The organism is Flavobacterium azooxidireducens, assembly GCF_023195775.1.
Taxonomy (GTDB): domain Bacteria; phylum Bacteroidota; class Bacteroidia; order Flavobacteriales; family Flavobacteriaceae; genus Flavobacterium; species Flavobacterium azooxidireducens.
In genome coordinates this window covers 3,475,685-3,706,370 of sequence record NZ_CP096205.1, presented here as the reverse complement: position 1 = coordinate 3,706,370, position 230,686 = coordinate 3,475,685, and the positions used below count along the sequence as shown (strand labels likewise).

At 33.4% G+C, this 230,686-nt stretch carries 222 protein-coding genes, 1 pseudogene and 1 riboswitch (2 of these 224 cut by a window edge); of the genes and pseudogenes, 113 read left to right on the top strand and 110 right to left on the bottom strand.

All coding sequences use genetic code 11. From position 1 onward, the window contains the following. From pfkA to M0M57_RS16095, 4 genes are all read left to right on the top strand, one after another. Positions 1-973: the 3' portion of a 6-phosphofructokinase gene (pfkA, locus tag M0M57_RS16110; RefSeq protein ID WP_248434127.1), read on the top strand. The gene continues 14 nt to the left of window position 1, outside the view; only the last 973 of its 987 coding nucleotides appear in the window; the start codon falls outside the window, past its left edge; it ends in the stop codon at positions 971-973. Positions 974-1,041: 68 nt separating this feature from the next. Further along, positions 1,042-2,049, top strand: coding sequence for a type I glyceraldehyde-3-phosphate dehydrogenase (gene gap, locus M0M57_RS16105; RefSeq protein ID WP_248434126.1), 1,008 nt, complete (start codon positions 1,042-1,044; stop codon positions 2,047-2,049). Positions 2,050-2,118: 69 nt separating this feature from the next. Continuing rightward, a complete protein-coding gene (locus M0M57_RS16100) occupies positions 2,119-2,970 on the top strand; it encodes a BadF/BadG/BcrA/BcrD ATPase family protein (protein ID WP_248434125.1) in 852 nt (283 codons plus the stop codon). A 113-nt stretch (positions 2,971-3,083) separates the two neighbouring features. Continuing rightward, the gene (locus M0M57_RS16095) at positions 3,084-3,455 is read left to right on the top strand and encodes a methylglyoxal synthase (protein ID WP_248434124.1); all 372 of its coding nucleotides are present in this window, start codon (positions 3,084-3,086) and stop codon (positions 3,453-3,455) included. Between the two features lie 72 nt (positions 3,456-3,527). On the opposite strand, the gene M0M57_RS16090 is transcribed toward M0M57_RS16095, so the two are convergent. Then, positions 3,528-3,908, bottom strand: coding sequence for a RidA family protein (locus tag M0M57_RS16090; protein ID WP_248434123.1), 381 nt, complete (start codon positions 3,906-3,908; stop codon positions 3,528-3,530). A 24-nt stretch (positions 3,909-3,932) separates the two neighbouring features. Further along, the gene (locus M0M57_RS16085) at positions 3,933-6,653 is read right to left on the bottom strand and encodes a putative LPS assembly protein LptD (protein ID WP_248434122.1); all 2,721 of its coding nucleotides are present in this window, start codon (positions 6,651-6,653) and stop codon (positions 3,933-3,935) included. An 83-nt stretch (positions 6,654-6,736) separates the two neighbouring features. Between M0M57_RS16085 and M0M57_RS16080 the strand changes: the two genes are divergently transcribed. The 7 genes from M0M57_RS16080 (at position 6,737) to M0M57_RS16050 (ending at position 15,348) form a co-directional block, all read left to right on the top strand. Next, positions 6,737-7,885, top strand: coding sequence for an N-acetylmuramoyl-L-alanine amidase family protein (locus tag M0M57_RS16080; protein ID WP_248434121.1), 1,149 nt, complete (start codon positions 6,737-6,739; stop codon positions 7,883-7,885). Between the two features lie 41 nt (positions 7,886-7,926). Then, on the top strand, positions 7,927-8,892 hold the full coding sequence (locus tag M0M57_RS16075) for an MlaD family protein (RefSeq protein ID WP_248434120.1): 966 nt from the start codon (positions 7,927-7,929) through the stop codon (positions 8,890-8,892). A gap of 4 nt (positions 8,893-8,896) precedes the next feature. Beyond that, complete coding sequence (locus tag M0M57_RS16070; RefSeq protein WP_248434119.1) at positions 8,897-10,222, top strand: (Fe-S)-binding protein; 1,326 nt, start codon at positions 8,897-8,899, stop codon at positions 10,220-10,222. Positions 10,223-10,309: 87 nt separating this feature from the next. Continuing rightward, entirely contained in the window at positions 10,310-10,756 is a 447-nt protein-coding gene (locus tag M0M57_RS16065; RefSeq protein WP_248434118.1) for an LNS2 domain-containing protein, read from the top strand. Positions 10,757-10,857: 101 nt separating this feature from the next. Continuing rightward, positions 10,858-11,649 carry a (Fe-S)-binding protein gene (locus M0M57_RS16060; protein ID WP_248434117.1) on the top strand — a complete coding sequence of 264 codons (792 nt, stop codon included), beginning with the start codon at positions 10,858-10,860 and terminating at the stop codon, positions 11,647-11,649. Positions 11,650-11,736: 87 nt separating this feature from the next. Then, on the top strand, positions 11,737-12,219 hold the full coding sequence (locus M0M57_RS16055; RefSeq protein WP_248434116.1) for an ABC transporter ATPase: 483 nt from the start codon (positions 11,737-11,739) through the stop codon (positions 12,217-12,219). 123 nt (positions 12,220-12,342) lie between these two features. Continuing rightward, positions 12,343-15,348: a glycoside hydrolase family 3 N-terminal domain-containing protein gene (locus M0M57_RS16050; RefSeq protein ID WP_248434115.1), complete on the top strand. Its 3,006-nt coding sequence runs from the start codon at positions 12,343-12,345 to the stop codon at positions 15,346-15,348. On the opposite strand, the gene M0M57_RS16045 is transcribed toward M0M57_RS16050, so the two are convergent. From M0M57_RS16045 to pyrE, 3 genes are all read right to left on the bottom strand, one after another. Then, positions 15,345-16,700 (bottom strand): M28 family peptidase, encoded by a 1,356-nt coding sequence (locus tag M0M57_RS16045; RefSeq protein ID WP_248434114.1) that lies wholly within the window; start codon positions 16,698-16,700, stop codon positions 15,345-15,347. The two genes, M0M57_RS16050 and M0M57_RS16045, sit on opposite strands and share 4 nt — an antisense overlap. A gap of 72 nt (positions 16,701-16,772) precedes the next feature. Continuing rightward, entirely contained in the window at positions 16,773-17,165 is a 393-nt protein-coding gene (locus M0M57_RS16040) for an SRPBCC family protein (protein WP_248434113.1), read from the bottom strand. A 93-nt stretch (positions 17,166-17,258) separates the two neighbouring features. Beyond that, on the bottom strand, positions 17,259-17,906 hold the full coding sequence (pyrE, locus tag M0M57_RS16035) for an orotate phosphoribosyltransferase (protein WP_248434112.1): 648 nt from the start codon (positions 17,904-17,906) through the stop codon (positions 17,259-17,261). Positions 17,907-17,913: 7 nt separating this feature from the next. Between pyrE and M0M57_RS16030 the strand changes: the two genes are divergently transcribed. Beyond that, entirely contained in the window at positions 17,914-18,510 is a 597-nt protein-coding gene (locus tag M0M57_RS16030) for an NUDIX hydrolase (RefSeq protein ID WP_248434111.1), read from the top strand. A gap of 2 nt (positions 18,511-18,512) precedes the next feature. On the opposite strand, the gene M0M57_RS16025 is transcribed toward M0M57_RS16030, so the two are convergent. Continuing rightward, the gene (locus M0M57_RS16025) at positions 18,513-20,243 is read right to left on the bottom strand and encodes a M14 family metallopeptidase (protein ID WP_248434110.1); all 1,731 of its coding nucleotides are present in this window, start codon (positions 20,241-20,243) and stop codon (positions 18,513-18,515) included. 92 nt (positions 20,244-20,335) lie between these two features. Here M0M57_RS16025 and M0M57_RS16020 point away from each other — a divergent pair, with 92 nt between their 5' ends. After that, the gene (locus M0M57_RS16020; RefSeq protein ID WP_248434109.1) at positions 20,336-21,193 is read left to right on the top strand and encodes a T9SS type A sorting domain-containing protein; all 858 of its coding nucleotides are present in this window, start codon (positions 20,336-20,338) and stop codon (positions 21,191-21,193) included. A 49-nt stretch (positions 21,194-21,242) separates the two neighbouring features. Here M0M57_RS16020 and coaD read toward each other — a convergent pair whose 3' ends face one another. Both coaD and M0M57_RS16010 read right to left on the bottom strand, forming a co-directional pair. Continuing rightward, positions 21,243-21,698 (bottom strand): pantetheine-phosphate adenylyltransferase, encoded by a 456-nt coding sequence (gene coaD, locus M0M57_RS16015; RefSeq protein ID WP_248434108.1) that lies wholly within the window; start codon positions 21,696-21,698, stop codon positions 21,243-21,245. A gap of 9 nt (positions 21,699-21,707) precedes the next feature. Continuing rightward, positions 21,708-22,682, bottom strand: coding sequence for a D-alanine--D-alanine ligase (locus M0M57_RS16010; protein ID WP_248434107.1), 975 nt, complete (start codon positions 22,680-22,682; stop codon positions 21,708-21,710). 105 nt (positions 22,683-22,787) lie between these two features. On the opposite strand from M0M57_RS16010, the gene M0M57_RS16005 reads away from it, so the two are divergent. Then, positions 22,788-23,402 (top strand): PASTA domain-containing protein, encoded by a 615-nt coding sequence (locus tag M0M57_RS16005; RefSeq protein WP_248434106.1) that lies wholly within the window; start codon positions 22,788-22,790, stop codon positions 23,400-23,402. Then, on the top strand, positions 23,395-24,435 hold the full coding sequence (locus tag M0M57_RS16000) for an RluA family pseudouridine synthase (protein ID WP_248434105.1): 1,041 nt from the start codon (positions 23,395-23,397) through the stop codon (positions 24,433-24,435). The genes M0M57_RS16005 and M0M57_RS16000 overlap by 8 nt, the downstream gene beginning before the upstream one ends. Before the next feature lie 70 nt (positions 24,436-24,505). Here M0M57_RS16000 and M0M57_RS15995 read toward each other — a convergent pair whose 3' ends face one another. Continuing rightward, positions 24,506-25,822, bottom strand: a complete 1,317-nt coding sequence (locus M0M57_RS15995) for a hypothetical protein (protein WP_248434104.1) — start codon at positions 25,820-25,822, stop codon at positions 24,506-24,508. Between the two features lie 163 nt (positions 25,823-25,985). Between M0M57_RS15995 and M0M57_RS15990 the strand changes: the two genes are divergently transcribed. Then, positions 25,986-27,050, top strand: a complete 1,065-nt coding sequence (locus M0M57_RS15990; protein ID WP_248434103.1) for a beta propeller repeat protein — start codon at positions 25,986-25,988, stop codon at positions 27,048-27,050. Here M0M57_RS15990 and M0M57_RS15985 read toward each other — a convergent pair. The 4 genes from M0M57_RS15985 to M0M57_RS15970 all read right to left on the bottom strand — a co-directional run bounded on the left by M0M57_RS15985 (position 27,047) and on the right by M0M57_RS15970 (position 29,636). Then, positions 27,047-27,499, bottom strand: coding sequence for a sensor of ECF-type sigma factor (locus tag M0M57_RS15985; RefSeq protein WP_248434102.1), 453 nt, complete (start codon positions 27,497-27,499; stop codon positions 27,047-27,049). The two genes, M0M57_RS15990 and M0M57_RS15985, sit on opposite strands and share 4 nt — an antisense overlap. Positions 27,500-27,512: 13 nt before the next feature. Continuing rightward, positions 27,513-27,926 carry a hypothetical protein gene (locus M0M57_RS15980; protein WP_248434101.1) on the bottom strand — a complete coding sequence of 138 codons (414 nt, stop codon included), beginning with the start codon at positions 27,924-27,926 and terminating at the stop codon, positions 27,513-27,515. Between the two features lie 30 nt (positions 27,927-27,956). After that, positions 27,957-28,499 (bottom strand): RNA polymerase sigma factor, encoded by a 543-nt coding sequence (locus tag M0M57_RS15975; RefSeq protein WP_248434100.1) that lies wholly within the window; start codon positions 28,497-28,499, stop codon positions 27,957-27,959. A 75-nt stretch (positions 28,500-28,574) separates the two neighbouring features. Further along, positions 28,575-29,636, bottom strand: a complete 1,062-nt coding sequence (locus tag M0M57_RS15970; protein WP_248434099.1) for a GyrI-like domain-containing protein — start codon at positions 29,634-29,636, stop codon at positions 28,575-28,577. Positions 29,637-29,920: 284 nt separating this feature from the next. On the opposite strand from M0M57_RS15970, the gene M0M57_RS15965 reads away from it, so the two are divergent. Continuing rightward, positions 29,921-30,121, top strand: coding sequence for a hypothetical protein (locus M0M57_RS15965; RefSeq protein WP_248434098.1), 201 nt, complete (start codon positions 29,921-29,923; stop codon positions 30,119-30,121). A 121-nt stretch (positions 30,122-30,242) separates the two neighbouring features. Beyond that, positions 30,243-30,425 carry a hypothetical protein gene (locus tag M0M57_RS15960; protein WP_248434097.1) on the top strand — a complete coding sequence of 61 codons (183 nt, stop codon included), beginning with the start codon at positions 30,243-30,245 and terminating at the stop codon, positions 30,423-30,425. 68 nt (positions 30,426-30,493) lie between these two features. Here the strand turns inward: M0M57_RS15960 and M0M57_RS15955 are convergent, their stop codons facing one another. The 3 genes from M0M57_RS15955 to M0M57_RS15945 form a co-directional block, all read right to left on the bottom strand. Beyond that, positions 30,494-31,330, bottom strand: a complete 837-nt coding sequence (locus tag M0M57_RS15955) for an OmpA/MotB family protein (RefSeq protein WP_248434096.1) — start codon at positions 31,328-31,330, stop codon at positions 30,494-30,496. Positions 31,331-31,404: 74 nt separating this feature from the next. Continuing rightward, positions 31,405-32,400, bottom strand: coding sequence for a glycosyltransferase family 2 protein (locus tag M0M57_RS15950; RefSeq protein ID WP_248434095.1), 996 nt, complete (start codon positions 32,398-32,400; stop codon positions 31,405-31,407). A 2-nt stretch (positions 32,401-32,402) separates the two neighbouring features. Then, positions 32,403-32,858, bottom strand: a complete 456-nt coding sequence (locus M0M57_RS15945; RefSeq protein ID WP_248434094.1) for a type I restriction enzyme HsdR N-terminal domain-containing protein — start codon at positions 32,856-32,858, stop codon at positions 32,403-32,405. A 45-nt stretch (positions 32,859-32,903) separates the two neighbouring features. Here M0M57_RS15945 and holA point away from each other — a divergent pair, with 45 nt between their 5' ends. The 4 genes from holA (at position 32,904) to M0M57_RS15925 (ending at position 38,132) form a co-directional block, all read left to right on the top strand. Then, positions 32,904-33,908, top strand: coding sequence for a DNA polymerase III subunit delta (gene holA / locus M0M57_RS15940; protein WP_248434093.1), 1,005 nt, complete (start codon positions 32,904-32,906; stop codon positions 33,906-33,908). A 59-nt stretch (positions 33,909-33,967) separates the two neighbouring features. Next, entirely contained in the window at positions 33,968-34,150 is a 183-nt protein-coding gene (locus M0M57_RS15935; protein WP_112085772.1) for a CAL67264 family membrane protein, read from the top strand. Positions 34,151-34,170: 20 nt separating this feature from the next. After that, positions 34,171-35,865 carry an energy-dependent translational throttle protein EttA gene (ettA, locus tag M0M57_RS15930; RefSeq protein ID WP_248434092.1) on the top strand — a complete coding sequence of 565 codons (1,695 nt, stop codon included), beginning with the start codon at positions 34,171-34,173 and terminating at the stop codon, positions 35,863-35,865. A 260-nt stretch (positions 35,866-36,125) separates the two neighbouring features. Further along, complete coding sequence (locus tag M0M57_RS15925) at positions 36,126-38,132, top strand: tetratricopeptide repeat-containing hybrid sensor histidine kinase/response regulator (RefSeq protein WP_248434091.1); 2,007 nt, start codon at positions 36,126-36,128, stop codon at positions 38,130-38,132. On the opposite strand, the gene M0M57_RS15920 is transcribed toward M0M57_RS15925, so the two are convergent. The 3 genes from M0M57_RS15920 to M0M57_RS15910 all read right to left on the bottom strand — a co-directional run bounded on the left by M0M57_RS15920 (position 38,129) and on the right by M0M57_RS15910 (position 41,124). Next, complete coding sequence (locus M0M57_RS15920) at positions 38,129-39,376, bottom strand: DEAD/DEAH box helicase (RefSeq protein WP_248434090.1); 1,248 nt, start codon at positions 39,374-39,376, stop codon at positions 38,129-38,131. The genes M0M57_RS15925 and M0M57_RS15920 overlap by 4 nt on opposite strands. 83 nt (positions 39,377-39,459) lie before the next feature. Continuing rightward, positions 39,460-40,071 carry a hypothetical protein gene (locus M0M57_RS15915; RefSeq protein WP_248434089.1) on the bottom strand — a complete coding sequence of 204 codons (612 nt, stop codon included), beginning with the start codon at positions 40,069-40,071 and terminating at the stop codon, positions 39,460-39,462. 12 nt (positions 40,072-40,083) lie between these two features. Then, complete coding sequence (locus M0M57_RS15910) at positions 40,084-41,124, bottom strand: formimidoylglutamase (RefSeq protein WP_248434088.1); 1,041 nt, start codon at positions 41,122-41,124, stop codon at positions 40,084-40,086. Between the two features lie 106 nt (positions 41,125-41,230). On the opposite strand from M0M57_RS15910, the gene M0M57_RS15905 reads away from it, so the two are divergent. Further along, a complete protein-coding gene (locus M0M57_RS15905; RefSeq protein ID WP_248434087.1) occupies positions 41,231-42,118 on the top strand; it encodes a hypothetical protein in 888 nt (295 codons plus the stop codon). A gap of 65 nt (positions 42,119-42,183) precedes the next feature. Here M0M57_RS15905 and M0M57_RS15900 read toward each other — a convergent pair whose 3' ends face one another. Together M0M57_RS15900 and hutI are read right to left on the bottom strand one after the other, a co-directional pair. Then, positions 42,184-42,495: a hypothetical protein gene (locus tag M0M57_RS15900; RefSeq protein WP_248434086.1), complete on the bottom strand. Its 312-nt coding sequence runs from the start codon at positions 42,493-42,495 to the stop codon at positions 42,184-42,186. 38 nt (positions 42,496-42,533) lie between these two features. Continuing rightward, positions 42,534-43,769, bottom strand: a complete 1,236-nt coding sequence (gene hutI, locus M0M57_RS15895; protein WP_248434085.1) for an imidazolonepropionase — start codon at positions 43,767-43,769, stop codon at positions 42,534-42,536. A 71-nt stretch (positions 43,770-43,840) separates the two neighbouring features. Here hutI and corA point away from each other — a divergent pair, with 71 nt between their 5' ends. Beyond that, positions 43,841-44,917 carry a magnesium/cobalt transporter CorA gene (gene corA / locus M0M57_RS15890; protein WP_248434084.1) on the top strand — a complete coding sequence of 359 codons (1,077 nt, stop codon included), beginning with the start codon at positions 43,841-43,843 and terminating at the stop codon, positions 44,915-44,917. On the opposite strand, the gene M0M57_RS15885 is transcribed toward corA, so the two are convergent. The 9 genes from M0M57_RS15885 to M0M57_RS15845 all read right to left on the bottom strand — a co-directional run bounded on the left by M0M57_RS15885 (position 44,914) and on the right by M0M57_RS15845 (position 51,516). Continuing rightward, complete coding sequence (locus M0M57_RS15885; RefSeq protein ID WP_248434083.1) at positions 44,914-45,489, bottom strand: hypothetical protein; 576 nt, start codon at positions 45,487-45,489, stop codon at positions 44,914-44,916. The two genes, corA and M0M57_RS15885, sit on opposite strands and share 4 nt — an antisense overlap. 11 nt (positions 45,490-45,500) lie before the next feature. Further along, the gene (locus tag M0M57_RS15880) at positions 45,501-46,070 is read right to left on the bottom strand and encodes a DUF3575 domain-containing protein (RefSeq protein WP_248434082.1); all 570 of its coding nucleotides are present in this window, start codon (positions 46,068-46,070) and stop codon (positions 45,501-45,503) included. A 78-nt stretch (positions 46,071-46,148) separates the two neighbouring features. After that, positions 46,149-47,081 carry a transglutaminase domain-containing protein gene (locus M0M57_RS15875; protein WP_248434081.1) on the bottom strand — a complete coding sequence of 311 codons (933 nt, stop codon included), beginning with the start codon at positions 47,079-47,081 and terminating at the stop codon, positions 46,149-46,151. A gap of 21 nt (positions 47,082-47,102) precedes the next feature. Next, a complete protein-coding gene (locus M0M57_RS15870; protein ID WP_248434080.1) occupies positions 47,103-47,954 on the bottom strand; it encodes a substrate-binding domain-containing protein in 852 nt (283 codons plus the stop codon). A 20-nt stretch (positions 47,955-47,974) separates the two neighbouring features. After that, positions 47,975-48,538 carry a GNAT family N-acetyltransferase gene (locus M0M57_RS15865; protein WP_248434079.1) on the bottom strand — a complete coding sequence of 188 codons (564 nt, stop codon included), beginning with the start codon at positions 48,536-48,538 and terminating at the stop codon, positions 47,975-47,977. A gap of 87 nt (positions 48,539-48,625) precedes the next feature. Then, the gene (locus M0M57_RS15860) at positions 48,626-49,495 is read right to left on the bottom strand and encodes a nucleoside phosphorylase (protein ID WP_248434078.1); all 870 of its coding nucleotides are present in this window, start codon (positions 49,493-49,495) and stop codon (positions 48,626-48,628) included. Positions 49,496-49,579: 84 nt separating this feature from the next. Then, positions 49,580-49,915 (bottom strand): translation initiation factor, encoded by a 336-nt coding sequence (locus M0M57_RS15855; RefSeq protein WP_248434077.1) that lies wholly within the window; start codon positions 49,913-49,915, stop codon positions 49,580-49,582. 96 nt (positions 49,916-50,011) lie between these two features. Continuing rightward, positions 50,012-50,410, bottom strand: coding sequence for a GxxExxY protein (locus M0M57_RS15850; RefSeq protein ID WP_248434076.1), 399 nt, complete (start codon positions 50,408-50,410; stop codon positions 50,012-50,014). A 155-nt stretch (positions 50,411-50,565) separates the two neighbouring features. Then, entirely contained in the window at positions 50,566-51,516 is a 951-nt protein-coding gene (locus M0M57_RS15845) for an isopenicillin N synthase family dioxygenase (RefSeq protein ID WP_248434075.1), read from the bottom strand. A 189-nt stretch (positions 51,517-51,705) separates the two neighbouring features. Here M0M57_RS15845 and M0M57_RS15840 point away from each other — a divergent pair, with 189 nt between their 5' ends. After that, positions 51,706-53,682 carry an alpha-ketoacid dehydrogenase subunit alpha/beta gene (locus tag M0M57_RS15840; protein WP_248434074.1) on the top strand — a complete coding sequence of 659 codons (1,977 nt, stop codon included), beginning with the start codon at positions 51,706-51,708 and terminating at the stop codon, positions 53,680-53,682. 52 nt (positions 53,683-53,734) lie between these two features. Here the strand turns inward: M0M57_RS15840 and M0M57_RS15835 are convergent, their stop codons facing one another. After that, positions 53,735-53,908: a hypothetical protein gene (locus tag M0M57_RS15835; protein ID WP_248434073.1), complete on the bottom strand. Its 174-nt coding sequence runs from the start codon at positions 53,906-53,908 to the stop codon at positions 53,735-53,737. 95 nt (positions 53,909-54,003) lie between these two features. On the opposite strand from M0M57_RS15835, the pseudogene M0M57_RS15830 reads away from it, so the two are divergent. Then, positions 54,004-54,515 (top strand): annotated as a pseudogene (locus tag M0M57_RS15830) (adenine phosphoribosyltransferase). On the opposite strand, the gene M0M57_RS15825 reads toward M0M57_RS15830, so the two are convergent. The 4 genes from M0M57_RS15825 to M0M57_RS15810 all read right to left on the bottom strand — a co-directional run bounded on the left by M0M57_RS15825 (position 54,512) and on the right by M0M57_RS15810 (position 58,717). Further along, positions 54,512-54,661: an SsrA-binding protein gene (locus M0M57_RS15825; RefSeq protein WP_248434072.1), complete on the bottom strand. Its 150-nt coding sequence runs from the start codon at positions 54,659-54,661 to the stop codon at positions 54,512-54,514. The pseudogene M0M57_RS15830 and the gene M0M57_RS15825 sit on opposite strands and share 4 nt — an antisense overlap. A gap of 67 nt (positions 54,662-54,728) precedes the next feature. Then, positions 54,729-56,918, bottom strand: a complete 2,190-nt coding sequence (locus M0M57_RS15820) for a M56 family metallopeptidase (protein WP_248434071.1) — start codon at positions 56,916-56,918, stop codon at positions 54,729-54,731. Position 56,919: 1 nt separating this feature from the next. After that, complete coding sequence (locus M0M57_RS15815) at positions 56,920-57,279, bottom strand: BlaI/MecI/CopY family transcriptional regulator (protein ID WP_248434070.1); 360 nt, start codon at positions 57,277-57,279, stop codon at positions 56,920-56,922. 229 nt (positions 57,280-57,508) lie between these two features. Further along, positions 57,509-58,717 (bottom strand): MDR family MFS transporter, encoded by a 1,209-nt coding sequence (locus M0M57_RS15810; RefSeq protein WP_248434069.1) that lies wholly within the window; start codon positions 58,715-58,717, stop codon positions 57,509-57,511. Between the two features lie 325 nt (positions 58,718-59,042). Here M0M57_RS15810 and M0M57_RS15805 point away from each other — a divergent pair, with 325 nt between their 5' ends. From M0M57_RS15805 to M0M57_RS15785, 5 genes are all read left to right on the top strand, one after another. Continuing rightward, positions 59,043-59,639, top strand: a complete 597-nt coding sequence (locus tag M0M57_RS15805) for a DUF1684 domain-containing protein (RefSeq protein WP_248434068.1) — start codon at positions 59,043-59,045, stop codon at positions 59,637-59,639. Positions 59,640-59,654: 15 nt separating this feature from the next. Next, the gene (locus tag M0M57_RS15800) at positions 59,655-61,838 is read left to right on the top strand and encodes an erythromycin esterase family protein (RefSeq protein ID WP_248434067.1); all 2,184 of its coding nucleotides are present in this window, start codon (positions 59,655-59,657) and stop codon (positions 61,836-61,838) included. 52 nt (positions 61,839-61,890) lie between these two features. Further along, the gene (locus tag M0M57_RS15795; RefSeq protein WP_248434066.1) at positions 61,891-62,547 is read left to right on the top strand and encodes a TatD family hydrolase; all 657 of its coding nucleotides are present in this window, start codon (positions 61,891-61,893) and stop codon (positions 62,545-62,547) included. A 28-nt stretch (positions 62,548-62,575) separates the two neighbouring features. Continuing rightward, the gene (locus M0M57_RS15790) at positions 62,576-63,295 is read left to right on the top strand and encodes a tRNA threonylcarbamoyladenosine dehydratase (RefSeq protein WP_248434065.1); all 720 of its coding nucleotides are present in this window, start codon (positions 62,576-62,578) and stop codon (positions 63,293-63,295) included. A gap of 199 nt (positions 63,296-63,494) precedes the next feature. Next, positions 63,495-64,151, top strand: a complete 657-nt coding sequence (locus M0M57_RS15785; protein WP_248434064.1) for an HAD family hydrolase — start codon at positions 63,495-63,497, stop codon at positions 64,149-64,151. 40 nt (positions 64,152-64,191) lie between these two features. Here M0M57_RS15785 and M0M57_RS15780 read toward each other — a convergent pair whose 3' ends face one another. The 4 genes from M0M57_RS15780 to M0M57_RS15765 form a co-directional block, all read right to left on the bottom strand. Further along, positions 64,192-64,455, bottom strand: coding sequence for a hypothetical protein (locus M0M57_RS15780; protein WP_248434063.1), 264 nt, complete (start codon positions 64,453-64,455; stop codon positions 64,192-64,194). An 84-nt stretch (positions 64,456-64,539) separates the two neighbouring features. Then, the gene (locus M0M57_RS15775; protein WP_248434062.1) at positions 64,540-65,826 is read right to left on the bottom strand and encodes a cryptochrome/photolyase family protein; all 1,287 of its coding nucleotides are present in this window, start codon (positions 65,824-65,826) and stop codon (positions 64,540-64,542) included. 63 nt (positions 65,827-65,889) lie between these two features. Then, positions 65,890-66,582, bottom strand: a complete 693-nt coding sequence (locus tag M0M57_RS15770; RefSeq protein ID WP_248434061.1) for an SDR family NAD(P)-dependent oxidoreductase — start codon at positions 66,580-66,582, stop codon at positions 65,890-65,892. A 4-nt stretch (positions 66,583-66,586) separates the two neighbouring features. Next, positions 66,587-67,054 (bottom strand): SRPBCC family protein, encoded by a 468-nt coding sequence (locus M0M57_RS15765; protein ID WP_248434060.1) that lies wholly within the window; start codon positions 67,052-67,054, stop codon positions 66,587-66,589. A gap of 138 nt (positions 67,055-67,192) precedes the next feature. On the opposite strand from M0M57_RS15765, the gene M0M57_RS15760 reads away from it, so the two are divergent. After that, complete coding sequence (locus M0M57_RS15760) at positions 67,193-68,044, top strand: DUF2911 domain-containing protein (RefSeq protein ID WP_248434059.1); 852 nt, start codon at positions 67,193-67,195, stop codon at positions 68,042-68,044. A 67-nt stretch (positions 68,045-68,111) separates the two neighbouring features. On the opposite strand, the gene M0M57_RS15755 is transcribed toward M0M57_RS15760, so the two are convergent. From M0M57_RS15755 to M0M57_RS15705, 11 genes are all read right to left on the bottom strand, one after another. Continuing rightward, complete coding sequence (locus M0M57_RS15755; RefSeq protein WP_248434058.1) at positions 68,112-70,523, bottom strand: TonB-dependent receptor; 2,412 nt, start codon at positions 70,521-70,523, stop codon at positions 68,112-68,114. A 7-nt stretch (positions 70,524-70,530) separates the two neighbouring features. Next, positions 70,531-72,237, bottom strand: a complete 1,707-nt coding sequence (locus M0M57_RS15750; RefSeq protein WP_248434057.1) for a sodium:solute symporter — start codon at positions 72,235-72,237, stop codon at positions 70,531-70,533. 114 nt (positions 72,238-72,351) lie between these two features. After that, positions 72,352-74,856 carry a PIG-L family deacetylase gene (locus M0M57_RS15745; RefSeq protein ID WP_248434056.1) on the bottom strand — a complete coding sequence of 835 codons (2,505 nt, stop codon included), beginning with the start codon at positions 74,854-74,856 and terminating at the stop codon, positions 72,352-72,354. Between the two features lie 137 nt (positions 74,857-74,993). Continuing rightward, the gene (locus tag M0M57_RS15740; RefSeq protein WP_248434055.1) at positions 74,994-75,407 is read right to left on the bottom strand and encodes a hypothetical protein; all 414 of its coding nucleotides are present in this window, start codon (positions 75,405-75,407) and stop codon (positions 74,994-74,996) included. 150 nt (positions 75,408-75,557) lie between these two features. Beyond that, on the bottom strand, positions 75,558-77,387 hold the full coding sequence (locus M0M57_RS15735; RefSeq protein WP_248434054.1) for a BamA/TamA family outer membrane protein: 1,830 nt from the start codon (positions 77,385-77,387) through the stop codon (positions 75,558-75,560). 52 nt (positions 77,388-77,439) lie between these two features. Continuing rightward, complete coding sequence (locus M0M57_RS15730; RefSeq protein WP_248434053.1) at positions 77,440-77,970, bottom strand: mechanosensitive ion channel domain-containing protein; 531 nt, start codon at positions 77,968-77,970, stop codon at positions 77,440-77,442. A gap of 9 nt (positions 77,971-77,979) precedes the next feature. Then, positions 77,980-78,567, bottom strand: coding sequence for a Maf-like protein (locus M0M57_RS15725; protein ID WP_248434052.1), 588 nt, complete (start codon positions 78,565-78,567; stop codon positions 77,980-77,982). Beyond that, positions 78,560-79,441: a geranylgeranylglycerol-phosphate geranylgeranyltransferase gene (locus M0M57_RS15720; RefSeq protein ID WP_248434051.1), complete on the bottom strand. Its 882-nt coding sequence runs from the start codon at positions 79,439-79,441 to the stop codon at positions 78,560-78,562. The genes M0M57_RS15725 and M0M57_RS15720 overlap by 8 nt, the downstream gene beginning before the upstream one ends. A 278-nt stretch (positions 79,442-79,719) precedes the next feature. Beyond that, the gene (locus M0M57_RS15715; RefSeq protein ID WP_248434050.1) at positions 79,720-79,860 is read right to left on the bottom strand and encodes a hypothetical protein; all 141 of its coding nucleotides are present in this window, start codon (positions 79,858-79,860) and stop codon (positions 79,720-79,722) included. Positions 79,861-79,868: 8 nt separating this feature from the next. Next, entirely contained in the window at positions 79,869-80,396 is a 528-nt protein-coding gene (locus M0M57_RS15710) for a KdsC family phosphatase (RefSeq protein ID WP_248434049.1), read from the bottom strand. Beyond that, positions 80,380-81,141, bottom strand: a complete 762-nt coding sequence (locus M0M57_RS15705; RefSeq protein ID WP_248434048.1) for a Rossmann-like and DUF2520 domain-containing protein — start codon at positions 81,139-81,141, stop codon at positions 80,380-80,382. Before M0M57_RS15705 ends, M0M57_RS15710 begins: the two co-directional genes overlap by 17 nt. 150 nt (positions 81,142-81,291) lie before the next feature. Between M0M57_RS15705 and ccsA the strand changes: the two genes are divergently transcribed. Both ccsA and M0M57_RS15695 read left to right on the top strand, forming a co-directional pair. Next, a complete protein-coding gene (gene ccsA / locus M0M57_RS15700; RefSeq protein ID WP_248434047.1) occupies positions 81,292-84,435 on the top strand; it encodes a cytochrome c biogenesis protein in 3,144 nt (1,047 codons plus the stop codon). A 74-nt stretch (positions 84,436-84,509) separates the two neighbouring features. Continuing rightward, entirely contained in the window at positions 84,510-85,091 is a 582-nt protein-coding gene (locus M0M57_RS15695; protein WP_248434046.1) for a glutathione peroxidase, read from the top strand. 86 nt (positions 85,092-85,177) lie between these two features. On the opposite strand, the gene M0M57_RS15690 is transcribed toward M0M57_RS15695, so the two are convergent. Further along, on the bottom strand, positions 85,178-86,557 hold the full coding sequence (locus tag M0M57_RS15690) for a TlpA family protein disulfide reductase (RefSeq protein ID WP_248434045.1): 1,380 nt from the start codon (positions 86,555-86,557) through the stop codon (positions 85,178-85,180). Positions 86,558-86,680: 123 nt separating this feature from the next. Between M0M57_RS15690 and hutH the strand changes: the two genes are divergently transcribed. Further along, a complete protein-coding gene (hutH, locus tag M0M57_RS15685; RefSeq protein ID WP_248434044.1) occupies positions 86,681-88,183 on the top strand; it encodes a histidine ammonia-lyase in 1,503 nt (500 codons plus the stop codon). Between the two features lie 18 nt (positions 88,184-88,201). Here hutH and M0M57_RS15680 read toward each other — a convergent pair whose 3' ends face one another. The 5 genes from M0M57_RS15680 to M0M57_RS15660 all read right to left on the bottom strand — a co-directional run bounded on the left by M0M57_RS15680 (position 88,202) and on the right by M0M57_RS15660 (position 93,464). Further along, on the bottom strand, positions 88,202-88,453 hold the full coding sequence (locus tag M0M57_RS15680; RefSeq protein ID WP_248434043.1) for a hypothetical protein: 252 nt from the start codon (positions 88,451-88,453) through the stop codon (positions 88,202-88,204). 462 nt (positions 88,454-88,915) lie between these two features. Next, positions 88,916-89,122 carry a DUF2283 domain-containing protein gene (locus tag M0M57_RS15675; protein WP_248434042.1) on the bottom strand — a complete coding sequence of 69 codons (207 nt, stop codon included), beginning with the start codon at positions 89,120-89,122 and terminating at the stop codon, positions 88,916-88,918. Between the two features lie 4 nt (positions 89,123-89,126). Further along, a complete protein-coding gene (locus tag M0M57_RS15670; RefSeq protein WP_248434041.1) occupies positions 89,127-89,360 on the bottom strand; it encodes a hypothetical protein in 234 nt (77 codons plus the stop codon). A 97-nt stretch (positions 89,361-89,457) separates the two neighbouring features. Then, the gene (gene rimK, locus M0M57_RS15665; protein WP_248434040.1) at positions 89,458-90,828 is read right to left on the bottom strand and encodes a 30S ribosomal protein S6--L-glutamate ligase; all 1,371 of its coding nucleotides are present in this window, start codon (positions 90,826-90,828) and stop codon (positions 89,458-89,460) included. 86 nt (positions 90,829-90,914) lie between these two features. Next, positions 90,915-93,464, bottom strand: coding sequence for an ATP-dependent Clp protease ATP-binding subunit (locus M0M57_RS15660; protein WP_248434039.1), 2,550 nt, complete (start codon positions 93,462-93,464; stop codon positions 90,915-90,917). A gap of 259 nt (positions 93,465-93,723) precedes the next feature. Between M0M57_RS15660 and gyrA the strand changes: the two genes are divergently transcribed. Together gyrA and M0M57_RS15650 are read left to right on the top strand one after the other, a co-directional pair. Further along, the gene (gene gyrA / locus M0M57_RS15655) at positions 93,724-96,291 is read left to right on the top strand and encodes a DNA gyrase subunit A (protein WP_248434038.1); all 2,568 of its coding nucleotides are present in this window, start codon (positions 93,724-93,726) and stop codon (positions 96,289-96,291) included. A 24-nt stretch (positions 96,292-96,315) separates the two neighbouring features. Continuing rightward, complete coding sequence (locus tag M0M57_RS15650; protein WP_248434037.1) at positions 96,316-97,587, top strand: tetratricopeptide repeat protein; 1,272 nt, start codon at positions 96,316-96,318, stop codon at positions 97,585-97,587. 368 nt (positions 97,588-97,955) lie between these two features. Here the strand turns inward: M0M57_RS15650 and trpA are convergent, their stop codons facing one another. From trpA to M0M57_RS15600, 10 genes are all read right to left on the bottom strand, one after another. Beyond that, positions 97,956-98,717 (bottom strand): tryptophan synthase subunit alpha, encoded by a 762-nt coding sequence (gene trpA / locus M0M57_RS15645; protein WP_248434036.1) that lies wholly within the window; start codon positions 98,715-98,717, stop codon positions 97,956-97,958. Between the two features lie 2 nt (positions 98,718-98,719). Further along, positions 98,720-99,904 (bottom strand): tryptophan synthase subunit beta, encoded by a 1,185-nt coding sequence (gene trpB / locus M0M57_RS15640; RefSeq protein WP_248434035.1) that lies wholly within the window; start codon positions 99,902-99,904, stop codon positions 98,720-98,722. Beyond that, on the bottom strand, positions 99,901-100,527 hold the full coding sequence (locus M0M57_RS15635; RefSeq protein WP_248434034.1) for a phosphoribosylanthranilate isomerase: 627 nt from the start codon (positions 100,525-100,527) through the stop codon (positions 99,901-99,903). The genes trpB and M0M57_RS15635 overlap by 4 nt, the downstream gene beginning before the upstream one ends. Further along, a complete protein-coding gene (gene trpC, locus M0M57_RS15630; protein WP_248434033.1) occupies positions 100,524-101,309 on the bottom strand; it encodes an indole-3-glycerol phosphate synthase TrpC in 786 nt (261 codons plus the stop codon). Before trpC ends, M0M57_RS15635 begins: the two co-directional genes overlap by 4 nt. Beyond that, on the bottom strand, positions 101,309-102,301 hold the full coding sequence (trpD, locus tag M0M57_RS15625; protein WP_248434032.1) for an anthranilate phosphoribosyltransferase: 993 nt from the start codon (positions 102,299-102,301) through the stop codon (positions 101,309-101,311). Before trpD ends, trpC begins: the two co-directional genes overlap by 1 nt. A gap of 81 nt (positions 102,302-102,382) precedes the next feature. After that, positions 102,383-102,949: an anthranilate synthase component II gene (locus M0M57_RS15620; protein ID WP_248434031.1), complete on the bottom strand. Its 567-nt coding sequence runs from the start codon at positions 102,947-102,949 to the stop codon at positions 102,383-102,385. A 5-nt stretch (positions 102,950-102,954) separates the two neighbouring features. Then, on the bottom strand, positions 102,955-104,355 hold the full coding sequence (locus M0M57_RS15615) for an anthranilate synthase component I family protein (protein ID WP_248434030.1): 1,401 nt from the start codon (positions 104,353-104,355) through the stop codon (positions 102,955-102,957). A gap of 292 nt (positions 104,356-104,647) precedes the next feature. After that, complete coding sequence (locus M0M57_RS15610) at positions 104,648-105,217, bottom strand: YceI family protein (protein ID WP_248434029.1); 570 nt, start codon at positions 105,215-105,217, stop codon at positions 104,648-104,650. Between the two features lie 25 nt (positions 105,218-105,242). Beyond that, entirely contained in the window at positions 105,243-105,875 is a 633-nt protein-coding gene (locus tag M0M57_RS15605; protein ID WP_248434028.1) for an NAD(P)H-dependent oxidoreductase, read from the bottom strand. A 14-nt stretch (positions 105,876-105,889) separates the two neighbouring features. Beyond that, positions 105,890-106,345: a MarR family winged helix-turn-helix transcriptional regulator gene (locus M0M57_RS15600; RefSeq protein ID WP_248434027.1), complete on the bottom strand. Its 456-nt coding sequence runs from the start codon at positions 106,343-106,345 to the stop codon at positions 105,890-105,892. 132 nt (positions 106,346-106,477) lie between these two features. On the opposite strand from M0M57_RS15600, the gene M0M57_RS15595 reads away from it, so the two are divergent. The 8 genes from M0M57_RS15595 (at position 106,478) to priA (ending at position 113,766) form a co-directional block, all read left to right on the top strand. After that, positions 106,478-107,344, top strand: a complete 867-nt coding sequence (locus M0M57_RS15595) for a carboxypeptidase-like regulatory domain-containing protein (protein WP_248434026.1) — start codon at positions 106,478-106,480, stop codon at positions 107,342-107,344. A 5-nt stretch (positions 107,345-107,349) separates the two neighbouring features. Then, positions 107,350-107,877 (top strand): TlpA disulfide reductase family protein, encoded by a 528-nt coding sequence (locus tag M0M57_RS15590; RefSeq protein ID WP_248434025.1) that lies wholly within the window; start codon positions 107,350-107,352, stop codon positions 107,875-107,877. An 11-nt stretch (positions 107,878-107,888) separates the two neighbouring features. Beyond that, positions 107,889-108,497, top strand: coding sequence for a thioredoxin family protein (locus M0M57_RS15585; protein ID WP_248434024.1), 609 nt, complete (start codon positions 107,889-107,891; stop codon positions 108,495-108,497). 142 nt (positions 108,498-108,639) lie between these two features. Continuing rightward, entirely contained in the window at positions 108,640-108,954 is a 315-nt protein-coding gene (locus M0M57_RS15580) for a rhodanese-like domain-containing protein (RefSeq protein ID WP_248434023.1), read from the top strand. 71 nt (positions 108,955-109,025) lie between these two features. Then, positions 109,026-109,241: a YgaP family membrane protein gene (locus M0M57_RS15575; protein WP_248434022.1), complete on the top strand. Its 216-nt coding sequence runs from the start codon at positions 109,026-109,028 to the stop codon at positions 109,239-109,241. Between the two features lie 112 nt (positions 109,242-109,353). Then, a complete protein-coding gene (gene nadC, locus M0M57_RS15570) occupies positions 109,354-110,211 on the top strand; it encodes a carboxylating nicotinate-nucleotide diphosphorylase (protein ID WP_248434021.1) in 858 nt (285 codons plus the stop codon). 146 nt (positions 110,212-110,357) lie between these two features. Further along, positions 110,358-111,284, top strand: coding sequence for a YihY/virulence factor BrkB family protein (locus M0M57_RS15565; RefSeq protein ID WP_248434020.1), 927 nt, complete (start codon positions 110,358-110,360; stop codon positions 111,282-111,284). 31 nt (positions 111,285-111,315) lie between these two features. Beyond that, positions 111,316-113,766: a replication restart helicase PriA gene (gene priA / locus M0M57_RS15560; RefSeq protein WP_248434019.1), complete on the top strand. Its 2,451-nt coding sequence runs from the start codon at positions 111,316-111,318 to the stop codon at positions 113,764-113,766. Here priA and M0M57_RS15555 read toward each other — a convergent pair. After that, positions 113,763-114,458: a LytR/AlgR family response regulator transcription factor gene (locus M0M57_RS15555; protein ID WP_248434018.1), complete on the bottom strand. Its 696-nt coding sequence runs from the start codon at positions 114,456-114,458 to the stop codon at positions 113,763-113,765. The genes priA and M0M57_RS15555 overlap by 4 nt on opposite strands. 169 nt (positions 114,459-114,627) lie before the next feature. On the opposite strand from M0M57_RS15555, the gene rpsF reads away from it, so the two are divergent. From rpsF to M0M57_RS15530, 5 genes are all read left to right on the top strand, one after another. Beyond that, complete coding sequence (gene rpsF / locus M0M57_RS15550; RefSeq protein WP_248434017.1) at positions 114,628-114,966, top strand: 30S ribosomal protein S6; 339 nt, start codon at positions 114,628-114,630, stop codon at positions 114,964-114,966. Between the two features lie 5 nt (positions 114,967-114,971). Next, positions 114,972-115,268 (top strand): 30S ribosomal protein S18, encoded by a 297-nt coding sequence (rpsR, locus tag M0M57_RS15545; RefSeq protein WP_112087383.1) that lies wholly within the window; start codon positions 114,972-114,974, stop codon positions 115,266-115,268. Positions 115,269-115,330: 62 nt separating this feature from the next. Beyond that, entirely contained in the window at positions 115,331-115,771 is a 441-nt protein-coding gene (rplI, locus tag M0M57_RS15540; protein WP_248434016.1) for a 50S ribosomal protein L9, read from the top strand. A gap of 118 nt (positions 115,772-115,889) precedes the next feature. After that, positions 115,890-116,510, top strand: a complete 621-nt coding sequence (locus M0M57_RS15535; RefSeq protein ID WP_248434015.1) for an L-threonylcarbamoyladenylate synthase — start codon at positions 115,890-115,892, stop codon at positions 116,508-116,510. A gap of 17 nt (positions 116,511-116,527) precedes the next feature. Continuing rightward, on the top strand, positions 116,528-117,361 hold the full coding sequence (locus tag M0M57_RS15530; protein ID WP_248434014.1) for a hypothetical protein: 834 nt from the start codon (positions 116,528-116,530) through the stop codon (positions 117,359-117,361). A gap of 172 nt (positions 117,362-117,533) precedes the next feature. Here the strand turns inward: M0M57_RS15530 and M0M57_RS15525 are convergent, their stop codons facing one another. The 12 genes from M0M57_RS15525 to porX form a co-directional block, all read right to left on the bottom strand. Next, positions 117,534-118,106 (bottom strand): hypothetical protein, encoded by a 573-nt coding sequence (locus M0M57_RS15525; protein WP_248434013.1) that lies wholly within the window; start codon positions 118,104-118,106, stop codon positions 117,534-117,536. A 256-nt stretch (positions 118,107-118,362) separates the two neighbouring features. Then, positions 118,363-120,159 (bottom strand): SLC13 family permease, encoded by a 1,797-nt coding sequence (locus M0M57_RS15520; RefSeq protein WP_248434012.1) that lies wholly within the window; start codon positions 120,157-120,159, stop codon positions 118,363-118,365. Positions 120,160-120,258: 99 nt separating this feature from the next. Beyond that, positions 120,259-120,822: a hypothetical protein gene (locus M0M57_RS15515; protein ID WP_248434011.1), complete on the bottom strand. Its 564-nt coding sequence runs from the start codon at positions 120,820-120,822 to the stop codon at positions 120,259-120,261. A 96-nt stretch (positions 120,823-120,918) separates the two neighbouring features. Beyond that, positions 120,919-121,269 carry a DUF2200 domain-containing protein gene (locus tag M0M57_RS15510; RefSeq protein ID WP_248434010.1) on the bottom strand — a complete coding sequence of 117 codons (351 nt, stop codon included), beginning with the start codon at positions 121,267-121,269 and terminating at the stop codon, positions 120,919-120,921. Positions 121,270-121,402: 133 nt separating this feature from the next. Beyond that, positions 121,403-124,096: a T9SS type A sorting domain-containing protein gene (locus tag M0M57_RS15505; protein WP_248434009.1), complete on the bottom strand. Its 2,694-nt coding sequence runs from the start codon at positions 124,094-124,096 to the stop codon at positions 121,403-121,405. Between the two features lie 373 nt (positions 124,097-124,469). Then, entirely contained in the window at positions 124,470-126,029 is a 1,560-nt protein-coding gene (locus M0M57_RS15500; protein WP_248434008.1) for a T9SS type A sorting domain-containing protein, read from the bottom strand. Positions 126,030-126,437: 408 nt separating this feature from the next. After that, on the bottom strand, positions 126,438-126,857 hold the full coding sequence (locus tag M0M57_RS15495) for a hypothetical protein (RefSeq protein WP_248434007.1): 420 nt from the start codon (positions 126,855-126,857) through the stop codon (positions 126,438-126,440). A 385-nt stretch (positions 126,858-127,242) separates the two neighbouring features. Continuing rightward, positions 127,243-127,680, bottom strand: coding sequence for a GNAT family N-acetyltransferase (locus M0M57_RS15490; RefSeq protein WP_248434006.1), 438 nt, complete (start codon positions 127,678-127,680; stop codon positions 127,243-127,245). Positions 127,681-127,684: 4 nt separating this feature from the next. Then, positions 127,685-128,068: a DUF4258 domain-containing protein gene (locus M0M57_RS15485; RefSeq protein ID WP_248434005.1), complete on the bottom strand. Its 384-nt coding sequence runs from the start codon at positions 128,066-128,068 to the stop codon at positions 127,685-127,687. A gap of 38 nt (positions 128,069-128,106) precedes the next feature. Then, positions 128,107-129,300 carry an alanine dehydrogenase gene (locus M0M57_RS15480; RefSeq protein WP_248434004.1) on the bottom strand — a complete coding sequence of 398 codons (1,194 nt, stop codon included), beginning with the start codon at positions 129,298-129,300 and terminating at the stop codon, positions 128,107-128,109. Positions 129,301-129,586: 286 nt separating this feature from the next. Continuing rightward, complete coding sequence (gene tsaE, locus M0M57_RS15475; protein WP_248434003.1) at positions 129,587-129,991, bottom strand: tRNA (adenosine(37)-N6)-threonylcarbamoyltransferase complex ATPase subunit type 1 TsaE; 405 nt, start codon at positions 129,989-129,991, stop codon at positions 129,587-129,589. A 204-nt stretch (positions 129,992-130,195) separates the two neighbouring features. Further along, positions 130,196-131,749 (bottom strand): T9SS response regulator signal transducer PorX, encoded by a 1,554-nt coding sequence (gene porX / locus M0M57_RS15470; RefSeq protein ID WP_248434002.1) that lies wholly within the window; start codon positions 131,747-131,749, stop codon positions 130,196-130,198. A 125-nt stretch (positions 131,750-131,874) separates the two neighbouring features. On the opposite strand from porX, the gene M0M57_RS15465 reads away from it, so the two are divergent. The 9 genes from M0M57_RS15465 to M0M57_RS15425 all read left to right on the top strand — a co-directional run bounded on the left by M0M57_RS15465 (position 131,875) and on the right by M0M57_RS15425 (position 139,824). After that, positions 131,875-133,119, top strand: a complete 1,245-nt coding sequence (locus tag M0M57_RS15465; RefSeq protein WP_248436767.1) for an HD domain-containing protein — start codon at positions 131,875-131,877, stop codon at positions 133,117-133,119. A 24-nt stretch (positions 133,120-133,143) separates the two neighbouring features. Continuing rightward, on the top strand, positions 133,144-134,169 hold the full coding sequence (gene lpxD / locus M0M57_RS15460) for a UDP-3-O-(3-hydroxymyristoyl)glucosamine N-acyltransferase (protein WP_248434001.1): 1,026 nt from the start codon (positions 133,144-133,146) through the stop codon (positions 134,167-134,169). Then, a complete protein-coding gene (locus tag M0M57_RS15455; protein WP_248434000.1) occupies positions 134,169-135,566 on the top strand; it encodes a bifunctional UDP-3-O-[3-hydroxymyristoyl] N-acetylglucosamine deacetylase/3-hydroxyacyl-ACP dehydratase in 1,398 nt (465 codons plus the stop codon). Before lpxD (M0M57_RS15460) ends, M0M57_RS15455 begins: the two co-directional genes overlap by 1 nt. A gap of 10 nt (positions 135,567-135,576) precedes the next feature. Beyond that, complete coding sequence (lpxA, locus tag M0M57_RS15450; RefSeq protein WP_248433999.1) at positions 135,577-136,362, top strand: acyl-ACP--UDP-N-acetylglucosamine O-acyltransferase; 786 nt, start codon at positions 135,577-135,579, stop codon at positions 136,360-136,362. Positions 136,363-136,418: 56 nt separating this feature from the next. Beyond that, positions 136,419-136,985 carry an elongation factor P gene (gene efp, locus M0M57_RS15445; protein WP_248433998.1) on the top strand — a complete coding sequence of 189 codons (567 nt, stop codon included), beginning with the start codon at positions 136,419-136,421 and terminating at the stop codon, positions 136,983-136,985. A gap of 55 nt (positions 136,986-137,040) precedes the next feature. After that, positions 137,041-137,970 carry a UDP-3-O-(3-hydroxymyristoyl)glucosamine N-acyltransferase gene (locus tag M0M57_RS15440; RefSeq protein ID WP_248433997.1) on the top strand — a complete coding sequence of 310 codons (930 nt, stop codon included), beginning with the start codon at positions 137,041-137,043 and terminating at the stop codon, positions 137,968-137,970. A gap of 1 nt (position 137,971) precedes the next feature. Continuing rightward, the gene (locus M0M57_RS15435) at positions 137,972-138,334 is read left to right on the top strand and encodes a nuclear transport factor 2 family protein (RefSeq protein ID WP_248433996.1); all 363 of its coding nucleotides are present in this window, start codon (positions 137,972-137,974) and stop codon (positions 138,332-138,334) included. Positions 138,335-138,444: 110 nt separating this feature from the next. Further along, positions 138,445-139,317, top strand: coding sequence for a succinate--CoA ligase subunit alpha (gene sucD, locus M0M57_RS15430; RefSeq protein WP_248433995.1), 873 nt, complete (start codon positions 138,445-138,447; stop codon positions 139,315-139,317). A 78-nt stretch (positions 139,318-139,395) separates the two neighbouring features. Further along, positions 139,396-139,824 carry a hypothetical protein gene (locus tag M0M57_RS15425; protein ID WP_248433994.1) on the top strand — a complete coding sequence of 143 codons (429 nt, stop codon included), beginning with the start codon at positions 139,396-139,398 and terminating at the stop codon, positions 139,822-139,824. Between the two features lie 55 nt (positions 139,825-139,879). Here M0M57_RS15425 and M0M57_RS15420 read toward each other — a convergent pair whose 3' ends face one another. Further along, positions 139,880-140,161, bottom strand: a complete 282-nt coding sequence (locus tag M0M57_RS15420) for a Txe/YoeB family addiction module toxin (protein WP_248433993.1) — start codon at positions 140,159-140,161, stop codon at positions 139,880-139,882. After that, the gene (locus M0M57_RS15415; RefSeq protein ID WP_248433992.1) at positions 140,146-140,361 is read right to left on the bottom strand and encodes a DUF2683 family protein; all 216 of its coding nucleotides are present in this window, start codon (positions 140,359-140,361) and stop codon (positions 140,146-140,148) included. The genes M0M57_RS15420 and M0M57_RS15415 overlap by 16 nt, the downstream gene beginning before the upstream one ends. Positions 140,362-140,595: 234 nt before the next feature. Here M0M57_RS15415 and M0M57_RS15410 point away from each other — a divergent pair, with 234 nt between their 5' ends. From M0M57_RS15410 to M0M57_RS15270, 29 genes are all read left to right on the top strand, one after another. Next, positions 140,596-141,129: a DUF1697 domain-containing protein gene (locus M0M57_RS15410; protein WP_248433991.1), complete on the top strand. Its 534-nt coding sequence runs from the start codon at positions 140,596-140,598 to the stop codon at positions 141,127-141,129. A 151-nt stretch (positions 141,130-141,280) separates the two neighbouring features. Beyond that, complete coding sequence (locus tag M0M57_RS15405) at positions 141,281-143,674, top strand: DUF7619 domain-containing protein (protein ID WP_248433990.1); 2,394 nt, start codon at positions 141,281-141,283, stop codon at positions 143,672-143,674. A gap of 88 nt (positions 143,675-143,762) precedes the next feature. Then, positions 143,763-144,641: a pirin family protein gene (locus tag M0M57_RS15400; protein ID WP_248433989.1), complete on the top strand. Its 879-nt coding sequence runs from the start codon at positions 143,763-143,765 to the stop codon at positions 144,639-144,641. Between the two features lie 14 nt (positions 144,642-144,655). Continuing rightward, entirely contained in the window at positions 144,656-145,807 is a 1,152-nt protein-coding gene (locus M0M57_RS15395; RefSeq protein WP_248433988.1) for a hypothetical protein, read from the top strand. Between the two features lie 54 nt (positions 145,808-145,861). After that, positions 145,862-145,958: riboswitch (SAM-I-IV-variant riboswitch) on the top strand. Between the two features lie 63 nt (positions 145,959-146,021). Then, positions 146,022-147,332 (top strand): Na+/H+ antiporter NhaC family protein, encoded by a 1,311-nt coding sequence (locus M0M57_RS15390; RefSeq protein ID WP_248433987.1) that lies wholly within the window; start codon positions 146,022-146,024, stop codon positions 147,330-147,332. A 153-nt stretch (positions 147,333-147,485) separates the two neighbouring features. Continuing rightward, on the top strand, positions 147,486-148,232 hold the full coding sequence (gene fabG / locus M0M57_RS15385; RefSeq protein WP_248433986.1) for a 3-oxoacyl-[acyl-carrier-protein] reductase: 747 nt from the start codon (positions 147,486-147,488) through the stop codon (positions 148,230-148,232). Positions 148,233-148,584: 352 nt separating this feature from the next. Beyond that, on the top strand, positions 148,585-149,040 hold the full coding sequence (locus tag M0M57_RS15380; RefSeq protein WP_248433985.1) for a hypothetical protein: 456 nt from the start codon (positions 148,585-148,587) through the stop codon (positions 149,038-149,040). Between the two features lie 28 nt (positions 149,041-149,068). Beyond that, positions 149,069-151,096, top strand: coding sequence for a hypothetical protein (locus M0M57_RS15375; protein ID WP_248433984.1), 2,028 nt, complete (start codon positions 149,069-149,071; stop codon positions 151,094-151,096). Positions 151,097-151,174: 78 nt separating this feature from the next. Then, a complete protein-coding gene (locus M0M57_RS15370; RefSeq protein ID WP_248433983.1) occupies positions 151,175-151,609 on the top strand; it encodes a thioredoxin family protein in 435 nt (144 codons plus the stop codon). Continuing rightward, positions 151,610-152,599 carry an FAD:protein FMN transferase gene (locus M0M57_RS15365; protein ID WP_248433982.1) on the top strand — a complete coding sequence of 330 codons (990 nt, stop codon included), beginning with the start codon at positions 151,610-151,612 and terminating at the stop codon, positions 152,597-152,599. It abuts the gene before it with no gap. 64 nt (positions 152,600-152,663) lie between these two features. Then, on the top strand, positions 152,664-152,873 hold the full coding sequence (locus tag M0M57_RS15360) for a DUF4266 domain-containing protein (protein ID WP_248433981.1): 210 nt from the start codon (positions 152,664-152,666) through the stop codon (positions 152,871-152,873). Between the two features lie 15 nt (positions 152,874-152,888). Further along, entirely contained in the window at positions 152,889-154,202 is a 1,314-nt protein-coding gene (locus tag M0M57_RS15355) for a DUF3570 domain-containing protein (RefSeq protein WP_248433980.1), read from the top strand. Then, the gene (locus tag M0M57_RS15350) at positions 154,199-154,861 is read left to right on the top strand and encodes a response regulator transcription factor (RefSeq protein WP_248433979.1); all 663 of its coding nucleotides are present in this window, start codon (positions 154,199-154,201) and stop codon (positions 154,859-154,861) included. Before M0M57_RS15355 ends, M0M57_RS15350 begins: the two co-directional genes overlap by 4 nt. A 14-nt stretch (positions 154,862-154,875) precedes the next feature. Next, complete coding sequence (locus M0M57_RS15345) at positions 154,876-156,255, top strand: sensor histidine kinase (protein ID WP_248433978.1); 1,380 nt, start codon at positions 154,876-154,878, stop codon at positions 156,253-156,255. Positions 156,256-156,328: 73 nt separating this feature from the next. Beyond that, entirely contained in the window at positions 156,329-160,666 is a 4,338-nt protein-coding gene (locus tag M0M57_RS15340) for a CusA/CzcA family heavy metal efflux RND transporter (RefSeq protein WP_248433977.1), read from the top strand. Positions 160,667-160,673: 7 nt separating this feature from the next. Next, positions 160,674-161,786 (top strand): efflux RND transporter periplasmic adaptor subunit, encoded by a 1,113-nt coding sequence (locus M0M57_RS15335; RefSeq protein WP_248433976.1) that lies wholly within the window; start codon positions 160,674-160,676, stop codon positions 161,784-161,786. Between the two features lie 14 nt (positions 161,787-161,800). Continuing rightward, on the top strand, positions 161,801-162,298 hold the full coding sequence (locus M0M57_RS15330) for a hypothetical protein (protein ID WP_248433975.1): 498 nt from the start codon (positions 161,801-161,803) through the stop codon (positions 162,296-162,298). A gap of 56 nt (positions 162,299-162,354) precedes the next feature. After that, a complete protein-coding gene (locus M0M57_RS15325; RefSeq protein ID WP_248433974.1) occupies positions 162,355-163,173 on the top strand; it encodes a prohibitin family protein in 819 nt (272 codons plus the stop codon). A gap of 240 nt (positions 163,174-163,413) precedes the next feature. Next, a complete protein-coding gene (gene hisG, locus M0M57_RS15320; RefSeq protein WP_248433973.1) occupies positions 163,414-164,271 on the top strand; it encodes an ATP phosphoribosyltransferase in 858 nt (285 codons plus the stop codon). Between the two features lie 90 nt (positions 164,272-164,361). After that, positions 164,362-165,651, top strand: a complete 1,290-nt coding sequence (hisD, locus tag M0M57_RS15315) for a histidinol dehydrogenase (RefSeq protein ID WP_248433972.1) — start codon at positions 164,362-164,364, stop codon at positions 165,649-165,651. Further along, on the top strand, positions 165,644-166,705 hold the full coding sequence (hisC, locus tag M0M57_RS15310) for a histidinol-phosphate transaminase (RefSeq protein ID WP_248433971.1): 1,062 nt from the start codon (positions 165,644-165,646) through the stop codon (positions 166,703-166,705). The genes hisD and hisC overlap by 8 nt, the downstream gene beginning before the upstream one ends. A gap of 1 nt (position 166,706) precedes the next feature. Continuing rightward, entirely contained in the window at positions 166,707-167,843 is a 1,137-nt protein-coding gene (gene hisB, locus M0M57_RS15305; RefSeq protein ID WP_248433970.1) for a bifunctional histidinol-phosphatase/imidazoleglycerol-phosphate dehydratase HisB, read from the top strand. An 82-nt stretch (positions 167,844-167,925) separates the two neighbouring features. After that, positions 167,926-168,549, top strand: a complete 624-nt coding sequence (gene hisH, locus M0M57_RS15300) for an imidazole glycerol phosphate synthase subunit HisH (RefSeq protein ID WP_248433969.1) — start codon at positions 167,926-167,928, stop codon at positions 168,547-168,549. Then, a complete protein-coding gene (hisA, locus tag M0M57_RS15295; RefSeq protein ID WP_248433968.1) occupies positions 168,546-169,277 on the top strand; it encodes a 1-(5-phosphoribosyl)-5-[(5-phosphoribosylamino)methylideneamino]imidazole-4-carboxamide isomerase in 732 nt (243 codons plus the stop codon). The genes hisH and hisA overlap by 4 nt, the downstream gene beginning before the upstream one ends. 28 nt (positions 169,278-169,305) lie before the next feature. Beyond that, positions 169,306-170,061 carry an imidazole glycerol phosphate synthase subunit HisF gene (hisF, locus tag M0M57_RS15290; protein WP_248433967.1) on the top strand — a complete coding sequence of 252 codons (756 nt, stop codon included), beginning with the start codon at positions 169,306-169,308 and terminating at the stop codon, positions 170,059-170,061. Between the two features lie 5 nt (positions 170,062-170,066). Continuing rightward, positions 170,067-170,663 (top strand): bifunctional phosphoribosyl-AMP cyclohydrolase/phosphoribosyl-ATP diphosphatase HisIE, encoded by a 597-nt coding sequence (gene hisIE, locus M0M57_RS15285; protein ID WP_248433966.1) that lies wholly within the window; start codon positions 170,067-170,069, stop codon positions 170,661-170,663. A 63-nt stretch (positions 170,664-170,726) separates the two neighbouring features. Beyond that, a complete protein-coding gene (locus M0M57_RS15280) occupies positions 170,727-172,610 on the top strand; it encodes an alpha-amylase family protein (RefSeq protein WP_248433965.1) in 1,884 nt (627 codons plus the stop codon). A gap of 35 nt (positions 172,611-172,645) precedes the next feature. After that, entirely contained in the window at positions 172,646-173,374 is a 729-nt protein-coding gene (locus tag M0M57_RS15275) for a hypothetical protein (RefSeq protein WP_248433964.1), read from the top strand. Positions 173,375-173,553: 179 nt separating this feature from the next. Then, a complete protein-coding gene (locus M0M57_RS15270) occupies positions 173,554-175,116 on the top strand; it encodes an AsmA family protein (RefSeq protein WP_248433963.1) in 1,563 nt (520 codons plus the stop codon). A gap of 1 nt (position 175,117) precedes the next feature. On the opposite strand, the gene M0M57_RS15265 is transcribed toward M0M57_RS15270, so the two are convergent. Next, on the bottom strand, positions 175,118-176,005 hold the full coding sequence (locus M0M57_RS15265) for a L,D-transpeptidase (protein ID WP_248433962.1): 888 nt from the start codon (positions 176,003-176,005) through the stop codon (positions 175,118-175,120). Between the two features lie 346 nt (positions 176,006-176,351). On the opposite strand from M0M57_RS15265, the gene rpsA reads away from it, so the two are divergent. Together rpsA and M0M57_RS15255 are read left to right on the top strand one after the other, a co-directional pair. Then, the gene (rpsA, locus tag M0M57_RS15260) at positions 176,352-178,127 is read left to right on the top strand and encodes a 30S ribosomal protein S1 (RefSeq protein ID WP_248433961.1); all 1,776 of its coding nucleotides are present in this window, start codon (positions 176,352-176,354) and stop codon (positions 178,125-178,127) included. 166 nt (positions 178,128-178,293) lie between these two features. Beyond that, a complete protein-coding gene (locus M0M57_RS15255) occupies positions 178,294-178,863 on the top strand; it encodes a fasciclin domain-containing protein (RefSeq protein ID WP_248433960.1) in 570 nt (189 codons plus the stop codon). A gap of 69 nt (positions 178,864-178,932) precedes the next feature. Here the strand turns inward: M0M57_RS15255 and pheT are convergent, their stop codons facing one another. The 4 genes from pheT to recG all read right to left on the bottom strand — a co-directional run bounded on the left by pheT (position 178,933) and on the right by recG (position 185,268). Next, entirely contained in the window at positions 178,933-181,353 is a 2,421-nt protein-coding gene (pheT, locus tag M0M57_RS15250) for a phenylalanine--tRNA ligase subunit beta (RefSeq protein WP_248433959.1), read from the bottom strand. A 117-nt stretch (positions 181,354-181,470) separates the two neighbouring features. Further along, on the bottom strand, positions 181,471-181,998 hold the full coding sequence (locus M0M57_RS15245) for a hypothetical protein (RefSeq protein WP_248433958.1): 528 nt from the start codon (positions 181,996-181,998) through the stop codon (positions 181,471-181,473). A 167-nt stretch (positions 181,999-182,165) separates the two neighbouring features. Then, entirely contained in the window at positions 182,166-183,029 is an 864-nt protein-coding gene (locus M0M57_RS15240; RefSeq protein ID WP_248433957.1) for a bestrophin family protein, read from the bottom strand. 133 nt (positions 183,030-183,162) lie between these two features. Further along, a complete protein-coding gene (gene recG / locus M0M57_RS15235) occupies positions 183,163-185,268 on the bottom strand; it encodes an ATP-dependent DNA helicase RecG (RefSeq protein WP_248433956.1) in 2,106 nt (701 codons plus the stop codon). A 189-nt stretch (positions 185,269-185,457) separates the two neighbouring features. Here recG and M0M57_RS15230 point away from each other — a divergent pair, with 189 nt between their 5' ends. Continuing rightward, positions 185,458-185,790: a YegP family protein gene (locus M0M57_RS15230; protein WP_248433955.1), complete on the top strand. Its 333-nt coding sequence runs from the start codon at positions 185,458-185,460 to the stop codon at positions 185,788-185,790. A 49-nt stretch (positions 185,791-185,839) separates the two neighbouring features. Here M0M57_RS15230 and M0M57_RS15225 read toward each other — a convergent pair whose 3' ends face one another. The 3 genes from M0M57_RS15225 to M0M57_RS15215 all read right to left on the bottom strand — a co-directional run bounded on the left by M0M57_RS15225 (position 185,840) and on the right by M0M57_RS15215 (position 188,469). After that, positions 185,840-186,571 (bottom strand): sulfite exporter TauE/SafE family protein, encoded by a 732-nt coding sequence (locus M0M57_RS15225; RefSeq protein WP_248433954.1) that lies wholly within the window; start codon positions 186,569-186,571, stop codon positions 185,840-185,842. A gap of 76 nt (positions 186,572-186,647) precedes the next feature. Then, positions 186,648-187,670: a M28 family metallopeptidase gene (locus tag M0M57_RS15220; RefSeq protein WP_248433953.1), complete on the bottom strand. Its 1,023-nt coding sequence runs from the start codon at positions 187,668-187,670 to the stop codon at positions 186,648-186,650. A gap of 40 nt (positions 187,671-187,710) precedes the next feature. Beyond that, positions 187,711-188,469, bottom strand: a complete 759-nt coding sequence (locus M0M57_RS15215) for a dienelactone hydrolase family protein (RefSeq protein WP_248433952.1) — start codon at positions 188,467-188,469, stop codon at positions 187,711-187,713. 90 nt (positions 188,470-188,559) lie between these two features. Here M0M57_RS15215 and M0M57_RS15210 point away from each other — a divergent pair, with 90 nt between their 5' ends. The 10 genes from M0M57_RS15210 to mce all read left to right on the top strand — a co-directional run bounded on the left by M0M57_RS15210 (position 188,560) and on the right by mce (position 196,486). Continuing rightward, positions 188,560-189,189: a Crp/Fnr family transcriptional regulator gene (locus tag M0M57_RS15210; protein WP_248433951.1), complete on the top strand. Its 630-nt coding sequence runs from the start codon at positions 188,560-188,562 to the stop codon at positions 189,187-189,189. Positions 189,190-189,253: 64 nt separating this feature from the next. Next, entirely contained in the window at positions 189,254-190,057 is an 804-nt protein-coding gene (locus M0M57_RS15205; RefSeq protein WP_248433950.1) for a sulfite exporter TauE/SafE family protein, read from the top strand. Between the two features lie 7 nt (positions 190,058-190,064). After that, the gene (locus tag M0M57_RS15200) at positions 190,065-191,042 is read left to right on the top strand and encodes a YeiH family protein (protein WP_248433949.1); all 978 of its coding nucleotides are present in this window, start codon (positions 190,065-190,067) and stop codon (positions 191,040-191,042) included. A gap of 57 nt (positions 191,043-191,099) precedes the next feature. Next, positions 191,100-192,515, top strand: a complete 1,416-nt coding sequence (locus M0M57_RS15195) for an MBL fold metallo-hydrolase (RefSeq protein WP_248433948.1) — start codon at positions 191,100-191,102, stop codon at positions 192,513-192,515. Positions 192,516-192,640: 125 nt separating this feature from the next. Then, entirely contained in the window at positions 192,641-194,044 is a 1,404-nt protein-coding gene (locus tag M0M57_RS15190; protein ID WP_248433947.1) for an MBL fold metallo-hydrolase, read from the top strand. A gap of 18 nt (positions 194,045-194,062) precedes the next feature. Further along, positions 194,063-194,425, top strand: a complete 363-nt coding sequence (locus M0M57_RS15185) for a rhodanese-like domain-containing protein (protein ID WP_248433946.1) — start codon at positions 194,063-194,065, stop codon at positions 194,423-194,425. A gap of 10 nt (positions 194,426-194,435) precedes the next feature. Continuing rightward, a complete protein-coding gene (gene trxA, locus M0M57_RS15180) occupies positions 194,436-194,732 on the top strand; it encodes a thioredoxin (protein ID WP_407647444.1) in 297 nt (98 codons plus the stop codon). 128 nt (positions 194,733-194,860) lie between these two features. Next, positions 194,861-195,064, top strand: a complete 204-nt coding sequence (locus tag M0M57_RS15175; protein WP_248433945.1) for a hypothetical protein — start codon at positions 194,861-194,863, stop codon at positions 195,062-195,064. An 89-nt stretch (positions 195,065-195,153) separates the two neighbouring features. Further along, on the top strand, positions 195,154-196,047 hold the full coding sequence (locus M0M57_RS15170) for a phospholipase A (protein WP_248433944.1): 894 nt from the start codon (positions 195,154-195,156) through the stop codon (positions 196,045-196,047). Positions 196,048-196,075: 28 nt separating this feature from the next. After that, the gene (gene mce, locus M0M57_RS15165) at positions 196,076-196,486 is read left to right on the top strand and encodes a methylmalonyl-CoA epimerase (protein ID WP_248433943.1); all 411 of its coding nucleotides are present in this window, start codon (positions 196,076-196,078) and stop codon (positions 196,484-196,486) included. Here the strand turns inward: mce and M0M57_RS15160 are convergent, their stop codons facing one another. Next, entirely contained in the window at positions 196,487-196,738 is a 252-nt protein-coding gene (locus M0M57_RS15160) for a hypothetical protein (protein ID WP_248433942.1), read from the bottom strand. A 101-nt stretch (positions 196,739-196,839) separates the two neighbouring features. Here M0M57_RS15160 and M0M57_RS15155 point away from each other — a divergent pair, with 101 nt between their 5' ends. Both M0M57_RS15155 and M0M57_RS15150 read left to right on the top strand, forming a co-directional pair. After that, positions 196,840-197,622 (top strand): rhomboid family intramembrane serine protease, encoded by a 783-nt coding sequence (locus M0M57_RS15155; protein WP_248433941.1) that lies wholly within the window; start codon positions 196,840-196,842, stop codon positions 197,620-197,622. A 570-nt stretch (positions 197,623-198,192) separates the two neighbouring features. After that, a complete protein-coding gene (locus M0M57_RS15150) occupies positions 198,193-199,536 on the top strand; it encodes a DEAD/DEAH box helicase (RefSeq protein WP_248433940.1) in 1,344 nt (447 codons plus the stop codon). Positions 199,537-199,621: 85 nt separating this feature from the next. On the opposite strand, the gene M0M57_RS15145 is transcribed toward M0M57_RS15150, so the two are convergent. From M0M57_RS15145 to prfB, 11 genes are all read right to left on the bottom strand, one after another. Continuing rightward, entirely contained in the window at positions 199,622-200,122 is a 501-nt protein-coding gene (locus M0M57_RS15145) for a hypothetical protein (protein WP_248433938.1), read from the bottom strand. Positions 200,123-200,500: 378 nt separating this feature from the next. Then, on the bottom strand, positions 200,501-200,893 hold the full coding sequence (locus M0M57_RS15140) for a hypothetical protein (RefSeq protein WP_248433936.1): 393 nt from the start codon (positions 200,891-200,893) through the stop codon (positions 200,501-200,503). A 141-nt stretch (positions 200,894-201,034) separates the two neighbouring features. Continuing rightward, complete coding sequence (locus M0M57_RS15135) at positions 201,035-201,484, bottom strand: hypothetical protein (protein ID WP_248433934.1); 450 nt, start codon at positions 201,482-201,484, stop codon at positions 201,035-201,037. A gap of 364 nt (positions 201,485-201,848) precedes the next feature. Further along, positions 201,849-202,592 carry an abortive infection system antitoxin AbiGi family protein gene (locus M0M57_RS15130; protein ID WP_248433932.1) on the bottom strand — a complete coding sequence of 248 codons (744 nt, stop codon included), beginning with the start codon at positions 202,590-202,592 and terminating at the stop codon, positions 201,849-201,851. A 108-nt stretch (positions 202,593-202,700) separates the two neighbouring features. Next, on the bottom strand, positions 202,701-204,371 hold the full coding sequence (locus M0M57_RS15125; protein WP_248433931.1) for an RluA family pseudouridine synthase: 1,671 nt from the start codon (positions 204,369-204,371) through the stop codon (positions 202,701-202,703). Positions 204,372-204,463: 92 nt separating this feature from the next. Further along, on the bottom strand, positions 204,464-205,045 hold the full coding sequence (locus tag M0M57_RS15120; protein WP_248433929.1) for a hypothetical protein: 582 nt from the start codon (positions 205,043-205,045) through the stop codon (positions 204,464-204,466). A 49-nt stretch (positions 205,046-205,094) separates the two neighbouring features. Further along, entirely contained in the window at positions 205,095-205,517 is a 423-nt protein-coding gene (locus M0M57_RS15115; RefSeq protein WP_248433927.1) for a hypothetical protein, read from the bottom strand. A 128-nt stretch (positions 205,518-205,645) separates the two neighbouring features. Beyond that, complete coding sequence (locus tag M0M57_RS15110) at positions 205,646-206,293, bottom strand: DUF6000 family protein (RefSeq protein WP_248433925.1); 648 nt, start codon at positions 206,291-206,293, stop codon at positions 205,646-205,648. A gap of 30 nt (positions 206,294-206,323) precedes the next feature. Then, the gene (locus tag M0M57_RS15105) at positions 206,324-207,952 is read right to left on the bottom strand and encodes an acyl-CoA carboxylase subunit beta (RefSeq protein ID WP_248433924.1); all 1,629 of its coding nucleotides are present in this window, start codon (positions 207,950-207,952) and stop codon (positions 206,324-206,326) included. A 65-nt stretch (positions 207,953-208,017) separates the two neighbouring features. Next, entirely contained in the window at positions 208,018-209,007 is a 990-nt protein-coding gene (gene lpxD / locus M0M57_RS15100; protein WP_248433923.1) for a UDP-3-O-(3-hydroxymyristoyl)glucosamine N-acyltransferase, read from the bottom strand. Positions 209,008-209,306: 299 nt separating this feature from the next. Continuing rightward, a protein-coding gene (prfB, locus tag M0M57_RS15095; protein ID WP_248433921.1) for a peptide chain release factor 2 occupies positions 209,307-210,402 on the bottom strand; the annotation gives its coding sequence in 2 pieces (ribosomal slippage) (positions 209,307-210,338 and positions 210,340-210,402; 1,095 coding nt in all). Positions 210,403-210,533: 131 nt separating this feature from the next. Between prfB and M0M57_RS15090 the strand changes: the two genes are divergently transcribed. Both M0M57_RS15090 and M0M57_RS15085 read left to right on the top strand, forming a co-directional pair. Continuing rightward, positions 210,534-211,559 (top strand): threonine aldolase family protein, encoded by a 1,026-nt coding sequence (locus M0M57_RS15090; protein ID WP_248433919.1) that lies wholly within the window; start codon positions 210,534-210,536, stop codon positions 211,557-211,559. A 47-nt stretch (positions 211,560-211,606) separates the two neighbouring features. Then, positions 211,607-212,110 (top strand): hypothetical protein, encoded by a 504-nt coding sequence (locus M0M57_RS15085; protein ID WP_248433918.1) that lies wholly within the window; start codon positions 211,607-211,609, stop codon positions 212,108-212,110. Between the two features lie 192 nt (positions 212,111-212,302). Here M0M57_RS15085 and M0M57_RS15080 read toward each other — a convergent pair whose 3' ends face one another. After that, complete coding sequence (locus tag M0M57_RS15080; RefSeq protein ID WP_248433917.1) at positions 212,303-212,629, bottom strand: YbaB/EbfC family nucleoid-associated protein; 327 nt, start codon at positions 212,627-212,629, stop codon at positions 212,303-212,305. A 70-nt stretch (positions 212,630-212,699) separates the two neighbouring features. Between M0M57_RS15080 and M0M57_RS15075 the strand changes: the two genes are divergently transcribed. Next, positions 212,700-214,829 (top strand): S9 family peptidase, encoded by a 2,130-nt coding sequence (locus tag M0M57_RS15075; RefSeq protein WP_407647443.1) that lies wholly within the window; start codon positions 212,700-212,702, stop codon positions 214,827-214,829. Positions 214,830-214,905: 76 nt separating this feature from the next. After that, on the top strand, positions 214,906-215,946 hold the full coding sequence (locus M0M57_RS15070; protein ID WP_248433916.1) for a PLP-dependent cysteine synthase family protein: 1,041 nt from the start codon (positions 214,906-214,908) through the stop codon (positions 215,944-215,946). A gap of 80 nt (positions 215,947-216,026) precedes the next feature. On the opposite strand, the gene M0M57_RS15065 is transcribed toward M0M57_RS15070, so the two are convergent. The 4 genes from M0M57_RS15065 to gcvT form a co-directional block, all read right to left on the bottom strand. After that, entirely contained in the window at positions 216,027-216,968 is a 942-nt protein-coding gene (locus M0M57_RS15065) for an alpha/beta fold hydrolase (protein WP_248433915.1), read from the bottom strand. A gap of 65 nt (positions 216,969-217,033) precedes the next feature. Beyond that, complete coding sequence (locus tag M0M57_RS15060) at positions 217,034-218,818, bottom strand: ABC transporter ATP-binding protein (RefSeq protein ID WP_248433914.1); 1,785 nt, start codon at positions 218,816-218,818, stop codon at positions 217,034-217,036. Positions 218,819-218,945: 127 nt separating this feature from the next. Continuing rightward, complete coding sequence (locus tag M0M57_RS15055; RefSeq protein WP_248433913.1) at positions 218,946-219,656, bottom strand: YebC/PmpR family DNA-binding transcriptional regulator; 711 nt, start codon at positions 219,654-219,656, stop codon at positions 218,946-218,948. 66 nt (positions 219,657-219,722) lie between these two features. Beyond that, a complete protein-coding gene (gcvT, locus tag M0M57_RS15050; RefSeq protein WP_248433912.1) occupies positions 219,723-220,805 on the bottom strand; it encodes a glycine cleavage system aminomethyltransferase GcvT in 1,083 nt (360 codons plus the stop codon). A 216-nt stretch (positions 220,806-221,021) separates the two neighbouring features. On the opposite strand from gcvT, the gene M0M57_RS15045 reads away from it, so the two are divergent. The 6 genes from M0M57_RS15045 (at position 221,022) to M0M57_RS15020 (ending at position 226,480) form a co-directional block, all read left to right on the top strand. Next, on the top strand, positions 221,022-222,161 hold the full coding sequence (locus M0M57_RS15045; protein ID WP_248433911.1) for an alpha/beta hydrolase: 1,140 nt from the start codon (positions 221,022-221,024) through the stop codon (positions 222,159-222,161). A gap of 56 nt (positions 222,162-222,217) precedes the next feature. Further along, the gene (locus M0M57_RS15040) at positions 222,218-223,627 is read left to right on the top strand and encodes a leucyl aminopeptidase family protein (RefSeq protein WP_248433909.1); all 1,410 of its coding nucleotides are present in this window, start codon (positions 222,218-222,220) and stop codon (positions 223,625-223,627) included. Between the two features lie 3 nt (positions 223,628-223,630). After that, positions 223,631-224,848 (top strand): ATP-grasp domain-containing protein, encoded by a 1,218-nt coding sequence (locus tag M0M57_RS15035; RefSeq protein WP_248433908.1) that lies wholly within the window; start codon positions 223,631-223,633, stop codon positions 224,846-224,848. Between the two features lie 198 nt (positions 224,849-225,046). After that, the gene (locus M0M57_RS15030; protein WP_248433906.1) at positions 225,047-225,430 is read left to right on the top strand and encodes a hypothetical protein; all 384 of its coding nucleotides are present in this window, start codon (positions 225,047-225,049) and stop codon (positions 225,428-225,430) included. Continuing rightward, positions 225,427-225,981: a hypothetical protein gene (locus M0M57_RS15025; protein ID WP_248433904.1), complete on the top strand. Its 555-nt coding sequence runs from the start codon at positions 225,427-225,429 to the stop codon at positions 225,979-225,981. The genes M0M57_RS15030 and M0M57_RS15025 overlap by 4 nt, the downstream gene beginning before the upstream one ends. After that, positions 225,974-226,480, top strand: coding sequence for a hypothetical protein (locus M0M57_RS15020; protein WP_248433902.1), 507 nt, complete (start codon positions 225,974-225,976; stop codon positions 226,478-226,480). Before M0M57_RS15025 ends, M0M57_RS15020 begins: the two co-directional genes overlap by 8 nt. 74 nt (positions 226,481-226,554) lie before the next feature. Here the strand turns inward: M0M57_RS15020 and M0M57_RS15015 are convergent, their stop codons facing one another. The 4 genes from M0M57_RS15015 to M0M57_RS15000 all read right to left on the bottom strand — a co-directional run. Next, positions 226,555-227,745 carry a hypothetical protein gene (locus M0M57_RS15015; RefSeq protein WP_248433901.1) on the bottom strand — a complete coding sequence of 397 codons (1,191 nt, stop codon included), beginning with the start codon at positions 227,743-227,745 and terminating at the stop codon, positions 226,555-226,557. A gap of 75 nt (positions 227,746-227,820) precedes the next feature. After that, on the bottom strand, positions 227,821-228,648 hold the full coding sequence (locus tag M0M57_RS15010) for a type 1 glutamine amidotransferase (protein ID WP_248433900.1): 828 nt from the start codon (positions 228,646-228,648) through the stop codon (positions 227,821-227,823). Positions 228,649-228,970: 322 nt separating this feature from the next. After that, the gene (locus M0M57_RS15005; RefSeq protein ID WP_248433899.1) at positions 228,971-230,080 is read right to left on the bottom strand and encodes a carboxylate-amine ligase; all 1,110 of its coding nucleotides are present in this window, start codon (positions 230,078-230,080) and stop codon (positions 228,971-228,973) included. A 33-nt stretch (positions 230,081-230,113) separates the two neighbouring features. Then, positions 230,114-230,686, bottom strand: the 3' portion of a protein-coding gene (locus M0M57_RS15000) for an ATP-grasp domain-containing protein (protein WP_248433898.1). Its footprint extends 384 nt past the window's final position; only the last 573 of its 957 coding nucleotides appear in the window; its start codon lies beyond the right edge, outside the window — the gene reads right to left on this strand; the stop codon is at positions 230,114-230,116.

The following is a 230,686-nucleotide window of genomic DNA, read 5'->3' as shown; positions in this document are numbered from 1 at the left end:
AAAAAAAGTAGGTGTTTTAACTTCTGGAGGAGATTCTCCGGGAATGAATGCAGCTATTCGATCTGTTGTGCGAACATGTGCTTATCATAACATCGAATGTGTCGGAATCTATAGAGGTTATCAAGGAATGATAGAAGGCGATTTTAAAGAAATGGGACCTCGTTCAGTTAACAATATCATTAATAAAGGTGGTACTATATTAAAATCTGCTCGTTCAAAAGAATTTATGTCCGCTGAAGGCAGAAAAAAAGCTTTCGAGCATTTAAAAAAAGAAGGTATTGATGGTGTAGTTGTGATTGGTGGAGATGGAAGTTTTACCGGAGCTTTGGTTTTTAATAAAGAATTCGGAATGCCGGTCATGGGAATTCCCGGAACTATCGACAATGATATTTTTGGCACAAGCCACACTTTAGGGTATGACACTGCCTTAAACACAGTAGTAGAATGTATCGATAAAATTCGTGATACAGCTAGTTCGCATAACCGACTTTTCTTTGTAGAAGTAATGGGGCGTGATGCTGGACACATTGCATTAAATGCCGGAATTGGTGCAGGTGCAGAAGAAATTTTAATCCCGGAAGAAGATTTAGGTTTAGACAGATTATTAGAATCATTAGAAAAAAGTAGAAATTCAGGCAAATCGTCTAGCATTGTTGTTGTTGCCGAAGGTGATAAAATGGGTAAAAGTGTTTTCGAATTAAAAGATTATATAGAAGAACATTTACCGGAATATGATATTCGGGTTTCCGTTTTAGGCCACATGCAAAGAGGTGGAGCTCCTTCCTGTTTTGACAGGGTTTTAGCCAGTAGATTAGGTGTAAAAGCCGTGGAATCTTTAATGGAAGGAAAATCAAACTACATGGTTGGTTTAATTCAGGATGAAGTAACACTTACGCCTTTAGAGCAAGCCATCAAAGGACATTATCCAATTGATACTGAGTTATTAAGGGTTTCTGATATAATGTCAACATAAAATAATAAAGTTAAAACAAGTATAATAATCAGTTTAGATTTTTTTCTAAACTAAAAAAACAAACAAAAATGTCAAAATTAAAATTAGGAATTAACGGATTTGGAAGGATTGGAAGAATCGTATTCAGAGAAACATTCAACAGAGATAATGTAGAAGTGGTTGCCATCAACGATTTATTAGATGTAGATCATTTAGCTTATTTATTAAAATATGATTCAGTACACGGACGTTTTGCAGGAAAAGTAGAAGTAAAAGACGGAAAGCTTTTTGTAAACGATAAATACATTAGAGTTACTGCAGAACGCGATCCAAAATTAATTAAATGGGATGACAAAGACGTTGATGTTGAAATTGTTGCAGAATGTACCGGTATTTTCACCACATTAGCAACAGCACAAGCACATATTGATGGAGGTGCCAAAAAAGTAGTTATTTCTGCTCCATCTGCCGATGCTCCAATGTTTGTAATGGGTGTAAACCACGAAAGTGCAACTGCTGCAGACACTATCGTTTCAAATGCATCTTGCACAACAAATTGTTTAGCTCCATTGGCAAAAGTAATTCATGATAATTTTGGAATTGTTGAAGGTTTAATGACAACAATCCATGCTACAACCGCAACACAATTAACAGTTGACGGTCCTTCACGAAAAGATTTCCGTGGTGGTAGATCTGCTTTATTAAACATGATTCCATCGTCAACCGGAGCTGCAAAAGCAGTTGGAAAAGTAATTCCTGAATTAAACGGAAAATTAACAGGAATGTCAATGCGTGTGCCAACTGCAGACGTATCTGCTGTAGATTTAACTGTAAAAGTAGCCAAAGAAACTTCGTATGAAGAAATTATGGCAGTTTTGAAAAAAGCTTCAGAAAATGAATTAAAAGGAATTTTAGGTTATACAGAAGATGATGTTGTGTCTCAAGACTTCATTTCAGACCCAAGAACTTCAATCATCGATGCAAAAGCAGGTATCGGATTAAATTCAACTTTCTTTAAATTAGTATCTTGGTATGATAACGAATACGGATATTCAAGCAAATTGATTGATTTATCTGTACATATTGCAAAACTATAATTTTCATAAAAGTCCTGTTATCCAATTTGTATAACAGGACTTTTTTTTCTAACAAACAAACTAAACCCTATGAAATTATTAGTAGACGGCGGTTCAACAAAGGCCGATTGGATTGCAATAGATGACAACGGAAAAGTATTATTTACTACCCAGACGTTAGGATTAAATCCTGAAGTTTTAGGAAAAGATCAAATTATTACTCGTCTCGAAGACAAGTTTGATATTTCTCAAAATAAAGACAAAGCCAAACAATTATTTTTTTACGGAGCTGGATGTGGAACTGATAAAATGAAAAAATTTCTAAAAGAAGTTTTTGAAGAATATTTTAAAAATGCCACTGTAGATGTTCAAGAAGATACATATGCAGCAGTTTATGCAACTACTCCAAAAGAAGAACAAGCCATTGTTTGCATTTTAGGAACAGGTTCAAATTGTAGTTTTTTTGATGGTAAAGTACTTCATCAAAAAGTGCAATCGTTAGGCTATATCGCCATGGACGACGGTTCTGGAAATCGTTTTGGAAGACATTTGTTAAGAGCCTATTATTTTAATAAAATGCCAAAAGAGTTAGCCAAAGAATTTGAAACAGAATTCAACTTAGATGCCGATTTTATTAAAGGAAATTTATATAAAGAACCTAATCCAAATGCATATTTGGCAACGTTAGCTAAGTTTTTAATTAAACATAAAGATACTGAATTTTGTAAAAAAATAATTTATAAAGAATTAAAAAAGTTTGCTAAAAACTACATCATGCAATATGATAATTGCAGAGATGTGTACGTACATTTTGTAGGTTCTATTGCGTTTTATTTAAAAGATGAATTGGAAGATATTTTAAACAAATACGACATAAAAATTGGTAATGTTCTACGAAGACCAATTGACGGTTTGATTGCTTATCACGTTTTAAATAAATAAATTTTCATACCATTTAAGAAAGAGAAAAATCATAATTACAATCCAACTATGATTTTTCTCTTTCTTTATTTAATAAATTTTAAATATCTTTAAATACAATTTTAGAAAAAGACATGGAAATAGCAATAATAGCACACGATGGAAAAAAAGCCGATATGGTTCAGTTTTTAAATAAAAACAAAGCCATTTTACTGCAAGAAAAAATCAAGTTGATTGCAACCGGAACAACAGGGAGTAAAGCGGTGAATGCCGGTTTTAAAGTAAAAAGACTACTTTCCGGACCATTAGGCGGTGATGCTCAAATTGCAGCAAGAGTAGCCGAAGGAAAAACAAAAATGGTGCTTTTTTTTAAAGATCCTCTATCCAGTCATCCACACGAACCCGATGTAAATATGCTCATTCGTATTTGCGATGTTCACAACATTCCATTAGCAACCAATGAAGCAACTGCACAATTGTTGTTAAATGGGTTGCTGGTAGATTAAGTTAAACCATAACCGATAGAAAACCGATAACAGACAACCGATAACAGACAACAGAAAACAGACAACAGAAAACTACTTAACCGCCACCATCGAAATCTCCACATTCACACCTTTGGGTAATCCCGCAACTTGAACAGTTTCTCTGGCAGGAGCAGAATTTTCATCAAAATAGCTACCGTAAACGCCGTTAATCTTCCCAAAATCAGCCATGTCCATAATAAAAATTGTGGTTTTGATGATATTTTCAAAACTCATATCAGCCGCTTCCAGAACAGCTTTCATGTTTTCCATCACTTGTTTGGTTTCAGTTTCAATATCATCCAAAACCAAATCACCTGTTTTCGGATTAATCGCAATTTGTCCGGAAGTATATAATGTGTTCCCCACTAAAACAGCTTGACTATAAGGACCAATAGGAGCAGGGGCTTTGTCAGTAAAAATTATTTTTTTCATACTGTTGAATTTTTAAATTAAAGATTATCTCAACTGTCGATCCGGTAAAGAACGCTTATCCCACTTAATATCACTCAACACAGACGATTTAATTCCGATGAAAAATCCCCATGAAGCATAATCTCCAAATGGAGCCCAATTAAAATCCATTCGCCAACTTAACAAATCTCTTTCAAAACGCAATTGGGTAAACGTAACTCCTTTTTGCACAAAATCATAACCTGAAGAAACACCCATTTTCCATCTGGGAGTAATGTCTAGGTTTCCGGAAATCATAACAGAGTTTCCTATTATTTTCTTTTCTCTATTATTGTTTCCGTAGGTCAACGAATAGGCAAAGGTTAAGTCCCAAGGTAATTTGGCGTTGTAAAATTCAGTCGGTTCTTCACTATCGTTTTTATCATCATTTCCAAACTGACTCTCTCGACGATCACCCAGATTGGTATTTGTTCCAAATAAATCATCCTCACGACCACCATTTCTTGCACCTTGCGAGTTTTCATTATTACTTTTATTACCTTCACTTGAAAGCGAATAATTAATGGTCATATTGGCACTTGTCATTCTAAATAAACTTCCTCCATTATCAATATTCCAAGTGTTTACTCTTCTTCCGGCTGCATTAATCGCATACGGATCTAGCGTTGCACCAAAATTCACATTCATTTTGTTTTCAAATAAAGCCGTTCCGCCACTCATCCGAACCGGAGCCCAACGCAGAGAGTCGGCAGCCATGTTATAACTTGTAGAAAAATTTAGTTGATTCAAAAGCATTACCTTTTTAGGTTCAACCTTTGTACTGTCTTTGTCGGTCATTTTTGCCTCAAACGTGTTGCTGAGGTTAAAACCTAAATTGTTAGCATAGTTGTTGCTCGGAGCTCCAAATATTCCGCCTTCAAATCGAGTGTATTCTGCCATTCTACCGCTACCATCCAAAGCGTAGGTGTCATAATATTGTTCAAAACTTGGTGTATAACTATGGGAAACAGAAGGTCTCATGACATGTCTGATAGCTTGAATTTTTTTCTCTTCCCCAAAATTAAAAGTTCCGTAAATGGTTGTTCCTACACTTGAAGAAAAATTGTAGGTTCTAAAAGCATCAAAACCGTTTACATCATTGGTTACAACTTTATTGATATCAGAGTCAAAACTTCTGTTAAGCGTTTTTAAATACCAAACTTCGTTATAATTGGCACTTGTTGAAACGCTAAAATAGTTAAAAACTTTAAAGTTAGTGCTCAATGGAATGGAGTGTTGAAAGCCTGTGTTGGCATCTCTAAACATTTCAGACTTAAAAAATAATGAATCGTTGGTTCTGATTCTGTTTTCTCCTCTTAAATTGTATTGTAAATTTATATTTTTAAAGAATCCTTTTTTTATACCTTCTTTTGGAGCAAACGGAAATATTCTGTCTACACTTAATTGAAGTGTTGGCAAAGTCATATTAATTTCTTGTGTTCTTGAGTTTTGATTGTGTGTAGCTGTTACCGACATATTTACTTGTGGCACAGAATTAAAAGTCTTTGAATAGGATATCGAGGAGCTCAAGTTGTTATTTAATGTAGAGCCTACATTTACTTGATTTAGTGATTGTTGAAAATAAGTACTGCTTCCTAAATTCACCGATGCAGAAAATCGTGAAGACGGATTTGACTTAGCATCTTGTGAATGCGACCATTGAATATTATAAATTCGTGATTTAGTATAATCAGGAAAACCTCTTTCACTTTGAATTTGATTTTCAAATCGAATATTAAAATTTCCTCTAAACTTATACATCCACGCATACGATGATTCAAAACGAAGAGCCCAACTACCATTTGTGTAATAATCGCCCATGACTGATAAATCATAATAATCACTCAAAGCCAAATAATAGCCTCCATTTTGAAGTGAATAACCTTGTCTGCGAGTGTCCTGAAAGGTGGGTATAATTAAACCGGACTGACTGGTATCCGTCATCGGAAAAAAAGCAAAAGGAATAGCAATAGGAGTAGGTACATCGGCAATAACCATATTGGTTAATCCTGTCACAACTTTTTGCTTTGGAACAAGTTTGATTTTGTTAGTTTGAAAATAATATTCAGGATTTTCAATATCTTCAGAGGTTGTAAAGCGAGCTTTCTTTAGAAAATAAACAGAATCATTTTCTTTTTTGGTAATTTCTGCTTTTACACGAAATTCGCCTTGATCGGTTCTGGAATTCCAAATCAATGCTTTTTTTGTTTTGGTGTTAAACCGAATAGAATCAGGTTCTACTACATTTGAACCTTGTTTAAAAACAGGTAATTGCGTATAAGTTCCTGTTGAATCTTTTATTCTTCCGGCATAAATTTCATCTTTTTCATAATTCATTACAATAATTCCTGCTTTTATTTCAATGTCTTGATAATAAAGTTCGGCTTTATTATATAAGGTTAGGAGTTTGTTTTTTTGATCAATTTTAGTGTAGTCTTCAGCGTTATACTTTATTTTGCCTTCTAAAATTGCTTTTTTTTCAGTTTTAACAACAGTGTCTTTTTTTGTAGTATCTTTTGTTTCAATAAAGTTTTCTTTGCTGATTAACAGGCTGTCAGGTGCTTTTTCAGCTTCAATTCGCAATGACTTATTAGGCAAATCCTGACCGTAATTTTTATGAATTCCGATTGTTAGGAAAAATGCTGATAAAACGATATGAAATAAGTTTGTACGCAAAGGTTTTAATGCTATTTTTGTAAAATTATGGCTTGATTTTTGGAGTGCCAAACTTACATATTATTTTTGGTCAAAAATAAGTAAATAATAAAATTTAAAACGTAGAGTTTTAATTAAAATTAACTTTTAAAAAAATGTATACTCTAAATAGATTCAAATTTCTAGGCTTTTTCCTGATTTTACTTTCTGTAAGTTCAATATTTGCTCAATCTAACAGCAAATTTAAAGTTGTGTTAGATGCTGGTCATGGCGGAAAAGACTTAGGTGCAAACTATTATGGCTTTATTGAAAAAAATATTGCCTTGGCTGTTGCATTAAAAGTTGGTAAGCAACTAGAGAAATATCCTGACATTCAAGTTATTTACACAAGAAAAACAGATGTTTTTGTTGAATTAATCGAACGTGCCAGAATTGCAAACCGTGCCAATGCCAATATGTTTTTATCCATTCACTGTAATGCCGCTCCAAAAGGTCAAGCCTATGGAACAGAAACCTTTGTGATGGGTTTAACTAAGAATGCTTCCAACCTTGAAGTGGCTAAAAAGGAAAATGCCGTAATTACCTTAGAGAGTGATTATAAGATGAAATACGAAGGATACGACCCGAAATCGCCGGAAAGTGTCATCGGAATTACACTTTTACAAGAAGAATATTTAGATCAAAGTATTACCATCGCTACAAAAATTCAGAATGAATATACTAATAAACTAGAAAGAAAAAATAGAGGAGTTAAGCAAGGTCCTTTCTTAGTTCTAAACCAAACGGCTATGCCAAGTATTCTAACCGAATTAGGTTTTCTTTCTTATAAACCCGAAGGAGCGTACTTGAACTCTGAAAAAGGTCAAGATGAATTAGCCAAAGGTATTGCCGATGCTATTTTATCCTACAAAAAAGAATATTATGGTGGTTCAGCACAAATGGTAGAAGAAAAACCAGAAAAAACAAGTGCAGAAATTCCGGTGGTTCAAGATGCTCCAAAACCAAAAGATGAACCAAAAGTTGTTGAAAACAAACCTGTAGATGTAAAAGGAGTTGTCTTTAAAGTTCAGATTTCGGCAAGCGGTAAAAAATTAGAATTATTACCAAAAAACTTTAAAGGTTTAGATCCAACATCGTTTATTGAAGAAAACGGTTTGTATAAATATTTTTACGCCCAAACTTCAAGTTATGATGATGCTAAGCAAAATCTTGCCGAAGCAAAAAGCAAAGGATACGATTCTGCTTTTATCGTTGCATTCAAAAACGGAAAAAAAATATCTATTCAGGAAGCTTTAAAACAATAAAGTTAATTTAGTTTTATAAATTTGTATAAAAACATTATCCATTGAAATTATCAAGAGAAATTAAAACAGCAATATTAGTTATATCGGCCATATTATTATTTATTTGGGGATATAGCTTTTTAAAAGGAACAGATATTTTATCCAAACATAAAACCGTTTTTGTGCTTTATGATGATGTTGAAGGTCTTATGGCTTCTGCTCCAGTGACGATAAACGGACTTACGATTGGTAAAGTGAAATCAATTAATTTTTTAGATGACTCAGGAAAATTAAAAGTTGAATTACAAATTGATACCGATTTTAAAATATCAAAAACAAGTGAAGCTAGAATATATGAGCCGGGATTAATTGGTGGAAAACAAGTTCAAATTGTTCCGGATTTAAAAAATAGTAACTTAGTGCAAGATGGAGATTTTCTAAGAGGTGGAGTAAAACCCGGTTTAACCGATTTAGTATCTGAACGATTGACACCTTTGCAGGAAAAGATTGAAAAAGCAATGCTAAGTGCCGATGGTGTTCTAATGAATATCAATGATGTTTTGGATGATAAAGCAAAAAAAGATTTAAGAAATAGTTTTGCAGAATTAAATAAAACGCTGACTTCGCTTAGTGAAGCTTCCAATTCTGCAAACGAAATTTTAACCAATAATAAAGGGAAACTTAATAATGTCGTAAATAACTTTGAAAAAGTTTCCAAGAATTTTGAAAAACTTTCTGATTCATTAGCACAAACTAATTTAAGGCAAACGGTTGAAAATTTAGAAAAAACATTAGCAAACGTCGATAAAATAATAGCCAATTTAGAATCCGGAAACGGAACAATGGGCAAGTTGTTAAAAGACGATAAAATGTACACCAACTTCACCAAAGCATCAAAAGAATTGGAACTTTTATTGGAAGATTTGCGTTTAAATCCAACCCGATACATTAATGTTTCTGTATTTGGAAAGAAAAATAAACCTTACGTAGCTCCAACGGAAGAAGACACAACAAATACCAAAAATTAACTTTATGAGTTATTTAGATAATATATTGTTCGCTATAATTTTAGGTTTAGGTTTCGGCTATTTTGCGATAAACGTAAAAAAATTAATCCGAAATATTAAACTCGGGCAAGATGTAAATCGTACTGATAATTCGGCCGAACGTTGGAAAAACATGGCCATGATTGCTCTTGGTCAATCAAAAATGGTGAAACGACCAATTGCCGGAATTCTGCATATTATTGTCTATGTTGGGTTTATTATCATCAATTTAGAATTACTAGAAATCATCATCGATGGCCTTTTCGGAACACATCGTGCTTTTTCTTTTATGGGAGGATTTTATAATGTATTAATTGCTTCTTTCGAAATTCTAGCTGTTTTAGTTATTATTTCTGTGATTGCTTTTTGGATAAGAAGAAATGTTATCAAAATCAAACGGTTTGTAAATTCAGATATGAAAGCGTGGCCAAAAAGTGATGCCAATTATATTTTATATTTTGAGATTGTGTTGATGTCGTTGTTTTTGATAATGAATGCATCAGATTATTGGTTACAGCAGATGGACGTTAATCATTATGATGAAGCCGGAAGTTTCCCAATCAGTCAATTTATCGCACCTTTATTCAACGGTTTATCCGAAGGAGTTGTCATTATTATCGAACGAACCGCTTGGTGGTTGCACATTTGCGGAATTTTAGTGTTTCTAAATTATTTATATTTTTCTAAACATCTTCATATTTTGTTGGCTTTTCCAAACACGTATTTCGCCAATTTGAATCCGCAAGGAAAATTTGACAATTTAGAAAGCGTAACCAATGAAGTAAAATTGATGCTTGATCCATCCGCTGATCCGTTTGCAGCTCCTGCAAATCCTGATGCAGCACCAGCTAAATTTGGAGCAAGTGATGTGCAAGATTTAGATTGGGTTCAATTGCTAAATGCGTATACCTGTACAGAATGTGGTCGATGTACTTCAGCTTGTCCCGCTAATCAAACCGGAAAAAAATTGTCTCCTCGTAAAATTATGATGGATACCAGAGATCGCTTGGAAGAAGTTGGTAAAAATATCGATCTAAACAAAGGCGTTTTTGTTCCTGATAATAAGTCATTATTAAACGACTACATCACTCCCGAAGAACTGTGGGCGTGTACATCGTGTAATGCTTGTGTTGAAGAATGTCCGGTCAACATCAGTCCATTATCAATCATTATGGATATGAGAAGGTATTTAGTGATGGAACAAAGTGCTGCTCCAATGTCACTAAATGCAATGATGACAAACATAGAAAACAACGGTGCTCCTTGGCAATACAACCAAATGGATCGCTTGAACTGGAAAGACGAAAATTAATATATAATCTATAAACCAAACAAATTCCCATAAAAGTGAGACTTGGGAACGTGTTTAATGAATGTGAAACTAACCAAAAATTAAAAAATGAAAGCGGAAGACATTGAAAAGAAGTTGCAAACCGTAACCGAAAACGGCCAACATCTAAGCCCAATTTTACCTCAAGGAATTAAGAATTATTTAATCGATATCGACGGAACAATCTGTGATGACATCCCAAATGAAGAACCGGAAAGAATGCTCACAGCCGAAGTATATCCTGATGCATTAATCACGTTGAACAAATGGTATGACGAAGGTCACATCATCTTCTTTTTTACATCAAGAACCGAAGCTCACAGAGAATATACCGAAACTTGGTTAAAAAAGCACGGCTTCAAATACCACGGAATGGTGATGGGAAAACCAAGAGGAGGAAACTATCATTGGATTGATAATCACTTAGTGAAAGCAACCCGATACAGAGGAAAATTTACCGATTTAGTTGAAAAAGAAGTTACGATTCAAGTTTTTGATGACGAACACCATGAATAAAAACGATTTTTAGATAGTTAGATTTTTGGATTATTAGACTCTTCGAACAATCTAAAAATCCAAAAATTTAATAATCGAACAATCCAACAATCTTAAAAAAAATGGCAGAAAATCTAACAGTGCCAACCATGGCAGAAATGATGGCTCAAGGCAAACAACCCGAAGTTTTATTTTGGGTAGGTTGTGCAGGGAGTTTTGATGACAGAGCAAAAAAAATAACAAAAGCATTCGTCAAGATTTTAAATCGTGCCAATGTTCCTTTTGCGGTTTTGGGTACAGAAGAAAGTTGTACCGGAGATCCTGCCAAAAGAGCCGGAAACGAATTTTTGTTTCAAATGCAAGCCATGATGAACATTCAGGTGATGAATGCGTATGAAGTAAAAAAGATTGTAACTGCTTGTCCGCATTGCTTTAACACCATCAAAAATGAATATCCTGAACTGGGCGGATTGTATGAAGTAATGCATCACACCCAATTTCTAAAATCATTGTTAGATGATGGTCGGTTAAGTATTGAAGGCGGACAATTCAAAGGAAGAAGAATCACTTTTCACGATCCTTGTTATTTAGGAAGAGCCAATAATGTATATGAAGCTCCTAGAGATTTAATCCAAAAATTAGATGTTGAATTGGTTGAAATGAAACGTTCCCGTGCTAACGGTTTATGCTGTGGAGCAGGTGGAGCACAAATGTTTAAAGATGCCGAACCCGGAAATAAAGAAGTAAACATCGAACGAACCGAAGATGCTTTAGAAACAAAACCTGATATCATTGCAGCCGGTTGTCCGTTTTGTAATACGATGATGACCGATGGAGTTAAAAACAAAGAAAAAGAAGCATCAATAAAAGTTATGGATGTGGCAGAATTGATTGCAAATGCACAAGATTTATAAATTAGGTAATAGGTAATTTTGGATATAGGTAAAAGGAGCTTTTTCTAATCTATCACCAATTACCCATAACCCTTTACCCTAAAAAAAATGTATATCCCTTTTGAAAATCTTCCCGAAGAATCCAGAATTTGGATTTATCAATCCAACCGAAAATTTTCGGATGAAGAAGTTGCTGAAATAGAAAATGATCTTCAAGCTTTTGTTGAAGAGTGGGCTGCTCACGGAACATCGTTAGAAGCTTCATTCATTACAAAATATAATCGTTTTATTATTCTTGCGGTTAATCAGGATGTGCAACAAGCAACCGGATGTTCGATTGACAAATCGGTTGAATTTATTCAATCATTAGAACAAAAATACAAAGTTGATTTGTTGGATAAAATGAATGTAACCTACAAACAAGGTGAATTTCTCACACACAAATCGCTTTTAGACTTTAAACGAATGGCGAAAGAAAAAGCTGTTTCTGCCAACACAATAGTTTTTAATAATCTCGTTAATACTATTGAAGAATGGAAAGAAAGTTGGGAAGTTCCCGCAGAAGACAGTTGGCACAGCCGATTCTTCTAAAAACTTTGATTTTTAAGTAAATTTCCTTTACTTTATTTTTTGTTGTTGGTTTTAAGTCTATTTTGTGATGGAACTTTTAACCTAGGCATCAAATTTGATAATTATCAAAAAGAAAGCATTTTTATGAATACCAAATTTGTTCGAATTATTCCATTACTACTTATTCTGATTGTTGTTGTCAATTGTGCCACCAACAAAGTCAGAAATAAATCTGTAGCTAAAACGGAAGTAGATTCTGTACGAACAGATTTGAAAAAAGCAGAAAAAAAGGAAACTCCTCAGTTTGATTATGTTTCTGTTACATCAAGTGAAAAAAAATGGGTGGACAGTGTTTATAATTCACTTACAATAGAAGAAAGAATTGGTCAGCTTTTTATGGTGGCAGCCTATTCTAACAAAGATTCGGCTCATATAAAATCATTAGATAAATTAATTACTGAACAAAAAATTGGTGGATTAATTTTCTTTCAAGGCGGACCCGTTCGTCAAGCTCAAATGACAAATCGTTTTCAAAAACTAACCAAAACTCCTTTGTTTATTGGAATTGATGCCGAATGGGGTTTGAGTATGCGACTCGATTCTGTCAACCGTTTTCCTTGGAATATGACGTTAGGAGCCGTTCAAAATTTAAAATTAATTGAAGAAACAGGAAAACAAATGGCTCTTCAATCCAAACGAATTGGTGTTCATTTTAATTTTGCTCCGGTTTTAGACATCAATACCAATCCAAAAAATCCCATCATTGGGAATCGTTCTTTTGGTGAAGATAAAGAAAAAGTGACTGAAAAAGCATTGGCTTTGATGACTGGTTTACAAAGTAATGGTGTTTTTGCAACCGGAAAGCACTTTCCTGGTCACGGTGCCACTTCAACCGATTCGCATTACACGTTGCCGGTCGTGAATTTTACACAAGAACATATTCGTGAGGTGGAATTGTATCCATACAAAAAATTAATTAACAAAGGTTTAGCGAGTGTAATGGTCGCTCATTTAGAAGTACCAAGTTTTGAAAGTCGTAAAGGTTATCCTTCCTCCATTTCCTATCCAATTGTTACTAATTTGTTGAAAGAAGAATTAAATTTTAAAGGATTAATTTTTACGGATGCTCTAAATATGAAAGGAGCCAGTAACTTCAAAAGTCCGGGAGATATTGATTTAGCTGCATTTTTGGCCGGAAATGATATTCTTTTATTTCCTGAAAATGTTCCCGTAGCAATTCAAAAGATTAAAGAAGCCTATGAATTATCAACAATTACGGAGGAACGATTGGCCCATTCAGTCAAAAAGATTTTACAATTTAAGTACAAAGCTGGGTTAAAAAATCAGAAACCAATTGAACTTACAAATTTATCATCGCAAATTAATACACAAGAAGATGAGGCTTTGTTGTATAAATTATATGAAAATAGTACCACAGTTCTAAAAAACAAACTGGCAATCTTACCAATCAAAGAATTGGATGAAGAAAAAATTGCCTATGTTAAATTTGGCGATGATTTGCATGAAACTTTTCTTGAAACATTAAAAAAATATGCTGAAGTAACGGAAGTTTCAAATGAAAATCTTGACTCTTTATTAGCTCAATTAAATGATTTTAATAAGGTAATCATCGGATTTCATAAAGCCGACGGAGCTTGGAAAAAACATGATTTTTCTGCTAAAGAAATTTTGTGGATTTCTGAAATAGCCAAGCGAAAAAGAGTTATTTTAGATTGTTTTGTAAAGCCTTATGCCTTGAGTTCAATACCTTCTTTTGAAAATATTGATGGCGTAATTGTTTCTTATCAAAACAATGAAATAGCTCATACTATTTCTGCTCAGCTCATTTTTGGTGCCATTGAAGCAAAAGGTAAATTGCCTGTTACCATCAATGAAGAATTCAAAGTTAATCATGGTTTATCTACTCAAAAGTTAAATCGATTAGGGTTTACTCATCCTTCCAATGTGAATATGAATCCGTTTATATTAACTAAAATCGATTTGATTATGCAAAAAGCAATCAATGAAAAAATGACGCCGGGCGGACAAATTTTAGTAGCGAGAAAAGGAAAAGTAATTTACCAAAAAGCTTTTGGATTTCATTCGTATGACAATGAAGTTCCCGTTAAAAACTCTGATATTTATGATGTGGCATCACTCACAAAAATTGTTTCTACGTTGCCAAATGTGATGCAATTGTATGATAAAAGAACAGTAAATTTAGATTCAAAATTAGGCGAAATGCTTCCGGTTTTTAAAGGAACAGATAAAGAAAACATCAATTTTAAAGATTTACTTTCTCATTATGCTCGTTTGCAAGCGTGGATTCCTTTTTATAAGAAAACATTAGACTCAAATAATAAACCTTCTGAAAAATATTATAGAAAATCGTACAGCGAAGATTTTCCGTTTCAAGTTGCTGAAAATTTATATTTGAGAAAAGATTATCAGGATACGATTTTATCAATTGTAGCAAACAGTAAATTATTGCCCAAAAAGGAATACAAATACAGCGATTTCACGTTTATTATTCTAAAAAATTATATTGAAAGAGCCACCGGAAAATCGTTGGATGATTTAAGTGAGAAGAATTTTTATTCCAAAATTGGAGCAAGTAACACGCTTTACAATCCGTTGCAACGATTTGATATGAGTATAATTCCGCCCACCGAAGTAGATAATTATTACCGTTACAAAACTATTCAAGGCTATGTGCACGATATGACAGCAGCGATGGAAGGTGGAGTAGGTGGTCACGCCGGAATTTTTTCGAATTCGATGGATATGGCTAAAATTATGCAACTTTATTTGCAAAAAGGAAGTTATGGCGGTCAACGATTTTTTAGCGAGGAGACTTTTGATGTATTTAATACCTGTTATTATTGTCCCGAAGGAAATCGTCGCGGAATTGGTTTTGATAAACCACAACTAGGAAAATCAGGACCAACGTGCGGTTGTGCGTCAATGACGAGTTTTGGTCACACAGGATTCACCGGAACAATGGCCTGGGCAGATCCGGAACAAGAATTGGTGTATATCTTTTTATCGAATCGAATTTTTCCTAATTCAGAAAAAAATACGCTTTCTCAACAAAATATTAGAGAAGATATTCAGCAGGTAATTTATGACGCGATAATTCACGAAAATTAATTCGTTCTAAATGTATTTCGAATAATATCACTCGGAAATACGACCATACTTTCGTGACCATTTTTTCCAACAGCGGCAACACCAAAATAGAAGTTGTCGATGACGATTCCTTTCAATTCAAAATTATCCACATTACCAACAAAACGACTGAATTCCCATTGTGGAGAAGTGGTGTTTCGCCAATAAATTTTATAACCAACAACCGTTTCATCATTCGATTTTTCCCAACGTAATTTTGTGTTTGGTTCAACAATTCCACCAATAAGGACTTTAGTTGGAGCTGGTGGTGCCCAAGCTAAATTGGCTAGAACAACAGCATTCACGGCAGTTAGTTTGACTACGTAATCAAAGTTGACACCTTCCAAAACATCGCCATATGCAATTCCGTTTTCGGTTCGTAAATTTTGATGTTGACGATTATAATTTTCATGAGCTTCCATAATTCTGATTCCGGCATAACCCAAATCATTAAACGGACGATGATGACCACCTCTGCCAAAACGATCCAATCTGTAAATCATCATCGGGTTCATTTCAGGCATATAGGTTTGAATTTGTTTATGCGTATAACGTGCCAATTGACGTGAAATACCATCCACTTCGCCGCCATAAAATCTTCGCAAATTTCTTTCTTTTTCTGTTTCGGTAGGCGGAGTAGGTTCTGAAAATATCCTAAAACTTCTATTATCAATCACACCATCAACACCTTCAATGTTTCCAATCATATCATTATTCAACACACCAATAATTTCCCAGTTATTTTTCTTGGCAAATTCGGCAAAACCTTTTCCGCCAAACAAACCTTGCTCTTCACCGGACAATCCTAAATAAATGATACTGTTTTCAAAACTATATTTTGATAAAACCCGAGCGGCTTCAATCGTTCCAGCCATTCCGGTTGCATTGTCATTTGCTCCTGGAGCATCGCCCTCATAATCCATTGTATCTGAATTTCTGGAATCAATATCGCCAGTCATAATAATGTATCGATTGGGATATTTTGTTCCTTTTTGGATCGCCACTACATTTACAATCCAACTGTCTTTTGGAACGCGTTCACCTACATTAGTTGTAACAAAATCTTTTTGATAAAAAACTTGAAGGCAATTTTTACAATCTTTCGAAATCGTTTCAAATTCCGATTTTATCCAACGACGAGCAGCTCCAATGCCTCTTGTGTTTGAAATGGTATCACTAAATGTGTTGCGAGTGCCAAAATTGGCGAGAGTAGTAATGTCTTTTTGTAATCGGTTTGCAGAAACAGATTCTATGATGTCATAAATTCGACTATCTGTTTGAGAAAAAGTAACGGTTGAAAACAATAAAAGTAATGGAAGAAGGTAAAATTTCATATCCTTTTCTTTCAAAGATACAAAATATGTATTTTTAAAAAGAAAAGGACAGAATAAATAGAACTGATGAACTTATAGTTTGTGCATATTTGTCGCCAATGTTTCAATAAATTTTGAAATTGGCCCTTTGATCATCATCGCCATCATTGGATTAAATTCTCCATCAAAAACCAATTGAACTTCCGAATTATTTTCGGATATTGAATTGATATTTCCCGTTAATGTAAAAGGTAATTTATCGGAAGCAGCTCCTAAAACAACTTGGCTTGGAGCATTTTTTTCTTTCATTTTTAATTTAATTTCCGGCATTCCTTTTAAACCAAAAATAAACGAATCTTCTCCGGTTACTTCAAATTTTGCAATGCTGTCGGGCATTAATTTTTCAAAATTGCGAACATCGCTCAATGATTCAAATAAATACTGAGCTGATTTTTCTACAGTAACTTTTGGACTTTCTAAATTCATTTTTTTCTTTTATCGGTTGTCAGTTTTCGGTTGTCTGTTGTCAGTTTTCCGAAAAGTGATTAAATCTATTTTCTTTTCTCTTTTTTCTATTCTCTAAACTTCAACACCCCAAGTGGATGGACTCACACGCCATTCTTGCAAAGTGTGCTGTTCTTCTTCGGTAATGTATTTTTTTGATACAGCTAATTCTAATAAATTATCATAATTAGACAATGTATGTAATTCTACATTCGCATTTTTGAAGTTTTGTACAGAAACATCAAAGCCATACGTGAAAATGGCGACCATACCTTTTACATTCGCTCCTGCTGCTTTTAACGCTTCAACTGCGAGTAAACTACTACCACCTGTACTGATTAAATCTTCAACAACCACAACACTTTGACCTTTTTGTAAAAATCCTTCCACTTGATTTTGACGACCGTGTTTTTTTGGTTCCGGTCGAACATACACAAAAGGAAGTCCCATATACTCTGCAACAAGCATACCAATACCAATTGCTCCGGTGGCAACTCCGGCAATTACGTCAGGTTTTCCGTACTGTTTTTCAATATTTTTAGAAAACTCTTCGCGGATGTAATTACGAATAGGTGGAAATGAGAGTGTTATCCGATTATCACAATAAATAGGTGATTTCCATCCTGAAGCCCATGTAAAAGGATTTTTAGGATTTAATTTAATTGCGTTTATTTGTAAAAGCAATTCGGATGTTTTTTTTGCTGTATCTTTATTAAAAATCATAGTACAAATGTATAAAGTTTTTGTGAACGACAAGCCACTTTTTTTGACAAATCAAATTCAAAAGGAAACTGATTTTCAGCTTTTTTTGTTGGATAGTGTTGATATAAAGCAACTTATTATCAAAATCTTTAAAAATAAAGTTGATAAAGCTTTTTTGTATCATCCCGATGAAAAGGAAATTCTTAAAAAACTGAAGTCAAAAATTCCGGTGGAAAAAGCAGGAGGAGGTTTAGTTTTAAACGATAAGAATGAAGTTTTATTCATTTTTAGAAATAAAAAATGGGATTTACCCAAAGGCGGAATCGAAAAAGGCGAAGAAATTGAAGATACTGCCATTCGTGAAGTGGAAGAAGAAACCGGCGTGAAAGGTTTAAAAATCACCAGAAAATTAAACAAAACCTACCATATTTTCAAACGAAATGGTCGTTATAAATTAAAAATCACCCATTGGTTTGAAATGAAAACCAGTTATTCCGGAAAAATGGTTGGTCAAGCCGATGAAGGAATTGAAAAAGTAGAATGGATCAAACAAGAGAATATTCCTAATTGCTTGACAAATTCGTATGAAAATATCAAATTATTGTTTGAAAAAGAATTGATTTAAAATTAATTCAAAACACGGTAAACAGGATAGGTGAGATGAGAAGATTCATAATATTCTGAATTTTTATAAATCCAATCCAACTGAGCCGAACCGTTATCTGCAAACGATTTGTCTTCTGCTTTTTTCTTTTCAAATTTTTCTTTTAACGTTGGATTTTTAGCTAAAATTTCCACTGCCAAATCTTCAAAAACATAAGCAGAATAGCCTTCTTTTTGTTGTAAAATCCCATCAAAAAAGTTCCAATTAAAAAATGAATCGGGTGCTTCGGGTTCTAATGTTTCCATTAAATATTTTACTGCAAATTGTTGTGTTGGAATAAAATAATCACCTTTTTTAAACACAATTTTCTCAATTAATTTATTCACAGTTGTGTTTGAATGCGGATAATGTCCTTCGTAAGCAGAAGTAGCAGTTTTATAATCTGCAATTTTATATTTTTCAACTTCAATCAACGTATCTTTTTCAAATTGAACCATTTCAACCTTATTCAATTTTAATAAGTCAATGACATTCCACCACGATTTTGGAATTATGTATGCCGAAGGAATTTCAACTTGTTTTTGCGGTTTATAAAAATGATAATATGGAATTTGCTTTTTAAATAGCTTCTTTTGATCGTAAAATAATCGATCTTTTCCTGAAATTTCACTTTTTTTATAACCAGATTCAAAACCCAAAAAATCAATTTGTTCCACTTTTGTACTGTCAATTTTCCATTGCAAAGTATAAAGCGATTTTGGTTTAAATTGAATTTGATTTTTAGTACGCAAATATTTTATTTTCAAATAATTTGCATCAGTATGTGCGATGGTTTCCAACATAAATTCGTAGGTAACTTTCACACGGTCTTCATATTTTTTTAACATATGTGTTTCCGGCATATAGCCTATGGTATGAAAAAGTGAAGCATATCCGGTGGAATAACGCGGTAAATCCATCATTTGTGTAAAACCTTTTTCAGGAGTTGCACCATAAACGGTTACGTACGGAATACTTTCAATCTTCTTCTTTAGTAATTGTGTTCTTATTTTTGGAGTCATTTCATCTTTTAAATAATTTCCTAAATCATTTCCAAGTTTTTGATGTTGTGTTTGAATATACGTCAAAACATATTGATAATCAGCACCATTACTCACGTGATTGTCAATAAAAACATCAGGATTTACCAAATGAAAAATTTCAGCAAAACTTCTTGCATTTTTGGTATCCGACTTTATAAAATCACGATTTAAATCGAAATTTCTATCATTTCCACGAAAGCCATATGATTCCGGACCATTTTGGTTCGCTCTTGAAAATGAATTTCGATTTAATGTTCCGCCAATATTATAAAAAGAAATTACGGCAATAATTGTGTTTTTTGGAACGGTAATTTTTCCTGTTGCTAAGTCTCGAATTAACATCATTGACGCATCAACACCATCGGGTTCGCTGGGATGAATGTTGTTATTTATTAACAGCATTGCTTTATTCTGATTTTTCTTCAAATCAAAATCTTTCTCAGGATTAAAAATTAGTAATCGAAGTGGTTCTCCGGAATCGGTTAGACCCATTTCCATCAATTTTATAGTTTTAAATTCTTTGGTTAATGAATTATAGAAATCAATCGCTTCCTGATACATTGCAGTTTGGTTTTTATTTCCTTTTTCGTAAGGAGTTAAAAAAGCATCACTTTTTTGTGAAAAAGTAAAAAATGAAGTAAGTAAAAAGTAAATGATTAAATTTTTTTCCATGAAAATAATTTTATAAGAATTTTTATATCAAAGTAATTTTGTATTGTAAAAAATATTAGATTTGTGTTCAACAAATTTAAAAATAATCATTTATGAAAAAAATTACTTTATTACTTTTATTGCTCGTAGGATCATTTGGTGTTGCTCAAACGATCTCTCATTCAAACTCAATGGATTTAGGTGACACAAATGTTGCTTGTAACATTGGAACGATTACTTCTGGTGAAAACAGTTACTTTAGATTTTTTCAATTGAATAGTTTTTCTATTACTGGAGACTACAGTATCACTAGTGTGCAATTTGGAGTTCAATCGTTAACAATTCCTACTTTGCCAGGAGGTTTTCCGGTAACTGTTAAAATTTCTTCTACTGCAAACACAAATTTTCCAATAGGATATCCTACTGGTTACACTGAGTTAACTCAAATTACAACAAATATTCAAACAACTGATGTAGGAACTTTAGTATCTATTCCAATTAGTGCAACGATTCCTGCAGGTTCAAATTTGTTGGTTGAAGTTGGTTATTTAGCTCAGGAAACTGGAAGTGGAAACCGTATTTTCTTATCAGCTAATGATCTAGGGCAAACAGCGGTTACTTATTTAGCAGCACCTGGTTGTGGTATAACATCTCCAACATCAATGACTACTGTAGGTTTTCCAGATGCTCATTTAGTATTAAGTGTAACCGGAGAAGTTTTAGGTTTAAATGATAGTTTGTTACAGCAAGTTTCGGTTTATCCTAATCCATCAAAAGAAAAAGTTACTGTGAGCTTACCAAACTCAATTTCAGTAGTAAAATCTACTTTAACTGATATCAGTGGAAAACAAATGGCAATCTCGCTAGATGTAAATAATTCATTTTCAGTTTCAGAATATGCTGCAGGCATCTATATTTTAAATTTAGAAACGACTGAAGGAGTTTTAAACAAAAGAATTGTTAAAGAATAAATTACTATTTAGTAAATAATTAAAAATCCGATTTTAATCGGATTTTTTTTTATTCTATTTTCACTGAATCCGGGACTAAAACGCTATAATCTCCGCCATTTCTAATTACATCGCGAACAATACTTGAACTGATATACGAAGTATTTGCTGCAGTTAATAAAAAGACAGTTTCAATTTTAGATAATTTTCTGTTGGTATGAGCGATTGCTTTTTCAAACTCAAAATCGGCTGGGTTTCGTAAACCTCGCAAAATAAATTCCGCTTTTTCTTTTTTGCATAAATCGATGGTCAATCCTTCATAAGTAATCACTCGTACTTTTGGAGAATCTTTAAAAGCATCTTCAATGAATTTTTTTCGTTGTTCGAGTGAAAACATGTATTTTTTTTCTGCATTGACACCAATAGCCACAATCACTTCATCAAAAAGTGAAATTCCACGTTTGATAATATCGAAATGGCCGTTTGTAATTGGGTCAAAAGAGCCTGGGAAGATTGCTTTTTTCATAGTTTATTTTTAGTTAGCTAAAGCCAATTCAATTGCGTTATCAAATAATTCTGTTAACGAAATTCCTGCCGCCTTAGCTTGTTGAGGCAAAATACTTTCGGTGGTCATACCGGGAATGGTATTCATTTCCAGCATATACGGTTCGTTGTTTACGATGATGAATTCACTTCGTGAAAATCCTTTCATTTTCAAGACTTCATACGCTCTTTTGGATACAGTTTCTACTTTTAATTTTAATTCCTCACTTATTCTGGCAGGTGTGATTTCTTGTGATTTTCCTAAATATTTGGCTTCATAATCAAAAAAATCATTTTCGGAAACGATTTCGGTAATTGGTAAAACAGTGATTTTTCCTTTAAAATTAATTACTCCAACTGAGACTTCTACACCATTCAAAAAACTTTCAATGATAATTTCGTTGTCTTCTTTATAGGCATTTTCAATGGCCGGAAGCAATTCATTCTTAGTTTTTACTTTCGAAATTCCGAAACTTGAACCGGATTTATTGGGTTTTACAAAACAAGGTAAACCAACTGTTTCAATAATTTTATCACTATCAATTTCATCACCTAAATTAAGGTAAAATGAAGTGGCTGTTTTAATTCCATATGGTTTTAAGACTGAAAGTAAATCTCTTTTATTAAATGTTAAAGCGGCTTGATAATAATCGCAACTTGTTTGCGGAATTCCAAGTAATTCAAAATAAGCTTGCATTAAACCATCTTCGCCGGGAGTACCGTGAATGGCATTAAAAACAACATCAAAGGTTATTTTTTTACCATTTAGATCAATTGAAAAATCATCTTTATTAATTGGAAATTCTTCATTTGATTCATTCACATAAACCCATTTCTCTTTAAAAATATGAATTTTAAACGGATTGTATTTTATTTTATCTAAATACTGATAAACAACACCACCGCTAGTAAGCGAAATTTGATATTCACTGGAATATCCACCCATAATAATGGCAACATTTTTCATTGAATTGCGTTTGTAAGTTTAGGTTTAAGTTAAACAAAATTATCATTTATTTATCGAAACAAAAAACGGTTTATAATTTTATATATTTGCAATAAATAAAATAGGATGAGTTTTAGAAAATATCTTACGAGTAAAGTCTTTTTTAGACAAGTTTTGGTTGCACTTGGTATTGTGGCAGTGTTGTCTTTTGTTTTTTTTAATATGTTATCGTATTTTACAAATCACGGCGAAGAAATCACAGTTCCTAATTTGAGCAAGCTAACTGTTGAACAAGCAGAAGAAAAACTTGAAAGTTTAGATTTAGATTATGTGCTTTTGGACACATTGGATTTTAATAAAGAATTTCCAAAATATGGTGTGGTCGTGCAAGATCCAAAACCGGGTTCTAAAGTAAAAGCCAATCGAAAAGTGTATATTAAAATAAATTCGGATGGTTATGCTTATGTAACTTTACCCGATTTAATTGAAAAAACATACCGTCAAGCAGAACCAACATTAAAATCGATTGGTCTGGAAATAGGAACCATTACTTATAAACCTTATCTAGGAAAAGACATGGTTTTGGAAATGAAACACAATGGAGCTCCAGTGAAACCAGGTGCAAAAATCATGAAAACTTCAAAAATTGATTTGGTTTTAGGAGATGGCAAAATAGCTTTTGACGAAACAGAAATAGATAGTCTTATGCAACAAGAAGACTTAGAAAATACGGATGAATAACTTACCAACAGTAGAATTAGAATCTGACGACGAATTATTTGAACACCACCGTTTTGAAGTCCCCAAAGGGCAATCGATGGTTCGGATAGATAAATATTTAATGCAAGTTGTAGAAAATACAACCCGCAACAAAATTCAACAAGCCGCAACTGCAGGAAACATAATAGTTAATGATGTTCCTGTAAAATCAAACTACAAAGTAAAACCGTTTGATGTCATCCGTTATTTGATGGCTCATCCGCCTTATGAATATTTGTTGGAACCCGAAGATATTCCCATCAATATTGTTTATGAAGATGAGCAATTGTTGATTGTAAACAAAGAAGCCGGCATGGTGGTTCATCCCGGTCACGGAAATTACAGTGGAACTTTAGTTAATGCGTTGGCTTTTCATTTTGAAAATCTACCAATGAACAGTTCCGAACGTCCCGGATTGGTGCATCGAATTGATAAAAATACCTCAGGATTGTTGGTTATTGCCAAAACGGAATTTGCAATGTCTTATTTAGCTAAACAATTTGCAGATAAAACATCTGAACGAGAATACATTGCTTTGGTTTGGGGAAATCCTACTGAAGACGAAGGAACAATTGGCGGTTTTATTGGAAGACATCAAAAAGACCGAATGCAAATGGCTGTTTATGACGATGAAGCTTTTGGAAAACCAGCCGTTACACATTATAAAGTGATTGAACGATTTGGGTATGTCACGTTAATTTCTTGTAGATTGGAAACAGGAAGAACACATCAAATTAGAGCTCACATGAAACATATTGGTCATCCGTTATTCAACGATGAACGATATGGCGGGCATCAAATTCTGAAAGGAACAACCTTTACAAAATACAAACAATTTGTAGAAAATTGTTTTAAGATTTTACCAAGACAAGCTCTGCATGCAAAAACACTAGGTTTTGAACATCCTACTACCAAAGAGTTTATGCGTTTTAATTCTGATATTCCGCAAGACATGGTAGATTGTATAGAGAAATGGAGAAATTATTCGAAATCGAATAGTGTAGAAGAAGAATAGAAATTAGTATAACTAAAAAAGCAGCAATCTCAATTATGATTTTGCTGCTTTTATATTTATATAATAATGATTATCCTCGTCTACCTGAATTAGAAGAACCTCTTGTTCCTGAGCTTTCAGATCTCGAAGAACTTCTTGTTGGAGCACTCATTTGGCTAGAAGAAGAACGTGGAGCCGATTGCACTTTAGGAGCCGGGTTGCTTCTTGGAGTACTCATTTGACTCGAAGAAGAACGTGGAGTAGATTGTGCTTTTGGCACAGATGTACTTCTAGGCGTACTCATTTGGCTAGAAGATGAACGTGGAGTAGATTGCACTTTTGGAACACTACTTGACGTTGACGAGCTTCTTGGCGTACTGTTTATCGAACTATGAGAGGAAGAATTATTTCTCACTCGTGGAGTAGGATTTTCTAAAGATGCAGAATTACTATTTACAAATTCAGAACTTCTTGGATTATTTCTTGGCGTATTATTGATTGCCATTTCTTCAGAACGTGTTGAACCATTTACTCTAGTTCTTGGTGTGTTTTGCGTAGCATTTGAACGAACACCATTATTTCTTGTTCCAGTGTATGAAGTTTCAGAAAGTTGGTTATTTCTTATGCTTCCCACAGAAGAATTTGAATTGTTTCCTTGACTTCTGGTAGCTCTAGTTTGAGTTAATTCATATCTATTATTCACACCATTGTTTCGGGTTGAAAACGATCGGGTAGGGTGTTGCGTTTCATAATAATTAGATCTCCTTGTTTGGTGCAATGCAATGGCTCTTGTACTTCTTCTATGATTAACATAATGACAAGTGTTGTTTACATTTACAAAAACATTCACATGATTTCTGTATCGAAAGATTGGCCAAGGATTCCAAGCATAATAATAAGTTGGATAATAACCCCAATACCAAGAAGAGTAATACGGACGATAGGAATGTACCCAAAACGTATTAAAAATGATTGGTCTGTGGATATAAACTGGCTCATAAATATAATTTGATCCATACATATAAACATCTCCAACAACTTGAACTTGCACATTGTTGTTACGATCTCTTTCAACTTCAACAGTTGCAACGTCTTGAAACATATCTCTCCCTAAAACAGATTGAACAATGATTAAATGTGTTCCGTTTTCCACTACTTCAATTACACGCAAATAATCTACTTGATTATCATTGTTTAAATCTAAATTAGAAATTGGATTTGAAGGATCATTCAATCTTCTTTCAAAATCTTCTAAATTGGAAGCTTCACCAAAAATGTGGGCAACAGCTCTCAAATCTAAATTATCGCTAATGTCAATAGAATTTGCTCGCACAGTGGTTCTATCTTGGGCATTTATACTTGTCATCCCGACAAACAAAATACAAAGGGTTAATAATGTAGTTTTCATAACGTTGAGTATTTAAAGTTTATAGTAAAGTGAACTTTACTTTTTACAGTTATACAATTTCTGTGCCAATACTTTTTTGAGCACTTTTTTTATAAGAATATATTGTAAAATAGTGCTTGTAAAATTCATTTTTGTTTTTATATTTGTAAAAATTCTTAACAAAATGCGTAAAATTTGTGAAATTATTATGTTATTCGTTTTGGTTTCTTGCAATAATGTTGAGAAAAAGTCAAAGCCAAATTTAAGAGCACCTTTTACAGGAGTAGAAATTGATACACTTTTAGCTGATACTATGAGTGTGAGAGCCATTACTTTAGAAAAAGATAAAGTTTGGTACGCCACCGATAAAGGCACTTATGGTTATTGCAGATTTGATAAATCAAAGAATTATATTGGTCAGATTACTTTGGATTCAGTTAATCCTCATTTTAGAGGAATTGCTAAAAACAGTTCTTCCATATTTATGATTAGTACCGAAAAACCAGCTGTGATTTATGAGGTGTCTAAAAAGGATAATTTGGTAACTAAAGTTTTTGAAGACAAAAATCCGAATGCGTTTTACAACGGAATTCAATTTTGGAATGATTATGAAGGAATTGCCATGGGTGATCCACAAAACGAATGTCTTTCTATTCTAATCACAAGAGATAGTGGTAAAACGTGGACAAAAGTTTCGTGTTCAGATTTACCAAAAATAGAATCAGGCGAAGCCGGTTTTGCTGCCAGCAATAGTAGTCTGGTTGTAAAAGGCGATTATACCTGGATTGTAACCGGAGGAACCAAAGCACGCGTTTTCTTTTCAAAAGACAAAGGAAAAACATGGTCGGTGCACGATACTCCAATGAATCAGGGAAAACCTATGGCAGGAATTTTTTCAGCCGATTTTTACAATGATACAATAGGAATAATTGCCGGTGGAGATTATGAAAATCAAGATGAAAATTCAAAAAACAAAGCCTTAACGATCAATAGCGGACAAACTTGGGCTTTAATTTCCGACGGAGAAGGGTTTGGTTATACTTCTTGTATTCAATTCGTACCTGAATCGGGTGGTCTTTTAACGGTTAGTGTTGGTCCGCAAGGGATTTATTTTTCAGACGACAGCGGTAATTTCTGGAAAAAAATTAGCGATGAAAAAGACTTGCATACCATTCGATTCATTAATGAACGAAATGCCATTGCCGCTGGAAAGAATAAGATTATCAAAATAAAATTTACATCAAATTAATTTCGTTTGGACGAACGATTTTCGCGGTATTGTTTTAATAAACTTCGATTAAAATCTTCTTCTGCTTTTTTGAGTTTGATGATTTTATGTGAACTGATTACACTTTTTAAATCGGCAACTAATTTTTTTCTCAATTGATGGGTTTCTTCTTCCACACTTTCCATTTGAGTTAATAAAGTAGAAGCATCTTTTTCAGACATCGAATCTAAGTCAGAATCCATACGTTTCATATACGATTTCATTTTATTATGACGTAGTTCAAATTGCTTTTCTTCAAAAGCATTATAAATTGGCCAGAATTTTTCGGCTTCTTGCTGAGTTAAAGATAATTCGGTGGTGATAAAAGCTGTTTTTAACGTTTTAATTTTATCTCTTTTTCCGCCTTGTGCAAAAGCAGTTGAAACAAAAATCAAACAAAAGAGCAGGATATAAATGGAACTTTTTTTCATGATAATTTTATTTTTAATCGATAAGATAATGTTCTAATACTTTATTTTCTAATAAATAATTTTCGATCGATTCAGATTCTAATGATTGATTTTTTTGTAATGAAGTTATGTCTGAATCGTCTAAAAGACTAATAATATCTTCTGTAGTAACACGTTGATGATAACTTAAATAACTTTCAATAGAATCATGATCAAGTGAATCATTTTCAATTTTCCAGTTTTGATAGGTAGGAATGCTAATTGCTAAAATAACAACAGCAGCAACCGCAGAAAACCAGTATTTTCGATAGGATTTAAGTTGAATGACTTTTGGTTCTTCGTTATCAATCTGACTCAAAATTTTAGATTCAAGTTCATCAAAGTAATTTTCTGGAACTTTAAAGCCGGGTTTAATTTTCGGATGTTTATGTAAATCAATTGGATTCATGCTTATTTGACTGTAAAAATTATAAATGGTTTAATCCTGTGATAAATATTCTTCAATTTTTTTAACGGCAATGTGATAGGAAGCTTTCAAACCTCCAACTGTGGTTCCTAAAATCTCCGATATTTCTTCATATTTCAATTCTTCAAAATATTTCATTTTAAAGATGAGTTGTTGTTTTTCGGGAAGCATCGCAATGGCTTTTTGTAATTTTAACTGAATTTCATCACCGTCAAAATACTCATCCGCTTGCATTTTTTCGGTTTGTTGCATAAGATAATCTTCGTTGGTAGTTTGAAACCGTTTTGATTTTTGTTGTAAAAAAGTCAAGGCTTCATTCGTGGCAATTCGATATATCCATGAAAAAAGTTTGCTTTCCCCTTTAAATCCGTTTAGATTTCTAAAAACTTTTACAAATGTATTCTGCAAAACATCGTCTGCGTCATCATGATTTAAAACAATGTTACGGATATGTGCATAGAGTGGTCGCTGATAGTGAGATACCAACTCCTGAAAGGCATTTCGTTGCGTTTTTGGATTTAATAACGATTCTATAAAAGCTTTTTCGTCTTGCAAAACAGTGTTTATCGATTAGACTGTGAATTTACAAAAAGGTTTAATAGCTTTTGTATAGAAAATAATTAACCTGATTTATTCAATAGGAGTAGGCGTTACAGGAACTGGTCTGATTGGTTTGCTAATTTGTTGTTTAACAGGAATATATATTTCCGTTAGCCATTGCGAAGGTTGCTTAACTTCCGTATTATTTTTTACATAAACTTCTCTAAAAGTTCCGTTGTAATTTTGCTCTAAATTATTCTTTTTAAGGTAATCGAATCCTTTATCCCAAGCTTCTTTACTATGCGAATAATCACCTTTTAATGTAATTTTTAACGCTTGATGAGGCATAATACTATCCACTGTAAACTCACTTTCGGGCGTTGTATAAATGATTTCCATAAGAGTTGAAGCAATTGAAAATTCAACTTTATCGTTTGCTACATCATATTTGTCAAAAACCACAAATTTTTGTTTGTTAGTTTTAATTTTATTTTCCTGAACAAAGTTATAAAGCAAAGGCATTGATTCCTGTAGAGCTGTATAAAAACCGGAAATAGTACTTTCTCCTTTACGCTTTAAATATTTTTGATGAGAAACTTCAACAATACCATCCAAATCGATAGAATAAGTTGAAATTTCTTTACTAAGAACCTTTTCTAATGCAATTAAATTATTTTCAAAATCAGAACCTAATTTCTTTTCAAATCCGCTTGAAAAAAAGGACTCCACTTTCCCCATAAAATCTAATTTTCCGGAGGAATTCCAAGTTACTTTGGTTCCGCCAACAGTATCTTTAAAAGTGATGAAAGCATCTGATGTAACACCATTCCAAGAAACTTTTTGAGCAATGCTGTCGTTTTCTTTCAAAAAAGTGGTTTCTACAGATCCGTTCCCGTTTGAACCGGTCCAATTAAATGACCCACCAACACCAACTGTATTATTTGGATAACTAGCTTTTAGATTCTTCTCATTCAAATTTAAGAATGATTCCCAATTTTGATAATCGTTTACATACTGAAAAAGAGTTGATTTTTCAATGTTGATAACCTTGCTTTTTGTAACAGAAAAATTACCTTCTTTAGTTGATAAATAAACCGAAAAAGCTAATAAAATCAACAAAATCAGCAGCAAAATATATTTTAGAATTCTCATTACAATTGGGTGTTTTAAAACGACTATGTAAAGGTAGGAAATTTATTTTAGTTTTAACAGAAACGAATTTTTCTCATACAAAAGATTTTAATTTTTTGATTTATATTTTAATAGTGTAAGAATTATGACACTTGAATTATTCAAATTCAATCTTATTTTATATCAATCTTATAATTTTTAATTGAATATGAAAAAAGATGTTCAGTTATTTCGTGAATTTAATATAAGATATTGAAAAAGAATCAGTTAATTATCAAAACGTTAAATTCTAAATTCAATTAATTATGAAAAAAATGATTAAACTGATTATGGTTTTTGGTATGATTGCTTTTCTTTCCTTTTCATGCAAGGAAAAAGCGTCTGAGCCAGTTGAAGAAGCTCCGGTTGCTCTTGATGTAGAAGCAATTAAAAGTGAAATTCAAGAACTTGAAAACAGGTATGCAAATGCAGCAAACTCTAGTAATGTTGATGCTGTAATGACCTAATTATGCCGATGATATTGTAAGTTATCCTACCGATAAATTACCAATTTCTGGTAAGGCAGCTTTACGTGAATCATTAGTAAAGGATTTTGAAGAAGGGAAAGACTTTAAAGTTTCCTTTGCTGTGAAAGACATTTTCCCTTCAAGCGATGGAGTTAAAGTGGTAGAATTAGGTGAGTTTACAGTTAAAGACAGCACCACAACTACAATTTATCACGGTCATTATATGTCTTTGTTTGAAAAACGTGATGGAAAATATGTCTGCATTAGAGACATGGCCGCTTCCGACATGCCAAGAAAAAAGTAAACATAATTCAACTAAAATGAAAAACGCCCCGAAATTCGAGGCGTTTTTGTTTATATCAATTCAGAAAATTATTTTCCTGATTGTTTTTTCATTTCCGTTTCAATCATTTGATAAAACTGATCGATTTTTGGCATCACAATTATTCTTGTTCTTCTGTTTGCCGCTCTGTTTTCAACGGTATTATTTTCAACCAAAGGCATAAATTCACCTCTACCAGCTGCAATTAACTGACGTGGATTTACTTTGTGTGTATTGGTTAACACACGAACAACGGCAGTAGCACGTTTTGCACTCAAATCCCAGTTGTCAACTAAAACACCATTTTTATACGGAACATTGTCTGTGTGACTTTCTACCATACATTCAAAATCAGGCTTATCGTTAACTACTTTAGCAACTTTACCTAAAATTTCTTTAGCACGGTCGCTAATTTCATAACTTCCTGATTTAAAAAGTAATTTATCAGCTATAGAAATCATCACAACTCCTTTTTCAACATTAATTTGAATATCCGGGTCAGAAATTCCAACAGCTCCTTTTAAACTAGTTACTAAAGCCAAAGTAACGCTGTCTTTTTTAGTTAGAGCATCTTGCAAACGTGAAATTTTTAAATCTTTTTCTTTTAAACTTTCCAACGATTTTTCAAGGTTTTCTGCACCTTTAGTGGTTAAAGTTGTCAAATTACCCATGTTATTGATTAGGTCAGAAGTGTTTTTCTTTAAATCACTAACCTGATTAGCTAATAATTCTTTTTCAGATAAACACATGTTTAATTTAACCGTGGTAGAATTCAACAAATCTTGACATTCTTTGTTTTGTGCCTCTAAGGCTGCAATTTTCTTTTTTGTACCACAAGAGCCCAAGGTTAAGGCAACAACTGATAGTAATAAAACTACTCTTCTCATAATTATTTCTTTTTTATTTTACAAAATTAACGCCATTCTATCAATAGAATTACATTTTGATAGATAAACTAATGTTAAAATTTATCTGCAAATATCGTGCAATTTTTAACAAAATAGGCATAAACAATACTATTAATTTTATAATAGTTAGTCTTGATTTTTGACGTTCGTTTTCGTATTGTTTTGATTAACAGAGTATAAAATGAAAAATGAGCTTTAAGAACGGCTAAGAAGTGTTTGAACTTTCCTTTTGCTAAAAATTGAATTCCGGCTATTGCGTCTAACACCATTCGTCCGATAATAATAATGAACAATTGATTACTTGGAAGGTTTTTAGTAAGCATCAATAACGAGTTCCTGAAGTTTAAAAACGTTTTCTTAGGATTTGATGTAGCCAAAGTTGCTCCTCCCAAATGATAAACCGTTGATAATCCACAATAAAATGTGTCATAATTTCGATTGAAACTTCGCCAACATAAATCGATTTCTTCTTGATGGGCAAAAAAATCTGAATCAAAACCATTTAGTTCTCTGAAGACTTCTTTTCGAATAAAAAAACAAGCACCGGAAGCCCAAAAAATTTGTAAAGTGTCATCATATTGACCATTATCTTTTTCGATTGTATCAAAAATGCGTCCGCGACAAAAGGGATAACCGAATTTATCAATAAAACCACCGCCAGCTCCTGCATATTCAAAGTAAGCTTTATTTTTATAATCTAAAATTTTAGGTTGAATAATGGCTGTGTTTGGATTTTCATCAAATAAATTCAAAATAGGACTGAGCCAGTTTTCGGTTACTTCAATATCTGAATTTACCAAACAATAAATTTCTTCTTCAATTGATTGTAAACCTTCATTATAACCTTGTGCAAAACCAAAATTAGATGTGTTTTGAATGATTTTAACAGACGGAAATTGTTCCTTTAAAACCAACAAAGAGTCATCGGTAGAAGCATTATCAACAACATAAACATTGGCTTCTTGCGAATAATTGACTACCGAAGGCAAAAATTCTTTAAGTAATTTTGCTCCGTTCCAATTGAGAATAACAACTGCGATTTTTTTCAAGATTATTTTATGATTGAGTTATAATTCGGAATATCATTTAAAAATAAATAACTTTCCTTTTCAAAATCCATTTGACAAAAATAGTGATTCAAACCGTTGGTTACCATTAAATAATTGGCTTTTAAAGTAAGATTGTAGCGTGCAATTTGATCAAAAACAGTTTGCGAAATAGGAACATTGGGTTGTTTACATTCCACTACTAAAAATATATTTCCATTTGGTTGAAATACAACAACATCATAGCGTTTTATTAAACCATTAATTTTAATCACTTTTTCAACATTAATCAACGATTTTGGATAGTTTTTTTCTATCATCAAAAATTGCACAACATGAATTCGAACCCATTCTTCAGGAGTGAGAACAATAAATTTTTTCCTGATTTCATCAAACACCAACACTTTATTTTCACTATTTTTGAAGCGAAAGGAAAAGTCGGGAAAATTCAGTTTTTGCATACCGCAAATTTAATTATTTAAAGCGAACTGCCAACAGTTAGTAGAATGGACGAAATAGTAAAAATCATCAACGATATTAAAAACGGAAATATCAAACCTATATATTTTTTAATGGGTGAAGAACCTTATTATATTGATAAATTAACTGAATATATCGAAGATAATGTGCTCTCGGAAGACGAAAAGGGATTCAATCAAATGGTTTTGTACGGAAGAGATGTTTCGGTTGAAGATATCATTTCAAATGCCAAACGTTATCCTATGATGGCCGATAGACAGGTTGTGATTGTAAAAGAAGCACAAGAACTTTCGAGAACAATAGATAAATTAGAAAGTTATGCCGAAAATCCGCAACCATCAACGGTTTTGGTAATTGCTTACAAGTATAAAACGTTAGACAAGCGAAAAAAATTAACCAAAATTATTGATAAAAACGGGTTGTTATTTGAAAGCAAAAAATTATATGAAAACCAAGTAGCGGCATGGATTTCAAGGGTTTTGAAGCCTAAAGATTATTCCATAGAACCGAAAGCTTCTGCCATGTTGGTAGAATTTTTAGGAACCGATTTGAGCAGAATTAGCAATGAATTAGACAAATTGCAAATTATTTTACCAAAAGGGACCGTCATCAATCCCAACCATATTGAAGAAAACATTGGATTTAGTAAAGATTTCAATGTGTTTGAATTTCGCAAAGCAATAGGCGATCGAGATCAATTGCAAGCCTACCGAATTGCTGATCATTTTGCTCAAAACAAAAAAGAATACCCAATGGTTTTGACTACGGGAATGGTTTTTTCGTTCTTTTCGCAAGTACTGCAATACCACGGTTTAAAAGACAAAAATCCTAAAAATGTGGCAAGTGTTTTAAAGATAAATCCTTATTTTGTAAAGGATTACGATGTGGCATTAAAAAATTATCCCATGAAAAAAGTTAGTTCAATTGTAGCCACTTTACGTGACATTGACTTAAAAAGCAAAGGAGTTGGTGCGAATCAATTACACGAATCAGATTTATTGAAAGAAATGTTAGTTAAAATCTTTAACTAGTCTTTAAAAAATCTTTAAATATTACCGATATTTGCCTTTCCAAAACAAAAAACTAAATTATGGGAATGAATAAAAACACGGTCCTGGCTTGGGCAACTTTTATAATGATTTTAATGGGGTTAATTTTAATCGGATTAGGAATTTACCGCTATGCCGATGTTGCCGGTTGGGGATTTGCCACCGTAGGCTTTGGCTTTTTTGCCATTGCATGGGTTTTTAATGCGTTAAAAGGAAGAGTATAATTTTATAAACAAACACAAAAATGTCAGACGATAAAAAAGTAATATTTTCAATGTCGAAAGTAAGTAAAACTTACTCAAGCACGAACAAACAAGTTTTAAAAGATATTTACCTAAGCTTTTTCTACGGAGCAAAAATTGGTATTTTAGGTTTAAATGGTTCCGGAAAATCATCTTTATTAAAGATTATTGCCGGAATTGATAAAAATTTTCAAGGCGATTTGGTTTTTGCACCCGGTTACAAAGTAGGTTATTTGGAGCAAGAACCACAATTAGACGAAACAAAAACAGTGATTGAAATCGTTCGTGAAGGAGCAGCTGAAATCTTTGCTTTATTAGACGAATTCAATAAAATCAACGATATGTTTGGTTTGCCGGAAGTTTATGAAGATGCCGATAAAATGCAAAAACTCATGGATCGTCAAGCGGAATTGCAAGACAAAATTGATGTAGCCGGAGCTTGGGAAATTGACAACAAATTAGAAGTAGCCATGGATGCTCTTCGAACTCCAGATCCCGAAACACCAATAAAAGTGTTATCGGGAGGAGAAAAAAGACGTGTAGCTTTATGTCGATTATTGCTTCAACAACCGGATGTTTTATTATTGGATGAGCCTACCAACCACTTGGATGCTGAGTCAGTTCTTTGGTTGGAACAACATTTACAACAATATCCGGGAACGGTAATTGCTGTAACGCACGACCGTTATTTCTTAGATAATGTTGCCGGTTGGATTTTAGAATTGGATAGAGGAGAAGGTATTCCGTGGAAAGGAAACTATTCTTCTTGGTTGGACCAAAAATCGAAACGTATGGAATTGGAAGAAAAAGTAGCTTCCAAACGCAGAAAAACGTTAGAACGCGAGTTAGATTGGGTTAGACAAGGAGCAAAAGGTCGTCAAACGAAACAAAAAGCTCGTTTGCAGAACTATGATAAATTATTGAACGAAGATCAAAAAGTATTGGATGAAAAGTTAGAGCTTTATATTCCAAATGGTCCTCGATTGGGAACAAATGTGATTAATGCGAATGGCGTTTCTAAAGCGTATGGCGATAAATTGTTGTATGAAGATTTGAACTTCACCCTTCCTCAAGCCGGAATAGTTGGAATTATCGGTCCGAATGGTGCCGGAAAAACCACCATTTTCAAAATGATTATGGGCGAAGAGAATCCTGATAAAGGAGATTTTACAACCGGAGATACCGTAAAAATTGCGTACGTAGATCAATCACATTCCAACATTGATCCTGAAAAATCAATTTGGGAAAACTTTTGCGATGGTCAAGAATTAATTATGATGGGCGGAAGACAAGTGAATTCAAGAGCCTATTTAAGCCGATTCAACTTCGGTGGAAGCGATCAAAACAAAAAAGTAGCCACACTTTCAGGTGGTGAACGTAACCGTCTGCATTTAGCCATTACACTAAAAGAAGAAGGAAACGTTTTGCTTTTGGATGAGCCAACAAATGATTTGGATATTAATACCTTAAGAGCTTTAGAAGAAGGTTTAGAAAACTTTGCAGGTTGTGCTGTAATTATTTCGCACGACAGATGGTTTTTAGATAGAGTTTGTACGCACATCTTAGCATTTGAAGGCGATTCGCAAGTCTATTTCTTTGAAGGAAGTTTCTCTGAATATGAAGAAAACAAGCGAAAACGTTTAGGTGGAGATTTAACTCCAAAACGTATCAAATACAAAAAATTAGTTAGAAATTAAATTTTATTAAAATCCTGAGAAATCAGGATTTTTTTTTAATAAATAGCTTATATTTGATAAAATATATTTTTAGGATGCCCCCAAAAAACCTACTACTTTTTATTTTTGTATTAACTTCTTACGCTCTTTTTTCACAAGAAAAAATAGTAACAAAAAAGGAGGTTTTGCAATTATTAAATTCTTCTGATAGTTGCTTATACAAATCAGATTATAAAAACTCTTTGTCATTTTCACGTAAAGCATTAAATTTTGCTTTGCAAATGAAAAACGACGACTTAATTGCTCGGTCGTATAACACGATTGCTGGAAATTATGAGGAAATTGTAGAGATTGATAAAGCATTGGAGTATTATGATAAATCGGTTTATCATTTTGAAAAAGCCTCGAATGATACACTCAAAGCAGCTGTTTTTAATAACATTGGCAATATTTATTTTTATAGAAAAAAAGATTTTCCGAAAGCAATAGACTACTATAATCAATCCATTGCCATTTCTGAAAAAATCAATAATGTCTATTCGGTTGTCTTATCAAAACTAAATTTAACGTCGCTTTATTTTGAAGAAAAAGAATATAAAAAGGGAATTGTCCATCTTGATTATGTAGAAAAAAATCGTGATAAGATTCGAATTGTTGATGTACAAGGTTATTTATACATTCTTTTAGGAAAAAAATACCACTATCTAAAAGAGTACGAACAAGCCGAATTTAATTTTAAAGAGGCTATTCGAATTGGCGAAGAAAATAATTCAAAAATCTATTTGTCTGATTCTTACAATGATTATTCTAAATTTTTATTTGATGTTGGAAAGCATGAAGAAGCTTATACATTTTTAGAAAAACATCAAATTTTGAAAAACGAAATTTTCGATTTAGAAAAAATCAAAAATGCCAAAATTATTGGAATGGATATCGCTTTAGACGAGTCAAAAAGAGAATTGTCTGCCATCAACAAAGAAAAACTTCTTCAATCGGAAAATTTAAAAAAGACAAAAATTATTGTTTCTTTAATTCTTGTGTTTTTAATGTTAATGATGTTTTTGCTTTATATTTTATATCGAAATAATATTTTCAGGAGAAAAGTAAACGATTATTTAGAAGTTAAAAATGAAGAACTGAAAATTGCCAAAGAAAAAGCAGAAGAGGCATCAAAACTCAAAACACAATTTATTTCTACCATCAGTCATGAATTGCGAACACCGCTTTATGGCGTAGTTGGAATAACCAATATGTTATCCGATGAACATAAAGAGTTGGCCGATAGTCCGCATTTGAACTCTTTGAAATTTTCTGCTCGTTACCTTTTGTCGTTGGTAAATGATTTGCTTCAAATTAATAAAATTGAAGAAAATAAAGTCGTTTTAGAAAACCTAACGATGAATATTCATGATGAAATCAATATGGTTTCCAATTCACTTTCATTTATAGCCAACCGCAATAGTAATAAAGTGGTGACAATGATTGACGATTCTATTCCTGATTATTTGGTTGGAGATAAACTACGTTTGTCGCAGATTTTGATGAATTTAGTTTCAAACGCACTTAAATTTACACAAAACGGAGAAGTTCGAATCAAAGCGAATTTAGAGAAAAGAGAAGGTACATTTTGCTTCGTTAAGTTTGAAGTTGAAGACACCGGCGTTGGAATTGCAGAGAAAGATCTTTCAAAAATATTTGATAAATTCGTTCAAATTGATCGAAAAGAAGACGATTATCAAGGTGCCGGTTTAGGACTTTCCATCGTAAAAAAATTAGTTACTATCTTTAAAAGTGAAATTTTTGTTGAAAGTGAAGAAGGAAAAGGAACAAAATTTACGTTTACAATTGCTTTTGATTCTGATATGACCAAAGTAAATGAAATTATCAACGACATCAAAGTCGATTTGTCCAGCGATATGGTTTACAAAGTTTTAGTGGTGGAAGACAACAAAATAAACCAAATGGTTACGCGTAAAATTATGGAGAAAAATAATTTTAAAACCGTAATTGTAGATGATGGTTATGCTGCCATGGAAGCGTTGTCAAAAGAACAATTTGATGTAGTTCTGATGGATATAAACATGCCACTCATCAACGGATTTGACACAACTAGGTTAATCAGAAAAAAAGGAATTACTATTCCAATCATCGCTTTAACAGCATTTGCCAAAGATGAAATTTCAGAAGAAGCGATTTCTGCCGGAATGAATGACGTGTTGATCAAACCATTCGAACCATCGAAATTAATTTACAGTATTGAAACGTTAGTGAAACGAAATAACGATTAGTACCAGCGTTTTTTGTTCTTTTTAGAAACATCTGATTTACGAGAAGGAGTTGCTTTCTTCGTATTTCTATAATCTTTTTTCTCTGGTTCAATAACCGGTTCAACATCATTCCAAGGATACGGATGATCTTTGATGGTTTTTACATTTACTTTCACCAATTTTTGAATGTCTTTCCAATATACTTCTTCGTCTTTTCCACAAAAAGAGATTGAAATTCCGCCGTTTCCTGCACGACCTGTTCGACCAATTCGGTGAACATACGTTTCAGGAATATTAGGTAAATCGAAGTTCAAAACATATGGCAAACTTTCAATGTCAATTCCGCGAGCAGCAATATCGGTAGCGACTAAAACTGAAATTTCATTCTTTTTGAATGCTTCCAAAACACGTTGACGAGCAGATTGCGATTTATCTCCGTGAATCGCTTCGGCATTTACACCGTTTTTCTTCAAGGCTTTTACCACATTATCGGCTCCGTGCTTGGTTCGGCTAAAGACTAATAATTGCTTCAAGCCTTCATTTCGAATTAAATGATATAATAATTTTCGTTTGTCTTCTTTATTTACAAAGTAAATGTGTTGTTCAACCGTTTCAGCCGTAGATGAAATTGGTGTAACCGAAACATATTTTGGTTTGGTCAAAAAGCTATCGGCCAATTCTCTAATGGCAATTGGCATGGTAGCCGAAAACAATAGAGTTTGTCTGTTATCCGGAGTTAATTTGATTATTTTCTTTACATCATTTATAAAACCCATGTCTAACATTTGATCGGCTTCGTCTAAAACCAATGTATGCAAATGGTCTAAATCGATAAAACCTTGTTTGTGTAAATCCAGCAAACGACCGGGTGTAACAATCAAAACATCAACACCTTTTTTTAACTGATCTACTTGCGGAACTTGGCTTACACCACCAAAAATAGTGAGTTGACGAATATTAGTATAACGACCATAGGTTTCAAAACTTTCACCAATTTGAATAGCTAATTCTCGTGTTGGTGTAACTACTAACGCACGAATATTTTTGCGTTTTTGAGCCGAACCAACAATTCTGTGCAACAAATTCAGAATCGGAATAGCAAAAGCGGCCGTTTTTCCGGTACCGGTTTGAGCACATCCAACCAAATCATTTCCTTCTAAAATTACCGGAATGGCTTGTTGTTGAATAGGAGTAGGCGTTGTATAGCCTTCGTCAGACAAGGCATGTTGTATATTTTGAAGTAGATTTAAATCCTGAAAAGTCATAATATTTTATTTGCCGGCAAAGATAGGGTAATTTTGTGAGAGTATAGGCTATGTAGGTAGGTAAGCAATTCCGAGGATAATAATTATGGTAAATAGGGTATATCTCTTTTATTATATTCGTATTTTTCACAGATAATTTTAAACTGCTTTTCAGTTAATAAAATAACATGTAAATCATTTCCTTCGTAAAGTAAAAAGAACTTTTCATTACTATTTTGTTTTTTCAAAAGTTCATTTATTTTACTAAAGAATCTTCTCGGAGCAACATCCCAAAAAGTATAATTTTCTAAATCATATTGAGAATAAAGCATTATTTCTTCTTCATTGATGAAAATCGTGTTATTAAATTCAATTTGATCACTTTTACGAATTGAAATTTCAAAACTTCTTTTTTTCAAAACTTTATTTAGATTAGGCAGAAAAAAATCAAAACTAAATTCCGCTAGTTCCTCTGCATCAACATGAATTAATCTAAAAATATCTTCGTTATATATATCAAATTCGTTAATTAAATTATGTTTAAGAGAATCTAATTTTAGAGTATCTGAATACTTTAAAAATTCATTTTGATAAAGTTCTTTACCAAAATTTCTATTATTTACCACTGTTTCGGTTAAAGGATTTTTGTAACTATCTTTCTTATCAGAACAACTTACACTTAAAATTATAGTAATTAATAGAAATAATTTCGTCATATAAAAATCATATTAAATCTCCAACACACTCTTAGCTTTCATAAAATCAGTAATCAAATAACCAATCAATTTTCCAATCAATTGCGGATTTTTTTCATCGGATAAATCGGGAGCTCCTTCGCAGATGTGTAAGTAAGCCGCATTGGCGTGTTGCCCAAAATGATGAATAAATTGACGTGTTTGTTCTACCGAAAATCCACTTGGCGTCATCGCACTGCTGGCAATATTAGGAAGTGAATCTAAATCGATTTCTATCCCAAAAAAATCATTTTTTATAAAAGTTAAAGCCTGATTGAGTTCTTGTTCAAAGTTTTTTACTTTTCGGATGGCAATTTCGTCATAGGTATTAAAACGAACGCGATCTTCTAAATCTTTCAAACGCAATAATACATTTTTAGACGTATAACTTTCGTGTAAACCATAAATGAAATACTTTTTCAAAAAACCTTCGTCAAAAGCATATGAAAATCCGTTGCCGCTGTGTCTTCCTTCCAAAATTCTAAAATCGGAATGAGCATCAAGATTCACTGCGTTGATAGGTTTTCCTTTCGCTAAAGCGGTTCCTTTAATATTTCCGTAGGCATTATTATGTCCGCCACCAATAACAATCGGAATTTTTCCGGCTTTGACAATGTTGAATATAATATGTGAAACTTCTTTATCAATTTTTTCAACTAAGGTTGAAAAGGTTTTTCTATCATCAACATTTAAAAAATCAAGTTTTTCGGCTATCTTTAAATCTTCTGCTACGTCTAATGAGCCTAAAATCAAAAGCTGACTTCCTTTGCAAAAACGGTTGTGCTGAATGTTAGCAATGCTTCTGATAGCACTTTGCCAAGCCGAAGCTGCTCCGGGACGACCAAAATTAGCTCGCACTCCAATGTCTTCCGGAATTCCGAATAAAACAAACTTGGCTTTACTTTCGGTTAAAAACGCTATTGGATCAACTCCTTTCGGAATAGTAAGCATTTTTTCGCCAAATTTAATTTCACCACTTCTGTGATTGGTAATTTTTCCCAAATCAATGGAAGTAAACGGAACTAGGTTTTCCATAAAAAAATAATTGCATTCAAAAATACTATTTTTATGCAAAATAACGTTATGGTTATGCAAAACGAATCTAAAATAAATTTAACTTTGCCTAAAATCAACTTAAAAAATGGAAAACCAAAACAACAACAATTCAAAACTAAAAGCGATAATCCTAGTATTATCACTTTTGCTATTAGCCAGTTTGGGCTATATGTTTAAAATGAGTTCTGATTCTAAAAAAGTAGAAACTGAATTATCTTCTGTATCAACAGAAAAAGAAACAGCTTTGGCAGAATTAGCTCAATTGAAAACTACTTATGATGCAGCAATTGCTGAAAACACATCGATGTCTGAAGAATTAATCGCTGAGCGTGACAAAGTGGTTAAATTAATGGAAGAAGTTAAAAAAGCAAAAGGCGATGCTGCTTCAATGAGCAGATATAAAAGTCAAGTGGCTGATTTACAAAACAAAATGAATGTTTTGATTCAGGAAAATGATGCTTTAAAGAAATTGAATCAAGATTTATCTACTGAAATTGACAGCACTAAAACTATTCTAGTTGAAGCTCAACAGTACAACCAAGTATTGACTGGTCAAAATGAAGAATTATCTAAAACTGTAGAAAAAGCATCTAAACTTTCGATTTTGAATTTAAAAACAGGAGCTTTTAAAGTAAGAAATTCAGGAAAAGAAGTGGCTACAGAAAGAGCTAGCAGAGCAGATATTTTGAAAGTAAGCTTTACGATTGCCGAAAACAAAGTGGCTAAATCAGGTGATAAATCCTATTACATTCAAGTAATTGACAGTAAAAACAATGTTTTAGGTGAGAAAAAAATCGCAGAATTTGGTGAGCAATCATTAACTTATAGTTTTGTTTCTACCGTTCAGTATGAAAACAGTACAGTAAATGTTTCTGAAAATCTTCCTGGTGAAAACTTTGAAAAAGGAACTTACTTTGTAAACATTTTTGACAAAGGAGAATTAGTTGGAAAAACAAGTTTTTCTTTGAAATAAGATTTTAAACAATAAATTTAAAAGGAGCACTGAAAAGTTGCTCCTTTTTTGTTTTTAAAACATTATCAATTATTTAGATAATTATTAATACTTACCATCTTGTAGTTTATTCTATCAATTTCTACTATATCTCTTTCAGAAATTAAATAATATTTTTCATTTGAATGAAGATAAATTTCATTTTTATCAATAAAGCAAATGCTATCAATATTTTCAATTTTCATTTCATAAACATAATTCTGATTTTTTTCAAGTAAACAATAATTGTCTTCTAAACAATAATCAGAAATGTAAAAGTTATCATTTAGTTTTTGTTCAATTGGATCTCCATCAATAGATGCAGTTGGCAAAATGAATTGACAACTAGAAAATGTCATTATCACTAATATTGAAATATAATATTTCATAGTTCTATTTAAATAATTTTTCCTTCTATGAAAACATTCTCAATCAAATTACTTCCAAATTCATACGGCAATTGATAAAACGAATGAATAGGTTTGGTAATAATTAAATTCGCTTTTTTACCTTTTGTTATACTTCCGTGCGAATCTGAAATTCCCATCGCATAGGCACCATTGATTGTTGCGGCATTAATGGCTTCTTCCGGAGTCATTTTCATTTTAATGCAAGCCGTTGCTACCACAAAATTCATATTTCCCGAAGGTGTTGTTCCCGGATTATAATCAGTTGCTAAAGCTAATGGCAATCCGGCAGCCATCATTTTTCGTGCTGGTGTGTATGGAATGCTGATAAAATAACTGCACGACGGCAAAGCGACCGGCATTGTTTGAGAGTTTTTAAGTATTTCAATATCTTCGTCGGTTACAATTTCAAGATGGTCAACTGATAAGGCATTGTGCTTCACACAAGCAGCAATTCCGTTAATGGCTGTAAACTGATTTACGTGAATTTTAGAAATTAAACCGTATTTTTTTCCGGCTTCCATAATTCGTTCGGTTTCTTCTACAGAAAAATACCCAGTTTCGAGAAAAGCATCGATATAATCTGCCAAATTTTCTTCAGCAATTTTTGGTAACATTTCATTGATTATCAAATCAATATAACCGGAATGATTTTCTTTATATTCTTTCGGAAAGGCATGAGCTCCCAAAAAAGTTGCTTTTATTTTGATGGGATAATTTTCTGCTAAACGTCTGATTACCCGTAGCATTTTGATTTCGCCTTCAACAGTCAATCCATATCCGGATTTAATTTCGATGGCTCCGGTTCCTAATTTCATAACTTCTTCTAAACGAACCTTTGATTGTTCATAAATTTCATTTTCACTAGTTTCATTGAGTTTTTGAGCTGAATTTAATATTCCGCCACCGCGATTGGCAATTTCTTCATAACTCAATCCATTAATTCGATCTACAAATTCTTGCACACGATTTCCTGCATAGACCAAATGAGTATGACTGTCGCACCAAGTTGGTAGCACCACTTTCTCTGAAGCATCGATGATTTTTGCATTGGGTAGAGTAGGGCAATCGCTCATCAAACCAAAATCGGCTATCAAATCATTTTCAATCAATAAAAAAGCATTTCTCAGTAGAGGTAAATTCGCCATTTCGCTACCGGATACTTTCTGAATTCCGATTTCTCTGATTTGAATAAGTTCTTTAATATTGATGATAAGTGTCTGCATAATGAAAAATATTTTCTGTAAAAATAGAATGAAAAAATTAAATCGCTTATTTTTATAAAAAATAATAACACATGAAGCGATTAAAATATAAAAAAGGCAGAAAAGTTCAACCCAATTATTTTGAATATACCGGACAACACAAAGATCATCCGGTAGAAATGCAATTGTTTGTTTATAATTCAGAATCATACACTGAAACGACTGATTTAAATTTAGATCAAGTTCAAATTGAAGAATTACTTCATTCTGAAGATGTTAAATGGTTAAATATTCACGGTTTACACGATATTGAATTGATTAAAAAAATTGTAGATATTCTTCAAATTGAAAATCATATTGCGGCTGATATTTTAAATGTGACGAAACGAACCCGAATGGAAGAATTGGGTGAAGTGTTGTTTTTTAGCATCAAATCAATTTTACCCGAAAATAATGCACCTAGTGTACACGTTGAGCAAATAAGTTTCATTTTAAAGGATAATTTGTTGGTTTCTTTTCAGGAAAAAAGAGGCGATTTTTTTACGCACATTCGTGAACGAATTAAAACCAATTCCGGAATTGTATGTAAAAAGAAAAACGATTTTTTGCTTTATTTGATGTTGGATGCAGTGATGGAAAACTTTTACATTACCATTGAAAAATATGAAGAGTTAATCGAACAATTACAAATTGAAGCAAAAGTAAATGAAAGTCAAGATGTTTTAGTTCGAATTGAGAAATGTAGCGAGGATTTAAACTTTTTAAAACGAGCTTTAGTTCCTTTAAAAGATTCACTTTTTAATTTAAAATCCATTCAAGATGATGATGATTTTAACGGAATTGAAAAGTCTAATTTCACCTTTTTTGCTCGTTTGCATCAAAAGAGTTTAGAGCTTTTGGAACAGATTGATTATGATATGAATTCGTTGGAAAGTGCGTCCAGTTTTTATTTTTCCGCTCAAAGTCATCGTATGAATGAAATTATGAAGACACTTACGATTGTTTCTGTCGTCTTTATTCCCCTTACATTTATAGTGGGTGTTTATGGAATGAATTTTGAAAACATCCCGGAATTAAAATCTCCCAACGGATATTTCATCACATTGGGAGTTATGTTTCTTATTGTTTTAGCAATGATTTATTATTTTAGACGAAAAAAATGGTTTTAGTTGACAGTGAAAGTATAAAATCCATTTGTTACATCATTTGCTGATGTTGCAATAGTTAAAAAGGTTGAATTATTTGAACTATCTGAAATAATATCAAAATCTGAACCGTTGTAACCACTGAAAAACCCAATTCGATATTGTCCGGCTTCTGTTAATCGTAATCCTCCACGAAATTCATAGGCTTCTGCATTTGAATTATAAATGGCATTGACGGTAACATAATTTCCAATGCTCATAGAACCTTGATCTTCAACAAAATTATTTCCAACAGAAACAACTTCCCAATTTCCGTCTACTTGTTTTTCTAAACGATAGATAAAACTGAATTTTTGCGAATTAGTTGTACGATAAACATCTAAAAGTGTAGTTTGATTTGGTTCGGATAAATACCTTGAAAAAGCATTCGTATTCAACCAAAGAACATCGTTAACTTCATAATTAGGTTGCACTTCAATAGAAACCAAATTCGGAATGGTGGTATAAACGGCATTATAAAACTCTTCATCTTCCTTACTACAGGAAATTGAAAGTGTTATTAAAGCAAGAAGAAATGTATATTTTATTGTTTTCATATCAAATTTTATTAAAATCGGTAACCTAAATTAACACCCACACGAGAAATTATATCAGGACTTTCGCCACTGCTGAAAAGGTTTTTTCCCATTCCAACAAAAATATCAATACCAAATTTTTCTTTGATATAAAACTTGTGTCCAACCGCAGCACCGACTGCAAAATCAGAATATTCTTTTTGAACAGCTTGATAGTAAGCATTGTTGTTTTGATCAAGTAAACGTTCTAATTCGCGGTATTTTCCTTGGTTGGCTGACACAAAAACTTCGACAAAATAATAGCGAATCTGACTTTTTGATAACGAATATCGCACAAACGGAATAATTTGATACTCTTCTAATGTTCGGTTTTTGCCGTTTTCAAAGTCATCTTCTCTCGATTTACTTTGGTTAAAATTTCCGCTTAATCCAACTGAAAAATCATTACTAATGAATCGTTCATAACTCACATGAATTTTTCCTAAAGCGACTAGAGAAACAACATCAAACTTGATTTCATTTTTACCCAAATCAGAAGAATTATTTTCCTGAGCAAATGAAATTTGGGTGAAAATTAAAAAGATAAAAATAAATTTTTTCATTTTTTGGGGTTTATATGATGTAAATATATAAAAAGCTTGCTTGGAAAGAAAAAATTTAACCATAATCTCGATAAACAATTAGTTTAGTGTTAAAGCTCCAAGGATTTCTTCTGACATAAATGGTCCGCCGGGATAACGAGCGGTATAATCTAAGTTTAACCAAATTTGACCACGTTCATCAATGTGATAGTGAATTTCTTTGTTTTTACTTTCGGTTACAAAAAGTACTTCTTTGATGAGATAAACTGCCGCTTCTAAATCACTTCTTTTGCCCACAAGCATTTCAGGATAAATGTGTCCGCCCGTGTGAATGAGGCGTGGAGTACCGCCAACTGCTCGAATGCAAGCTGCCATCAAAATAGCATGATCATCACAATCGCCGGAAAAATGGATTAAACTTTCCGTCGCATGTGCAATATATTCTTGTCCTTTTGGGTCGTTTACGTAGTTCCAACGGTTTCTTATTTCTTTAAAAACTGCAAAACACTGAATCATTTTTCGATGTTCTTGCTGACCTTTTATATCTTTAAAATGCAAAGTAGTGGCTGTTAGAGCAAAATTGCGTACTTGCGGATTATCATATTCAATGGCTTTTAGAATCTGATTTTTATTGGGAAACGGAAGAAGTTTAGAAATCATTAAATCTTGCGGATTCGGATTTTCCGACATCGAATAAATCATATAGCCATAATCTTGAAAAACGGCTTGAAAACCATATCCGCTGAAAACGGTTCCATACAATAAAACAATTAAATAAACAGCTACGAAAATGATAAGAATTGTTCGTACCAACCTCAAAATCAATTGAATAAGAACTAATAAAACAAGAGCAATTAGAATTCGATCTAAGTGAAAATACCATTCAGGATCTTTTAAATTTTGATGAATGATGATAAAAATCGGAATCGCAATCAGAATATTAAGTACAAAAATAATCACATCATCCCAAGGTTTTTTGACCTGGAATTTAGTTTTTAATTCTTGATACTTAAGTGTTCCGAATAGATTCATTTACATAGAAACGTCAAAATGCTAAAAGGCGTGCACGATTTCAGCAAAAGTACTTTTTTTATCGATAAGACTTAGCTCAAATAGCTGATTTTGAATTTTGTTTAACGTTTCCGAAGTTATATTTTTTTGCGACCATTTGGTTTGAAGTAACCAAGAATCAATGTCTTCCGTTTTTTGATTAAATCTACTAGCCAATGTTCTGTTGATACTCGGAATGTCTTTGAACTCTTCGGTTGTTGTATTGATGATTTCTAAAATCAATTCGATAGTTTGCGGATGTTTTTCGAGAATTTCGTTGCGAACCGCAATAACAAAACAAGGCCACGGAGTAGGGCAGTCGGCAATTCTGCGGAAAGTTCCATTATCAACCAACGGTTTTGTCATAAATTTTTCCCACATAAAATAATCGGCTTTTCCATTGGATAATGCTTCAACAGCACCATCAATTGTGTTGACGATTTCAAACTGCAAACCATTTGTTTTCCAACCTTGATTTTGAGCATTTACAATCGCCATTAAATGAGATCCTGAACCTAATCGACTAATTGCAACTTTTGTGTTTTCTAAATCAGAAAGTGAAGTATAATTTGATTTTGCATCAACGTGAATTCCCCAAATGAGCGGACTTTCCACATAAATTTGAACGATCTTGGATGGATTTCCGGCTGAGATGTCTTTCACAATTCCTTCGGTTAAAATAACAGCAATATCGGTTTCACCATCACGAAGAAGTTGACACATTTTTCCGGTTCCTTCGGGAACATCTGTCCATTGTAAATCGATTCCGGCTTCTTCAAATTCACCGTTTTCAATGCACAAATGCCAAGGTAAATTGAAATGTTCGGGAACGCCTGCTATTTTGATGGTTTTCATTTTTTTTGGTTTCTATTTTTTTATTTATCTAAATTACCAGTACGGACAAGTCGCGACTTGTCCCTACACATCATCCACCATTTCCAAATCACGCCATCTTTATCCGGATAATCTTCCATAAATTGAAAGCCTACTTTCTGTAAAACATGATTGGATGCTCCGTTTTCAGCGTGAGTATAAGCGTGCATTTTTTCAATGTTCATTTGATTAAAACCATAGTCTAACCACGCAATAGAAGCTTCGGTGGCATAACCTTTGTTCCAAAATTTTTCATTTAAACGATAACCGTAATCATAGAAATTGGTGTTGCCGTTTTCTTCGTGGTCGTTGACAAATTTTATCCCTGTCCAACCAATGAATTCGCCGGTTTCTTTGAGAATTGTTGCAAAACGTCCAATTTTATTTTCACGATATTGCTGTTGAACGTATTCAATTGTTTTTATCGTTTCACTAATATCTTGTGAAGGCTTTTGCCAAAGGTATTTGTGAACGCTTGGATTGTTATCCATTTCAAAAAAGTCTTCGGCATCGTTTAATTCAAGAGGGCGAAGTAGGAGACGTTTGGTTTCGATTTGTAAATTCATTTGTTATTTTTTGGAACACTGATTTAAGAAATTAAAATAATTTTAAAAATTTCCCTAATTTTTGAAATCCGTTTTCTCTGCTCAATATTATTTTTCAGCCAATTTATCCAACGCATATTCAATTAATGCATCAACCGCTTTATAAGGATCTTCGCTAAATGTTCCATTTGCACGATTGGCAATAATTGCATTCAACGATAAACATTCGTGTCCTAACAATTTACCTAAGCCATAAATTGCAGCGGTTTCCATTTCTAAATTAGTCATTTGAATACCATTGTAATTAAACGAATCCATTTTAGAATTTAAGTCAGCATCTTGAATATTTAAACGTAAAACTCGCCCTTGTGGACCGTAAAATCCGCCTGCTGTTCCGGTGAAACCTTTATGAATTTGCTTGCTTTCAAATTTTTTGGCTAACGATTCACTTCCTTTAATTACGTACGGACGACCTTTTCGTAAATCCCAATTCGTTTGATTGATAAAAGCATCTTCAATGTCTTTTTCGGAAACAGCATCGATTAAGTAGGAGCGAAGCATATTGTCTAATCCCAAACCATACGCACTCATCACAAAACTATCCACTGAAATATCAGCTTGCAATGAACCGGAAGTTCCAATTCGGACAATGTTTAACGAAGTGAGTTTTTCTTTTATAGTTCTGGTTTTTAAATCGATATTGACTAACGCATCGAGTTCGTTCATCACAATATCAATATTATCCGGACCAATTCCGGTTGACATTACGGACATTCGTTTGCCTTTATAAATTCCGGTTTGCGTTTTGAATTCTCTTTTTTGTGTTGAAAATTCAATGGAATCGAAATGTTTAGTGATTTTTTCTACCCGATTTTGATCACCTACAAAAATAATGTCGTGAGCAATTTGTTCCGGTAGTAAGTTTAAGTGATAAACACTGCCGTCGGGGTTTAATATTAATTCGGATGATTGTATCATTTTTTTAAGGTGCTAAGGTGCTGAGGAACTAAGGTTCTGAGGTAGATTCAAAATAACTTGAAACTTTAAACTTGAAGCAAAAAACTATCCTCCTACACGTTTGGTTTTAAATCCTTTTTCTTGTAGAAATTTCATTATTTTATCACGGTAATCACCTTGAATGATGATTTCACCGTCTTTGAAACTTCCGCCAACGGCAAATTTACTCTTTATTTCTTTGGCTAAGATTTTGAAGTCTTCATCGGTTCCTTCATAACCTGAAATAATCGTGGTTGGTTTGCCTTTTCGTTTTTCGTATTGACAAATTATCGGTTCTTTTTGAACGTATAATTCGTGTGGTGTTTCATCAACTTGTTCCGGTTCGTTGGAAGGTTGATGGTCGGGGAAGAGTTTTTTGAGTTGTTCACTTAAATCGTGCATAGTATTATTTATTTAGAACGCGGATTTGACAGATTCGCTAAAGCGAAACGCTGATCCCGATTGCTATCGGGACGGATTTGCTTCGCAAGGATCTGATTAAAACGGATTTTTTCTTATCTTTCTTTTATTTTCAAATACTTTTCTTCTGAATTCAGGCTTTTTACCAAAATTAAGTAACAAACCAACTTCGCAGTCTGTTGCTCTCAAATAGTTTAATAATTGTGTTTCAAACTCATCAACTACGCATTCAGCTGCTTTTAATTCTAATATAACAGTATCATTAACGATTAAGTCGGAATAATAATCACCAACATTATTTCCTTTATAAAAAACTCTAATCTTCTTGTTGGGAACAACATTTAAACCTTTTTCTTTTAATTCTAAAAATAAAGCATTTTGGTAAACTTTTTCCAGAAATCCGTATCCTAGTTCATTATATACTTCATAAAATGTTTTTAAAATGAGTGCTGTTAATTCTTTGTGTAATAAGTGCATATAGTTATTTTTTATGGTTTATATCTGTAAAAATCAGCGTTTCGCTTTAGCGAATCTGTCAAATCTGCGTTCTAAAATGGCGTGTAGCATTATTTCAAAAACAAAAACCAAACCCCAAAAAGATGAGATTTGGTTTATAATAATTCAAATGTAAATTACTTCTTAATCAATCCCAAATCAACCAAACGTTCGTGCAAAAATTCTCCAGCAGAAATGTCTTCGTATAATTTGGGATTATTTTCATCAATACAATTTTCCAATACATCCAAACGCATATCACTTACCGGATGCATAAAAAATGGGATAGAATAACGTGAAGTTCCCCACAATTCTCTAGGTGGATTTACTACTTGATGAATGGTAGATTTTAATTTATTGTTTGTATGACGTGACAACATATCACCTACATTAATCACTAATTCATCCGGTTCAGCAATTGCATCAATCCAGTCTCCATTGTGGTTTTGTACTTGTAACCCTTTTCCTTGAGCACCCATCAATAAGGTAATCAAATTAATATCGCCGTGAGCAGCCGCACGAATAGCATTTTCAGGTTCTGAAGTAATTGGTGGATAGTGAATTGGTCTTAAAATTGAGTTTCCTTCTCTACCGTATTTATCAAAATAGAATTCGTCAAGACCTAAATGCAAAGCCAATGCTCTCAACACATAAATACCTGTTTTTTCCAGCATTTGATAAGCTTCTTTACCAACTTCGTTAAAACGAGGAAGCTCTTTTACTTCAACATTATCAGGATATTCAGCGGCATATTTTGAATCTTTGCTCACATATTGACCAAAGTGCCAAAATTCTTTTAAATCGCCTTCCTTTTTGCCTTTTGCGTGTTCTTTTCCGAACGATACATAGCCACGTTGACCTCCAATTCCTGGAATCTCATAACTGTATTTGGTTTCTAAGGGTAAAGCGAAGAAATTTCTAATTTCGCCATATAATTCATCAACCAATTTGTCATCTAAAAAATGACCTTTAAGTGCTACGAAGCCTATTTCTTCGAAAGCTTTTCCGATTTCATTTACAAATTTTTGTTTACGTGCCGGTTCATCCGACAGGAAATCACGCAAGTCAACACTAGGAATGTTTTGCATACTAAAATTATTATTTGTTAATAACTCAAAGTGAGTTGAATGCTTGTAAATACAAATGTAAATAAATATTTTGTTATGCAAAATTGAAAGTTATCAACAGTCGCAAAAACGTTTTATAAAAAAGTATCACAAAACGATTAGAATTTGTTATTTTTTGTACTTTTGGGAGCGTTTTAAAACACCCAAACTATGCTTTTCGACAGAAAAAATCTTTCCGACACGACTCTTCTTGATTTATATATTCGATTACTGAAACCACGTTTAATTGAAGAAAAAATGCTCATCTTACTTCGTCAGGGTAAGATTTCCAAATGGTTTTCAGGTATTGGACAGGAAGCCATTTCGGTAGGAATTACTTCTGCGTTGGACAGAGATGAATACATTTTACCAATGCACAGAAATTTAGGCGTTTTTACCACCAGAGATATTCCGTTGCAAAGGTTATTTGCTCAATGGCAAGGGAAGAAAAGTGGTTTTACCAAAGGTCGCGACCGTTCGTTTCACTTTGGAACACAAGAATATAAAATCATTGGAATGATCTCGCATTTGGGTCCGCAATTAGGTGTGGCAGACGGAATTGCATTAGCCAATAAGCTCCAAAAGAATGGTAAAGTTACTGCGGTTTTCACAGGAGAAGGAGCTACCAGCGAAGGCGATTTTCACGAAGCATTAAACATTGCTGCCGTTTGGGATTTACCTGTTTTGTTTGTGATTGAAAATAATGGTTACGGACTTTCAACACCAACTAACGAGCAATACCGTTGTGCAAATTTGGCCGATAAAGGCATTGGCTACGGTATGGAAAGTCATATAATTGATGGAAATAATATTTTGGAAGTATTCACAAAAGTGTCCGATTTAAAGGCTTCACTTCGTGATAATCCAAGACCGGTTTTATTGGAATTTCAAACGTTTAGAATGCGTGGACACGAAGAGGCGAGTGGTACCAAATACGTTCCGCAAGACTTAATGGATGAGTGGGCTCAAAAAGACCCAATCGATAATTACAGAGAATATTTGAAAGAAATCGGATTGCTTACTAATGATTATGACGATGCTATTCGAACCGCATTCAAACAAGAAATGGACGAACACATTCGTCTTGTTTTTGATGAACCGGATTTTGTAGCTGATTTAAGTGAAGAATTAAATGATGTGTATAAACCATATGATTTTGAAGAATTTAAACATTCTAATTCTACAGAAAATATCCGTGTAATCGATGCGATTACGCAAAGTTTGAAGCAATCAATGGAACGTCATCCCAACTTGGTGATTATGGGTCAAGACATTGCTGAATACGGTGGAGCTTTTAAAGTAACGGACGGTTTTGTAAAACTTTTTGGAAAAGATCGTGTGCGAAATACTCCGATTTGTGAAAGTGCCGTGGTTTCTGCCGGAATGGGATTATCCATCAACGGACACAAAGCGATTGTAGAAATGCAGTTTGCTGATTTTGTTTCTACAGGATTTAACCCGATTGTGAATTTATTAGCAAAGCAACATTACCGTTGGAATGAAAAAGCCGATGTTGTTGTTCGAATGCCTTGTGGTGGCGGAACGCAAGCCGGACCGTTTCACTCGCAAACGAACGAAGCTTGGTTTACTAAAACCCCTGGTTTAAAAGTGGTTTATCCTGCTTTTCCCTATGATGTGAAAGGTTTGTTGAACACTGCTATCAACGACCCGAATCCTGTCATGTTTTTTGAGCATAAACAATTATACAGAAGTGTTTATCAAGATGTTCCGACAGATTATTATACAATTCCGTTTGGAAAAGCAGCTTTGCTGAAAGAAGGTTCGCAAGTCACTATTATTTCGTTTGGAGCGGGAGTTCATTGGGCTTTGGAGACATTATCTAAACATCCTGAAATTAATGCTGATTTATTGGATTTAAGAACATTGCAACCTTTGGATATAGAAGCTATTTACGCATCTGTCAAGAAAACAAACAAATGTATCATCCTTCAAGAAGATACTATTTTTGGTGGAATTTCAAGCGATATTTCGTCAATGATTATGGAGAATTGTTTCGAGCATTTAGATGGTCCCGTTCGTAGAGTGGGCAGTTTAGAATCACCGATTCCATTCGTAAAAGCATTGGAAGATCAATATTTACCTAAAGAACGATTTGAAAAAGAGTTGTTGGAATTGGTAGCTTATTAATACTTAAAGAAGCCGTCTCAATACTGAAATTTGAGACGGTTTTTTATTTGATTTATTTTCCATCAAAATAGATAACTCCTTTTTTGAAATCAACTGACTTATTTTCCTTTATAAGATTAACATTTCTCTCCGGTTCTGAAGTTTCATAGGAAAAACTGTAACTGAAAGAGTTTTTTTCTTTGGCTTCCGTTGGTTTAGCCGATTCGTTATAATTTCCTTTAACCATTGACAACTTAATAATATTAACTTCATAGTAAAGTTTATCTTTTTCCGCTCTATTGTCATATTTGTTCTCAATTTTACTTTAAAAATCAATTTTTTATGGCTTTAGAAAAATATATTCGTGACATAGTTGACTTTCCGAAAAAGGGTATTGTTTTTAAGGACATTACGCCGTTTCTGAGTAGTTCCGAAGCGACTGCAGAATGCTTACAATTTCTTTTAGAAAGTTTAAGTAATCAAAAAATTGATAAAGTGGTGGGTGTCGAACACCGTGGTTTCTTCTTCGCAATGCTTTTGGCACAGGAATTAAAAGCAGGTTTATTCAGGTGCGAAAACCTAAAAAACTTCCTTTTGAAACCATTTCGGCGTCCTATGAATTGGAATATGGTTCAGATTCGTTGGAAATTCACATTGATGCAATTCAAAAAGGAGATAAAGTTTTAATTCACGACGATGTTTTAGCCACCGGCGGAACTGCGAAAGCCGTTTGTGAATTAGTAGAACAATTAGGCGGTGAAATCGTTCAACTGAACTTTATAATGGAATTATCCTTCTTAAACGGAAGAGAAAAAGTAAAAGATTATCCTGTATTTGCGGCGATAACGTATTAATTATTTTTATCCAAAGCTCGTGTCGTCACAAAATATCGCCAACCGATAATCGCCATTTGCCATTTTTTGGCTTTGGTTAAATCTAGTTGTTGCTTGCTAAAACTTGGCAATAACATTTTGTTAAGTTGTGCTAAAAGTGAGTACATTTTCCATTTTTAACAAAAATACAAAAAAAAACGGCTATCAATGATGGTAGCCGTTTGGTTTTCAATGTTATTGTTTTTTTCGTGATTCTCTTTTTCTTTCATCCATTTTCTTTTTTCTTTCTTCCATTAGTTTTTTTCTTTCCTCTATTTTCTCATTTCTCTCTTTCATTCTTTCTTCCCTTTCAGATTCAGTTAATTTAGAATTTTCTTGTGCTTTTAATTCCATTTGTTTTTTATTTTCAAAATCATCATTTATTTTTGAAAGAGGGTTGTTTTTTATATAGTATTCTTTAGATTCAACAATAATAACTCCATTTTTTGCTTTGTCTCCATATTTTTTTTGTGCATTTTCTGTTGGAACTTTCATTGCGGCTACTGTCGAAATTTCTGCAGGATTAATGCTACTTAATTCAGCTAGACTCACTTCCTTTCCATCATAAATAATCAAAGCTTTATTTTTGTTCTCTTTTATTTGTTTGATTTTATTATTAACTTCCGAATCTTCATAGGAAACACCATGGCCATTTAAACTTTTTTCATCAGTCGAAATAAATTTTGCAGTACCATCAACAATTATAACACCGTCTTTTCCTTTTTGCCCATATCTTTTTATGCCTTCTTCTTTATCTAAATCAGTTATACTACCTTCTAATGAAATTGTGGTTCCTTTTGGTAATTCACTTTTTAAATATTCTTTTCCGTTGATGATATAAAGTTTATTAGTAGTGTCGTCCGCTTTGAAAACTTCATCAGTATTTTTATAACTACCTATAACAACTTTATTTTTATTGGTGCTAATATTAGCTGCATTTGCTGTTTCAATTTCATAATAAAGTTTATTTTTATCTGCTTTTTTATTGTATTTTTTTTCAAATTCACTCGCTGAGATTTCTTTCATATCACTCAACTCACCATCTAAATCTATTTTAACTTTTTCTTCGGCACCTTTTACATTTCCATTAATAATTAAAATAATTTCTTTTCCATTTCTAGTCAGGTTATCCATACTCAAATGTTTTTCTTTTGGCTTCTTTTCTTCAATAAAAATAACATCATTTGGAGTAGTATTAACCTCTTCAAAACCATAAGCTAAATCATCATCATCTTCATCAGAATTGACATAGATTTTTATATTATCAATTGGTTTATCAGACTTACGTTCCATAACACGATTATACGTTTTTCCAAAATCGAATTCTAGTTTAATCGCTATAATTTCATTATTCTTATTTCTCTTTACATTTGAAATTTTCAGTTTCTGATTTTCGTCTGAAAATGTTTCTTGTAATTCTTTAATTTCTTTGTCTGTTGTATTCTTGGTTAGAATAGATGAATAGTTGGAAGAAACAGCATACGTAGCTTCATCCACTTCATTTTCTTTCGCTTGAGCGACTGTTTCAATTTGAAATAAAAGCGTAAAAGCAATTAAAAAAGGAAGTATGACTGCATATTTCCAAGATTTCTTTTTGTGTGATTGATTTGTGTTTAACATAACGATTCGTTTTTTGATTAATGATTGAAAAAATTGATTGGTGATTGCTGATTGATTGTTGCTGATTACAACTTTTAATAAGGTTTTTTGATAAGCATATTTGTTATTAATGGTTAAATAAGTTTGATGGTCTGCGATGAATTCTAAGTTTTGAATGATTGCTTTTCGATAAAGCCAAACTACTGGGTTTATCCATAAAATGGCACAGATAATTCTTGAAAATATAACATCAAAAGAATGTTTTTGTTTCACGTGAATGGATTCGTGAATGAGAATATGATGTAATTCTTCTTCAGAAAATTGTTCTTGATTTACAACGATATAACTAAAAAACGAAAAAGGATTGTCGGTCGTAGAAGAATTGACTAATGTAAAATGCTCTTCTTTTTTTCTTTCCTGCTTTTTGATGTTTCTAAAGAAAGAAGCAATTTCAAAACCTATTTTCAACAACACAACTAGTGCAACAAGTGAATAAAAAGCGATTAGTATTTCGTTCCAATTGATTGCTTTTTCAACTTCAGTTACATTTTCAATTAAAACCGGTTGATAAATTGACATTTCTTCAAAAACTACCGGTTTTGATTCCACCCAAACGGTTTTTGTAAATGTTATCAATGGCAAAACGAACGAAGAAATCAATCCCAAAATTAAATACCAACGGTTGGATGTAAAGAAAGTTTCCTTTCTTAAAAACAGAACATACATCAAATAGAATACGACTAGTAAACCATTTACTTTTGCGAAATAAATCAACCAGTTTTCCATATTATTTCTTTTTCTCGATGATAGCCAAAATCTCTCTGAGTTCTTCGGCAGAAATTTTTTCTTCTTCCGCAAAAAACGAAACCATACTCTTATACGAGTTGTTAAAATAATGCTCAATCGCATTATTCATAAATGCCTTCCGGTATTTTTCCTTGCTAATGATAGGGAAGTACTGGTGCGTGTTTCCATACGCTTGATGCGAAACATATCCTTTCTCTTCCAAATTCCTAATAATGGTTGACAAAGTGTTGTAGTGCGGTTGATCTTCTGTGATTTCCGCCATCACATCTTTTACAAAAGCTTTTTCCAGCTTCCATAAAATGTGCATAATTTCTTCTTCTTTATTCGTGAGCTTTTGCATAATTGTAAAGTTTAAAACAAACCTACAACTATTTTTTTAGTTACACAACTATAAATTTAGTTATTTAACTATAAATTAAGTTTTGAAGGGATGGAAGATGGAAGATGGAAGATGGAAGATGGAAGATAGGAGTTAGGAGTTTTCTGTCGCAGTCACAGTAGCAATAATGTAAAACTTTGTGCCTTAATTTCTTTGTGGCAAAAAGAAAAGTAACCCGCAACTTTCAAACCTATTCCTCCCTAACCATTTTCATCACCCAAAATGAACAACCAACGGCTACCAATCCCAAAGTTCCCATTACAACCCAATTGGTTAAATAACCAAAGTGATCAAAAATATTCATACCTGTTTTAGAACTCATAATGTGAGCCAAGCTGAAACTCATAGAATAAAAAGCCATATAACGACCTTCCTGTCCACGTGGAGCACGACCTAAGGCAAAAGAATTGGAAAATGGAAAAGCAAAAATTTCTCCAAAAGTCAAAAACAAAATATTGATGACTAAAATTCCAACCCAAACATCTAAAAGCAGAACGTAGAATCCCAAAGCCATAAACAACGATCCAACTAAAACTAATTTTACCTTATTCACTTGCTTGCGATCAAAATAATTCACAATCGGCATTTCCAACAAGAAGACCAAGAAACCATTAAGCGTTAAGAGCAATCCGGTTTCAAATTCCGTCAAACCATAAGCCTTTTGATGATAGAGGGGAAGCGTTGTAAACAACTGAAAGAAAATCATTCCCGTAATAAAAATCACTAACAAAAACACCCAAAACGGACGGTCTTTATAAACCGATTTCACCGCAACATTTTCAGAAACTGCATTTTCTTCAATTGGTTTTTTCTTCTCTTTAACCAACAGCCAAAAAATAGAAATCGCAATAATACACGAAGCACCATCAACCCAAAACAAACCGTGATAACCAATATTCATAATAATCAATCCACCCATCGCTGGACCGGCTGCAAAACCTAAATTTACTGCCAATCGAACCAATGTCAAGGCTCGCGTACGGTTCTCAGGCTTGGCATAAGTGCTGAGTGAAACAAACATTGCAGGACGAAACATATCGGCTATCGTCATAATCACAAACATCGCGATACACAATCCATAAAATGACGTCACATATTGAAGTCCAAAAAACAGCAAACCACTCACAAATAAGCTGAAAATCATTACTTTATAAAACCCAATGCTATCCGTCAGTTTTCCGCCCAAATAGGATCCTAACATCGAACCCAAACCAAAAAAAACCATAATTGTTCCCACATCCGAATAACTAAAACTCAAATCTTCATTCAAATATTTAGTCAAAAAAGGCAACACCATCGTACCCGCTCGGTTGATAAAAGTAATCAACGTCAGAATCCAAATTTCCCTCCTAAAACCTCGAAAAGAATTGATATAACGATTAAAAGCAGTCTTGAGCATCGGTAAAAATTGAGTACCGCAAAGGTACAAAGTTGGGCGTGTTTAAAAAGCTAACTTTTCAATAAAAAATGTTTATGATTTTTTTCAGAAGCTATTCCGGCTATCCGTTCCAAGTCCTCGCCAAAAAAACAATTTTTCTAAACAAAAAAGGAGCTTCCTTTGGTCGCTCTTTTTTGTCAAGAAAAATTTGTTTTTTTTGCTCCGGGCTTTCCACTACTATCCGGGCTAGAAATGTCGTCAACTACGCATTTCACTAGAACATTTTTCTTCGCATATTTTCATCTAAACCTAACAATCAATTTCCTATTTTTGTAAAAACGCAACAATGAAAAACGTAGTCTTTCTTTTCTTACTCACGCAATTTGCTTTTTCCCAACAAAAATTCGAACGCGATTCTGTCATTCAATTTCAAAAAAACATGAATGAACATTACGCAGATTCAGCTAAAAGTCCACTCAAGAAAAAAGATTTAGCTGTTTTTAAGGAACTGGAATTTTTTACAATCAACGAAAAATACTTTGTGACAGCCAAGTTCATCCGAACCAAAAAGGAAAAACCGTTCGAAATGAAAACGACCACTTCCAGAAAGCCAATTTATGTGAAATATGGCGAACTCCACTTCGAAATCGACGGAAAACCTTGTCAATTAAACGTTTACCAAAATGTTGAATTTTCCAAAATAGATGAATATAAAAACAGCTTATTTCTTCCCTTCACCGATTATACTTCCGGAGTAGAAAGTTATGGCGGTGGCCGCTACATCGACCTCGAAATCCAAAAAGGAAAAAATTGGACTGTTGATTTCAACCAAGCCTATAATCCATATTGTGCCTACAACGAAGTTTATTCCTGCCCAATCGTTCCACAAGAAAATGATTTGAAATTAGAAATAAAAGCAGGGGTAAAGGCGTTTAAGAAGTAATAAACAAATTTCAAATTGAATAAAATCATCTACATTCTGTTTAGTTTTCTGAGCTTAATAGTTAGTGCTCAATCCTTTAATCCTAAAGCAATTGTTCTTTCTGAAGACATAAATGAAACAGAATTATCCTTTTTGAAAGAAGAATTAAAAAATGCTCAAATTGTTTTACTAGGCGAAGATTCACATTTTCACGGTAATGTTTTTGAATTAAAAACAAAGGTTGTCAACTATTTATTCCAAGAAATGGGATTTAAAACGATTGCTTTTGAATCCGGAATTTATGATGTTTGGAGAGCACAATCAGCGATAAATGAAGGAAAAGATGTTCAAGAAGCCTTTACAAAATCGTTGTTTAGCATTTGGGCAAAGCGAAATGAATTTCAAAGTTTCATTCAATTTTACAGTCAAAATAAAGCAGATTTAAAACTTTTTGGTTTCGATAATCAAATTTCAGGAAAGTACGGAGAAGAAGATTTAGTTACGGATTTGTATGCCTATTGTAAAAAAAACAACTTCAAATTTAAACTCAAGCAAGATGATTTTTCATTATTGATTGAATCGATGAACGTTTCCGGAATTTTTGACGAAGAAGATATTAGTTATGCTTTATATCAATCTTCTTTGAAAGAATTACTCAAATTAATTTCATCAAAACCTGAAAATGAAGAACATTTTTATTGGTTTCAAATCATTAATGGATTATTGGCTTTAGGAGAAGAACGATTTTCAAGTTTGGATAATCTACACTCTTTTTACGTTGATTCAAAAGACAATATTCGTGATAAACAAATGGCTGATAATGTATTGGCCTATCTAAAAAAACATCCCAACGAAAAAATTATTATTTGGGCAGCTAATAGTCATTTGATAAACGATATGTCTTCTGTCAAGAACCAAATTCTCCAAAAATTTGTTCCAATGGGAACGTATCTAAAAAAGGAGCTAAAAGAGAAAGTTTACAGTCTAGCGACTATTACAGCTTCCGATTCGATTTTTATTCAAAACAAATGGGAGAAAACACCCATCGAGAATAACTCATTTGAAGATTTTTTAAAAAATAAAAACAATCACAATCTTTTCATTTCTTCAAGTCAACCCGAAATGAAAAAAGTTATTTCTAACCGATTTTTTAGTCCGATTACTTTTGTAGAATCACGTTTAGACTTGCTTCACGATGGTTACATTTACCTGAATAAAGTCAAACAATCAACTATTATTTTGCCAAGCGATGATGTCTTAAAAGCATTTCTTGATGAGGAAGAATCGGGTAAAATGACAAATTTTTCAAATGAAAATTCCACACAAACACAGAAAGACACTTCAACAATTGCCTTAGCCGAAGTGATTGTTTATAACAAACGCACTCCGTATCAAATCATTCGAAAAACAATTGATAATTTGGAAAAAAATTATCCAACAACGCCCATTTTTTCAAAGATGTATTCAAATATTACAACAGATATTGACAATAAAACTTCTTTGGATATCGATTTTGTTTTAGATCAATATGAAAAGAGTTATTTTAATTATGAGCGAAGTGTGAAGAATTTAAAACACGTAAGATGGAATACTAAAACCACTTATGAACCACAAAATATTAGAGAATTTTATGGGTTAACCAATAATAATCCGATTAAAAATGCTGCTTTTTTGAACAAAAGAAAATTTGTAAAGTTTGATTTTATTTTGGAAGAAGTGAAAGAATATAATAAATCTGAAGTTTACATCATTCGGTTTTCAACATCAAGAAATCATTCAACTTTTACCAAAAGAACATATCTTAGCAATTATTCCGGACTTATTTACATTAATAAAGAAGATTATGCAATTGTCAAAATTATTGAAAACTGGGAGATTACCGATTTTCCTGAACAACATAGAGAAGGATTAAATTTGAATGGAAAAATGTCAGAATATAATAGTAAAGATTACATAAAAGAAACAATTATTACTGATTTCAGAATGAGTAACGACAAGTATTTTATTTCAAGTTCATCAATTACTATTTTAGGTAAAATAAATAATTTGCAAGGAAGTTCACTTGATTTCAATACGGCTATTACATCTTTATGGAATGATTTTGAAACTGTAAATCCCTCAAAAATAAATTTTAAAGAAGAACAACATTTGTTTCAATCTGTAAAATATGATGAACAATTTTGGAGCAATTATGTTTTTCCAAATAGAATTAATGATTGAATTATATAGTAAGCTTTGTGAAATTAGTAATCTGTGAAAATCCGTGAAATCCGTGTCTAAACTCTTCAACCTCCATACACACAAATTTACCAATCAAGAAAACATTCTCGAACTGGTCAATCAATATCCGTGGGAATTTGATGATTCAGTACCTTTTTATTCCATCGGAATTCATCCTTGGTACATTGATGAAAGTCGATTGTCATCTGATTTACAAATAATTGACAAAGAACTTTCTCATCAAAATTGCCTCGCTTTAGGCGAATGCGGATTAGACAAACGCATCGAAATTCCTATAGAAATTCAAGAAAAAGTGTTCAAAGCACAAATTTTATTAGCAGAAAAACATCAAAAACCATTAGTTTTGCACTGCGTTGCTGCTTTTCAGGAAATTATCCAAATCAAAAAAGAACAAAACGTCACAGTTCCAATGATTATTCACGGATTTTCCAAAAACGAACAAACAGCAAAGCAACTTTTGGATAACGGATTTTACCTTTCCTTCGGAAAATATTTATTGCGAAATCCGGAATTAAAATCAGTTTTTCAATCCGTACCAAACGATCGATTTTTTCTGGAAACCGATACAATTGAAGAATCATTAGAAGAAGTTTACGCCTTAGGAGCAAACTATAAAAACATAGAAATTGAAGAATTAAAGTCACTCATAAAAACAAATTTCGACAAAGTTTTTCACCGCAATTTGTAAAACCAACAACGGATAACAGACAACCGATATGACTAAATGGCAAGAAAGAGCAGAGCTCTTATTTAAAACCGAAGGATTAAACAATTTAAAAAACGCAAACGTACTCGTAGTCGGATTAGGCGGAGTAGGTTCATTTGCAGCCGAATTTCTCGCTCGTGCCGGCGTGGGTAACATGACGATTGTGGATGGTGATGTGGTGGATATTACAAATGTAAACCGTCAATTACCGGCCTTGCATTCTACTGTTGGAATGTCAAAAGTTCATGTGGTTGGTGATCGTTTGATGGATATTAATCCGGAATTAAATCTTACTCGTTTGGAAGAGTTTTTAGAACCGGAACGAGCATTTGAATTGGTGACTTCCGATTTTGATTATGTTTTAGATTGTATCGATAGCATCACTCCAAAATTAAATTTACTTATCGCCGCCAAACGCAAAAAAGTAAAAGTTATTAGTAATATGGGAGCAGGAGGAAAATATGAAGCTTCCAAAGTGAAAGTGCGAGACATCAGTAATACAGAATATTGTCCGTTAGCCAAAACAATCAGAAAGCGATTAAAGAAAGAAGGAATTTCTAAAGGAATTAAAGCCGTTTATTCAACTGAAATGCCGGATGAAACAAGTTTAAAAATGACCGATGGCAAAAACTTTAAAAAATCATTTTACGGAACCAATAGTTGGATGCCTTGCCTGTTTGGACTTCATGCTGCAGAAACGGTGGTGAAGTATTTGTTGAAGAAAAACTAATGAGGCAATTTGTCGATTAGTCAATGTGACAGTTAATGGCAGACTTAAAATTTTAAAGTTTTTTAAGATCTGTGTTCCATAAATTAAAAAATATTTAATTGCGTTTGCGAAGCAAATAAAATCTGTTCAATTCCGCGTTTAGCTTTAGCTAATCAAAAAAATCCGCGTTCCTTTTTTAAATCTAAACTCAGCAATCCTAATGATACAAACCGTAATTTTCGACATGGATGGCGTAATCGTTGACACCGAACCGGTGCATCATTTTGCGTATGTTCAACATTTTAAACAATTAAACATTGAGGTTTCACCTGAAATGTATGCTTCGTTTACAGGAAATTCTACCAAAAATATTTACGAACGTTTGAAAACTATCTATGACTTAAAAGAAGACGTTCAAACTTTAGTAGAAACCAAGCGAAATTTATTCAATGACGCATTTGATCAAAAAGAAGATTTGTATTTATTGGATGGAGTAAAAGATTTAATTATAGATTTACATCAAAACGGAATGCAATTGATTTTGGCTTCATCTTCAGCCAATGTTACGATTCAACGTATTTTTAATCGATTTGATTTGAATAAATACTTCACTCATAAAGTTTCAGGCGAAGATTTCCCTAAATCGAAACCACATCCTGCTATTTTTTTGAAAGCTGCTGAATTAGCAAAGACAGAAGTTCAAAATTGCATCGTCATTGAAGATAGCACCAACGGAATTTTGGCAGCCAAATCCGCCGGAATTTATTGTATAGGTTATGATAGTTTTCATTCAAAACTCCAAGATTACTCATTAGCCGATAAAGTCATCAGTCATTTTAATGAATTAAGTTTTGAAACAATAAGAAACATCAATTAAATAAAAAATTCCCCTCTTTTGAAGGGGAATTTGATAAAATTTAGTCTTTAATTTCTATTTTCGCATCTTTGTCAGACACATCAATTGTGGTTTTATTATCACCATTTTTGGTGTTAATTTTAACACCGTCTTTTCCAACTTCTAACGATGTTCCATCTTGTTCAACTGGCTCAGCAGGAGCAGGAGGAGGAGTTTCAGCAGGTTGTTCAATGATGATTGTATCTGCAGGTTGTTCTTCTTTTTTACCACAAGAAATTAAAAATAAAGTGGTAAAAACAGAAGCTAGAATTACATTTTTGTTCATGATATTTAGTTTTTATTTTTGGTAAGTTACGATATTTAAAACTAAAAGGTGTTAAATTTTAATGTGAGGAGTTTTTAGTATGAATTATCCAACGGCTTCTTTATATACTTTTAAGCAACGTTCTCTCGCTTCTTTATGGTCAACAATAGGTTTAGGATAATCAAAACTTTCAACTTCCGGCACCCATTTTTTGATGTATTTTAGGTCTTTATCAAATTTTTTTATTTGCTCTGTCGGATTAAAAATTCTGAAATACGGAGCAGCATCCACACCCGAACCGGCAGCCCATTGCCAATTACCTACATTGCTGGCTTGTTCATAATCAAACAATTTTTGAGCAAAATAGGTTTCGCCCCAACGCCAATCAATCAAAAGGTGTTTACATAAAAAACTGGCAACGACCATTCGCACGCGGTTATGCATGTGACCGCTAGCGTTGAGTTCACGCATTCCGGCATCAACCATCGGGTAACCGGTTTTTCCTTCGCACCATTTTTTAAAGTCATCTTCGTTGTTATTCCACTCAATTCGGTCGTATTTTTCTTTGAAACTTTTATTGATGGTATGTGGAAAATGCCATAGAATTTGCATAAAAAATTCTCGCCAAATGAGTTCGTTCCAAAACGTTTCGTTTTTATTTTCGATGGCTTTGGCAATCATTTTTCGAATAGAAACAGCTCCAAATCGAAGATAAGCTCCCAACATCGAAGTGCCGTCAACAGAAGGAAAATTTCGTGTTGCTTGATAATTTGAAATTAATTTATCTGAAATATCAAATTGCGAAACTTTGATTTTGGAAAGTTCAAAACCAATATCCTTTAAACTCAAAAAAGGGTAGGAGTGATTCTCAATTTTATCTAACTTTTGTTCAGAATCGTAATGAACTAACTGAATCATTTTGAACTTCTCTTTCCATTTTTTTGAGTACGGCGTATAAACCACATAAGGCAAACCGTCATCCTTTACCACTTCACTTTTTTCGAAAATTACCTGGTCTTTACTGGTTTTAAACTCAATTTCATTTTCTTTAAATAATTGATAAATTTCTTTATCTCTCTTGCGAGCATACGGTTCATAATCATGGTTGGTATAAACCGTTGAAATTTTATTTTCAGTGATTAATTTTTGAAAAATATCAATCGGTTTTCCATAAAAAACAGCTAACGATTTTCCTTTTTCTTCTAATTGTTTTTGAATTGTAGAAAGCAATTCGTGAATAAAATTCACCCGAGCATCATCTTTTGGTAATTGAGAAAGAATAAATTCATCAAAAATAAAAATGGGAAGCACTTCTTCATCACTATTTAAAGCGTGAAATAAGCCGATATTATCATCTAAACGTAAATCTCTTCGAAACCAGAAAATTGTCATATAAAAAAATCTAAAAATCTAAAAAATCAAAAACAGCTTTAAACAAATTTAAACCATTTTAAACTAAATTAACAAAGTTGACATTCCGCCATCAACATGAAAAATCTGTCCCGAAATCCAACTGCTTTTATCACTCAAAAGAAAAGTAGCCATTTGAGCCAAATCATCAGCTGTGCCAAATCGCTTAAGCGGATGACGTTCTGCTGATTTTTCGCGTTTCACATCATTATTCAAAAATTTATCAGCCAATGGTGTATCTGTTAACGAAGGTGCAATCACATTGACTCTAATTTTTGGAGTATATTCGGCGGCAAGAGCTTTTGCAAATCCTTCAATGGCACCTTTTGCGGCGGCAACACTTGTGTGAAAAGGCATTCCCATACTAGCAGCAACGCTACTGAAAAGCACAATACTAGCTTGATTGGAAGCCGATAAATTAGGTAAAATAGTCTGAATGACTTTTACCATACTAATAAAATTAATATGCATATCTGCTTCAAATGTTTCCGGTTTGATGCCTTTGAACGGACGCAAATTGATACTTCCCGGGCAATAAACCAAACCATCAATAATTTCAGGAAGTTTAGATGTATCTAAAATGTCTGTTGATGCATCAAATGGAATATGTACTACATTCAAATCATCAGTATTTTCAAATGTTCTGGACGCAACATATACTTTGCATTCAAATTGTAATTCTTTTGCGATGGCATAACCAATTCCATACGAACCCCCTATTAATAAGATGTTTTTCATTTTTCTAGCCTTTATATTCTCCAAAAAGTTCAATTAATTTTTTTTGTCTGAAATCAAATATTTCTTTCAATTTTGGTTTAACCAATATCGGATGAACCAATTGACCCAAAATTCCCATTGGTAGTTTATAATCTACTATGTCTTCCATTTCAACACCGCCCGGAATTTCTTTTAGAAAATGTTTATGATGCCACAATGCATAAGGTCCGAATCGTTGTTCATCTACAAAATATTCTTTATCTCGTACGTGTGTAATTTCGGTTACCCATTTGGTTGGAATGCCCAAAACCGGAGTTACTATATATTGTATGATTTGACCTGGAAACATTGGTTTTTCTGCTCCACTCAGAATGTTAAATCCCATGTAATCAGGCGTTATGGTTTTTAAATTCTTTGGACTTGACAAAAAATCCCATGCTTCATCCAAAGAGATGGGCAAATTTTGTTTGGTATGCAAGGTGTATATCTTCATATTTTTTCTGTAAAGATATAACATTGTTTAATTATTTTAAATAAATGTTAAACAAAATATTTTCGATTTATACTTTCTTTAACAGTTTCTGAGATTTGGAAGCTGTAAATTTGAAGAATTAACTAAACTTATTTAATTATGAAAAAAATAGTACTAGCAGCGGTATTTTTTGTTGCTTCTTTCGCAGTTACTGCACAAGTAAAAACTCCGGCAGCAAGTCCGAGAGCTAATTTTGAGCAAACTGTTGGTTTAACTGAGGTTGAGATTGATTACAGTCGTCCGAGTGCAAAAGGAAGAGCTGTTTTTGGTGATTTGGTTCCTTTTGGAAAAATGTGGAGAACCGGAGCTAATCAAAACTCAATGATTACGTTTAGTGATGATGTGACGGTGGATGGAAAAACCTTGAAAAAAGGTAAATATGCACTTTTTGTTACGCCAAAAGCAGATAATTGGGAAGTGATTTTCTATACTGATACAGAAAACTGGGGAACACCTGAAAAATTTGAAGAATCAAAAGTAGCCGCTCGTGTAAATGTGAAACCGGAAACATTAAACAGAAATGTTGAAACGTTCACTATTTCATTGAACAATGTAGATAACGATTTTGCTCATTTAGAATTTGCTTGGGAAAAAACTGTTGCAGCTGTAAAAATCGAAGTTCCAACTAAAAAAACAGCGATGGCAAACATTGAAAAAGTGTTAGCCGGACCTTCTGCGGGTGATTATTTTTCTTCTGCTCAATATTATTATCAATCAAATGGTGATATCAAAAAAGCATTGGAATATGTAAATAAAGCAACTGAAATGACAGCTGCCAAAGGAACACCATTTTGGTATAACCGTTTAAAATCTCAAATTCAAGCGAAAGCAGGTGATAAGAAAGGTGCTATTGAAACTGCAAAAGCCTCGTTAGAAGCAGCTGAAAAAGCAGGTAATGCTGATTATGTTAAAATGAACAAAGACAGCATTGCTGAGTGGAGTAAAAAATAAACTCACTTTATTTTATATTGGAAATCCTATCATGTTGCGTGATAGGATTTTTTTTGTTTTGAATAGTTTAAAAAGCCGTTCGCACAGACAAAATGAAGTTTCTTCCGGCAGCAGTAATTCCTGATGAATACGGGCGATAACGCTGATCTGTTATATTTTCAATTCCACCGGAAAACGACCATGTTTCGTTGAGTTTATATACTGATTTGAGGTTTAACGTGTACCAACTTGGCACATACGGATTTCCATTGGCATCGGTAGCATATAAATAGTCTTTTTCAATTTCCGAAGGTGCTAAATCTTCTGCATTGATTTTGGAATTATAAACCAGTAATAAATCAGTTGTCCATTTATTGGTTTTCAAACTCAAGCGAGTATCTCCAAAAAAAGGAGCTGCATGTCTCAGAGGAGCAGTATCTCCATTGTCTAATTCTTCTTCACCTTTGGTCCAATTGGCGTTAGTTCTCCAATGTAAGTAGGGAAGAAGTTCTACATTTAATCCTGCTTGAATTCCATACACATTAGCTTTTGCCGCATTTTGAATAGCTTGAATGTTGCTTACTTCTCCTTGAAATTCGATGGTGCTTTCTCCGTTTAAAGTGAAATTTCTTCGGACCAATGCATCTATCACATGAGTGTAAAATCCGGTTACATCAAACGAAATTGATTTTCCAATTTTTTGTTGAATGCCAATTTCAGCATTATAAGCATATTCATATTCCAAATTCGGATTAGGAACCACTAAATTTCCGGGTGTACTTTCATAAATTTTTCCTACATCATCCACATTGGGTGAACGAAAGGCTGTTCCGGCATTAAAAAACAGAGCTGTATTTTTAGCTGCTAAATAAGTAAAACCCACACTTCCTGTAAAAGCACTCGTATTTATTTTAGTTTTATCAAACGGATAATCTACAAAGGTTTTGTCAAAAGTAGCATCTAACCAAATTTGATTAAATCGTATTCCGGATTGAAAGGTAAATTTATCGGACAATTTATTTTCATATTGCAAATAAGCCGCCAACGATTGCCATTTTGAACCATCGGGATAGCGGGAAGGTGCATTTTGTTGTTCAAGTGTTTCACTATTTCGTTGAAACCCGATTGAATTTACATTGTTTAAAATGTATTCTAAGCCATAAGAGATTCTGTTTTTTGAACCAAATTTTTTGATAAAGTCGAAATTTGCAGAATATGCATCCACATTTTCAATGTTACTGTTTCGGGTTAAGCTATTAAAGTTACGGTTATGACGACTTTCTTCAAATTGTTGAAAACCAGCATTAAACTGAGCTTTGTCAAACCATTTATTCCCTTTTGTATAATTAATTTTAAGATGATGCATCGTCCATTCTTGCGGACCATAGTACCATTCTGCAAAGCGAAGATTTCCATCCCTTCTTCTTAATAATTGATCATAACGGTTAATATCAGAAGTAGTGGAATAGTGATAAGCATAGGTCAAATTCAAAAATTCGGTGGGCTTATAAGCTATTTTTTGTATGAAATTGATTTGGTTATAACCGGTAGCTACTTGCATTTCTCGATTGTCGTTTGTAACGATTTCATCCACACCGTCAATGGTTTGCACATAATCCGGTCGAGTGTACGCATCCGGTCCGTGATTTCCCATTCGTAAATCTTCAAAATCACTAAATGATGCCGAAGTGACAAAAGCCCATTTTTTAGAGGAAACATTCAAATCAAAATGTAACGTTTTTTCATTGTTGGCAGACGACCAACGGCTCATGACATTACCAAAATAATATTGACTTCTATCGGTGGTGAATTCAGGTTCTAACGTATAAAAATTCATCACTCCACCAATGGCATCACTACCATAAATCACAGTTCCGGGACCAAGAATTACTTCTGTATTTTGAATAGAATTAGCATCAATTGAAATGATATTTTGTACATTTCCACTTCTAAAAATGGCGTTGTTCATTCGGATTCCATCCACATTAATTAAAACTCTGTTGGTTGCAAAGCCACGAATCATTGGACTTCCACCTCCAAGTTGACTTTTTTGAACAAATACTTTTCCGGTGTTTGTTAGCAAATCAGCTGTGGTTTGTGGATTGGCTAAAATTATGTCTTTGGGTTTGAAAGTAACGATGGAATTGGGTACACTTTTTTTGGATTCTTCCCATTTTGAAGCGGATAAAACCACTTCATTGAGTGATGTGCTTTCGGGAGTTAAAAAGAGTTTAAATCCTTGTCTTTCAATTTGGCTATAACTCAATGTCAAGGTTTCATAGCCCAACATGCGGATATAGATTTTCTTAACATCTTTAAAATCAGAAAGATTAGCAATTCCCATTTGATTAGTTACTGCTGAGAGTTTGGGTTGATTAGAATTAAATGTAACGGCTTCAAGCGTTTCACCTGAAACTTCATCTTTAACAGTTACTTCTTGGGCAAATAATCCAAATGAAAACAACTGGATTACTATAAATCCAAGTAAATTTTTATGCATAACAATCTTAGTTAAGTTTAGGCTTCGAAAAAACTTGAATAAAAAAAGACAATGCTATAGTAAATCCTGCACCAAACGCATTAAGCCATAAATAGCCTAATATTTCTTTTCCGGATGGATAAATATGAATGCAAAAGTAATAAATCACAAAAATGATTAATTGACTAATGACGCCTCCATAAAAAATAGCATTTCCTTTGATAAATTTCAGAAAGAATGCAACAAGAAATATGCCAAGAATGGTTCCGTAGAATACAGAACCAATGATATTGACTAATTGAATAAGATTTTCTACTAAAGTTCCGAAACAAGCGAAAAGAATGGCAATTGCACCCCAAAGAAAAGTGAAAAACTTTGAAGCTTGTACAAAATGTTTATCTGATTTTTCACCTTTTACATTTCGTTTATAAATGTCAATTACTGTTGTAGAAGAAAGAGCATTTAATTCTGAAGCTGTAGAAGACATGGCTGCTGAAAGAATAACGGCCAACAATAATCCCACTAAACCGGTTGGTAAATAATGTAGAATAAAATGAATAAACACATAATCTTTGTCATTTGATTCTTGGTTCAAACTTTTGATGATTGCTTTGGCTTCTTCTTTCAGCAATTTTTCTTTTTCATATAATCCAATCATTCTTTTTCGTAACGTTGGATTGTCTACATCAATGTTCAATTGATTGGCGTAAGTGAGTGTTACTATTTTCTTTTCTTCATGGATTTCTTCCAGTTGCATTTGTAACGACTGATATTCTTCGGCATAAATTGATTTTTCAACTGCAATTTGGCTGGTTGGATTAAAATTTAGCGGCACTTTATTAAACTGAAAAAATACAAAAACCATTACCCCTGTGAGAAGAATAAAAAATTGCATGGGCACTTTCAGAAATCCGTTGAAAATAAGTCCGAGTTGACTTTCGCGAACCGATTTTCCGGAAAGATAGCGTTGCACTTGCGATTGATCGGTTCCAAAATAGGAGAGAGCCAAAAATAATCCGCCGGTAATTCCGCTCCAAAAGGTGTAACGACTATTCGGGTTAACAGAAAAATCAAGAATATTCATTTTTTCATTCACACCTGCAATTTGAAGAGCGTTGCTAAACGAAACTTCTTCAGGTAAATAACTTAAAATTAAATAAAAAGCAATGAACATTCCAGACATAATGATGAACATTTGTTGCTTTTGGGTCACATTCACGGCTTTTGTTCCACCGGAAACGGTGTAAATAATCACTAAAATACCAATAATGAAATTGAGTAAATTTAGATTCCATCCCAAAATGGAAGATAAAATAATGGCCGGAGCATAAATCGTAATTCCTGCTGCCAAACCTCTTTGAATTAAAAAAAGACCCGCTGCTAAACTTCTGGTTTTTAAGTCGAATCTATTTTCTAAAAATTCATAAGCTGTATAAACATTGAGTTTATGATATATTGGTATAAAAAATATACATATTATTACCATGGCTATTGGCAATCCGAAGTAGAATTGCACAAACCCCATTCCATCATGAAAAGCTTGGCCGGGTGTAGAAAGAAAAGTAATCGCACTGGCTTGCGTTGCCATCACTGAAATTCCAATTGTCCACCATTTGGTTTCGTTATTTCCTAAAATATAATCTTTTACATTTTCGCTACCTTTTGTTTTCCATGCACCATAGACTACAATAAAAAGTAGCGTAAAAACGAGTATGAACCAATCGAGTGTTTGCATGGATTAGGAAAAATAAGTCTTAATAAAGTAAAACAAAATGATGTATAAAGCATTAGCAACTAACACCCAAATGTAAATGCTTTTTATGGCTATTTTTTTTTTCTCTTCCATGTACTAATTTGTTTTGGTTCCGATAGAAATCATGTTTGCAAACAAGCGATACGCTCCTGAAACACCTGCCGGAAGTTCTCTAAAGAAGCTCAAACCGGTGTAAATATAATATCCTTTTCCGTATTGAGCCACTAAAAGACCTCCGTTTTTTGGATCTTCACCTTTGTCGTTAGATGAGAGAATAGGGGTGAAGGTTGCGTCCCATTCGTTTGGATAATACAAACCTTGCTCTTGAACCCATCCTTTAAAATCATTGGAAGTTATTTTGTTAGGAAAGTTTACTATTTTGTGATTTGGAGCTAAGAAACGAACTTCTGCATCTTCTTCTGTCACTCTGTCTCTTGATAATTTTAGTGAAAATGGAGCTAATTCTTTTACAGTAAGTTTTCCTGTTGTATTATATTGCACAATCATTGTATTGCCATTTTTGACAAAATCGAATAATAATTGTTGTTTGAATGATAATTCGTCTACTGTATTGTAAGCTCTAATTCCCATAACAACAACTTGAAAGTTTTGAAGATTTTCAAGCGTGATTTCTTCAGGTTTTAAAATCGTAACTTCATATCCCATTTGCGAAAGATAAAGCGGAACTTCATCGCCGGCTCCCATTATGTAAGCTATTTTTTCATTTTTGATGATGATATCTAACTTGCTGAATTTGGCTTCAGAATTTGCTAAAACTTGTTGTTGAGCAATGTGTTCGTATTGAATGTTGATTTGCTCTTTGTCTAATTTTTCGCCATCTACAACCAAATAACTTGTCGCTGTGATTTCAGCAGAATTTTTGGGAGGAGTGACTTCAAAATAAACCGTTGTTTCTCCACCTTTTTTGTTGATTTGGAATGGAATGGATTCGGGTGATACTTTCCAACCTTGAGCAACTGTAAGAAATGCATTTCCACTTACATCATCTTTTCCGGCTTTGATTTTTACACCAACCGATTTATTTTTTTCAGAATTAAAGATTTTAACTTTATCTAAAATCGATGAAGTTGCTACCGGTACAACATCAAATGGTTTGTAAACTTCGCCTTTTACTTCATCATTATATTTGTAAATTACTTCTCGTTCAAAAGGAATTACAGTCCCATTAATTTCCACCAAGAAAGTAACCGAAATAGTTCGGATAATATCAGGAATTCCAATATTTTCTTGATTAGAAACGGCATACATTCCAACAGTTCCTTGCTCTTTTAGCCAATAAGGAGCAGTGTATTCCTCATTTTTATCAAGATTTAGTTCCAAATCAATATACTGCGGTTGATTGTTTTTTAGGGCTGTAGTTGAAAAAGCTGTTATAGACGAAGGATTAGTGTTGATACTATTTAAGACCATTTTTTGATTACTGCGGTTAATGGCTTCAATTCTTACTTTTAAGGTGCTTCCCGGGGTTGAACTTTGTGATTCGGCAACAGCTTCTAAAAATAATCCGGCACATCCGGAGATGATTTTTTTTATTTCTTCTGCTTTGATCTTTTTCCAATGTTCGTCATCCAATTTTTGAATTAAAGTATATGCTTCTATTAATTTTGGAATACTCGCTGATGGATTTCTGAAATCAAAATCTTTTTCAATTTGAGTCACTAATTTTCCAATTTCTGCTCCTCCTTTTACACGATTCCAAGATGTATCAATTCCTTCAAAAATATTTTTATTGTCTTTAGCTGCTTCACCTTTAATAAGTTCTAAATATTCAATTTCATCACCTCTTGAACCGGTGCTTCCGAATCCTTGTGATTGGTGGCGACTTCGGCTGAGAGCGGCAATTTCCTGATTTGATTTTCCAAAAGAAGGATAATAGACACCCATGTCAAAATTATTCAACTTGCTTTTGTCGGCTTTATCAAATTTTTCTTTCCCACCATAAAACCACCATGAAGTATTGAAAAACAATCTTTTAGGTTGCCAAGTAGAAGTAAATTTTAATTGATTTGGATAAACTTTTGGATCATTTGTTTGGTCAAAAAGCTCAATCGAAAGCATTGCAGAAGAAGTGTGATGACCGTGTGTTGTTCCGGGTGAACGGTGGTCAAAACGATTAATGATAACATCCGGTTTAAATTTTCGGATGATGTAGATCATATCTTCAAGCACTTCATTTTTATTCCAAATTTTAAGGGTTTCATCAGGTACTTTTGAAAAACCAAAATCATTAGCACGAGTAAAAAATTGCTCCCCGCCGTCTATTTTTCTGGCTTCTAATAATTCTTGGGTTCTAATTACGCCTAATAGTTCACGTAATTCTGTTCCGATAAGATTTTGACCACCATCTCCTCGAGTAATAGATAAATAACCAGTTCTGGCTTTTACATGATTAGCCATGTAGGAAATTAATCGCGTATTTTCGTCATCCGGATGAGCAGCAACATATAATACAGAACCTAAAAAATTAAGTTTTTGAATCTGATGATAGATTTCCACCGAAGACGGTTTTTGCGGCTGTTGAGCCAATAAAGTTGAAGCAAAAAGTAATAATAAAAGTATAAAGTATTTTTTTAACCCCATTGAATGCACAGTTTTTCAGTAAAAGTCAAATATAGTGAATTAAATAAGTTGATTTTTTAATTAGAATTTCTTTAACAATAAAAAAACAGTCCGAATAAATAACTCATTCAGACTGTCTTCCCTTATTAAAACCAATTCTAATTGTAGGTTAAAGCATTTTGCTTTATTTTTTCCAGTTTTTTTCGCATTTCTTTAGCGGTAAATATTTGTGGATAGATATCTTTATGTGTTTCAATGTGTTTTTCAGGATTGTCTTCGTTCACTAAGCCATTTATTATTTCATAATTTTTGTTGAATAATGAGTAGCCTCTGTAATCATTTGGAATTGATTTTTCGCGAATCCATTCACCACTTTTTTTATAAATATATTCTTTTTTATGAGTGTCAAAGTAAGCTTGAAGATTTGGATAATAGTAGTAACGAATTGAATCTAAAGGAACTTGAATTTGGTTATATTCTTCTAAATTATACACCGAAGAATAGGACTGACTCAATAAAAGTTTTGTTGGAAATAAAAAGAAAATAATTAAAAACAAACATACCCTTTTCATGACTTATTAGATTAAAATTAATAAAATCGTAAGTGGTATTTTTTAATTAAGTTATCGAAATGAATAATGTCATGTAAAGATAATTAAAATATAAATGAAAAATAGTTAATATTTGATTTATTTTATAAAAAATTTGTTAAATACTTAAATTTATTGATACAAAACAACTCTTGGTTTATTAATTTCAAAATCTAAATAACCAAAATCATCTGTTTTAAACGTATTAGATTTGAATAAATTTTCACCATCATTAGGTATACTTGGGTAGTAGGCAAAAGAAATTTGGAAAGAATTAAATACTAAGTAGTCATTTGTAATCAAAACACCCATTCCTAACTTAGCGTATCCCTTACTTTTTTGGAAATCGTATTCTGTATTTCCCAAAAACGCCATTGAAAAATTAAAAAATGGACTGAATCGAAATCCGGCCCAATCCCAAGGAGAGTAGGATTGTGTTTGAAAAGAAAAAATCATTTTTTTTGTTCCTAAAAACTTAGGATCATTAAATCCTGAAATTCCGTTTGATTCATTTATAGATATTTTATCGCCTTGAATGTCTAAGCGATGACCTCCAAGAATTATATCACTTTTAAAAAACTGACGTAATTTCCATCTTCCAAATTCCATTAAAGGAGTAAAATAATTTATTTGAGCAACAAAAGCACTTTGTTCGTTTTTTTTGTCTCTAAAAAAAGTACCATATTCATAATTTGTACTTAAATAGCCCCATTTAAAATAATTCCCAAATGTTGCTCTCGCTCCAACATACCATCGATTATCAAAGTTCTTGAGTTGATTTCCAATCGTAACTCCGTAATATTTTCCAATCGGAATATCTTCCACAATATCATAGTTAAAAACAAATTTTTCTTGAACGAATTTTCGGGAAGAAATTCCAATTCCACTTAACCAAAAAGATTCATTTGTATAAAAATCGATTGGGTCAAAATCACTGGTTATGTCTTCTAAATAGTTTATTTTTAAATATCTTAGAGTAGTAACAAAGTTAGTTGATCGTTCATTCACATTATTCTCTCTCGTGATATCAAATGAATGGCCTCCCCAAATATCTATCGTATTAAATTTAAAAGTCTGCAGTTTATATTCTTGACTAAAATCCGGCAAACTATCTCTTCGTAATCTATTTTCCAAAAAAACACCACCGGCCCAGCGGGTATAAGGAGAGAAAAATCTTCTTTCCATTTCAATACTTTTAGCATAATTATTATCTAAATCAATTTGATAATTGAATGCCGTTTGAACATAACTATTTCTAATATTTGGAATAACATAACGTGTTGAAAAAGCATTTCTTTTGTCGTCTAAATCATGTTGAAAACGATTGTCCCATAAGTGGCCAGTTCCGAGAAAGTTACGTTCAGTTAATTCATAAGATCCTCTTGAAGAAGATAAACTGGCATTAGGAATCAAACTCCATGAATCTAATACTGTAATGTTTATATCTACACTGTCAGATTGTGCTGAGACTAATTCACTAGAAATATCTACCCTTCTTATAAATCGTTGCGAACGTATTAAACGCTCTGTCTCTTTAATCATCAAACTGTCATAGGGTTTATTTCGTTTAATAAGAACAATATTTCTAATGGCAAATTTTTTAGATTTTACATGGATAGAATTGGCAGCTTTTTCAGTAAATCGTTTTGGCTTTTTTGCTGTATCTTTTTCAGAATATCCAAATGGATCAAGAGTTTGAATATTAATATTTCGAATGATTTTACCCTCGTAAAGAGTATGATTTTTTTCAGGAATTTTTACGCTTTTTGGTTTAATTGGAGTGACTTTTGTAGTCTTAAAAACAAGTTTATGAAGAAACTTTGTAAAGTTATTTTTTTTAGAGTAGTTTTCAATTCTTTTATAAGTAAGTGAAGTTGAATCTGTTTCTGTTTTTTTCTCTTGACCTGAGGAAAACAAAAACAAACAGAGAAAAAATAGCGTAAAAAAGTGTTTTTGGTTCATATATTTATTGCAATATAACGCTAAAACCAATTAAACTACTATAAATAAAATGTTAATCTATGAATTCCTTTTCTTCTCGTGGAAATTTAATCACAGTAACCCCTTTTTGAAGTAGTAAGCTATTTGGATATGTGATAAGTTCGCCTTCTGCAGTTTTCAAATACGTGTGAAATCCTCTAATATCTTCGATTTCTGCTTCTATCGGAAAATCTTTATCGTGAATTCTGATGGTATCACCAATTTTGAAAGGAGCCGAAAAGAACAAAATAATTCCTGATGAAACATTACTCAAAATGGACCATTGAGCAAACATTGCCACGCCAATTACAGCAAAAACAGAAGAGGTAACTAAGATAACATTTTGTGGTTTTACACCCCAAATAATGAATAATTCAATTATTGTGATTATTCCAATTAAAATATTAAAATACTTGATAACAAGATTTGTTCGATGCACAAGGATTTCACTAACTCGAGCAAACCTTCTAACAATTTTCGCAACTAATAAACGTAAGATAATAGCAATAACAATAACTATGCCCGAAGCAACAACTTCTTTTATATATAAATTAACAAACTCCATGGTGTTGAATTAGGGGACAAAAGTAAGCATTTTTTGATAAACTAAATGCATTGGCATCCCAACAACATTGGTATATGAACCTTCAATTTTACTGATGCCAACATAGCCAATCCATTCTTGAATGGCATAACTTCCGGCTTTGTCAAACGGTTTGTAATTGGTTAAATAGTAACGAATTGCTTCATCAGAAAGTTCACGAAATGTTACTTTTGTGACTTCATGAAATGTTTCGGTTTTTGAATTTGTTTTAAAACACACTGAAGTAATCACTTCATGCGTAGAATTAGACAAAGATTGTAACATTTTAAAAGCATCTTCTTCATCTTTAGGCTTACCTAAACATTGATTGTTGTGCCAAACGATAGTGTCGCTCGTGATTAGAATTTCGTTTGGTTTTAGTTCTCCATCAAATGCTTTGGCTTTTAATTCCGCTAAATAATTAGTAATTTCTTGTGCTTGAAGATGTAGCGGATAAATTTCTTCCACTTCTTTTAAACGAATTTCAAAATCAATGTCTAAATCTTTAAAAAACTGTTGTCTTCTGGGCGAACCCGAAGCTAAAATTATTTTATACGATTTTAGTTTTTCTCTAAGCATTTGTATTGATTTTGATGTTATATGTAATCACAGCAATCGACAAAATCCCAAAGAAAATAACCCATTTTAAAATGATACTCAAATGACGAAAATCTGAACTGGATTTAGCATTCCAACTTTTAATTAAAGCATATAAAAGAGGACCAATAACTAAGAAAAGTACATATAAAACAGCATAATACAAGTTAAAATCCATCAAATGCTGATTCGTATACCAAAATATAATAGCAATTGCAGCAAGCAATAAAACGAAAATTATTTTAGCTGTTCTGTTAATACCCAAAACAATTGGAAGCGTTTGCATTCCTTGGTTATAATCACCTTTTGTATCTTCCGCATCTTTAATTATTTCCCGAATAAAATTTACTACAAAAGCAAAAATGGCATAATCGGTAAGAATTTTAAATAGTAAACCCATTTTCTCACGATTTCCATCATAAGTAGCCGGATATAAATCAAATACACCAATAATTAAAACACTTAACCCAAGAATAAAAGCAACTAAAAGATTACCTAGCAACAACATCTTCTTCAAAGTGGTTGCATAAAAATAAAGACAGGCTGCAATGAAGATGAAAATCGTAGCAAAACTTGGTTTATTAATTAAATTGGAAAGATAAAAACCAATGGCAACACCGGCAATATTAAGTCCTACATAAATATTATAGGCTCTTGATTCGGAAATGGCTTTTCCAACAATTACTTTCTCCGGTCGATTGATGGTATCGGTTTCCTGGTCAAAAATATCATTAATTACATAACCAGCCGCTGCCAATAAAACAGTGGATAAAACAAATAGAAAATACTGCCAATCCGCCAATGCTAAATATCCATCTTGTTGGTTTAAAAATCCGTATCGGAAAATTAATTGCATTAAAGCAAGTAGGAGTAGGTTTTTGTATCGTATTAATTTTAGATAAATCATCTTGTTAGTTCAATTGTTTTTTTATGAAAATTTAGTCGCTTTTTGCCTGTTTTGCAGGAGATTCCTTCGCCAGTTCGCTATCGCTCGTGTCCTCTTTCGACTGCGTCATCTTTCGGAATGACAAAAAGTAACTTAGTGCTATTTTTCTGCTTCGTAAGAGATTACTATTTTCGACTTCGTCATCTTTCGGAATGACAAAAAGTAACTTAGTGCTATTTTTCTGCTTCTTAAGAGATTACTTTTTCGACTTCGTCATCTTTCGGAATGACAAAAAGTATAGCTTTTTTGCCTGCTTCGCAGGAGATTCCTATTTCGACTTCGTCATCTTTCGGAATGACAAAAAGCATTTCGTTTCTTCCATCTTCCATCTTCCATCTTAATCATGCTTCCCATCATAATACAAATGCCATTTCCCTTGCACTTTCATCACTTGTTCAATGACTTCACGAACGGCACCTTTTCCACCGTTTTTATGCGAAATGTATTTTGAAATTGCTTTAATTTCCGGACTCGAATCTTGCGGACAAGTAGGTAATCCAACCAATTTCATCACGTGATAATCGGGAATATCGTCACCCATATATAAAACTTGTTCCGGATTTATGTTGTAAATAGCACAGTATTCTTTGAATGTTTTCACTTTATCGGGCGAACCTAAATAGACATCAGAAATGCCGAGATTTTTTAAACGAATTCGAACGCCTTCGTTACTTCCGCCGGAAATTATACAAACGTGATAACCGCTTTCAACCGCAGCTTTTAACGCAAAACCATCCCGAATATTCATAATGCGAAGCATTTCGCCCGTTGGGGTAATATGTACAGAACTATCCGTAAGAACGCCATCTACATCAAAAATGAAGGTGGTTATTTCATTCATTAATTCTTTATAGCTTTTTGCCATCGTCAATAATAGATTTAGTTAGAAGTTTATAAATTTCCTTTTGATTTTCATCAGACAAAAAATTCAAATGGGTATTGATTGTTTCGCTATCATTCCTTTTGGCTGGTCCGGTTTGAGCATTTTCAGGTGATAAATGGATGATTTTTTGAGCCGTTTCAATAATCAAAGGCTTCAATAATTCAAATGAAAGTTGATTTTCTTCACAAATTTCATTTCCGATTTTATACAAATGATTGACAAAATTACACACAAAAACTGCTGCCACGTGCAATGCTTTTCGTTGTTCAGATGAAATAGATTGTACAACCGATGAAATAGTTTTAGCAACAGTTTCAATTGTTTTAAAATCTTTCTCAACTTCAGCTTCCAAACAAATCGGAATTTCTTTAAAATTAACCGGTTTATTTTTAGTAAATGTTTGTAACGGATAAAAAACACCTTGACGATTTTTTGAATCCAAAATTTCCATCGGCATGCTACCGGATGTATGAACAACTAATCGATTTTCAAATGGAAGTTTTGTCGAAACATCAGCAATCGCATTATCCGAAACGGCAATTAGGTATAAATCCGCTTGTTTAATTTCAGCAAAATCAGAAACAATTTTATCCGAAGAAATCAAATGCGAAACACTTTCTTTTTGCCTCGAAAAAACCTGAACGAGCTCAATTTCATCACTTTGCAAAAAAGCAGAAATCAAATGTTGAGCTACATTTCCTGAACCGATAATAACAATTGAAACCATGCGTCAAAAATAATAAAAACAGAGCCGATTTCCGATTAAAATTGATAAGAATAAATGACTGATTAAACTTACCTTAAAAATTCTATAAAAATAGATAAGATTCTTTCTTTTATAAGTATTTTTGTGCTTTCAAAAATTACCCTTCTCAAAATGGACAAAAAAATACTTTCCTTCCTTTTTTCCACACGTTTAATGGCTTTTTTATTCATCGCATTTGCAGCAGCGATGGCAGTTGGAACCTTTATCGAAAATGATTATAATACAGATACAGCCCGAATCTGGGTTTATAATGCTTGGTGGTTTGAAGTAATTATGGTATTTTTTGTCATCAATTTTATTGGAAATATTAAACGTTATCAACTTTGGAAAAAGGAAAAATGGGCTACTTTATTATTGCATTTTTCATTTATCTTCATTTTAGTTGGAGCTTTTATCACTCGATACATTAGTTTTGAAGGGATGATGCCAATTCGTGAAGGTGCTTCAGAAAAACGTTTTTATTCTGATAAAACGTTCCTCACGGTTTTAACCGATGGCGATTTCAGAGGTGAAACCAAGCGAAAAACCATCGAAAAACCGCTAATTTTATCGCAAGCAGCCAACAATAGTTTTACGATTAACGATAAATTTGATACGAAACCATACACCATTCGCTATAAAAATTTTATAATGAATGCCACCGAAAGCATCAAACCGGATGAAAGTGGCGAAACGTTTTTAAAATTAGTCGAATCGAGTGGAGGAACTCGTCACGAACATCATTTAAAAGAAGGCGAAGTACAAAGTTTACACGGAATTCTTTTTGCCTACAACAAAGAAACAGACGGAGCTATTAACATCATTCAAGATGGAGATTCCTTTTTTATCAAATCTACTTTTGGTGGCGATTTTATGCGAATGGCCGATCAAATGAAAGGGTTGGTTTTGAAAGATTCCCTGCAACCATTGATGTTTCGTTCGCTTTATAACATTGCCGGAGCTCAATTTGTTTTACCCGACGCACCTGTGAAAGGTAAAAAAGAATACGTTTCCAACAACGATTGGAAGGATATGTCAACTGATGATGCTTTGATTGTTGAAGTAGAAGCCAATGGTGAAACAAAGGAAGTGACTTTAGTTGGTTCCAAAGGAAAACAAGGCGTTCCGCAAACAGTGACAATGGGTGATTTGGATATCACATTGATGTTTGGAAGTAAAATTTACGAACTTCCTTTTAGCATTCATTTAAATGATTTTATTGCCAAAAGATATCCCGGAACCATCAACAGTTATTCTGCTTTTGAAAGTAAAGTGACCGTTTTAGATGGCGATAAAAAGCAAGATGCTCATATTTATATGAACAATATTTTGGATTACAAAGGCTACCGATTTTTTCAAGCTCAGTTTGATCAAGATGAAAAAGGAACAATTCTGTCGGTAAATCACGATTTCTGGGGAACTTGGCTCACGTACATCGGTTATTTTTTACTTTACATTGCGATGATGGCGATTTTATTTGATAAAAATACTCGTTTTAACGATATTAAAGTGAAGTTGGAAAAAGTGAAGAAAAAGAAATCCGCCTTATTGTCTCTTTCATTTCTACTTTTTTCGTTGGTGGGATTTTCTCAAAATGCTGAGGAGAATCACAATCATCAACGACCTTCATTAGCAGAAGTTGAGAAGTTTCTGGAAACCACCATTCCAAAACCCGAACACGCAGCCAAATTTGGTCGTTTAGTGATTCAAGATGCTGGTGGAAGAATGAAACCGGTGAATACTTTTTCGTCGGAATTACTACGAAAAGTGAGCAAAAGTGACAACTACAAAGGATATACTTCTGATCAGGTTTTTCTATCGATGTCGCAAACCCCAAACGCTTGGTTTGAAGTGCCATTAGTGTTTTTAAATCGAGGAAATGACAGTATTCGAAATGTTTTAGGCATTGAAAAAGATGCTAAATATGCTCCATTCATTAGTTTTTTTGACGAAAAAGGAAATTATAAATTAAGTCCATTTTTAGACGAAGCGTACAAAGCAGCTATTCCTAATAAATTTCAAAGTGATTTTATTGCTGTAGATAAAAAAGTAGTGCTTTTAAATTCGGCTTTAAGCGGAAGCATTCTCAAAATTTTCCCTGTTCCGAATGATGATAACAACAAATGGATTTCGTATTTAGAATTAGATGAATACCAAGATACAGAACTTGCCAACCTTAAAAATATTCTTCCGGCTTATATGCAAATTTTAGGAGAGGCAAGTAAAACGCAAGACTATCAAATGGCTGATGACATCATCGGTGGAATGGAAAAATTTCAAATCAAGTACGGAAGTGAAGTTCGTCCATCTGATAAAAGAATTGATTCTGAAATATTATATAACAAATATGATATTTTCAAGAATTTGTATTATTTGTATATGTTAGCGGGTGTTTTGATGTTGATTTTTACGGTAATTCAAATTGTAAAATCATCTAAATTCATCAATTATACGATAAATGCTTTTCATATTCTAATCGGATTTTTCTTTGTCTTACATACGTTAGGGTTAATTGCCCGTTGGTACATTTCAGGTCACGCACCGTGGAGTGATGCTTATGAAAGTATGATTTATGTAGCGTGGGCAACAATGTTTTTCGGATTGGCATTTGACAGAAAATCGAAGTTAACCGTTGCTTCGGGAGCTTTTGTAGCATCGATGATTTTAATGATTGCTCATTGGAGTTGGATGGATCCTTCGATTGCGAATTTACAACCGGTTTTGGACTCCTATTGGTTGATGATTCACGTGTCAGTAATTGTAGGGAGTTATGGACCATTTACGTTAGGAATGATTCTAGGAATAGTGTCGCTTTTATTGATTTTGTTAACCAATGAAAAAAATAAAGAACGAATGAAACTAAGCATTCAGGAAATCACTTACATCAACGAAATGGCGTTAACCATCGGTTTGGTAATGCTTACAATCGGTAACTTTTTAGGAGGACAATGGGCCAACGAAAGTTGGGGACGCTATTGGGGTTGGGATCCAAAAGAAACGTGGGCTTTGATTAGTATTATGATTTATGCATTTGTGATTCATGCTCGATTTGTGCCTTCGTTACGTGGAACCTGGGTGTTTAATTTAATGAGTATTTTCGCCTTCTATTCAATTATGATGACGTATTTTGGTGTGAATTTTTACCTAACCGGATTGCATTCGTATGCCAGCGGAGATAAAGTGGTAACGCCAAGTTTTGTTTATATTTCTGCGATTTTGATAACATTGTTAGGGATTGCTTCTTATTTCAAATATAAAAAATATTATAAAAAATAGTTTAGTAATCATTTGTGATTTGTTTAGTAGGTTCATCGTTTATAAAAATGTAAATTTGAAATAAAATAAGTAGTATGAAATCATCTTTTTTAATCATTTTTTCTTGTTTTATGTTGATGAGTTGTCAAAACCAAGCTCAAACTAAAAAAGAAAATACAGCAACAGAAACCACTATGAAACAATCAATTTATACATTTAAAGTAGAAGATTTGGAAGGAAAAGAATTTGATTTTGCTTCGTTGAAAGGCAAAAAAATCATGGTGGTAAACACCGCTTCCAAATGCGGATTAACGCCACAGTACAAAGATCTTCAAGCATTGTATGAAGAATATAAAGATAAAGGATTAGTGATTATCGGTTTTCCTGCGAATGATTTTATGTCGCAAGAACCGGGAACGAATGAAGAAATCGGAGCTTTTTGTGAAAAGAATTACGGCGTAACTTTTCCGATGATGAGTAAAATTTCGGTGAAAGGAAAAGAAATGCATCCGATATATCAATTTTTGACCCAAAAAGCACAAAATGGTTTGCAGGATAGCGAGGTAGGATGGAACTTTCAAAAATATTTACTAAATGAAAAAGGTGAATTAGAAAAAGTTATCAGTCCGAGAACCAGTCCCAAAGATCAAGAAATATTGGATTGGTTGGCTAGTTAATTTTTGTTTTTGAAAAAAAAGTAAACCATTTAGAAATTAAATTAACTTCTAAATGGTTTAATAAAAAATTGAATGTTTGTTTAAACTTACAACCCAACTTCTTTCAATAATTCTTTTAATTTAGCATCAGAAGGTCTTGGTGCATCTGAATTGATGATTTTGCCTTCGGTATCTAATAAGATAAATCTCGGAATTCCATCGATGGCATATTTTTTCACAAAATCAGATTCCCAGGCATTATCCGCAAATAATTGAATTCCTTTTAGTTCTTTATCAGCTACCATTTTTTTCCATTTTTCGAGGTCTTTTTGATCATCAATAGAAATGCTGACAAACTCGATGTTTTTTCCGTGGTATTCTTTTTCAACTTCTTTTAAAGCTGGAATTTCTCTAATACATGGTCCACACCAAGTTGCCCAAACATCAATGTAAACAAATTTTCCTTTCAAACTTTCTAAAGAAGTTTTTCCGCCATTTATATTTTCATAATCAAAAGTAGGAGAGGGCAAACCTTTAGCAATACCTTTTAAAATTTCAAATTTTTCAGTTAATTTATCTTTATACTTTTCATCAATTGAATAACTCAACATTTCTTTGTACACAGCTTCTAAATTTGGAGTTGTACCATTCAATTCATACATCATATTTTTGACCATTTCACTTTGAATGAGTTTACTTTTTATCGTTTTTAAAGTAGCAAAACCTTTTTCAATAGGTGTTTTTGTTGAATCTGCTTCGGAATACATTTTTTCGGAAAAGTGACTTCCGCTTAAATTACGATAGGAATTGGAGAATTTAAATAATTCTTCATTATCCAAAGAAAAATCAGTACCAACTTTTGGAAAACTTTCTGAAGCTTTGAATTCTCTATTGTCAGTAAAGTATCCGTGATAAGACGGATATTGTTCATACAATTTTAAAACATGATAATCGGCATCTAATTTTTCGAGTTTTACAAAATTTTGATTGGTTAACTTTGCTTCATCCAATGTTTTTAAAATTTCTTTTTTGTACAATTCATTTTTTTCAATAAAAGCTTTTTCATCTAAAGTGAATAACGGTTTAACCCCTTCCATATCATTCATTTTACCATAAATCGACTCAATTACTTGATGTTTTTTAGACATAAAATTATTTTCATCAGAACCACTTCCTTTGAAAGTAAATGATTTTTCAAACTCTTCCGCATTGTTTTCGATATTCAATTGAAATCCATTTTCTAAATAAATGAACCGTTGTTTTTCATCATTTAGAACCAATGAATAAAGTCCGTCATAATCCAATTGAAGCGTGTCCGAAAATGTTCCGTCTTCATTTAAATTGATTTCTTTTGAAAAATTCAACCCTTCTAGTTTGATGGTTTTTGACTCAGCGTTTGCAATTTTTCCTGATAATGTGGTAATAACTTCTTTATCCTGACAGGAAATAAAGCAAATTACGGAGAGTAATGCGATAATTTTTTTCATGGTATAATTGTTTAGATTCTCAAAAGTAAGAAATTCAATTCATAATTTGTTATTAAAAAAACCACAATTATGTTGCATTTATGCAAACGTTTGCGGAATTTTGAAACCTCAACCAATAATTAAATGGATCACTATCATTATATCAGTTCCGACCTACTTTCGTTGGAAACCATCAACCAAATTTTACTTGAAAATAAATCGTTGGCTTTATCAGAAGAAGCGAAGGTTAACATTCAAAAATGTCGGGATTATTTAGATAAAAAAATGCAGTCACAAACCGATCCTATTTACGGAATTAATACCGGATTTGGGTCGTTGTGCAATGTGAAAATTTCAACTGAAAACCTTTCGCAACTTCAGGAAAATCTTGTCAAATCTCATGCCTGTGGAACAGGTGATGAAGTTCCGAATTCAATTGTGAAGTTGATGTTGTTGCTTAAAATTCAATCGTTGAGTTACGGAAATTCCGGTGTTCAATTGGAAACAGTGGAAAGATTGATAGAATTTTTCAACAATGATGTTTTACCAATAATTTATACGCAAGGTTCATTGGGAGCTTCAGGTGATTTAGCTCCGTTAGCACATTTAAGTTTACCATTATTAGGCGAAGGCGAAGTTTATTTTGAAGGAAAAAAAGTGCATTCTAAAGAAGTGCTTGCCCATTTTAATTGGAAACCAATCGTTTTACAATCCAAAGAAGGTTTGGCTTTGTTGAACGGAACGCAATTTATGAGTGCTTATGGTGTTCATATTTTATTAAAATCATATAAATTATCCTATTTGGCGGATTTAATCGGAACCATTTCTTTGGAAGGTTTTGATGGTCGAATTGATCCGTTTAACGAATTGATTCACCTAGTTCGTCCACATAAAGGGCAAATTGAAACAGCTCAGCGAATTACTGATTTTTTAGATGGAAGTCAAATTATAAATCAAAAGAAAGTTCACGTTCAAGATCCATATTCTTTCCGATGTATGCCGCAAGTTCACGGTGCTTCAAAGGATACAATGGATTATGTGCGAAGAGTTTTTCGAACAGAAATCAATTCTGTAACCGATAATCCGAATGTTTTTGTAGGCGAAGATATTATAGTTTCCGGTGGAAATTTCCATGGACAACCATTAGCTTTAGCATTAGATTTTCTTGGAATTGCATTAGCTGAATTGGGAAGTATTTCGGAAAGAAGAACCTATCAATTAATTTCCGGTCTTCGTGGATTACCCGCTTTTTTAGTTGACAATCCAGGCTTGAATTCCGGTTTTATGATTCCTCAATACACGGCTGCGAGTATCGTAAGTCAAAACAAACAATTAGCCACTCCGGCCAGTATTGATAGCATTGTTTCCAGTAATGGTCAAGAAGACCACGTGAGTATGGGTGCGAATGCGGCGACAAAATGTTTTAAAATTATTGAAAATCTAGAACGTATTTTAGCCATTGAATTAATGAATGCTTCGCAAGCCATTGAATTCAGAAGACCTTTGAAATCCAGTGAATTTATTGAACAATTTATCGCTTCTTACCGTACCGAAGTTCCTTTTGTAAAAGAAGATCGCATTTTGCATTATGATATTGAAAACTCTATTGCTTTTTTGAGGAGTTTTGAGATTGAGGTGGAGAATTGAATTAGTTTGTTTAATTTTTTATTCCTTATTCTTCTTTATTTTTTCTAAAGATATAATACAAACCCAGTCATATAATTTAATTATGTCCGAAGGTTTTGCATCTCCAGGGCAAGAAATAAGATTTCCAGTTTTGTTACCATAAATTACAAGTACTGGAGTTTTTTCCTCTATTTCAGTTGGTATATTAGTAAATGCTCTTGATTGTAGTAATTTTAAATCTAAATTTTCAAATTTCTTTGGTGCAGATAAGCTTAAATATTTTATTCCCAAGTCAACACTGTTCTTTTCAATTGTGCTATTTTTAACGTAGATTCTGATGAATTCGTCTCCAAAATTTCTATTTAAGGGATTTATACCGTATTTGTTAATTACATCTGAGACTAATTTTGATGTACTCTTTTTTTCTTCATTAGAATATTCCTCTAAAATTATATCAAAGTCATCATTTAGTTTGGCTCTAACATAAAATTTGTAAGTTTCTATTCCAAAAAAGAATTTAGATATGTTTTCAGAATCAGATTTATCAAATGAATATTATTCATTATTTAATCCTTGAGAAAAAGCATTAAAATAAGTAGATATTAAAATTAATAATAAGTAAACTGTTCGTTTCATTTCTTCATAAATTTTAAAAAGTAATAAATTCTATTTTGTTTTTTATTTATTATATAAGAAGAATTGAAAATAATAATTCAACTCTTTTCTAAAATGTTTAGATATAGAATTGAAGAACTAAACCGCCAATTTTGGCACTTGATTAAATGTAAAGGATGAAATTTCAGTTTGATTTTTAGCGTGTTCAATTGTCATAGACACAATTTTACCTTCCGCATCCAATTCAATTAAAGTATTTTCATTGATATCTTTTGTCTCAACAATTTCATTATCATTAAAATAAACTAAAAGTGTATCTGTATCTTCGAAATATGTAATTTTCATAATCTTAATTTTTAAAACTTCTATCAAAAAAAGCGTTGTGAACAGTTTCTTTATCCTCTAAAATGATAATTCTTAAATATTTTTCTACATCTTCAATGTATGCCCAACGTTTAATTCTCCCGTCAGATTGTATTGTTTCAAAAATTGGATTTTCAAATACAAAAACAATCCATTCTAATTTAATATCTTTTCTGTCATTTCTTTCTCTTGTGGCTAAAAAATAGTTTGTAAATTTCATTTTTTTTATGGCTGATATAGAATTAATTCAAATTTATGTAATTATATACAATAAAACAAGATTACGATTTTAAGAAAAAATTATTTAAAATTATACTTTACTTCACCCTAAAATTCTTCTCAATCGCTTTAATCATTTCCCCCGCAATATCTTTATTAGTAGCACCTTCAATTCCTTCTAAACCGGGAGACGAATTTACTTCCAACAAAAGCGGTCCTTTACTCGATCGGATAATATCAACTCCGGCAACTTTTAATCCCATCGCTTTGGCAGCTTTAACGGCAATGATTTTTTCTTCTCGAGTAGGTTTGATAACCGAAGCTGTTCCACCTAAATGAATGTTAGCTCTAAATTCTCCTGCCAATGCTTCTCGTTGAATGGTAGCAACCACTTTTCCATCAATCACAAACAAACGCAAATCTTTTCCGTTGGCTTCTTTGATGAATTCTTGAACTAAAATATTGGCGTTCAGGCTCTTAAATGCGTTAATTACACTTTCAGCTGCTTTTTTAGTTTCGGCTAAAACAACTCCTTTTCCTTGTGTTCCTTCTAAAAGTTTTACAATTAAAGGTGTTCCGCCAACCATTTTTATTAAATCATCTGTATCTAATGGCGAATTGGCAAATCCGGTTGTTGGAATGTCGATTCCATTATTTAATAGCAATTGCAACGAATATAATTTATCTCGCGACTGCGTAATTGCGGAAGAAGAATTCAAACAAAAAATCTTTAACGCTTCAAATTGACGAGTTAACGCACAACCATAAAAGGTGATATTCGGTCGAATTCTAGGAATGACTGCGTCCAATTCATTCAAAACTTTTCCACCACGGTAATGAATTTCAGGTGTGTCGGCATCCAATTTCATATAACATTCTTTGATGTTTAAAAATTGCATTTCGTGACCACGGCGTTCACCGGCTTCCATTATTCTTTTATTGCTGTATAGTTCAGGATTACTGGCCAAAAGCCCAATTTTTAAACCCGAGCGTTCTTTCAAAACATCAGGATATAAATCTTTTAATTTATCTGTTGAATTATCACCTAACAAATATTTCCTTTCCGGATCAACCATCGCTCGTCCGCTCATCGCCTCGCGACCTAACAACATTCGGAATCCCATTGAATCTCGGTTAGTCAAAGTCATTTCAATCACCCAATGCGAATCACCTAATTGTAATTGCGTTTGAATGACAAAACGTTGCTCACGAAATCCGCTGGAACTTTTTACAACACGTTTATCAATTAATGGAGCTTGACAATGAATGATGGTTTTGACATTATTTTGAATCGGATTAATATCAAATTTCACCCAATGCTCACCTTCTTTAATAAATGGACTGATGTTGATGGCATGTAGGGCAGAAGTTTTGGCTCCGGAATCTACCCGTGCTTTTATAGTTGGAATACCAAGTTCTGGAAAGGAACACCATTCTTCGCTACCTAAAATTAATTTGTTGTCTAACATTTTTTGATTGATGATATAAAAAAGCCACGAATTCACAAATAGTTTTACTTTAATTCGTGAATTCGTGGCTTACAATTTAGTTATATTTAACTCGTTGGTTTTTCTGCTTTTTGAACTTTTACGTTTAATTCTTGAGCATCGTCTTCAATATCCATAAAGATTTCGTCACCTTCTCCAATTTTGGAAGTGATAATTTCTTCGGCTAAAGAATCTTCAACATATTTTTGAATGGCTCTTTTTAACGGTCGTGCTCCAAATTGTTTGTCAAAACCTTTATCAGCTATAAATGCTTTGGCTTTATCAGACAAATTCAACGTATAACCTAAATCTTTAATTCGAGCATATAATTTTTTCAATTCGATTTCGATGATTAAATCGATATGTTCTTTTTCTAATGCATTGAACACAATTACATCATCAATACGATTTAAAAATTCAGGAGCAAAGGTTTTCTTTAAAGCATTTTCAACTACACTTTTTGAATGATCGTCCGCTTGCGAAACTTTTGCGGCAGTACCGAAACCAACACCTTGACCAAAATCTTTCAATTGACGAGCTCCCACATTGGAAGTCATAATGATAATGGTATTTCTAAAATCGATTTTTCGTCCTAAACTGTCCGTTAAATAACCATCATCCAACACTTGCAACATCATATTGAAAACATCCGGATGAGCTTTTTCAATTTCATCTAATAGAACAACACAATACGGTTTGCGACGCACTTTTTCGGTTAATTGACCACCTTCTTCGTAACCAACGTATCCCGGAGGTGCTCCGACTAATCTGGAAATCGCAAATTTTTCCATGTATTCACTCATATCAATACGAACTAAAGCATCTTCAGAATCGAATAATTCTTTCGCTAAAACTTTCGCTAATTGTGTTTTTCCAACACCGGTTTGACCTAAGAAAATAAACGAACCAATCGGACGATTCGGATCTTTCAATCCGGCACGATTTCGTTGAATCGAACGAGCAATTTTCATTACTGCTTCGTCTTGACCAATTACTTTTCCTCTGATTAATTCAGGTAAATGAGCTAATTTATTGCTTTCAGTTTGAGCGATTCTGTTTACAGGAATTCCGGTCATCATCGAAACGACATCGGCAACATTATCTTCGGTAACTGTAATTCTATTGTTTTTAGAATCAATTTCCCATTGTTCCTGTGCGATTGCTAAATCTTTTTCGATGCGTTTTTCATCATCACGTAATTTAGCCGCTTCTTCATATTTTTGTTTTTTAACGACAGTATTTTTCAATTCGCGAACATCTTCCAATTGTTTTTCAAGTTCCAAAATTTGTTTCGGAACTTCGATGTTGGTGATGTGAACGCGTGAACCGGCTTCGTCTAATGCATCAATGGCTTTGTCCGGTAAAAATCGATCAGACATATAACGACTGGTCAATTTCACACAAGCATCAATTGCTTCAGGTGTATATGTCACACTGTGATGATCTTCATATTTACCTTTAATATTATTCAAGATTGTAATCGTTTCTTCAATGGTAGTAGGTTCAACAATCACTTTTTGAAAACGTCTTTCCAAAGCACCGTCTTTTTCAATATATTGACGGTATTCATCTAACGTTGTAGCACCAATACATTGAATTTCGCCTCTGGCTAAAGCAGGTTTAAACATATTCGAAGCATCCAAAGAACCGGTTGCTCCACCGGCACCAACAATGGTATGAATCTCATCGATAAACAAAATAATGTCATCATTCTTTTCCAATTCATTCATCACCGCTTTCATTCTTTCTTCAAATTGTCCGCGGTATTTTGTTCCGGCAACTAAACTTGCCAAATCAAGTGTAACTACTCGTTTGTTGAATAAAATTCTGGATACTTTCTTTTGTATGATTCGCAATGCTAAACCTTCGGCAATGGCAGATTTACCAACACCCGGTTCACCAATTAAAAGCGGATTGTTTTTCTTTCTTCTGCTTAAAATTTGTGAAACACGTTCGATTTCTTTTTCTCGACCAACTACAGGGTCAAGTTTTCCTTCTTCGGCCATTTCGGTTAAATCACGGCCAAAATTATCTAGAACAGGCGTTTTCGATTTTTTATTGGTTTTACTTCCGGGATTATTAAAGTTGCCTTCTTTTAAACTGTCATCTTGTCCTGAATCTTCATTAAAAGATTCGTTTTTTGGGAAGCTGTCAGTATATTCGTCTTCGTTGTTATTAGGTATCATATTCAAATATTGTTCTTTCGCTATATCGTAATCGATTTTTAGCTTGTTAAGTAATTTTGTTGTCGGATCGTTCTCGTTCCTTAAAATACAAAGCAAAAGATGTGCCGTACTGATGGAAGAACTCTGAAAAACTTTGGCTTCCAAAAAAGTAGTTTTTAACGCTCTTTCCGCTTGACGGGTAAGGTGAAGATTCTTTTTTTCGTTACCCACTTCAGCATTTGGGTTGGGCGGACTAAGTATTTCTACTTTCTTACGTAAATATTCTAAATCAATATCTAAATTGCTCAAAATAGTGATTGCTTTACCATTTCCGTCTCTCAAAATTCCTAGCATCAAATGCTCAGTTCCAATAAAGTCGTGCCCTAAACGCAAGGCTTCTTCTTTACTGTACGTGATTACATCTTTGACTCTTGGAGAAAAATTATCATCCATAGCAGTTCTTTTTAAAGGTAAATTTACTAAATATGGTTGGTAAATGCAAAAACTATTCCCATTCATATCTACTGTCAGCTAATTGACAAAAAATATTTGAATTATGAAAGTTAAAGTTACGTTTAATTATTAACTAAAAAACACCTCATTTTTGTTAATAAATCATTGAAATTAGTTCAATAAAAAGCTTTCAAAAAGTACAAAAATCCGTATATTAGCACGTTTTGAAATAATTATAATTTTTAACCAATAAATACATATGTCTGAAGGAGAAAAGTTGATTCCTATTAACATCGAGGACGAAATGAAATCAGCGTACATCGATTATTCGATGTCAGTAATTGTGTCACGTGCATTGCCGGATGTTAGAGATGGTTTAAAGCCTGTACACCGTAGAGTACTTTACGGAATGTATGATTTAGGAGTTTTTTCGAATAGAGCTCACAAGAAATCCGCTAGAATTGTCGGAGAAGTTTTAGGTAAATATCACCCACACGGAGATACATCTGTTTATGATGCAATGGTTCGTATGGCTCAAGAATGGAGCTTACGTTATCTTTTAGTAGATGGTCAAGGTAACTTTGGATCGGTGGATGGAGATAGTCCGGCAGCGATGCGTTATACTGAAGCCAGAATGCAAAAGATTTCGGAAGAAATTATGGCCGACATCGAAAAAGAAACCGTTGATTTTCAATTGAATTTTGATGATACTTTATATGAGCCCAAAGTAATGCCAACTAAAGTTCCTAATCTTTTGATTAATGGAGCCTCCGGTATTGCGGTTGGTATGGCAACCAATATGCCACCTCACAATCTTACAGAAGTTGTTAATGGAACATTGGCTTACATTGACAATAATGAAATAGAGATTGATGAATTGATGGAACACATCAAAGCTCCTGATTTCCCGACAGGCGGAATCATTTATGGCTATGAAGGTGTTCGTGAAGCATTCAAAACCGGTCGTGGTCGTATCGTGATGCGTGCTAAAATCGCTTTTGAAGAAAGTAATGGAAAAGATGCAATCATCGTAACCGAAATTCCATATCAGGTGAATAAGGCTGATATGATTAAGAAAACGGCCGATTTAGTTAATGATAAAAAAATTGAAGGTATTTCGAATATTCGTGATGAATCGGATAGAAACGGAATGCGAATTGTGTACGAATTAAAACGTGATGCAGTTCCGAATGTGGTGTTGAATACCTTATATAAATTCACACAATTACAATCATCATTCAGCGTAAATAACATTGCGTTAGTAAATGGTCGTCCACAAATGTTGAATCTAAAAGAGTTGATTCATTATTTTGTTGAACACCGTCACGATGTAGTGGTTCGTAGAGCTAAATTCGATTTGCGTAAAGCTGAAGAAAGAGCTCACATTTTAGAAGGTTTAATCATTGCTTCAGATAATATTGATGAAGTAATTGCTTTGATTAGAGGTTCGAAAGATGGAGATGAAGCTCGTACAAAATTAATCGAACGTTTCTCATTATCTGAAATTCAAGCTCGTGCGATTGTTGAAATGCGTTTGCGTCAACTTACCGGTCTTGAGCAAGATAAATTACGTGCAGAGTACGAAGAAATCATGAAATTGATTACGCATTTAAGAGAATTATTGGCTAACAAAGATTTGAGAATGCAAGTGATCAAAGATGAATTGGTTGAAATTCGCGATAAATATGGAGACGAAAGACGTTCTGTCATTGAATATGCCGGAGGTGATGTAAGTATTGAAGATTTAATTGCTGATGAAAATGTAGTAATTACAATTTCGCACGCCGGTTATATTAAACGTACAAACCTTTCAGAATATAAAACACAGAATAGAGGAGGAGTTGGACAAAAAAGTGCAGGAACAAGAGATCAAGATTTCTTAGAGCATTTGTTTGTGGCGACGAATCATCAATATATGTTGTTCTTCACTCAAAAAGGAAAATGTTTCTGGATGAGAGTTTATGAAATTCCTGAAGGAAGCAAAACGTCAAAAGGAAGAGCGATTCAGAACTTGATCAACATTGAAAATGATGATAAAGTAAAAGCGTTCATTTGTACTCAAGATTTGAAAAATGAAGAGTACATTAATAGTCACTATGTGATTATGGCAACTAAACAAGGTCAAGTTAAAAAGACGTTGTTGGAGCAATATTCACGTCCGAGAGTGAACGGAATTGCTGCTATTACTATTAAGGAAGACGACGAATTGTTAGAAGCAAAATTAACCAACGGAAAAAGTCAAATTTTAGTGGCTGTAAAATCCGGTAAATTGGTTCGTTTCGAAGAAAGCAAAACACGTCCAATGGGAAGAGGAGCTTCAGGAGTTCGCGGAATTACGTTAGCGGATGATAAAGATGAAGTGATTGGCATGGTTTCTGTAAATGATATGAGCAGTGAGATTTTGGTAGTATCTGAAAATGGTTATGGAAAACGTTCTTCATTAGAAGATTATCGTATCACTAACCGCGGAGGAAAAGGAGTGAAAACCCTTAATATTACTGATAAAACAGGAAGATTAGTATCAATTAATAGTGTTACGGATGCCGATGATTTAATGATTATCAACAAGTCAGGACTAACCATCAGAATGGAAGTTTCCGATTTAAGAGTAATGGGAAGAGCCACACAAGGTGTCCGATTAATCAACATCAAAGGAAACGATTCAATCGCTGCAGTAACGAAAGTTATGAAAGAAGAAGCTGCAGAAGAAGTTGAGTTTGAAGATGTAACTGCTGCCGTTTTAGAGGGTGATTCAACATCAGAAAATACTGATTTTGATGATGATACTGATGAAACAACAGAAGAAAACGAAGAAACCCAAGAATAATTATTAACTAAAATTTGATTTACAATGAAAAGTAGATACATCATCTCCGCTTTTGCTTTGATGTTAAGTTTGGGCAGTTATGCTCAGAAAGATCAATTGAAAGCGTTAGAGAAAGCGATTAAAAATTTTGAACCTACAACCGTTAAAAATGCTTTGTCAGCTGCAGAAGGTGTAATTGGCAATGCAACCGATCAGGAAAAAGCTCAGTTTTATTTTTTGAAAGGTAATGCTTTATTAGAATTGGCGAATAAGAATATGGAAACGAGTAAAAACCTTCTTTCTGCAGCCAAGTCTTATCAAGAATTGATTGCAACTGAGAAGAAGATTGGAAAATCGAAATATTCTGAACAGGCAACTCAATCATTAGTAACCGTAAAAGATAAATTGGTTGCAGAGGCAATAAAGGATAGTGATGCTTCGCGATTCAAAGATAGCTCACAGAAATTATATGAAGCTTATATGTTGAGTCCAAAAGATACTTCCTATCTCTATTATGCGGCAGGATCTGCTGTAAATGCTAAAGAATATGATGTTGCCTTAACATATTATGATAAATTAAAGCAATTGAACTATTCCGGAAAAGGAATGACTTATTATGCTAAAAGTGTTGTAAGCGGCGAAGAAGAAGCGTTTAATACTAAACAAGAACGTGATAATTCGGTTAAACTTAAATTGCATACAAATCCAAGAGACGAAAAAATTCAATCTAAAAGAGGAGAGATTTACAGAAATTATGCTCTTATTTTAGTTGAAAATGGAGAGAAAGAAAAAGCATTACAAGCTATAATCGATGCAAAAAAAGATAATCCCGAAGATACTTCGTTAGCATTAACCGAAGCTAATTTATATTTAGATGCAAAAGATTATGCGTCTTATAAAAGAGTGATTGAAGAGGTTTTACAAAAATCTCCTAACGATGCTGATTTATATTATAATTTAGGTGTTATTTCCGGTACTTCTGGTAATGCTGCTGATTCAGAAAAATATTATAAAAAAGCAATTGAAATAAACCCAAAATATTCTAATGCTTATTTGAATTTAGCAATCTTAAAATTAGATGCTGATAGCAAATACGTTGAAGAAATGAATAAACTAGGTAATAGTGCCAAAGATAATAAGCGTTATGAAGAGTTAAAAGTGGAACGTGAAAATGTATTTAAAGAAGCTTTACCATATTTAGAAAAAGTGGTTGAACTAGATTCTTCTAACGTAGAAGCTAAAAGAACACTTTTAAATGTTTATACTTCTTTGGATATGACAGATAAGTATAAAGCTTTAAAGGCAACTATGAACTAAAACTTAGCTATTCTTAAAAAACAAAAATCCCGATTTATCGGGATTTTTTTATGACTATAATCAAAATAAGGTATTTTATTGTTCTTAATGATTATGTAGTTTTTAGTGTTTTTAATCTCATTTAAAAAAATGTTTAATCATCATAGAATGATTTTTTTATCTATTTTATCTTTACTATAATGTAAGTTTTTAATTCAATTTTACTATTTAAGAATTACCAATATTGTAATTATCTTAAATGAATATTACATAGTGAAATAGTAAAAATAATTATTAAAAGAATAATCAAAATTGTTAAAAATCTAATATAGATAAAATTTATAGTTCAAAATTAATTATCTCAAAACAAGAATATTAAGATGTATTATTTAAAGTAAATTATTGATGTATTTTGAAATAGTTGAGATTGTATTTTTATTAATATAATTGATAAAACCACTTCCAATAATTGCTCCTTTTTGATGTTTCGTTGCTTGTTGAAAAGTCTTTTTATCTGAAATTCCGAAGCCAATTAATTGTGGATTTTTTAATTTCATCGAATCAATTCGTTCAAAATAATGTTCTTGAATTTCGTTGAATCCAACTTGATTTCCGGTTACACTTGATGAGCTAACCATGTAAATAAAACTGTCTGAAATGTTGTCAATTTTCAGAATTCGCTCATCTGAAGTTTGCGGTGTGATTAAAAATATATTCTTTAAATCGTATTTTTCAAATAATTCTTTATAGTCTGATTCATAGATTTCCATTGGTAAATCTGGAATAATCAATCCGTCAATTCCAACTTCTTGACACTTTTGACAGAAATTCTCCACACCAAATTGCATAATCGGATTAAAATATCCCATAATAATTAGTGGAATTTGAACGCTTTTGCGAATATTTGTCAATTGTTCAAACAGTAATTCAGTTGTCATTCCGTTTTTTAAAGCTTGTGTTGAACTCGCTTGAATTGTTGGACCATCTGCTAACGGATCACTGAAAGGCAAGCCGATTTCAATAATATCGACTCCGCTTTTTTCTAATTCTGATATGATTTTGGTGGTATCATCCAAATTTGGGTAACCCGCTGTAAAATAGATGGATAAGATTTTTTTGTCTTCTTGAAGTTTTGAATTTATTCGATTCATTTCTAGCGTAAATTAAAATAATCAATATAGGTGCTCAAATCTTTATCACCGCGACCGGAAAGATTAATCACAACTATATTATTGGGTTCAAATTGTTTTTTGTTTAAAACGGCAAAGGCGTGAGCGGTTTCAATCGCCGGAATAATACCTTCTGTTTGTGATAATTTCCAGCCGGACTGCATTGCTTCATCATCGGTTATCGCAATAAATTCGGCTCGTTTTGTTTGATGCAGATGGGAATGTAGCGGACCAACGCCCGGATAATCCAAACCTGCGGAAATTGAGTAAGGTTCCGTGATTTGTCCATCGTTCGATTGCATCAAAAGTGTTTTGCTACCATGAATGATACCAATTTTTCCTAAAATAGATGTCGCAGCACTTTCACCGGAATCAACACCTTTTCCGGCAGCTTCTACCGCAATTAGTTTGACGTTTTCATCTTCCAAAAAATGATAAAAAGCACCGGCTGCATTGCTTCCACCACCTACGCACGCAATCACGTAATCGGGAAATTCTGTTCCTTCTTTTTCCTCCAATTGAGCTTTAATTTCCTCAGAAATTACGGCTTGAAAACGAGCTACCATATCCGGATAAGGATGAGGTCCAACCACAGAACCGATGATGTAGTAGGTGTTTTCTGGATTGTTAATCCAATCGCGAATAGCTTCATTGGTAGCATCTTTTAAGGTTTTGGAACCTGAGGTTGCGGGACGAACTTCTGCACCAAGCATTTTCATTCTAGCTACATTAGGAGCTTGACGTTTGATATCGATTTCGCCCATATAAATCACGCATTCCAAACCCATTAACGCACAAACGGTTGCGGTGGCAACGCCGTGTTGACCTGCTCCGGTTTCGGCAATGATTCTGGTTTTGCCTAATCGTTTGGCAATCAGTATTTGACCAATGGTGTTGTTTATTTTATGAGCTCCGGTATGGCATAAATCTTCTCGTTTCAGATATATTTTGGTATTGTATCTTTCAGATAATCTCTTCGCAAAATAGAGTGGAGTAGGTCGACCGACATAATCCACCATCAATTCCATAAACTCTTTTTTAAAGCTTGGTTCTGCTGTGATTTTTAAGTAGTTTAATCGAAGTTCTTCAATGTTCGGGTATAACATCTCTGGAATGAACGCTCCACCGAATTCGCCATAAAATCCTTTTTCATCTACTTGATAATTCATCTCATTTGATTTAATTTTTCTTGAAATTCTTTGATTTTCTGTTTGTTTTTGATGCCGGGTTCATCTTCAAATTGACTGTTAATGTCAATAGCATAACAATTTTTTGCCACTTCTGATTTAAGAAATTTTTCAAGTTTTGGACATTCATCCAAACCAATTCCTCCACTTAAAAAATAGGGAACATCTTCTTTATACTGATTTAAAATTTCCCAGTCAAAGGTTGTTCCGTTTCCGCCAGGAAGATCTCCTTTGGTGTCAAACAGAAAATAATCTACACAATTTATATTATACTTTAATTCATTAAAATTAAAGTTATTATCAATTGTTATTGCTTTAATTACTTTAATGTTTGTTTTCTTCATTTCTAAACAAAAATCAGGTGATTCTTCACCGTGTAATTGAACAAAATTTAGTTTGTGTGAAATGATTTTATCAACAATTTCATTATAATTAGCATCTACAAAAACACCCACTTTCTCAATATCATTGGGAATGTTTTCGATAACATTTTTGCAATAGCGTTTGGAATCATTCCAAAAAATAAATCCTAAAAAGTCAGGTTGCAATTCACTAATAGAAATTGTATTTTCCTGATCGTTCATTCCACAAATTTTTAATTTCATAGTGTTAGTTTTTTGATAAATTCTTTCATTTCATTTTCAGGATTTTCACTTTTCATAAAGTATTCGCCCATTAAAAATCCTTTAAATCCATATTGTTGTAATTCTGAAACAGCTTCGGCAGAATCAATTCCGCTCTCGGAAATTTTGATAAACTCTGACGGTATGTGTTCGGCTAATTGTTTGCTGTAGTTCAAATTTACTTCAAATGTTTTTAAATTTCGGTTGTTTACACCAATCAAATCTAAACTTGGTAGTATTGATTTTTGAAGTTCTTCATGGTTATGAATTTCTAATAAAACTTCCAAATGAAGTGATTTTGCCAACGCTGATAATTTTTTTATTTCATCTCTCGTTAAAACCGCAGCAATTAATAAAATTACATCAGCTCCAAACGCTTTAGCTTCAATTACTTGGAATTCATCTACCATAAAATCCTTTCGCAAAAGCGGTAAATGGGTTGTTGCTCTTGCTAAAATTAAATCGTCCAATGAACCACCAAAATACTGATTATCAGTTAGAATAGAAATTCCGGATGCACCACCATTTTCATAACTTGTTACAATTTCTTCTACCGAATTAGATTGGTTGATGACTGATTTGGAGGGCGATCGGCGTTTATGTTCAGCAATTATTCCACTTGAACTATTCAATAAATGACGTACTAAAGAACTCGTTTTTCGTTCAAACAAAACCGATTGTTCCAATTGTTTTATTGGAATCATTGATTTTTTCAACGCCACTTCTCGTTTTTTTGAAGCAATTATTTGATCTAAAATGTTCATTATCGACTGAGATTTTGAAGTATTTTTAATTTTTCGAGAGCTTTTCCGTTCATCAAATTTTCTTTAGCGATTTCTAAACTTTCATCAATTGATATCTTTTTCATCATCGAAATCGCTAAAGCTGCATTCGAAAAAACCACATCATTTTGCATTTGAGTTCCATTTCCGGATAGAATTGTCAGGAAAATCTTCGCTGCTTCTTCAACTGATTCACCACCTTTAATTTGATGCAAAGTGACCGATTTGGTATTAAAATCTTCCGGTTTTAGAATTTTCTCCGATGAATTTGAAATTATTTTGACATTTCCGGTCAACGAAACTTCATCAAAACCTTCTAAATCATATAAAATAGAAAAATTGGTTGTAGTATTTTGGTACAAATAAGCATACATTCGAGCTAATTCCAAACTAAAAACGCCAACCAATTGATTTTTTGGAAAAGACGGATTCACCATTGGACCAAGCATATTAAAAAACGTTTTCACGCCTAATTCTTTTCGAATTGGACCCACATTTTTCATCGCCGGATGAAACAACGGTGCGTGAAGAATGGCAATATTGGCTTCCTCTAAACATTTTTCCAAATAATCTTTTTCGTTGCTGAATTTTACGCCTAAATTTTCCATTACATTACTGGAACCTGAAATGGATGAAACACCGTAATTTCCGTGCTTTGCGACTTTAATTCCCGCTCCGGCAACCACGAAGGAAGCTAAAGTAGAAATGTTGAATGTGTCTTTTCCATCGCCGCCGGTTCCGCACAAATCGATGGTTTCATAGTTTGAAAAATCGATTGCAATGCAAAGTTCTAATAATGCTTCCCGAAAACCGGTTAACTCTTCGATGGTAATGCTTCGCATCATAAAAACGGTCATAAATGCTGCTATCTGACTGGCATTGTATTGTCCGGAAGAAAGATTAATCAACACGTTTTTCGCTTCTTCTTTCGTCAGCGTTTTGTGATTGATTAATTGATTGAGAATGTTTTTCATAGTTTTTTTGTTAAATTCATTTTTACACCTGACAGGTTTCTAAAACCTGTCAGGTGTCGAAACCAATTAAAAGTTAATTGACTAACTCTCCAGCCAATTTTCCAAAATCTTCTTCCCATTAGGCGTTAAAATGCTTTCCGGATGGTATTGAACGCCTTTTACATCCAATGTTTTGTGTCGAATGGACATAATTTCGCCGTTTTCATCCACGGAAGTGATTTCTAAATCTTCCGGAAAATCATCAGGATTGATGACCCAAGAATGGTAGCGACCGACTTCAAATTCAGTTGGCAAATTATTGAAAAGAGAATCTTCTTTGGTGATTTTTACTTTGGAAGCTACTCCGTGATAGACTTTTTCTAAGTTGATTAGGCTTCCGCCGAAAACTTCGCCAATGGCTTGCTGACCCAAACAAATTCCGAGTATGCTTTTGGTTGAAGCATATTTTTTGATAACATCCAGCAACAAACCCGCTTCTTCGGGAATTCCTGGGCCAGGCGAAAGTAGAATTTTGTCAAATTTTTCTAATTCGTTCAACTCGAATTCATCGTTTCTAAAAACAGTAACTTCAGCATTCAAATCCTCTAAATAGTGAACCAAATTGTAGGTAAAACTATCGTAGTTGTCGATAATGATAATTTTTTTCATTGAAATTATATTTTTTCTGCCATTTCTAAGGCTTTGTTTAACGCATTTAATTTGTTGTAGACTTCTTGCATTTCGCTTTCTTCGGAGGAACTTTCAACAATTCCGGCTCCGGCTTGGTAGTGCAATTGATGGTTTTTACTCAAGAACGTACGAATCAGTATTGCGTGATTGAAGTTACCATTAAAATCCATAAAACCAATGGCTCCACCGTAAAAACTTCGGTTGGTGTTTTCGATTTTTTCGATCAACTGCATCGCTTTGTGTTTTGGAGCTCCGGTTAATGTTCCTGCAGGAAACGTGGAAGCCACTAAATCCATTGTTTTAGCTTCTGGTTTTAGTTTCCCAACAACTTTTGAAACCAAGTGAATGACGTGCGAAAAGAACTGAATTTCTTTGTATTTCTCAATTTTCACTTGATTGCAATTTCTGCTTAAATCGTTTCGGGCTAAATCGACAAGCATGACGTGTTCGCTGTTTTCTTTGACATCTTCGGCTAATTTTTTGGCTTGGATAGCATCGTTTTCATCATTTCCGGTTCGTTTGAAAGTTCCGGCGATGGGATGAATTTCAGCTTCACCGTTTTTTACGATCAAATGAGCTTCGGGCGATGATCCAAATAGTTTAAAATCACCATAATCAAAATAGAATAAATAGGGTGAAGGGTTGATGTTTCGAAGAGCACGATACACATTAAATTCATCGCCTTTGAATTCTTGCGAAAATCTTCGGGATAAAACCAATTGAAAAACATCACCACGATGACAGTGTTTTTTGGCTAAAGTAACTTGTTCTTTAAAATTTTCATCAGTTAAATTGGAAACCGTTTTTCCCACTTTTGAAAACGAAAAAGAGGCAAAATTTTTCACTTGAAGCAATTGCTCCATTTCATCAATATTTGAAAAGTCTGCAATGCTGTGGCAAAAAAGATACGCTTCATTATTAAAATGATTGATGGCGATGACGTTTTGGTAAATTCCATAATACATTTCAGGAATTACAATAGAATCATCCTTTTTTGAAATTTCAATTTTCTCAAAATATCTGATGGCTTCATAGCTTGTAAATCCGAATAATCCGTTGTAGGCAAATTTTAAATTCGGACCATTTACTGAAAATTTTTGCATAAAGTTTGAAATTTCATTCGTAATTGAAGTTTCATTTTTTATAGGATGATTTTCAGAACTTCCATCCGGAAAATGAGTTGTAATTACATTATTTTCAACCTTAAAACTCGCAATTGGATTGCAACAGATATACGAAAAACTATTGTCGCTGGCGTGATAATCGGAACTCTCCAACAAAATACTGTTGGGAAATTTATCTCGAATTTTCAAATAAACGCTCACCGGCGTGATCGTGTCGGCCAAAACTGATTTATACGTAGTATTTAATTTGTATTGTTTCATATTTGATTGAATTAAAAAGAAAAAGGGCTTGTCGTGTTTGACAAGCCCTTTTGAATATTTTGAAAAATATAACTATAGGTAGCTAGCTCACGACGACTGACGTAAGTTGTTCCACCACCAAGCTGTATTTAAAAATGTGTTCATTGTTTTATTTTTGAATTACAAATGTAGGGATGTAATTTGAATAACCAAACGATTTTTTTAAAATTAATATTTTTTATGATTTTTTAAACGAAAAAAAAATCCTGACACTTTCGCATCAGGATTTTCAGCAATTTTTCCCATTTATTTTTTAGTAAACTAACGATACTGTTAATTCAAAATCGTCATTAATAGCTGCATCACCAATTCCGCTAAAGATAGAGCTTGATTTGTATTCAATTCCGTATTTAGTTCTATTCACTTTAAAAGCTGTTCTGGCAGTTCCATCTCCAATAGCTAGATCAAAAGTTACAGGTAATGTATTTCCTTTGATGGTTAGATCTGCTGTAATGGTATAAATATCACTTCCTTTTGACGCAATTGTTTTGAATTCTAACGTTGAAGTAGGATATTTATCTACACCAAAGAAATCATCAGCTTTCAAGTGTCCTTCTAACTTTTCTTTTCCTTTTCCTGCTTGCAAATCGGAAACAGTTATAGAAGTCATATCTACTTCAAAAGAACCACCTTTTAATTTTTTTCCGTCAAAAACTAAGGTTCCTGAGCTTAAATTGATTGTTCCATCATGTTGTCCTGTTACTTTTTTCCCAACCCAAGTAATTTTACTTTTTTCTACGTTAATTTTTTTGTTTTGAGCGGTTGCGGTGAAAGTTCCTGCAACTACTATAAGTGCTAATGCAATTGTTTTTAAATTTTTCATTGATTTCATTGTTTAAGGTTATTGATTATAAATTGATAAATAATTCGTTTTTGGGTTTACGCACTTTTTTATAATGTTGCGTTGCATCTTCTTCATGACGGTAACCAATAGTGGCAAGCAATGAAGCATTTAAACCTAATGCATTTAGACCTAATACTTCGTTTACATTTTCCGGTTCAAAACCTTCCATGGGTGTAACATCAATTTTTAGCTCTGCTGCGGCATTCATCAAATTGGCTAACGCTAAGTAGGTTTGTTTTGATGTCCATGTATTTCTTTGTTCTTCTGGTAATGCAGTGATTTTCATTTTCATAAAATCGGCATAACCTTTTACACTTTCAGCTGGAATTCCTCTTGTTTCTACCATATTGGCAATGTAATTATCAATTTCATTCTCACCAAAGTTAGTGATATTTGCGAAAACTAATAACTGAGAAGCATCAACAATTTGCGATTGTCCCCATGCAAAGGGTTGAATCTTAGCTCTTAACTCAGGATTTTCGATAATAAATACTTTGTAAGGTTGTAATCCATAAGAAGAAGTACTCAATTGAATTGCCTCTTTTAATGTTTCCAAATCTTCTGAAGAGATTTTTTTGCTGGCATCAAATTTTTTAGTAGCATAACGCCACTTTTGATTACTAATAAAGTCGCTCATTTTTTTAAAATAAATTAAATCGTTCTATATTTTTCTAATAAGTTGTTCAAATTTTCTAATTCTTCTGATGATAAATTAGTTGAAAATAAAGTTTCATGTGCTTCAATTTTCGGATCTAATTCGGCTAATAATTTTAATCCTTTTTCGGTGATAGTGATTTCCATTTTACGTCTGTTTTGTTCACAAACCTCACGATTTACTAAACCTTTCAACAGTAATTTGTCTACCAGTCGGGTAGTGTTACTGGTTTTAGCAATCATTCGCTCTTGGATTACACACATGTTGGCCGGTTTTCCTTTTTGACCACGAAGGATTCGCAAAACATTGAATTGTTCAACCGATAAATCAAAGGATTTTAAAATATCATTAAAAGCATCTGCAATAACATTTTGAGTGAACATGATATTTAGTACAGTTCGCTTTTCAATGCTAATGGGTGAGTTGGATTTTATGATTTCTTCTATCTTCATTTGTAATTACAAAATTTGTATGTACAAATGTAGTGCTATTTTTTAATTGTATATACAAATGTCTATTAAATTTTTGTTAAAGATTTTTTAGAGGAAGGCGGAAGGCTTAATTTTATGTGATAATTTTATTTAATGGTTAAGTATAAATACATTTTTTTCTTACTGTTTTTATTTGATACGATAGTTGCACAGGACGAAAGTATAAGTGGTTCAGTTATAGATTTAGAGAATAATTCAGAAATTCAATATGTTAATATTGGAATTATGAATAAAAGTATTGGAACAGTTTCTAACTCTAAAGGTGTTTTTACATTAAAATTAACTGATAAATCCAACTTAAAAGATACACTTGTATTTTCACACATTGGTTATAAAACCAAGAAAATGCTTGTAGAATCATTGATTGGAAAAAATAATTCTATTGAATTAGAGCCACTTTCAAATGATTTAAATGAAGTAGTCGTAACATTCAAACAACCAAAATCAAAAAGATTTGGAAGAAGTGTTAAAGGTTTGGCGTTGATGCATTTTAATTTTTATTCTGCGTATGAAAAGGAGGTTGATGATCGTTTAAGTAAAGAAATAGGCATTAAATTCAATTTAAAGAAAGATTGTAAAATTGAAAATTTGAATTTTAACATCACTGCAAATCAATTTAAATCATTGAAATTCAGACTTAATTTTTATAAAATTGAAAATGGATTGCCAACGGATTTACTGAATGAAAAAGATATTATTTTTGAAGTTCCGGCTAATTTTTTGGGATGGTTTTCAGTTGATTTAAAGAATTATGATATTTTATTAGATAAAGAAAATGAAGAAGTTGCCGCCACAATTCAATGGTTGGAAAGTGTAAAAACGGATGAAAAAAGTAAATTTTTCACCATTTCGACAGCAATTTCAGCAACAGAAACAGCATTTTACAGAGATAAAGCAATGGACGTTTGGACAAAAACAGGGCAAGGATTAAGTTTCTATTTGAACGCAATGTGTAAATGATAAATATGATAAAAAAAGTAACAACAGCGTTATTCTTAATTGGTTTTATGATGGTAGGCTTTTCACAAAGCAAAACCATATCAAAACCATTAAAAGTCTATGAGAAAGACGGAATCAAATTGAAATCCTATCATTTTGATGGATTACAACCGTATTTGAATCAAAAGAATGATACAATTTATGTTATTAACTTTTGGGCCACTTGGTGTGTTCCTTGTATCAAAGAATTGCCTCATTTTGAAAAGCTAAATCAAAAGTATAAATCGGGAAAATTTAAAATGATTCTTGTGAGTTTAGATTTTCCTAAGATGATTGAAAGTCGCGTCATTCCATTTATTATAAATAAAAATTTGCAAGCAGAAGTCGTTGTTCTAAATGATCCCGATGCCAATACGTGGATTGAAAAAGTAGCGAAAGAGTGGTCAGGAGCAATTCCGGCAACCATTATTTATAAAAATGATAAGCGAAAATTTTATGAACAATCGTTTACTGAAGAAGAATTAGAAACAGAAATAAAATCATTCATCAATTAAAATTAAAAACTATGAAAAAATTCAAAATTGCCTTTTTAGTGCTTGCTGCCGGATTGATTACGGCGTTCACTACAACCAATCCTGCCGGTTACGAAATTGGTTCAATCGCAACCGATTTTTCCCTAAAAAATGTAGACAATAAAAATGTATCGCTAAAAGATTATAAAGATGCAAAGGGGTTTATTGTAATTTTTACCTGCAATCATTGTCCGTATGCGGTGGCGTATGAAGACAGAATTATCGATTTGGATAAAAAATATAAAAAGTTAGGTTATCCTGTAATCGCGATAAACCCAAACAATCCTGAAAAACAAAAAGACGATAGTTTTGATAAAATGCAAGTGCGTGCCAAAGAAAAAGGATTCACTTTTCCTTATTTGTTTGACGAAGGGCAGAAAATTTATCCGCAATACGGAGCAACTAAAACGCCTCATGTTTACATTTTACAAAAAACTGACAAAGGAAATGTTGTCAAATATATTGGTGCAATAGACGATAATCATTCAGATGAAACAGCTGTAGAACAAAAATATGTTGAAAATGCTGTTGATGCGTTATTAAAAAAACAAGAAGTAAAAGTAAAAACAACTAAAGCGATTGGTTGTTCGATAAAAGCTTAGAAAATTAGGTACTAAGTGGCTGAGGTACTAAGGTGCTAAGGTTTATAAGATAAAATTAGTTTTTCATTATCTTTGTACTCAGTGCCTCAGTACCTCAGTACCTCAGAACCTCAGAACCTTAGTCCCTTAGCACCTTAAAAATATGAATTTACAACAAGAAAAATGGTGGGTAGATGCCCAAAACGATGAAAACGCCGTTATTTTAGATGTGCGAACACCGGAAGAATTTGAGCGTGGCATTATTCCAAATGCAATCAATATCGATATTTATAAAGGTCAAGGTTTTATTTATATGATTGAAGAATTAGATAAATCTAAAACCTATTATGTTTATTGCCATGCCGGAAGTAGAAGTGCAAAAGCGTGTGAAGTGATGCAACAATTAGGTTTTGAGAAAACATTTAATCTGGTTGGCGGTATTTCAGAATGGAACGGACCAATTGTTGAGCCAAACTAAATTTGCATTAATTGCATTTTTTAAAGCTTTTTTTCCTATTTTTATAATCCAAAACCAAAAAATTAGAGATTATGAAAAAAAATGTTGGCAATACCGATCGCTTTGTTAGAGTAATGTTTGGCATTATTCTTTTGATTCTTTTTATGTCCGGAGCTATTGAAAATAATTTAGTACAATGGATTGTTTTAGGAGTGAGCATGATTTTAATCATCACCGCATTTGCCACCTTTTGTCCGCTCTATGCTTTGGTTGGAAAAAATACCTGCGAAGTAAAAAGAAAGAAATAAAAAGAAAGTTTGCTAAATATAAAACCACGGATTTCGTGGTTTTTTTATACAAGAATTTATCAAAAAAATAAAAACGATTTCCTATTTTAGCCATTCGATACAAATTTTAGTTATGATTACAGAAGCCCAATTTCAAAACGAACTACAGCTCATCATCCAAAACGGAATCAGAGAAGATATTGGAGAAGGCGATCACAGTTCGCTCGCTTGTATTCCGAAATCAGCCACTGGCAAAGCAAAATTGTTAGTTAAAGACCAAGGAATTATTGCCGGAGTTGAATTTGCTAAACTGATTTTTAATCACGTTGATTCAGATTTAGAAGTGGAGACATTCATTCAAGACGGCAGTTCAGTGAACTATGGCGATATAGTTTTTCATGTTTCAGGAAGTTCACAATCAATTTTGAAAGCCGAACGTTTGGTACTCAATTCGATGCAACGCATGAGTGCCATTGCAACCAAAACAAAAATGTATGTTGATTTGTTGGAAGGAACAGCTACGAAAGTATTAGATACCAGAAAAACAACACCCGGATTTCGTGCCGCAGAAAAATGGGCGGTGAAAATTGGCGGTGGTGAAAATCATCGGTTTGCCTTGTATGATATGATTATGTTGAAAGATAATCACAATGATTTTGCCGGAGGAATTTCAAAAGCGATTCAAAAAACGAAAGATTATTTAAGCAAAAATAAGTTGGATTTAAAAATAATTGTTGAAGCCAGAAACTTAAATGAAGTAGAAGAAATTCTGAATAGTGGTGGCGTTTACCGAATTTTGTTAGACAATTTTGATTATGAAATGACAAAAGAGGCCGTAAAGCTAATTGGCAATAAATGCCTAACCGAAAGTTCAGGAAACATCAATGAAAAAACAATTCGTTATTATGCAGAATGTGGTGTAAATTACATTTCATCTGGAGCTTTAACGCATTCGGTTTATAATATGGATTTGAGTTTGAAGGCTTTTTGAGATGGGAGATGGAAGTTGGGAGTTTTTAGTCACAGTCCCAGTTTTCACACAATCTTGTCATTCCGTAGGAATCTCAAGCTTCGTGGAATAATTTAAGAAAAGCCACGTTCAATTATAGATTAAACAATAGTTCACCAGACAAAATTATGTCAGTAGAAACAGAGCAAAAACTCGAAAAAATTCCGGTAATCAAACACATCGTTCGGTTTACTAAAAACATAAAACTACCTTGGTTAGAAGGCTTGTCGTTTTATAATTTGATGGAATTATACATCATCGGAATTGCCCAAGGAGCTTTTTCCTATCGATCGGGAGCTATTGCTTTTAGCTTTTTTATGGCTTTGTTTCCGTTTGCTTTATTCATTTTAAACTTAATTCCATACATTCCAATTGAAGGTTTTCAACAAGATTTTTTAAAATTTGTCGAAGATGGTGTGCCACCCAATACCTTTGAAGCCATCAAAAATATCATCGACGATATTTTAAATAACAGTTATCAAGGTTTGTTATCTTCCGGATTTATTTTGTCTATCTTTTTGATGTCTAACGGAATAAATGCTATTTTGGGCGGATTTGAAACTTCGTATCACATCACCATTTCAAGAAGTTTTTTCAGACAATATTTTGTTGCACTGGTAATGTCGCTGCTTTTTTCGATGATATTGATAATTACCGTGGCAGCCATCGTAATTTCGGAAGTATTCATTCAACAAATTCAATTCAAGCAATTTGCTTACACTGATGTTACATTAATTCAAATTACTCGATACTGTTTTGTTATTTTAATGGTTTTAATCACAACCTCTCTGTTATTCAAATTTGGAGCAAAAGAAACTGCAAAAATTCCTTTTATTAGTATCGGATCGGTTTTTACCACCGTTTTAATCCTTTTGTCTTCATATGTTTTTGGAATTTATGTTGTTAAATTTGCCAAGTATAACGAACTTTACGGTTCTATCGGAACACTGTTAATTCTGATGTTTTACATTTGGATTAACTGTATGATTCTGTTGCTTGGTTTTGAATTGAATGCCACCATAAACAAATTAAAAAGGAAAAATCTATTTGATTAAGTCCTTTTTCTGATGAAATAATAGCCAATTTATGTCTTACTTCGTTGAAGTTATTTTGCCCTTAGCACTCGATAAAACCTTTACTTATCAAGTTTCTGAAGCTGAGTTTAAGTATATTAAACCCGGAATGCGAATTGCTGTTCCGTTCGGAAAAAGTAAAATGTACACCGCTTTGGCGATTGAAACGCATCAAAATCCGCCAACTTTATACGAAGCGAAAGAAATTCATCAAATTCTGGATGAAAATGCAATTGTAAATGAAGTACAGTTGAAGCATTGGCAATGGATTGCTTCTTATTATATGTGTTCAATCGGTGAAGTTTTTCGAGCTGCGTTACCTTCCGGTTTTTTGTTGGAAAGTGAAACAGTAATTTCATTAAAGCAAGGTGAAATTGTAGATGAAAAAGCATTATCCGATGATGAATTTTTGGTATTTGAAGCTCTTCAACATCAAAGTTCACTAAAAGTGAGCGATGTTATTTCTATTCTAAGTAAAAAAAATGTTTTTCCGGTTCTTCAAAAATTGATTAATAAAAGTGTTGTTTCACTTCAGGAAGAAATGCATGAATCATACAAACCAAAATTAGTCAGATATATCAAACTTCATCAAAATTATGTAACCGATGAACGTCTGAATGAACTGTTGAATTCTATCAAAGCTGAAAAACAAAAAGAACTCATATTAGGATATTTTCAGTTAAATGCTGTGGAAAAGAAACTAATTTCTGCTAAACAATTAATTGATTTTGCTTCATCTACTTCGGCTGTTTTAAAAAAATTGATTGAAAAGGAAATTTTTGAAGAATACCATCTTATTCATGATCGAACCGATTTTAACGAAGATGAAAAAGCTAAAAACCTTTCGTTAAGTCATTCACAACAAGCAGCTTTAGATCAAATTAAGAATCATTTTGAAAGCAAAGATGTATGTTTATTACATGGCGTAACATCAAGTGGTAAAACGGAAATTTATAGTCAACTCATACAGGAAGCTATGCAAACCGGTAGACAAATTTTGTTTCTTTTGCCGGAAATTGCATTAACAACACAATTGGTTTCTCGGCTTAGAAAGTTTTTTGGTAATAAAGTAGCGGTTTTTCATTCGAAATACAGCAACAATGAACGGGTGGAAGTATGGAATCAGGTTTTGCAAAACTCTCACAAAGCACAAGTTGTTATTGGTGCACGATCGGCTATGTTTTTACCTTTTTCCGATTTGGGATTAGTGATTGTGGATGAAGAACATGAACAAAATTTCAAACAAACGGATCCTGCTCCACGGTATCATGCTCGCGATGCGGTGACAGTTTTGGCTAAATTTCACCAGGCAAAAGTGCTTTTAGGTTCGGCCACACCGAGTTTGGAAACCTATTATAATACACAAAATCAAAAATATGCGTTGGTTGAACTTTTTGAACGCTACAATAACACACCTTTGCCGGAAGTTATTTTAGTCGATTTAAAAGACAGCTATTTCCGCAAGCGAATGAACGGTCATTTTAGCGATACGTTGATTGAAGAAATAACTTCTGCTTTGTCGTTGGGCGAACAAGTGATACTTTTTCAAAACCGAAGAGGGTATGCTCCTTTGTTGGAATGCATGACGTGCGGACACATTCCGCAGTGCCCGAATTGCGATGTGAGTTTAACGTATCACAAATTTAAAAACCAACTTCGTTGTCATTATTGCGGACATTCGATTGCGAAACCGACCAATTGTCATCAATGTTCAAGTGTTGATTTGACCACAAAAGGTTTTGGAACCGAACAAATTGAATTGGAATTGGCTACGCTTTTTCCCAACAAAAAAATTCAACGAATGGATCAAGATACCACACGTGGAAAATTTGGTTACGATAAAATTATTGATAAATTTCAAAATCGAGAAGTTGATATTTTGGTTGGAACACAAATGTTGGCTAAAGGTTTGGATTTTGATAATGTGAGTTTGGTTGGAATTTTAAATGCCGACAACATGCTTTATTTTCCTGATTTTAGAGCATTTGAACGCAGTTATCAGATGATGGCACAAGTATCGGGTAGGGCAGGAAGGGCTGAAAAAAGAGGGAAAGTAGTGATTCAGACGTATAATCCGAATCATAACACCATTCAGCAAGTAACGCACAATGATTATGTTGGAATGTATAAAGAACAGCTGTATGAACGACAGATTTTTAAATATCCGCCTTTTTTCAAATTAATTAAAATCACACTTCGTCATAAAGAATATGAAAAAGTAAAAGAAAGTTCAATGTGGTTGTATCAGGTTTTGAGTCAGCACCTAAAAATGCCGGTTTTAGGACCGGAAGAACCGGCTGTGAGCAAAATTAGAAATGAGTATATCAGAACAATTGTCATCAAAATTCCGGATAATGTTTCGCCACAAGGCACAAAAAAAACTATCCAAAAAATATTGAATAGTTTTGATGTTATTTCGCAATATAGATATGTAAAGCTAGTAGTAAATGTTGATTTTGGCTAGGCGATTGCAAGAGCTTTCTTCAAATCGTCTTTCTTGTTTCTGCTCAAAGGAATTTTTGTTACACCAATTTCTGCAAACTTGCTATTAAAACGTTCAATTTTGTCGATGTTCACAATAAATGATTTGTGTACACGCAAAAATCTGTCTTTCGACAAATCATTTTCAAACGATTTCATAGTAGAAAGCACTAAGTTGCTGTCTTCGTCGGTTACAACTTTAACATAGTCACCATATGCTTCAATCCATTTAATTTTGGAAGTGAATACTTTTAATTTTTTCAGATTACTTTTGATAAAGATGTAATCACCTTCTTCTTCAGAAACTTCATGTCTCAATTTGTGCATGTCGATTGCTCTTTTTACAGCAGAATCGAAACGATCAACGGAAATAGGTTTTTGTAAGTAATCAGTGGCATCATAATCAAAAGCTTTCACGGCATAATCTGCTTTTGAAGTGATAAAAATGATTTGTGGTTTGTTTTTTAAACCATCAAGGAAATCGAAACCATTAATAATGGGCATTTCGATATCGAGAAAAATAAGGTCAACGGAGTGTATAGACATACAACTCTTTGCCTCAATAGCGTTAGAGAAATCACCCACAAGATGCAAACTCTGGTGATTATTCACTAACTTTGTGATGATCATTCTTTGAATAGAACTGTCATCGACTACGACACAATTTAGTTTCATAATACGATTTATTATAGATTTGGTAAAACAAACGTAGTGCATTTCATCGATAAAAACTAATTTTTTTCGAACTTTTTTACCTTATGTCGATTATTTTGGTATTACACTTGGTTATTAAAATTAAATCCTTACTTTTGCACCCAATTTAACAATTTTAAAGTAAATTATTATGAATCATTATGAAGCTGTTTTCATCTTGAATCCCGTTTTATCTGAACAACAGGTAAAGGAAACAGTAAGCAAATTCGAAGATTTTCTTACAGCCAAAGGGGCAGAGATGGTATCAAAAGAGGATTGGGGCTTAAAAAAATTAGCCTATGAAATCCAACACAAGAAAAGTGGTTTTTACCATTTGTTCGAATTCAAAGCACCTGCTGATAGTATCATCAGTTTTGAAACTGAATTAAGACGTGACGAGAGAATTATGCGTTTCTTAACTGTAAGTTTAGATAAACACGCTATTTCTTGGGCAGAGAGAAGAAGAGAAAAATTAAAAGTTAAAGCGTAATTACTATGTCAACAATAGAGCAATCAGCAAAAGGAAAAAAAGAAGGAGATATCAGATATCTTACTCCTTTGAACATAGATACGAACAAAACTAAAAAGTATTGTCGTTTTAAAAAATCAGGTATTAAATACATTGATTATAAAGATGCAGACTTTTTATTGAAATTCGTAAACGAGCAAGGTAAAATTTTACCAAGACGTTTAACCGGAACTTCATTAAAATACCAAAGAAAAGTGTCTGTTGCCGTTAAAAGAGCAAGACATTTAGCTTTAATGCCATATGTGGCGGATTTATTAAAATAATAATTAATTAAGTTGTTGCCTCGCCATTGGCGGGCTAACTTCTCTAAAAAAAGGACAACAACATGGAACTAATCTTAAAACAAGACGTTCAAAATTTAGGTTTTAAAGACGATATCGTTTCTGTAAAACCAGGTTACGGAAGAAACTTTTTGATTCCACAAGGGTTTGCTGCATTAGCAACACCATCAGCTAAAAAAGTATTGGCTGAAAACTTGAAACAAAAAGCACACAAAGAGCAAAAAGTTGTGGATGATGCTAAGAAATTGGCTGAAACATTAAAAGCTCTAGATATTAAAATTACTGCAAAAGCAGGTGGTGAAAAATTATTTGGTTCTGTAACCAATATCGATATTGTTGAAGCTTTGGAAAAAGCAGGACAACCAATCGATAGAAAATTTGTTACTTCAGGTACAGTAAAAAGAACCGGAAAATACAATGCAACGATTCGTTTACACAGAAACGTTGTGATTGAATTACCGTATGAAATTGTTGCTGAGCAATAATATTCAAACACATAAAACTATAAAGCCCTACTTCGGTAGGGTTTTTTTATACTTTATGTTTAAAAAAAATACATTAAAAATTCTCTTGTATAATTATTAACTTGTTTAAATTTGTCCTATGGCTCAATTTATTAAAATATATCCCGAGAATCCAAACGAAGCAGCTATTGCTAAAGTGGTTAAAGTTTTAAAAGATGGCGGATTAGTAATTTATCCTACCGATACCGTTTATGGTTTGGGTTGCGATATTACCAACACAAAAGCTTTGGAACGTATTGCAAAAATTAAAGGTATAAAACTCGAAAAAGCTAATTTTTCATTCATTTGCCATGATTTGAGCAATATTTCAGATTATGTGAGACAAATTGACACGGCTACTTTTAAGATTTTGAAACGTGCTTTGCCGGGACCATATACTTTTATCCTTCCCGGAAATAACAATTTGCCGAAAGAATTTAAGAAGAAAAAAACTGTTGGTATTCGTGTACCGGATAATAACATTGTACTCGAAATGGTGAAACTATTAGGCAATCCAATTGTGTCCACTTCCATTCACGACGATGATGAAGTGTTGGAATATTCCACAGATCCCGAACTCATTTTTGAAAAATGGCAAAACCTTGTTGATGTTGTTGTTGATGGTGGTTATGGCGACAATCAACCTTCCACGATTATCGATTTATCGGAAGGCGAACCGGTTGTGATTAGAGAGGGAAAAGGGGATAGTGATATTTTTTAAAGTATAAAGAATAGTTAATGAAGGAAGCACTTACAGTAGATCAGGCTATTTTAAAAGGCAAACTCACTATTGTTTTTTTTAAATTATTTATCCTTCTTCTATTTGTAGCATTAGGTATTTTATCGGTTGCATTTTTTAAAATTCATTTTGCTGTTGGGTTATTTGGAGGAATAATTTCTGGATTTTTCCTAATGAAAATCTATTGGAAATATGCTAGTAAAAGGTGGCAAATTTGGGCGTTTGAGTCTGTAAATCATGTACATGAACTCAAACGAAAAGCAATTGATTTGGATTTTATTACAAATAATTTTATCCTAGACCAAAAGTTAACTTCAAAAGATTTAATTTATATTCAGAAAATAAATTACATTCAAAAAAAATTTGAAGTTGAAGATAAATATTATGACGACTTATCTACACCTAAAGAAATTCAAATTTTTATTTCAAAACCTTTTTCAGTTTTGTTTTTCATTATTGGTTTAGGCTTTGTTTTTTCAGCAATATATTCCTATTTCAAATTTAATTTTGAATTTATCAATTTAATTTTATTGTTTGTATTTGGACTTCTATTTGTGATTTCTTCGGTTAAAATACTATTACAAAAAGAACCTGAGATCATTATGAATATAAATGGAATTCAAATTAGAAAACAAAATTTTATTTCATGGAATGATATTCAATCCTGTTATGTGGAAAATCGTAAAATGAATGGGAATAATTATAAAAGTAATTTTTTAGTAATTGTTTTTCTTGAACATAAGATAGAACATAAAATTGATGGATTAAAGATAAAACCTGATTTAATTGATAAATATATCAAGGTTTACACTACTCGAACAATCAAACAGTAAGATATAATCAAAAAGATTTTTAAGAGAATCAGAATTAAAACAAGTTGAAAAGATTATTATTTGAAAAGTGATAAATTATTAAATTAGCATAATTTTTAAGTTGATTATAAGCACAATTCCATAGCCCCGAATGTTCTGAAGTTTTCGGGAGAAAGCCTTTTGTGAATAAAACCTATTTTTTCTTGGTTTCTAACGGAAACGTGATTCCGATTGCAGCTGCTCCGCAAACTTGTTTCAAATTGGGATGACTGTAATAGGTAAAACCTAAATCAAAATTATGTTTACGTCCTAATGCTACGCCAATTGAGAGTGGAATATGCATTGCGATACCTTCTTTTTTTATGTTTGTAAAGGGGGTGAACGTTTCAAATGAACCTATGGAAGCACCAATTCCTATTTCAAAATATGGAGAAAAATAGGGAATAGGAGCATTAATTCTGGTTTTTCCACCAATTAAAAAGGCATTTGAGGTTGTTTTATACACGATATTATTAGGTTCAATTGGTTCCGATTCTGATTCAACCAGAATTAAGCCGGCATAAGGTCGAACGTCAATCCAAGAGGCAATTTTTAATATATATTCTCCTTGCAAAAAAAATCCTGAACCATTCATATCGACGTCGTCATTAGGAGAATTATACCCAATTCCGATAGAAGCTTCGATTGATTTTTCTTTTATGAATTGAGCGTGTAAATGAACATTAGCTAAAAGAAATAGTACACATAGAATAATCTTATTTTTCATTTTTTGATTTTTTTGCGAAGATAAAAATTTAATTATAAGAAAAATATTGAATTCAAAAAATGATTTCTTTAGTATTGAATTTCTTTTTTGGCACGATTTCTAGCCCCGATTGCAGCGAAAAGCCTTTTGTGAAGAAAACCTATTTTTTCTTGGTTTGGCAGGGCGACCAACGGAAGCCCCTGCCAAACCTTAGAAAAAAAGGTTTTTGAGCAAAAGCTTGTAGCAGAAAGCGGGATTAGCTTCTAAAAAAAAGTCTTTACTTAAACGGGAAAAACAACGGAATCACAAATACTGCTACGATCCAAATGATGATGTTTAGGGGTAAACCGACCTTGATATAGTCTTTGAAAGTGTAATTTCCGGGCGAATAGACCATCGTGTTAGTTGGGTTGCAAATGGGCGTCATAAACGTATAGGCACACGCAAACATAATGGCGATAAGGAACGGTTGATAGTTCACTTCCATACTGATTGCAAACTGAATGGCGATGGGTGCCATTAATGCCGCCGCCGCTTTTCCGGAGAGGATGTTGGTGGCAATGAGTGTGACTAAATAGACGAACGCTAATGTAATGTGTAAATCGAAATTACCGAGATTAGTGGCTAAAAAGTCGGCTATGATTTTGGAAGTTCCTGTTTTTTCTAAGGCGGTTCCCATACTTAACACACCGGCAATCATAAAAATTACTTTCCAATCGATGGTGTCGTAGGCTTCTTGGGGTTTCAAGACATTGAGCACCACAAGGGATAAACAACCGACCATTCCGGCAACCACAATGGAGGTGATTCCCATCGCAGCGGCTGTAATTACGCCGACTAAAATGAGTACACTAATAATGGCTTTGCGTTTGTCTAATTTTTGACTCGCAATTTCTTGTAGTGGAAAAAGCATTTTGTGTTTAATCATCTCGTTAAACGATTCGGCAGAGGAATCGATTACGAGCACGTTTCCTTCGCTTAATTTAAAGTCACCTAAATTTGTAAATCTGTTTTTCTTTAAATTTCTCACTGCCAAAACATTAGCACTGTATCTTTCTCTGAATTTAATGTCATTTAATGTTTGTCCGGCGAGTTTAGAACCAAAGGGGATAATGGCTTCGTATAACTGATTTCCTTTATCATTTTTTTCAATAACATCGCTAAAGAGCGGTTTATCATCTTCTAATGTGTAATTTTTATCGTGTCGGATGTCGTTGAGTTCATTAAAATGAATGACGATTTTTAGATGGTCATTGGCTTTTAATTTCCATCGTTCTTCTAGTTTGTTTTTTCGGTTGTTGAGGTTATTTACTTCGATGATTTCGACGTTGTATTTTTGTCTGAGAATGCTTTCGGCGATGGTTTTACCGATGTCGGAACTATTCTCATTGATGATAATTTCGGTAATGAATTGGTTGGATTCTTTTTGCATATCTTCCACCAAACTATTTCTTTTGGGTAATAAAAAAGGGGCGATAAATAACAAATAAATAAATCCGACGGAAGTGATTATCAAGGCCGGAAGTGCAAAACTAAACATTTGAAATCCCGGTAAACCATTGTCTTCGGCATAACCGCTCACGACTAAATTGGCACTCGTTCCGATGATGGTTGTGGCTCCGCCCATTGCCGCTGCAAAGGAAATTGGCAACAATAATTTGGAAGCACTTATCGAACTTTTGCTGCTCACTTGCAACACAATCGGAATCATAATCGCTACCACAGCTGAGTCGTTGATGAAAGCTGAAAACACAGCCGTAATCACACAAAACACGACGAGAGTTAAGGCATAGTTTTTCTTTCCAATTTTGACTAGAATGTCCCGAAACCCTTTCAGTAAACCCGAATTTAGGACAGCATAGCTCATCACCATCATACAAGCTATCGTGATGGGGGCACTGTTGGTAAAGCCCGACAGACCTTCTCTATAATCCAAAATTCCCGTCACGATGAATAGCGTCATAATGATGATGGATGACGTATCGATGGTGAAATATTCTTTGACGAACAGAAATATACCAATCAGAATGATGAGTAGTGTGATGTATATGGAAATGAATTCGGATGAAAACATAAATGGGGATTTACTTATGCTTTCAAATATAGGAAATTATGTTGGTTTTTTTTGGTGGGTGAATTGGGGATCAGAATTATTTAATAAATAGGAATAGGCCTAATTTCTAACTACAATATTTCTTTTAAATTCGTGTTTAGAAAATTTAGCTATTTCTAAATTCATTTCTTTAGCTTTCACCATTTCCGGATTCGTAAATTTATTAAAAGGATAGTTTTTTATACCAAAAGGATTTCTTTTAAAAATTAGTAAGTTGGTGGAGGTTATGCCCATTTCTTTTAAATCCTTTATTTTGTCATCAGCATAATTTTCAATTTCAGCTACTTTTAATGTGGCAATTATTTTGATTCTATGTTTTAAATCTTTTTTTAGTTTGGTTATTTTTAGTTCGTTGTTAAGAACAAGAATAAAAATAAAAGCAAAAAATAACAATATTCCAATTGGAATGGCATGACCAAGGTTTTCAATTACAGTTTCATTTATCCCTCTTCCAGCTCCTCTTCTTCCTAGGTATTTTACAGGAACTCTGTTGAATATAATATAAATCAGAAAAGAAACAAACAGTGTTACTAAACTGCTAAAAAGAAATTTATAATAGTTTTTGGTGTATAATTTTTCCAACGTCTTTACTTCTTCTTCCGATAATTTTTCAATTTTGTTCATGGTTTAAATAGAATCAATTATTTTATTTTTTTGAATATTTCAAATACTCTCTTTTTATTGTTTTTAAAGTTACTATAACTACTTTTTATAAATCTATTACTTCCTCAAAATCTTCTCCAATGTTCTTCCTTTTGCCAATTCGTCTATCAGTTTATCGAGGTAGCGGATTTGTTGCATGAGTTTTTCTTCAATATTTTCAACACGGTAGCCACAGATTACACCAGTTATTTTAGAAGCATTGGGGTTTATTTGTGGAGCTTGTACAAAAAACGTTTCAAAATCTGTTTTTTGATCGAGGTGGTTTTGAAAAGTTTCTGCGTTGTAACCGGTGAGCCAGAAAATAATTTCATCAACTTCAGCTTTGGTGCGGCCTTTTTTTTCTGCTTTGGAGATGTAGTGCGGATAGACACTAGCAAAAGACATTTTATAGATTCTGGTGTTGTTCATACCTTTTTCTTTGGAAAGTTTGTTTTGTAAAAATAATACTTTTATATAAAATGAAATATAGTATAATAAAAATGCCCCAAAGAGTGGTTCGCTTTTTGGGGCATTTTTAAAATATTTAAGTCATTAAATTTATTTATCGCTTAATAAACTTGATCGGTTTAAAATTATCGATGGCAATAAAATAAACGCCATTAGCTAAATCGGTTACTTTGATGCCTTGTTCTACAACTAATGATCCGTGTAAAACAACTTTTCCGGTCATGTCTGTAATGTTATAATTATTTGCAACACTTTCATCTTTTAAACGAACAAAAAGTGTTTCGGTAACTGGATTTGGATAAATTTGAACGTTGATTACCTCTGGATTATTAAGGCTTAATGATTCTTCTAAATGATATTTAGCCATAATTTGGTCAAAATCTTTGGCAACGTCGTCATACAAAATACCGCTAACCACTAATTTACCGTTGGATGTTGGTGAAGCAGAAATTACTTGAGCAAAATGTCCAAAATTGGTTATAACTTGTCCTGAATCTCCAAAAGAAAAGTCAGTTTCTCCGTTACCGGAATAGCGAGTTAAGGCAAATTTTCCAATTTCATCGGTTATTGTTGTGCCAATTAAAGTAATTTTTTGGTTGGTTGGGTTGTAATGAATTTGTGCTGATTTATCATCGCCTGTAACATACGTACTCACATAGCCGCTAGAACCAAAGTTGTTATCTAAAGTTCCATTACTGTTTAAACGATAGAGAATGAAATTGTCATATAACGATTCAAACGTACTTAGAATTTTTCCGTCATTTTGAACTTTGATATCACCATTCGTATTGAAATCAACAGCTTTTTCGGTAAAAAATTTACCATTTCCGTTGAAAGTAGGATCTAATAAACCAACCGTATTAAATTTAAGAATAACAGCTTGATAATCATTTCCATAATTTTCTTCAGTAAGACCAATGGCTATAATTTTTCCATCATTTAAGACTTCAATTGAAGAAATCATTTCATACGTATTAGTTAAGCCTATTTGACTTATTCCGTTATTGCCAAAAGTGTTATCTAATGTTCCGTTTGCATTTAAACGGATTAATAAATAGTCGGCAATTTGGTTTACACTGTTTCCTCCGCCCAATATAATTTTATTATCTGATTGAATTTTAATAGATTTAATTATTGGATTAAAATTTAAAAAATCTTCCGGCAAATAGGTTATTCCTTGGTCGCCAAAAGTTGGATCTAAAGCACCTGCAGGCGTTATTCTGAGGATAAAACTACTTTCAAATGGTGTATTACCACATATAAGAATGTTATTGGCATTATCAACAGCCAATCCACCAAATTCTGTAAGATAAAAACCTAAACCAATTTTTCCATTTGAACCAAAAGTGCTGTCTAGCGATCCGTTTTCATTAAATCGTTGTAAACCGGAATAATAAAAGTTGTTTACAAATATTTTGCTAAGTACAACAACTTTATTGTCTGATTGCACCACCGATTTTATAACCTCTTCATAGGTTGGAAATGGTACATTAAGCTGCTTTTTTCCGTTATTTCCAAAAGTGGTATCAAATGAAATCGGATTTAGATTGAACTTTGCAAAAGCCATGTTATTTTCAATTACAGAAGTTTCAGCGTTTCCTGATATAATTAATTTGTTATCTACAATAGAAATGCAAGCTGCTGTTTCATTTAAACCATTAAATGGAAATGAAACACCCCAACTTGTTCCGCTGAAAGTGTTATCTAATTCTCCTGTTGATGTATAGCGAGCCAGTAACATACTTTCTTTACTAGTAGTGTTGTTATAATACGTATCCATTTGGATTATCTTTCCATCCGATTGAAGTGCTATTTTTCCTGGACGGTTACTGCTCAGATCTACAGTTGCTGATTGAAAACCATCACCACTAAATGAAGTGTCAAAAGTTCCGTTAGTGTTAAATCTAGCCATGAACAAAGCGTCGCCGTTAGCATAATATTTTCCGCCAAGTAAAATTTTTCCATCTGGTTGTATTAGCAAATCAGTGACTCTTGCAGCTGTTGCATTTGTTATAGAGAAAGATCTTCTTCCGGTTGAATTGAATGTAGTATCATCAGTTCCATTTGAATTATATCGAGCAATAAAGAGAGAAGTACTTGCTTCATTAAAAGAATAACCTGAAACAAGTAGTTTGCCATCTGTTTGAATGCTTAGTGCAACCGGATAATCTATAGCTCCAAAATTATCTGTAACATTTAACGTATTGTCTAAAATTCCATTTGAATTTAATCTGAATAATTTATAATAATTTACATCACTAATCTTTATTGTTGTCAAGGCAACAATTTTGTTGTCCGATTGAATTTCTAAATCTACAACGGGATTTGGTGAGTAGTTTGAATTATTTGAATTGGTGTTATAATATGTTCCGTCATACGCAAAACCGGTATCCAATGTTCCGTTGGACATATATCGGGCAACTGCAATGTCATTGAGGTATGAGCTACCAACTAAGATTTTTCCGTCTGTTTGTAACTTTACTATATTTATTCCGTTGATAAATGGATGAACGGCTTTTCCATCTGTTCCAAACGTAACATCAATATCACCATTTGCCAAAAGTCGCATGACAAAACCTCTTGGTTCCATATCGTTATTAATTTCACCCACTACAATTGTTTTTCCATCAGGAAGAACAACATGGCTTTTAACATTAAAACTAGCATTCCATAGATTTGTTCTAACTATGCCGTTGTTTCCAAATGAAAGGTCTAAATCTCCGGCTTGTTGAGCAATACTTGAAAAAAAACTTAGAAAAGCTATTACGAAAAAGTAATTTTTATTCATTGATTTTTGTATTAAAAAATTTTTCAAAAGTAGTGTTTTCAATTTTAAATTAACTAATTGTTGAAAAGTTTTACTTACTTTTTGCAGCACTATTTTTCTGAAAAATACATAGTTATAAAATGAATTTTCTAATTTAGAAATAGGGAAGGAGTTGCAAAGTAGGTAAAGGAATTGTGTGTCAATGGCAACGTTATTTTTTGTAAAACTAAAATCTATTCAATTGGATTTTTGATTGTTTTAACGGTTTGCATATATAGAAGTGGTGGTTTTTGAAAACCGATTTTTCATTTTAGTACTTAACTTTCTTTGATGTACAAAGTTTACTTTTAGTATTCAAACCGCCATTTCTTAAATATGCTGTTAGCATTAGTATTTAATCTTTTAAAATTTTAACATTATAAAATAAATTGTTATCTGTTTTTAACAGTAATATATATTGTCCTCTTGAAAGAAAACTTAAATCTATTTCATGACTTTCATGTAAAATATCATTATCTATTAATACATTTCTTCCATCAATATCGAATATTTTAACTTCAATTATTTTAACATCGTTAGAATTAAGATTTACAAAAAGCTTTTCTTTCACTGGATTAGGATAGTAATTAATTACACTATCATTAGTTAAATTATCTAAATCTAATGTATTGCTATTAATTACTCTTGTAAAAATAAAATCATGGTCACTATATTCGTTTATTCCACCAATAACTAGATTACTATTATCAAATTTAATTTTTACAACTCTATGTATATTATTATTAAAGCTCAATATTCCTTGATTTGCAAAATCAGTTACAAAATCCCCATTAATATCTAATTTACAAACAAATCCATTATAATTATAGTAACTATAAGTTGTTCTATAACTGCCTCCAATATAAATAAAATTTTCATCTATAATTGATGTTCTGACGAACTCCTGAAGTGAATTAGAAGAATTGATAAGACTTAATATTTTAATACCGTTTGTACCAAACCCAGAAATTAGACTTCCATTAGAATTAAATTTTGCAATTACTGTTTCTGAATAATTTGAATCATTATCATTATAAATTGTACCAGTTAATATAAAATCTCCATTATCATAAAATGATAACTCAGCTACATTTTCAGAATAATTTGTGATATTTAAGATTGACAGACCATTTACTCCAAAACTACTATCAAAACTACCGTCAATATTTAATTTTGCTACAAAAATATCCTTTTCATTTACAGATGTATTATTTAAAGTACTATTTCCAGCTATAATAATTTTATTTGTTCCTACTAATTCCATTTGACTGATACTATATCTTCTAGAATTATTTGGGAAATTTAAAATTTTCTTTCCGTTTGAGCCAAATGATGTATCTATACTTCCATTATTATTAATCATTAACATTGTAACCCTAACATGCGAATCAACGTTTGTCCCCATTACTACTATTTTTCCATTTGATAACTCTTTGGCGGAAACGGCATTATCACTCCCATTAAACATTGAATCTATCAAAAGTCCATTATTTGCAAAAGATGTGTCTAAAACTCCATTATTAAGATATTTAGCAATAGCAAATGATAGATTAGAACCAAAAGATGGATAATAATATCCTACTGCTAAATAACCATTCGCTACTTTTTCAATTTTATTTGGGTTACCACCAACAACATTTGTGCCGTGATAAATACCATCATTGCCGAAATTTAAATTATAATTTCCGTTAGAATTAACACTACATAATGCAAAATCATATGCATTTTGATGATAAGTCCTACCAACTGAAACAATATAATTTTGACTATCAATTAAAAAATCTTGTAAAGTGTCATCTTTATCTGAAACTGTTGGGCTAAAATAAGGTCCGAAACTTTGATCTAAAGAACCATTGTTTTGACCAAAATTTTTTACTAAAAAAAATAAAAAAATAATTAATGTAATTTTTTTCATAATATTGATGTTAACGTCAGTCCGTCTAAAAAACCATTCCCGAACTGATTTTAATTAAATATCACGTAAATATATTGGTTTTAAGTTATAATAAAAACCTTTTTTAAAAAGTAGATTCAAAAATAAAAATGTTCTAAAAAGCCTTAAAATGATCTTTTTAGCCCAAAAAAAAAGGACAGTACTTTTAAATTGTTAGATTACATTTGGTAAATAAAAGAGGAAATACTTTCGTGACATCATTGATAAAGTAAAGCTAACTTTTTACTCCAATGCCTTCGGCGGACAAAAAGTTGTTGCCAACTTTTCCAACAAGCCATTGGAACAGATAAGCATACTCGAAAAAAACCAACATATAACCCTTATTCAAAGTTGTTGATAACTTTATGGTGCTTTACATAGGAACTGCTGTTAGGTGCTGCTGTTCTGTCCATATTTTGTGATAAAATCTTGTCCATTATCGTAGTCTGCGGGATTAATGTATGAAATAACTCCAATGTCTGAATTCAAAAGATTTTTAAGTTTTTCGAAATACTTACTTTCCGTTTCTTCAGTCCCGTCAATAGTCAGACTCATAATCAGTTTGTCGTCCGCTGTTATTATAGCACCAACCATAATTTTGTCAGGATTGTCATAGTTTTTATTCCAATAGAAAGTCTGGTCTAGTCCGGTATTTTCTATTAAATAATTTATCATCTCGTCTTCTGTTTTAAATATATAATTCTCATCATCAAGTCGAGAAGCATAGTCTAAATTCAATTTTTCGTATTCAGGAATAAAAGTATTCAAAACTAAGTCAATAGTTTTTCTTGATTTTTGTCCTGCGTACACTTGACAAATTATATCTCGAATTATTTCCATCGGTTTGGTCTTTAAAGTTGCACCTAACTTGTATATATGTATAAACAAATCATACTAACACACCTAAAATTGGGTAGATATGTACGATAATCATCCAATATTATTTGTTTATCAAATATAACAAAAGATATTGGAAATCATCAGATGGAGTTTTTATTTGATTAAATATTTTTATGTTTAAATCCTGATTTGCAGATAATTCTAGCCCCGATTGCAGCGAAAAGCCTTTTGTGAAGAAAACCTATTTTTTCTTGGTTTGGCAGAGCGACCTTGGGAGCTACTGCCGGGCCTTAGAAAAAAAGGTTTTTGAGCAAAAGCTTGTAGCGGAAAGCGGGATTAGCTTCTAAATAAATGACTAACGGTTACATTTCCACACAAACTTCTTGTGCGTATGCGGAAATCCTTCCCGTTCATAAAATGTATGGGCTTTTTCGCGTTTAAAGCCGGAAGTAACTTCAATTTGAAGGAGATTATTTTGTTTGGCGATGGTCTTTAATTCATCGAGCAATTTTTTGCCAATGTGGTGACTTCTGTAATTGGCATCTACAAACATTTCCTGAATTTCGCCTACCAAACCACCGTGATGGATGAGGTTTTGCACGTGGCAACTGAGAAAGCCGACCGGAGTTTGGTTGATCTCGGCTAATAGAAAAATATGTTTGGAATTTGCGAGGTTTTCGAGAAAGATTGCACGTTGCGATTCTTTAGGAAAAACACACTCTTCTAACTCGTTGATAAATTGATAAACGGCCTCAAAATCGGTTTCGGTAACGGGACGAATGAGGCAGTTCATGGTGTTATTTTTTGATGGATTTTAAAACGGCTTTTTTCTCAAAGTTCAGCACTTCTAACGTAATTGCAACTTGGTCGACTGTTTTGCCTTCTATGACATATAATTTGGCAGCTCCTTCTTTTATATTGCTTAGGTCAAAATCTACATCGCCATGCATTAAAGTATTTTTGATGTCAACCGTATCAATCCACGTCTCTGCCAATACTTCTGAGGCTTCTTCGGAATAATGAAATGGTTTTGTGCGAATGTCTTTTAATACCCGGCAATTGGGTAAATAACAGAATGTTACACCTCTTGCTTCGGCTTTTGCCCCTAAAAAATAAATAAGAAAAATGACTCCGATTAATAAACCGAACAGAAAAAAAGCAAGACGTTGATAGAATTTCATCACTAAGTTTTAATGCGGCAAAAGTACAAACAAATTCGCTAAAACACAATCAAATTAATGTCGCTGTTGGGTAAATCAAACCAATCGCCAATGGATTTATTGGTCAAGATGCCGTGGTAAAAATAGAGTCCGTTTTTAAGTCCGCGGTTGCAACGAATGGCACTTTCTACACCGCCGTCTTCCGCAATTTGAATTAAATAAGGGGTTAAAATATTACTGATGGACAACGAAGCCGTTTTGGAATAGCGTGACGGAATATTCGGCACACAATAATGTACAACGTTATTTTTTATGAAAGTCGGTTTTTCGTGTGTTGTGATTTCGGAAGTTTCAAAACAACCGCCTGTATCAATGCTCACATCAACAATTACGGCTCCTTTTTTCATATGTTCCACCATCGTTTCGGTCACCACAACAGGTGTGCGGTTTTGTCCACGCATGGCACCAATCGCCACATCGCAACGACGTAACGCTTTAAGTAAACCTTTTGGTTGTATAGTAGAGGTAAAAATTGGATGTTTTAAATTGTTTTGTAAACGACGCAGTTTTGTGATTGAATTGTCGAAAACTTTTACATTTGAACCTAAACCAAGAGCGGTTTTAGCTGCAAATTCTCCTACCGTTCCTGCACCAATAATCACAACTTCGGTTGGGGCTACTCCGGTAATATTTCCAAAAAGTAAGCCTTTCCCAAACTGGTTGTTAATCATTAATTCGGCCGCAATTAAGATGGAAGCTGTTCCGGCAATTTCGCTTAAGGATTTCACGGCTGGGTAGGAACCGTCATCGTCTTTGATGAATTCAAATGCAAAAGCGGTGATTTTTTTCTTAGCTAATTTTTCGAAATATTCTTTTTTTCGGGTTTTTAATTGAATCGCAGAAATGATAATTGTATTTGGATTGATCATTTCGATTTCTGCAGAAGTTGGTGGTTCTACTTTTAGAATCATCGGACAACTAAAAACTTTTTTAGGATCTTGAGTGATTTCTGCTCCGGCATCGGAATATTCTTTGTCGGAATAACTCGCACTTTCTCCGGCTCCGGCTTCCAACATTACCCGATGACCATGCGAAACGAGTGAATTGACTGCATCCGGTGTCAAGCAAATTCTACGTTCCTGATAGGAAGTTTCTTTCGGAATTCCGATAAATAATTCGCTTTTATGTCGGGCAATTTCCAATTTTTCTTCCTGCGGAAGTAATTGCTGTTTGGAGAAAGGTGTTATGGGCATAAATCAAATTGTAAAAATAAGTGTCTAAGTTAGGAATTATTTTGGAATTTGAAAGAGTTATTTTTTTTCTGAAAAGTTTGAGGTTTCAAGTTTCAGGTTTGAGGTTTCAAGTTTCAGGTTGATTCGTGCTAAAACGAAAATGTTTCACAGACAAATCCGCTTAAATCTATTATAGCCAAGCTATCAAAAATCTGTGAAAATCCGCGTTTTGCAAAGCAAATCCGTTTAATCCGTGTTCTATTTTTAAGTTTCAGGTTTCAAGTTTCAGGTTGAGTTGAACTATAAATTAGTTTAAAATTAATTTTCGATAACCGTTTTCCAAAATTTCTATAGTAATGACATTATGTTTGTCAGGAATTAAGTTCGGAATTTTTTCTGCCCATTCGATAAAGCACCAGTGCCCGGAATAAAGATAATCTTCTATACCAAAATCAAGGGCTTCCATTTCATTTTTTAGACGATACATGTCGAAGTGATAAACCAATCCGTCTTGAGCTTCATATTCGTTAACCAAAGAAAAAGTAGGACTGGATGTTGGGTTTTCAACACCCAATACTTTGGATAATGCTTTGATAAAGGTTGTTTTTCCGGCACCCATTTGCCCATTGAAGAGAATTACTTTTTCTGGGTTTGAATGTATTATTTTTTGAGCGATGGCTTCTATTTCGCTTAAATTGAATTGGTATTGCATTTTATTTTATCCCTTTTAGTGGCACACTGAGTTTAATTGAGACTGCAAAATTAGTATTTTTTTTAAGTTTCGACTCCCCTCTCCATTGGAGAGGGGTTGGGGGTGAGGTAACAGCACACAGATTTTGATAACTATTGTTATTAAAAAAAGGATTCATTGCTACTGAATTAGCATTCATTACAACTTCCATCTTCCATCTTCCATCTACCTCGGATTAAACACCAAAAAAGGAACAATCATCTCCTCCAGCGAAATTCCACCATGTTGATAGGAATTTCGATAATAACTTACATAGTGATTGTAATTGTTCACATACGCCAAGAACAAATCATTTTTGGCAAAAATAAAAGAGCTGCTCATGTTGATGGAGGGTAAGCCAATTTTTTTCGGGTCTTTCACGGCATACACATCTTTGTCTTCATAGGTTAAACTTCGTCCGGTTTTGTATCGAAGGTTCAAACTTGTGTTTTTATCACCAATTACTTTGGATGGATTTTTCACGTTTATGGTTCCGTGGTCAGTGGTTAAGATAAGTTTGAAGCCCATTTGTTGAGCCATCTGAATCATTTCCAATAAGGGTGAATTTTTGAACCAGCTTAGTGTTAACGAACGATACGCTTTGTCATTGGAAGCCAATTCTTTAACCACTTCCATTTCGGTTTTAGCATGCGAAAGCATATCTACAAAATTATAAACAATTGTAGTTAAGTCATTATTTTTCAATCCTTTGAAGTTGTCTACTAACTTTTTACCGTCTTTAAAATTGGTGATTTTATAGTATTCACTTTTAATGTGTAGGCCTAATCGTTTTAATTGAGCTTCTAAAAATTCTCCTTCGTAAAGATTTTTTCCACCGTCTTCTACATCATTTCGCCAATATTGAGGAAATTGTTTTTCCATTTCCAATGGCGTTAAACCTGAGAAAATAGCATTTCTGGCATATTGTGTAGCCGTTGGTAACATGGCGTAATAAGCTGCTTCTTTTTCGGGTTTGTAATGGTTGTTTACCACACTTTCAAATGCTTTCCATTGGTCATAACGCAAATTATCAATCACAACAAATAAAATAGGTTTATCTTTTTTTACGATTTCCGGAACAACATATTCTCTAAATAATTTGTGTGATAAAACAGGTTTGTCTGTTTTTTCTTCAAACCATTTTTCATAATTTTTTTCAATAAATTTTCCGAATTGGCTGTTGGCTTCTACTTTTTGAGATTCTAAAATAGAAATCAATCCTTGGTCTTCGATGTTTTCTAATTCAATTTCCCAGAAAATTAATTTTTTATACAATTCCGTCCAATCTTCAAAGGAATTTACCATGGCTAAATCCATCGCAATTTTTCGAAATTCTTTCTGATAATCCAACGTTGTTTTTTCGGTAATTAAACGGGAATGATCTAGATTTTTCTTCAAAGCCAACAAAATTTGATTTGGATTAACCGGTTTAATCAAATAATCAGCAATTTTAGAACCAATGGCTTCTTCCATGATGCTTTCTTCCTCGCTTTTGGTAATCATAATCACGGGAACAGCCGATTTTTTTTCCTTCATTTCCGAAAGCGTTTCCAAACCGCTCATTCCGGGCATATTTTCATCCAAAAACACAATATCAAACTGGTTTTCTTCAAATATATCAACCGCATCACGACCATTATTGCACGTAGTTACAGCATAATTTTTGTTTTCTAAAAAAAGAATATGTGGTTTGAGTAAATCAATTTCATCATCTACCCAAAGAATTTTTATTTTGTCCATAAAGGTGTTTTTTTATTTGGTGCAATTTAACAATTATCGAACGTAGGAAGTATTAAAGTTATTGTAAAAAATCGTTGATTAATACAAAATCAAAATCAGTATATTTGCAATCCAATTCTAACTTTGTGAGTCGAACCAATAAATTAAAAATTTTTAACGATCCAATTTACGGATTTATTAGTATTCCTAATGAATTGGTTTTCGATTTAATTCAGCATCCGTACTTTCAGCGTTTGCGAAGAATTTCTCAAATGGGAATGTCCTATTTGGTTTATCCCGGAGCACATCATACCCGTTTTCATCATGCTTTGGGTGCGATGCATTTGATGCAGAAAGCTGTTGAAGTATTGCGTTTCAAAGGAATTTCAATTTCACAAGACGAAGAAACAGCTCTTTATGTCGCTATTTTGTTGCATGATATTGGACATGGACCTTTTTCGCATGCTTTAGAACAAAGTATTGTTGAAAACGTGCATCACGAAGAAATTTCCCTTTTGTTTATGAATCGGCTTAATGAGGAGTTTGATGGGAAATTAAACTTAGCCATTCAGATTTTTAAAGGAGAATATCATCGAAAATTCATGCTTCAATTGATTTCGAGTCAGTTGGATATGGATCGGATGGATTATTTAAAAAGAGATAGTTTTTATTCCGGTGTTGCTGAAGGAAATATTAATTCAGATCGATTGATTCAGATGCTACATGTGATTGATGATGTTTTGGTTGTGGAAGAAAAAGCGATTTATTCCATCGAAAAATTCCTAATGGCCAGACGATTGATGTATTGGCAAGCCTATTTGCACAAAACAAGTTTGGTGGCCGAACTAATTCTCACCAAAGCATTAAAAAGAGCCAAAGAACTTTCTCAAAAAGGAATTGTTTTGGATGCATCAAAACCACTTTTGTTTTTTTTGAATAATAAAATTGAAAAAGAAGATTTTACAGTAGAAATTTTAGAAAAATTTTCCCAATTAGATGATTTTGATATTATGAGTGCGTTGAAAACATGGCAATATCATGACGACTTTGTGCTGAGTTCATTAAGTAAAATGATTATTAACAGAGATTTGCTTAAAATTAAACTAAGCAATGAAAAGTTTGATAGAGAAGTGTTGACATCTTATAAAGAACAATTATTGCAACAATATCCAATCTCTATGTCAGAAACGGATTATTTTGTATTTAAAGGAAAAATAAAAACGTTGGGTTACAATAAGGAGTCGCAACCAATCAAAATTGTAAAAAAAGATAGAACCATTGAGGATATCGTAATTTCTTCCGATCAACTCAATTCCAGAGCATTCTCTAAGCCGGTAACAAAATTCTATATTTGTTTTCCAAAAGTACTCGAAGAAATTAACAAATTTTAGGTAGTTTTTTATATTTTTGTCGGAATGAAATTTACTGCAGCACAAATAGCATCCATATTAGAAGGCGAAGTCGTTGGAAATACCAATGTTGAAGTCTATAAATTGTCAAAAATCGAAGAAGGATCCGAAGGATCGCTTACCTTTTTAGCCAATCCAAAATATGTAAATTATATTTATTCAACAAAAGCATCAATTGTAATAGTTAATAAATCATTTGAACCGGAACAGGAAATTTCGGCAACTTTAATCGCGGTTGAAGATGCATACAAATCTTTTTCAAAATTACTTGAATATTACAATCAAGTAAAATTGATGAAATCCGGAATCGAGCAACCTTCAGTTGTTTCTGAAGGAGTTACGTATGGTGAAGGATTGTATTTAGGAAGCTTTTGCTACATTGGTAAAAACGTGAAAATTGGCAGTAATGTAAAAATTTATCCAAATAGTTTTATCGGAGATAATGTTATAATTGGCGATAATTGTGTATTTTTCGCTGGTGCAAGAGTTTATTCTGAAACTGAAATTGGTAATAATTGCACCATACATTCCGGAACAATCGTTGGTTCTGATGGGTTTGGATTTGCACCAATGGCCGATGGAAGTTATGATAAAATTCCACAAATAGGAAATGTTATCATAGAAGATAATGTAGAAATTGGAGCTTGTTCAACCATTGACAGAGCAACATTAGGTTCAACAATTATTAGAAAAGGAGTGAAGTTTGATAATCAAATTCATGTTGCTCATAATGTTGAAATTGGCGAAAACACAGTAATTGCAGCACAAACAGGCATAGCAGGATCAACAAGAATAGGAAAAAATTGTTTGATTGGCGGTCAAGTTGGAATTGCAGGACATCTTGTTATAGGTGATGGAGTTCGCATACAAGCTCAATCCGGAATTGGTAAAAATCTAAAAGATGGCGAGACAGTTCAAGGTTCACCCTCTTTTAATTACGGAGATTATAGCAAATCATACGTACATTTTAAAAATTTACCAAAAATAGTGAACGATTTAGAAGTATTAAAAAAAACAATAACTAAAGAATAATGGTACAATCGGTTAAACAAAAAACCATAAAAAACGAAGTTACTTTAGAAGGAGTAGGATTACACACCGGTCAGGAAGTAACTATGACATTTAAACCAGCTCCTGTAAACAATGGATTTACATTTGTTCGGGTTGATTTAGAAGGTCATCCAATCATTGAAGCAGATGCAAATTATGTGGTAAATACTCAACGTGGAACCAATTTAGAAAAAAATGCGGTTAAAATTCAAACGTCAGAACACGTTTTAGCTGCTTGTATTGGTTGCGATGTTGACAATCTTATTATTGAGCTAAATGCTTCAGAGCCACCTATTATGGATGGTTCTTCTAAATTTTTTGTTGAAGCTCTTGAGCAAGCAGAAGTGGTTGAGCAAGAAGCCGATAGAAAAGTCTATGTTGTAAAAGAAGTTATCTCTTATACAGATGAAGCTACCGGAAGTGAAATTTTAGTGATGCCGTCTGATTCTTATCAAGTAACTGCAATGGTTGATTTTGGTACTAAAGTATTAGGGACACAAAATGCAACCTTGAAAAGTATTGATGAATTTAAAAAGGAAATTGCTGATGCCAGAACATTCAGTTTTTTGCATGAATTGGAATCGCTTTTAAATAATGGTTTAATAAAAGGAGGCGATTTGAATAATGCCATCGTTTATGTTGACAAAGAAATTTCAGCAGAAACCATGGAAAATTTAAGAACAGCTTTTGGAAAAGATAAAATTTCAGTTAAACCAAACGGTATTTTAGATAATCTAACATTACATTATCCTAACGAAGCAGCTCGCCATAAATTATTAGATGTAATTGGTGACCTAGCCTTGGTTGGAACTCGAATTCAAGGTAAAGTTATCGCCAACAAACCAGGACATTTTGTAAATACTCAATTTGCAAAAAAATTGGCAAAAATCATTAAAATAGAACAAAGAAATCAGGTGCCAACGTATGATTTACATCAAGAACCGTTGATGGATATTCATAAAATTATGGCTATGTTGCCACACCGTCCACCTTTTTTGTTAATAGATAAGATTTTTGAATTATCAGATACTCATGTGGTTGGATTGAAAAATGTAACCATGAACGAACCATTTTTTGTAGGTCACTTTCCAGATGCTCCGGTAATGCCAGGCGTTTTAATTGTAGAAGCAATGGCTCAAACAGGTGGGATTTTGGTGCTAAGTACTGTTCCTGATCCTGAAAATTACCTTACTTATTTCATGAAAATTGATAATGTAAAATTCAAACACAAAGTGTTGCCGGGTGATACATTAATTTTTAAATGTGATTTGATTACGCCAATTCGTCGCGGAATTTGTCACATGCAAGCCAATGCGTATGCCAACGGAAAATTGGTTGCTGAAGCCGAACTAATGGCACAAATTGCCAAAAAGAACTAACAACTAAACTATGAATCAACCTTTAGCATACGTACACCCAGGAGCAAAAATTGCACGAAATGTAGTTATCGATCCGTTTACAACCATTCATAATAATGTCGTTATTGGCGAAGGAACTTGGATTGGTTCCAACGTAACCATAATGGAAGGTGCCAGAATTGGTAAGAATTGCAATATTTTTCCCGGAGCTGTAATTTCGGCGGTTCCGCAAGATTTAAAATTTGGTGGCGAAGATTCGCTGGCAATTATAGGAGATAATTCCACTATTCGTGAATGTGTAACCATCAACCGTGGAACAATTGCTTCCGGTCAAACAACCATAGGCAAAAATTGTCTTATAATGGCAACGGCTCACGTGGCACACGATTGTCACATTGGAGATAACGCAATTATTGTGAACGGAGTAGCTCTAGCCGGCCACGTTACCGTAGGTAATTTTGCTATTATTGGCGGATTAGCTGCTGTGCATCAGTTCATTAATATTGGCGATCATGCGATGATTTCAGGAGGTTCGTTGGTAAGAAAAGATGTTCCACCTTTTACAAAAGCGGCAAAAGAACCACTTTCTTATGTTGGAATTAATTCAGTTGGATTACGAAGAAGAGGATTTACATCCGAAAAAATCAGAGAAATTCAAGAAATATACAGAATATTATATCAAAAAAATTATAACACATCACAAGCAGTAAGTATCATTGAAGCAGAAATGGCTGCTTCACCGGAACGTGATGAAATTCTTCAGTTTATCAGAAACTCTTCACGAGGAGTGATGAAAGGTTATACAGGAGTTTATTAGAAAATTAGAATTCAGAAATTAGAAACAGAAATACAAAAAATTAAAATAAAACAAGAATGGCAAGTACTTCAGATATTAGAAACGGATTATGTATCAAACACAACCACGATATTTATAAAATTATCGAATTTCTCCACGTAAAACCTGGAAAAGGACCGGCTTTTGTTCGTACAAAACTAAAAAGTTTAACCAACGGAAAAGTGTTAGACAATACATTTTCTGCCGGGCATAAAATTGATGTAGTTCGTGTAGAAACGCATACGTTCCAGTTTTTATATTCAGAAGGAACTGAATTTTATTTCATGAATACAGAAAGTTTTGAGCAAATTACACTAAACAAAGATGTGTTAGATGCTCCGGATTTATTGAAAGAAGGAACTAACGTAATGGTTCAAATTAATACAGAAACCGACTTACCTTTATCAGTAGATATGCCGGCTTCAATTATTTTGGAAGTAACTTATACAGAACCGGGTGTAAAAGGAAATACCGCTACAAACGCAACAAAACCAGCTAAAGTGGAAACAGGTGCAAGTGTAAACGTTCCTTTATTCATTAATGAAGGAGATAAAATTAAAATTGATACGGCTTCGGGTGCATACATGGAGCGTGTGAAAGAATAATTTCAAAAATCAAATACAAAATCAATATCAATTTCAATAACAAATTTCAAGTTTTATGAAATTTCCAAAAACGCATTCGCTCAAAGAAATAGCTCAAATTATTGGAAGTGAATTTGTGGGAGATGATAATTTTCCGGTTCAAGGTATGAATGAAATTCATGTGGTTGAACCCGGCGATATTGTATTTGTTGATCATCCGAAATATTATGATAAAGCTCTTCAATCGGCAGCAACTATTGTTTTAATCAATAAACAAGTGGATTGTCCTGACGGAAAAGCCTTGTTGATTTCTGATGATCCCTTTCGTGATTTTAATAAATTAACGAATCATTTTAGACCGTTTACTTATTCAAATGTATCGATTTCAACTTCTGCTCAAATTGGCGAAGGAACTGTAATTCAACCGAATTGCTTTGTTGGAAATCATGTGAAAATCGGTAAAAATTGTCTCATCCACGCCAATGTTTCTATTTATGATCATTGTGTAATTGGTGATAATGTGATGATTCAAGCCGGAACTATATTAGGAGCTGATGCTTTTTATTATAAGAAAAGACCAGAAGGATTTGATCAATTACTTTCCGGAGGTCGAGTAGTGGTTGAAGATAATGTTGGAATTGGAGCCTTGTGCACCATCGATAGAGGTGTAACGGGCGATACAACCATTGGTGCCGGAACAAAAATTGATAACCAAGTGCATGTTGGTCATGATACCGTTATCGGAAAAAAATGCTTAATTGCCGCACAAACCGGAATTGCAGGTTGCGTAATCATCGAAGACGAAGTAACTTTATGGGGTCAAGTAGGCACAACAAGTGGAATCACAATTGGTTCCAAAGCAGTGATTATGGGACAGACCGGCGTGACAAAATCGGTGGATGGCGGAAAAACCTACTTTGGTACACCAATCGAAGAATCAAGAGAAAAACTAAAACAATTAGCTAATATCAAACGAATTCCTGAGATAATTGAAAAATTAAAATAAAATGAATCCAAAAGAATTAGTTCAAGCGTTTTATAATTCTGATGCGTTGTACAACAGTAGCACATTGGAAACTTTTTTGCATCCTGATGTAATTTTGGAATGGAACAGTAGCAAAGGTTTTTTCAAAAAAGACCGAAACGAATTGATTCAAATGGCAAATGATTTAAAGATTGGATACGAAACATTTGTCGTTCAGATTCATAAAATTTTAGCCGAAGACAATTTAGTTTCCGTTCATTATACTCATTTTGGAACAACCATCGAAAATCCGAACCAAATTAACCGGTTAGCCTATTTTTTTGTGATTTGGGAAATTCAAGACGGTAAATTATTCCGAGGGTATCAAATGAGTCAATTACCTTAATTAGATACTAATTTTGTAAATTAATTAAAAAAAAACATAAAAAAAGTAAACTATCTTTTTCTAAAGAATTACTTTTGCAAAACGAAATTTAAACACAAACAAACACAATCATGAGCGTTTTAGTCAATAAAAATTCAAAAATAATTGTTCAAGGATTTACAGGAAGCGAAGGAACTTTCCATGCTTCTCAAATGATTGAATACGGAACAAATGTAGTAGGTGGAGTTACTCCGGGTAAAGGTGGTTCAACCCATTTAGACCGTCCGGTTTTCAACACAGTAAAAGATGCTGTTGAAAAAGCGGGAGCAGATACAACCATCATTTTTGTTCCACCCGCTTTTGCTGCCGATGCCATCATGGAAGCTGCCGATGCCGGAATTAAAGTAATTATCACCATCACAGAAGGAATTCCTGTGGCAGATATGATTAAAGCATACGCTTATATTAAAAGCAAAGATTGTAGATTAATCGGTCCAAACTGTCCGGGTGTAATCACTCCGGAAGAAGCTAAAGTAGGTATTATGCCGGGCTTTGTTTTCAAAAAAGGAAACGTTGGAATCGTTTCAAAATCAGGAACGTTAACCTATGAAGCGGCTGACCAAGTTGTAAAACAAGGATTAGGAATTACAACTGCTATCGGGATTGGTGGAGATCCAATCATTGGAACCACAACCAAAGAAGCAGTAGAATTATTGATGAATGACCCTGAAACACATTGTATCGTTATGATTGGTGAAATCGGAGGTCAATTAGAAGCTGATGCAGCAAAATGGATCAAAGCCGACGGTAACCGCAAACCGGTTGTTGGTTTTATCGCAGGTGAAACAGCTCCAAAAGGAAGAACAATGGGTCACGCAGGTGCTATCGTTGGTGGTGCAGATGACACAGCAGAAGCAAAGAAAAGAATCATGAGAGAAAGCGGAATCCACGTAGTAGATTCTCCGGCTGAAATTGGTAAAAAAGTAAAAGAAGTTTTAGGATAATCATCCAAAAATATAAAGTTATGATAAGCCTTGATTAGTCAGGGCTTATTTTTTTCAATATAAAATAGAAGCATAAAAATGTATAAAGAAGTAAGCAAATTTAAAAATAGTGGAAGTTTTCAATTTTCGTCAAACGATGATTTGGAAGTAGTTTGTAATGCTCCAAATGATGCCAGTGGTGTATTTTTGGTATATAGTATCGAAGAAGATAATAAAACATTAATTATGGTCGGCTCTACCGGAACAGTTCAAAATGATGGAACGTTAAAAGCAAAAAATGGTGGCTTGTATGAAAAAATCGTTAACGGTCATCAATTTGCAAAAACCGCTCGTAAATATTCTTGGAAAACACAATTGCAATTAGAAAAAATTGAAGCAGTTGAGGTTTTTTGGTATGAAACTTATAACAACAAAACTAAAGTAATTCCAACTTTTGTTGAAGGACAAATTTTACAATTGTTTTTAAAGGAAAATGGGAAGTTACCGAGGTGGAATGTGGCTTTTTAAAATTATTTTGTAATTATGTAAAAAGGTTTTCTTGTGATGGGGGAACCTTTTTTGATTATTTATCATTATAATGACCCATCGCAGAAATTACTTCTACAAGCACTAAATTTTCATTAACTGAATATATTAATCTATCTTTTTGATTAATTCTTCTACTCCAAAATCCACTTAATTGATGTTTTAAGGCTTCAGGATTTCCAACACCTTCAAATGGATGGTTTTCTAAATCTTCAAAAATTTTATTTAGTTTTGAAATAGTTGATTTATTTCCTGCTTTTTTATGTTTTTGTAATTGTTCTTTGGCTAAGTCAGTCAATTCGATTAAATACTTTCCCATAGATTTTTTGATGTAACTCTAGTTCTGTTTTTACTGGCATGAGCTTTTTTTATTTTTTCTACAAACTCATCATTATAAGGACTTTCAACTTCTTCAATAAGTTCAATCTCTTTTGAGTTTTCAAAAAAAGCACGAGCCATCTCTAAAAAAGCCTTTCCTTTTTTAGTTTTTTCGTTTATTTTTAAAGTTATTGTAGTCATAATCAATTATTTTAATCAAAGTTACAATTTTTTTTAATTCAATAAAAAATTTAAAATTCTTTTAAGGAAGAATTGGGTTGTAATAAGTGTAATAAGTTTGTTATATGATTATTGATAAAATTAGGTTATTTTTGGAATATTTAATGAGAATTCTGTTCTACAAAATTACTTTTTATATGTAAACCTTTAATATTTGATAGAATTTTAAAAATCTCAAAAAAAAAACCAACCCCAATGAAACACCTAGCACTATTACGCGGCATCAACGTATCCGGTCACAACATGATTAAAATGGAGACTTTAAAAACCATCCTTGAAGATAGTGGATTTCAAAATGTAGAAACCTATGTTCAATCCGGAAATGTTTTTTTAGAATCGGAAGATGAAAATTCGCATAGTGTTGGTTTTACCATCAAACAAGAAATAGCTAAACACTTGGGTTTTGATGTGCCGGTTATAGTAATTAGTAAAGCTGATTTAGAAAAATGCCTAACTAATAATCCGTTTTTTAAAGAAAAAGGAGTTGATGCTAAGAAACTATATGTTGCCTTTATTTCAAAAGAATTAACCAATTCAGCGATAAACGAATTAAAAATAAGTCAATTCAAACCCGATGAAGCATTTATCGACGGAAACAGAATCTACATGAAATTAGAAACGGGTGCAGGAAATACAAAATTAACTCAAAAATACATTGAAAAGAAGTTAAATGTGAATGCCACCACCCGAAATTGGAATACGGTGAATAAGTTGATTGAACTATTTTAATGGTTTAAAAGTTTAAAGGTTTAAGAGTTTAAAAGTTTAAAAGTTTATATGGGATAGATTTTCTAAACTTTACAGTAAATTAATACAATTGTTAAAGTCTCTTCGTACTTGGAAAGACTTTTTTTATATATTTGATTTTCAAATACTTTTTATGAAGAAAATTTACACTTTAGTTTTATTTATTTCTTTTTTTATTGGTAATGCTCAGATAGTTGATATTCCTGATGCAAATTTTAAGGCGAAGTTGTTGGAGGCAAGTCCAGAAAATGCTATTGCGGTAAATGCTGAAGGTCAATATTTTAAGATTGATATTAATAATGACGGGGAAATACAGGAAAATGAAGCTCTAAATGTCTTTGAACTCGATGTGAGTTACTCTAATATACAAGATATGACGGGAATTGAGGCATTTATAAATCTTACAAGTTTAAAATGTTCTACTAATCAATTAACCAGCTTAGATATTACACAAAATACAGCTTTGACTTTTTTATCATTAAATCAAAATCTAATAACTAGTTTAGATCTTTCACAAAATCTAGCACTAGAATTTTTATTTTATGATAGAAATCAATTAACTAATTTAGATGTTACACAAAATACAGCTCTGACTTATTTATCATTAAATGAAAATCAATTAACTAGTTTAGATGTTTCACAAAATCTAGCTTTGACAACTTTATCATTAGATCAAAATCAATTAACGAGTTTAGATATTTCACAAAATATAGCTTTGGTTTATTTATCTTGTGGTAGCAATCAATTAACTAGTTTAGATGTTACACAAAACATAGCTTTGAAAACTTTATCTTGTAGTAACATTCAATTAACTAGCTTAGATGTTACACAAAATGTAGCTTTGGAAAATTTGTTTTGTAATGGCAATCAATTAACTAGCTTAGATGTTACACAAAATATTGCTTTGAGGGGTTTATATTGTATTAATAATGAATTAAATAGTTTAGATTTTTCTCAAAATGTTGATTTGGAGACTTTATATTGTAGCAACAATCAATTAACATATTTAAATATTAAAAATAACAATCAATTTTGGAATAATCTAAACTTTGATGTAAATCCAAATTTAGAATATGTTTGCGTAAATGAAAATGATTTAGCAATGGTTCAACAAAAAATAATTGATTATGGTTATACAAATTCCCATGCAAATACTTACTGTTCTTTTGTGCCGGGAGGTTTATTTTATACTATACAAGGAGATACAAAGTATGACAGTAACAATAATGGTTGTGATGACTCAGATATAAATTATTCAAATTTGAGTTTTACAATCTCAAATGGAATAGAGTCTGGGACATTAATTACTAATACTTCTGGAAATTATTTAGTTCCAATCCAAGAAGGAAGTTATTCGATTACACCAGTTTTAGAAAGCCCAAGTTATTATACTATTACTCCAACATCGGTATCAATAGATTTCCCTTCCGAAACAAGTCCTTTTATTCAAAACTTCTGTATTACACCCAACGGAATTCATTATGATGTAGAAGTTACTGTCTTACCTATCACTCCTTCTAGACCTGGTTTTAATTCTACTTTGAAAATTCTTTACAAAAATAAAGGAACGCAAATACAATCTGGAAGTATTCTATTTACATATGATGATACTTTAATGGATTTTGTGAGTTGCTCTCCAAATAGTTATAATCAAACTACAAATTTTATTAATATGAATTATCTCGACCTGATGCCAACAGAAGTTCGTGAATTCATAATAATTTTGAATATAAATTCTCCAATGGAAACACCTCCAGTAAATGCGGGTGATGATTTAGGTTTTGATGCGATAATTTTACCAATTGAAAATGATGAAGTACCAGCAGATAATCATTCTCAAATAAAGGTTACCGCTGTGAACTCCTACGATCCAAATGACAAAACCTGTTTAGAAGGCAACACAATTTCACCAAATATGGTTGGTCAATATGTGCATTACGTAATTCGTTTTGAAAACACAGGAACTTTTGCTGCCGAAAATGTAGTAATTGCCGATGTTATTGATACCACAAAATTTGAAATAAATACTTTAATTCCTCAAAGTAGCAGTCATGATTTATTTACCAGAATTAATGGCAACAAAGTAGAATTCATTTTCGAAAACATCAACCTTCCTTTTGATGATGAAAATAACGATGGTTATGTAGCCTTCAAAATTAAAACGAAACCTAATTTGGTGGTTGGTAATACGTTTACCAATAAAGCTAATATTTATTTTGATTATAACTTTCCTATCATAACCAATACTACTTCAACAACAGTTACAGCTTTGAGCAATCAAGATTTTGATTTTGAAACTAATTTCACAATTTTCCCAAATCCGGCAAAAGATATTTTAAATATTAAAGTGAAAAGTGAAATTGATGTAAAATCAGTTTCCATTTACAACACACTCGGACAAATTATAATGACAACCATTCATGCTGAAAATGGTGAAATAAACGTTTCAAACTTACAATCAGGAAGTTATTTTATAAAAGTGTTTACAGATAAAGGTAGCTCAACAGCAAAATTTATTAAACTATAAAAACACATTTTCTATACCAAAAAGCTCTACTTCGATAGAGCTTTTTTTATCTCATAACTTTTCTTTATTTTTATAAAAAACTTGTATCATGTCAAACATCGATTTAATCATAGAAGAACGCAGCCGCGACATCGGCGATTTTTTAGTGGGCAGAATTCTCCCTTTTCGTAAAAAGAGAATGGTCGGACCGTTTATTTTTATCGACCACATGGGGCCAACAGAGTTAGGCCCTGAAAAATATATGGATGTTGATCAGCATCCACACATCGGTCTGGCAACATTGACTTTTTTGTTAGAAGGAGCCGTTATGCACGAAGATAGCTTAGGAACGAAAGTCAAAATCCAACCCGGATCAGTCAATTGGATGGTTGCCGGAAGCGGCGTTACGCACACCGAACGAACGCCTCAAGAACTCAGAAACGGAAACATTTTCACCATGCACGGCTATCAAATTTGGGTCGCACTTCCCAAAGAAAAAGAATTTATGCAGCCCGAATTCCATCATTTTGATGCGAACGAACTACCGCAATGGCAGGAGGGAAGTGCCGAATTTAAACTCGTTGCCGGAACCGCTTTCGGAAAAAATTCTCCCGTTCCCGTATTTTCAGATATGTTCATGGTGGAAATTAAAACCGAGGAAGAATACCAACTTCAAATTAACGGACAAGTGCGTGGCGAAATCGGAATTTGCATCGTAGAAGGATCCATTCAAGCTTGTGATAACCATGTAGAAAAAGGAAATATGCTAGTTTCCAAAGCAGAAGATGCGTGTTCGCTCACCATCCATCCCAACTCGCACATTATTCTTTTTGGCGGTCAACCGTTTGAGCAAGAACGTCAAATTTTTTGGAATTTTGTGGCATCCGATCCATCAACCATCGAAAAAGCAAAAGAAAATTGGAGAAATAAAACGTTTCCCATGGTGCAAAATGATGAAACCTATGTTCCTTTACCAGAAGGATTTTAAAACATATAAATTAAATGAACAACAATCAACTTATCCAAAAGGTTTTTGATTTACAAAAAAGCAATACCTTAAACTATCAAATTGATAAATTGTTAAATTCCAGTAATTTAACAGAAGAAGAAATAATCCACATCAAAGAAGAAGCCAATAAGTTATACGCTCAATACAAAAGAGAGTTCATTATCAAAAGAAACAGAATTGTGTTTTTTTCTGCTGCAGCAGTAACCGTGGTAACACTTTTAGTTTTCTTTATTCTACTTCCAAAACAAAATATTGTTACAAACGTTGGAATTCTTTCCATTTTTGGAACATTACTTTTATGTTTAGGAATGTATTGTATGTTTGTTTTTTATAATTCATGGAAACCTGAAAATATAGACGTAAACCCTTCGTTAGATTTCGATTTAGGAAACTTCTTTTCCTTTTTCGGATTATTAGCAGCTATTCCGGCTGTAATTTTTTATTTTTTAATCTCTTGGTTAATTGAAAGTGGAGCCGAAAAAAGACTACTAGAAACCAAAGTAGAAACAAAAGCAATAGTGGTAAACGGAAATTATTATGAAGGAGGCGGAATCAGACGAAGACGACCCGATGAAGCAGAAATAACCGTAAAATTTAGAACAAAAGAGAATAAAGTCATCAGTAGAACAATCGAAATTCCATCCTATCAATTTAATCACTTTTACAAAGGACAACAGATTGACATTATATATTCAAGTGAAAACACAAACAACATCAAACTTCTCAATTCTAAAGAAAGTATAAAACAAGTTTATAAAACAGAAGAACGAGATGTCTTTTTTAAAGATTTATTCACTTTTTTAGAATTGTCAGACAAACAAATTCAAGAAAAATTAAGTACAATGTCTGTAGGATGGAGTTACAACGTTGAGCTAGAATGTTGGGTTAATCCCAGTAGAGAATGCTACATAAAAAGAGCGGGGAAAAGTATTTTCTACATTCCAAAACGAGATTTTATCATGTTTATGGATAATGATATTAGAAAAAATTCATTCAAACGAACACTTGAGAATCAAGACTCGCTTTTAGCTCGCTATGAAAATGAAAAATATTTAATCGAAAAATTATCAACCAGACAAGGAAATACCGTAACTGTATTTTACTCTGTAAGTAAAAACGAAAACTCAAGTTCAGAAGCAAAATAAACATTTCTTTAACCTTAACTATTTTTTTAATTCATTCATTTCATTTAATTTTGCCGCCGTTATCACGAATCTTTTCAAAGATAGCAACCTGCAACAACAAGCAAGGTGCTAAAACGATAAGCCAATTTCTGTTGGAAAAAATGTTGTCATTTCAATGCCATTTTTAGACAAGTAAGCAATGGATTCGTTAAACAATAACGTAAAAAATTGCTCTATGAATCAAACTCAAAACAAAGGAAATGCTTTAGCCTTACTTCCTTTAGGCGTATTTATTTTTACTTTTCTCGGTAGCGGAATCGTTCTTAATGATTTTTATGCTCTACCTTCTCCAATTGCTGTTATACTCGGAATTATAGCAGCTTTTTTGTTGTTCAAACTTTCTTCGGAAGAAAAAATTCAAGCCTTAATCAAAGGTTGTGGCGATTCAAAAATCATCACCATGTGTCTAATTTATCTTTTGGCTGGTGCATTTGCCACTGTAACCAAAACAATGGGTGGCGTAGATTCGGTGGTAAATTTCGGAATCCAAAACATCAATTCGGCTTATTTTCCTTTAGGAATTTTTCTGATTGCAGCTTTTTTATCCACAGCCACAGGAACATCGGTTGGAGCAATTGTTGCTCTTGGACCAATCGCCATTTCATTAGCCGATAAATCAGGTTCTTCGTTGCCGCTTATTGGAGGAGCGTTGTTGGGTGGAGCAATGCTGGGCGACAATCTTTCACTCATTTCAGACACCACTATTGCCGCAACACAATCGCTCGGATGTAAGATGAAAGACAAATTCAAAGTCAATTTATTCATTGCATTGCCGGCCGCATTTGTCACGGTTTTACTCTTGCTTTTTTTAGGATATGGTACAACTGAAGTAAGCTTACAACAAGAAGGTTATCAACTCATTACTATCATTCCTTATCTCTTAGTAATCGTTTTGGCTTTACTCGGAATCAATGTTTTTTCCACTCTTGTAATCGGAATAATTACAGCGGGAATAATCGGATTTTATCAAGGCGATTTTACACTTTTATCCTTCTCTCAAACCATTTATAAAGGCTTTACAAGCATGACCGATATTTTTTTGCTCTCCATGCTCACGGGTGGATTGGCAGCCATGGTTGATAAAGCAGGGGGAATTGCATTTATTCTCCATCAAATTAAAAAGCGAATAAAATCTAAACGTTCGGCTCAAATGGGAATAGGAACCTTGGTTGGATTGGTTAACGTTGCCATTGCAAACAACACCGTTTCCATCGTTGTAACGGGCGGAATTGCCAAAGAAATTAACGATGAATACGAACTAAGTGCTAAAAAAACAGCAACTATTTTAGACATTTTTTCCTGTATTTTTCAAGGACTATTGCCTTACGGAGCACAAGTTTTACTCATCCTTAGTTTTGCCGGAGGAGCTTTAACTTGGACAGACTTATTGTTCAATGCTTGGTATTATTTGTTCTTGTTCCTGTTCACAATCTTGGCAATCTACAGCAAATATTGGGATAAATTAATTTTGAAATACACAGCGTAAACGAAAATTCATTAAATTCGAATAAAAAACAGAAATAAACTAAAACTCAATTTTAATTTTCTTTTAACAACAAAACACCAAATACCAGTAATATTCTGCCAATAGAATTACTTATATTTGTCGTTCAAATCAAACAAAACAAACAAACATAGCATGAAATTATTAGAAGGAAAAGTAGCCATCATCACCGGAGCCAGTCGCGGAATTGGTAGCGGAATCGCTAAAGTTTTTGCTCAACACGGAGCAAATGTGGCATTTACATACAGTTCGTCTGCCGAATCAGCTTTGGTTTTAGAAAACGAACTAAACGCTTTAGGAATCAAAGCCAAAGGATACAAATCAAACGCAGCCGATTTTAACGAAGCTCAAAAATTAGCCGACGATGTGTTGGCAGAATTTGGCACCATCGATATTTTAATCAACAATGCCGGAATCACAAAAGACAACCTTTTAATGAGAATGTCCGAAGAAGATTTCGATAAAGTCATCGAAATCAACCTAAAATCGGTTTTCAATATGACCAAAGCCGTTCAGAAAATTATGTTGAAAAACCGCAAAGGTTCTATCGTTAATATGAGTTCTGTGGTGGGTGTAAAAGGAAACGCCGGTCAAGCCAACTATGCCGCTTCAAAAGCCGGAATGATTGGTTTTACTAAGTCAATTGCCCTAGAATTAGGTTCGCGAAACATCCGTTGCAACGCCATCGCACCAGGCTTCATCGAAACCGAAATGACCGGAAAATTAAACGAAGAGGTCGTGCAAGGCTGGAGAGATTCCATCCCATTAAAACGTGGTGGAACACCGGAAGACGTTGCCAATGCCTGTCTTTTCTTAGCCTCAGATTTGAGTGCCTACGTAACCGGACAAGTGATGAATGTTGATGGGGGAATGTTGACGTAGTCAGTTTTCAGTCGCAGTTTCCAGTCGCAGTCACAGTTTTCAGTCACAGTTTTCACACACAGTTTGTCAATTCGCAAGACGACGAAGTCGAAATAGAATTCTCCTGCGAAGCAGGCTAGAAAACAGAAAACAGACAACCGATAACCGACAACAGAAAACTGATAAGAAGCTATTCCCGCTGTCCGTTACAAGTTTTTTAAGAAAAATTAAGTTTTGCAAGCCACCCAAAGAGCTTCCGTTGGTCGCTTTTGTTCGGCAGCAAAACTAAAAATTTTCCTTAAAAAAGCTTTCCACTACCATCGGGGCTAAAAAAAGTACTATATTAGTAAATATTAATTTTAAACTAAAAGTTATGCTAAATAAGATTATTACAAGTTTATTTTTGATTTTTGGAATAACATCTTTTTATGCTCAAGAAGTTGAAATAAAAGATGGGAAAGTATTTGTAGATTCAAAATCAATCCTGAAATATGAGAAGATTAATGTTCATCAACATTCTTTTTTTTCGTTAGATTCTGATGAAGAAATTATTTTTTATAAGTATGATGAAAATGCTACTAGGGGATATTCAGATGACGATTATTTCATTTTAAATTTTTTAACTCTAAAAAAGAAAGTAGAATCTAAAAATGTTAGGCTAATTTTTTCTGGAATTGGAATGAATTCAAGAAAAAATATGGAAAAACTTATTGGTCTTTTGATTAAAGAGAAAGTATTAGATACCGAGGGAAAACTAAATCCTGAAAAAGTGGAAATTTTCTATGAAAAATATAATGAAGATATAACAATGAGAACAGTTCGTTATTAATGTTTAAATTAATTATAAGCATAACAAAATGACCACAACCACCGTCCTTTTACTTTTACTTTCAGTAATACTGGCCGGAGGAGTATCATTTTTTCAATATTTCTATAAAGCCAAAACCAGTTCAAAAATCAATTGGTTCTTGGCTTTTTTGCGTTTCATTGCCATTTTCGGATTGTTGGTTTTATTAATCAACCCAATTCTCACCCGAAAATCATTTGAAACCATCAAAATTCCGTTACCAATTATTGTCGATAATTCGTCATCAATTACTGAATTAAACTCCAACGAATCAGCGTTAGAAGTTTATAAAAAACTGACTTCCAATTCCGCTTTACAAGAAAAATACGAAGTACAATCCTATCAATTTTCAAGCGAATTGGAATCTGCGGAGACTTATGATTTCAAAGGAACACAAACACGAATCGATGGAGTAGGAAAAGGGCTGAAAAGCATCCACAAAAGTGTCAATCATCCCACCGTGATCATTACCGACGGAAATCAAACGCAAGGAAGCGATTACATATATTCTTTTGACGAAAATAAATCAGTTTACCCAATTGTTTTGGGCGACACGACTTCAGTTCTGGATTTAAAAATTAGTCAACTCAACGTCAACAAATACGCTTTTCTCAAAAATAAATTTCCGGTTGAGGTTTTTGTCAATTATTCCGGGAATAAAAATGTGAATGCCACTTTTTCCATTTCGCAAGGAAATTCGATTTTAAGCAAACAAAATGTAAGCTTTTCTAACAGCCAAAAATCACAATTAATCACCGTTTTATTGCCCGCCGAAAAAGTAGGAGTACAAGTTTTTAAAGCAACGATTGCTTCATCAGAACCGGAAAAAAACACGTACAACAACACCAAGAATTTTGCCGTAGAAATCATCGATCAAAAGTCTGAAATTGCGATTGTTTCTTCTATCAATCATCCCGATATCGGAGCGTTAAAACGTGCCATTGAAACTAATCAACAACGTAAAGTAACGATTGTTAAACCAAATCAAATCAATTCATTACAAGATTTTAATGTATTGATTTTATACCAACCAACTTCCGAATTCAAATCAGTTTTCGAAAAAAATAATCTAGCCAATTTAAACACTTGGATTGTCACCGGATTGCATACTGATTTCACTTTTTTAAACCAACAACAAACTACGTTTGAATTCAAAATGAGTGGTCAACAAGAAGATTATTTGTCTACTTTTTCTTCGCAATTCAACCTTTTTGCAATCGACAATATTGGTTTTGAAAATTTTCCTCCGTTGCAAAATCCGTTTGGAACAATTACGTCAAAATCGAACTATGATAAATTAATTGGAGCCAGAATTCGTAACGTCGAACTCGATTCTCCGTTATTAGCTTATACTGAAAACCAAGGAAAACGATCCGCTTTTTTATTAGGTGAAAATATTTGGAAATGGCGTTTACAAAGCCACATCGATCAACAAAGTTTTGAAAAATTTGATGTGTTTATCGATAAAACAATTCAGTTTTTGTCGTCAAACAATGCACGAAAATCATTGGTTGTAACGCACGAAAATTTCTATAACTCAGGCGATGCTATCGAAATTAATGCTCAGTATTTCAATAAAAACTATGAGTTTGACGACAATGCTCGTTTATCCATAACGGTAAAAAACAAAGCAACCAATCAAACAAAATCGTATGATTTACTAAAATCAACTAATTCGTATAAAGTAAACTTAGACGGACTCTCTGCCGGAAATTATTCGTTTACCGTAACCGAAAACAATTCAAAAACGTCCTATTCAGGCTTTTTTGAAGTGTTAGATTTTGATATTGAAAAACAATTTGTTAATCCGGACTATGCTAAACTAAACCAATTGGCTACTCAAACTAACGGAAAAACATTTCTGGCTACTCAAATAGATGAATTAATTGCATCTTTATTGGCGAACGAAAACTACAAACCCATCCAAAAAGAAATAGTCAAAAAAACACCAATTATCGATTGGGTTTGGTTACTTATTATTATTTCTCTTGCTTTGGTTTCAGAATGGTTTATTAGAAAGTATAACGGTTTACTATAACTTAAGATTTACTTAATTGAATTCCTCTCACTAATAATGTGATTCCATTTGCGTTAATTTTACATCAAAATAAAGCAAATGAAAAGTTACATTTCTATCGTATTCCTTTTTACAGTGAGTTTTTTTTATGCTCAAAACTGGCAAACCAATTTTGAAGAAGCACAATCTCTTGCTATCAAGGAAAACAAAAATATTGTATTGGTTTTTTCCGGTTCCGATTGGTGTGCTCCTTGTATGAAATTAGAAAAAAACATTTGGATGTCAGCTGAATTTAAAGTTGAAGCTGAAAAAAACTGGGTGACATATAAAGCCGATTTTCCAAAGAAAAAAGCCAATCAATTGGCTCCTGAAATAACAGAGCAAAATAAAGTATTAGCCGAAAAATACAACAAAGGTGGAAGTTTTCCTTTGGTAGTTTTGTTGGATAAAAATGGAAAAGTGCTTGGAATGACCGGATTCAAAAATGTATCACCTGCCGAATACATAGCGATGATTAAAAAATTCGAAAAGTAAATGAAATCGATTCTTTTATATTGTAGTCTTTTCTTTTTGTGGAATTCTTCCGCACAAATTGTTCACACTAAAAAGACATTTATGCTTGGCAGTCCTTTTGAAATGACTGTAGTTGCAACAGATACCGTTCAAGGTAATCAATATATTAACCAAGCTATTGATGAAGTTAAACGCATTGAAAACTTAATTTCCGATTGGATTCCAACTACACAAATTTCAAAAGTTAATCAAAGTGCCGGAATTGCTCCGGTAAAAGTGGATAAAGAAGTTTTTGAATTGATTGAAAGAGCCATTAAAATCTCAAAATTAACTAACGGAGCTTTTGATATTTCCTATGCTTCCATGGATAAAATTTGGAAGTTCGACGGAAGCATGAAAGAAATGCCAACCGAAGAAGCCATCAAAAATTCAGTTGCTAAAGTAGGTTATCAAAATATTATCCTAAACGAAAAAGAATCTACAATTTTTCTAAAAAATAAAGGAATGAAACTCGGTCTAGGCGGCATTGGTCAAGGTTATATTGCCGATAAAGTCAAAGCTTTATTAATCGAAAACAATTGTAAATCAGGAATTGTCAACGTCTCCGGTGACATCTTTGCTTGGGGAAAACAACCTGATGGAAAACCGTGGACAGTAGCCATCGTGAATCCAATGAATAAAAATAAAGTGTTTGCAACTTTCCCTTTGGAAGACAGTGCTGTAGAAACTTCCGGTAATTATGAAAAATTTGTCACTTTCAACGGAAAGAGATATTCACATATTATAGATCCAAGAACAGGTTATCCTGCCACCGGAATTGTTAGTGTATCGGTTTTTGCAAAAACCACAGAACTCGCCGATGCACTGGCTACCGGAATTTTCGTTCTCGGCATTGAGGTCGGACTCGATTTAGTAAATCAAATCAATGGAATTGAATGCATTATTGTTGATGATAAAGGTGTGGTGCATACCTCTAAAAATATTGACATGAAGAAATTTGACAAGCAATAATTAGAGAGAAAAAAACATTAAAATTTTATAAATCTGTGTCATCTGTGTTCTAAAAATTAGTAAAATGAAAAATATAACAATTCTTGCCCTAATTCTCTTCGCAATTCAATCCTGTAACTCCGTAAAAGAATACGAAAAAGAAAAAATCAATGATCCTGATATGAAATTAGCCGCTCGTTCCTCCGAACGTTTTGAAACCAATTTTCAAGTCTATCGCGAAGCAGCAGCCGGAGCCAATGGTGGCAAAACAGGTGGTGGTTGTGGTTGTAACTAATTACTCAAATTAACAATGAAAAATTATTTTCTTTTACTCTTTCTTTGTTCTTTTTCGCTTTTTGGACAAGAACAAGATTCTACGCTCGTATTCAAAAAACGTGTGCTCGAATCGGTTGAAGTCGATTTTTTAATGAGTTATTATAAACAAGACGGAATTCATTCAGCGGTTTCCGGTGGAAATGGGATGGAGGAATTAACCGATATTACACCAACTATTGTTGTTGCCGTTCCACTAAACGACGACGATGTTTTAACAGTAGATATGGGGATTTCTGCCTATTCATCGGCTTCTTCAGGAAATATCAATCCGTTTGATAGTGCAACACCAAGTCCGTGGCAAGCTAGTTCGGGTGCTTCTGCTCAGGATGTTTTAACTACGTTGGTTGTGAATTACAGTCATAGTTCTAATGATCGAAATACGATTTGGAATGCACATATTTCCGGATCAGTAGAATATGACTATTCTTCCATTGGTTTTGGTGGCGGTTTAACAAAATTATTTAACGATAAAAATACTGAAGTGGGAATTGCTGCCAATGTTTATTTAGATACCTGGAAGCCCATTTATCCCAAAGAATTACAAGATTTTGCTGATAATGGAAATACTTTGAATGGTGGAATTTTTGATGATTTTACGATCACAGGAAATACCAATTACAACCCAACCAATTTTGTTTTTCAACCGGAAAAAAATAGAAATTCTTTTGCTCTTTCTTTCAGCTTTTCGCAAGTGCTGAATAAGAAAACACAATTATCCTTTTTTGCAGATATTTTACATCAACAAGGCTTACTTTCAACACCGTATCAACGCGTTTACTTTGCTGATGTGAGTGATTCGTTTATTAATGAATTTCAGTTAGCAGATGATATAGAACGATTACCGGATAGTCGATTTAAATTGCCAATTGGTGCTCGTTTGAATTATTACATCAATGAAAAAATTGTTTTCAGAACGTATTATCGTTTTTATATGGATAATTGGGGAATTAGTTCGCACACGGCAAGTATCGAATTGCCGTATAAAATAACAGATCGTTTTACTGTTTTTCCGATGTATCGTTTTTATACGCAATCTGAATCGAAGTATTTTGCTCCAAACGAACAGCATCTTTCAACAGAAAAATATTATACTTCCGATTATGATTTATCAACATTTGATGCTCATCAATACGGATTTGGAGTGAATTATACCGATATTTTCACCACTTCTAAAATCTGGAAATTTGGCATAAAAAATATCGATTTCAGATATAATCATTATTCTAGAAGTGATGGGTTAGAGGCAAATATTGTATCTTTCGGAATTAAATTTGTATTGGACAAATGAAACTTTTAGTCGTTGAAGATGAAATAGGAATTGCCAATTTTCTAAAACAAGGTTTAGAAGAAGAAGGCTATGAAGTTTTGGTTGCCAATGACGGTCAATCAGGATTAGAAATGGCAATTAGCCATAAACCCGATTTAATTTTATTAGATTGGATGTTGCCTAAACTCTCTGGGTTAAAAGTTTGTGAATCCTTTAGAAAAAACAATACCGCAACGCCAATTATTTTTTTAACAGCCAAAGATACTGTTCAAGAAACCATCGAAGGATTGAAAGCCGGAGCCAATGATTACATCAAAAAGCCTTTTAGTTTTGAAGAATTGTTAGAACGAATAAAAATTCATTTTAGAACCACCAAGGAAGTTGATGTTTTGACCTTAGGAAAGATTAAAATTATCCAATCAAAACACCAGGTTTTTTCAGAAAATAATGAAATTTCATTGACGCAAAGAGAATACGAACTTTTGATATATTTAATCAAAAACAAAGGAAAAGTATGCACTCGAAATCAAATTATTGAAGATGTTTGGGATATTCATTTTGAATATGATACCGGCGTAATTGATGTGTTTATGAATGCTATCAGGAAAAAACTCAATCTTTCTAAAGAAGATGAAAGTATTAAAACCATTCGAGGTGTTGGTTATATTGCTAATGATTAAGGTAGTTACAATTTATGCTTAAATTCTCTTTTAGAAATAGAATTGCTTTTTACTATATTATTAGCACTGCTTTGCTGATAACCATAGTTTTTTTAGTAATTTATCAAATGGTGAGTTTAAGTGTTTACAACCATATAAACGATGATATTCAAAATGAAGTTGAAAAACATTTACAAGAAATTGAAATAGATCATAACAACACTTATCTCATTCAAGTAGATGAATGGCGTGAAAGAGAACACAATACAGTGGATGTTAACCCTGTATTTGTTCAATTTTTTGATAGCAACAACGAACTAATTGATAAATCACCCAATTTAAAAAAACTCAATTTAAAGCTTTATCCTGAAGATAGAAAAAACGAATTCATTGATACCTATTTAAACAAAAAACCTATTCGTCAGATTCAGGTTCCGCTTTATGATAATCAAAAAGTTATTGGTCATCTCGTGGTAGCTATGTCGTTGGATGATGCCATTATGGTTTTGTCGAATTTGCGAAACATTCTATTTATTTCATTGCCGATTATTTTGATAAGTTTATTTCTTATCGCTCGATTTATTGTAGGAAGAAGCATCAAACCAATAAAAACGATTATTGAAACTTCAAAGCAAATTAGTCGCGAAAACCTAAGTTCGCGAATAGATTTACCACAAAATAAAGATGAATTATTCGTACTTTCAAAAACAATCAATGACTTGTTAGACCGAATTGAAAATGCCGTAGAACGAGAAAAACAATTCACATCTGATGCTTCTCATGAATTACGAACTCCATTGGCAATTATTAAAGGAACTCTTGAGGTTTTAGTGCGTAAACCTCGAAATCAATCGGAATATGAAGAAAAAATCAATTACAGCATCAAAGAAGTGGACCGATTAAATCAATTAGTTGACGAATTATTGTTATTGGCTCGTTTTGAAAATCAAAAACAAAATACTAAAAAAGAACCTGTTTTTCTCAACGCATTGATTTTAGATGTATTAGCTCGATTTTCGCAAAAAATAAATGATAAGAATATTAAAATTGAAAATTCATTTGCAGATGATTATACCATTGATTCTGATAATTATTTGGTTTCTATCATCATCAGTAATCTAGTATCCAATGCCATTAAATATTCCAATTCAAATGGAAAAATTTCTATTACTTTATCGAAAGAAAACAATCAAATTATTTGTAAAATTCAAGACAACGGAATTGGTATTTCTTCCGAAGAATTGAACAAAATAGGAAATCGTTTTTATCGTTCTCAATCCGTTCTTCAAACCAATACAAAAGGTACAGGCTTAGGTTTATCTATCGTAAAACGACTTACTGATTTATTGAATATTGACTTTCAAATAAACAGTAAATTAAACGTTGAAACTATAGTAGAATTAAGGTTTAACTAATCTATTCCTAAGTCAATCTTAAGTCAATTTCTTTATTTTCAGATTAATTTTACTGAAATTAAAAGATGCCAAAATGCTCGAAAAAATTATAGCCTTTAGTTTAAAAAATAAACTCATAATCCTTTTATTCACGCTTGGTGTTTTAGGATTTGGTTTATTCTCTGTTTTCCAAATTTCAATCGGAGCAGTGCCTGATGTTACTAATAATCAGGTACAAGTAATTACAACATCTCGCAATCTTTCTACTCAAGATATCGAGCAATATATTACGTATCCTGTAGAAATTGAAATGGCAAATTTGCCCGGTGTAACCGAAATACGTTCTATTTCTAAATTCGGATTATCTGTGGTAACGATTGTTTTTGAAGACGAAATAGGAACGTATTTACCTAGACAATTAATCGCTGAAAAAATCAAAACAGCTACCGAAAAAATACCGGAAGGTTTTGGAACACCGGAAATGGGACCAATTACCACAGGTTTAGGCGAAATCTATCAATATACGTTAGAAGTAAAACCCGAATTCAAAAATCAATATTCAGTTACCGATTTACGTACGATTCAAGATTGGGTCGTAAAAAGACAATTATCCGGAATCAAAGGTGTGGTTGAAATCAACACTTGGGGTGGCTATTTAAAACAATATGAAATCGCTATCAATCCTGCTAGTTTAAAAGCAATGAACATTTCTACTACTGATGTTTTTACAGCGTTGGAAAAAAATAATAGCATTGCTGGTGGTTCGTATATTGAAAAAACCAATCAAAGCTATTTCATTCGTGGCGAAGGAAAAGTAAATTCCGCTCAAGATATTGAAAATATTGTCGTTAAGAACGATTCTGGTTTGCCAATATACATTAAAGACATCGCCAAAGTACAATTTGGTCATGCCAATCGTTTTGGTGCGATTACAGGAAATGGAGAAGGAGAGAAGGTTTTGGGTCAAGTGATGATGCTAAAAGGCGGCAATTCAAAACAAGTAATTGAAGATGTAAAAGAAAGAGTTACCGAAATTGAAAAAACATTACCAGAAGGCGTTTATATCAACGGATTTTTAGAACGAAGTGAATTAGTCGGTAAAACTACGTTTACTGTTGCTGAAAACTTGATTTTAGGTTGTTTAATCGTAATTTTTGTTGTGGTTTTATTACTCGGAAATTGGCGTTCAGGATTGGTTGTTGCATCCGTAATTCCGCTTTGTTTGTTATTTGCTATTTCGTTCATGAATATTTTTGGAATTGATGCCAATTTAATGAGTTTAGGGGCGATAGATTTCGGAATCATCATCGACGGAGCTGTGATTATCGTTGAATTTATTGCTTTTCAAATTGCTCATAAATCCAGACATTTAGTCGGTTTAGCGAAAGAAGATCGTCAGTTAGAAATTGACCAAATTACCTATAAAAGTGCTTCAAAAATGATGAATTCGGCTATTTTTGGGCAGTTAATCATTCTTATCGTATTTATTCCAATTCTTTCCTTATCTGGTGTTGAAGGAAAAATGTTCAAACCTATGGCAATGACATTTAGTTTTGCTTTAGTTGGTGCGATGTTATTCTGTTTTACTTACGTTCCTGTAGCGGCTTCATTGTTTTTAAAACCGCAAGAAGAAAACCCAAAATCAATTTCAAATCGTTTAATTAACAAACTGAATTCTTGGTATTTACCTGTGATTACTTGGGCTTTAGGCAATACTAAAAAAGTACTTTATGGGGCTATTGGTTTATTATTTTTAGCAGTAGGATTGTTTGCAACTATGGGAGGCGAATTCATTCCAACATTAGATGAAGGTGATTTTGTAATTCAACCTGTTTTAAAAACAGGAACATCACTTTCTAAAACTATTGAAACGACTACCAAAATTGAAAAAATAATTCTTAAAAATTTTCCAGAAGTTTCTCAAGTTGTCAGTAGAATTGGTGCTGCCGAAGTGCCAACCGATCCAATGAGTATGGAAGAAAGTGATATTATCGTAAAATTAAAACCAAAATCTGAATGGGTTTCTGCTGATTCTAAAGATGAATTAGCTGATAAAATCAAAGCGGCTTTAGAAGAGAAAATTCCAAACATGGAAATTGAATTTACGCAACCTATTGAAATGCGTTTCAACGAATTAATTTCAGGTTCTCGCTCCGATGTGGCCATTAAAATTTTTGGTGAAGATTTGGATATTTTAGCCAAAAAAGCACACGAAATCGAAAAAGCAATTAAAAATGTGGAAGGTGCATCGGATATTATCATCGAAAAAACGGAAGGTTTACCTCAAATGTTCGTCCAATACGACCGAAGTAAAATTGCTCGTTATGGCTTAAATATTGCCGATTTAAACGAAATGATTGCTTTAGGTTTCGCTGGGAAAACCGTTGGAAATGTATTTGAAGGTGAAAAACGTTTTGATATGGTCATTCGATTAGATAAAACCAACAGAACTGATATTGAAGACTTACGAAATTTATATGTTTCCACTCCAAATGGCGAGCAAATTCCGTTAAGAGAATTAGCGTCTATCGAATATACAGAAGGTCCGGCTAAAATTTCAAGAGACAATACCAATCGAAGAATTATTGTGGGAATCAATGTGAGAAACCGCGATTTACAAAGTGTTGTTGATGATGTGAAGCAAATTATTGATACCAAAATTGATTTACCAACAGGCTATCGCGTCACCTATGGTGGTCAATTTGAAAACTTACAAAGTGCAAAAGCTCGATTGTTAATTGCTGTGCCAATCGCCTTATTTTTAATTTTTATTTTGTTGCATTTTGCCTTTGGATCCATCAAAGAAGCTTTAATGGTATATTCAGCAATTCCTTTATCAGCAGTTGGAGGTGTGTTGTTTTTATGGATGCGAGATTTGCCATTTAGTATTTCGGCGGGTGTTGGATTTATTGCATTATTCGGAATTGCAGTGCTAAACGGAATCGTACTAATTGAACATTTTAAAGAATTGAAACACAGTGGCATGAAAGATATGAACGAACTCATTTTAAAAGGGACCACCGATAGACTTCGACCAGTTTTATTAACCGCCGCTGCAGCTGCTTTAGGGTTTTTACCAATGGCAATTTCATCATCGGCTGGAGCAGAGGTACAACGCCCATTAGCTACCGTAGTTATTGGCGGATTGTTCACAGCAACACTATTAACAATGATTGTATTGCCAATTTTATTCAAAGTTTTTGATGAGAAAGAATTCAAAAAGCCGAAATTCAAAAAACATGTAAGCGGAACTTATATTTTACTATTCTTATTGGGTACAAGTTTTGGTTTTGCACAAGAGAATAATGCTGAATTAGATTCAATTATGAATAAAGCTTTGCTAAACAATAAATTAGTAAAAGCAGGACAATTGCAAATCGACAAAGCAAATGCAAATATAAAAACGGCTTACTCTTTTGATAAAACGAATGTGTATTATAGTTATGACCAAAATAATTTGGCCCAAAATAGCGAACCCTTAAAAGTATTTGGAGTGCAGCAATCATTTGCTTTTCCAACGGTTTATGGTGCTCAAAAAAAGGTCTATAAAGCCGAATTAGAAAGTCAAAAGGCTTCTTTCGAATTGCAGAAAAACAAACTCAAATTTGAAGTTTCAAAAGTATATCATCAAATCGTATATGTACAACATCAAGAAAAATTATATAAATATTTAGATAGTTTGTACCAAAATTTCTCTAAAGCAAGCGACCTAAGATTTGAATTAGGGGAAACCAATTACTTGGAAAAAATAACTGCTGAAGCAAAATTTAGACAAATTAGAACCAAACTTTCGCAATTAGATAAAGAGAAAAAAGCACAATTAGAATTATTACAAGCTTTAGTACAATCGGAGGAAAAAATCAGTGTAAAAACGAATGAAATTAAACCTATCAACAACACATTGAATACTTCAAGTAAAGAATTGTATAGTTCTTATTTAGAAAGTGTTACAAATAAATATAAATCTAATGAAAATCTCCAAAAACAGAATTGGTTGCCCGATTTAAACGTGGAATATTTTCAAGGAAGAAATAGCGGAATTTCACAATCTTTATATGGATTTCAAGTGGGTGTTGCTGTTCCAATATTGTTTAATGGGAATGTTGCAAAATCTAAAGTTGCCAAATTAGAAACACAAGCATGGGAACAACAAAAACAACATGAACTAATTAAAATAGATGCACACATCAACCAGAAAAACAGCGAATTAGAGCAATATAACCAAGCAATTGATTACTATAATCAATATGGGAAAAAAGTTTCTCAAGAGATTATTAAAGTAGCCAATATGAGTTACAAACACGGTGAAATTGATTTTTTTCAATTCATACAAAGTTTAGAAAATGCAACCACAATTCAGATAGATTATTTAGATGCCGTAAATCAATACAACAAAACGCAATTAGACTTACAATATATTAATATACAATAATTTACAAATGAAAAAACTATTCTACATAGCAACGATAACAACACTTTTATTTTCATGCAAACAAGAAGTTGCAGAAGAAAAAGTAGTTGATGATGGATTGATTACAGTAACAGAAGCTCAACTTCAATCGTCAAAAATGGAAATAGGTTCACCTATAGAACAAGATTTTGAAGTTATAGTCAAATCATCCGGAAAAATTGATGTTCCACCACAATATCGAGCTAAAGTAACCACGTTTTTAGGCGGTTATGTAAAAGCCACCAAATTATTAGTTGGTGATAAAGTTGCAAAAGGGCAAGCTTTAATTACATTAGAAAACACAGATTATCTGGATTTACAAAAGGATTATGTAGAAGTTGCCGAACAAATTAACTATTTGAAATCAGAATTTGAGCGTCAGAAAACGTTGTATAATGAAAAAATCACTTCACAAAAAAACTATTTAAAAGCAGAGAGTGAATACCGCCAAGCAAAAGGAATGTATCAAGGCTTACGTGAAAAATTATTGTTATTAAACATAAATCCAGCTAATGTTGAACGTGGAAAATTTACCTCACAAATTACAATTTCGGCACCCATTTCTGGTGATATAACAGTAATGAATGCGAATATTGGCATGTTTATGTCACCTTCAGATGTAATTTTAGAAATTGTAGACACCAATTATTTACATTTGAATCTAAGCATTTTTGAAAAAGACATTTTACATGTAAAACAAGGTCAAAAAATCACTTTTAAAGTCCCTGAATCAAGCAAAGAACAATTTATTTCTAACGTACAATTAGTTGGAAAATCAATAGAAAATAAAGACAGAACCATTTCCGTTTTTGGTACACTTACACCAGAAATAAAAGGAAAATTATTATCTGGAATGTTTGTAGAAGCTGATATAATTACCGATGCAAAAAAAGGATTTGGAGTTCCATCTGATGCTGTCATTACAGAAAATGACAAACATTATGTATTGGTTTTAAACAGTAAAAAAACTGAATATAAATTCAAAAAAGTTGCTGTTATAGTAGGAGAAAAATCAGAAAAATTCATTGAAATTATGCCTAATGATAATGTTAATGCTGAAACTAAATTACTCGTAAAAGGAGTATTCGAATTAACTAATTAAAAAAAACAGAAATTATGAACGACGCTCATTTACACATGGTTTTTAACCATTTTCCAATCATTGGATTATTCTTTGGAATCGGAATTTTAGCTTATGGGATTTTTAAAAAGCAAACCATTTTGGTTAATATAGCTTATGTAATTTTCATTTTTTGTATGATTATGGCAAAAGCAACCATGATGACAGGAGAAGGAGCCGAAGAAATTGTAGAAGAATTAGGAATATCGCACGACATCATTCATGAGCACGAAGAAGTAGCAGAAACTTTCATGAAAGTGCTTTATGGTTTAGGTATTCTTTCTGTTTTAGGCTTAGTAGCCAATTTTAAAAAGCATTCAAGAGCTGCAATTGTTTCTTATGTTGTATTAATTTCAGCTATAGGCACGGCTGTTTTTTCTAAGTCAGTTGGAACTTCAGGTGGCGAAATCCGTCATACGGAAATCAGAGAAAATTCAACATTCCAAAATAATGTGATTTCTGTAGAAAATGAAAGTAAAACCGATGATGATTAACTAAGTCTTTTGCTATTGAATTTCATTTTGTATCTTTATCAAAATCAAAAATCATAATGCAAAAAGAATTCAATCTTAAATTTATTCCAATGATTATTGGAATAATTATTTTAATTATTATCCTTTTCAAATCAACCGTTACCATCGAATCCGGTCAAGCGGGTGTTCTTTATAAAACTTTCGGTGGAGGAGTTGTAACCGATAAACCGCCTTTAGGTGAAGGTTTTCACGTCGTAGCACCTTGGAACAAAGTGTTTGTTTATGAAGTTCGTCAACAAGAATTATCAGAACAAATGCAGGTGTTGTCATCCAATGGTTTGGAAATCAAACTCGATGCCACAGCTTGGTTTCATCCGCAATATGAATTTACAGGAAAATTACATCAGGAAAAAGGGGAGAATTATATTGAAAGAGTGATTCGTCCAGCCATTCGTTCTGCCGCCAGAAGTGTGGTGGGAAGATATACACCGGAACAATTGTATTCTACCAAAAGAGATGCCATTCAAGACGAAATTTTCACTGAAACCAAAAAGATTTTAGCTAATCAATACGTCCAATTAAATGAAATTTTAGTTCGTGATGTCACTTTGCCACCCACAATTAAAATCGCAATTGAAACCAAATTAAAACAAGAACAAGAAAGTTTAGAATATGAATTTCGCTTAGAAAAAGCTCAAAAAGAAGCCGAACGTCAACGCATTGAAGCAGAAGGAAAAGCCCGTGCTAATCAAATTTTAAGTGCTTCACTAACCGATAAAATTCTTCAAGAAAAAGGCATTCAAGCCACAATTGAATTATCGAAATCCGCTAATTCTAAAGTAATTGTTATTGGTTCAGGGAAAGACGGAATGCCAATTATTTTGGGTAACCAATAGTTCAACAAATCACAAAGTTTCAAAATTTTTTGTTTTCTAAAAATTTTAGTCGTTACATTTGCAACATCAAAATAGAACAAAATGTTTTCAATTCAATTACATCATCATCATCACACCTCCGCTCAAGCGAAGTAATGATGCTATGTAATTAATTCATATATCTAAAACCCGTTTGAGTACATCAAACGGGTTTTTTTGTATCTCTCCGCTTTGGTGTACTCATTTTAAAAAAAACAAAAAATGAACACCTTAAAAATTGCTATTCAGAAATCAGGTCGACTCAACGAAGAAAGTCTTCAAATTCTCAAAGATTGTGGAATTTCCATTAACAACGGCAATGATCAACTTAAAGCCGAAGCTTCCAATTTTCCATTAGAAATTTTGTTTTTACGAAATTCAGACATTCCACAATATCTCATTGATGGAGTGGTTGATGCCGCCATTGTTGGTGATAATCTCTTGGTTGAAAAAGGTCAAAACATTGTCGTTGCCGAGAAATTAGGTTTTTCAAAATGCCGAGTTTCAGTCGCGGTTCCTAAAAATTTTCAATACAATTCTATTCAAGATTTGAAGAATTTACGAGTAGCGACATCGTATCCTACAACGGTTTTAAACTTTTTTAAGTCGAAAAACATTTCGATTGATATTCACCAAATCTCGGGTTCGGTTGAAATTGCTCCGAACATTGGCTTGTCAGATGCAATTGTCGATATCGTTTCCAGCGGAAGCACTTTATTCAAAAACAACCTAAAAGAAGTAGAAGTCATTCTGAAAAGCGAAGCCGTCCTAGCCGTTTCTCCTACCATTTCAACTGAAAACCAAGCGATTTTAAACAAACTTCAGTTCCGAATTCAATCCGTATTAAAAGCCAGAAAATCAAAATACATTTTGATGAATGTACCGAATGATAAAATTCAAGAAGTCAGCCAAATTCTTCCGGTTTTAAAAAGTCCAACTGTTATGCCGTTAGCCGAATCGGGGTGGAGCAGCCTTCATTCCGTCATAGAAGAAGACACTTTCTGGGAAGTCATCGACCAACTCAAATCAGCCGGAGCAGAAGGAATTTTGGTCTGTCCGATTGAGAAAATGGTTTTGTAGAGAAGTTTCAAGTTTCAAATTTCAAGTCACACAAAGCTTAATGAGTTTTAATGAAATTTTCCTTAATACCTTAATGTTAAAACAAAAAAAATGAAAAAATATAAAAATCCACCCCAATCTCAATGGTCAACGTTAACCCAACGACCAACCCAATCATTCGCCGAAATTGAAGAAACAGTTAAATCCATTTTCAAAGAAATTCAAACCAAAGGCGATACAGCAGTTGCAAAATATACTTCGTTGTTTGACGCAATTAAATTAGAAAATTTTCTCGTCCCGGAAAATGAAATCAAAGAAGCAGAAAATCAAGTCTCAACCGAATTAAAAGAAGCCATCGCTTTAGCAAAATCAAATATTTACAAATTTCACGCAGGTCAAAAAACAAATAAAATTGAAGTAGAAACCACCAAAGGAGTTTTTTGTTGGCAAGAAAAACGACCCATTCAAAAAGTTGGTTTATACATTCCAAGCGGAACAGCTCCGTTATTTTCAACAGTTTTGATGTTGGCGATTCCTGCTCAAATTGCAGGCTGCGAAGAAATCATTTTATGTTCACCACCGGATAAAAACGGAAAAATAAATCCCGCTATTTTATATGTTGCCAATTTGTGTGGCGTGACAAAAATCTTCAAAGTTGGCGGAATCCAAGCCATTGCGGCATTAACTTTTGGAACTGAAACCATCCCGAAAGTATATAAAATTTTCGGTCCCGGAAATCAATTTGTCACGGTAGCCAAACAAGTAGCTACTCAATTCGCAACAGCCATCGATATGCCTGCAGGACCGAGCGAGTTATTGATTTATGCGGATGATTCTGCGATTCCCGCTTTTGTTGCTTCTGATTTACTAAGCCAAGCCGAACACGGAACCGATAGTCAAGTAATCTTGGTTTCCAATTCTCAAAAATTAATTGACGAAGTAGAAAAGGAAATTGACCACCAAATTCAAGTTTTACCTCGCAAAGAAATTGCTCAAAAAGCTATCGATAATTCGAAATTAATTTTTATTCAAAAGGAGAGCGATGCATTGGATTTTATCAACGAATATGCACCCGAACATTTTATTATTTGTTCCAAAAACGAAGAGTATTTCATCAACGGAATTCAAAATGCAGGTTCTGTTTTCATTGGAAATTTCACTCCCGAAAGTGCCGGTGATTATGCCTCAGGAACCAATCACACCTTGCCAACAAACGGATTTTCAAAGAATTATTCCGGTGTAAATCTCGATAGTTTTTCAAAAGCCATTACGTTCCAGAGAATTTCTGAACAAGGTTTAAAAAATATCGGAAATGCAATTGAAATTATGGCGGAAGCCGAAGGATTACAAGCTCACAAAAATGCGGTTACATTACGACTAAATGCTTTAAAAAATGATTAAAAATATAGAAATAAACAGTTCGTTTTCGGTTCAGAATTTAGTTCGAAAGACTATTTTGAATATGAAACCCTATTCGTCCGCACGAGATGAATTCAAAGAATTTGAAACCAATTTGATTTTTTTGGATGCCAACGAAAATCCGTTTTCCAATGGGTACAATCGCTATCCCGATCCGCAACAAAAGTTATTGAAAACACTTTTGGCAAAGCAGAAAAAGGTTTCATTAAACCAAATTTTATTAGGAAATGGAAGCGACGAAGTACTTGATTTACTTTTTCGTGCTTTTTGCGAACCCAATAACGACAACATCATCACTTTGCCACCAACGTACGGAATGTATGGCGTTTTAGCCGATTTGAATGCCATTGAAAACAGAGAAATTTTGTTAACCAATGATTTTGAACCTAATGTGGATGAAATTTTGAATGCTGTTTCACAAAACACTAAAATCATCTTTTTATGTTCGCCAAATAACCCAACCGGTAATTCATTTTCAGATGAAAGTATTTTATATTTACTGAAAAATTTTAATGGTTTGGTCGTTTTGGATGAAGCGTATATTGATTTTTCGTCCAAAGAAAGTTGGTTGACAGAGTTGAATGATTTTCCTAATTTAGTGATCATTCAAACGTTATCAAAAGCTTATGGATTAGCCGGACTTCGGGTTGGAATTGCGTATGCTTCAGAGGAAATTATTTCCATACTGAACAAAATCAAACCACCATACAATTTGAATACAGCTTCACAAGAAATTGCTCTCAAAAAATTAAATCAAAATACCTTAAATGCTCAATTGAAAAAGCTCATTTCAGAACGGGAAAGTATTATCAATTCATTAAAATCAATTACATTTATTGAGGAAGTATTTCCTTCCGACGCAAATTTTATTTTAATAAAAGTAGATAATGCAACCTTGCGATACAACCAACTAATTCAAGCGGGAATTGTGGTTCGAAACCGAAGTAATCAGCCTTTATGTGAAAACTGTCTTCGAATTACAATCGGAACAAAAGAGGAAAACAATCAACTAATTACAACTTTAAAATCACTTTAAAATGGCACAAAAAATTCTATTTATTGATCGTGACGGAACCACTATCAAAGAAACTGCTGATGAACAAATTGATGCGTTTGAAAAAGTGACTTTCTATCCAAAATCACTGACGTATTTAAGCAAAATTGCCTCAGAATTAGATTTTGAATTAGTGATGATCACCAATCAAGATGGTTTGGGAACAGCAAATTTCCCTGAAGAAACATTTTGGCCGGTACATAATTTTATTCTAAAAACATTTGAAAATGAAGGAGTTGTGTTTGATGAAGTTTTAATTGATAAAACATTTCCATACGAAAATGCTACAACTCGTAAACCCGGAATTGGTTTGTTGCAAAAGTATTTTTCCGCTGACTATGATTTAGCAAATTCATTCGTTATTGGTGATCGTTTGACGGATGTTGAATTGGCTAAAAACTTGGGTTCAAAAGCGATTTTTATCAATGATAATACCAATTTGGGTTCGAATGAAATTTCCGTTAAACGCGATGAATTGAACTCAATTATTGCGTTAGAAACCAATAACTGGAAACAAATTTATGAGTTTTTGAAATTGGAAAACAGAACGACTTCAATTTATCGTAAAACGAATGAAACCGAAATTGCCATTACTTTAAATTTAGATGGAATTGGAAATAGCAACATTAGAACAGGATTAGCATTTTTCGATCATATGCTCGATCAACTTTCCAGACACGGTCAAATGGATTTGGATATTCAGGTCAAAGGCGATTTGCAAGTGGATGAACACCACACAATTGAAGACACGGCCATTGCGTTAGGCGAAGTTTTTGCAAAAGCATTAGGAAATAAATTAGGCATCGAACGTTACGGATTTTGTCTTCCGATGGATGATTGTTTAGCTCAAGTTGCCATTGATTTTGGCGGTCGATCTTGGTTGATGTGGCAAGCACCTTTTAAACGAGAAAAAATTGGTGATATGCCAACAGAAATGTTTTTTCACTTTTTCAAATCGTTTGCCGATGGAGCCAAAGCAAACCTAAACATCAAAGCGGAAGGTTTTAACGAACACCATAAAATTGAAGCGATTTTTAAAGCTTTCGCTAAAGCAATTAAAGCTGCGGTTAAAAGAGATTCAGAGAAAATGATTTTGCCAAGTACTAAAGGAATGTTGTAAAGTTTTCAGTCGCAGTCACAGTTTGCAGTCAACTACTGAAAACTGCGACTGAAAACTGCGACTGCGACTTAAAAATAAAAACATGAAAATAGCCATAATAGATTACGGTGCCGGAAATATAAAAAGCATTCAATTTGCCTTGAATCGATTGGGTTATGAAGGTGTTTTAACCAAAAATCCAAATGAAATTCTTTCTGCCGATAAAGTCATTTTTCCAGGTGTAGGCGAAGCAAGTTCAGCGATGAAGAAACTAAAAAATTCAGGTTTAGATGAATTAATTCCCACGTTAACCCAACCGGTTTTAGGAATTTGTTTGGGGATGCAATTGTTGTGCAACCATACCGAGGAAGGCAACACAAAAGGATTAGGAATTTTTGACACCAATGTCATTCGGTTTTCCAATGAAGTTAAAGTACCACATATGGGTTGGAATGACATAAAAATGGCCGACGAAAAGCAGTTTTTCTGCCGAGAAGCAACAGGTTTTATGTATTTCGTTCACAGTTTTTATGCTGAAATCTGCCACGAAACCATTGCAACGACACATTATTTAACCGATTTTTCAGCGGCATTGCAGAAAAATAATTTTTATGGTGTTCAATTTCACCCTGAAAAAAGTGGACTTGTCGGTGAAAAACTATTGCAAAATTTCCTCAATCTAAAACCCGTAACTCACAATCCGCAACCCGAAAACCTAATAAAATGAAAATAATCCCAGCCATTGATATCATCGAAGGAAAGTGTGTCCGACTTTCCAAAGGAAATTACGATTCCAAAAAAATATACAACGAAAATCCGTTAGAAGTAGCCAAATCATTTGAAGCTCACGGTATAACCAATTTGCATTTAGTCGATTTAGATGGAGCAAAATCAGGTCAAATTTTGAATTACAAAATTTTGGAAGAAATAAGTACAAATACGACTTTAAAAATCGATTTTGGAGGTGGATTAAAAACCAACAAAGATGTTGAAATTGCTTTTGAATGCGGTGCGAATCAAATTTCCGGAGGAAGTATTGCGGTAAAAAAACCTAGCTTATTTGAAGAATGGATTCAGCGTTTTGGCAATGAAAAAATTATTCTCGGTGCTGATGTTTCAAATGGAAAAATTGCTGTTTCAGGTTGGCAAGAAGAAAGTTCAGAAGAGCTAATTCCCTTCATAAAAAACTATCAAACTAAAGGAATTCAATCGGTTATTTGCACTGATATTGCTAAAGATGGAATGCTAGAAGGACCTAGTTTTGAGATTTATAAAACGATTTTAAACGAAGTTAAAAAGATAAAATTAATTGCTTCCGGCGGAATTTCAACTTTTGATGAATTACCAAAATTAGCCGAATTAGGTTGTCACGGCGTTATCATCGGAAAAGCCATATATGAGAGCAGAATCTCATTAAAACAGCTAGAAAACTTTATAACTAAACAAAAAGCTTAGCGTCTTTGCGTCTTTGCGAGAAATAATTATGTTGACAAAAAGAATAATCCCCTGCCTAGACATAAAAAATGGAAGAACCGTAAAAGGCATTAATTTTTTAGAATTAAAAGATGCCGGCGATCCGGTAGAGTTAGCTTTGAAATACAGTTTGGAAGGTGCGGATGAATTGGTTTTTTTAGATATTTCTGCCACAGAAGAACGCCGACAAACATTGGTTCAACTTGTTCAAAAAGTGGCTCAAACGATTACTATTCCGTTTACGGTTGGTGGCGGAATTTCATCGGTTGAAGATGTAGAACTATTGTTGAAAAACGGAGCAGATAAAATTTCCATTAATTCTTCCGCAGTTAAGAATCCCAAATTAATCTCAGAAATTGCCAAAAACTTTGGAAGACAATGCGTTGTGGTTGCCATTGATGCTAAATTAATCAATGAAAACTGGAAAGTACATTTAGTTGGAGGAAAAGTCGCCACCGAATTGGATTTATTTGATTGGGCAAAAGAAGTGGAACAACTTGGAGCAGGAGAAATTTTATTCACCTCAATGAATAATGACGGAACAAAAAATGGTTTTGCTAATGACGCGTTGGCTCAATTATCCAAAACAGTAAATCTCCCCATTATTGCCTCGGGTGGAGCAGGAACAATGCAACATTTTGAAGAAGCTTTTTCCATCGGAAATGCCGATGCAGCTTTAGCAGCCAGCGTTTTTCATTACAATGAAATTTCAATTCCAGATTTAAAAAATTATTTAAAAACAGCTGGAATTCCAGTTAGAATTTGATATTTATGAAACTAGATTTTACCAAAAATAAAGATGGATTAATCCCAGCGATTATTCAAGATGCAACTACTAAAATCGTTTTGATGTTGGGATATATGAACGAAGAAGCCTATCAACAAACAATTTCTTCTCAAAAAGTCACATTTTTCAGTCGAACCAAAAATAGGTTGTGGACAAAAGGCGAAGAAAGCGGCAATTTTCTCAATCTTGTTTCAATCGAAGCGGATTGCGACAATGATACACTTTTAATTCAAGTGAATCCAATCGGCCCAGTTTGCCATACGGGAGCCGAAACTTGTTGGCAACAGCCCAATAAAACAAAATTTGGGTTTTTATCAGAGCTAGAAAATACAATTCAACTTCGTAAAGAAAATGGCGAAACTGAAAAAAGTTATGTAGCCTCTTTATTTGCGAAAGGAATCAATAAAATTGCCCAGAAAGTAGGCGAGGAGGCAATCGAAATGGTCATTGAAGCCAAAGATTCCAACGATGATTTATTTTTGAATGAAAGTGCCGATTTACTTTTTCATTATTTAATTTTATTGAAAGCAAAAGGTTTTGAATTGAATGATATTGTGAAAATTTTGAAAGAAAGAGGCTAATCACTAATTACTAATCGCTATTCACTATTTTTTGTATATTTAGACCTTTAAAAAGTAAATTCTATGCTCAAAAAATCAGCGGTTGCTCTTAGCACCATCGTCTTATTCTCAACTTTATCCTGCGAACAAAAAAATATGAAGGCCCAAACAGAAACGGTAACTGAATCCAATTCAGAACATAAAATTGTTGTATATCAAGTTTTTACACGATTATTTGGAAACACAAATGCTACTAACAAACCGTGGGGAACAATCGAAGAAAATGGTGTTGGAAAGTTCAATGATTTCACCGATAAAGCTCTTCAGGAAATTAAAGATTTGGGTGTAACGCACATTTGGTACACCGGTGTTCCGCATCACGCATTAATAAATGATTATACAAAATATGACATTTCTAACGATGATCCGGATGTGGTGAAAGGCCGTGCCGGTTCGCCATATGCCGTGAAAGATTATTATAATGTAAATCCTGATTTGGCAGTTGATCCGACAAAAAGATTAGAAGAATTTGAAGCGTTGATTGAACGCACTCACAAAAACGGTTTGAAAGTCGTCATCGACATTGTTCCCAATCACATCGCCAGAAAATATGAAGGAAAGACGAATCCGAAAGGTGTAAAAGACTTTGGTGCAGATGATGATAAATCGATTGAATACAAGCGAAATAATAACTTTTATTACATTCCAAATTCCAAATTTGAAGTGCCAACTGATGCTAATTACAAACCATTAGGTGGCGAAAAACATCCGTTATCAGATGGCAAATTTGAAGAAATTCCTGCAAAATGGACAGGAAATGGATCTCGATTAGCCAAACCAGACATCAATGATTGGTATGAGACAGTCAAAATTAATTATGGCGTAAAACCAGATGGTTCAAAAGATTTTCCAACGTTACCCGAAGGTTTTGACAAAAAAGATTACAAAGCTCACGCCGATTTTTGGAAAGGAAAAGACGTGCCGGATTCTTGGAAAAAATTTAAAGATATCACTCATTATTGGATTGATAAAGGTGTGGATGGTTTCCGTTATGATATGGCAGAAATGGTTCCGGTGGAATTTTGGAGTTATATGAATTCATCCATCAAAATGAAAAATCCGAATGCGTTTTTGCTGGCAGAAGTGTATAATCCGGGTGAATACAGAAATTACATTCATTTAGGAAAAATGGATTATTTGTATGATAAAGTGCAAATGTATGACACATTGAAAAACATCGTGCAAGGTCGCGGTTTACCGAAAAATATATCAGGAATTCGTGAAGATTTGAAAGATATCGAACACCATATGTTACACTTTTTAGATAACCACGACGAACAACGTTTGGCGAGTCCACAGTTTGCAGGAGATGCTAAAAAAGGAAAACCGTTGATGGTTGTTTCAGCAACAATCAGTTCATCGCCCACGATGATTTATTTTGGTCAGGAAGTGGGCGAACCGGGAGCTCTTGATGCCGGTTTCGGAAAAAATTCACGCACCTCCATTTTTGATTATGTTGGTGTTCCGCATCATCAACGTTGGATGAATGATGGAAAATTTGATGGCGGACAATTAAAACCGGAAGAAAAAGAATTACGTGATTTCTATAAACGTTTATTGAATTTTACCTTAAAAAGCAGTGCTTTGATGGGTGAATTCGAGCAAATTCACGATGCCAATTTGAATGCCGGTTCCAATTATGATTTCGGATTGTATTCGTTTGTGCGTTGGAGTGACGACGAGAAATTGGTGATTGTGACTAATTTTAATCAAAATACACCCGTACAATGTGATGTGATGATTCCGGCAGATGTGGTGAAAAAAATGAATCTAAAAGACGGAAAATATAAATTAAAAGATCAATTGTACGGAAAAAGTTCAACTGAATTAGTTATTGAAAATGGAGTAGGGAAGTTTAAGGTGAAGATTGACGTGAATGAGAGCTTTATTTATAAGATAAAGAGTTAGAAGCTTCGAAGTAATGTTAACGCACAAAGTAAAATATGAAAGAAAATAAATGTTTTGAAGAACTTCTTGAAAATATATCAGAAAAGCAGTACATAGGATTAGGTAATCCTAATGCTAAAATTTTATTTATTGGCAAAGAAGCTGGGGCAGATTCTGAGTTAGAAATGTTTCACGGAAGTTTTAAATCTTGGAAAGAAAAGAAGTTCAATTATTCCGCAAGATATATTCCTAATGAAGTAAAAAACAGGAATTTAAATCACACTTGGCAAAGGTATCAAAAGTTATATGATTGTATTTTGTCAAAATTAAATATTAATCTTGATAAAGAAGACAAATATGAAATTAGTTTTATTGAAAATGTATTTACAACCGAATTAAGTAATTTGCACGCACCAAATACAAAGGATGCAAAAAAGCAAGAAAAATTTAAGGAAGAACTTAAATTAAGAAAAGCTGATTACTTTAAAAGTCAATTCATTCAACAATTCCCTGTGATAATAATATTTGCTAGCGATAATGAATATATTGAAACATATCCAGGAGAAGTTTGTGAATTATTTAATGTAAAATTTAATAGTTTATACGATCATAATTCAAAAGACAAAATATGGGTACACTTTGAAAATGAAAATGAAAAAAAGCCAAAATTATTAATCCATACAAGACAATTAACTAATCGAATAACTGCTGAATTGATTCCTAACATCTGTGAAATAATCGTAAATTTCATTAGAGAAAATTCAATTCAAATTGAAACAAAATAGAAAATTACGAGTTTCTTGCTTCCAATGAAGGTCATACTGAAAATCATTGCTTTTACAAAGCGGCAACACGTTAATAGTCTAAAATAAATATTAACCTGCTCATCCAAGCAGGTTTTTTTATGCTTTATTTAGTATTTCTTCGTCAATTACTCACTATATTTAAAAATTAAACATTTTCTATGGTTTGGTGGAAAAAAATAGTCATTTTCGTTTTAAGTTTACTAGCTCTGATTTTCGTTTTAAATATCGGATTGAGCTTTTGGATTAAAAAAGAATTGCCTAAAATCATCAACGAGAATAACGATTCGCCTTATCATATTGTTTACAAAACGATTGACATTACATTGTTGAGCGGAACGATTTTAATCAATGATATTACGATTGTTCCCAAAAAAGCAATGAATGAAACATCCGATAAAACCGGATTATTTGCTACAATTTCAGATGTTGACATTAAAGGAATTAGCATTTGGAGTTTCCTTTTCAATAAAAAAATCAAAGCTTCTAAACTAATTATTTCGCAGCCGGAAATTATTCTCTATAAAAATGATGACAAAGCACTAAATAATCCGAAAAGTATTAATGAAAGTGTCGTAAAACCTTTTAAAAACACCATTTCGGTTTCGGATATTGAATTGGAAAATGCTAATCTGAAAATCATTTCAACTAAAACAAATTTGCCTTCATTAGTCATCAGTAATCTTTCCTTAGAATTGGATAATGTTATTTTGGATGATGAAACAATCAAAGAGAAAATTCCATTCAATTACAAAGATTTTGATTTTTCGTGTGATAGTATTTATTTCAGAGCCAACGAATTTTATCACTTAAAAGCATCAACTATTCTAAGTACAAAATCAGATTTAAAAATTGAAAATTTCAAATTAATTCCGGAATACAGTCGAGCTGAATTTGTTAGAAAAATTCCCGTTGAAAAAGATATTTTTTCGGTAAGCATTCAATCGATTTCATTAAAAGATATGGATTGGGGTTTTGACGAAGAAGATTTTTATTTTCATTCAAAAAATATCGTTTTAGATTCGGTTTATGCTAATATTTATCGATCAAAAATTCCAAATGACGATCTTTCCAAAAAGCCATTGTATAACAAATTATTGCGAGAAATTCCGTTTAAATTGCAAGTTGATTCGTTGCAAATTCGTGAATCCATTTTAGAATACGAAGAAGAAAAAACGTTTGAAAAAGGATCGGGATTACTATCATTTCACCGATTTAATATGGCTGTAACCAATATTAACAGCGGTTATAAAGAGCGAAATTTATCGGATGTGAAAATTAAAGTGGATTGTCGTTTTATGAATGTTTCGCCGATGAAAGTCGATTGGCAATTTAATGTGCTAGATAAAATGGACGGATTTACAATAAAAGGTACGATTTTAAACTTTCCCGCCGAACAACTTAAACCGTTTACCAAACCGTATATGAATGTGGATGTGGAAGGAATGTTGGATGAAGTCTATTTTAATTTCGCCGGAAATGATCTAAAATCAAAAGGTAATTTTGCCATTAAATATGAAGATTTGAACGTCATCGTTTACAAAAAAAATAGCCGAAAAGAGAAAAATAAATTTCTTTCGGCTATTGGTAATTTGTTTGTCAAAAAAGATTCTGATGAAAAAGTCAAAGAAGTTGAAGTGGAAGTGGAAAGAATTCCTGAAAAATCGTTCTACAATTTTCTGTGGCGAAACATTGGTGAAGGGCTTAAGAAAACCTTACTTTAAACTATTCCACTTGTTTTTCGGTCAACACTTTTTCTCTGTTTTCTTGTTCTTTCATAATTTCAGAAAGGTGTCTCTCGACTAAATTCTCTAATTCTTTTTCCGAAATATCATTCGCCTTTGGTTCATCAACTAATTTTAACCAAGGGGATTTTCCATCAAAATCATATTCACCAAAAACTAATACAGGAATTCCTTTAGCTTCAACGGTATTGGCATCTTTCAAAATCCATTCGTCTGCCCAATCATACATCCATTTGGCATCGTTTTCTAACAATCGCAAGCACGAATGCGAAGCCGGATAACCGGGCAATTCATATTGATGCCAGCCCACACCTTCTGTATTTTCGATGTTGAAATTCCAACGTAAAATCCACTCATCATCCACGGTGCTTTGTACTTCTTCGCCTTTCCAGTTGGTAAAAAATAATCCTGTTGGTGTTTTATGTGCTTCTGAACCTAAACTAGACGGACCCCATTTGACCAATTCGCCGTATTCATATAAACCATAAGCTTGAATAGGATAGGAGAAGATGGCAATTTTTGGTACATCACTTAAATTTTTTATTGTGTACGGAAAAGCAGAATACGCTAAAAAATCATCATCTAATTTGTTGGGAATGATCAAAGTATCCGCTTTTTGAAGTGTATTTTTGTCAATACGATTCAATGAAACGATTGTTGTTATTTCACTACTTGAAAATTTAGATTTGAAAACTTTACGAACGGAATCATTCTTTAAAGACCAAATCGTATACGTAAAATCTTGTGGTTTGTCATATTTTCGGGTTGGTTTTGGGCGTTCAACACCGTCTTTATTTTTAGAATCTTGACAGGAAAACAATAAGGCGAATGCGAATAAGAAAATGGTATATTTAAAATATGTCTTCATTAAATTGTATTTTGGGTTTTTATGTTTTTTGACAAGATACTATTTAGAAATAAAAATAGCCTATTTATAAGGAAATTTTTAACTTTTTTAAATGAATTTGGTTGTTGAAAATGAGTTGTTTAATTGAAGAAATGATAAAAACTTACTATTTATCTTTCAATCAATGAAATTTCACTCTAATTCCCTCAAAAATAGTTTTGTATATTCAAAAAAGGTTCGTAATTTTGCACACCTTTTGGCGGAGAAGAGTTTCCATTGGGTATAAACTATTTATGTAAACAACTTCTGCTGTTTTCTATCGCTTTAAGAAACTCAAGAGAACACAGAATACAAATTTTTATTCAGAATGTCTGAAATTTTAAAAGAACAAGAAGCGTTTTTAGCAAACTTTAACTGGCATAACTTCCAAGAAGGAATTGATGCTGTAGATGAGAAAAACCTAAGAGAATTTGAAGAGTTAGTTGCTAAAACCTTCATTTCAACTGACAGCGACGAAGTAGTAATGGGAACTGTTGTTCGTGTTACTGATCGTGATGCTATCGTTGATATCAATGCAAAATCGGAAGGTGTTATTTCATTAAACGAATTCCGTTACAACCCAGGATTAAAAGTGGGTGACAAAGTAGAAGTTTTAATCGATGTTCGTGAAGACAGAACCGGTCAATTGGTTTTATCGCACAGAAAAGCTAGAACTATCAAGGCTTGGGACAGAGTTATTGCTGCTAATGAGTCAGGCGAAATCGTAAACGGTTTTGTGAAATGTAGAACAAAAGGAGGTATGATTGTTGATGTTTTCGGAATTGAAGCATTCTTACCGGGATCACAAATTGATGTGAAACCAATCCGTGACTACGATCAATATGTAAACAAAATGATGGAGTTTAAAGTGGTAAAAATTAATCACGAATTCAAAAACGTGGTAGTTTCTCACAAAGCTCTTATCGAAGCTGATATCGAAGTTCAGAAAAAAGAAATCATTGGTCAATTAGAAAAAGGACAAGTATTAGAAGGTGTTGTTAAAAACATTACTTCTTATGGTGTGTTTATTGATTTAGGTGGTGTTGATGGATTAATCCACATTACTGACCTTTCTTGGTCAAGAATCAATCACCCAAGCGAAGTGCTTGAATTAGATCAAAAATTAAACGTTGTAATTCTTGATTTTGATGATGAGAAAACAAGAATCCAATTAGGTTTAAAACAATTAAACGCTCACCCTTGGGATGCATTGAATGCAGACTTGAAAGTAGGTGACAAAGTGAAAGGTAAAGTAGTAGTTATCGCTGATTACGGTGCTTTCATTGAAGTTGCTGAAGGTGTTGAAGGTTTAATCCACGTTTCAGAAATGTCTTGGTCAACGCATTTACGTTCGGCTCAAGATTTTATGAAAATTGGTGATGAAGTAGAAGCTGTTGTATTAACATTAGACAGAGACGAAAGAAAAATGTCGTTAGGTATCAAACAAATGTCGCAAGATCCTTGGACTGATATCACTTCTAAATATCCTGTTGGTTCTAAACATAACGGTATCGTTAGAAACTTTACAAACTTTGGTATTTTCGTAGAATTAGAAGAAGGTATCGATGGTTTAATTTATATTTCAGATTTATCTTGGACTAAAAAAATCAAACATCCATCAGAATTCATCAATGTTGGTGAGACGTTAGATGTTGTTGTTTTAGAATTGGATGTTGACGGACGTAAATTATCTTTAGGTCACAAACAAACTACTGCAAACCCTTGGGATAAGCACGAAGATGCTTTTGCTGTAGGAACTGTTCATAACGGAACTATCGCTGAAATTGTTGACAAAGGTGCAACAGTTGATTTTGGTGATGATGTTGTTGCTTTCGTACCAACTCGTCATTTAGAAAAAGAAGATGGTAAAAAATTGAAAAAAGGTGATGCTGCTGACTTCAAAGTAATTGAATTCAATAAAGAATTTAAGAGAGTTGTTGCTTCGCACACATCCATCTTTAGAGAAGAAGAAGAGAAAAACGTGAAAGCTGCTTCAGAATCTGTTGCTGCGAATAACAACACGAACGCTCCTGCTCAAACTCTTGGAGAAAACAACCAAATTTTAGCTGACCTTAAAGCTAAAATGGAAAAAGGAGAGAAATAATATTTCTTAACTAAATATTTTAAAATCCTCTTGTGAAAGCAAGGGGATTTTTTTTTGCAATTATTTTAAACGATAAACAGTAACCAAACTAATGTTAAATCGAAAGTAATTGAAAACCAAAATTTCTTTATCAGCGTAACTTACTTTATAACTTAAAAAAGCTATTATGAAAACACAAAGAAATTTAGCAACTTTAGTAGTTGCGTTTGCAATGATGATTGGAACATCAACTTTTGCACAAACCAAAGAAAAAACGGTTCAAGTGGGTGGAGCTCCAATGTATCCGAGTAAAAACATTGTTGAAAATGCAGTGAATTCTAAAGATCATACCACATTGGTTGCAGCTGTTAAGGCAGCAGGTTTAGTTGAAACTTTACAAGGAAAAGGACCATTTACTGTTTTTGCACCAACCAATTCGGCATTTGATAAATTGCCAAAAGGAACAGTTGAAACCTTACTTAAACCGGAAAATTTAAAAACCTTACAAACAATTTTGACGTATCACGTTTTACAAGGAAAGTTTAGTGCAAAAGATATTATGTTGGCAATAAAAGACGGAAATGGAAAAGCAGAGTTTAAAACCGTGAGTGGTGGAAAATTATATGCTTCAATGAGTGGAAAAGATGTTATTTTGATGGATGAAAATGGAGGGAAATCGAAAGTTACAATTGCAGATGTAAATCAATCTAATGGCGTGATTCACGTTATTGATGCAGTTGTAACACCAAAATCATAAAAGCATGTTGATTTGATTTTTGTTTTAAATGGAAAAGACCACAATTTTTATAGTTGTGGTCTTTTTTTATTATCTCAAAACAGCTCCTAGCTCTTTTTCAAAATTTTGCTGAAGCTTGTTCATTATTTTATCAATTTGATCATCCGTCAGTGTTTTGGTTGTGTCTTGAATAACAAAACTCAATGCATACGATTTCTTTCCTTCCGGAAGATTTTTTCCTTCATACACATCAAAAAGGTTAATGTCTTTCAACAAAACTTTCTCCGTTTGACGAGCAATTGAATATAGTTTGTCAAACGTAACATTTTGATCTAATAGCAGCGACAAATCTCTGCGAACTTCAGGATATTTCGGAATATCTTGAAATTTAATTTTATTTGAAATCATTTTCAAAATCAAATTCCAATTAAAATCGGCATAAAAAACTTCTTGTTTGATGTCGAAATATTTCAAAATAGATTTCTTCACTGTACCAAATTCAACCAAAATGTCATTTCCGATGGCAATGGCTATTCCTTCGTTAAATACATCATTTGAAACCGGGACAGTTTGTGTTTTCCCAAAAGAAAGTCGAGTCAAAATGGATTGAACATATCCTTTAAATAAAAAGAAATCACTTGATTTTTGTGGAGTTGTCCAAATTTCAGCTTGACGATTACCAGTTACAAATAAAGAAAGATGTTTGCTTTCTTCATAACCGGAAGGCATTTTATGATAACTCTTACCAAATTCGAACAATTTTAAATCAGCATTTCTTCGGTTAATATTATATGAAACAGCTTCTAAACCTGAAAATAATAATGATTGACGCATCGCCGATAAATCATTGCTCAACGGATTTAGCATCATCACATTAAATTCTTCATTCAAATCTTCTGATAATTTTGCATAATCAGGAGTGGTTAACGAATTCGCCATCATCTCATGAAAACCTACCGAATTTAATTGTGAAGCGATGATGTTTTGAACTTTATAATCTTCGGTTCTTCCTGAATTGGCAACGGTTGCATTCAATTTTTTTGAAAACTGAATATTATTGTAACCATACACACGAAGAATTTCTTCAATTACATCAATTTCACGTTGCACATCCACACGATACGCAGGAATTGTTAAGCCTAAACCGGCATCGGAAACGCTATTTACCTTAATATCTAAAGAAACCAAAATCTTCTTGATGATTTCTTTTGGAATTTCCTGACCGATAATTTTATTTACTTTATTGAAGTTCAATAAAACTGTGAAATCTTCAATTTTCTTTTGATAAATATCGATGATATCCGATGTAATTTCACCACCGGCAATTTCTTTGATTAAGATAGCAGCTCTTTTCAAAGCGTATTCTGTAATTGTTGGATCGATTCCACGTTCAAATCGAAACGAAGCATCGGTGCTCAACGCATGTCTTTTAGCTGTTTTTCGAATAGAAACCGGATTAAAATAGGCACTTTCTAAAAATATGTTTGCCGTATTTTCGGTTACGCCTGAATTTTTCCCACCAAAAACACCTGCAATGCAAAGTGGACCTTTTTCATCACAAATCATTAAATCTTCTTCGTGTAAAATTCGTTCTACATCATCTAAGGTTTTGAATTTTGTTCCACTTTCAACCGTTTTTACGATAATTTTTCCGTTAATTTTGTTGGCATCAAAGGCATGAAGCGGTTGACCTAATTCGTGTAAAACATAATTAGTAGCATCTACAATATTGTTTTTTGGAGTTAAACCAATGGCTTTTAAACGATTTTGCAACCAATCCGGAGAAGGTTTCACCGTGATTCCTGAAATAGTAACACCGCAATAACGTGGGGCTAATTTGATATCTTTTACCTCTACATCAATTTTTAAAGTTCTTTTATCCACTCTAAAACTCGTTACTGAAGGCGTAATCAATTCAGGATGAACATTTTTTTGAACCAAACCTGCACGTAAATCTCGGGCTACACCCCAATGCGACATGGCATCGGCTCTGTTTGGTGTTAAACCGATTTCGAAAACTTCATCGTCTTCAATATTCATTACTTTAGAAAACAAAGTTCCTGCTTGTAATGAATCATCTAAAATCATAATTCCGTCATGATTTTCGCCAAGACCTAATTCATCTTCGGCACAAATCATTCCATGACTTTCTTGTCCGCGAATTTTTCCTTTTTTAATTTGAAATTCGTTTCCTTCTTTATCAAATAAATTCGTTCCAATAGTTGCTACAGGAACTTTTTGACCAACAGCAACATTGGGAGCACCACACACAATTTGAATTGGATTCCCATCACCTAAATCAACAGTAGTTACTTTTAAACGGTCAGCATCAGGATGTTGCACGCAGGTTTTTACTTCGCCAACCACGATTCCTTCTAAACCACCTTTTACAGATTGATATTTTTCTACAACTTCTACTTCTAAACCTAAATCGGTTAGCAACGCAGCTGTTTCTTCGGAAGAGGAATCTAATTTAATAAATTGTTTGAGCCAATTGTATGAGATACGCATTTTCTATGAGCTTTTAAAGGTGGCAAAGATAATCAATGAATTACTTTTTGCATAATTTTAAATAAAAAAGGTCACTTATTTTAGCGACCTTTTGAAAACTTTTTCTAATTATGATGCTTAGTTGATGCAATACAGAAAATAGGATAATTTTTCGCTTCCGGGAAGAATTTGTGAAACACAATTTGCAGATTTAATTTCATCAGAATCGATAGCTGTAAATTTAAAATGTGTTGACACGTAAATGCAACCATTTTTATCAAATTTCAAATCTTTTTTCTCTATTGTAAAGATATTTTCCGATTGTTGTGGTCCTGATTTGAAACTGTATGAAGGAAGTACTTCAATTTTATCATTACTTTTTGGAATTTTAGAAAAAGTTCCAAAATATAAATCAGCTTCCGAAATAGAAATGTTAGTATTTGATTTACAAATCATATAAATCGTGGTTTCATCGTGATATATAGACAATTCACCAATCGATTTAGATTGATCATCAACGATTTCATAATTCACTTCAGATTTTAAAGCAGTATCTTTTTTGGAAGAAAGTAGTGCAAGGTTCGTTTGTTCTTCGTTAAACGAATCGTCTTTACTACAATTAAGCGTCAGAAATGCAGTAAAAATTACTAGTGTAATTTTTTTCATGTTGGTTAAGTTTTTTGTGTTAGACTTGGGATCTAGTCAACTAATTGCCGGGCAAGCTTTTAGTTGATGGTGCTAAGCTAAGTGCAAGAGTTGTGATACAAAAATAAAATCGTTCAAAAACACACTTTTCTCGTTAAGTAACTCAAAATTAGTTTAATTATTATGATCTAAAGGATTTCTTCTACGTGTTTTTTGATATTGGATGCGATTTTTTCTATAGGAAGATCGTTCGCATCAAAACCAAATGGATCTTCAATTTCTTCGGCAATTAATTCTAAACTTGCTAATACATAAAATATAAAAATAACTACCGGAATGGAATAATACCCTAAGCTGAAAACATAACCAAACGGTAAAGTCATGACATAGAAAAAGATAAATTTTTTGATAAAAGCACTGTAGGAATAGGGGATAGGAGTGTTTTTGATACGTTCACAAGCTCCACAAATTTCTGTAAACGACTGAACTTCGCTGTTTAATATAATAAGTTGATCACCGGAAATTTTTTTCTGTTCATACAAATCATTTACTTTTTGAAATAGCATTTTTGCCACTTGATTGGGTTTATGTTTGTGATGATCAATTTCTAAATCAACATTTCCATAGAGTTGTTTGCTGGTTTCTTCGTCTGTTAAGTGTTTACTCAAAATGGATGCATAACCCGGAATCAATTTTCTAAAAAATTCACGATCACTTTCTTCTTTTAAAATTACTCGAAGTTTAATGGCTAAATTTCGACTGTTATTCACAAGTCCGCCCCAAAGTTTTCTACCTTCCCACCAGCGATCATACGCTGTATTTGTTCTGAAAACCAACAATAATGAAATCACAAATCCCAACATATTGTGCATGATGGTGATGTTGCTCAAATGACTTTTTTCAGACATTTTCCAATATTCTAATTCCAAATAACCAACACTAAAAGTATATAGTCCGATAAAAATCATCATCGGAATCAATTGTCGAAATGTATCAGATTTATGAAATTTGAAAATAAAAGTAATCCAGTCTTTCGGGTTGTATTGAACCATTTGTTTCGGTAATGAGTTAAGAGTTAAGAGTAACGGGTGATTGGTTTGAAAGTGTAAATGTAGAGAAGAAATTTTAATTTTTGATTGAGGAGAATAAATTTTCAATTTTAAGCTCCCAACTCCCAACTGTAAACTAACTAATATAATTCCAAATATTCTTCTTCTTACTCATTTCCATAAAAACCATTCGCAACGTTTGGTGTTCCGGTAAGGTCATTGAAGCATCTTTTTTCAATAATTTGATGGCTTCGTGGCGAGCAATTTGTAAAATATCTCGGTCGCGAACTAAATCAGCGATTTGTAAATTCAACACGCCACTTTGTTGCGTTCCCATAATATCGCCGGGTCCGCGAAGTTTTAAATCTACTTCGGCAATTTCAAATCCGTCGTTAGTGCGACACATCGTTTCTAAACGGATTTTGGAATCATCACTCAGTTTGTGACTCGTCATTAAAACGCAATAACTTTGTTCAGCACCACGTCCCACACGACCTCGTAACTGGTGCAACTGAGATAAGCCAAATCGTTCAGCACTTTCAATGACCATTACGCTCGCATTGGGAACATTTACACCGACTTCAATAACTGTTGTGGCGACCATAATATTGGTTTTTCCGGCAGCAAAACGTCGCATTTCTTCTTCTTTGTCTGCCGCTTTCATTTGTCCGTGAACGATGGAAACGCTGTACTGTGGCAATGGAAAATCCCTTGAAATACTTTCATAACCATCCATCAAATCTTTGTAATCTAATTTTTCACTTTCATTAATCAACGGATAAACAATATAAATTTGGCGACCTTTTGCAATTTCATCTTTCAAAAATTTCCACACTTTCAATCGGTTCGAATCATAACGATGCACGGTTTGAATGGGTTTTCGTCCCGGAGGTAGCTCATCAATCACAGAAATATCCAAATCGCCATACAAACTCATCGCTAATGTTCTCGGAATTGGAGTTGCTGTCATCACCAAAACATGTGGCGGAATATCATTTTTCTTCCATAATTTCGAGCGTTGTTCCACTCCAAAACGATGTTGCTCATCAATAATCGCTAAACCTAAATTTTGAAATTGAACTTTATCTTCCAGCAAAGCATGTGTTCCAATAATAATGTGTAATTCACCATTTTCTAACGCATCATGAATAATTTTTCGTTCTGAAGTTTTAGTTGAACCGGTGAGTAATTTTATATTGATATTCAAGTTTTTAGCTAACTCCGTTAAACCATTAAAATGTTGTGTAGCCAAGATTTCCGTGGGAGCCATCAAACAACTCTGAAAACCATTGTCTAACGCCATGAGCATACACATTAAAGCCACAATCGTTTTTCCCGAACCTACATCACCTTGCAATAATCGGTTCATTTGAGCATTGCTTCCTAAGTCATTTCGAATTTCTTTCAGCACACGTTTTTGAGCATTCGTCAATTCAAAAGGCAAATGATTTTGATAAAAAATATTAAAATAATCACCCACTTTTCCAAACGGATGACCTTTGATTTTATGTTTTCGAATGAGGTTTTTGGTGATTAATTGTAATTGAATAAAAAACAATTCTTCAAACTTCAAACGAAATTGAGCTTTTGCCAACAATTCCTGACTTTTTGGAAAATGAATATTAAACAACGCTGCATTCTTCGGAATCAACTTTAATTCATCCAACAAATAGGAGGGAAGGGTTTCTGTAAAACGAGCTTGTGTTTCCACAAACAATTGCTGCATCATCTTGTTAATAGTGCGATTGGAAATGCCTCTTTGCGTCAATTTTTCAGTAGAAGGATAAACAGGTTGCATCGCCGAACGCAGACTTTGTTTGTGCTCTTCCAACAATTCTAATTCCGGATGAGCCATATTGAATATGTTGGAAAAGGAAGCTACTTTACCAAAAGCGACATAGACGGAATTGAGTTTTAAACTTTCACGAATCCATTTCTGACCTTGAAACCAGACCAATTCCATTTCCCCTGTGTCATCTACAAACGTGGCAACTAATCGACCTCGTCCTTTTTTTTGTTCAATTGTTTTGATGTGAATGATTTTTCCAACGATTTGAACTTCAGTATTTCCTGCTTGTAATTCATTGATTTTGTAATAACGCGTTCGGTCGATATACCGATTGGGAAACAACGTCAACAAATCACCATACCGATGAATGCTGAGTTCTTTCCGTAGCATTTCACCGCGAGAAGGACCAACACCTTTTAGGTATTCGATTGGAGTTTGCAGAATATCATTCATTTCAAAGCGAAGATAGTTTTTTGTGGTGGAATTTGAAAGATGAAATAGTTTCAATTATCAATACTTGAAATTTGTAGTTTTAATTCTACTGAAAAACGAGAGAATTGTTGATAATTTCACATAAAAATCATATGAAATGTTAAAATATCTTCTTAATTTTATATTTCAATAATTTTTAAAACAATTAACATGGGATCATTTGTAATTAGTAAAAGAAAAAATGGAGAATTTCAATTTGTATTAAAAGCCGGAAATGGTCAAGTAATTTTGGCGAGTGAAGGATATACAACAAAAGCTGCATGTGAAAACGGAATTGAATCGGTTAGAAAAAACTCTCAAGACGATAAACGTTTTGATCGTTTAGAATCAAAAAATGGAAAACCATATTTTAACTTAAAAGCAACAAACGGACAAATCATTGGCAACAGCGAAATGTATGAATCAGTTGCAGCTCGTGAAAACGGAATTGCTTCTGTGACAAAAAATGCTCCTGATGCTGATGTAAAAGAAGATTTAGAATAACCACCGTACATACTATAGCAACCAAGCCTTGAGAAATCTCAGGGCTTCTTTATTTTAAGCTTTGATAGAGTGAAAATATTCCAATAATTAGAATCAGAAATAGTGAAATTCGTTTGAAATAATCTTGTGAAATATATTTTAAAATTTTTTGACCAATCCAACTACCAACAAATCCGATGATGAATAGAAACGGAATATATATCAATATGTCTTTAGTAATATATCCGTTGCTGTAATAAACAAAAGTTCGTGATAAATCAATCATCATATCAATTGCTGCCGATGTTGCTACAAAAACGCTTTTTTCTAAATTAAAAGCAGCCATTGTTAATCCTCGAATAGCTCCACCGGTTCCAATTAAACCGGCTGAAAATCCTGAAAGAGCACCTCCCAGAACAGTTTGTTTGAATTTTGCCGGGATGACAAGTTTGTCTTTAATCAAAAACAATAAACTAAGAGCGATTAGAAAAATACCTAATGCAATTTCTAAAATTTGACTTTCAAAAAATTTACTTAAAAAGCCTCCAATAATCACGAAAATTACAGACGGAATTCCAATTTGAAGTATTAATTTTTTGTTTAATCCTTTTCTAAACAAATATATTTTTGATAAGTTACTCGACAAATGGAAAATCGCTGTGATTCCTAAAACGGTATGAAAATCAAAGAAAATGTTTGCAAAAGGCACAAAAAATACGGAAGAGCCAAAACCGCCAATGGTTCCGATGATTTCTGCAATTAGTGTAAGCAATAAAAACCAAAGGGTTTTGTCAATTTCCATGATGCTGAATATCTACTTAAAGGTACAAAAAAAACGCAAAATTGCTTTTGCGTTTTTTAGTTATTTTGATAAAAAACTATTTTCCGTCTTTATCCACTTTTGGTCTTTCATCGGCATTGGCTAATTCCCAAGCTACTGCAAAAGCCAATTTAGTTCTTTTGGCTAGCAATGGATAATCAATTTTATCAGGTGTATCAGTTGCTTTGTGATAATCATCATGAACTCCGTTGAAATAAAAAATAGCAGGAATTCCTTTTTTGGCAAAATTATAATGGTCTGAACGGTAATAAAAACGATTTGGATCATTCAAATCATTGTATTTATAATCCAATTCCATTCCAATATACTTTGTGTTTGCTTCCTCTGAAATACGATGTAAATCGGTACTCAAACGATCAGAACCAATTACATATACATAATTATCGTTGTCTTCTTTTTCATAACCACGTCTTCCAATCATATCAATATTAATATTGGCAATAGTATTTGCAATTGGAAATAATGGATTTTCTGCATAAAAACGAGAACCATGTAAACCATGCTCTTCACCAGTTACATGTAAAAATAAAATAGAACGTTTTGGTCCATTACCTTCTTTTTTAGCTTTTTGAAAAGCGGCAGCAATCTCTAAAAGAGCCACAGTGCCTGAACCATCATCATCGGCACCATTATAGACCTCCCCGTTTTTCATTCCAACATGATCATAATGAGCCGAAATAACTAAAATTTCATCCGGTTTTTCAGAACCTTCAACAAATGCCCAAATATTTTCTGAATCACCTAATTTTGGACTAAATTGTTTTTTGAAAAATTCAGACGGAATTGGTTGATAAAATGTGGTAGCCCCTTTTGGAAAAGAAATTCCCATCGCTTTGTATTGATTAATCAAGTATTCGCCGGCTTTTTTCTGTCCGGGTGTTCCGGTATCTCGACCTTCCATTTCATCAGAAGCTACAATATAAAGGTGTTTGCTTAAATTTTCGGCTTTAATTTCGGTTAAATACTTTTCAGGTGAAGTTGCTTTAGCACTATTTTTATTAGAGGAACATCCCACTAACAAAAATCCCAAAACAAAAGAATTTAGAACTATTTTTTTCATTTTTTAATCATATTAGATTGACAAATATAGTAAAGTAGGTTTAAAATATTTCTTTCAAGAAAGATAAAAAGTGAACAAATGAACGTTTGTCCGCCAATTCATTATAAGCCGCACCTTTAGAATTATCGTTTCCCGCTTTTTTATTTGTAAAAGAATGCACAGCACCGGAATAATAAATCATTTGCCAATCAGCTTTAGCATTTCTCATTTCTTTTTGAAAAGCAAGGATTTCTTTTTCAGATACAAACGGATCATCTGCACCATGAAGCACTAAAACTTTTGGTTTAATTTCAGAAATAATTCTGTCTTCCGCTTTGCCCAATCCACCATGAAAAGAAACAACTCCTTTTACGTTTAATCCGGCACGAGCGGCTTCTAAAGCACCGGTTCCGCCAAAACAATAACCTATTACTACTATTTTGTCTTTTTTGGCTCCTGATTTAATGAGTTGGTCGAGGGCTAATTGAATTCTTCGATGATAATCGGAAATATTGTTTTTATAAAAACCAGCTTGCTTTCCGGCTTCAGAACTATTCTTAGGATAATTTCCTTCTCCATAAATATCAGCAATAAAAGTATAATGACCTAAGTCTGCGAGTTGTTGGGCTACTTCTTTGGAATGGTCGTCAATTCCCATCCAAGCCGGTAAAATCAAAATTCCTGAATTGTCTGCATTTGCTTTTTTGGGTTTGGAAGAAAATCCGTTCAGGTTTTGATTACCGTCTTTATATGCAACTGATTGTATTTGAGCATTCATTGAAAAATGTGCAAATAACAGTAAGCCAAATAGTTGTTTCATAATTGATTTTTTATTTCAAATTTCGTTATTTAATTTTAAGAAAATGTAATAATTAGTGTAATTTTATGATTCAAAATTCAATTAATAATAATGAAAGAACTTTTAAAGACAACGTACGGTTTTATTTTTGAAGATAATTTAATAGATGAAATAGCAGAAGTTTCCTTACTTAGAGATTTTAGTGAAGGCGATGTTTTAATTGATTTTGGCGACTATATCAAAAAAATGCCATTACTCATTGAAGGAGCTATCAAAATTTTACGTGAAGATTTTGATGAAGGCGAATTGCTTCTATATTTTATAGAAAAAGGCGATACCTGTGCCATGACTATGGCTTGTTGCATGGGCGAAACCAAAAGTGAAATTCGTGCCGTTGCCGAAACTAACGGAAAAGTAATCATGATTCCGGTGCACAAAATGGAAGAATGGTTGGGCAAATATAAAAGTTGGCGAAATTATGTTTTTAACAGCTACAACAATCGTTTAAAAGAAATGCTAAATGCTATTGATAATTTGGCTTTTATGAACATGGATGAACGATTAATGAATTATTTAATCGACAAATCTAAAATTAATCAATCTAAAGAAATTCATACTACACATCAAGAAATTGCCTATGATTTGCACACTTCTCGAGTCGTAATTTCAAGGTTATTAAAAGCGTCAGAAAACGATGGAAGAATCAGACTTCATCGTGCTTCAATCGAATTATTGAAATAAACAATGTATCAAAAGTTACAAAGTAATCGATTTTTGACCTTTACTTTTGATGAAAATTATAATAATGGAATCAGCCCAAATTTTAGGATATTTTCTTGCAATTCTAGTCGGAATTTCACTGGGGTTAATCGGTAGCGGAGGTTCCATTTTAACCGTTCCAATATTAGTTTATATTATGGCTGTTGAACCTATTTTGGCCACAGCATATTCCTTATTTATTGTAGGTTCAACTGCTTTGGTCGGCGGAATAAAAAGTGCAATTCTTAAAAAAGTTGATTTTAAAACCGTTTTAATTTTCGGAATTCCTTCGATAGCAGCAGTTTACTTAACAAGAGCATTTCTGGTTCCAATAATTCCTGATGTAATTTTTACTGTTGGAATGTTTGAATTTACCAAACCTATCGCTTTAATGATTTTGTTTGCCATTGTTATGATGATGGCATCAGTTTCAATGATAAAACCATCAAAAGTAAAAATTGATGAAAATTTACCTTTAATATACAATTTTCCACTTATTTTAGTAGAAGGTATAGCGGTTGGAGTTTTAACAGGTTTAGTAGGAGCAGGGGGCGGATTTTTAATCATTCCTGCTTTAGTTTTATTTGCCAAAATGCCAATGAAATTAGCTGTTGGAACGTCACTTTTTATTATTGCCGCAAAATCACTTATAGGTTTTTTAGGCGATTTAAAAAGTGATCAGCCAATCGATTGGAGTTTGTTATCCTATTTTACAATCGCCTCCATAATTGGAATCTTCATCGGAATTTTTCTCTCCAAAAAAATAGAAGGAAACAAATTGAAAACCGGTTTTGGCTGGTTTGTTCTTTTCATGGGAATTTATATCCTAGTTAAAGAATTAGTATTATAATTGTAGTATGATTTTTAAAACCGCATTTTCAGGAATTCTTTTTACTATTTTAATAGCGGCTTTTGCATTGACAATAAGTACTGTTTTTCCTTTTTTAAACAGCATTTTAATTGGATTGTTGTTAGGAATTGTAATTGGAAATTTCTTTAAACTACCATCAAAATTATCTCCCGGGATAAGTCTTACAGGTTCGAATGTCTTAGAATTTTCGATACTTTTTTTAGCCTTTGGTATCAATTATTCTTACATGGGAAAAATTGGTTGGCAAAGCTTTTTGTTGGTTGCAGTCGTTGTTTTTGCAGTACTAATTTTTAGTGTTTTTCTTTCCAAAAAAATGAATTGTCCTAGCACAGTTGGTTGGATGGTTGGTTTTGGAACCGCCATTTGTGGTTCCAGTGCCATTGCCGCTTTAGCTCCAAGTTTAAATAAAAATAAAGAAGATGTTGGCGTTGCTATGGCAGTAGTTAACTTATTTGGTACGTTAGGAATGCTTTTCTTACCATTAATTCTAACACTTTTTTCTTTTTCAACCACAGAAATAAGTTTGCTTTTAGGAGGAACACTACATTCTGTTGGAAATGTAGCCGGAGCAGCTTTTGCCATTTCACCTGATGTTGGAGATCAAGCCTTAACCATAAAATTAGCTCGGGTTGCATTACTTTCTCCCGGTTTAATCTTTTTTTCCTTCTTAACCCAAGACAACAAAGGCAAAAATTGGAAAAGCTATTTTCAGCTACCTTGGTATTTATGGGGTTTTATTTTAATAACTGTTTTTGTTTCATTATTTAAAATTCCACAAAGTTTTATTGATTTTTCTTCAGAAATTGGTAAAGTATTATTAACTGTCGCAATGACAGCAATTGGATTGAAAGTAAGTTTTTCAGCCCTAATTCAATCCGGAAAGAAAGGATTATTCTACGGTTTTCTGATTTTTTTATTTCAAATTATATTGATTCTTCTTGGGATATTCTTTGTAATTAACTGATAAATATCATTTTGTGTTTTTTTATTGGAGACTATTTTTATCAAAATTTTTAATACAATGAAAATAGAACAAATTTATACAGGCTGTATTGCACATGCTGCTTATTATGTGGAAAATAAAGGTGAAGCAGCTATTTTTGATCCACTTCGTGAAGTTCAACCCTATATTGATCGAGCAAAAAAAGACAATGCTAAAATTAAGTATGTTTTTGAAACGCATTTTCATGCCGATTTTGTTTCCGGACATTTAGATTTGGCTCAAAAAGAAGGAGCAAAAATTGTTTACGGACCAACTGCAAAACCAGGTTTTGATGCTTTGGTAGCAGAAGATAATCAATTGTTTAAAGTTGGTGATTATACTATTAGAGTTCTTCACACGCCCGGACATACACTAGAAAGCACAACCTATTTATTAATTGATGAAAACGGGAAAGAACATGGAATAATTTCCGGTGATACTCTTTTTATTGGCGATGTGGGCAGACCCGATTTGGCTCAACATGTGATTGCAGATTTAACGCAAGATAAATTGGCTCGAATGCTTTTTCATTCGCTTCGAAACAAAATCATGCCTCTTTCCGATGATTTAATCGTTTATCCTAATCATGGAGCCGGCTCTGCTTGCGGAAAAATGATGAGCAAAGAAACGACTGATACCTTAGGAAATCAGAAAAAAACTAACTATGCTCTTCGACCTGATATGACAGAAGACGAATTTGTGAACGAGTTATTAAATGGTTTAACAACTCCGCCAGTCTATTTTCCTAAAAATGTATTGATGAATATTCAAGGGTATGAAAGTTTAGATACTATAATGCACAGAGGAAAAATTGCTCTGTCATTAGACGATTTTGAAAAACTTTCAGCAAATAAAGATATTCTCTTGCTTGACACTCGTAGAGCTGAAGATTTTGCAAAAGGATTCATTCCAAATAGCCTAAACATCGGATTGGAAAGTAATTTTGCCATGTGGGTGGGAGAATTAATCGATAATATCAAACAAAAAATTCTTCTCATAACTTATCCCGGCAAGGTAGAAGAAAGCATCATTCGCCTTTCAAGAGTTGGATATGATTATGCCATCGGATATTTAGAGGGTGGTTTTGATGCTTGGTTAAATGCAAATAAAAAAATAGAGTTAATAAATAGAATTACTGCTCAAGAATTATCGCACGAAATTCAAAATAATAATAAACTTTTAATAGACGTTAGAAAGAAAAGTGAGTTCAATGCAGAACATGTAATTGATGCAATCAATATTCCGTTAAATGAAATTTCTAAACGTCTAAATGAATTTCCAAAAGATAAACCATTCGTTTTAAATTGTGCCGGAGGATATAGAAGTATAATAGCCGCTTCTATTTTAAAGCAAAATGGTTTTTCAAATTTTTCAGATGTTGTCGGAGGTTTTTCAGAAATCAAGATAACGTCAATACCAACAACAGAATTCGTTTGCCCATCCACCTTATTATAAAACAATCATAAATTTTTGTCAAAGCCTGAACTGATTGATTTAGGCTTTTTTTATTTCTTATCTTTGTAACTATTGTTACAACTTTTTTGGTTGTTGAAGTATAATTTTACACAAAATTAAAGAGTATGAAAATAGAACAAATATATACTGGGTGTTTAGCTCAAGGAGCCTATTTTATTGAAAGCAAAGGTGAAATCGCTATTATTGATCCATTGAGAGAAGTGCAACCTTATATTGACAAGGCAGAAAAAGTAAACGGGAAAATCAAATATATTTTTGAAACTCATTTTCATGCCGATTTTGTCAGCGGTCATGTTACTTTAGCCGAAAAAACAGGAGCACCAATTGTTTATGGGCCTAATGCTAGTCCGAGTTTTAAAGCTCATATTGCTAAAGATGGCGAAGTATTTCAGTTAGGCGAAATCACCATTACTGCCTTGCACACGCCCGGTCATACAATGGAAAGTACAACCTATTTATTAAAAGATAAAAACGGAAAAGATCATGCTATTTTTAGCGGTGATACTTTGTTTTTAGGCGATGTAGGTCGTCCCGACTTAGCTCAAAAAGCCGCCGATATGACACAAGAACAATTAGCAGGATTGTTATTTGATAGTCTTCGCACCAAAATCATGACATTAGCTGATGATGTCATTGTTTATCCTGCACACGGAGCCGGTTCTGCCTGTGGAAAAAATTTAAGCAAAGAAACTGTTGGAAGTATCGGCGATCAAAAAGCAACCAATTATGCTTTGCGAGCAGATATGACAAAAGAAGAATTTGTGAAAGAAGTAACCGATGGTTTATTACCACCACCGGCTTATTTCCCAATGAACGTTAAACTAAACAAAGAAGGCTACGAAAATGTAGAAAATATCATCAAAGAAGCTCAAGCATTTGAACCAAATGTGTTTGAAACCGTTGCAAATGATACGGATGCACTAATTTTAGATGTTCGTCACCAAGACGATTTTGCCAAAGGACATATTCCAAAATCGATATTTATCGGTATCGACGGACAATTTGCTCCATGGGTTGGTGCGTTAATTTTAGATTACAAGCAACCTATTTTGTTGGTAACTCCCGAAGGTCGAGAAGAAGAAACAATCACCCGTTTAGCCCGCGTTGGCTACGATAATACTGTAGGCTTTTTAAAAGGTGGTTTTGAATCTTGGAAAAAAGCCGGTATGGAATACGACACCGTAACTTCTGTTGATGCTGCTGTTTTAGAAGAAAAAATTAAAGAAAATGTTCCCGTTTTCGATGTAAGAAAACCAGGCGAATATGCCTCTGAACACATTGTCGATGTGCCATCAACTCCGCTGGATTTCCTAAACGAACATCTAAGTGAATTTCCAAAAGAAAAAGATTTCTATTTGCATTGTGCCGGCGGATACCGCAGTATGATTGCTGCATCTATTCTAAAAGCGAGAGGTTATCACAATGTTATTGATGTAAAAGGTGGTTACGCTGCTATAAAACAAACCGAAATTAAAAGAACGGCCTACGTTTGTCCAAGTACTTTATAATTTAAAAAAATGATCAGTATGAAAAAAATAATTTTGATCTTTCTATTCGCATTTGTTACATTTTCTTGTCAGTCCCAAAAAGATTCTAAAATTAAAGTTGTTCAAAAATCTGAATTTCAAACAGTTATTACTAAAGAAAATGTTCAACTCATTGATGTTAGAACGCCACAAGAATACGCTGATGGATTCATCAAAGGAGCAAAAAATATTGATGTAAATGATGCTAATTTTGAAACCGAAATCCAAAAGTTAGACAAAACCCAACCTGTTTACATCTATTGCAGAAGCGGTGCTAGAAGCCAAACAGCTGCCAAGAAAATGGTAGAATTAGGTTTTACTCAAATAGTCGATTTGCAAGGTGGTTACATGAACTGGAATTAATAATATTATCATGTCAAGTTTTATAGATATAATCAATTCTCCCAAACCCGTGTTGGTTGATTTTTTTGCCACTTGGTGCGGACCGTGTCAAATGTTAGCTCCAATTTTAAAGGAAGTGAAAGATGAACTGGGAGAAAATATTTCAATTATCAAAATAGATGTTGATAAAAATCAGCCATTAGCAGCTCAATACCAAGTGCGAGGTGTGCCAACTATGATGCTTTTTCAAAATGGCAAACAACTTTGGCGACAATCGGGAGTTCTTTCTAAACAAGAAATTATCAAAATAATTCAAAATAATAGTTAAGATTGATTTTTTTCTAAAGAATAAGTCTAAATCTTAAAATTGCATTAAAAAATGTTGGCTTTTGTCAAAGTATCACAATAAATTATATATTTGTAATAATAAATCGTTAATTCTTAAAATCGTATATCATGAAAAAATTAGTTTCATTATTAGTTGTAGCCGCGTTTTTTGTAACTGCAGATGCTATGGCAACAGATCCAAAAAACAAAGAAAAGAAAAAAGACAAAGCTAAAACTGAAAAAGCTGCTTGCTCTAAAGAAGAGAAAAAAGATTGTGCAACTGGCGAGAAAAAAGCTTGTTGTGCTTCTAAAAAAGCAGAATCTAAATCATAATTAACATTTAATGTTAGTACTTAAAGTGTCAAAGAAATTTGACACTTTTTTTATACAAAAATACCTATCTTTCGAAAAAAAAACGTTCTATGAAATTGCTTACGATTTTTTGCTTGCTTTTTGGCTTTTCGTTGACTTCAATTAGTCAAACACTCGAAGAGCCAATGGTGCAAACAGATATTATTTCCAAATCCTATTCACAACAATGGGAACTCGACTCCATTCACAAAAAAGGTACATTTCGATTAGTTTCTTATAAACCAATCTATATTTCAGCCGGACGATGGTCAAGCGACCCAAATGAAAAACCTTACAGTGAAAATCCTGAATATTCTGCCACAGAAACACAAGATTTTAACCGCTACGAAGCAAAATTTCAACTGAGTTTCAAAACCAAATTACTTCAAGGTTTGTTTTGGGGAAAAGCAGATATTTGGCTAGCGTATACACAAAAAGCGTATTGGCAAATTTATAACAAAGATTTGTCAAGAGCATTCCGAGAACTCAATTATGAACCGGAATTGATATTTGTCTATCCATTAAAAATCAAAGCGTTTGGCGGACATTTTCGTTCAACAGGTGTTTCAATTAACCACGAATCAAACGGTCGTGATTTTCCGCTGTCAAGAAGTTGGAACAGAATAATTTTTCATTTAGGTTATGAAAACAATAACTGGATTGTCTCTTTAAATCCATGGATTCGTTCCTCAGACACAGATGATGAAAACCCAACCATCACAAAATTCGTTGGAAATGGTGAAATTACTGCGGCTTATTCCTATAACCGTCATGAATTTTACACCATTGTCAGACATCCATTCGACCGAATCAAGGGCGGAAGCATACAATTAAACTACGTTTTCCCAATGAAAGGACATTTACGTGGACACTTTCAATTTTTCCACGGATACGGCGAAACGTTAGTCGATTACAATCACAGCCAAACCACACTCGGAATCGGAATCTCATTCGCCAATTGGTAAAATTAAAATTAATTTAAAAACTACTTTTATGAATTTATCACACATCGAACACATCGGTATAGCCGTAAAAAGTCTAAAAGAAGCAATCCCTTTTTACGAAAACATGCTTGGACTCAAATGCTACAACATCGAAGAAGTAAAAGAACAAAAAGTCAAAACTGCTTTTTTCATGATTGGTCAATCCAAAATAGAACTGTTAGAATCTACCGATCCCGACGGACCAATCGGAAAATTTATAGAAAAAAGAGGCGAAGGAATTCACCACTTAGCCATCGCAGTAAAAAACATCGAAGAAAATCTAAACGAATTAGATCAAAAAGGCGTTCAATTAATCGACAAAACACCCAGAAAAGGAGCAGAGGGATTAGACATTGCTTTTCTTCATCCAAAAGCTACACATGGCGTTTTGTTAGAACTTTGCGAGAATAAAAATGTATAATCAATTGATTTTTGGTAAAACCAACTTAAATTCACTCAAATAACTGTCTAATAATTCACCTTCTTTAAAAACTTTTTTAAACAGAATTTCTTCCGTACCAAAATGAAAATGAACTTCTACAAAAAAAGTATTTAAACTGTAGAGTTTTTTAATTACAGGTTTTCCATTGCGTTCAGCAACAACAACTCCTTTATCAAAAAGAATTTCATATTGTTGTTTTTCCGCTAAGGCCAAAAATTTAATAAGTTTCAAACTGGTTTTATTTTCCGACGAAGATACCAAAAAACTTTTTTTAAAGAAATTTTTTTCAAAAGTTCAAAAAACAATTTTTTATATTTGATAAAAAAACAAATATGCTCTTTCCAATAGGCGACGACCAAGTCAAAGGCGGACAATTTCCTATCTTTAGTTATGTTTTCATTGCGATAAACATTGCCGTGTTCTTTTTTCTGCAGATTCCAAGCGAAGTTTTCACCTATTCCTACAGCACAGTTCCCTACGAAATAACAAAAGGAGTCGATTTGGTCGGCAACATCCAAGGCGTTCCGCATTATCCGGGACCAATACCTATATATAGTACACTTTTTACATCCATGTTCATGCACGGCGGATGGATGCACCTCATAGGAAACATGCTTTTTCTCTGGATTTTTGCAGACAACATCGAATCCACCGTCGGAAGAAAACGATTTCTAGTATTCTATTTACTAGCCGGATTAACCGCCGCTTTAGCACACGTTCTTTCTGCACCAAATTCAATCATCCCAAGTTTAGGTGCAAGTGGAGCCATAGCAGGTTGCCTCGGATGCTATTTGGTTATGTTTCCAAAATCCAAAATTAAAATGCTTTTTATCATCAAAATCTTTAGCGTTCCCGCCTTTCTTTTCCTTTTGTTTTGGATAGCACAACAATTTTTTAATGTCTATGTCGCTTCACAAAACCCAATTCAAGAAAGCGGTGTCGCTTGGTTTGCCCACATCGGCGGATTCCTTTTTGGCATCTTGAGCGGAATCTATTTCCGCTTCTATTACCCCAAAATGAAACACATCAACCAACAATACATTCCCGTAAACAGAAACGCCAACCGCTACAACAACCGCCAAATCACCAATCATTTTAAAAATTATTCAGACTAACTTAAGCTCCCATCTTCCATCTTCCATCTTCCATCTTCCATCTTCCATCTTTTCACAAGCTATTCCCGCTTTCCATTCCAAGCTTGTTTGTCTTGTTGTTTTTTTCTAAGGCAAAAAAGTAGCTCCCAAGGTCGCTCTTTTTCGCCAAGAAAAAATACAACAATACTTCACAAGGCTTTCCATTCCAATCAGGGCTAGGGGAGCAGTGCTCAGTTTGCAGTTTTCAGTTATCAGTCGCTCTGAAAGCTTTCGGAATCAGATACAGTTTTCACTCAATCTTGTCATTACGTAGGACACGAGCAATAGCGAACTGGCAAAGCAATCTCCGCTATTCACAGAGCAGGTAGCGAAGTTATAGACTCTTAGACCTGTTGCTATCAAAGAAGACTTTAGAGAGGGAGGGGAAATTTAATTTCTAATAAGATTAGAATTGTGAAATACGCTCCATAACAGAGAGCGAAGGCAAAAAGAGTGAAAGCAATTTCACCTTTTTTATTTTAATGAATTTTCAACTTTCTTTTACTCCTATCGATTACTTCTTTGGCCGTCCAAAATTCCTATCTTTGCGACATGATAAAAAATCCTCATTCAAACAATGTTCTCATCAATTTAGGCATTGAGCAACTCAATGAAATGCAGGAAGTAGCTTTGGAAGCTATTTCTACGAGTCCTAATATTTTATTGCTTTCGCCAACAGGTTCCGGAAAAACATTAGCTTTTTTGCTTCCGTTGGTGAGTTTACTCGAAGATGATTTGCGTCAAGTTCAATGTTTGATTATTGTTCCATCTCGCGAACTAGCACTTCAAATTGAACAAGTTTGGAAAAAAATGGCGACAGGTTTTAAAGTGAATGTTTGTTATGGTGGACATTCCATCGAAACAGAATTGAAAAATTTAAGTGAACCGCCGGCTATTTTAATTGGAACTCCAGGTAGAATTGCAGACCATATTGAACGTATAACGTTTAAAACAACAGCTATTTCAACGTTCATTTTAGACGAGTTTGATAAATCGCTTCAATTGGGTTTTCATGAAGAGATGAAATTTATCATTAGTAAACTTCCAAAAGTCAATAAGCGAATTTTGGTTTCAGCGACTTCCGGCATCGAAATCCCAAAATATACCGGTGTAAATCATCCCACGATTTTAGATTTTATTCCGGACAATGAAGAAAAGGCGAAGCTTGCTATTACATTAGTTAAATCAAAGGAAAAAGATAAATTACCAACTTTATTTCAGTTGATATGTTCGTTAAATTCTGAAGCGGCTTTGATTTTTTGCAATCATCGTGATGCGGCAGAACGTGTCAGTGAATTGTTGAATGAACGCGGCATTTATTCTACTTATTATCATGGTGGAATGGATCAAGATGAGCGTGAACGAGCTTTGATTCAATTTCGAAATGGAAGTGTAAATTATCTTATCACAACCGATTTGGCAGCCAGAGGTTTAGATATTCCGGAGATGAAGCATGTCATTCATTATCATTTGCCTGCAAAAGAAGACGAATTCATTCACAGAAATGGACGAACAGCTCGTATGTTGCATGCAGGAACGGCTTATATTCTTTTACACGAAAGTGAAAAAAAAGTGGAGTATTTGGATTATAATATGAACGTCTTTTCGATTTCTTCAGATGTAAAACTCCCAAAACCACCTAAATTTCAAACTATTTACATTAGTGGCGGAAAGAAAAATAAGCTAAACAAAATGGATATTGTTGGTTTCTTTTCTCAAGTCGGACAACTTCAAAAAGACGATATCGGCTTGTTGGAAGTAAAGGATTTTATTTCTTTTGCAGCTGTAAAATCATCCAAAGTAAAAGACTTATTACACCTTATCAAAGATAAAAAGATGAAAGGGAAGAAGTTTAAAATTGAAGTTGCGAGAAAAGTTATTAAACGAGAAGAGTAAAAAAACAACGCTTTAGCAAATCCGTTTAACCTGCCTGCTGGCAAGCAGATCCGTAATACATTAAAAAGGCGAAGCGTTTAAAAAACTACTTCAACACAATCGACTCCAAAATTTGTGTCCTTAAATCATTCCCTTTTTCAAACCCTTTCTCGTTGTTCACAAATTGAAGAGAATACGATATATTTTTATAAATAAAAGCATACGTATCCACTCTATTTTTTTTACCATTCATAGTTAAAGTATAAGAAAACTTAAATGCTTTGTTGTCCTGAATCATAACAACTTCTTCACTCAGCAGCGTTCCTTTGCTGGATTTTAGAGCACCGTCTTTCACGCCCTGAAAAAACTTCATCAAGCCGGCTTCATCACTATTGCTCATTTTATCCATTCCTTTATCGGAACTCATAAAAATCACAATTTCATTTTTATAGGTACCTTTTACATATTTTCCACCTGCAATTTCGCCTTCTTCAGTATCTTCCAACACTTGAATGGTTACGTTATCATCAAATTCGTAGTCAAATACTTCCTGACTAAAACTACTCAAACTAAACAATAGAATAAAAATGTAAATTACTTTTCTCATGATTTCCGATTAAAAGTTTTTTTTAAGGTTTAAATTTTTTAAAACGAAACAAATATAGCAATAAGTTAGAATGAAAAAATTTCATCTCAACCCAATTTCCTTGCTTTTTGTGTTTTCTGTGAGCAATTATCAGAAGCTAATCCCGCTTTTCATTCCAAGCTTGTTTGTCTTGTTGTTTTTTTGCCAAGAAAAAACACAACAATCCTTCACAAGGCTTTTCATTGCAATCGGGGCTAGGGCAGCAGTGATCAATTTGCAGTTTTCAGTTACAGTTTCCACCCAATCTTGTCATTCCGTAGGAATCTCCGCTATTCATAGAGCATGTAGCGAAGTCATAGAATGCAGAGCTTCGTGCTGTCAAAGAAGACTTAGGGGATTTTATTCTAAATTTTCAATTTTTATAGCCCAAAAAGTTGGTGAATTTTCATTTTCATAAACGTTCCAAACAATCCACTCATCAACAAGTATTTTTATTTCTTCTTTGTCTGAGTATTTTAAAAATTTAAAGCGACTATTATCTATATAATTTTCCACTCCAATATCACTTGGACATAGAATTTTTACTAAAATATTTCCTCCCTTGTTAATTGAATCTAAATTTTCAAGCAGTTCAAATTTTAAAGTTACACCAAATGGCTCACGCCCACACTTTGGTGGTAATTCAACATTCGAAAAGTCAACAAGTTTAATTTTAGTAAATTCATTTGTCTGACCAAATGTTGAGAATACAAATGATATAAAAATAAAAAAAGTTATATAGTACTTCATCATGTTTTGCTATAAAATTAGTGCTGACTCGTAATTATAAAAAAAATTATAACTTTTTCAACTTCTCACAAAAATCGAAAGCTATTTTTCTGATTAAAAATCGCTATTTGCAGAGTAGGTGCTATCAAAGAAGACTTAGGGGAGCTAGTGTCTTGGCCATAAAATAGGCAATTTAATTTCATCTTTAATTTCTTCAGCTACAAAATAAAATTGATTACCCCAACCATTATCCCAAGCTAAAATACCATAATTTTTGTTGAATAAAATGGGGCTTGCACCATCCACAACCGGTTCAGACATTTCATATTTGTCAAACTTAAATAAAGTTGTTTGATAGTAATTAAAATCAGTTAGATTGAATTTATCAAAAACAAAGTATAAATCTGACTTTGCTTTATTGAAACGAAATGACGTATTCCGGGTAGAATCTGCAAGACTGTGATACTTATAAATGGTTATACTATCAATTACCTTAATTTCCAATTCATATTCCATCTTCCTTTTTAAAGAATCAAATTCATAAACATATAAAATTCGTTTATTCAATTTACTTTCGGTTTGAATATTGGAAACTTGTGAGTCTTTATCTCCCATACATGAACCAATAAAAATAGTGAACGCAATTAGTAATAAACTAGCGATTAAAATAAGATAAATAATTATGCTTTTAAGAATTTTCAATTATTAAAATATGAGAAATTAATATACACTTTGGGGATCGAAGGTATTTGTTTCCGCAAAGTCGGGAGACTTTGCGGAGCGGATAAAATAAGGTAACCAATTATTTTTTTAAGAATTTTCAATTATACAAATATGAGCAATTAATGAACATTTTGGGGAGTGGGGTAGAGTATTTCAGAAACTATAAAAAGGTATTGTCTTAATTTAGTAGGGTGAGTGGTTGTTTCAATTTTGGCTTTCCAAGACCAACTAAATTCTAGCTGTTGTAAGCATTTATTTATAAGTCGGTTTTTATTTGTTCGGATGTAATAATTCTAGTCATTAATCGCTCAACATCATTATAGGTATATTTATTTCCTTTCGATTTCTTCAGAATCTCTACAAATTCTGAAATTTCAGATTCTCTTTCAATAATTATGTATTTGATATCGTTTGGTTCAAATTCAAGCCTAAGGTGAACAATAGCATCATTAATTTTTTGTTTGTCTTCTTCACTTTTATAAAATGTAGGATTTATAGCTATTTCTTTACAATCATGATATTCTGGTGTAAATCTCCATTCTCTTTCATCAGAAAATCTATAGTCTTTAATAACCTCGCCTCCCCTTGATAAATCAGCCTCGTAATTTTTGACATATCTCAATACATTTAACAGATGTTTTTGAGTGTCTGTAGCACTATCCCAATCAAATCCTTCAGTTAAAGCAATAGCTCGATAACTTTCGTCAATACTTTTACTTAAAAAAGAATCAGACTGTAAATAAACTACGGGATTGAGTTTATTTTTCTGTGCCCATTCTTTTGTTAATCCAATGCCATAAGCACCGTATTTACCAATATGGTCTTTAATTTGCGACAAAGGTATGTCACAAAAACTAACCATCGGAGCAGCATAATTTAATTCTGTTATTAGTTTTATATTTTCTAAACAGTATTTTACTTTAAAGTTATCTTGTAAAATTCCTTTTAAAGCATCACTTGTTTTTGTAAAATGTATAATACAATTTGAACTTAAAGACATAATTTTTATGTAAGGTGTTAATAATTGTTTACAACTAGTAAATATCCTCAAATATATACAACTTTTTAACCTTTTCAAAAATGAACTAAGTTTTTATCAACTAAATACCTAAAACCCAACCCCATCCAAAATCTCAATCTCCTTCCCCAAAACCGGATGCCAAAACCGTATGGCTTCTGCGTGCAAATACAGGCGGTCGGCTTTGGTGCCGTAGAGATCATCGCCAACAATGGGTGTGTTTAAACCTTCAGGATGGGCGGCGTGCACTCGCAACTGGTGCGTGCGTCCCGTGATGGGGAAAAAGTGTATCAACGTGGTGTTTGCTCGTCGTTCGATGACTTTCCATTGCGTTTTGGCGGGTTTGCCGTGTTGGTAACACACCAACTGATTGGGGCGGTTGTCTAAATCGACTCGCAACGGCAAATTGATTTCGCCACTGTCTTGCTCGATTTTTCCGGAAAGTAAGGCAACATAGCGTTTTTGCACCGTTCGTTTCATAAACTGAGCTTGTAAATTCAAATAGATTTCGGTGCTTTTTGCCATCACCAAAATGCCGGAAGTTGACATATCCAAGCGATGCACAATCAACGGACCTGTTGCTTCGGGAAATTTTTCTTTGTAGCGACTGTACACCGAATCCTGTATCGTTTTTCCGGGAACGGATAGAAACTCCGCCGGTTTATGCACGACCGACAAATAGTCGTCGTCGTATAAAAAGGTTAATTCTTTGTTTTCTGCCGGATTTTGCAAGAGGGGATTGTCGTCTAATGCCATTCCGTCTAACATATGAGCCAAAATGGGTTTGCATTTCCCGGTGCAAGCGGGATAAAAATGACCGTGTTTGCGGATTTCGGATTTGGGCGATTGTCCCCACCAGAATTCTGCCAACGCAATGGGTTTGAGTTGATGAGCAAACGCATACTGCAACAATTTGGGAGCGGCACATTCGCCCGCACTTGCCGGAGGATTGTCTTCAAAAATGGTTCCTAAACTTTTGGTTTCTCCGTTTTGATTTAAAAAGGAATACTGCTGAAATAATTTTTGTTGCAACGCCGCTGACTTCGCTTTGCGTTCTTCTTTTAATTGATTGATTTTGGATTGAAAATCGTTGACTTTTTGTTGGGCTTTGGCGATTTCTTCTTTCCAAAAATGATTCATTTGCTTGAGTTGAATGCTTTCTAACTGGCTTTCTTTGCTCAACCTTTTTTGTATGCTTTTATAGGATTCAAAATCTAGTTCGCGTTCTGCTTTAATCCGAATTTCATCACGAATGATTTTGTTTTGTTTGCTGAGTTCTTTCTTTTCGGTTTTGTCTTTTTCGGCATTCAAAAGGGTAGAAGCGAGTTCATTTTGATAAGAGATGAAATCTGCATGGTTTTCTAACGCTTCAATTTTGCGGTTGTATTCGTTTAGGATTTTTTCTTCTTGTTTAAAAAAACCGTCTTGTTTTAGCATATCAAAAACGGGTGGAACAAAGTGTTGGTGCTCGTTGCTATCTGCTAATTTACCAGAGAATGCGGCTAAATAACCGATTTCTCCTGCTTGATTTTGCACGACTAAAACGCCAAACATCTTTCCGATTACTAAGCCTTTTTGTCCTTCTTGGAAACCGAAATTGTGTTCCCAATCGGTTTGGGTTTGCAGATAGTCTTGCAATTCGGAAGCCGCTATTTTACTCAATTCATGCGGTTCGTAGTAAAACGGAAAAGTGAATTTTTGAGGTAAATGAATACCGGAAATGTTTTGTTTGAAAGCGATAAAATGTGAGTGGTTTTTCATCGCTGCAAAGCTATAAAAGGAAATCGGAATTTTGTTCGTTTTGGGTTTTTTTCCTTCTTTGAAATTTTAGCAAAAAGATTGAGGTCGTAACGTTATTTCGTTTTCACAAATTTATTGTTTTCATAACGATAGGTTCCGCTTTCAATACAACTTAGCCCGTCATCTTTTGTTTTTGAACTTTTGATTACCAAAAGATTATCTTTTAGTTGAAATGTAGCTTTACAGTTTTGGCTTTTCCCATCATTGCAATCAAACTCGTTAAAATTAAAGAAGCTGATATACTGGTTTTTAGTGATATCAAATAAACAAATACTTCTATACAAACTAGAACATGTTCCTGAGGGAGAACGAGATAATTCGATACTTAAAAAGCGATTGCTTTCTTTGGTTATCGTAGTTAGATGAGTATTTGGACCGAAATTAAGAGATAATTCAAAATCATAAACGAACCATTTTTCGTTTTCTTTCTTTACAAAAAATAGTCCGTCGTTTTCTTTGTATGTTTTAATGAAGAAAAAATCTTTGTTCGATAAATTATCAACTTTTACCAATTTTTTTAAATCAGTTGCTGAAAAATTTTCTAAAAATTTTATTGAACTAAATTCAAGCACATCATTTTGACACCAAGAAGGTGAGTTTATCAGAAATATAATTAGTACTAAAACAATTTTCATAAGTTGGTTTCAATTATATTTTTTTAAAATTGTTTTGGTTGAATTGATTTTATTCTTTCTTAGAAATTTTTAAGTTTTCAATCCAGGGAATTTTTGATTTATAAAATTGAAGAAATGTTGGTTTAATTACATCCGACTTATCCCTTGGTGATTTTTTAAAAACTCTTGCCGTTGTGCCACTGAAGTTTAAAGACTTTTTATCTTCTAAATCGATGTTTTCTGTTGTAAAGTGAATCACTTTATTGCTAACAGTCCATGTCCCTTTGCTATAATGATGGTATTCGTTTTTACTAATATCTTTTCTATAACTGATAAATTGAAATGTTCCGTTATTACTCAATTCGAGTTTATAGTCTAGGATTTCTCCTTTTTCTGTTTCATTAAAAAGAAAATAATTTCCGGCATATTCTTCGTTTTGAGCTGATAGGCTTAATGAAAAAGAGGTAATGAGTAAAAGTAGAAATTGTTTCATCTGAATTGATTTTTAAATTTCAGAATCAAAATTTATACCAATTAAATTCCTATTTAATCTGAACATTGGTTTATAAGTTAGGGAAAATGACAAGCTATTTTTAATCTTGTAAATTAAAATTCTTAAAATTACCCTGCAAATTTTCTTATACTTTCTATAAAATTAATTTGGTTCTCTAGTTTGTCAGTTGAAATTTCTTTTTCCCAATGTGGTTTATTTTTTAAAAATTCGCCCCAGTTTTCTAAATGCTTATCGAAATAATGTGTTGAGTTTAATTTATCCAAATAACATATTGCTTCTAAAGCATCTCTTTGATCAAACCATAAATCGGGTTTTGTTAAGTAATAATCAAGATAAATATTTAAATAGTCAACACATTTTGGTAAATTAAATGAGGCTAGTACTTGACAGTAAACACTGCCGGCATAGCATACTTCACTTTTCAAAAGATGTATTCCAATAATATCAATATACTGTGTTTGATTTGTAACAGCAGAAAAGAAAGCACCAGTTTGCCTTGTACGCCAGTTGAAGTCACCTAAATTTTTTTCGATGATATCAGTGGTAATTTCGCTTTTTAGTATTGTCAATTGATTTAACCAATCTGAATCTGTACTACCAATTTTCATGTAAAAAGGTATAACCCACTTATCAAGAAAATCTTTTGATAATTCAAAACTATTTTTAAAAGGTTTTAAGTTATCAAAAGGAGGTGTGTTTCGAACTGTAGCACCTGCTATGTGAAGTTTTATATTCTCTAAATCATTATGATTCATAAAATAATATCAATGTAATTTTTAAAATTATCACACCTGAATCACTCCCAAATTAAATTTCTTTTCAATCGGAGCGTGGTTAGCGGCTTCAATTCCCATTGAAATCCACGTTCGGGTTTCGAGTGGGTCGATGATGGCATCGGTCCATAAACGGGAAGCGGCGTAGTAGGGGGAAACTTGCTCATCGTAACGGGCTTTAATTTTATCGAATAATTCTTTTTCTTTGGCTTCGTCAACCACTTCACCTTTGGCTTTTAGGGATGAGGCTTCAATTTGAGCTAATACTTTTGCGGCTTGTGTTCCGCCCATTACGGCTAATTCGGCACTTGGCCAAGCAAAAATTAAACGTGGATCGTATGCTTTTCCGCACATCGCATAATTTCCTGCTCCGTAGGAATTTCCTATGACAACTGTGAATTTAGGCACAACTGAATTGGAAACCGCATTGACCATTTTGGCACCATCTTTAATGATTCCGCCGTGTTCTGATTTGCTTCCCACCATAAATCCGGTTACATCCTGAAGGAAAACCAACGGAATTTTTTTCTGATTACAATTCGCAATAAAACGAGTCGCTTTGTCTGCCGAATCGGAATAAATCACACCGCCAAACTGAATTTCGCCTTTTTTTGTTTTGGAAACCGTTCGCTGATTAGCTACGATTCCAACCGCCCAACCATCTATTCGAGCATAACAAGTGATGATGGATTGACCGTAACCGTCTTTATACATATCCATTTCTGAATTATCAACTAAACGCTTGATGACTTCCATCATATCGTATTGATCGGATCTGGATTTCGGAACAATTCCATAAATATCACTTTCTTTTAATGCAGGTTTTTCTGCTTTTACGCGATTGAAACCGGCTTTGTCATAATCGCCAATTTTGCTTACAATGCTTTTGATTCTATCCAACGCATCCTTATCATCTTTGGCTTTGTAATCGGTCACGCCTGAAATTTCGCAGTGCGTTGTGGCTCCGCCTAAGGTTTCATTATCAATATTTTCGCCAATGGCGGCTTTTACTAAATAACTTCCTGCCAAAAAGATACTTCCGGTTTTATCGACAATCATTGCTTCGTCGCTCATAATCGGTAAGTATGCACCACCGGCAACGCAACTTCCCATCACGGCAGCAATTTGGGTAATTCCCATACTACTCATAATGGCGTTGTTTCTAAAAATGCGTCCGAAATGTTCTTTATCGGGGAAAATTTCGTCTTGCAGTGGAAGATAAACTCCCGCACTATCTACCAAATAAATAATTGGTAAACGGTTTTCGATGGCAATTTCCTGAGCACGTAAATTCTTTTTCCCGGTGATGGGAAACCAAGCTCCGGCTTTCACAGTTGCATCATTTGCCACCACGATACATTGCTTTCCTTTGATGTAACCGATTTTTACGACCACACCTCCGGACGGACAACCACCGTGTTCGGCATACATTCCGTCACCGACAAATCCGCCGATTTCGATGCTTTTGGCTTTCTCATCCAACAAATAATCGATGCGTTCACGTGCAGTCATTTTGCCTTCGGCGTGTAGTTTGGCAATTCTTTTTTCGCCGCCACCTAATTTGATAATGGCGAAACGTCTTTTTAATTCGGCTAATATGAGTTTATTGTGATCTTCGTTTTTGTTGAAGTTAATGTCCATAAAGAATATAAATTTTGTTGTGTGCGAAATTACGAAAACGTTTGAGATTTAAAAAGCTGAATGATTTAATTTTTAGCCAATCTTTTTAAAACAGCCCATTGTTTTAAGGCATCACGAGCTTCTACGGCAGGATAACCGAGCATCGTTTTTCCGGCCGGAACATCGGCGGCAACACCAGAACCTGCTCCAACGATTGCACCTGAACCAATGGTTACGTGGTCTTTGATGGAAGCACTTCCGCCAATGATTACGCCATCTCCCAATGTGACAGAACCTGCTAAACCGCTGTTTCCTGCCATAATGCAAAAACGACCGAGAATACTATTATGACCGATTTGAACTAAATTATCAATTTTGCAACCATCGCCAAGAATTGTAGAACTGAATTTGGCACGATCAACGCAGGAATTGGCACCGATTTCGACCCAATTTCCTAGGATTACATTTCCGATTTGGGGTACTTTTACCAAACCTCTCTCGGGACAAGGTCGGAATCCAAATCCATCCGCACCAATGGTAGAATTTGGATGAAGAATGCAGTGCGAACCTACGTGACAACGTTCGCGAACGACAGCACCGTTCCAAATAATCGTTTCATTTCCGACGGTGGATTCGTCTAAGACGGAAACATTGGCATAAATGATTGTGTTTTTTCCGATGACAACGTCTTTACCGATATAGGTATGAGCACCAATTCGCGTTCCTTCGCCGATTTTTGCTGAACTGTGAATGGCAGCAGTTGGGTGAATAGCATATTCAAAATAGGGTGGAGGCGGAGCAAAGAATTCCAATACTTGTGACATCGCTAATTCGGCATTTTTTACTTTGATGAACGCTTTATTATCGCCGGGTTCAATTGAAATATCTTCATTCACTACTGCGATTGAAGCATTTGAATCTGCCCAAAATTTTTCATATTTTTTATTACCGATAAACGTAATGTGGTTTTCTTTTGCTCTTTCAATTTGCTCAGGAGCTTCAATTGAGTGTGAAGTGTTTCCTACTATTGTTCCGTTCAAAACGGCATTAATTTCTTGCAAAGTGCATGTTTTCATATTATAGTTGATATTTTTTCTAAAAATAATGCTTTAAAGTAATAAAAACCAAATTTAAGTGTGTTTGATTGTAAATTTCACAAAATAAATATGTTTAACTTGTTTTTTGCTATTATAAATTTTAAACCACATAGAGACATAGTTTTTTACACTGAAAGGCGTTTCACTCAGTTTTAGAAAAACATAGCTATGTGAAGCCAAGAGTTGGGTTCTATTTTTACTATGTTTCTATGTGGTTTAAAAAAAAAATAACCCATCTAAAAAGACAGGTTATTCTATTATTGTAAAATGTAAATTGCTTATTCTTCTTTTTGTCCCATCATCATTAAATAGGCTTTCAAAAAGGCATCAATATCGCCATTCATAACGCCTTCCACGTCGCTGGATTCGTGTCCGGAACGAACATCTTTAACTAATTTATACGGATGCATTACATAATTTCTGATTTGCGAACCCCATTCGATTTTCATTTTTCCGGCTTCAATGTCGGCCCGTTGAGCCATTTGTTTTTTGAGTTCAATTTCATACAATTGTGAACGTAACATTTGCATCGCTCGTTGACGGTTGTCTTGTTGCGAACGCGTTTCGGAACACTGAATCTGAATTCCGGTTGGTTTGTGAAACAACTGCACTTTTGTTTCCACTTTATTCACATTTTGACCACCGGCACCACTTGATCGAGAAGTGATAATTTCTAAATCGGCAGGATTGATTTCAATTTCAATCGTGTCATCGACTAATGGATAAACATAGACGGAAGCAAAGGAAGTGTGGCGTTTGGCATTACTATCAAACGGAGAAATTCGCACTAAACGGTGTACGCCATTTTCTCCTTTTAGGTAACCAAAAGCATATTCGCCTTCAATTTCTAATGTAACGGTTTTTATTCCGGCTACGTCGCCTTCTTGAAAGTTGAGTTCTTTGATTTTGTAGCCTTCTTTTTCGGCCCACATCAGGTACATACGCATCAGCATCGAAGCCCAATCGCAACTTTCTGTACCACCGGCTCCGGCAGTAATTTGCAACACGGCACTCAAATTGTCGCCTTCGTCTGAAAGCATATTTTTGAATTCCAGGTTTTCGACTAAGGTGTTGGTTTGTTCGTAAATAGCATCTACTTCTTCTTCGGTGGCATCGCCGTCTTTGAAGAATTCAAAAACCATTTGAAGTTCTTCGACTAAGCCAATACCTTTTTGGTAATCTTCTACCCATTTTTTCTTGGATCGAAGGTCACGGACTACTATTTCTGCTTCTTTGGGATTGTTCCAAAAGTTTGGATCGAACGTTTTTTCTTCTTCGTTGGTGATCTCGATTAATTTTTTATCGATGTCAAAGATACCTCCTCAACGCACCAAGACGCTCTACAATACCTTTTATTTGTTCGGTATTTGTCATAATTATTGTAGTTTTGTTTTTTGCAAATGTAGGAACAAGTTGTGATTTGTCCTAATGGTGAAAATTAATAATTGCGTAGGGACAGGTCACGACCTTTCCCTACTTGAATGAAATAAAAAATTTAAAATTAAATGGAAATAAATTTAGTAAGCGATACAGTTACCAAGCCAAGCCCTGAAATGTTAAGTGCTATGTTTAATGCAAAAGTGGGCGATGATGTATTTAAGCAAGATCCAACAGTGAATGAATTAGAGGCTTATACGGCAGCATTTTTTGGAATGGAAAAGGCTTTGTTTTTTCCGAGTGGAACGATGGCGAATCAAGCTGCGATAAAATTACACACGCAGCCGGGTGAGCAATTGATTGCCGATAAATATGCTCATATTTTTAATTATGAAGGAGGAGGAGTTTCGTTCAACAGCGGTGTTTCGTGCCGATTGTTGGAAGGAAATCGTGGGATGATTACAGCGGAGCAAGTTGAAGAAGCGATTAATCCGCCGGATTTTTATCATAGTCCGTTAACGACATTGGTTTCGTTGGAAAATACAACAAACAAAGGTGGTGGAGCGTGTTATGAAATGCAGGATTTGGTAGAAATTAAAAAAGTGTGTGATAAACATGGTTTAAAATATCATTTGGATGGTGCTCGTTTGTGGAATGCTTTGGTTGCCAAAAACCAAGATCCGTTAGAATATGGACAACTGTTTGACACTGTTTCGGTTTGCTTTTCTAAAGGAATGGGAGCACCAATTGGTTCGGTTTTGTTGATGAGTGAAAAGGATTATCAAAAAGTGATGCGAATTAGAAAGATTTTTGGAGGCGGTATGCGGCAAGCCGGCTATTTAGCTGCTGCAGCAATTTATGCTTTGGAGCACAATATAGAACGGTTAACAGAAGATCACCGAAGAGCAAAAGAATTAGGCAAAGCCCTTTTGAAAGTGAATTGGGTGCAATCTGTGGAAGAAGTGGAGACGAATATTGTTATTTTTTCGGTTAAGCCAACCATTGCAGATGCAGATGTAATTGAAAAACTGAAGCAAAGAAATATTGCCATTAGTTCGTTAGGAAAAGGGAAATTGCGAATGGTGACGCATTTGGATTATAAGGAAGTGATGCACACGTATGTGTTGGAGGCTTTGGAGAAAATGGTTTTTTAGTGGGAATTAATGAATCTTTTTCAAATTTATAAAACGTCAGAAATAAAATGAAAACAATATCTCTACTTAGCACGCTATTTTTTTCTTTCTTATGCATTGGACAAAATATTGATTCACTAGTTTCTAAAAGAAAGAATTTAGAATGGATTAATGAATTGAAACAAATTAATTCTAAAGAAGAAAAAATTAAGAAGATTATTGAAAAAATTAAATCTGACTCAATTGTTTCAAAACCAGATATTTCAGAAAGAATTGTAATTAAAGTTGATGAAGGAGAAGATGTGTCCGATGGTATTAAAAAGGGAGCAAAATGCAAAATTATTTTTGTATTAACTCAAAAAAATAGTACTAGGTTAATTGACTTAAATCAATATCCAAAAAACAGTATAATTCTTAACTATTTTAATAGTATCTCTATCGATTCGATTGAAATAATTGAAGGTGATAAGGCAGTTTCAGTGTTTGGTACTTCTGCAACTTGTGGTGTTGTAGTTTTAAAAAGTAATAATAGAAAATTAAAAAGAACAATTAAAAAGAGTTTAAAAGGATAAATAAAACCTAAAATTAATTTTGAAAAGCGATTTTTAAATGGTTTACTTTCTAGCCCCGATTGCAGTGGAAATCATCTTTGGCAAAGTTTTTAACTTTGCCAAAGATATTGGAACGGAAAGCGGGAAAATGGATTACTGAAAAAGCCCTAGCCATTCGCTTCTTGAAAAAAGTTATCTGTTATCCGTTGTCTGTTATTTGTTGAACATATCCATTCCGGGGATGTTTGGCATGCCGTCTTTGGCGACTGCGGCGAGTTCTGTTTCGTTTACGTTGGTTGCTTTTTCGATGGCTTTGTTCATAACCAAAATCAAATAATCTTCTAATTGCTCTTTGTCTTCGAGCAAAGTTGGGTGAACATCGATTGATTTTATCGTGCGATTTGCAGTTAAAGTTACCTTTAAAAGCCCGTCATTGCTTTGTTCGTCTATCAAAACGTGGTCTAAACGTTTTTTGGTTTCTTCGATTTTTTGTTGGGTTTCTTTAAGTTTTCCCATCATTCCCATTAGGTCTCCAAACATGTTGATAATTTTTATGGTTTTAGAACTGCAAATGTAGTAAATTGCATAGTTTTGAATAAATAATTTTTTTATGAATAAATGGTTATCGTTAAGTTTAGTTTGTGTTATTTTTGCAACTTCTTGTCAAAAAAAAGAAGCTAATATGTCAGAAAATATAGTGCCGCCAATGGCTGCAAAAAAAGATACCGTTCTTGAAAAACATGGAGATAAACGAGTAGATCCGTATTATTGGTTGAATGACCGAGAAAATCCGGAAGTGATTCAGTATCTGAAAGATGAGAATGAATATTATCAAAAAATGACGGCTCACACACAGGCTTTTCAGAAAGATTTGTTTGAGGAAATGAAGTCAAGAATTAAGGAAGATGATGAGTCGGTTCCGTATTTGTACAATGGATATTATTACATTGTGAAGTATGAAACGGGGAAAGAATATCCGATTTATTCGAGAAAAAAGGGAAGTTTGACTGCTAAAGAAGAGATTTTGTTTGATTGTAATGAAATGGCAAAAGGACAATCTTATTTTAATTTGGGTGGATTGAATGTGAGTGAGGACAACAAATTGGCTTCGTTTGCAACTGATTTAACCGGAAGAAGAATTTATACGATTCAGGTTAAGAATTTGGAAACCGGCGAAATTTTGGCTGATAAAATTGAAAATGTGAGTGGAAGTGCCGTTTGGGCAAATGATAATAAAACGTTGTTTTATTCAAGTAAAGACAAAGTTACGTTGCGTTCGGATAAAATTCACAAACACGTTTTGGGTGCTGATGTAAAAAAGGCTGAGTTGGTTTATTTTGAAAAAGACGAAACATTCAACATTTATATAGCGAAAACAAAATCTAAGAAATTCTTAGTTATTAACAGTAGCAGTACGTTGACGTCGGAATTTCAGTTTTTGGATGCTAATAAACCGGCAGAAAAATTTAAAGTTTTTCATCCTCGAACGAGAGGTTTGGAATACAATATTTCGCATTTTGACAATCATTTTTATATTGTAACGAATAAAGATAATTCCACCAATTTTAAGGTGATGAAAACTCCGGATACGGCGACAACATCTGATAATTGGGTAGATGTGATTCCACACAACGATGCTGTTTTAATTGAAGGAATTGAGATTTTCAGAAATTATTTGGTGGTGGAAGAGCGTTCGAATGGTTTGAATAAAATTCGCATTATGCCGTGGAGTGGTGGTGAATATTATTTGCCTTTTGAAATTGAAACGTATTCGGCTTATGTGGGAACAAACGTTGATTTTGATACAGAAATTCTGCGTTATGGTTATCAATCATTGGCTACACCGTCTTCTGTGATTGATTTTAACATGAGAACCAAAACCAAACAAGTGATGAAAGAACAAGCTGTTTTGGGTGGAAAGTTTGATAAAAACAATTATAAAGAAGAACGCGTTTGGGCTACAGCGATGGATGGTACAAAAATCCCGATTTCGTTAGTTTATCGCAAAGAAGTGAAAAAAGACGGAAATAATCCGTTATTGCAATATGCGTATGGTTCGTACGGACATTCGATGGAACCAAATTTTGATTCTACGATTTTAAGTTTATTAGATAGAGGTTTTATTTATGCGATTGCTCACATACGTGGAGGAGAAGATATGGGGCGTCAATGGTATGAAGATGGAAAATTATTGAAAAAGAAAAATACGTTTACCGATTTTATTGATTGTTCAAAGTTTTTGATTGATCAAAAATATACCAATCCTAAAAAATTATATGCTCAAGGCGGATCTGCCGGAGGATTATTGATGGGTGCGGTAGTGAATATGGCTCCGGAATTGTATAACGGAGTTTTAGCTGGTGTTCCTTTTGTAGATGTGGTAACGACGATGTTGGATGATACGATTCCGTTGACTACGGGTGAGTATGACGAGTGGGGAAATCCGAATGACAAAGAATATTATGATTATATGAAGTCGTATTCGCCATACGACAATTTAAAAGCACAAGATTATCCGAATATGTTGGTTACCACCGGATTACACGATTCTCAGGTGCAATATTGGGAACCGGCGAAGTGGGTGGCCAAATTACGTACAATAAAAACTGATAAAAATTTATTATTTTTAGATACAAACATGGATGCGGGTCATGGTGGGGCTTCAGGAAGATTTGAAGCTTTAAAAGAGCTCGCAAAAGAGTTTAGTTTTCTTTTAGATTTAGAAGGAATTGAAAAATAAAATTTTTTTTTATAAATTTGCAAGGTTTTAAGGTTTCCAAAAACAAGAAAAGTTTGCCTTGACTAACATATTTTTTATGAAAGAACAGATAAAAGCTTATAATAGTGTATTGGATTTAATTGGAAATACGCCATTAATTAAACTCAATAGAATTACAGAGAATTTAGAAGGTAATTTTTATGCAAAGGTTGAATCGTTCAACCCTGGTCATTCAACCAAAGATAGAATTGCACTTTACATTATTGAAGAAGCTGAAAGGCAAGGTATACTTTCTCCGGGAGATACTATTATTGAAACAACCTCCGGAAATACAGGATTTAGCTTAGCGATGGTTAGTATCATTAAAGGATACAACTGCATTTTGGCTGTGAGTTCAAAATCATCACGTGACAAAATTGATATGTTGCGAAGCATGGGAGCGAAGGTATATGTTTGTCCTGCTCACGTTTCTGCCGATGATGAACGCTCTTATTACAACGTAGCAAAACGTTTGCATGAAGAAACCAAAGGTTCAATTTATATTAATCAATATTTTAATCAGTTGAATATTGATGCTCACTATAAAAGTACCGGACCTGAAATTTGGGAACAAACCAGTGGTCAAATTACACACTTAATTGCCTGTAGTGGAACAGGCGGAACATTATCAGGAGCCGCAAAATTTTTAAAAGAAAAAAATCCAAATATTAGAATTCTAGGTGTTGATGCGTATGGTTCAGTATTGAAAAAATACCACGAAACAAAAGAGTTTGATAACGAAGAAATTTATCCTTACCGTATTGAAGGTTTGGGTAAAAATTTAATTCCAACCGCAACAGATTTTGATATTATTGATAAGTTTATCAAAGTTACCGACGAAGAAAGTGCACATACAACAAGAGAAATTGCCGTTAAAGAAGGCTTATTTGTAGGTTATACTTCCGGTGCTGTAGTGCAAGCCATCAGACAATTTGCCGAAGAAGGTGAATTTGATGTCAATTCCAACGTTATTGTAATCTTTCCTGATCACGGCTCACGTTATATGAGTAAAGTGTTTAGCGATGATTGGATGAGTGAACAAGGCTTCTTTGACAGTGTAAATATGGAAGAAGTTCAGAAGATAGAATTTATTAAGTAAGAAGAGAATAGAATAAAGAAATATAGAAAAACTCCAAGTTAATAGCTTGGAGTTTTTTATTTATATTCAATTTTCACAAATTATTTTTCTAAAAATTCAATCATTTTTTGATTCACCACTTCAGGTTGATCGATAGTTAAAAAGTGACCTGCATTCTCAATGGTTATCATTTCTCCTTTTGGTAGAAGTTCTTTTCCTTTTTCTAAACTTTTTTCAGAATTAACAATATCATGATCACCAATCATAATTAAAACGGGAATTGTAATTTTTTCAATTTCTTCTTTAGAAAATGGTTGCATTTGTATGAAACTCATATTCGTTTTGGCAAATTTGTTGGCTAAAAAAAATTGATTCTTATAAATTGGATCAATTTTTTCAGGATAAAAAGCAAAAGCATTTAACGTGTTTTCTAATTTTTTCTTGTTAGGAAAAAGTTTAAACATCAGTGCAGAAGAAGCTTTGTGCATTTTGTCTAAATTTTCTAACGTCTGTGCCGGACTCAACAAAACCATTTTGCTGATATTACTGTTTTCTTGAGTAGCTAATAAAGTTGCCAACCAACCTCCGCGAGAAGCACCTACTAATTTGATTTTTTTTAAATTATAATGTTTAAAAATTTCATTATACCAAGCAATGGTTTCTTCTTTTGAAATAGTTTCTCCGCACGAAACAGATTTGCCGGGTTCCATTAAAAAATCAATGGCATACACACGGTGATTTTTTGATAATGCTTTGATGTTTGGATACCACATGGTTGAACTGGCATCCATTCCATGCAACAAAACCAATGGTTCTGCATTTTTTGGTCCACTAATAATAACATGAGCAGTTCCGTAGCTTGTAATGATATTTTCTTCCTGAAAAGGAATTTTCCAAAGCTTTAGTGTTTCATTATATGCTTTAATATATTTTGATTTTTCTTGTTTTCGTTTAAAAACATAATCGTCAATTTTAGTATCTTTCGTAGTATTACAACCCTTTAAAAAGAGCGATAAAACAAGAAGAATTATAATTTTATTCATTTTAAAAATTCGTTTATGGTAATTTAATGATTTTAAATTCTATTTATTATAAAATTCTATTGCAATTAATATTCCGAAAATTGAAGATTGCTTAAATTTTTATAAATTCCACTTTCAATTTCTAAGAGTTCTTTGTGTGTTCCTTGCTCAGAAATGATTCCGTTATTCAACACTAAGATATTATCAGCACTTCTAATAGTAGCTAATCGGTGAGCGATGATTATGCTGGTTCTTCCTTTCATTAAAGTTTCTAAGGCTTCCTGAACGAGTTTTTCACTTTCACTATCTAATGAAGAAGTAGCTTCATCCAATATCAATATACTTGGGTTTTTTAATAAAGCTCTAGCAATTGCAATACGTTGCCGCTGTCCACCAGATAATTTAATGCCACGTTCTCCCACCAATGTTTCAAATTGTTCAGGAAAACCATTAATAAATTCTAAGGCATTCGCTTGTTTTGCCACCATTTGAATTTCTTCAAAAGAAGCATCCGGTTTACCATAAGCAATGTTTTCTTTGATGCTACCACCAAATAAGATAACATCTTGCGGCACAATACTCATATTACCGCGTAATTGTTCTAGATCGTAGTCGTAAATACTTTTATTATCGATGATAATTTCACCTGAATTCAAATCATAAAAACGAAGTAACAAAGCAGAAATTGTTGATTTTCCTGCACCACTTGGACCAACTAATGCAATTTTTTGACCAAATTTCACAGAAAAACTTACCCCTTTGAGTACTTCAATTTCTTTTCGTGACGGATAACTGAATCCTACATTTTTGAAGGTTACATTACCTTGAATTTTTTCTGTTAGTTTCGGTTGGTTGCCATTGATGTTTTCCGGTTGTTCATTCAACAGTTCAAAAACACGTTCAGTAGCTCCAACCGCCTTTTGAATTTGAGCATACAATTCGGCAATTCCTCCAAAAGAAGCTCCAACAAAAGTGGAATACAACACAAATGTAATTAATTGACCAACAGTCATTTCTCCATTTATACTTAAAGTAACTCCATACCAAACCACAGCTACAATAGCACCAAACAAACAGAAAATAATGAAAGAAGCAAAATAACCTCTATATTGTCCGCCTTTGATTGCTATGGAAACAATTTCGCTTATTTTTCCACGGTAGCGTGCAATTTCATACCATTCGTTGGCAAACGCTTTAACGTTGCTTATTCCTTGCAATGTTTCTTCTACAATAACTTGACTTTCGGCTACGGAATCCTGCACTTTTTTTGAATATTTTCGAATAAAACGTCCAAAAATAACTGCTGCTACAGCCACTAGCGGAACCACTGCCAACATCATTAAAGTTAATTTTATGCTTTCGCTGGCGAGCAAGATTACACCACCAATAATTAAGATGAATTGTCTTAAAAATTCTGCTATAGTAGTTGTAAGTGTATCCTGGATTTGATTGATGTCTGAACTAATTCGGCTATTTAATTCGCCCACTCGTTTTTGAGAAAAGAATGTCATGGGTAATTTTATCAAATTGGTATATAGAGCCAAACGAAGATTAGCTAATGTATTTTCGGTGAAATTCACAAATAAATACACTCTAAAAAACGAGAAAAAGGACTGTAGAAATAAAATAGCAATTAATCCCAAAGCTACATTATTTGCAGCATCTAAATCTTTGTCTTTGACACAATCAACTAGCATTCCCATTAATTTTGGAAAAGCCAATGCTGTTCCACCTGTTAACAAAAGAAAAATTAATCCGATTAAAAATTTCCATCGATGCGTATCGGCATATTTGAATATAAGTAAGGCTTTACTAAGCGAGGAGGCACTTATTTTTGCTTTAAGCAAATCATTTTCTTTAAATCTAGCCATTTTTTTGTAAAGTAAGTAATTTATAATTTGATAATAGTTGAACAATCTATAATTTTAAATTGTTCTTAAAAACTAAAAAAACTCTCTAAAAAGAGAGTTTTAAATTAATCTGTAAGTGAGAAAGGAACTATTCCTGCATCGTGTGATACACATTCATCACATCATCATCTTCTTCAATTTTTTCTAATAATTTTTCAACATCAGCCATTTGTTCTGCAGTGACTTCTTTGGTAATTTGCGGAATTCTTTCAAATCCGGACGATAAAATTTCGATGTTTCTGTTTTCCAATTCTTTTTGAATGGCACCAAAACTTTCAAAAGGAGCATACATTAGAATTCCGTCTTCATCAGCAAAAATTTCTTCTACACCAAAATCAATCATTTCTAATTCTAAATCTTCTACATTTTGACCTTCAGCAGGAATTCTGAAATTACACGTATGGTCAAACATAAATTCAACTGAACCTTGCGTTCCCATAGTTCCATTGCATTTGTTGAAGTAACTTCTAATGTTCGCCACAGTTCTATTATTATTGTCTGTGGCTGTTTCAATTAAAATAGCGATTCCGTGTGGAGCATACCCTTCAAACAAAACTTCTTTAAAATTGGCTGTGTCTTTGTCTGATGCTTTTTTAATTGCTCGTTCAACATTGTCTTTCGGCATATTGGCAGCCTTGGCATTCTGAATAACGGCTCGCAAACGAGAGTTTGTTTCCGCATTCGGCCCACCTTCTTTCACAGCCATTACAATATCTTTTCCTATTCTGGTGAACGTTTTGGCCATTGCTGACCAACGTTTCATTTTTCGTGCTTTTCTAAATTCGAATGCTCTTCCCATTTCTATTTATTTCAATATTCTGTTTGTTGTGCAAAAATAATACTTAAACCGTTATTTCAAAATGTTTTATTTCTTGTAAAACGGCATTTTTACAACCTTCGCTTTTACTTTATTATTTCTGATTTGAATGTAGATTTCAGAATCAGGAGTTGAAAATTCAGTTTTCACATAACCCATCCCGATTCCTTTTCCAACAGTAGGAGCCATCGTTCCGGAAGTTACGATTCCGATGTTATTTCCTTCAACATCCAAAATTTCGTAGTCGTGACGTGGAATTCCTCTTTCTAACAATTCAAAACCGACTAATTTTTTGGTTACGCCTTCTTCTTTTTGCTTTTTCAAGTTTTCAGAATTGGTAAATTCTTTTGTGAATTTGGTAATCCAACCCAAACCGGCTTCTAATGGCGAAGTCGTGTCGTTGATGTCGTTTCCATACAAACAAAAGCCCATTTCTAAACGTAATGTATCTCTGGCAGCCAATCCGATTGGTTTGATTCCGAAAGATGCTCCGGCTTCAAAAACTTTCTTCCAAATTTGTTCTACTTCTGAATTTTTGCAATAAATTTCAAATCCACCTGAACCGGTGTAGCCTGTTGCAGAAATGATTACATTTTCAATTCCGGCAAAATCAGCTACTTCAAAATGGTAATATTTAATTTCAGCTAAATTGATTGATGTCAATGATTGCATTGCTTCAACCGCTTTTGGACCTTGAATTGCCAATAAAGAATAATCTTCTGAAATGTTTTTCATTTCCACACCTAAATCATTGTGTGAAGAAATCCAGTCCCAATCTTTATCAATATTGGATGCATTGACAACCAATAAATATTGCTCTTCTTTTATTTTATAAACAATTAAATCATCAACTATACCACCTTGATTATTAGGCAAACACGAGTATTGAGCTCTACCAATAGTTAAAGTAGATGCATCATTAGAAGTTACTTTTTGAATCAAAGCCAACGCATTCGGACCTGATAATAAAAATTCACCCATATGAGATACGTCAAAAACACCAACACCGTTGCGAACTGTCTCGTGTTCCACAGTTACTCCTTCATATTGAACCGGCATATTATATCCGGCAAACGGTACTAATTTAGCTCCTAAACTTTCGTGAATGTGCGTTAACGCTGTATTTTTCATTTGTTTGTTGTGTAAAAATTGAAGTGGCTAATTTATTAAAAATAATGCGATTTTAGATTGAAAAAGTGAGCATAAATTATTTATTCATTAAAAAATCATTCAAATACTAGCTATTTTTGTTTTAATCGAATTTCTGTTAAAAAATATTTTTAATCACAATGCAAAAAGCTATATTTACTTTTTAATACGAATGAAAATTTCGATTTAATTAATTGAATGAAGCCAGCAGAAAATATACTACCCCAACAGCCTGAAAAAGAAATTATTGAACCCCAACTCAATTTACTTTTAACCACCGATGAAGATGACGATCGGCCGGTTTATATTTCCGGAAATTTTAACAATTGGATTACGCAAGACAAAAAATTTCTAATGGAAAAGGTCGGAAAAGGACTTTATCATTATAAATTCCCTTATGATTTTAAGTATCCCGACGAACTTTTATACAAATTTACGCGAGGAGATTGGAGCGAAGTTGAAATTGATAAATACGGAAATCGGACAGAAAATCGTTCGTGCAAACAACATAGCGGTGTTAAAAAGGAGCACGTAGCAAAATGGCGACACAATTGGTTGCCTTTTAAACCCAATTTTTTACCAAAAGTGCATTTAGTTTCCGAAGAATTTGAAATTCCACAGTTGAATAAAAAACGAAAAGTTTGGGCTTTATTGCCGTATGATTATGAGACTTCAAAAGATCATTATCCGGTAATGTATTTGCAAGATGCCCAGAATTTATTCAATGAAAATGCAAAATACGGTAACTGGGAAATTGATAAGAAGTTAGCCGTTATGGCTGAATACAACATTGGAAAAATCATTGTTATTGCAGTTGAGCACGCTGATAGTGAACGAATTTTGGAGTATAATGTCGGTAATACGGTTCTTGGTACCGGACAAGGAAAAAAGTACATTCGTTTTTTAACCGACACATTGAAACCCTTTATTGATGAAAATTTCAGAACCAAACCTGAACGTGAATTCACAGGAATTGGCGGAAGTTCAATGGGTGGATTAGTCAGTATTTTTAGTGGAATTATGTATCCCGAAGTCTTTGGTAAACTGATGATTTTTTCGCCATCGCTTTGGGTTGTTCCAAAAATCAAATTGTCTTTTTTAGATATGGATGAACCACAAGATACCCGAATTTACTTGTATGCCGGCGGTGATGAAAGTGCTACGATGATTGATCACGTGAAGAATTTCAAAAAGCGATTACTTAAAAAGGATGCGTTAAATGATAAAATGAAAGTGCGATTGAGCATCAACGAACAGGGAAAACACAACGAAGTGTATTGGAGTGATGAATTTCCGAAAGCAATTGAATGGTTGTTTTTTAGTACGAAAGAAGAATGACAATGACAATATCAATTGCAATTACAATGTCAAAAATCAAAAAATAAAAATTTACGATGAAAATCCATTATACAAACAATCAAACCCATAAAAAACTCAATTTAATTCCGCTTTTGGAAGCAGAAGAGGCGATTATTTTTGATGAAATCCATTTATCCAAAACAATTTTTTCAGGAAAAAAAGACAGTCTTTATTTTTATGAAAAGGATGAAAATATCTTTTTATTTATCGGTTTAGGAAAGGATCCGGATTATAAATCAATTAAAGCAACTTTTCGAAAAATTTCAGCAAAGCAAAAAACATATTTTAAAGAAGAAGCTAAATTGTTTCTTTCCGGCGATTTATCCACAGATAATATCGAAGCGATTATTTCCGGTTTATGGCTGGGAACGTATCAATTAGGTCATTACAAAAAAGATAAAAAGCATCATCCGTTGGAATCTGAGGATTTTATTTTTGAAGTAAATTCGTATTCCGATGTCAAAAATGCAATAGATAAAGGCTTGAAAATTGCAAATGCTCAATTGGAAACCTATCATTTGGTTGATTTACCTCCTAATAAAATTACTCCGAAACATTTAGCCGATTGGGCAATTGAAACAGGTAAAAATTTCGGATTTTCAGTCGAAGTTTTCGGTCATCAAAAATCAAAAGATTTAGGATTAGATGCTTTTGTTTCCGTAGGAAAAGGAAGTGCCAATGAATCACAGTTTATCGTGATGGATTATCAACCCGAAAATGCTAAAAAACACATTGGTTTGGTTGGAAAAGGCATCACTTTTGACACGGGCGGACTCAACATCAAAACGGCCGGAATGGTTCATATGAAGTGTGATATGGCGGGTGGTGCAGCAGTTTTAGGAGCAATGCAATTGATTGCTGATTTACAACTTCCTTATCGAGTAACGGCGATTGTTCCGGCTTGTGAAAATTCGGTGGACGCCAATTCGTTTTTACCAAGCGATGTGATTGGAAGTTATAGCGGTCATTCCATCGAAATTATTGATACCGATGCCGAAGGAAGGCTGATTTTAGCCGATGGTTTGTCCTATTTAATTAAAAATTATAATCCGGAAACGGTTATTGATTTAGCAACCTTAACCGGAAGCAGCGTTGCCACTTTTGGTAATGAATGTGGAGCATTATTTACAAATAATGAATTGTTAGTCAAACAATTACAGCTTGCCGGAGATGGAATAGGGGAGCGTTTGTGGCCATTACCATTATGGGATGCTTACAAATCGGACATAGAAAGTGAAATTGCTGATGTGAAAAATTACTCCGGAAAACCGGTTGGGGGAGCAATTTCTGCTGCCAAATTTTTAGAATTTTTTACCGAAAATCATACATCTTGGGCACATCTTGACATTGCCGGTGTCACTTTCGTGGATGATGAATTTGCCAAAACCAAACACGCAACGGCTTTTGGCGTGCATTTAATTACTAATTTTATTGAAAACCAATAGTATATGGAAAATAATACCAAAACCTTCATCTGTATTTCCAATTATTTTAAAGGAAATGATTTTTTAATTAATTTGAAGAAATTAGGAAACAAAGTTTTTCTGATCACTTCCGAAAAACTGCGTGACAAACCGTGGGCTTTTGATTCGATTGATGAAATTTTTTATATGCCGGGGCAAGATATTGATTGGGATTTGGATATGCTTTTGCAAGGTGTTGCCGGACTAATGCGAACGGAAAAAGTAGATGCTATTGTGGCTTTGGATGATTTTGATGTAGAAAAAGCAACCTATTTACGTGAAAATTTGCGTGTTGACGGAATGGGACAAACCACCGGAAGGTATTTCCGTGACAAGTTAGCAATGCGAGTGAAAGCTCAAGCCGAAGGTGTTCCGGTACCGCCATTTAGTGCTTTGTTTAATGATGAATATATCAATCATTTTGCTGAAACGGTTTCGCCGCCTTGGGTTTTAAAACCGCGTTCGGAAGCTTCTGCATCCGGAATTATGAAAGTACATTCGAAGGATGAATTATGGGAAAAAATACATGAATTAGGAAATAATCGCATTAAATATTTAGTAGAACAATTCAAACCCGGAGCGGTTTATCATTGTGACGGATTGAATTTTAACAGCAAAGTTTTATTCAGTTTAACATCGCAATATTTGGCTACGCCGATGGAGATTTCGCAAGGTGGCGGTATTTTTAGAAGTGCCAATATTCCATATAATTCTGCCGATGACAAAGCCATTAAAAAAGTGAACGAGCAAGTGATGAAAGCGTTTGGGATGAAGCACGGAGCAACTCACACCGAGTTTATCAAATGCAATGAAGATGGAAAAATTTACTTTTTAGAAACTTCTTCGAGAGTAGGTGGAGCTCATTTGGCTGAGATGGTGGAAGCTGCTTCCGACATTAATTTGTGGGGAGAATGGGCAAAAATTGAAGATGCGTTGGTGAGAGGAAAAGAATATAAAGTTCCTTCGCAAAAGAAACAATTTGCCGGAATTGTGTTGACGTTATCAAAATTTGAACAGCCTGATTTGAGTGGATTTAATGATAGTGAAGTATGTTTCCGTGTACCGTTGGAATACCATGCCGGATTGATTGTGAAATCAGAAAAGCACGAACGTGTTCGTGAATTATTAGATGATTATGCAGAGCGATTGGTGAGAGACTTCGCCACAGTTGCAGAGCAACAGGCGGTGAAGAAGTTGCATTAATTTTTAGCCACGAATTACACTAATTTCACGAATTATTTGGATTGCTTTTTTAAAATTCGTGTAATTCGTGTAATTCGTGGCAACAGATAAAACTTATACAAAGATAGATTTTGACTTTGAAATTTATATTCATTACACCTGACAGGTTTCAAAAACCTGTCAGGTGTAACTAACTAATATAAAAACAATACTTTAGTAATGAAGCCGATTTACTTTATTTTTTTATTCTTGTTATTTGGTTGTAAAGACGAAAATGTTTTCAATGAAGCAGATTATGATAAAAAGCAGGGTTTAGTTACAGAAACTAAAATAGTATATAAAGCTTTCAGGATTAAAGAATACCATATTCACTATAAAGTATTTATGGATTCAACATTAACATTATCAAAAAAATATTTAGAAGGAGATTTTATAACAAATGAGAATCAACCGATTGTAGTTTATATCAATAAAAAAGATTCTACCGATTATTTCATTGCTCATAAAGGAATAATTGATAATGATTTGTTGTTTAATTATTTAAAAAAGGAAAAAGTTCCTTATTACATAAAAAACACCAAAAGAATAAATCTCAAACATTGAAAACCTACCACTCCAAAAACTTCCACAAACATACTTTTTGCCATTGGAAAGAAGTTTCTCAAACGGATTTTGAGTTGCAGAAATCGCATTTCAAAAGTAAGTCAGGAAGTGAATATTTTTTTACCGAGGAAGGTGTTTACCGCATCTCCAACCATTGGGGAAGAGTGGCTAATTGTCGTTGGCGATTGTTACCATTAACCAACTATAAAAACCAACACACCAAAATAGGTTTTTCTCGCTGGACTGATTTTTACCCTAATGACGAAACCGCCAACTTGTTCTTTATTCAAGTTGATTTTGAACTGAAAACCATTGATTTTTTTCATAAAGATATGCCGTTTTATGATGGAAAAGCTGCGTTACGAAATGCCTCCGAAACCGCCAAAACGATTAAAACTATCAAACAAATTTTAAATGAAGAAGATTGGGCAATGTATTTGGAGTATGATGATTTGGAGGGTTTGAGGAGAGAAATGGTGGAAAGAATTATAAATTCAAATTTAAGTTTGAATGAAGTTAAAAGATTGGCTATAAAACAAAGAAATGTATAGAATAAAACCACACGAATATTTTTCAAATATTTTCGGATTTTTAAGAAACGAAAATGATAATGGATTAAATTTAAAAAATTTATTCTATTACATTTTTGCCATATTAGTTATTGTTATAATAGGCCAAATCGTAGTTGCCAATAGTAATCCATTTAAACTCGAGAATAATAAAAATAAAAAATTTATTAAGGATGAAATTAAAACGCAATTGATTACTGACACTTTTAATCTTCCAATTAAACAAACGTACTTTAATAGTAATTTTGTTATTAAACTAAAAAATAATTCTACTTACCGTATTAATCTAGAAAACAATACTAATATTGATAAAATAGCTCTAAATGTGTTAATAGAGAAAAAAGCAAATGATAAAAAATTTATAATAATCAATAATAATAGTAGATATCAATTTGAAATAGAGGAACTAAATAATTGTAGTGACAGAAAGTTTGTGCTTTTTGCATCTTTATTTTTTTCAATTATTGCAATACCATTTTAGATTAGAAAAATTGAATTAGAAAAAATGTATGAAAAGAACAGTCGATGAAATACTTCTATCTAAAAAAATTAGTGCTATTTCTCAAACATCCCAACCGTTCCACCAACCCAATCTTTATCCTTATTGAATTTCACACCAATCATTTCGCCACGACTTAGTCGGACTAAATTGGTAACTAAAGTAGGCGAGGGAGCATCTTTTTTCCAAACGGCTAACAAGCGGACTTCGGCTTTGACTTTTCCATCCGGTGATTGAATGATGGGAAGATAGTTTACTTTTTTCTGTAGAATGTATAAGTCTTTTTCTGTAACAGCTTCGATGTCTTCTTTTTTGACGTGGAAGATTACGCCGCTTCCTGAGAAGGAAAACAACGGTTTGAGCACATAGTTTTCTAAATCAGTTGGAATTTCTTTTAAATCGCTTAATAATGTGGTTTCAATGAAATATTTTCCTTTTAAATAAGGTAAAATAAATTTACTGATTCGGAAAAACCAATTCGGATGTCCGGCCCATTCTACGTCTAAATCGGCAGAAAAATCAAAGTTGAGTTGCAAATCGGTACGCAAATCCAATTCGTCAAAAATTACTCGGTTATAGATTCTTTTTACTTCAATTTCAATTCCTTTATTATTGGTGTAAAACAGTTTTTTTCCTTTCTGAATTAATTCTGTCACACAAACTACGGGAATTCCGATGTCGCGTTTGCAGTAATAGAAATCAATTTTGGTGTTTTGCTTTTCAGGTTCAATTTCCAACAGAATTACATTTTCTTTTGGGTAATTATTGCAAATCACTTCTTCGATTAATTTCAAATACGATTCGTTATCCAAACCATTTAAATAAGGAGTTAATTCATTTAGAAAAGGGTAGAGGTCAGCAAATTTTTGCGATAAATGGTTCTGAAAATTAAACAACGAAGGAAATCCTTGTACTTCAATAAGCTTCGGAATAACTTTTCCATCTTCTTCACAAATACCAAAATCGATGGCTAAAAAAGTAGTGTGATTGTCTTCGTTTGGGACTTTTCTGTTTAATTCTAATGCTCTGTTTGTTAATTCTTTGAAGTTGTCTTGTTGAATAAAAGCTATCACTTCGTTACAACCTTCTAACAATTGAGCTTTTAATTCATTTGAAATGAAAAAAGGTGTTTCTCCAATTCTGAAAGTCGGTTTATAATCAAAATCAGCGGTAATTGAATCAATTAACTGATTGTATTTTTCGGTTGAGAATTCTTCGTTGAATTGTTTTCTGAAAGCTGTATTCATTGTAAAATATTTTTAAAAAAAAGACACAACAGAAATTACTAGTGTGTCTTTTTTGGAATTTAAAATTTATAAAACTTAGTTAGAGAGTATTTTTTTATGTTTCATCAAATCGTTGATGGCGATGCGAAGAAAGTTTGGAATAATCGTTTCGTTTGTGCGATAGATTTTCTCTTCATCCACCAAATCTTCTAACATTTTTAGAAACTTTGGACGACCTTTCATCTTGATGATTTTTTCTTTGAAACTTTTGTTTTTCATATGAGCCAAGAAACTCAATGGGTCGGCTTCCGGATGAAATTGCAATCCCACAAACTCATTAGAAAAACGTATTCCCATAATCGCTCGTTCGTATTGCACGTGATCTCGGATTTTTTCTAAAGCAATGATTTGAGCACCCATTTTTTTGATGTTCTTCAACTTAGGCTGAATCACTTGAAAATCCCTACTGTCAATGGTATAAAACGGATTGTCCAACCCTTCAAATAATGGATCTGTCAGACCTTCATTCACTTTATGTGTAGTCATTACGCCAAAAGATGTGTCTTTTCGCTTGGTGATTTCGGCTAAACCAAAGTGTTTGCAAGCCATTTGAAACGAATGACAAATGAACAAAACGTGTTTTTTCATTTCGTTTTCGTTATTCCAATTCCACAAAGAATCGATTAAATTGAAATAGTTCACGTCCCATTTTCCGTCGCCTTCCAATGGATTTCCGGGACCGCCGGTTGATATGAAAATATCAAATTTTTTAATGTCGGGTAATTCATTTTTACCTCGAACATCAAAAACTTGAAATGAAACCATTTGATTAAATCGGTTGATGATGTCATAAATACAACGCATTCCCTGATTGGGCTCGCCGTCGTACATATCTAAAATCGCTATTTTTATTTGTGAATTCATTTGGTAACTATTTATTGATGCAAAGATAACGCTTTTGATTTAGTTGGCTGATAAGGTTTTATTGTTGTTTATTCAATAGAAATTAACAATTTAATTGAACACGGATTTTAAAACTTTTTTAATGGAACACGGATTTTTTGGATTAAATGGATTTTCGCGGGTTTTGTTTTTGAAGCTTTGCTTAATGGATTTAGAAGGATTTCGTTGTGTGAACATTTTTGCCTGTCAAGACGGGAGATTCCTAATTCGACTTCGTCATCTTTCGGAATGACAAAAATGTTTCGGAATGACAAAAATGTTTCTAAATTCTAAAATCTTCCTTCTAAATTCCTTTTGTAAACTCGCTTGTAATAAAATCTACTACTTTGGTTAAATCCTGTGTTTGTTCGAAAATGGCTAATTGCTTGGCGGCTCCGGTTCCTTCACGAAGGATGGTGTGGACGTAATTAATTTCGTCTCGACTTCCTAATTCATCCACTACATCATCAATAAATTCAAGTAATTCGAGAATTAAATCTTTGGTTGGCACTTCTTTTTGCAGACCAAAATCAATCATATTTCCTTGCACTCCATAACGAGCGGCACGGAATTTATTTTCTTTTATCAAAGCCAATCGATACACATTAAAACTAGTGTTTGCTGTATTCAATTTATACAATTTTGCTACAATTGCTTGAATAATTGCGACGATGCAAATCGTTTCATCCACAGTTAAACTCATATCGCAAATGCGGAATTCAATCGTGTTGTAAAAAGGATGCAGACGTAAATCCCACCAAATTTTCTTCGGATTATCAATGCAATTCGTTTTGACTAATGTTTCTAAGAAATTGTCATACGATTGAACCGAATCAAAATATTCCGGTAAACCTGTTCGAGGAAACTTATCAAAAACCTTCGTTCTAAACGATTTGTAGCCCGTATTTCTTCCTTCCCAAAAAGGCGAATTCGTTGAAAGTGAAAAAATATGCGGTAGAAAATAACACGCTTGGTTAATCAATTGTAAACCCACTTCACGACTTTCAATTCCCACGTGGCAATGCATTCCGAAAATCAAATTGGAGCGAGCGGCATCTTGCAATTCATTCACAATCATGTGATAACGAGGATCATCTGTAATGGGTTGGTCTTGCCATTTGGAAAACGGATGCGTGCCCGCAGCACCAACTACCAAACCTTGATTGGCGGCTAATTCGACAATTTTTTTACGTAAAAAAGTAATTTCTTCTCTGGCTTCTTTAACGTTTTTACAGATGTTTGTACCAACTTCTACAACAGATTGGTGCATTTCGGCTTTCACTTGTTCCTGAAGAATGATTTTGGCTCCATCTACAATTTTGGACATATGCGAACGCAAATCTCTTGTTTCCGGGTCAATAATCAAATATTCTTCTTCTACACCGAGTGTAAAAACGGGTAAATCTTTCTTCATAGTCGTTCTTTTATTCTATTTAAAAGGAGTTTATTAAAATCGTTTGGCGTCGTTTACAGAACCTTTCATGAAAGTTCCCCAAGTCAAGTTCATTTGACCATCTTTGTGCTTTTTAGCATATTCAATAGCCATATTCGCTGCTTCTTCGACAACCCATTCAAAATTTTCTTTTCCAACAGATGTCAATTCAGCATCAGGAGCAGGGTTTCCAAAATCGATGGCATACGGAATTCCATCACGAACGGCAAATTCAACCGTATTGAAATCATAGCCTAAACCTTTACACAAACGTAAAGTATAGTCTTTTACAGTTGCTAACAATTTTTTATCAGCCGGAGGTCCATCCACAACATAACGTAAATGATGCGGATTTCTTGGTTCGTAAGGCATAATTTTGACTGCTTTTCCACCTAAACAATACACGCGGAAATACTGATCAAAAACAATTTCTTCTTGCAAAAGCATTACTAATTGTCCGGTTTCGCGGTGAACTTCCCAGAATTCATCTCGGTTTTCAAGGCGATAGACATTTTTCCAACCACCACCGGCATACGGTTTCATATAAGCAGGAAATTTTACATAATCAAAAATTGCTTCCCAATCCAT

Excerpts from the sequence above, each read along its gene's own strand:
- gap (WP_248434126.1), top strand. The coding sequence starts at position 1,042 with ATGTCAAAATTAAAATTAGGAATTAACGGATTTGGAAGGATTGGAAGA.
- M0M57_RS16100 (WP_248434125.1), top strand. The coding sequence starts at position 2,119 with ATGAAATTATTAGTAGACGGCGGTTCAACAAAGGCCGATTGGATTGCA.
- M0M57_RS16095 (WP_248434124.1), top strand. The coding sequence starts at position 3,084 with ATGGAAATAGCAATAATAGCACACGATGGAAAAAAAGCCGATATGGTT.
- M0M57_RS16090 (WP_248434123.1), bottom strand. The coding sequence starts at position 3,908 with ATGAAAAAAATAATTTTTACTGACAAAGCCCCTGCTCCTATTGGTCCT.
- M0M57_RS16080 (WP_248434121.1), top strand. The coding sequence starts at position 6,737 with ATGTATACTCTAAATAGATTCAAATTTCTAGGCTTTTTCCTGATTTTA.
- M0M57_RS16070 (WP_248434119.1), top strand. The coding sequence starts at position 8,897 with ATGAGTTATTTAGATAATATATTGTTCGCTATAATTTTAGGTTTAGGT.
- M0M57_RS16065 (WP_248434118.1), top strand. The coding sequence starts at position 10,310 with ATGAAAGCGGAAGACATTGAAAAGAAGTTGCAAACCGTAACCGAAAAC.
- M0M57_RS16060 (WP_248434117.1), top strand. The coding sequence starts at position 10,858 with ATGGCAGAAAATCTAACAGTGCCAACCATGGCAGAAATGATGGCTCAA.
- M0M57_RS16055 (WP_248434116.1), top strand. The coding sequence starts at position 11,737 with ATGTATATCCCTTTTGAAAATCTTCCCGAAGAATCCAGAATTTGGATT.
- M0M57_RS16050 (WP_248434115.1), top strand. The coding sequence starts at position 12,343 with ATGAATACCAAATTTGTTCGAATTATTCCATTACTACTTATTCTGATT.
- M0M57_RS16045 (WP_248434114.1), bottom strand. The coding sequence starts at position 16,700 with ATGAAATTTTACCTTCTTCCATTACTTTTATTGTTTTCAACCGTTACT.
- M0M57_RS16040 (WP_248434113.1), bottom strand. The coding sequence starts at position 17,165 with ATGAATTTAGAAAGTCCAAAAGTTACTGTAGAAAAATCAGCTCAGTAT.
- pyrE (WP_248434112.1), bottom strand. The coding sequence starts at position 17,906 with ATGATTTTTAATAAAGATACAGCAAAAAAAACATCCGAATTGCTTTTA.
- M0M57_RS16030 (WP_248434111.1), top strand. The coding sequence starts at position 17,914 with ATGTATAAAGTTTTTGTGAACGACAAGCCACTTTTTTTGACAAATCAA.
- M0M57_RS16025 (WP_248434110.1), bottom strand. The coding sequence starts at position 20,243 with ATGGAAAAAAATTTAATCATTTACTTTTTACTTACTTCATTTTTTACT.
- M0M57_RS16020 (WP_248434109.1), top strand. The coding sequence starts at position 20,336 with ATGAAAAAAATTACTTTATTACTTTTATTGCTCGTAGGATCATTTGGT.
- coaD (WP_248434108.1), bottom strand. The coding sequence starts at position 21,698 with ATGAAAAAAGCAATCTTCCCAGGCTCTTTTGACCCAATTACAAACGGC.
- M0M57_RS16010 (WP_248434107.1), bottom strand. The coding sequence starts at position 22,682 with ATGAAAAATGTTGCCATTATTATGGGTGGATATTCCAGTGAATATCAA.
- M0M57_RS16005 (WP_248434106.1), top strand. The coding sequence starts at position 22,788 with ATGAGTTTTAGAAAATATCTTACGAGTAAAGTCTTTTTTAGACAAGTT.
- M0M57_RS16000 (WP_248434105.1), top strand. The coding sequence starts at position 23,395 with ATGAATAACTTACCAACAGTAGAATTAGAATCTGACGACGAATTATTT.
- M0M57_RS15995 (WP_248434104.1), bottom strand. The coding sequence starts at position 25,822 with ATGAAAACTACATTATTAACCCTTTGTATTTTGTTTGTCGGGATGACA.
- M0M57_RS15990 (WP_248434103.1), top strand. The coding sequence starts at position 25,986 with ATGCGTAAAATTTGTGAAATTATTATGTTATTCGTTTTGGTTTCTTGC.
- M0M57_RS15985 (WP_248434102.1), bottom strand. The coding sequence starts at position 27,499 with ATGAAAAAAAGTTCCATTTATATCCTGCTCTTTTGTTTGATTTTTGTT.
- M0M57_RS15980 (WP_248434101.1), bottom strand. The coding sequence starts at position 27,926 with ATGAATCCAATTGATTTACATAAACATCCGAAAATTAAACCCGGCTTT.
- M0M57_RS15970 (WP_248434099.1), bottom strand. The coding sequence starts at position 29,636 with ATGAGAATTCTAAAATATATTTTGCTGCTGATTTTGTTGATTTTATTA.
- M0M57_RS15965 (WP_248434098.1), top strand. The coding sequence starts at position 29,921 with ATGAAAAAAATGATTAAACTGATTATGGTTTTTGGTATGATTGCTTTT.
- M0M57_RS15955 (WP_248434096.1), bottom strand. The coding sequence starts at position 31,330 with ATGAGAAGAGTAGTTTTATTACTATCAGTTGTTGCCTTAACCTTGGGC.
- M0M57_RS15945 (WP_248434094.1), bottom strand. The coding sequence starts at position 32,858 with ATGCAAAAACTGAATTTTCCCGACTTTTCCTTTCGCTTCAAAAATAGT.
- holA (WP_248434093.1), top strand. The coding sequence starts at position 32,904 with ATGGACGAAATAGTAAAAATCATCAACGATATTAAAAACGGAAATATC.
- M0M57_RS15935 (WP_112085772.1), top strand. The coding sequence starts at position 33,968 with ATGGGAATGAATAAAAACACGGTCCTGGCTTGGGCAACTTTTATAATG.
- ettA (WP_248434092.1), top strand. The coding sequence starts at position 34,171 with ATGTCAGACGATAAAAAAGTAATATTTTCAATGTCGAAAGTAAGTAAA.
- M0M57_RS15925 (WP_248434091.1), top strand. The coding sequence starts at position 36,126 with ATGAAAAACGACGACTTAATTGCTCGGTCGTATAACACGATTGCTGGA.
- M0M57_RS15920 (WP_248434090.1), bottom strand. The coding sequence starts at position 39,376 with ATGACTTTTCAGGATTTAAATCTACTTCAAAATATACAACATGCCTTG.
- M0M57_RS15915 (WP_248434089.1), bottom strand. The coding sequence starts at position 40,071 with ATGACGAAATTATTTCTATTAATTACTATAATTTTAAGTGTAAGTTGT.
- M0M57_RS15910 (WP_248434088.1), bottom strand. The coding sequence starts at position 41,124 with ATGGAAAACCTAGTTCCGTTTACTTCCATTGATTTGGGAAAAATTACC.
- M0M57_RS15905 (WP_248434087.1), top strand. The coding sequence starts at position 41,231 with ATGGAAAACCAAAACAACAACAATTCAAAACTAAAAGCGATAATCCTA.
- M0M57_RS15900 (WP_248434086.1), bottom strand. The coding sequence starts at position 42,495 with ATGACATTTTCTAGTTGTCAATTCATTTTGCCAACTGCATCTATTGAT.
- hutI (WP_248434085.1), bottom strand. The coding sequence starts at position 43,769 with ATGCAGACACTTATCATCAATATTAAAGAACTTATTCAAATCAGAGAA.
- corA (WP_248434084.1), top strand. The coding sequence starts at position 43,841 with ATGAAGCGATTAAAATATAAAAAAGGCAGAAAAGTTCAACCCAATTAT.
- M0M57_RS15885 (WP_248434083.1), bottom strand. The coding sequence starts at position 45,489 with ATGAAAACAATAAAATATACATTTCTTCTTGCTTTAATAACACTTTCA.
- M0M57_RS15880 (WP_248434082.1), bottom strand. The coding sequence starts at position 46,070 with ATGAAAAAATTTATTTTTATCTTTTTAATTTTCACCCAAATTTCATTT.
- M0M57_RS15875 (WP_248434081.1), bottom strand. The coding sequence starts at position 47,081 with ATGAATCTATTCGGAACACTTAAGTATCAAGAATTAAAAACTAAATTC.
- M0M57_RS15870 (WP_248434080.1), bottom strand. The coding sequence starts at position 47,954 with ATGAAAACCATCAAAATAGCAGGCGTTCCCGAACATTTCAATTTACCT.
- M0M57_RS15865 (WP_248434079.1), bottom strand. The coding sequence starts at position 48,538 with ATGAATTTACAAATCGAAACCAAACGTCTCCTACTTCGCCCTCTTGAA.
- M0M57_RS15860 (WP_248434078.1), bottom strand. The coding sequence starts at position 49,495 with ATGATACAATCATCCGAATTAATATTAAACCCCGACGGCAGTGTTTAT.
- M0M57_RS15855 (WP_248434077.1), bottom strand. The coding sequence starts at position 49,915 with ATGCACGATTTAAGTGAACAACTCAAAAAACTCTTCCCCGACCATCAA.
- M0M57_RS15850 (WP_248434076.1), bottom strand. The coding sequence starts at position 50,410 with ATGCACTTATTACACAAAGAATTAACAGCACTCATTTTAAAAACATTT.
- M0M57_RS15845 (WP_248434075.1), bottom strand. The coding sequence starts at position 51,516 with ATGCAAAACATTCCTAGTGTTGACTTGCGTGATTTCCTGTCGGATGAA.
- M0M57_RS15840 (WP_248434074.1), top strand. The coding sequence starts at position 51,706 with ATGCTTTTCGACAGAAAAAATCTTTCCGACACGACTCTTCTTGATTTA.
- M0M57_RS15835 (WP_248434073.1), bottom strand. The coding sequence starts at position 53,908 with ATGGTTAAAGGAAATTATAACGAATCGGCTAAACCAACGGAAGCCAAA.
- M0M57_RS15825 (WP_248434072.1), bottom strand. The coding sequence starts at position 54,661 with ATGTACTCACTTTTAGCACAACTTAACAAAATGTTATTGCCAAGTTTT.
- M0M57_RS15820 (WP_248434071.1), bottom strand. The coding sequence starts at position 56,918 with ATGGAAAACTGGTTGATTTATTTCGCAAAAGTAAATGGTTTACTAGTC.
- M0M57_RS15815 (WP_248434070.1), bottom strand. The coding sequence starts at position 57,279 with ATGCAAAAGCTCACGAATAAAGAAGAAGAAATTATGCACATTTTATGG.
- M0M57_RS15810 (WP_248434069.1), bottom strand. The coding sequence starts at position 58,717 with ATGCTCAAGACTGCTTTTAATCGTTATATCAATTCTTTTCGAGGTTTT.
- M0M57_RS15805 (WP_248434068.1), top strand. The coding sequence starts at position 59,043 with ATGAAAAACGTAGTCTTTCTTTTCTTACTCACGCAATTTGCTTTTTCC.
- M0M57_RS15790 (WP_248434065.1), top strand. The coding sequence starts at position 62,576 with ATGACTAAATGGCAAGAAAGAGCAGAGCTCTTATTTAAAACCGAAGGA.
- M0M57_RS15785 (WP_248434064.1), top strand. The coding sequence starts at position 63,495 with ATGATACAAACCGTAATTTTCGACATGGATGGCGTAATCGTTGACACC.
- M0M57_RS15780 (WP_248434063.1), bottom strand. The coding sequence starts at position 64,455 with ATGAACAAAAATGTAATTCTAGCTTCTGTTTTTACCACTTTATTTTTA.
- M0M57_RS15775 (WP_248434062.1), bottom strand. The coding sequence starts at position 65,826 with ATGACAATTTTCTGGTTTCGAAGAGATTTACGTTTAGATGATAATATC.
- M0M57_RS15770 (WP_248434061.1), bottom strand. The coding sequence starts at position 66,582 with ATGAAAAACATCTTATTAATAGGGGGTTCGTATGGAATTGGTTATGCC.
- M0M57_RS15765 (WP_248434060.1), bottom strand. The coding sequence starts at position 67,054 with ATGAAGATATACACCTTGCATACCAAACAAAATTTGCCCATCTCTTTG.
- M0M57_RS15760 (WP_248434059.1), top strand. The coding sequence starts at position 67,193 with ATGAAAAAAATAGTACTAGCAGCGGTATTTTTTGTTGCTTCTTTCGCA.
- M0M57_RS15755 (WP_248434058.1), bottom strand. The coding sequence starts at position 70,523 with ATGCATAAAAATTTACTTGGATTTATAGTAATCCAGTTGTTTTCATTT.
- M0M57_RS15750 (WP_248434057.1), bottom strand. The coding sequence starts at position 72,237 with ATGCAAACACTCGATTGGTTCATACTCGTTTTTACGCTACTTTTTATT.
- M0M57_RS15745 (WP_248434056.1), bottom strand. The coding sequence starts at position 74,856 with ATGGGGTTAAAAAAATACTTTATACTTTTATTATTACTTTTTGCTTCA.
- M0M57_RS15740 (WP_248434055.1), bottom strand. The coding sequence starts at position 75,407 with ATGAAAAGGGTATGTTTGTTTTTAATTATTTTCTTTTTATTTCCAACA.
- M0M57_RS15735 (WP_248434054.1), bottom strand. The coding sequence starts at position 77,387 with ATGAACCAAAAACACTTTTTTACGCTATTTTTTCTCTGTTTGTTTTTG.
- M0M57_RS15730 (WP_248434053.1), bottom strand. The coding sequence starts at position 77,970 with ATGGAGTTTGTTAATTTATATATAAAAGAAGTTGTTGCTTCGGGCATA.
- M0M57_RS15725 (WP_248434052.1), bottom strand. The coding sequence starts at position 78,567 with ATGCTTAGAGAAAAACTAAAATCGTATAAAATAATTTTAGCTTCGGGT.
- M0M57_RS15720 (WP_248434051.1), bottom strand. The coding sequence starts at position 79,441 with ATGCAATTAATTTTCCGATACGGATTTTTAAACCAACAAGATGGATAT.
- M0M57_RS15715 (WP_248434050.1), bottom strand. The coding sequence starts at position 79,860 with ATGGAAGATGGAAGAAACGAAATGCTTTTTGTCATTCCGAAAGATGAC.
- M0M57_RS15710 (WP_248434049.1), bottom strand. The coding sequence starts at position 80,396 with ATGGCAAAAAGCTATAAAGAATTAATGAATGAAATAACCACCTTCATT.
- M0M57_RS15705 (WP_248434048.1), bottom strand. The coding sequence starts at position 81,141 with ATGGTTTCAATTGTTATTATCGGTTCAGGAAATGTAGCTCAACATTTG.
- ccsA (WP_248434047.1), top strand. The coding sequence starts at position 81,292 with ATGGACAAAAAAATACTTTCCTTCCTTTTTTCCACACGTTTAATGGCT.
- M0M57_RS15695 (WP_248434046.1), top strand. The coding sequence starts at position 84,510 with ATGAAATCATCTTTTTTAATCATTTTTTCTTGTTTTATGTTGATGAGT.
- M0M57_RS15690 (WP_248434045.1), bottom strand. The coding sequence starts at position 86,557 with ATGAAAAAAATTATCGCATTACTCTCCGTAATTTGCTTTATTTCCTGT.
- hutH (WP_248434044.1), top strand. The coding sequence starts at position 86,681 with ATGGATCACTATCATTATATCAGTTCCGACCTACTTTCGTTGGAAACC.
- M0M57_RS15675 (WP_248434042.1), bottom strand. The coding sequence starts at position 89,122 with ATGAAAATTACATATTTCGAAGATACAGATACACTTTTAGTTTATTTT.
- M0M57_RS15670 (WP_248434041.1), bottom strand. The coding sequence starts at position 89,360 with ATGAAATTTACAAACTATTTTTTAGCCACAAGAGAAAGAAATGACAGA.
- rimK (WP_248434040.1), bottom strand. The coding sequence starts at position 90,828 with ATGTTAGACAACAAATTAATTTTAGGTAGCGAAGAATGGTGTTCCTTT.
- M0M57_RS15660 (WP_248434039.1), bottom strand. The coding sequence starts at position 93,464 with ATGGATGATAATTTTTCTCCAAGAGTCAAAGATGTAATCACGTACAGT.
- gyrA (WP_248434038.1), top strand. The coding sequence starts at position 93,724 with ATGTCTGAAGGAGAAAAGTTGATTCCTATTAACATCGAGGACGAAATG.
- M0M57_RS15650 (WP_248434037.1), top strand. The coding sequence starts at position 96,316 with ATGAAAAGTAGATACATCATCTCCGCTTTTGCTTTGATGTTAAGTTTG.
- trpA (WP_248434036.1), bottom strand. The coding sequence starts at position 98,717 with ATGAATCGAATAAATTCAAAACTTCAAGAAGACAAAAAAATCTTATCC.
- trpB (WP_248434035.1), bottom strand. The coding sequence starts at position 99,904 with ATGAATTATCAAGTAGATGAAAAAGGATTTTATGGCGAATTCGGTGGA.
- M0M57_RS15635 (WP_248434034.1), bottom strand. The coding sequence starts at position 100,527 with ATGAAATTAAAAATTTGTGGAATGAACGATCAGGAAAATACAATTTCT.
- trpC (WP_248434033.1), bottom strand. The coding sequence starts at position 101,309 with ATGAACATTTTAGATCAAATAATTGCTTCAAAAAAACGAGAAGTGGCG.
- trpD (WP_248434032.1), bottom strand. The coding sequence starts at position 102,301 with ATGAAAAACATTCTCAATCAATTAATCAATCACAAAACGCTGACGAAA.
- M0M57_RS15620 (WP_248434031.1), bottom strand. The coding sequence starts at position 102,949 with ATGAAAAAAATTATCATTATCGACAACTACGATAGTTTTACCTACAAT.
- M0M57_RS15615 (WP_248434030.1), bottom strand. The coding sequence starts at position 104,355 with ATGAAACAATACAAATTAAATACTACGTATAAATCAGTTTTGGCCGAC.
- M0M57_RS15610 (WP_248434029.1), bottom strand. The coding sequence starts at position 105,217 with ATGAAAAATTTAAAAACAATTGCATTAGCACTTATAGTAGTTGCAGGA.
- M0M57_RS15605 (WP_248434028.1), bottom strand. The coding sequence starts at position 105,875 with ATGAGCGACTTTATTAGTAATCAAAAGTGGCGTTATGCTACTAAAAAA.
- M0M57_RS15600 (WP_248434027.1), bottom strand. The coding sequence starts at position 106,345 with ATGAAGATAGAAGAAATCATAAAATCCAACTCACCCATTAGCATTGAA.
- M0M57_RS15595 (WP_248434026.1), top strand. The coding sequence starts at position 106,478 with ATGGTTAAGTATAAATACATTTTTTTCTTACTGTTTTTATTTGATACG.
- M0M57_RS15590 (WP_248434025.1), top strand. The coding sequence starts at position 107,350 with ATGATAAAAAAAGTAACAACAGCGTTATTCTTAATTGGTTTTATGATG.
- M0M57_RS15585 (WP_248434024.1), top strand. The coding sequence starts at position 107,889 with ATGAAAAAATTCAAAATTGCCTTTTTAGTGCTTGCTGCCGGATTGATT.
- M0M57_RS15580 (WP_248434023.1), top strand. The coding sequence starts at position 108,640 with ATGAATTTACAACAAGAAAAATGGTGGGTAGATGCCCAAAACGATGAA.
- M0M57_RS15575 (WP_248434022.1), top strand. The coding sequence starts at position 109,026 with ATGAAAAAAAATGTTGGCAATACCGATCGCTTTGTTAGAGTAATGTTT.
- nadC (WP_248434021.1), top strand. The coding sequence starts at position 109,354 with ATGATTACAGAAGCCCAATTTCAAAACGAACTACAGCTCATCATCCAA.
- M0M57_RS15565 (WP_248434020.1), top strand. The coding sequence starts at position 110,358 with ATGTCAGTAGAAACAGAGCAAAAACTCGAAAAAATTCCGGTAATCAAA.
- priA (WP_248434019.1), top strand. The coding sequence starts at position 111,316 with ATGTCTTACTTCGTTGAAGTTATTTTGCCCTTAGCACTCGATAAAACC.
- M0M57_RS15555 (WP_248434018.1), bottom strand. The coding sequence starts at position 114,458 with ATGAAACTAAATTGTGTCGTAGTCGATGACAGTTCTATTCAAAGAATG.
- rpsF (WP_248434017.1), top strand. The coding sequence starts at position 114,628 with ATGAATCATTATGAAGCTGTTTTCATCTTGAATCCCGTTTTATCTGAA.
- rpsR (WP_112087383.1), top strand. The coding sequence starts at position 114,972 with ATGTCAACAATAGAGCAATCAGCAAAAGGAAAAAAAGAAGGAGATATC.
- rplI (WP_248434016.1), top strand. The coding sequence starts at position 115,331 with ATGGAACTAATCTTAAAACAAGACGTTCAAAATTTAGGTTTTAAAGAC.
- M0M57_RS15535 (WP_248434015.1), top strand. The coding sequence starts at position 115,890 with ATGGCTCAATTTATTAAAATATATCCCGAGAATCCAAACGAAGCAGCT.
- M0M57_RS15530 (WP_248434014.1), top strand. The coding sequence starts at position 116,528 with ATGAAGGAAGCACTTACAGTAGATCAGGCTATTTTAAAAGGCAAACTC.
- M0M57_RS15525 (WP_248434013.1), bottom strand. The coding sequence starts at position 118,106 with ATGAAAAATAAGATTATTCTATGTGTACTATTTCTTTTAGCTAATGTT.
- M0M57_RS15520 (WP_248434012.1), bottom strand. The coding sequence starts at position 120,159 with ATGTTTTCATCCGAATTCATTTCCATATACATCACACTACTCATCATT.
- M0M57_RS15515 (WP_248434011.1), bottom strand. The coding sequence starts at position 120,822 with ATGAACAAAATTGAAAAATTATCGGAAGAAGAAGTAAAGACGTTGGAA.
- M0M57_RS15510 (WP_248434010.1), bottom strand. The coding sequence starts at position 121,269 with ATGAACAACACCAGAATCTATAAAATGTCTTTTGCTAGTGTCTATCCG.
- M0M57_RS15505 (WP_248434009.1), bottom strand. The coding sequence starts at position 124,096 with ATGAATAAAAATTACTTTTTCGTAATAGCTTTTCTAAGTTTTTTTTCA.
- M0M57_RS15500 (WP_248434008.1), bottom strand. The coding sequence starts at position 126,029 with ATGAAAAAAATTACATTAATTATTTTTTTATTTTTTTTAGTAAAAAAT.
- M0M57_RS15490 (WP_248434006.1), bottom strand. The coding sequence starts at position 127,680 with ATGAACTGCCTCATTCGTCCCGTTACCGAAACCGATTTTGAGGCCGTT.
- M0M57_RS15485 (WP_248434005.1), bottom strand. The coding sequence starts at position 128,068 with ATGAAATTCTATCAACGTCTTGCTTTTTTTCTGTTCGGTTTATTAATC.
- M0M57_RS15480 (WP_248434004.1), bottom strand. The coding sequence starts at position 129,300 with ATGCCCATAACACCTTTCTCCAAACAGCAATTACTTCCGCAGGAAGAA.
- tsaE (WP_248434003.1), bottom strand. The coding sequence starts at position 129,991 with ATGCAATACCAATTCAATTTAAGCGAAATAGAAGCCATCGCTCAAAAA.
- porX (WP_248434002.1), bottom strand. The coding sequence starts at position 131,749 with ATGGACAAAATAAAAATTCTTTGGGTAGATGATGAAATTGATTTACTC.
- lpxD (WP_248434001.1), top strand. The coding sequence starts at position 133,144 with ATGAAATTTACTGCAGCACAAATAGCATCCATATTAGAAGGCGAAGTC.
- M0M57_RS15455 (WP_248434000.1), top strand. The coding sequence starts at position 134,169 with ATGGTACAATCGGTTAAACAAAAAACCATAAAAAACGAAGTTACTTTA.
- lpxA (WP_248433999.1), top strand. The coding sequence starts at position 135,577 with ATGAATCAACCTTTAGCATACGTACACCCAGGAGCAAAAATTGCACGA.
- efp (WP_248433998.1), top strand. The coding sequence starts at position 136,419 with ATGGCAAGTACTTCAGATATTAGAAACGGATTATGTATCAAACACAAC.
- M0M57_RS15440 (WP_248433997.1), top strand. The coding sequence starts at position 137,041 with ATGAAATTTCCAAAAACGCATTCGCTCAAAGAAATAGCTCAAATTATT.
- M0M57_RS15435 (WP_248433996.1), top strand. The coding sequence starts at position 137,972 with ATGAATCCAAAAGAATTAGTTCAAGCGTTTTATAATTCTGATGCGTTG.
- sucD (WP_248433995.1), top strand. The coding sequence starts at position 138,445 with ATGAGCGTTTTAGTCAATAAAAATTCAAAAATAATTGTTCAAGGATTT.
- M0M57_RS15425 (WP_248433994.1), top strand. The coding sequence starts at position 139,396 with ATGTATAAAGAAGTAAGCAAATTTAAAAATAGTGGAAGTTTTCAATTT.
- M0M57_RS15420 (WP_248433993.1), bottom strand. The coding sequence starts at position 140,161 with ATGGGAAAGTATTTAATCGAATTGACTGACTTAGCCAAAGAACAATTA.
- M0M57_RS15415 (WP_248433992.1), bottom strand. The coding sequence starts at position 140,361 with ATGACTACAATAACTTTAAAAATAAACGAAAAAACTAAAAAAGGAAAG.
- M0M57_RS15410 (WP_248433991.1), top strand. The coding sequence starts at position 140,596 with ATGAAACACCTAGCACTATTACGCGGCATCAACGTATCCGGTCACAAC.
- M0M57_RS15405 (WP_248433990.1), top strand. The coding sequence starts at position 141,281 with ATGAAGAAAATTTACACTTTAGTTTTATTTATTTCTTTTTTTATTGGT.
- M0M57_RS15400 (WP_248433989.1), top strand. The coding sequence starts at position 143,763 with ATGTCAAACATCGATTTAATCATAGAAGAACGCAGCCGCGACATCGGC.
- M0M57_RS15395 (WP_248433988.1), top strand. The coding sequence starts at position 144,656 with ATGAACAACAATCAACTTATCCAAAAGGTTTTTGATTTACAAAAAAGC.
- M0M57_RS15390 (WP_248433987.1), top strand. The coding sequence starts at position 146,022 with ATGAATCAAACTCAAAACAAAGGAAATGCTTTAGCCTTACTTCCTTTA.
- fabG (WP_248433986.1), top strand. The coding sequence starts at position 147,486 with ATGAAATTATTAGAAGGAAAAGTAGCCATCATCACCGGAGCCAGTCGC.
- M0M57_RS15380 (WP_248433985.1), top strand. The coding sequence starts at position 148,585 with ATGCTAAATAAGATTATTACAAGTTTATTTTTGATTTTTGGAATAACA.
- M0M57_RS15375 (WP_248433984.1), top strand. The coding sequence starts at position 149,069 with ATGACCACAACCACCGTCCTTTTACTTTTACTTTCAGTAATACTGGCC.
- M0M57_RS15370 (WP_248433983.1), top strand. The coding sequence starts at position 151,175 with ATGAAAAGTTACATTTCTATCGTATTCCTTTTTACAGTGAGTTTTTTT.
- M0M57_RS15365 (WP_248433982.1), top strand. The coding sequence starts at position 151,610 with ATGAAATCGATTCTTTTATATTGTAGTCTTTTCTTTTTGTGGAATTCT.
- M0M57_RS15360 (WP_248433981.1), top strand. The coding sequence starts at position 152,664 with ATGAAAAATATAACAATTCTTGCCCTAATTCTCTTCGCAATTCAATCC.
- M0M57_RS15355 (WP_248433980.1), top strand. The coding sequence starts at position 152,889 with ATGAAAAATTATTTTCTTTTACTCTTTCTTTGTTCTTTTTCGCTTTTT.
- M0M57_RS15350 (WP_248433979.1), top strand. The coding sequence starts at position 154,199 with ATGAAACTTTTAGTCGTTGAAGATGAAATAGGAATTGCCAATTTTCTA.
- M0M57_RS15345 (WP_248433978.1), top strand. The coding sequence starts at position 154,876 with ATGCTTAAATTCTCTTTTAGAAATAGAATTGCTTTTTACTATATTATT.
- M0M57_RS15340 (WP_248433977.1), top strand. The coding sequence starts at position 156,329 with ATGCTCGAAAAAATTATAGCCTTTAGTTTAAAAAATAAACTCATAATC.
- M0M57_RS15335 (WP_248433976.1), top strand. The coding sequence starts at position 160,674 with ATGAAAAAACTATTCTACATAGCAACGATAACAACACTTTTATTTTCA.
- M0M57_RS15330 (WP_248433975.1), top strand. The coding sequence starts at position 161,801 with ATGAACGACGCTCATTTACACATGGTTTTTAACCATTTTCCAATCATT.
- M0M57_RS15325 (WP_248433974.1), top strand. The coding sequence starts at position 162,355 with ATGCAAAAAGAATTCAATCTTAAATTTATTCCAATGATTATTGGAATA.
- hisG (WP_248433973.1), top strand. The coding sequence starts at position 163,414 with ATGAACACCTTAAAAATTGCTATTCAGAAATCAGGTCGACTCAACGAA.
- hisD (WP_248433972.1), top strand. The coding sequence starts at position 164,362 with ATGAAAAAATATAAAAATCCACCCCAATCTCAATGGTCAACGTTAACC.
- hisC (WP_248433971.1), top strand. The coding sequence starts at position 165,644 with ATGATTAAAAATATAGAAATAAACAGTTCGTTTTCGGTTCAGAATTTA.
- hisB (WP_248433970.1), top strand. The coding sequence starts at position 166,707 with ATGGCACAAAAAATTCTATTTATTGATCGTGACGGAACCACTATCAAA.
- hisH (WP_248433969.1), top strand. The coding sequence starts at position 167,926 with ATGAAAATAGCCATAATAGATTACGGTGCCGGAAATATAAAAAGCATT.
- hisA (WP_248433968.1), top strand. The coding sequence starts at position 168,546 with ATGAAAATAATCCCAGCCATTGATATCATCGAAGGAAAGTGTGTCCGA.
- hisF (WP_248433967.1), top strand. The coding sequence starts at position 169,306 with ATGTTGACAAAAAGAATAATCCCCTGCCTAGACATAAAAAATGGAAGA.
- hisIE (WP_248433966.1), top strand. The coding sequence starts at position 170,067 with ATGAAACTAGATTTTACCAAAAATAAAGATGGATTAATCCCAGCGATT.
- M0M57_RS15280 (WP_248433965.1), top strand. The coding sequence starts at position 170,727 with ATGCTCAAAAAATCAGCGGTTGCTCTTAGCACCATCGTCTTATTCTCA.
- M0M57_RS15275 (WP_248433964.1), top strand. The coding sequence starts at position 172,646 with ATGAAAGAAAATAAATGTTTTGAAGAACTTCTTGAAAATATATCAGAA.
- M0M57_RS15270 (WP_248433963.1), top strand. The coding sequence starts at position 173,554 with ATGGTTTGGTGGAAAAAAATAGTCATTTTCGTTTTAAGTTTACTAGCT.
- M0M57_RS15265 (WP_248433962.1), bottom strand. The coding sequence starts at position 176,005 with ATGAAGACATATTTTAAATATACCATTTTCTTATTCGCATTCGCCTTA.
- rpsA (WP_248433961.1), top strand. The coding sequence starts at position 176,352 with ATGTCTGAAATTTTAAAAGAACAAGAAGCGTTTTTAGCAAACTTTAAC.
- M0M57_RS15255 (WP_248433960.1), top strand. The coding sequence starts at position 178,294 with ATGAAAACACAAAGAAATTTAGCAACTTTAGTAGTTGCGTTTGCAATG.
- pheT (WP_248433959.1), bottom strand. The coding sequence starts at position 181,353 with ATGCGTATCTCATACAATTGGCTCAAACAATTTATTAAATTAGATTCC.
- M0M57_RS15245 (WP_248433958.1), bottom strand. The coding sequence starts at position 181,998 with ATGAAAAAAATTACACTAGTAATTTTTACTGCATTTCTGACGCTTAAT.
- M0M57_RS15240 (WP_248433957.1), bottom strand. The coding sequence starts at position 183,029 with ATGGTTCAATACAACCCGAAAGACTGGATTACTTTTATTTTCAAATTT.
- recG (WP_248433956.1), bottom strand. The coding sequence starts at position 185,268 with ATGAATGATATTCTGCAAACTCCAATCGAATACCTAAAAGGTGTTGGT.
- M0M57_RS15230 (WP_248433955.1), top strand. The coding sequence starts at position 185,458 with ATGGGATCATTTGTAATTAGTAAAAGAAAAAATGGAGAATTTCAATTT.
- M0M57_RS15225 (WP_248433954.1), bottom strand. The coding sequence starts at position 186,571 with ATGGAAATTGACAAAACCCTTTGGTTTTTATTGCTTACACTAATTGCA.
- M0M57_RS15220 (WP_248433953.1), bottom strand. The coding sequence starts at position 187,670 with ATGAAAAAAATAGTTCTAAATTCTTTTGTTTTGGGATTTTTGTTAGTG.
- M0M57_RS15215 (WP_248433952.1), bottom strand. The coding sequence starts at position 188,469 with ATGAAACAACTATTTGGCTTACTGTTATTTGCACATTTTTCAATGAAT.
- M0M57_RS15210 (WP_248433951.1), top strand. The coding sequence starts at position 188,560 with ATGAAAGAACTTTTAAAGACAACGTACGGTTTTATTTTTGAAGATAAT.
- M0M57_RS15205 (WP_248433950.1), top strand. The coding sequence starts at position 189,254 with ATGGAATCAGCCCAAATTTTAGGATATTTTCTTGCAATTCTAGTCGGA.
- M0M57_RS15200 (WP_248433949.1), top strand. The coding sequence starts at position 190,065 with ATGATTTTTAAAACCGCATTTTCAGGAATTCTTTTTACTATTTTAATA.
- M0M57_RS15195 (WP_248433948.1), top strand. The coding sequence starts at position 191,100 with ATGAAAATAGAACAAATTTATACAGGCTGTATTGCACATGCTGCTTAT.
- M0M57_RS15190 (WP_248433947.1), top strand. The coding sequence starts at position 192,641 with ATGAAAATAGAACAAATATATACTGGGTGTTTAGCTCAAGGAGCCTAT.
- M0M57_RS15185 (WP_248433946.1), top strand. The coding sequence starts at position 194,063 with ATGAAAAAAATAATTTTGATCTTTCTATTCGCATTTGTTACATTTTCT.
- trxA (WP_407647444.1), top strand. The coding sequence starts at position 194,436 with ATGTCAAGTTTTATAGATATAATCAATTCTCCCAAACCCGTGTTGGTT.
- M0M57_RS15175 (WP_248433945.1), top strand. The coding sequence starts at position 194,861 with ATGAAAAAATTAGTTTCATTATTAGTTGTAGCCGCGTTTTTTGTAACT.
- M0M57_RS15170 (WP_248433944.1), top strand. The coding sequence starts at position 195,154 with ATGAAATTGCTTACGATTTTTTGCTTGCTTTTTGGCTTTTCGTTGACT.
- mce (WP_248433943.1), top strand. The coding sequence starts at position 196,076 with ATGAATTTATCACACATCGAACACATCGGTATAGCCGTAAAAAGTCTA.
- M0M57_RS15155 (WP_248433941.1), top strand. The coding sequence starts at position 196,840 with ATGCTCTTTCCAATAGGCGACGACCAAGTCAAAGGCGGACAATTTCCT.
- M0M57_RS15150 (WP_248433940.1), top strand. The coding sequence starts at position 198,193 with ATGATAAAAAATCCTCATTCAAACAATGTTCTCATCAATTTAGGCATT.
- M0M57_RS15145 (WP_248433938.1), bottom strand. The coding sequence starts at position 200,122 with ATGAGAAAAGTAATTTACATTTTTATTCTATTGTTTAGTTTGAGTAGT.
- M0M57_RS15140 (WP_248433936.1), bottom strand. The coding sequence starts at position 200,893 with ATGATGAAGTACTATATAACTTTTTTTATTTTTATATCATTTGTATTC.
- M0M57_RS15135 (WP_248433934.1), bottom strand. The coding sequence starts at position 201,484 with ATGGGAGATAAAGACTCACAAGTTTCCAATATTCAAACCGAAAGTAAA.
- M0M57_RS15130 (WP_248433932.1), bottom strand. The coding sequence starts at position 202,592 with ATGTCTTTAAGTTCAAATTGTATTATACATTTTACAAAAACAAGTGAT.
- M0M57_RS15125 (WP_248433931.1), bottom strand. The coding sequence starts at position 204,371 with ATGAAAAACCACTCACATTTTATCGCTTTCAAACAAAACATTTCCGGT.
- M0M57_RS15120 (WP_248433929.1), bottom strand. The coding sequence starts at position 205,045 with ATGAAAATTGTTTTAGTACTAATTATATTTCTGATAAACTCACCTTCT.
- M0M57_RS15115 (WP_248433927.1), bottom strand. The coding sequence starts at position 205,517 with ATGAAACAATTTCTACTTTTACTCATTACCTCTTTTTCATTAAGCCTA.
- M0M57_RS15110 (WP_248433925.1), bottom strand. The coding sequence starts at position 206,293 with ATGAATCATAATGATTTAGAGAATATAAAACTTCACATAGCAGGTGCT.
- M0M57_RS15105 (WP_248433924.1), bottom strand. The coding sequence starts at position 207,952 with ATGGACATTAACTTCAACAAAAACGAAGATCACAATAAACTCATATTA.
- lpxD (WP_248433923.1), bottom strand. The coding sequence starts at position 209,007 with ATGAAAACATGCACTTTGCAAGAAATTAATGCCGTTTTGAACGGAACA.
- M0M57_RS15090 (WP_248433919.1), top strand. The coding sequence starts at position 210,534 with ATGGAAATAAATTTAGTAAGCGATACAGTTACCAAGCCAAGCCCTGAA.
- M0M57_RS15085 (WP_248433918.1), top strand. The coding sequence starts at position 211,607 with ATGAAAACAATATCTCTACTTAGCACGCTATTTTTTTCTTTCTTATGC.
- M0M57_RS15080 (WP_248433917.1), bottom strand. The coding sequence starts at position 212,629 with ATGTTTGGAGACCTAATGGGAATGATGGGAAAACTTAAAGAAACCCAA.
- M0M57_RS15075 (WP_407647443.1), top strand. The coding sequence starts at position 212,700 with ATGAATAAATGGTTATCGTTAAGTTTAGTTTGTGTTATTTTTGCAACT.
- M0M57_RS15070 (WP_248433916.1), top strand. The coding sequence starts at position 214,906 with ATGAAAGAACAGATAAAAGCTTATAATAGTGTATTGGATTTAATTGGA.
- M0M57_RS15065 (WP_248433915.1), bottom strand. The coding sequence starts at position 216,968 with ATGAATAAAATTATAATTCTTCTTGTTTTATCGCTCTTTTTAAAGGGT.
- M0M57_RS15060 (WP_248433914.1), bottom strand. The coding sequence starts at position 218,818 with ATGGCTAGATTTAAAGAAAATGATTTGCTTAAAGCAAAAATAAGTGCC.
- M0M57_RS15055 (WP_248433913.1), bottom strand. The coding sequence starts at position 219,656 with ATGGGAAGAGCATTCGAATTTAGAAAAGCACGAAAAATGAAACGTTGG.
- gcvT (WP_248433912.1), bottom strand. The coding sequence starts at position 220,805 with ATGAAAAATACAGCGTTAACGCACATTCACGAAAGTTTAGGAGCTAAA.
- M0M57_RS15045 (WP_248433911.1), top strand. The coding sequence starts at position 221,022 with ATGAAGCCAGCAGAAAATATACTACCCCAACAGCCTGAAAAAGAAATT.
- M0M57_RS15040 (WP_248433909.1), top strand. The coding sequence starts at position 222,218 with ATGAAAATCCATTATACAAACAATCAAACCCATAAAAAACTCAATTTA.
- M0M57_RS15035 (WP_248433908.1), top strand. The coding sequence starts at position 223,631 with ATGGAAAATAATACCAAAACCTTCATCTGTATTTCCAATTATTTTAAA.
- M0M57_RS15030 (WP_248433906.1), top strand. The coding sequence starts at position 225,047 with ATGAAGCCGATTTACTTTATTTTTTTATTCTTGTTATTTGGTTGTAAA.
- M0M57_RS15020 (WP_248433902.1), top strand. The coding sequence starts at position 225,974 with ATGTATAGAATAAAACCACACGAATATTTTTCAAATATTTTCGGATTT.
- M0M57_RS15015 (WP_248433901.1), bottom strand. The coding sequence starts at position 227,745 with ATGAATACAGCTTTCAGAAAACAATTCAACGAAGAATTCTCAACCGAA.
- M0M57_RS15010 (WP_248433900.1), bottom strand. The coding sequence starts at position 228,648 with ATGAATTCACAAATAAAAATAGCGATTTTAGATATGTACGACGGCGAG.
- M0M57_RS15005 (WP_248433899.1), bottom strand. The coding sequence starts at position 230,080 with ATGAAGAAAGATTTACCCGTTTTTACACTCGGTGTAGAAGAAGAATAT.